The sequence below is a fragment of the Sulfitobacter sp. M05 genome (assembly GCF_029285175.1).
Classification (GTDB): Bacteria; Pseudomonadota; Alphaproteobacteria; order Rhodobacterales; family Rhodobacteraceae; genus Sulfitobacter.
Genome location: NZ_JABEDH010000001.1, coordinates 171,852 through 399,095, shown reverse-complemented (window position 1 = coordinate 399,095; position 227,244 = coordinate 171,852). Strand labels below are relative to the sequence as shown.

The window sequence follows — 227,244 nt, the reverse complement described above, 5'->3', positions numbered from 1 at the left end:
AACCAGAGCTGGCGCATTTCGGCGGTATTGTCCCCTGCGGGATCAGCGATCACGGGGTGACCTCACTTGTCGATATGGGGCTGCCGGTGAATATGGACGATCTGGATGTACGCCTGCGCGAAAGCTTTGCCCGCGTATTTGGCGACGCCCCCGTCCCGCCGCCCGGTTAGGCCCCCGCCCACCCGTCCAACATAATAGAATCGTGCAGTTGGATCGGGCAAGCGATCTAAGGCCGGGGCTGTATTTTCTGCCAAACATTGCTCAAGCGGTGAATTTGATTGAAGATTTCGTAAACGAAGCCGGGCCTTTTGCCTCCTCTGCCCTGCAATCCCGGTGCCGGCAGGGGCAAAGACGGACAAATTAGCATAGTTTTCCTGTCCTGCGACCTTCGCGCCCATTGCCCCTGTGCTGCGACAAGACTAGAACTAATCTATATCGCTCTGCACGAAACCAATAGGTGTGGGGTATCTAAATTCCATAGCGAGGAGGCACCGCATGGCCGACGCAGCCATCAACGGGCACGATCACGAAGACGAACGGGGTTTCTTTACCCGTTGGTTCATGTCCACAAACCACAAAGACATCGGTATCTTGTACCTGATCGTCTCCGCTCTTGTCGGGTTCATTTCCGTTCTGTTTACCGTCTACATGCGGTTGGAGCTGATGAACCCCGGCGTGCAGTACATGTGTATGGAAGGTGCGCGTTTCATCGCGGACAGCTCTACATTGTGTACGCCAAACGGCCACCTATGGAACGTCTTGATCACCGGTCACGGTATCCTGATGATGTTCTTTGTTGTTATTCCCGCGCTTTTCGGCGGTTTCGGCAACTATTTCATGCCTTTGCAAATCGGCGCACCGGACATGGCGTTCCCTCGGATGAACAACCTGTCTTTCTGGCTCTATGTGGCCGGTACAACGCTGGCGGTCTGCTCTGTTCTTGCCCCGGGCGGTAACGGTCAGGCCGGTTCTGGTGTTGGTTGGGTGCTTTATCCACCGCTTTCCGTAAAAGAAGGCGGCATGTCGATGGACCTTGCGATCTTTGCGGTACACGTTTCGGGTGCCTCGTCGATCCTTGGTGCGATCAACATGATCACAACCTTCCTGAACATGCGCACACCGGGCATGACCCTGTTCAAAGTGCCACTGTTCAGCTGGTCGATCTTCGTGACCTCATGGCTGATCCTGTTGTCCCTGCCCGTTCTGGCCGGTGCGATTACCATGTTGCTGATGGACCGTAACTTTGGCTTTGCCTTCTTCGACCCAGCGGGCGGCGGCGATCCGGTTCTCTATCAACACATCCTGTGGTTCTTCGGTCACCCCGAAGTGTACATCATCATCCTGCCCGGTTTCGGTATCATCAGCCACGTGATTGCCACCTTCAGCCGCAAGCCGATCTTTGGTTACCTGCCAATGGTTTGGGCGATCATCGCGATTGGTGTTCTGGGTTTCGTTGTTTGGGCACACCACATGTACACCGTGGGGATGACCTTGAACCAGCAGGCCTACTTTATGCTGGCCACCATGGTCATTGCGGTTCCTACAGGGGTTAAGGTGTTCTCTTGGATTGCCACCATGTGGGGCGGTTCTGTTGAATTGAAGACACCGATGCTTTGGGCCTTCGGCTTCCTGTTCCTGTTCACGGTTGGTGGTGTCACCGGCATCGTTCTGTCACAGGCTGCTGTCGACCGTCACTATCACGACACCTACTATGTTGTGGCGCACTTCCACTACGTGATGAGCCTTGGTGCGGTCTTCGCGATCTTTGCGGGAATCTACTTCTACTTCCCCAAGATGACCGGAAAAATGTACCCTGAGTGGGCAGGTAAACTGCACTTCTGGGCGATGTTCATCGGTGCAAACCTGACCTTCTTCCCACAGCACTTCCTGGGCCGTCAGGGCATGCCACGTCGTTACATCGACTATCCTGAGGCATTCTCTTACTGGAACCAGTGGTCCAGCTGGGGTGCGTTCCTGAGCTTTGCATCCTTCGTGTTCTTCATCGGTGTGATCCTTTACTCGGTGCTGCGCGGCGCGAAAGTAACGCAGAACAACCCTTGGAACGAATATGCCGATACACTGGAGTGGACACTGCCCTGCCCACCACCAGAGCATACATTCGAAATCCTGCCAAAGCAGGAAGAATGGGACAAGCAGCCGAGCCACTAAGCGCTCACTGCAAACCACTAGAGAAAGGCTCCAACATGTGTTGGGGCCTTTTTCTTTGGGCGGCCATTCTCTCCTTGCGCAGTGCCTATTCCGCCCCCGCTCGCTGAGATCGGACAGCGGCCTGTACCATGCGCAGGTCCCCCTTGAGCATCACCATGCCTTGAGCCCATGAAATTGAAACCATCTTGGGTTCATCGCCTTTCGCGAAATGCCCCATCAGCCCCCGCCAAAAACAAGGCTTTCCACCCATTGCATAACGCTCTGTGTAGCGGGTTTCCGTCAAAGTGGTTTCATGCCAGCAATGGTAGACCAACGGGTCCCGACCCAAAACAATCAAAGGCGAACCAATGAGCATTGCTATCACCCCAATCTACGCCGCCCTCACTGCATTGATCTTTCTGACCCTCAGCTGGCGCATCATCGGCTACCGCCGAGCAAATCTGATCTCACTGGGGGACAAAGGTGACAAGAACCTGCTGAAACGCATTCGCGCACAGGCCAATTGCGCCGAATATGCACCGCTTGCCCTGATGATCCTGCTGCTGGTCGAACTGTCAGGGGCCCCAGCTGTTGCGGTGCATCTGATGGGCGCGGCTCTGGTCATCGGGCGCGTCCTACATGCCTATGGTTTCGCGACCACGCCGCAAAAACTGATCTTCCGCCAGATCGGTACACTTTTGTCTCTCTGCATGATCGGTTTGGGCGCGCTTGGCTTGCTGGCTCACGCCCTGACCTAAGGCATCCCGCCTTTATCCTGAGCCATCACATATCGCTTTTCGCGTTCGCCCAAAAAGAGAGGCCGCGAATAGGGGTGCGAAGTTTACTCGGAACGGCGCGAAGCCGGACAGGCCAATGGTGATTCACTTCAAACCGCCGGCGCCGTAAGGGCACCCAATAAAAATCTATCGGCTTTTCGCAGCCTCACCAGCCCTGACTCGTTTCGCGGGCTGGCACCGCCCTGCCCTGTGGTTGTGAACCGCACCGGATACCCGCCCAAAGCCTGCAATTTCCAAATAAGCACAGTGGAAATGCCTTCCCCTAGGGAAGCATGAACGCAAAAAAACCCGCTGCAAAACCCTTAAAAATAAGGGCTTCAGACAAGTTTTCAGAAAAAATCAACAGACGGTGATTTTCTCTCTTGCACCCCCCCCTCAGGATGGGTATTCCGTCCTCACCAGAAGGAAGCGGGCGTAGCTCAGGGGTAGAGCATAACCTTGCCAAGGTTAGGGTCGGGCGTTCGAATCGCCTCGCCCGCTCCAGATGGGTCCTGCCAAACCCCGGCAGAACAGAACAAAGACCACCCCTCGGGGTGGTCTTTTTCGTTTTGACACAATGACTTAAAGCAGCGCCTGAATTACCCAAGGTTGAATGTTTCACCTGCCCCCCCCCTGAAACAGGTGAGAGGGTCAGTTGATCGGAAACTGGCGCAGACAGCGTGCCGCGTTCTTGCGGTAATCAGCAAGCGTATCAGGAACCGTGCGCCGGTCCCGCATCACCTTCAATGCACGTTTCTTCTGGTTCCATGTCCCATCAACATGCCGCTCAAGAATACGAATGGTGATACCCAGCATCACGCTTTTTTCCAAATCCGAAATCTTGCCCGCCCGCGACAGGGCAACCGCCGTCAGGGCCAAGGTGTTTGAACACCGCAGCGCAGCCGCCGCTTCGCCGGAGTAGATACGTTTGGTCTGCGCCACTGCGGGGTTTCCTGCTGCAAGGCCCAATATTGCCCCGATCAGCAGCCCCCGCATCAGAAGACTTTGAAGGTCATCGTGGTAAGCGACCGTTCGATCCCGTCTATGTCGAGCAGGTTGTCATTGATATAGACCCCAACATCCGCACCCTTGGGCACATAAAGCTTCATCAGCAAATCAAAATCACCGGATGTGGAATACAGTTCGGAATGTATTTCGCGCAAGGCGATCTCCTCAGCCACACGATAGGTGGTGCCGGGCTTGCAACGGATTTGGATGAAAACACAGGTACTCATGGTCGAACCTCGGGTTGGGATGGGTAAAACTCGCACGAAGCCTCGTGGCCCGCAATGGGTGATCTGGGGGTTTGATGGTGATGCTGCTTGGCCTGCCCGCCCCGCCTGTTATAAGGACAGCAACCCACCGCCCCGGAGAATGCCCATGCGCCGCACCACCCTGACCCGCACCACTGCCGAGACCGACGTGAGTGTCGAGATTAACCTTGATGGCACAGGGGTTTACGACAACCAGACCGGTGTAGGGTTCTTTGATCATATGCTGGATCAGCTGGCCCGCCATTCCCTGATTGATATGACCATCCGCGCCAGGGGCGACCTGCACATTGACGATCACCACACCGTCGAGGACGTGGGCATCACATTGGGTCAGGCCCTTGCCGCAGCACTTGGCGACAAACGCGGCATCCGCCGCTACGGGGCCTGTTTGCTGGCAATGGATGACGCTTTGGTGCGCACCGCGCTAGATCTGTCGGCACGGCCCTTCTTGATCTGGAATCTGGAGCTGCCCACGGCCAAGATCGGCGCATTCGACACCGAACTGGTGCGCGAGTTTTTTCAAGCGCTCAGCACCCACGGCGGCATCACGCTGCATGTAGACAAGCTGCATGGGATCAACAGTCACCACATCGCCGAAGCGGCCTTTAAATCCGTCGCCCGCGCCCTGCGCGAAGCGGTCGAGGTTGACCCGCGCAAGGCCGATGCGATCCCTTCTACCAAAGGCGCGTTATAACGCCCGCTGTTCTGGAATAATTGCCCATGCTGACTGCAATCATCGACTACGAATCAGGCAATCTGCATTCGGCCCACAAAGCATTTGAACGGATGGCCCGCGAGGCCAATGCCGGCGAGGTCACGGTGACAGCGGATGCCGATGTCGTGGCACAGGCTGACCGTATTGTCCTGCCCGGCGATGGGGCATTTCCCGCCTGTATGGCCGCGCTCAAGGGAGCTGGTGGTCTCTATGATGCAATGGTCGAAGCGGTTGAGGTCAAGGCCCGCCCTTTCCTTGGCATTTGCGTCGGGATGCAGCTGATGGCCAGCATGGGCCGCGAATACGAGGACACGTCCGGATTGGGCTGGATCGACGGTGAAGTAACCAAAATCACCCCGTCTGATTCCAGCTTGAAAGTACCGCACATGGGCTGGAACGATCTGGTGATTGATCATCCTCATGCGGTTTTCGAGGGGCTAAAGACCGGTGATCACACCTATTTCGTGCATTCCTACCATATGGCCGTGGCACAGGACGCCCAGCGCCTTGCCCATGTGGATTACGCAGGGGATGTTACTGCCGTGATCGGCCGGGACACCATGCTTGGCATGCAGTTCCACCCGGAGAAAAGTCAGGGCATCGGCCTGCGGCTGATCTCAAACTTCCTGACTTGGGCCCCCTAAAGCGTTCGACCTTTAACCTGAAGTATTTCGTATCCCCGATGTCCCGAGAACGCGCAGCGTGGCAGGGTATTGGGGATTCATGTTTAAGGTCGGGCGCTATAAAACCCGTTTTCCTGCCTGCTGGACCTCGACTATCTCACCCGTTTCCAGATGGTTTCCTTGCAGACTGTCTTGTCACAGGCCCGCAAACGCAGCCGGTTTCCAATGACCTCAACGCGGCTTTGCGCATATTGGCGGGCACGGGCGTCTCGATGCTCGCCAAAGAAACTGCCATCCGGCTGCGGCCGCATTGCCCAGAACAGTTTTTGCCCCACAGCATTTGACGGCGCATCATAGCCGGCACGGTTCTTTGCCCGTTGAACCCGTGCGCATAGCGCCCCACCACAACTGCGCGTGCGCACAAACAAGATCACGCCAAGGTCATCAGGTTCTGTCTGCCAGAGCCCGCGGGGCACCTCGGTCTGCCCTCCTTCCTGCGCAAAGGGACCGGTGGCCAGCCCCAGACACAGTATCACCGCACAAAGTCGCAAAATTCCCATTCATTTCCGCCTGATACACATCATTGCGCACCAGTCTAGAAATCCGGCGCAAGCGGATCAAGGCGAAGTATCGGCGAAAATTACTTCAGCCGCTTCCAGGTCTGTTTCGAACAAATCAACCCGCCCAGAACACAGCCGCCAATCTTCAGGGCATTACCGCTCAATGTGCCGGACCCGTTGTAGGTCTTGCCATTCGAGGGACGCCAGGCCTTGCCCTTGTATTCACCGTTGCCGGTCGCAACCATGTCGAACATCGCGTTCTTGCCGACAACATCACTGGCCACCTTGGCCCCGTTTTCAAACTTTTGTCGGAAAACACCACAAATCTTGCCACCACATGCCTGCATCTGGACATGGTAATAGACCCCCTTATCGGGCTGGGTCTGCCATAATCCGAAAACCGGGTCCGCGGATGCCGCACTGGCACCCACCATCATCCCCACAAAAACCACCACTCCAACATATCTCATCTCAAAATCCTCCCAAATTTAAGTCCACTGTGATCACGCCCTGCCTTTGTGACAAGCATGACCTTCCGTCGCGTTGCAAATCGGCCCGGCCCATGCAACACCCTGACCCAAGCGAAACCAAGGGCCTGAACCATGATCCTCTATCCTGCAATCGACCTCAAAGACGGCAATGCCGTTCGCCTTGTTCATGGTGATATGGACCGATCCACAGTCTTTAGCGATGATCCCGCCGCTCAGGCGCTGGAATTCGTGAAGGCCGGCTGCACATGGTTACATCTGGTTGATCTGAACGGTGCCTTTGCCGGCACGCCGGTTAACGCAGCCCCGGTCGAGGCGATCCTGAAAGCCTGCAAGGTGCCGGCGCAGCTGGGCGGGGGCATCCGTGACATGGCCACCATCGAGCGCTGGCTGGACAAGGGGCTTGCCCGTGTGATCCTTGGCACTGTGGCCGTTGAAAACCCCGATCTGGTCCGCGAAGCCGCCCGCGCCTTCCCCGGCAAGGTCGCCGTCGGTATCGACGCCAGAAACGGCAAGGTCGCCACCAAAGGCTGGGCCACTGAAACCGACGTGATGGTCACAGACCTTGCTAAATCCTTTGAGGACGCCGGCGTGTCCGCAATCATTTATACCGATATCCTGCGCGATGGTGCCATGGGCGGGCCCAACATTGATGCCACTGCCGCCCTTGCCCGCGCTGTCGACATCCCCGTCATCGCCTCCGGCGGCGTCTCTTCACTAGACGATCTTACCGCCCTCAAGGCCACCGGCGTGATCAGTGGCGCAATCTCGGGCCGCGCCCTCTATGATGGTGCCATCGATCTGCAAGCCGCCCTCACCTCCCTACAGAGCTGACTTCATCTTGCCGTTAAACTCGCCTGCACAACACCAGCCCCGATCACATCTCCGGATAGAACGCACATATGCTTAAAACCCGCATCATACCCTGCCTCGACGTCGCGGACGGCCGCGTTGTCAAAGGGGTCAATTTTGTCGGCCTGCGCGATGCCGGTGATCCCGTCGACGCCGCCATCGCCTATGACGCTGCCGGTGCCGATGAACTGTGTTTTCTAGACATCCACGCGACCCATGAAAACCGCGGCACCATGTTCGATCTGGTGCGCCGCACCGCGGAACATTGCTATATCCCGCTGACCGTTGGCGGTGGCGTGCGCAGTGCGCAGGACGTGCGCGCTCTGCTGCTCGCCGGCGCTGACAAGGTCAGCTTCAACTCTGCCGCTGTAGCGGATCCCGATGTCATCGCCCGTTCCGCTGATCAATTCGGCAGCCAATGCATCGTCTGCGCCATCGACGCCAAAACCGTCGCCCCGGGAAAATGGGAGATCTTTACCCATGGCGGGCGCAAACCCACAGGCATCGACGCCGTCGCATTCGCAACAACAGTCGCCGCCAAAGGTGCGGGTGAAATCCTGCTCACCTCGATGGACCGGGATGGCACGAAACAGGGCTTTAATCTGCCCCTCACCCGCACCATCAGCGATGCGGTCTCTGTCCCCGTCATTGCCTCGGGTGGGGTCGGCTCCCTTGATCACCTCGTCGACGGTGTGACACAGGGCGGCGCATCTGCGGTCCTCGCCGCCTCGATCTTCCACTTTGGCGAATTCTCCATCGCAGAGGCTAAATCCCACATGGCCGCTGCCGGTATCCCCGTGAGGCTTACATGACCCTGGACGATCTCTACACGACGATTCTGGCGCGCAAGGACGCAGACCCAAACAGCAGCTGGACCGCCCAGCTTCTTGCCAAAGGACCTGAAAAATGCGCCGAGAAATTCGGCGAAGAGGCCATAGAGGCCATCATCGAAGCAGTCAAAAACGATAAACCCGCCCTCACATCAGAAGCGGCTGACGTGCTCTACCACCTTCTGGTCATGCTCGCCGCCCGCGATGTGCCCCTTGCGGATGTGCTGAATGAACTTGACCGCCGCCAATCCACATCCGGCATCGCCGAAAAAGCGGCCCGCTAAACACTTTCCTCTTCTCTTTTTGGCCTTAAATCCTGCGGGAGTTTGAGGGCAGCGCCCTCATCAAATTTTCCATTTCAGGAAAATTAATCAAATCGAATGCGGGCTTGCCCTCACATTTGCGCCAGTCTCCCCAGCCCTCACAGTCCCCGCCAGCCCTCACAGCTTGCTGGAAATCACCCCGGTGGCAAACCCGCCTTTGCGCAATTCACCGAACAAGCGCTGATATTCGATCTTGGGGCACCGATCTTGTATTACCGTCACCCCGCGCGCTTCGGCTTTTGCCGCCGCTTCGGCATGTTCAACGCCGATCTGCATCCAGACGGTCTGTAATGCAGGAAATGCTGCCAAGGCCTCGTCGACAATCCCGGGCACCGCGTCGGAGCGGCGAAAAATATCAACCATATCCACCGCGCCTCCAATGTCAGACAAACTGGCGAGAATCGTTTTGCCAAACAGCTTTTGCCCGGCATAGGCCGGATTGACCGGCACCACTTCAAAACCACGTAATCCCAGATAGCGCGCGACAAAATAGCTGGCACGCACCGGGTTCGTCGACACGCCCAACACAGCCACACGTTTGGTACGGGTCAGGACATCGCGCAAAAGAGCATCTGAATAGGTCATGCAGCGCTTCTACCCGCAAACAGCGGCAAAAAAAAGCGCCCGCAGGACAGACCTGTGGGCGCATTAGTGTGGAACGAGGGACAGTACAGGACAAGCCGGCGTTCCAGACCGGCGTATCGTAAGACAGAGGTATGATGCGCCCTTGCCTGTAAAAAGGGGTAGCGCGAACTTGTGAACAAGATGTTAAGCGTTTCGGCGACTCCTTGCCGATATTGCGCCCCCGAAGTCCCGCCATCGCAGCCCTCCGCCACCTTTGCCCTGCTCGCCTGATCAGTCGAAAATATCCTCGACAAAATCAAAGACCTCTTCAGCCATGTCTTTCAACCAGCCGATCCGCTTTTTCATTTTACGCCGCTTGGTCTTTTTCACCGGTGCGCGTTTCGGCTTTTGGGCAAACTGGCGCACCGATGGTTGATGGCTGACAGCAGGCCGCTCAGGGGCGGCCACAGGCAAAGCCTTTAGATTGCGCAGGGGTGCCCCACAGCTGGCACAGGAAAGCGCGTGCCGGCCCTTGTCCAGCTTCAGCGCCGCCTTGGTGCCACAGTGGCAACAGGTTGCGATCTTGACGGGATATCCCATGAACTGCTGCCTCTATGCGGTGCGTCTGGCCGCATATAGGGCGATTGCGGCGGCATTCGAGACGTTGAGCGAACCAAAGGCCCCTTCTGCGTCAATACGTACCAATGCATCCACCGTCTCGCGGGTCTTTTCGCGCAGGCCCGGGCCCTCTGCCCCCAACACCAGCGCCACAGGCCGGTCGCGTTTGCCCTCTACCGCAGTTTCGATTGACTGCTCGGCCTCACCGTCCAGCCCCAGAACAAGATAGCCCATGTCCTGAAGGGCGCGAATCGCATCTGCCAGATTGCGCACCCGCAAATAGGGTTGGCGTTCCAACGCACCTGATGCCGTCTTGGCCAGCGCTCCGGTTTCAGGTGCCGAATGGTGGCGCGTGCCAATCACCGCAGAAGCGCCCAGCACTTCGGCAGAGCGCAGGATTGCCCCAACGTTATGCGGATCTGTCACCCGATCCAAAAGCATCACCCGCGGGGCCGCATCCCCGATACAGACATCCTCAAGCCGCCCCCAATTCAGCGGCTTCACCTCAAGAACAGCGCCCTGATGTACCGACCCCGAATCCAACGGGGGTTTGAATTTGCGTGGATCGACAACTTCGGGAGTGATTCCCGCCTGCGCTATCGCCTCTTCCAGCTTGGCCTGGGCATTCGGCGTCACCATCAGGCGCAATTTTTCGCGCTCGGGGTTCATCAACGCATCGCGTACCGCATGTAATCCAAACAGCCAAACAGTCAGATTTGCCTCGGCTTTCTTGTCTTGTTCTTTCTGAACGACCCATTTGGGTTTCTTCATCTTTTTTGTCCTCATTTGCGGTCTGTGCAAAAGGCAATGGTTTTTGCCTTGACGCCCCTTAGGACCGCTTGTAATCACGCCCTCACGTTCAGCGCAATGCGAAGGACGTAGTGGGCGACAGGCCGCAAGGTGTGGCAGGGGACTGTAACTCCCTCGCGGAGACGCACGCCTGGTTCGATTCCAGGGTCGCCCACCATTATCCCTCTCTAATATTGAGACGGATTTACAAAAATCAAACAAGACACGCGATGAAACCGATTGATCCCCCGGAACAATCCCGCGCCTCCTCGCCTTGATCGAAGCGACCTGCGGTTCCCTCCCACAGACGGACATGCATGAGTTACGTCGGACACTTCTTATTGGATACAACGGACTTTCTGAAAAGTAACAACAAGCCGCGTCCCGCAATAGCAAACCAACCGTCAAGCATTTCTGCCTCAGGTCCGACATTCGGCGCGGTCTGGGGCAGCATCCGCAGCCTGCGACTTCGCGTGGTGGTATTGTCCATGGCCGGAGTTCGCGCCCTGAACGCAATTTTCATTGCTGTAACTTGGCAAAATGAGATTTCAGCATAGCCTCTTCGTATTCGCTCTGGGCTGTACTGTCGTAAACCACACCACCACCAACATTCATTTGGACGGTTTGGTCTTGTCGGCATAGCAAGGTGCGGATGGCAACATTGAACTCCATCGCGCCGTTGGGTGCAATCCATCCGATGGAACCGCAGTAGGCCTCGCGCGGCTGCGTTTCAATTTCGCGAATGATTTGCATCGCCCGCACCTTCGGCGCTCCGGTAATCGAGCCGCAGGGAAACAGGGCCAGAAACAGCTCTTTGAACGTTGTCCCTTCGCAGATTTGCGAGGTGATGCTGGATGTCATCTGATGCAATGTTGCGAACCGCTCAATCGCGAACAACTCTGGAACAGTTACGCTGCCAATCTCTGAAACACGGCTCATGTCGTTGCGCAACAGATCAACGATCATAAGGTTCTCGGCGCGATTCTTTTCAGAAGATTGAAGCTCGTCTCGAAGTGCATCGTCGGCTGCAGCGGTTTTTCCCCGCGGGGCGGTGCCTTTCATAGGGCGGGTTCGCAACCTACCGTTCTGCGAAAGCGAAAAGAACAGCTCTGGAGACCGCGAAAGCAAGGCGCAGCCCCCTAAGTCGACCAAAACGCCATGCGGCACCGGCTGGCGTCGCTGTAGCTGCGCATACAGCTGCTCAATGCTACCAGTAAAACGTGATGTCAGCGGGAACGTGAGATTGGCCTGATAGATGTCGCCCGCCGCGATGTAATCATGCACCTTCTGAAAGGCCCTTTCGTAATGTTTGAAATCCCAAAGCGGTTGCGGTGGGTCCAGTGTAACAGGCGAGTCACCGGACACGGCCTGTAGGGATGTCGGGGCATCAAAGACACCAAAATGGATCAGCGGAAGTTCTCTTAATGGAGGCAGTAAATTCACCAACTTGGGTGATGAAAGGTAACCAAACTCATACGAGAGATACCCAGCAAGCCATTTCCCATCCAACTGGGCCTGCTGCATCGCATCAAACGCGCGATCGACTTCATTGGGATTGTTCGCCTTGATGACAGCATTTGGCGCGGCAAATGCTGTACCTCCCGCAATGGGGCCGCGATCAAAGATCACCTTTGCGTTTTTCACCGGTGTCAAAAGTCGGCAGCGATCCGCAATTCACGCAACGGTCGGACAACATCAATTGCCTGCTGGTAAATTGGATGATCTTTGTACGCTTGCAATGCTGCCTCATCCACAAACTCTGCATAAACGATCACATCGACCTCGCCTGAAAGTTTATCGACACGGCTGTTTCGAACCACCTCAAACATAGAAGAATGAGGAATGTTTCCGAGTAAAGACAGGCCATCCATAATACGTTCAACGTCATTTTGATCTGCAGCACTGAAGAAGACCACATGCCGAATAAATGTTCTGTCAGACATGGCGAAACCTGCGTTAAATCTACTATCAATTCTACGAGACATTTGCCGGAGTGGCGCTCAACTTGCAAGAGTGCGAATCTTGTCGCATTGGCGTTTCGGCAATCGAGACGACATCGTTAGAGACGAAACTGTCTGACGTTCAACCGCTCAGGCCTCGGATCCCGGATCGCCGACCACTACCCGCTCAGCTGTTGAGACGGATTTCCAAAACCAAGCAAGACGGGCAGAACTTTAAACTGTGCAAAAAAACGCGCTGGATCGGTAGCGGGCGGCCTATTTCGCTTTCTGAACCGCGCGGGCGCGGATCACGCCGTCCACGCCGACATCAAACGAGGATAGATCAGGTGCGCCGCGCCGGTCTGAATCTACTAGATTGCGCAGCAGGGCAACGGCTGCGGGTGATGTGACAGGCACCAGATGGTCGTGGTTGGCCCCATCGGCAACAGCGGAAAAATCGAACAATGTGACGTTCAACCCCGCGACATCAGAGGCGCGGCTTAAGTCCCCAACCTTTTGACGCCCGATGTTCAGAAAGGCCGAAAGCCGCAATGCCTTGTCGTGGCGGTTGGTCATGATGACAAAAGGGTCTGGTAACCTGCCAATAACATTGGCCTGCGCACGAAAAATATCCGGATCAATATCAGGGGCCAGCAAAACAACAGCGTCCAGCTTGCGCAACACGTCCCGCCTGCCCGTCAGCGCCAGCTGGCGCAGGGCCTCCATCGCCAACTGCGCCCCCATGGAATGCGCCATGAGAATGATTTTCTTGTCCGTCTGACGCCCCAGAGTGGACAACAGATCAACCAGCGGATCACGCGAGAACAGCACACTGTCGCGGTCATAGACATAGCCCGCCGGCGTCCCTGCGGAGGGCCAAGCAAACAACACTCGCGGCGCGGCGATAGAAAAATCATGGCTGATCTGGGCCAACCGGTACAAGGCCTCGGATGGGGTGTTGTTGTAGCCATGAACAAAAACCGCAACCTCCTCCCCCGGCTCGGCGTTCAGACGCTCGACAAAGGCAGAACCTCCGCGCAGAACATCCAGATCAACCACTGCAAAATCCGTCGCGGGATCAACATGCGCATCCTTTTCAGGCCATTCAATTTGCCCCGTGGCATGGGTGGGTGGAATGGAAACACCATAGCGGGCAAAGCGGGCCGTTCTGTTGCGGTCCTGCCGGATATCGGCATCCCGAATACTGGGCAGGCGCGCGGCACTGACATACACGTCCTGAACGGTCGCCGTCTCGTCAGGAGGGGAAAACGAAATATGATCCGGCAATGGGGTGCATGACGCCAAGACCGCAAGCGCGCCGCACAGCAACAAATACTGTCTCACCATCCGCCCCTTTTGATGCTTCTGTTCCGTTGCACGCCCATGTCTGTCGCAAGGGCTTTTATCCTACGCCCCTGCCACAGCTGGATCCTCCATAGAGCTGGTAGCATGATCAAACTTGGTAGAAAACAACGGTTCAGGTCGCGCAGCGGCAAAACCAGCGAGGCAACAGAACGCTGCATCAGGGCAGCAGCACATCCTTGCGGGCAAAACGCGCAACATCCATGCTCAAATCATCATAGACAAGCTGGATGGTGATGTTCTGCACCGCCCCAAGACGCAATGTCAGATATGGCACCCCGTCCTGTGGCAAAACCGCGTTCGGCATGGCGCTATCCACATGACAGGGTGGCAAAGGCCAGTTCTGCATCGTCTCGCTGTTGACGGAAATCGCCATGGCCTTCAGCCCACAGCGCCAGGCCCATAGATGAGTCACATACAGAAGGTCCTGACCATCAAATTCACGCAGCGCCACCCAGCTGCCCTTGGTGGCATTAAGGATCGGTTTCACTTCTCCGGCAGTGGTAAACTTGCCGCTGGGAGTTTGCGCTTCGGCGTTCAGGCCGGCAGGAACCACGGCCATGTTAAATGCTGTGGTGCCTGTGGCGTTGTCTGCGGGGGCCGCAACCTGCCCGCCCCCTATGGCGGTATCGGATTGACTGGCCGGTACCGATTGTGTGACCGCCACCTGTGCTTGTGGCACAGCCGGTGCCGCCCCGTTCATGGTCGCCGCCACCATCGCCAAGAATACCCCTAACATGACCTGTCTCCCTAACCGTGGCGAAATTGCCGTCTTTTGCGCAAACCCATTCGCGCCTATAGTCCCCGAAAAAAGAGGCGCAGCAGAACTATGGCACGTGAACAGGCAAGCCGGCAAACGTCCAATTCCTCCTTTAACGTGGTGATTGTCGGCCAGCACGGGCGGCTGGCCTATGAGGCGCTGATTTTTGCCGCCTCCCTACGTCATTCCAGCCCGGATTTTTCCGGTCGTCTGATTGTCGCAGAACCGCAACCCGGTCCGCTGTGGAAGAATGACCCGACGATCAAGAACGGCGATATCCGCGCCGCTCTGGAAAATCTCGGCGCTGAGATCATTCACTTTGAATGCAGTCATTTCGGCGATGCCTATCCCTATGGCAACAAGATCGAGATGCTCAAGGCTCTGCCCAAAGGCGAACCCTTTGTATTTTTTGACACTGATACTCTGATCACCGGTGATCTGATGTCGGTCCCGTTCGACTTTGACCGCCCCAGCGCATCGCTGCGCCGCGAAGGCACATGGCCGGTCCCGCAGGTGTATGGCCCCGGCTATGCCGGCCTGTGGAAATCGCTCTATGACAAGTTCGACCTCGATTTCGACAGCAGCCTCGATTTGGGCCAGCCTGACGAATACTGGCGCCGCTATCTCTACTTCAACGCAGGGTTCTTCTTTTACCGCTGCCCGCGTGAATTCGGGGCAAAGTTCCTGCATTATGCCTTGGCGATCCGCGACACGCCCCCCGTCGAACTCTGCGCCCAATCCTTTGATCCATGGCTGGACCAGATTGCCCTACCCTTGGTCATCCATGCGCTTGGCGGCGGGCGCGACGCCTTGCCAACGGGGTATCTCGACGGCGAGGTCAGCTGTCACTACCGGTTGCTGCCGCTGCTTTATGCACGTGAAAGCGCCCGTGTGATTGAGGTACTGGAAACCGTCACCGCACCGAACAAGCTGAAGAAAGTGCTAAAGGGATCGAATGCCGCGAAACGCATGATCTATCAGGGGCGCGGTCACAAGGTGCGGGCCTTGTTTGATCAGGACAACCTGCCGCGCCGGGAACAGGTGATCCGTAACCGGATCAAAAAGAACGGCTTCTGGATCCGTTAGGCTCAGGCTGCCCAGCCAAACATATGTTTTACGCCCCTGCATCATTGCAGAACGCCCGTTCCTTGAAGGGGCGGCTCCCTTGTGTGGCGAAAGCCCATCCGCTAACCATTTGTCAAACCTCACAAGGAGACACCCATGTCCGACACGACCCACGGCTTTGATACCCTGCAAATCCACGCAGGCGCGCGTCCTGATCCCGCGACCGGCGCACGCCAGACGCCGATCTATCAGACAACAGCCTATGTGTTCCGGGATGCAGATCACGCGGCGGCGCTGTTTAACCTGCAAGAAGTCGGATATATCTATTCCCGCCTGACCAACCCCACGGTCGCGGTTTTGCAGGAACGCATTGCCACACTTGAAGGCGGCGTTGGCGCGGTATGCTGTTCTTCGGGGCACGCGGCGCAGATCATGGCCCTGTTCCCGCTGATGGGTCCGGGTAAGAATATCGTGGCCTCCACACGTCTTTACGGCGGTACGGTCACCCAGTTCAGTCACACGATCAAGCGCTTCGGCTGGGAATGCAAATTCGTCGATTTCGACGATCTGGACGCCGTAAAAGCCGCGATTGACGATAATACCCGCGCCGTGTTCGGCGAGGCCATCGCAAACCCCGGCGGCTATATCATGGACGTGCGCGCCATTGCAGACATCGCAGACGCAGCTGAAATTCCGCTGATCATCGACAATACCACCGCGACGCCTTACCTGTGCCGGCCAATCGAACTTGGCGCGACGCTGGTCGTTCATTCGACTACAAAATACCTGACCGGCAACGGCACCGTGACCGGCGGCTGTGTTGTTGATTCGGGCAATTTCGACTGGTCTGCCAATGACAAGTTCCCCTCACTCAGCGCGCCGGAACCGGCCTATCACGGGCTGAACTTCCACGAGACTTTTGGCAATCTGGCCTTTACCTTCCACGGCATTGCCATCGGGCTGCGCGATCTGGGCATGACAATGAACCCGCAAGCCGCGCATTACACCCTGATGGGCACCGAAACCCTGTCGCTGCGCATGGAGCGCCATGTGGAAAATGCGGTCAAGGTCGCCAATTGGCTGGAACAGGACGACCGCATCGAAAAGGTCACCTATGCCGGTCTGGAATCTTCGCCCTATTTCGAACGTGCCAAAACCGTCTGCCCCAAGGGCGCGGGTGCCCTGTTCACCATCAGCGTGAAAGGCGGCTATGAGGCCTGCATAAAACTGGTCAATGCACTGGAAATCTTCAGCCATGTGGCCAACCTGGGCGACACCCGCAGCCTTGTGATCCACTCGGCCTCAACCACCCACCGTCAACTGTCCCCCGAGCAGCAAGAAGCCGCCGGTGCCGGCCAAAACGTGGTGCGTATTTCCATCGGTACAGAAGACGCCGATGACCTGATTGCAGACCTTGATCAAGCGCTTGGCAAGGCCTCAAGCTAGAAAATACAGCTTTGCCAATGAGGTAAAGACACCAACAATCGCCTGCGGCGGGCATCGACCTGCCGCAGGCCTTTTCATACGCTGCCCTACAGGTTATTCTGGCCTTAAGCCACGGTTAAGCAATTGCCGTCATTCCTTGTGTAAAAGTCTGTCGTGATGAAGCCCAGTTTCGCCCTCTCCCTTTCAGTCGATGGAATCTGCCTGCTGCACCGTGTGGCCGGGGGATGGCGCATCGTTGGCGACGTGGGGCTGGATACCACCGATCTGGCCGCTGAACTGACCGTTTTGCGCAAGACGGCAGCCACCCTTGAAACAGGTCCGCTGCGCTGCAAACTCTTGCTGCCCAACGAACAAATCAAATATCTGACGATCGAAACCCCCGGGCTTGATCCGGGCGCACGCCACGCGGCAGCTGTGCTGGCGCTGGAAGGGGCAACCCCTTATGCGGTGGATGATCTGGTGATTGACTGCTGCGCTGATGGCAACAGCACCCATATCGCAGCCGTAGCAAAGGAAACCCTGGTCGAGGCCGAGAGTTTCGCACGCGACCACAGCTTTAATCCGGTCAGCTTTGCCGCGGTGCCAGGAACACATCCCTACGTCGGCGAACCATTTTTTGGGCAAACCTCTGTTTCCGAAGCGTTTTTGAAACCTGGTGAAACGATAACACCCGACAAAACGTCGGTGCGCATCATTGGGCCGGCGGACCTTCCTGTTGATCCAAATCCTGCGCCTCCCCCCCCCGTCGACACTACCTCAGCGCCAACAGGGACGCAGCAGGAGCAAGCCGCAACCACTGCCGATCTGCCACAAGATATTGGCGCGAACGCGGCATCCGCTGGCGGAACCGAACCAACAACCGCCACGCCGCAAACAGCTTCGCAACACGTCTCCGCACCGTTATCGGAACAGGAAACCGCCCCGCCGCCCACCATTGGGTTTGCCAGCCGTCGAGGTGGCGACAACGCGCCAACGCCCAAGCTCGACGGGGTTCGCCGGGATACGCCCGCCGTGCCAGAGGGTTCTGTCACCGCGGGGCATATCGCGGTCGAACCGGAACCTGTTGCACATGTCGCACCACCACTTGCAGCTGACCTGCAAGACGCCCCCAAGGCCGGCGCGAAGAGCACGGGCAAGACCGGTTTCCTCAGCCGGCGTAGCGCCAAGGACCAGCCAACCCCACCGGATGCAACCGATCCGCAAGAAGATTCCGAAACAGAGCGGATGACCATATTCGGTGCCCGCAACGCACAGGTTGGCGGCAAACCGCGATTTCTGGGTTTGATCCTGACCGCCGCCCTATTGGTTTTTCTGGCCGGAATGGCAGCCTGGGCATCCGTGTTTCTGGATGACAAGGGCGGCTTGTCACGGCTGTTTGGTCCCCGCGCAACCCCCGAGGTGGCGGATTCCGTACCAGTTTCGCAGGAACCGACCGTTTCTGCCGATGTTGAGCTGGCCGCACTTGACCCTGAGCTGACCGAAGAAGACAGCGCCGTGCTGGATGCCCTGCGCGATCAGGCGCAGCCCACTGCACCGATCCCCCTAACAGAGGCCGAGATAGAGGCCCGCTATGCGACCTCGGGCATCTGGCCGCTGGCCCCGCAGGTGCCACAAGAACCCGCCGGTCTGATCAATATCGAAGACCTTTATCTGACCAGTATTGATCCCGTCAGCACCGCAACAGATGCGGTTGCCCTGCCTGATGTCGGCAGCTTTAGCACCGATATCGGTCTGGCGGCGCTTTCCTCGCCTGCGGCCGCTGGCACGGCCTTTACGCTGGATGAAAACGGGCTGGTTGTCGCCACCGCAGCGGGCGCGCTAAGTCCGGATGGATACACCGTATTTCTGGGTCTGCCCCCTTTGGTACCACCGGCCACGCCAACACGGTTTCAAACTGCCGAAGAAGACACGACCGCACGCGATGTTCTGGCCGCCGCCCGTCCCAAGCCGCGCCCTGCCGATCTGGTCGAGAAAACCGAACGCGCCCTTTTGGGCGGGCTGACGCGCCGTGAATTGGCCGAGTACCGCCCCGCCCTGCGCCCAAGATCCTTGCAGCAAAAAGCCGCTGCACAGGTTGCTGCTGCCGCACAGGCCGCCGCCGCCGCTGCACTGCCCGACAACAAGCCGATCGTGACAGATGGGGCCGTCGCCCTTGCCCTTGCGGCCAACCCGGTCGAGAGCGCCACGCGACTTGCCGTGCGCGCCTCTGTGCGCCCCGATGTACGCCCGCGCAACTTTTCGCGGATTGTCAAACGCACCCGGAAGGCGCAGGCACAACAGCCCCGCCGTGTTGCAAGTGCCGCAAGCATTGCCCCGCGCACTGTCACACCCAAAATCCCGACCAGCACGTCGGTTGCGAAACAGGCAACCGTCAAAAATGCGTTGAACCTGCGCAAAGTGAACTTGATCGGCGTTTATGGCAAACCCTCGAACCGGCGCGCGTTGATCCGGCTGGGCAATGGACGCTACCAAAAGGTCGTGGTCGGGGATCGGATTGATGGCGGGCGGGTCTCTGCCATTGGGCAAAACGAACTGCGTTACAAGAAAAGAGGCCGCGATCTGGTCCTGAAGATGCCAAGATAGCGGCTCACGCCGGCAACAGGCTTTGCCCTATGCGCACCCAGTTGCGCAAGAACCGTCACAGGCGTGCCCCTCCTCAGATGTACTCCCAGTTGGTGGGCGATGTATCTTCGTTGTGATCCACAAAATAGATCAACGCCCCCCCAATGCCGACGATTGCCGGCACATCCAGAACTTTCCCCGTGCCGGTGTATTCAACCTCGCCTTGCGCAACCGCTTGGGACAACGACATTTGCGCATCCGCCACACGCCATCCCATCGATGGCGCAGAAGCTCCATGCTCCTTGACATAGCGCGCAGCGAAACTGTCACTCTGGGCATTCAGCAAATAGGTGATCTCCCCCTGCTGCCAAAGCTCGACGGCTTTTGCCTTGTGGGTCGCCACATGGATACAGCCCATCCGCGTGAAAAAGTCGCGCAACTCCTGCGGATCAGGGCCGGCAAACTCAACAAATTCAAAGCTGTCTGTCCCGATTAGGCGGTCTGTCGCGGTAACCGCCTGTGGCGCAGGCTGTGGGGAAATTCCCATTAAGTCGATCCTTGGCTGAAAGAGTGGCTCTGGCGGGAGCTATATAAGCAACGATCCGCCAAGTTTCCGCATTCTGTTGCTTTCGACTGGCCAAAGACGGCAGGTTCACGCAAAAAAGTTATAAACCATGCGAGAAACCCGCGCCATGCTGGATGACATTGACACCCGCCTTCTGGACGCCTTGCAAAAGGATGCCCATCTGACAGCGCAGGAGCTAAGCGAACGCCTGAACCTGTCCGCTTCGCAGGCCGGGCGACGCCGCCAGCGGCTGGAGGCGGAAGGCTACATCAAAGGTTATGTTGCACGGCTTGACCCCCTGCGTCTGGGATTGAACGTACAGGGGTTTGTTCAGGTCCACCTGATCACCCACGGGCCGGAAAACTCGCGTAGCTTTGCCCGCCTGATCGCGGCGCGTCCCGAAATCGTCAGCGTTTGGACCATGACAGGGAATGCAGATTATCTTCTGCGGGTCTATTGCGCCGATCTTCCCAGCCTTAACCGGCTTATTCACGAGGTGTTGCTGCCCCATCCAGCGGTTTCGCGGGTAAACAGCCAAATCGTGATGGATCAGCTTAAGTCTGACGGGCCGCTGCCGACCTGAAAACAAGAGTATTTTGTCGACTTATCGCGCCCGCAATGTCGGTTTATATGATATCTGATAAGCACAAGCCTCATTTCTCCTGAAAGGACCGTCATGGAAGGTTTCCTGTTCCAAGCCACCATCTATCTTGCTGCTGCTGTCATCGCTGTGCCGATCGCTGCGCGGCTTGGGCTCGGGTCGGTTCTGGGGTATCTAGCGGCGGGCATTTTGATTGGTCCCGTTCTGGGCTTTGTTGGGTCCGAAACCAAGGACCTGCAACATTTTGCCGAATTCGGCGTTGTGATGATGCTGTTCCTGATCGGGTTAGAGCTGGAACCACGGGCGCTGTGGGACATGCGCCACCGGTTGCTGGGTCTTGGCGGGTTGCAGGTGGTGATTTCCACGGCAGCCCTGATGGGCATCGCCATGGCCTATGACCAGCCGTGGAATGTCGCGCTGGCTATCGGCCTGACGTTGGCCCTGTCTTCGACGGCGATTGTTTTACAAACCCTGTCTGAAAAGAATCTGATGAAGACCAGCGGCGGGCGCTCGGTCTTTTCGGTGCTGCTGACGCAGGATATTGCGGTGATCCCGATCCTCGCCTTCCTGCCGCTGCTGGCCATTACAACGCTGGCCGGAGTCATGCCGGACGGATCAATCTCGATTGACCCTGAAAAGGTCGACGCCGCTCATAAATCAACCGAGGGCACACATGGCCCTGCCGCCGCCGAAGCCGCTTTCTCCTATGTACAAAGCTTGCCTGGCTGGGGTGTCACCCTTGTTACCATCGGGGCCATCGCCGGGATCATCGTTGTAGGTGTGTTTTTCACGCGTCCGGTGTTCCGCTTTATCCATTCGGCCAACCTGCGCGAAATGTATACCGCCATCGCCCTGCTGATCGTAACCGGCATTTCCTTTCTGATGATGCTGGTCGGCCTGTCACCTGCCCTTGGCGCGTTTCTGGCTGGTGTTGTTCTGGCCAGCTCGGAATTCCGTCACGAGCTTGAAACCGACCTCGAACCCTTTAAGGGCCTGCTGCTGGGTCTCTTTTTCATCACGGTGGGGGCCGGCATCAACTTTGAATTGCTGTTTGCCGATCTGGTCATCATCCTTGGCATGGCGCTTTTGGTGATCATTGTAAAAGGGATCATTCTATTTGGTCTGGGGCGGATGTTCAAACTGCGCGGACGGGATCAATGGCTGTTTGCCCTTGGGCTGGCACAGGCCGGTGAATTCGGTTTTGTGCTGGTCAGTTTCTCGGTCACGACCGGCGTGATGCCGGGCGTTGTTGCAGAGACCCTGCTGTTGGTAATTGCCCTGTCGATGCTGATTACCCCCCTGTTGTTTATCGTCTATGACATCATTCACAAACGGATGGAGGACACAGGCGGCACCGTCGAGCCGGACGATATCGAACACGACGGCCCGGTGATTATCGCCGGTATCGGACGTTTTGGTCAGGTGGTGAACCGTTTGGTACAAACAAGCGGATTTCAGACTGTTGTTCTAGATCACAACCCCGAAGCCATCGCCGTGATGCGGCGGTTCGGATTCAAGGCCTATCTTGGCGATCCAACCCGCCCCGACATCTTGCGCAAGGCCGGGATCAAAGACGCACATGTGTTGGTTGTCGCGCTGGACGATACCAAGGCCGCCCTGGAGTTGATCAGATATGCCCGCAAGGAACGCCCCGACCTGCACATCATCGCACGGGCGCGTGACCGCACGGAGGTCTATCGCCAGTATCAAGCCGGTGCCAATGACATCGTCCGTGAAATGTTCGACAGCTCGCTTCGGGCCGGTCGCTATGTCTTGGAAAACATGGGCCTGTCAGAGTTTGAAGCCCATGAAGCAGAGCGCATGTTCTATGCCCATGATCGCATGTCTGTTCGCGAACTGGCCGCCCTGTGGCGCGCCGATGTCGAACCTTCGGCCAATAAAGAATACGTGGCCCGCGCCAAGGAACTGCAAAAGGATCTTGAAACCTCGTTCCTGAACCGCAGTGACGAGACAGACCAAAAAAGCGCCTGATTCCGCCGGAAACGGAAGGGGCGGATACCAGCGCCGCCCCCCCTTTGCCCTCAATGGCATCAGCTGTCGCTGACACCCGCCTGTGCAAAGGTTGCCATGCTTGCGTGGCAGGCCATGGCCCCCTTCAGCACGCTAATTGCCAGCGCCGCGCCTGAGGCCTCTCCCAGCCGCAGACCAAGCTGAAGCAACGGCACCTTGCCCAATGCCGCTAGCAGACGTTCGTGACCGCCCTCGGCACTCTGGTGACCGGCAACCGCGTGATCCAGCGCCCCCTCATGGGTATGCGCAAGGCACAGCGCTGCCGCAGAGCAGATGAACCCGTCCAGAATAACCGGAATGCGCAGGCTGCGTGCCCGCACCATTGCCCCCGCCATCGCAGCCAGTTCACGCCCGCCGAGCCGGCGCAGGGTTTCCAATCCGTCACCCTGCCCCTTGTGCAAGGCGACACCTTCAGCGACGACTTGGGTTTTCAACGTAAGCCCGGCGTCATCAACACCAGTGCCGCGCCCTGTCCATTCTGCCGCATCCCCCCCCAGCAGCGCGCAGGCCAGTGCCGCGGCTGACGTGGTGTTCGCAATCCCCATTTCACCCACCACCAGCAGATCCGCATCAGGGTTCACCGTGTTCCATCCCGCTTGCAAGGCCGCAACACATTCATCTTCAGACATCGCAGGGCCTTGGGTGAAATCCTGTGTCGGGTTTTCAAGGTTCAATGCGACGACATCCAATGTCGCCCCGTTCACCCGGGCAATCTGGTTAATCGCGGCACCGCCATGCTGAAAGTTCATCACCATCTGCGCGGTGACCTCGGCGGGAAAGGCCGAAACCCCACGCGCCGCCACCCCGTGATTACCCGCAAAAACAATCACCTGTGGTGCGGAGATTTCGGCGTTCTCGCCGCCCCGCCAGCTGCGATACCACAGGGCAAGATCCTCAAGCTGCCCCAAAGCACCGGGTGGTTTGGTCAGTTGCATGTTGTGCGCCTGTGCCGCAGCAAGCATATCGGTGTCAGCATGGGGAAACCCTGCAAGCAGGGCACGAAAATCGGACAGGGTTGCAAATTCATCGGTCATGGGCATGCTCTGGCTTTGGATTGGGTTGCTTCCTGTCTATCCACCGCGCCGCACCACAGGAAGAGGTCAAAAGGCAGAAAAGTGACTGGAAACGACATCTCTGGGTTCCGCCCCCGTGCAACCGACCTGCCGCTCGCCCTTGGGCTGCTGACGCGGCTGCCTGTTCCCGCAGCCGCCTTTCCTACCGATCAGCGCAGGCCGGCGGCCTATGCGGCATGGGCCTATCCGCTGGTCGGGCTCATCGTGGCACTGTTGTCCGCCCTTGTCGGCTGGTGCGCCCTCGGGATTGGCCTGCCGCCTGCCGCTGCGGCGGTGCTTGTCCTGCTGGCTGGCATCGCAAGCACCGGTGCGTTGCACGAAGATGGGCTGGCGGATTGCGCAGATGGGTTTTGGGGCGGCTGGACCCGGGAACGCCGGCTGGCCATCATGAAGGACAGTCAGATCGGCACCTATGGGGTGATCGCGCTGGTGGTGGCGCTGGCGCTGCGCTGGGTCGCGGTGGTCGCGCTTCTGACGGCAGGTGGTTACCTGATGGCATTGGCCTGCGCCGCGGTGATGTCGCGCGCCGCCATGGTTGTGGTGATGTATGGCCTGCCTGCGGCCCGCCCGTCAGGCCTGTCGGGCAATACCGGACGTCCGCCGAAACAGGCGATGATCACAGCGCTCTTATTTGGGATCCTTGCCGCAATTCTGATACTGCCTGCGACCTTGGCCCCCGCACTGATCGCCGCAACCGGTGTGACACTTGTCGCCCGCGCCAAAATCGGCGGGCAAACCGGTGACGTACTTGGGGCGACGCAACAGGTGACGGAAATCGCTGTGTTGCTCAGCTTTCTTGCCACCCTGCCATAAAAAACGCCGCCCCCTTTCAGGGACGGCGCGTCAAGACTTGTTCAAAACCGCTTACGCCGCGATGCGGCTTTCCAACACGTCACCGATCTGTTTGGCAGCTGCAACCTCGTCCCCGCCGCCAACAGCGCCGACTTCACGGGTCAGCCGCTCAAGTGCCGCTTCATAGAGCTGACGTTCAGAATAGCTTTGCTCGCGCTGATCATCGGTGCGGTGCAGGTCACGCACAACCTCGGCAATCGCAATCAAATCACCCGAGTTGATCTTTTGTTCATATTCCTGTGCTCGGCGTGACCACATGGCGCGTTTCACCTTGGCCTTGCCTTTCAGCGTCTTCATCGCATGGGCAATGACATCTGGCGATGACAGCGCGCGCATACCGATTTCAGTCGCCTTATGGGTCGGAACACGCAGGGTCATCTTGTCTTTTTCAAACGCAATCACGAACAGCTCCAGCGTGATGCCGGCGACTTCCTGCTCCTCAACGGAAACGACCTGCCCGACGCCATGCGCAGGGTAGACGACAAACTCATTAGGACGGAAATCAAGCTTCTTCGATTTAGACATGTAGTGGCTCCTGTGGCGCGGGCGGACCCGCAGAAAATAATTGGGCTGTGGCAGACACGAAATAACGCAACCAATCGCAGCCATATGGCCCGCGATGGGGTGCGTCAAAGTCGGAGTAAGATGGTCAGTTGCGGCAGCAATTTCGCAGTGTGAAGTGGTGCATTGGTGACCGATCGTCTGTTTCAGCTTTCACTTACTATATCACAAAACAGGCCGTTCCGAAAGTTCGCCGAAATACACGGGATTCCCCTGTAAAACATGACCCGAAGGCCAGCGCCCTATCGAAGGTGCCCGAATCAGCCGCCCTCGCCTGGGGCCTCGGAAAAGTACTTCTCCAGCTTGCCGGATTCGCCGTCGCGCTCTTCGGCCTCGGGCAGCTGGTCTTTCTTGGTGATGATGACCGGCCACAGCTCGGAATACTTGCGGTTGAATTCAACCCACTTCTCCGCGTCCGGTTCGGTATCCGGGCGGATCGCGTCCGCCGGGCATTCCGGCTCGCAAACACCACAGTCGATACATTCATCAGGGTGGATCACCAGCATATTCTCGCCTTCGTAAAAGCAATCCACGGGGCATACCTCGACACAGTCGGTGTATTTGCAGGCGATGCAGGCGTCGTTCACGATATAGGTCATGCAAGGATCTCTGTCAGAAAGGCTTGGGCGTGAAGTAAATCAGGCCGTAGGATCATTCAAGATAGCGGGCCTTAGAAAGATCAAGGGTGCGACGATCCTTCTTACTTGGGCGCCCTTTTCCGTCAAAACCGGGATTCTCGGGTTGTTTGTTCCGATTTTTGGGCTCTGGCGGGGACAAATCCGTATAAAGCGCCTGTGCTTCGGGGGCCGGTCCGCGCCTGACGCCCAAGGCATCGATCTGAATCACGCGAATATGATCGCCCTGCGCAAAGGTCAGCACGTCCGTAGGCACAATCGTGCTGGCTGGTTTCTGAGTAAGGGTGCCGTTGATGCGCAACGCCCCGGCTTTGACTTGCGCCGCTGCCAAGGTCCTTGTCTTGAAAAACCGCGCGTGCCAAAGCCATTTGTCAACGCGCAGTTTCTCAACACTGTCAGACACTTATTTACCGTCCTTCAACCCCATCAAGGCCGCAGCAAACGGGTTATCCGGATCAATGGCTTTTTCCTTTTTCGGCGGGCGGGCCGAGAAGTTCTGCGCCTTATTGCCCCGGTCGCCTTTTGGCCCACCCTTGCGGCCCTTGCCCTGTGACGGTTTGCCTTTGCCGCGCGGCTTGTCATTGTTGCGGCGCTGGTTGGTATTGTTGCGCGTTGGCCGGCCCCAGGTGAAGGTGTAATAAACCTCCATCTCAACCTCAGCCACATCAGCATCCGCTGCCGTGCCGGGCAGGATTTCCTCGGCTGGCGTTTCAGGAACAGCTGCCGCCGTTTCCGGCGTTCCAACTGGCGTTTCCGCAATCGGTGCAACGCCTGCATCGCCAATCTCGGCGACCGCATCCGGTGCTGGGGATTCGGTGATCGCCCCTTCAGGTGCAGAATTGGCATCCATCACCGGCGTGTCCGCCTTGGCCTTGCCAGCTTCTGGCATCACCTCGGTCACCGGTTTCACCTTGGCGCGCTCGGCCTTTTCGGCCTGATAGCCCAAACCACCCATCAGGTCGGCAAACTGCTCAAGTGTCATGCCCGTGATCGACAGCATGTCTGCCTTGGCCTCGAAACCGCTGCGCGAGTTTTCACCGCGCAGCATATCGGCCAGACGTTCCAGCATATCAATACGAATGGCGCGGGTACCGGCATTGCGGTAGCCGGACATTGTATCGGCACCTTCGGGCGCACCGGCGTCCACAGGAATAGTGACCAGCCCCGGAGGTGGGGCTTCAGGAAACTCTGACAAGCCTTTGGAAAGAGACCACAAAACCAGACGCAAACGGGTCGGTGCGGGCTTTAGCAGCAGCGGCATGAAGATCGTGAACTGACCAAACCGGATGCCATGTTTGCGCAATGCGCCCCGGGCGTCCTGATCAAGCGATTTTACATCTTCGGCCACACCCGCACGCGGCAGAATGCCAAAGCTCTCAACCATCTGAAAGGCAAACCCGCGGGCCAACCCGTTCAAGGCTTCATCCTTGGACAGCGCCAGCAGCGGTTCAAACAATGCCGCCACCTTGCGGTCGATAAAGTGCTGCAAACGGCGTTGCACTTTTTGCACGACCTCAGGGCCTGCAATGTCATCAACAAACACTTCAACCTGCGGCTTCAACGCATCTTGCCCCGCGACCAGCTTGCCCACCGCAGAGGCACCCCACATCAGGCCACCCTGTTCGGTGAAATCAATTTCAGTATCGGGTGCGTTGTAAAACCGGTCCGCACGCAGATGAAACTGGGGGGTCAACGCCTGCAGCGCTGCGGTCTTGATTGTCTTTTCCTCGGCACCGCCTGCCCCCTTGTCGGCGCGGAAACGGAAACCGTCCAACTTGCCTACAAATTCGCCTTCGACGGTCACTTCACCGGTATCGCTAACTTCGGCCACCATGGCTTCCTTCTGTCCTAGCCGGCGCAAAAGCACGGATGTGCGCCGATCTACAAATCTCTGTGTCAAACGCTCGTGCAGGGCGTCCGATAAGCGGTCTTCTACGACACGAGTGGCCCCGCGCCAATGGCTTTCGTCTCTGGTCCAGCCTTTGCGCTGTGCCACATAGGTCCAAGTGCGGATAAACGCCAGCCGTTTAGACAGTGCATCAATGTCACCATCGGTGCGATCAATGCGTTTGACCTGCCCTGCCAACCAGTCTTCCGAAATCTCCCCACGTTGATGTAAGTCAATGAAAATACTTTCTAAAAGACCGGCGTGTTCGGCGCTGCTTATGCCACGAAAATCGGGAATGCGACAAACATCCCAAAGCAGTTTCACCGAAGGCCCGTTGGTGCATCGGGCAAAAATCTCATCAACCTGACCGAGTGTTTTTAGTGCTTTCAGGTCGTCAGCTTCGCGTGAACGGACCAGTCTTTCCTGTTTTGGACTCATCTCCAAGGTTGAAATCAAACGATCAATCGACCCGAATTGCAAGGCATGGTTGCGCCAGTTCAGTTTATTCTGAGGCGTAAAGTTGTGATCCATAATGGCCCGCGCCACACCATCATCCAGAGCGGGGGCATCCCCGGTTGTGCCGAACGTACCGCTTTTGAATCCGCGTCCGGCCCGACCGGCGATCTGGGCCAGCTCGTTGGGGGCAAGCGGGCGCATTCGCCGTCCGTCAAACTTGCTCAGCGCGGAGAAGGCCACATGGTCCACGTCCAGATTCAGCCCCATGCCGATGGCATCGGTAGCCACCAGATAATCAACCTCGCCATTCTGATACATCTCGACCTGCGCGTTGCGTGTACGTGGGCTCAGCGCGCCCATCACCACCGCAGCACCGCCCTTTTGACGCCGGATCAGCTCGGCGATGGCATATACATTCTCAACCGAAAACCCGACAATCGCACTTCTTGGCTTCATCCTGCTTATCTTTTTCTGACCTACATAGGTCAATTCAGACATCCGCTCGCGTTTTACAAAATGCACCTCCGGGACCAGCGCCGCGATGCTGCCGCGCATGGTATCAGCCCCCAGAAACAGGGTTTCATGCAGGCCACGATAGCGCAGCAGGCGGTCCGTGAACACATGCCCCCGCTCTGGATCGGCGCAGAGTTGAATTTCGTCGATGGCAACGCAATCCGCGCCCATGCCTTCGGGCATCGCCTCGACCGTGCAGACCCAATATTGGGTACGCGGTGGCACAATTCGTTCTTCACCAGTGACCAGCGCTACCACCGACGGGCCACGGATTGCGACAATCCTGTCATAGACCTCGCGCGCTAGCAGGCGCAGCGGAAGACCGATGATACCCGTGCGATGCCCCAGCATCCGCTCGATTGCATAGGTGGTTTTACCCGTGTTGGTCGGGCCCAATACGGCCACAACCTTTCCATTGCCTGACACTTCTTATCCGATCAGAGTTCGCGGCCAATGCCGTCGCGTTTCAACCGGCTTAATGCCTTGCCGGCATTGTCGTGGCTAGGGTAGATCGCCAGAACCTGACGATAAAGACGGGCAGCGTTGCGCAGATCACCAAATTCCTGAAACATCACTGCCAACCCGAACATCGCCTCGTAATGCATTGGGTTCAAAGCCAATGTCGTTTCCAGATCATCAAGTGCAGGGCCGAAAAGCCCGGCGCGAAAATAGGCCTCGGCGCGGGCATGGTACCCTTCGGCAAAATCAGGCGCGTGATCGGTCAGCGCTGTCAAATGTTCAATCGCCAGGGGGTAATGCCCTTCGGTTAGGGCCTCCTTGCCGCGCCGCAAAAGCAGGTCCATCGCCGCAGAACCCGATTTCGACCACGCCATTTCAATTTCTTTGGCCACCCGCGTGGCCGCTGCCCCGCTCGCCGCCTTGAGCCTGTCCATCTGTTCAGGTGTTGCACTTCCCGCGGAAACCGTGCTGCACAGCAACACAGTTGCACCGAGTGCCGCAAGGTGACGTTTGAGGTTGACGGGTAAGTTGCGCATAACAACAGTGAATGTAACAGGCTGCCGGCACAATTCCAGATGTGACCGGCACCATTTGCCAAAAAAGGGCTGAAGATGAGCGATATTGTAAACGAAGCGGTTACCGTACTGAATGCGAAACTGGCGGGGGCCGATTTTGACGGATCTGCCAAATTCGACATTCAAGGCGAAGGTGCCGTTATGATTGATGGCGATGGCGCACGTGCTGCTGACGACGACGCCGATGTCACGCTGAGCGCGGATGCCGATACGTTCAAGGAAATCCTTGAAGGCGAGACCAACCCCACTGCGGCCTTTATGACGGGCAAGTTGAAGGTTGACGGCGACATGGGCATGGCCATGAAACTGGCGGCTGTTCTCGGCTGATGGACCTGACGGCGGCCCCCCTTTTCACCGATGTGCATCCCGGCCCCGAAGGTGGGGCTGCGCATTGGGCTGTCACCTCTGACGGCAAACGGATCAGGGTCGCCCACTGGCCTCTTGCCGGGGCAAAAGGCACGGTGCTTATGTTTCCGGGCCGCACCGAATACATTGAAAAATATGGCCAAACCGCGCGTGACATCGCAAGTCGCGGTCTGGCAACCATGTGCATCGACTGGCGTGGTCAGGGGCTGGCGGACCGGCTGATTGACGACCCGCTTGTGGGCCATGTGGACAGTTTCACCGATTACCAGAAAGATGTGGCAACCCTGATGCGCGCCGCCCGCGCTCTTGCCCTGCCACGCCCCTATTTCCTACTTGCCCACTCCATGGGCGGATGTATCGGACTGCGCGCGGTGATGGAGGGGATGAGTGTTCAGGCCGCCTCCTTTACCGGCCCGATGTGGGGGATATATCTCAAACCACATCTGCGGGGCATTGCGCAGTTTTTGTCCAACGTGATGCCGCGATTTGGCAAGGGCCATCAACTGCCGCCCGGTACCACCACTGATCCCTATGTGACAACCGCCGCCTTTGACGACAATCTGCTGACCACCGATGCAGAAATGTTCGACATGATGCGCGATCAACTGGCCGTCCATCCCGAACTTGCCCTTGGCGGCCCCAGCTATGTCTGGCTGCGCGAAGCACTGGCAGAAACACGCCACCTTGCCGAACGTGCGGCCCCAAACCTACCTGCGGTGACATGGCTTGGCACCAATGAACGTATCGTAAATGTGCCGCCGATCCATGAACGGATGGAAAAATGGGTCGGCGGGCGGCTTGAATTGATCGAAGGCGGCGAACATGAAATCCTGATGGAACAGCCGCAGCTGCGCAATCAGGCACTGGATGGCATCGAAAAGCTGTTCCTTGGCACGGTCACCAGCTGATCCGCCTTCCTTTTTCTCTTTGAAATACGCGCGGCTGACCTAAGTTAGGTTGATGACACGCGCACCAATCCTCAGCTTTACCGACAAGGGCATCTATTGTGCTGCCGGCGATTTTTACGTAGATCCATGGTACCCTGTCGCGCGCGCGCTGATCACCCACGGCCATGCCGATCACGCCCGCCCAGGCATGGGGACATATCTGGCCACAGATGGCACATTGCCGATTATGCGGCACCGGCTTGGGGATATCTCGGCGGAAAGCATCGCATATGGACAAGTCATCCGGATCGGCGATGCACAGGTTTCCTTTCACCCCGCAGGCCATGTGCCCGGCTCCGCCCAGATCAGGATTGAGGTCGGCGGCGAAATTTGGGTGGCCTCCGGCGATTACAAAATCACCGACGACGGTTTGTCAGAACCTTTTGAACCCGTGCCCTGCCATCACTTCATCACCGAAAGCACTTTTGGCCTGCCGGTGTTCCGTTGGGCCGAACAGGCCACTGTCGCCGCCGAGATCAACACGTGGTGGTCCGCTTGCGCAGCGGCAGGAAAGACCGCATTTCTAGGGGCTTATGCCTTGGGCAAGGCGCAGCGCTTGCTGTCGATGTTGGACCCAGATATCGGCCCGATCCTGACGCATACCGCAGTTGAAAACAGCAACCGTGTGCTGCGGGGCCAAGGGTACACCCTGCCTGCAACCCGCCATGCGAGTGCCGATCTGATCCCGAAAAACCATCCCGGCGCAATCGTGATCTGCCCCCCCTCCGCCATGGGCAGCACTTGGGCGCGCAGGTTCGGACCACAAGAAACCGGTTTCGCTTCCGGCTGGATGGCGATCCGCGGCATCCGTCGCCGCCGCGCGGGGGACCGCGGCTTTGTCATTTCGGATCATGCCGATTGGGAGGGCCTGCTGTCAGCGATCAAGCAGACAGGCGCAGAAAATATATACGTGACACATGGTTACACCGATATCTTCAACAAATACCTGAACGAAAACGGCTGGCAATCCCGGGTCATTCCAACGCAGTTCGAGGGTGAAACCGCTGGGGCGGAAGAGCAAGCATGAAACGCTTTGCCACCCTTTTCAACGCCATCGACCAAAGCACAAAAACCACGGTAAAGGTTGCCGCTCTTGCCGCATATTTCACCGAAGCGGATGATCTTGACCGGCTCTGGACGGTTGCGCTGTTCTCCGGGCGCCGCCCGAAACGCGCGGTGACAACAACCCGCCTGCGCGAATGGGCCGCCGAGGTCGCCGGGGTGCCGCTTTGGCTGTTTGAGGACAGCTATGCAATAGTCGGGGATCTGGCAGAAACGATTTCGTTGATTTTGCCGGCCACCCTGTCTGGCGACAACAGGCCCTTGTCGCAATGGATCAATGATCTGCGCGGTCTGGCCGACGTGGATGAGGCGGCGCGAAAGGCTTTTGTGCTGAACGCTTGGCAACGGCTGGGTGGCAGCGAGCGGTTCGTCTTTAACAAACTGATCACCGGCGGGTTTCGCATGGGGGTCAGCCAGAAATTGATGACACGTGCCCTGGCGCAGGCCACTGGCAAATCCGAGGCTGAATTGGCTCACCGGCTTATGGGCAACTGGCACCCGGACACCCACAGCTGGCACAGCCTGATCGAGGCTGAAGACGCCAGCGCCGACGCCTCGCGCCCCTACCCGTTCTATCTGGCCTATGGACTGGAGCAAGAACCCCAGGATTTGGGTGCCCCCTCAGATTGGCGTGCGGAATGGAAATGGGACGGCATCCGCGGTCAGCTCATTTTGCGCGAGGGCGCGTATTTCGTCTGGTCGCGTGGCGAAGAATTGATGACCGATCGCTTTCCCGAACTGGCCCGCGCAATTGACCACCTGCCAAGCGGTACCGTGTTGGATGGCGAGTTGCTTGTCTGGCAGGCAGGCGCAGATAAACCCGCGTCCTTCAACGCCTTACAGCCCCGCATCGGACGCAAGACCGTGCCCAAGAAGCTGCTGAGCGAAGCCCCCGTGGTGTTACATGCCTATGACCTGCTGGAATGGCAGGGTGATGACATCCGCGACCGCCCTTTTGCCGAACGCCGTGCCCTGCTGGAAATGGCCTGTGTCGATTTGCCGAGCGACGCACCGGTCAAACTCTCGCCGCAGCTTGCGTTTCCCGACTGGGACAGGTTGGCCGAGTATCGCCGTGATGCACGCGACGCCCATGCCGAGGGGCTGATGCTGAAACGCGCCGACAGCCCCTATCTTGCAGGCCGCAAAAAGGGCGATTGGTGGAAATGGAAACTGGAACCACTGACCATTGATGCTGTGATGATTTATGCGCAATCGGGGTCAGGCCGGCGGGCTAACCTGTTCACCGACTTCACCTTTGCCGTGCGCAACGGTGACGATTTTGTGCCCTTTACCAAGGCCTACTCAGGTCTGACGGATGCCGAGTTCCGCCAGATCACCGCATGGGTACGCAAGAATACCCTGCAAAAATTTGGCCCCGTGCGGCAGGTGACACCACATCATGTGTTCGAAATTGCCTTTGAAGGCATCCAGCCCAGCTCACGCCACAAGTCCGGCGTGGCCTTGCGGTTTCCCCGCATGAAACGCTGGCGCAAGGACAAGCCACTGGCCGAAGCCAATACGCTGGACGATCTTAACGAAATGCTACGCATTTATGGTTGACGGGGCGCTTGTCCCGCTGCCCTGCCACGCTTAGGTAGGATGAAACAGATGAGGTATCCGATGTTTCAACTTCCCTTCCCCCTTCGTGACGTAAATGCCGGGCATGGCAATGAAAATCTGGGCGACCTGCCCGAATGGGATCTGAATGATCTCTACACGGGCGAAGACGCGCCGGAACTGAAACGCGATCTTGATTGGCTAGAGCAGGCCTGCGCCAGCTTCGCCAGCGATTACGAAGGCAAGCTGGAAGAACAAGACGCTGCCGGCTTGCTGGAATGCGTACTGCGCAACGAAAAGATCAACCAGATTGCTGGCCGTATCATGTCTTTTGCCGGCCTGCGGTATTACCAGCTGACCACGGATGCGGGCCGCGCAAAGTTCATGTCCGACATGCAAGAGCGGATCACAAACTTCACCACGCCGTTGGTCTTTTTCACGCTGGAGCTGAACAAACTGCCTGATGATCACATGGGAAAACTGCTGGCGCAAAACGGTGATCTGGCACGCTACAAACCGGTCTTTGACCGTATCCGTGCAATGAAACCTTATCAGCTGTCAGACGAGCTTGAGAAATTCATGCATGATCTGGGCGTGGTTGGTGACGCATGGGAGCGGATGTTTGATGAAACCATCGCCGGTCTGGAGTTCGAGATCGAGGGCGAACAGCTGGGCATCGAGGGCACGTTGAACCTGTTGACCGACCAAAACCGTGACAAACGCGAGGCCGGTGCGCGTGAACTGGCGGATGTTTTGGGCAGCAATATCAAAACCTTCGCGCGTGTTCACAACACCCAAGCCAAGGAAAAGGAAATCATCGACCGCTGGCGGGGCATGGAAACCGCGCAGACCGGTCGCCATCTGAGCAATCAGGTTGAACCAGAGGTGGTTGAGGCGCTGCGCAACGCGGTTGTTGCCGCTTACCCCAAGCTAAGCCACCGGTATTACGAACTAAAACGCAAATGGCTGGGGCTGGACAAGATGCAGGTCTGGGACCGCAACGCGCCCCTGCCGATGGAAGATCCCCGCGTGGTGGACTGGGCGGCGGCAGAGAAAACCGTGATGGATGCCTATAACGCTTTTGATCCGCGCATGGGAGAGCTGGCGGCCCCCTTCTTTACCAAAGGCTGGATAGATGCGGCGGTGAAACCGGGCAAGGCACCGGGTGCCTTTGCCCACCCAACCGTTACCGATGTTCATCCCTATGTGATGCTGAACTATCTGGGAAAACCACGTGATGTCATGACCTTGGCGCATGAACTGGGCCACGGCGTGCATCAGGTTCTGGCCGCCGGACAGGGTGAAATGCTGTCTTCCACACCGCTGACATTGGCGGAAACCGCCTCGGTGTTTGGCGAGATGCTGACCTTCCGCAAGATGCTGGACGGGGCCAAGACCCAAGCGGAACGCAAGGTGCTGCTGGCCGGCAAGGTCGAGGACATGATCAACACGGTTGTTCGCCAAATCGCGTTTTACGATTTCGAATGCAAACTACATGCCGCCCGCCGTCATGGCGAGTTGACCCCGGATGACATCGACGCCTTGTGGATGTCCGTTCAGGGTGAATCCCTCGGGCCTGCCTTTGAATTCATGGAGGGGTACAAACACTTCTGGGCCTATATCCCGCATTTCGTGCATTCACCCTTCTACGTCTACGCCTATGCCTTTGGTGACGGCCTGGTAAACGCGCTTTACGCGGTTTACGCCGAAGGTGAAGAAGGCTTTGAAGAAAAGTACTTCGATATGCTCAAGGCCGGCGGATCAAAGCACCACAAGGAACTGCTCGCCCCCTTTGGCCTGGATGCCAGCGACCCGGCGTTCTGGGACAAGGGCCTGTCGATGATTTCCGGCTTCATCGATGAATTGGAAGCGATGGAGGATTAATCACTCCACGCGTAACATCCCACGCCGTCCCTTTTCAGGGGGCGGCTGAACGGCACCGCATAATCAACCTGCGTATTCCACTGACCAAAATCAGGGGTGCGTGGGTTGACCGTATTGAAATCAAACTGAAAATCACCGCCGGTACCAAACTTCCAACCGTTACACACCGTGGTCAGCTCCTGCCGCATTACCCATTTTTGCGAGGCCTCAAAACTCTGGTAACCGGCCAAGCCCTTGGATTGCGACAGCCAGCAGAAATCAACCATCCCCGTTGACAGCAAATGGTCACAGACCAGCCCGCCGCCATAGCCGCCAATTTTAAAGCGCATGCCGGTTTGGTTGCCAAAATTGGTGAAAATCGTCTGAATATCGCGAAAATACGTGTCGATGTAGGGTAGGATATCACGCGGCCCGTGTTTGCCCGCCGTACCGCCAAAAAGGTCCACCGCCTCTTCGCGGTAGATATCATAAAACGCCTGATGTTTGCGAAACGATCCCGCCCCCATGCTGTTCTCAAGCGTCACTTGGCGGGCGGATGAAATCTCTCCGCCGCCGCTCTTGGCGTATTCGTAATTTGCCGATTGCACCGCCCCGTCCACGCCATCCACCCCAAAGTAGATCGCCGAACCGCTGGGCTGGCCGTTGGCCAATGCCAGTTCAATCGCACGCTGCGCATCCAGCGTGCCGCGCCCCGGCGTGACAAAAGTCATCGGATTGTCGTTATGATGCTGAAATACTGCCAAGAGGTTGAAACCGGCCTGTAAAATCGCGCCGGTTTCTTCCGGCACCAGTGTTTTGCACGGCAAGGTTTCGGCCACATTGTCATAGTAGCGGACGATCGTATCAACCCCCAGATCACGGATCGCGGCCATCGCCGGCCTGCCACCACGGGGCAGAATATCGGTCAGCGGATGCGAGGCATCAATCACAGTGAAGCCGGGATGGGAATCACAGGAAGGTCCCGCCTTGGATGTGCCAGTCATCCCGATGACGACAACACCCCCCAAAAAGGCAATGCCAAGGGCCATCCGGCCAAATTCCAACGGGATGCAATCGCGCAACAACATGCCCTACCCTATCAGATAGCCCCGCCTCGGGCTACTTTAACTGACTGTCCTTTGATCCGCGCCGGTTAATCCCGCCCCGCGTCTGAAACGTCGCATCCCGTTCACGGACGCACTCAATGCAAAGTTTCACCCCCGGCAAGGCCGCACGGCGTGCTTCGGGAATCGGCTCTTCGCATTCCGCACAGTGGCTTCGGCTCTCGCCCACCGGCGTCTTGCGTGCTTTCAATCGGGCCAGTTCATCATTAATCGACGCCTCGATCTGTTCGGATACCGCACCGTCTTTTGCCCATCCCCCAGCCATCTGCTCTCTCCATGAAAAAACCCTGCCCCAGAATGTGGGCAGGGTTGGTGTTTCGTCAAGTCGGCACAGGGTGGTCCCCTAGCCAGCTGTCAAGAGGCCCTTTTCCTTGGCAAGTTCGCGCATCCGGGTCTGCAACTTCTCGAACGCCCGCACCTCAATCTGACGTATCCGTTCGCGGCTGACGTCATATTTACTGCTCAGATCTTCCAGCGTAACCGTCTGATCGCTCAACCGGCGCTGGGTCAGGATATCGCGTTCGCGCTCATTCAACACCTCCATTGCGTCCGCCAACATTTCACGCCGCGTCTCCAGCTCGTCACGTTCGGCATAATCACCAGCTTGGTCGGCATTGTCGTCCTCCAGCCAGTCCTGCCACTGCATCGTGCCTTCGCCGTCCGACCCAACCTGCGCATTCAGCGATGCATCCCCACCCGACATGCGGCGGTTCATCGAAATCACTTCCGCTTCGGTCACACCCAACTGGGTTGCGATGGTTTTAACGTTCTCCGGGCGCAAATCGCCCTCTTCCAGCGCGCCGATCTTATTCTTGGCCTTGCGCAGGTTAAAGAACAGCTTCTTCTGACCGGATGTCGTCCCCAGTTTTACCAAGGACCATGAGCGCAGGATGTATTCCTGAATCGACGCCCTGATCCACCACATTGCATAGGTCGCCAGACGGAACCCTTTCTCTGGGTCGAACCGTTTCACCGCCTGCATCAAGCCAACATTCGCCTCAGAAATCACCTCGGCCTGCGGCAACCCATACCCACGGTAGCCCATGGCAATTTTCGCGGCCAAGCGCAGATGCGAGGTCACCATCTTATGCGCGGCCTTGGTATCCTCTTTTTCAACCCACGCCTTGGCAAGCATGTATTCTTCTTCAGGCTCCAACAGCGGAAACTTGCGGATCTCCTGCATATAGCGGTTCAGACCGCCTTCCGGTGTGGGTGCCGGCAGATTTGCATAATTGGCCATAACTGGTCCCTTTCCCTGAAGATCCCGTGTCTTAAACGTTTATGTTTACGGGCTTAACATCAATATGGGCGGTGGCGCCGCATTTACAAGGCTGACGGCACCGGAATTATTCACACTTATCTAAGAAAGGTGAAGCACAGGTTACCTGACGGTTCCGCAACGCCATGCGTCAAACGGCAAGCCGCACCACATCCAACAATCCCGCCATATCCTGCGGCAACGGGGCTTCGAACCGCATCATCTGCGATGTAACCGGATGCTCGAAGCCAAGGACCGCGGCATGTAGCGCCTGACGCGGAAAGGCTTTGACCGCCTCGGCCGCGATCTGCGGCATCGCCGCTTTGGGCAGTTTGCGCCGCCCGCCATAGGTCGGATCCCCAACCAGCGAATGCCCTGCATGGGCCATATGCACCCTGATCTGATGGGTGCGCCCGGTTTCCAACCAGCATTCCATCAAGGCCAACACCGGCGGGGTGCCGAAACTTTCGACCGTACGTGCGCGTGTCACCGCGTGACGCCCGCCATTAAACAACACCGCCTGACGCTGCCGGTCGGTCTTATGCCGCGCCAATTGTGTGGTCAGCTTTAGGATATTTCCCGCCTCGAACGACGCCCCCTTGATGCCCCGCAACCGTGGATCATTGCCGTCGGGCACCCCGTAAACCAGCGCCTTGTAATAGCGCTCGACCGTGTGTTTCTCGAACTGCTTGGCCAGCCCATGATGCGCCGCATCCGATTTTGCCACCACCAGCAAGCCGCTGGTCTCTTTGTCAATCCGATGCACGATACCGGGCCGCTTCATACCGCCAACGCCAGACAGGTTGTCCCCGCAATGGGCCATCAGGGCATTGACCAAGGTCCCAGACGGCGATCCGGGTGCCGGATGCACCACCATCCCCGCCGGCTTGTTGATCACCACCAGATCGTCATCCTCGAAAATCACTTCTAGCGGGATGTCTTCCGCCTGAATATGGCTCTCCTCGGCCTCCTCAACCCCAATCTCAACAACCTGACCCGCGACCACCCGTGCGCGTGGATCACGTACAACCGCGCCCGCCACCTTGACCGCGCCCTGTTCGATCAGCTTGCCCAGACGTGTGCGCGACAGGTTCGCATCCTCTGGCACATCCCGCGCCAGCGCCTTATCAAGACGGGACGGCGGGTTTTCACGCAAGATAAATGAGATGTGGCGGAGAATTGACATGGATGATCCGATTGAGCCTGCAAACCTGCGGTTCTTAAGGCGGTTGGTGACGGTACTGACCGTGGTGATGATTGCCGGGGTTCTAGTGGTGATTGGCCTGCTTGTCACGCGGTTGAACCGCCCCGCCCCCGATTTACCGGATCAAATCACCCTGCCGGACGGCAAAACAGCCCAGGCCTTTACGCAAGGGGCTGATTGGTACGCCATCGTCACCTCTGATGACGAAATCCTGATCTACGACCGCCTGACCGGTGGGTTGCGACAGTCCCTCCAGATCGACTGATCCCCCCTCTTTTTGGCCTTATATCCTGCGGGGAATCGATCTTTGATCGATGGGGCAGAGCCCCGGCAACATCTGCACCTGGTGAACCCGGGGCCAAGTCGTACCAAAATAACTCCTGATCCGGGCCGGGCCTTAGATCTGCAATGGCTCTTACCCACCGCTGCCAAAAATTCTCTAAATTATTGAAAATGGTACCGCCTCCCCGGCTCGAACGGGGGACCCCTGGTTCCACAAACCAGTGCTCTAACCAACTGAGCTAAGGCGGCACGTGGGGCCGATTTAGCTTCCCCTTAAACGGAATGCAAGACCAAAGAAGCGGGTTAAAGTGTGATTTCCCAATGCTGTTCGATCAAAGCCTGACCAAAAGACACAACAGGCTCCGATGACATCAATTGCCAGCCATTTTTTGCATAAAGCGCCCCAGCCGCCCGGTGCGATTCGTGGGTCCACAGCTTCATCCGCTGATATCCCTGCGCCTGGGCAAACCCCATGCAATGCGCCAGCATCCGCTGCCCCAACCCCTTGCCGCGTGCCCGCTCGGTCAACAAGAACAGCCGCAGCTTTGCAGTTTGCCCGTCCAGCTTCACACAGAAAATACTGCCCAGCCGCTGCCCGCCCTCCCAAGCGATCCAACCGGATTCACAAGCCGGATCATGGTAATTCAGAAAATCATCCAGAATACCGCCCACCAGAATACCGAAACTGTCGTCGAACCCTTCCGCGCGGGCATAAGAATCACGATGTTCCGCGACCAGCCAATCACGATCCTGCGGCTCGAACCTGCGAATCTCTACCTTTTCCATCCTGTCAGCATGCCCCGCAGGTCCTTGCCTTTCAAGCCGGCCCGCGGTAGCGATGCATCCACATTTTGGAGGCAGCCATGGGCATTAACACCGAACGCGACATCGAAGCCAACCTTCAGATCGGCCCCACCGATGCCGGCATGGTACGCCTGTTTGTCGAAGGTGACGGCATTGAAATTCCAATGGATTTCACCCCGGAAGAAGCCTACGAAATCGCCGAGGAAATCATGGCTGCGGCCAATCGGGTCAGCGGCAGCAAGGCCAACCGCTAGAGCGCCTTGCCTCAGTCCCACTGCGGATGCATGTCGGGATCGCGCAACAAGTGCAGACGCCGCGCCGCATGAAACGCAAACTTTTGCACCATAACTTTGCGCCGCGCGGCGGCCAGCCGCGTTTCCGGCCCCATGCGAATGGTCTCACCGCCATAGGCATCCGCAATGATCAATCCGCAGTCATCCGGCAGCAGCTCGGTTGGAAAATCACTATCCACAGCCCAGAAAAACCGGTCCGCCCATTCCAGATAGCCGCGCCATTTGTTGTCTGACATGTAATCCGCGCGCGAGGATTTACATTCCACCACCCAAATCTCTCCTTTGGGACCCAGCGCCATCACATCCACCCGCAATCCGCGCGTCGGCACCAGCTCTTCAACGCAGGCAAAACCGTGGCTGGCCAGATGCCGCCCCACCCCCCGCGCCAAAAGCTGACCGGGCTGCAAAAACGAGGAAGCGGGTGAAAATTCGGTGTCTGACATACGACAATCATGAACATTTCATGAACATTCGCAAGAGAGCTTGTTACATTGACCGCTTGATCACCAATTCCACTGCATAAACGACTTGACATGATACCTTATGGTTTCCCATATATGAAACCATAAGGTATCACAAATGAGGAGCCTCAATGCCCGACAATACACAGATGACTTTTCGCGCCCTCGCTGATCCGACCCGGCGCGACATCCTTGCCCTTCTGCGTACCAAGGACATGACCATTGCAGATGTCTCGGATCAATTCGATATGACCCGCGCGGCAGTCAAGAAACACCTCACCGTACTCAGCGACGGCGGGTTGATCACTGTCACCCCGCGTGGGCGGGAACGCATTAACAGCATCAATCCAAACGGCTTTGCACCGGTCCTCAGCTGGCTCGAAGTCTTTGATAATTTCTGGGACGGCCGCCTCGACGCCCTAAAAAACGCCATCGAAAAGGATAATACATGACCCGCCCCATAATCGAAAAAACCATCTTCCTGAAGGCCCCCCGTGCCGATGTCTGGGAGTATCTGACCCAGCCGGACAAACTGGCTCTGTGGTTCCACCCACCCAAAACGCCACTCACCGAAGGGCAACCACTTGCCATGTTTGGTGCCGAGTCCGGTGATAAATTGATCTGGGGAAATGTCATCGCAGCCCGTGCGCCTGAATATCTGGAATATACTTTTTCCGTCGGCCCGATGGGGGATGCCACCAGTACTGTCAAATGGACTCTGGATGAGGTTAAAGGCGGCACCCGTCTGCATCTGCGCCATGAGGGCCTGCCCACAGGTGACGCGGCATTTGGTCTGCTGCTATCACTGGACAAAGGCTGGGACGAACACATGGGCCGCATGCGCGGGTATATCAACGAGGATACCTAGGGTCAGGACCCCTTAATCCTGTGCCGTCAGTTTGCCTGATTTTTTCGCTAACAAGGAACATCTGTGCAGGAAACCCCATTCGGGACATTGCTGCGCAATGCCCTGTCGGGCAGTGGTGGTTCTATTTCAAGTAGATGTAACGCCCCCTCTCGGGATCATCCTTTGGATGACCCTGCCGGGCAATGGGAAGCGGCAAAATCCGGCAAACCCGCAGGGCAGTAATTTCACTTCATTTCAGCGTCTTGGACCGCTTGCAAATAGAACCACTATTGACCGCGCGGCCCAAACCATTGAAATTTCGTGAAATTGCCGCTGACGATACAGGATTAACGAGTCCTGACCCCAGATCGAAGAATGCAGGCGGGGCAAATAACCCCGTCAGCGCCCTTGCACAGACCCCGCCCGCGCCCTACCTATGAGCGGTGACGGGTTCTGCCCTGTTCGTGAGACGTTACATTCCAGTGGCCTTAAGCAAATCCTAGGGAGCTGGCTCTGTTCGAGCCCTGGTTCGTTTATCTGGCGCCCACCTGTACATACAGGTCCCCGGGAATAAAAAACTGACCGGCAATGGTGGTCCCGTCACATCCACCTCAGCTTATGACAATGGACTACGCGACCTGCCCGCCTCAGCCTCTACTGGCAATGGCTGTGGCATCACCCCAATGGGCGATCCCCCTTTTGGCCCGTCGTCTGTGGTGTCATCCTCGGCCATCAACATTATTGCCACGCCGTTTTGCACCCCGGCAAACACAATCCCGTTCAACACCCAAAAGACCACAAGTGCCATCAGCCCAATGTCAGAAGTGCTTATCAGATGCCACAGGTTCGCGACATTCAGCCACATCAAGCCGGCGATAAAAACCGCCGACAGGGCAAAACCGATCAGACAGTGTTTGATATAGAATCGGAAAATCACAGGCATGGGCGTCTCCTTTTCTCAAGGATAGCCTAAATGAACCGGCTTTCAAAACGGGTCAAAACGCCTCGGGACGGGCCTCCCGGGCCATATGATCCAGCACAGCGTTGACGAAACTCGGCTCCTTCCCCTCTGGGAAAAACGCCCGTGCGATGTCAACATACTCCGAAATCACCACCTTCGGCGGGGTGCCGGTGTCACGCAATTCGGCACCCGCGGCGCGGAACAAGGCGCGCAATGTCGGATCAATCCGCGCGATTGCCCATTTCGCCACCAACCCGCGATCCGTCATCTGGTCAATCGGGGCTTGGTAATTCACGGCATCTTCAAGGACTTGCGTGAAGTGCGTGATGTCGCCATCCTGCAATTCCACTCCATCCAGTGTCGCCCCAAAACGGTAATCCAGAAATTCCAGCCGCACCTTTTCAACCGTCAGCGACGAATGCTCCATCTGGAACAACGCCTGCACGGCATAAAGCCGCGCGGCGGACTTCATCTTGCGTTTCTGATTTCCCGACAGGCCAGTCGTCATGCGATATTACTTCCATCTGTGTCGCCAGCCATCAGCGTATCCTCGCCCCGTGGCTTGAATCCGATACCCTTGCTGGTGTGCGCCCACTTACGGGCCAGTGCGATCAGATGCAAGGCCGCCGCTGCCGCGCCGCCGCCCTTGTTCTGCCCCTCAGGGTCGGCACGCACCTCTGCCTGTGCCTTGTTCTCGACGGTCAGGATGCCATTGCCGATGCACAGCCCCTGCAAGCCAAGCAATTGCAGCGCACGGCTGCTGTCATTGCAGACGGTTTCATAATGCGTGGTCTCCCCACGAATGACGCAGCCCAATGCAACATATCCGTCAAAATTACTGCGCCGGTCGCTGATGCCGATGGCCGTCGGAATTTCCAGCGCGCCCGGCATTTCCACCACGTCAAACTCCGCCCCTGCGGCGGTCAGCTCGGCCTTGGCACCGCTCAGCAACCCATGGGCAATATCACTGTAATAGGGCGACACCACGATCAACACCTTCACGGGTTTATCAAATTCGGGCCGTGCAAGGACGGTGTGTTCTTCCGAGGATGCCATGTATTATCCTTCCGCAATCGGGCGCGTACCCACGATTTCAATATGATAGGCGTCCAGCCCCAGATACCGCGTTTCGGGATTGTCGGTCAGAAGCACCAGCTTTTTCAACCCCAACGTCGACAGGATTTGCGCCCCCAGACCGGTGTTCTTGACTGTGCGCGGTGCCTCGTCCTCATCATCAAGACGCAGCTTTGGATAGGGATCACGGAACAGCAAAACCGCCCCCCGTCCTTCCTCCGCAATGATCTGCATCGCGCGGGGCAGCTCATCTGCCGGACTTGGGCCAAGCCCCAGAATATCCTCAAGCGCGTTGATCGCATGGGTGCGCACGAGAACCGGCGCCTCGCTGGAAATATCCCCCTTGGACAAGACCACATGATCGGTGCCGGTAATCTGATCGGCAAACACCCGCATCTGCCATGCGCCGCCATAAGCCGAGGTGACTTCGCGCCGGTCACGTTCGACCAACAGGTTGTCATGGGTGTGACGATAGGCAATCAGATCGCTGATCGTACCGATTTTCAACCCATGTGCCGCGCCGAATGCCACCAGATCCGGCAGACGCGCCATGGTGCCGTCTTCTTTCATGATCTCACAAATCACACCTGACGGGTGCAGCCCGGCCAGGCGGCTGATGTCCACCGCCGCCTCGGTATGGCCGGCACGCACCAACACCCCGCCATCGCGCGCGCGCAATGGGAACACATGTCCCGGTGTGGCAATATCCGCCGCACCATTGTCTTCGTTGATGGCAACCGCCACGGTCAACGCCCGGTCCGCGGCGGAAATACCCGTAGTGACACCCTCGCGGGCCTCGATGCTGACCGTAAAGGCGGTCTCGTGACGCGAAGAATTGTTCATCGCCATCATCGGCAATTCCAATGTGCCAATCCGCTCCGCGGTCATCGGCAAACAGATCAACCCGCGCCCGTGGGTCGCCATAAAATTGATCGCTTCGGCATCGGCAAACTGCGCAGGGATAACCAGATCCCCCTCGTTCTCGCGGTCCTCATGGTCGACCAGAATGAACATCCGGCCTGCCCGCGCTTCTTCGATAATCTCTTGGATCGGAGAGATGGCCGCTGCCAGCCCCTCTTCTACGGGCCCAGGTGTTTCAAAGTTCATGACAATTCCTCGCGTCTTTGCCCCGCTGATAGCGCAGCGCATCTTTTTTGACCAGAGCCGCACCACCGCTGTCAGAACACCGCCACGTCGCCCTTTCGCGCCCGCCCACAGCCCGCTTCATCTTGCCCTTAAACTCAATCCCGCCCGCCGCAACATATTCCGCCAGCAGCGTTCACCCCCAACATGGGCCGCTAAACCCGGCCTTCGCCCGCAGCAAAATACCGTGTCGCTTCAAGATACCCCGCGGCCTGCGCCGCCGTACTCCAGTCCCGTTCGAAACCAGTATCACCCACAATCAGTACCTGATCCCGGCATAAACGCTGGCCAGTGATCACCGCGCCGAGATGATCGCGCATTTCGGCCCAGCTGTCGGTGAACTTCGGGGCCATACCCACATGGTCAAGCACTGCATTCGCCCCCGCCACCTTTTCGGCACTTAACGGCGCATGTACCAGCGCCAGCTTGCGCGCGCCCTGCACCGCCTGCAACACTGCGTCATGCTCCACCGGCATTGCCGGTGCTTCGGCCCGCACAACCCGCAGCGCATTCGAGGAAAACAACAGCCCCATAATGTCACGCCCCGTGGCTTTGCGCACTGCCGCATAGGTCGGGTAATCCAGCCCAAGGGCCCGCGCCCGTGCCACATGCATTTTGACCACCATCAGGGGCACCGCCTTGGGCATCGCCGCATCCCGCGCCTTTTGCCATTGAAACGCGCGAAACTTGCCGCCCCGCGCCATGTTCGGCCCCCGATTATGTCCGATACCCGGCGTCACGACATCTCTGCCAGACGGGCCACATAGCGGGCCAATGTGTCAATCTCCAGATTGATCCGGTCCCCGACCTGAACATCACCCCATGTGGTCACTTCTTTGGTATGAGGGATGAAATTGATGCCGAAATCGCACCCGTTCACTTCATTCACCGTCAACGATGTCCCGTTCAACGCAACCGAGCCTTTCGGCGCAATGAACCGTGCCAGCTCTTTTGGCGCGCGCAGGGTCACGCGGGTGCTGTCGCCCTCCTCCGCCATCGCGACCACCTCGGCCACACCATCCACATGGCCAGACACGATATGTCCGCCCAATTCATCGCCAACCTTCAACGCCCGCTCAAGGTTTACGCGCCGGCCCTGGGTCCAGTTGCCAAGGTTGGTCTTATCGACGGTTTCGGCGCTGATCTGCACCTCGTACCAATCCGGCCCCAGGCCCACGACCGTCAGACAAACCCCGTCACTGGCGATAGAGGCCCCCATATCAATGCCCGTGGTGTCATATCCGGTGGTGATCCGCGCCCGCAGATCACCATCTTGTTGCAACGCAGCAATGGTCCCAACATCAGTGATAATTCCGGTGAACATGGCGGCCCTTTCTCATTAACTTTCCCTTGACGTATCGCCCGTAGGCTATGCTGACAAGGGAGCGTCGGGGTTGGGCATGGCCGTTGCCATATTTTCGCCCCAATTCCATGTAGAATTTGATAAAACGTCTATAAAAGAGGCTTTCATGACCGCCCGCGCGCCCGACACACGGGTCTTCCTCTTCCTGCAAGGGCCCCATGGACCTTTCTTTAACCGGCTGGGCAAGATGCTGCGGCTGGCAGGGGCGGATGTGTGGCGTGTCGGCTTTAACGCCGGCGACCGGGCCTTCTGGTTCCATCCGGCCAGCTATATCCCCTTTAACGGCACAGCGGCAGAATGGGACGATACCTTTGCCAGCCTGCTGACCGAAAAATCCGTCACCGACATTGTGCTTTACGGCGATACCCGTCCCATTCACGCCAGCGCCGTCGCCGAAGCCAAACGGCGCGGCATCACGGTCCATGTCTTTGAAGAAGGCTATATGCGCCCCTATTGGGTCAGCTATGAACGCGGCGGATCGAACGGCAATTCCCGCCTGATGGAGATGACCATCCCCCAGATGCAGACCGCGCTGGCGCAATCCGACATGGAAGCCCCCCTGCCGCCGGGCCATTGGGGCGACATGCGCCAACACATCTTTTACGGAGCACTGTATCATTGGTTTGTCATGTTCCGGAACGGCGCTTACCGCAACTTCCGCCCACACCGCAGCCTGCCTGTCACCACAGAATTCGGCCTCTACGTCAAACGCCTGTTGCTGATGCCGCTGCTGGCGGCGGATCGCCTGCTGGCCACCATGCGCATCCGGTTGGGTGGATTTCCCTATCATCTGGCCCTGCTGCAACTTGAGCATGACAGCTCTTTTCAGGAACACTCGCCCTTCAACACAACGGCCGATTTCCTTGAACTGGTGATCAAAGGCTTTGCCGAAGGTGCCCCCAAACACCACCACCTTGTGATCAAGGCCCACCCGCTGGAGGATGGCCGCGTGCCAGTGCGCCGCGATGTCAAACGTCTGGCTGCCAAACTTGGCATTGCAAATCGCGTGCATTTTGTGCGTGGCGGCAAGCTGGCCCAGCTCCTGAATGACGCCCGCACCGCCGTCACGGTCAACTCTACCGCCGGACAACAGGTGCTTTGGCGCGGCATACCACTCAAAGTGTTTGGGCGTGCGGTCTATGCAAAACCCGAATTCGTGTCCGATCAACCTCTGGCAGAGTTCTTCGCCGGTGCCTCGCGCCCTGACAACAGGGCCTACAAGGACTATCGGCGCTATCTTCTTGAAACTTCACAAGTTCCCGGCGGATTTTATTCCGCCCGTGGTCGCCGCCAATTGCTGCGTCAGGTGGTTGATATGATGCTGTCAGCGGAAGATCCCTATGAGGCGCTGCAATCAGGCACCGCGGCCCCACGGCAACAGTTGCGCCTTGTCACCTGACCTAAAGGCTTATGCATACTGGATTTTCAAAACCCGCTGGGGGTAGCGTGGGCGCAATTACGTCGAAACAATCGGCGAATTTCGAGGCAGAATTGAATAGGTCGAGGAGACCGCGCAGTGAAATCCGTATTTTCCCGGTGGGCGCGCCCCATCGCAACCGTTGCGGCCTTGGCCGTTCTTGGGTCATGTGGTTTGCCGCAGGTCGGCCCGAACAAACGTCAAATCTATGCCGGGTCGGTCCAAAAGGACGGCGATTCATTTGTCGTCTCGGTCAATGACCGCGTGACCCGCGCCACGGCTGTGGTTCCTGCATTGGGGTTCTCGGACTCCTTCACCAAGGCGGCACGGCTGGGCTCGGATACGATCCGCGCGGGTGATGTGCTGGGCATTACCGTCTATGAAAACGTCGACGATCCGCTGTTGGGTGTCGAAGGTACCCCCGCCGCGCTGCTGGAAGAGGTTCAGGTCGACGGCGCAGGCTTCATCTTTATTCCCTACGCTGGCCGGATTAAGGCCGCAGGTAACACGCCCGACGCCATCCGCCGCATCATCACCAACAAGCTGGGCGAACAAACCCCCGACCCGCAGGTCGAAGTGCGCCGCGCCGCAGGTGACGGTTCAACGGTATCCCTCATCGGCTCTATCGGCGCACAGGGCGTTTATCCGATTGAACGGCCCACCCGCACATTGGGCACCATGCTGGCACGCGCCGGCGGTGTGACGATCGAACCCGCCATCGCACAGGTGACCGTGATCCGCGGCAAGCAGCGCGGTAAGATCTGGTTCGAAGACCTGTATGACCATCCCGAACTGGACATCGCCCTGCGCGCCGGTGACCGGATTCTGGTCGAGGAAGACAGCCGTTCCTTCACCGCTCTGGGTGCGACGGGCGGTCAGGCTCAGGTGCCGTTTGAATCGCAAACCCTCTCGGCCCTTGAAGGCATCGCACAGGTTGGCGGCTTGAACGCTGCCACCGCAGACCCGACAGGGGTCTTCATTTTCCGCAACGAACCCGCCGAAGTTGCGGCACAGGTTCTGGGTCGTGATGATCTGGTTGGCGCACAACGCATGGTCTACGTGCTGGACCTCACCAAACCCAACGGCATGTTCATGGCCCGCGACTTTGTGATCCGCGACGGCGACACGCTTTATGTCACTGAAGCCCCCTTCACCCAGTGGAACAAGGTGATTTCCGCGATCACCGGCACGGCAACCTCTGCTGCCGGTCTGACAACCCTGACGGGCGGCTAATCCGCGTGGCTTTCGGGCCCGAGGTATATGACACACCCGCCGCCGGCCCTGCAAAGGACCGGCGGCTTTTTGTCTATAACGGCGGTTTCCTGACCCAGCGGCGGGTGCGCCGCATTCTGCAATTGTCGGGATATTCCCTGCACCTTGGCCTGCCCCGCGACGGGGACAGCGTGGCGGTCTGGGGCAACTCCCCGACCGCGCATCGCGGGTTGCGGGTGGCCGCAAAATACAAAGCCCCCGTGGTCCGTGTCGAAGATGCCTTGCTGCGCTCCCTGCATTCAGGGCGCACCGGCGCCCCCCCCCTTGGTTTGATGATCGACAGCAAGGCCGCGCATTTCGATCCAACAACCCCGTCCGAGCTGGAAGAGCTGCTGGCCAGCCATCCACTTGACGACACTGCGCTGCTGAACCGCGCCCGCAGCGCCATCGCCAGGCTAACCGAGGACCATCTTACCAAATATACCGGTTTCGATGTGGCAGGCTCTGCCCCGGATCCGGGGTATGTGCTGGTCATCGACCAAACCTTCGGCGACGCCTCCGTAACCGCTTGCGGCGCGGATCGTGCCCGGTTTCAGGAGATGCTGGTCTTTGCGCAGGAGGAACACCCCGGCGCACGCGTCATCATCAAAACCCACCCCGACACCATCGCCGGCCATCGCAAAGGCTATTTCACACCCGAAGATGCCAATGACCGCATTACCCTGCTGGCGGATCAGATCAGCCCGTGGAAATTGTTTGAGGGGGCCGTGGGGGTCTATACCGTGTCCTCGCAAATGGGGTTCGAGGCGATTTTCGCCGGTCACAAACCCCGCGTCTTTGGCCAGCCGTTCTATGCAGGATGGGGCCTCACGACAGATGAATTCCCGGTCCCGCGCCGCCAGCGCAGCCTGACACGGCCGCAACTCTTTGCTGCCGCCATGATCCTCTATCCGAAATGGTACGACCCGTTTCACGACCGCCTCGGCACATTGGAAGGCGCCATCGAAGCACTGGCCGCCCAGACCCGCAGCTGGCGCGAAGACCGCGCCGGCTGGACCGCCTCTGCCATGCGCATGTGGAAACGCAAACCCTTGCAAGGGTTCTTTGGCCAATATAAACCCGTGACCTTTCAGGACAATCCCGCCAAGGTCCGCCAATCCGGCACCCCCTGGATGGTCTGGGCCGGCAAGGCACAGGTCGGCCACGCGGATGCTGTTTCAGTGGAAGACGGGTTTCTGCGCTCCAAAGGCCTGGGGGCGGAACTCGTCCCGCCCCTGTCGCTGGTCTGTGACGATCTGGGTATCTACTATGACCCGACGCGCCCAAGCCGGCTTGAGAAATGGATTGAAAAACGCGCCAACCTGCGCACAGATCAACAGACCCGCGCGCGCCGTCTGATCGAACGGCTGACCTCGGAGGGCTTGGGTAAATACAACCTTACCGCCCGGAAAACCGACCTTACCGGCCTGCGGCAGGGTCTCCGTATCCTCGTGCCCGGACAGGTCGAGGATGACGCGTCGATCCGCACCGGCACTGACCTGATCCAAACCAACCGCGCACTGCTGGAAACGGTCCGCGCCGCCCATCCCGATGCTGTAATCCTTTATAAGCCACATCCCGACGTCGAAGCCGGCCTGCGCATCGGGGCCACCGATGCTGAAGGGCTGGCCGACATCGTGCTAGACAATGCCGATCCGATTGCCCTGCTGGCCCATGTTGACGCGGTTTGGACAATGACATCCCTGTTGGGCTTTGAAGCCTTGCTGCGCGGCCTGCCTGTCACCACAGTGGGCGCGCCGTTTTACGCGGGTTGGGGGTTGACCACGGACAAAGGCGATGTGCCCCCGCGCCGCCGCGCCCAGCCGTCCCTTGAGGGGCTGGTTCATGCCGCGCTGATTGATTATCCGCGCTACCGCGATCCGGTCAGCGGGCTGCCCTGCCCTGTCGAAGTGATCGTTGACCGTCTGGCGACAGGCACAGTGCCGCGCCCCGGAGCGGCAAACCGGCTACTGTCCAAGCTTCAGGGAGTGTTTGCCACACAGACGCATCTGTGGCGACGTTAAGAGCGGGTCCAGACCTGCATGACATCAGCACCCACCTTATGGGAGGATTGCAGCACGAAACGCGGGGCCTCCGACAGCCGTGCAACGCCCATCGCGCCAATCCCCGGCAGCCCCTCCGCACCGATCACCAGACCTGCGGTAAAGCCCACCAGATCATCCACCAGATCCGCCTCAAGCAGTGAGGCCGCCAAAGCACCGCCGCCTTCGCAAAACACCCGGGTCAGCCCATGCGTGCCCAGCTGCTGCATGACATCAGCGGGGTCCAACTGTGCGCCCGCACTGCGGCAGGGCAACATCACCGCCCCCAGATCACGCCAGGTCTGCACCAGCATGGCATCCGCGTCGGTCCCGTGACAAAGGATCAGCGGCACGTCTTTGGCGGTGCGCGCCAGCTGCCCCATCAAAGGTAAATCAAGCCTGCGCGACACCACAACCCGGGCGGGCTGGTTGGAGATACCCAGATCGCGCACGGTCAGGCTGGGATCATCCTTGCGGGCCGTGCCGCCGCCGATCATCACCGCATCATGGCGGCTGCGCATGGCATGGACGACACGGCGCGCTTGCGGGCCGGTGATCCACTGGCTTTCGCCGGTACCCGTGGCAATCCGCCCGTCAAAGGAATTGGCAAGTTTCAGCGTCAGAAATGGCCGGCCAAGTTCAATGCGGGAAAAGAACCCCGCGTGATCCCGCGCGGCGGCTTCGGCCCCCTCGCCCAGATCAACCGCAATGCCGGCAGCGCGCAGCATTGCAATGCCCTTACCATCCACCCGCGTATCACTGTCGGCCATGGCCACAACCACCCGCGCAACACCCGCGCCAATCAGCGCATCAGCGCAGGGCGGCGTCTTGCCGTGATGGGCACAGGGTTCCAGAGTAACATAGGTCGTGGCCCCGCGCGCCGCCTCACCGGCCTGTGCAAGCGCTTCGGTTTCGGCGTGGGGCCTGCCGCCGTCCTTGGTCCAGCCCCGTCCGATAATACGTCCCGCTTTAACGATAACACAGCCAACCGCAGGGTTGGGCCAGACCCGGCCCATCCCCCGACGCCCCAAGCTTAGCGCCAGCCCCATAAAGCGGGCATCATTCAATGCCGGCTGGGTCAATCGTCTGACGGTTGATCGGGGCGCAGTTCCTGAACGAATTTGTCAAAATCATCCGCCGCCTGGAAGTTCTTGTAAACACTGGCAAAACGCACATAGGCAACGGTATCAATCCGCGCCAGTGCCTCCATCACGATCTCGCCAATCTGCTTCGATCCGATGTCGGTCTCGCCCATGCTTTCCAGCCGGCGCACGATGCCACTGATCATCTGGTCGATACGTTCGGGGTCGATCGGACGTTTCTGCATCGAGATACGGATCGAACGCTCCAGTTTATCACGGTCGAAATCTTCGCGTTTGCCGGAGGTCTTGATCACCACCAGATCGCGCAGCTGAACCCGCTCGTAAGTTGTAAACCGACCGCCACAGGCAGGGCAAAAACGTCTGCGCCTGATCGACACATGATCCTCGGCCGGACGGCTGTCTTTTACCTGAGTGTCAATATTTCCGCAAAACGGGCAGCGCATGGGCCGTCCCCCTTTTCTCTCTTTTCAACCGCACTTGTGGGGTGTGTCCCCCATTTACCTATAGGTATAGGGGAGCCGCGAGGTTTTGGGTAGGGGCGAATTGTCCCGCAATATCTTGGGGGTGGCGCTGAGTCTTGTCGGCAACGCCACCGCGCCAGCCTGCAATTAGAGCGTTCCGCCATAAACATGAATCGCTTTCGCTGCCTCTCCCTTTGGTCGAACGCGAAAAGCGATATATGATGGCTCAGGTTAAAGACCGGACACTTTAATCCGCAGCGAAATGGGCGGCAACACTGCGGGTGTGCGGCGCATCCCGGTGTTCAAACAGGAATATCCCCTGCCAACGTCCCAAACGCATCTGGCCTTGCATCACAGGGATCGACAGGCTGACCGGCAGCATCGCCGCCTTGATATGCCCGGGCATATCGTCCGGCCCCTCATAGGTGTGGGTCAGATAGCGCATGGCGGGGTCCGTTGTCGGCGGCACCAACCGCTGGAAATAGGCCAGCAGATCAACCTGCACTTCGGGGTCAGCATTTTCCTGAATCAACAGTGATGCCGACGTGTGACGCACCATCAACGTCAGCAGACCGTCGCCCTGCCCCGCCAACCAACCGGCCACATCCCCGGTGAATTCATATAACCCTTGTGCGCGGGTCGCGATCTGGAAACTGGTTTGCATCAGGCCAATCTGCACCCCCGCACAAAGGGGTGCAACCCAAAGCCAGATACCACCCCAAAGCCTACAGCATCACCTCTGCTTATGGGGCTGCACGTGGGCCGCTGTATCAATCGACGCGGCGCAAGAGGATGTCCTGCAATTCGATCTGATAATCCTTGCAAAACTGTATGGCATGGGCCAACGGCAACCCCACACCGGCGGTAGAAACAGTGACCGAAAAGGATCGTTTCGGACCATCCGGCAAGGAACCCGCATCCAAAGTGAACACCGCACCCTTGCGTCCCGCCACCGTGACAGAGGGGCCACGCGGGGTTTGGACATACAGCCGCTGGTTGCTGGCCTGCCGCTGTCCGTTCAGCACGTAATCGGCCGCCGCACACCACATGCCGCGCGCGCCTTCTCCACGGCCCTCGATCACCTCGAAAGCGGTTGCGCTGACCGGCACAACAGTCAATCGGTTCACCGCAAGATAGGATTGCGCCAGTGCCGGCAGCGGCAGGGCCGCACATATCAGGGAAAGGCATAAACGTCGCATGGGGAGTCCTCCGGGAATTTGAATACCAAACTAAAGCGTTTCAACCGCAGGGTAAAATCACGAGCCCGTGCGCGGCAAACGAAAAAGGGCCGCCCCTTCGGACAGCCCTGATATTATTGCAGCAACAATCAGATCACTGATCGAGGAACGAACGCAGCTTGCGCGACCGGCTTGGGTGCTTGAGCTTGCGCAACGCTTTGGCTTCGATCTGGCGAATACGTTCGCGCGTTACGCTGAACTGCTGGCCGACTTCTTCCAATGTGTGATCGGTGTTCATACCGATGCCGAAACGCATACGCAGCACACGTTCCTCACGCGGCGTAAGCGAGGCCAAAACACGCGTGGTGGTTTCCTTGAGGTTTTCCTGAATGGCGCTGTCCAAAGGCAGCACGGCATTCTTGTCCTCGATGAAATCGCCCAGCTGGCTGTCTTCCTCGTCGCCAATCGGAGTTTCCAGTGAAATAGGCTCCTTGGCGATTTTCATCACCTTGCGGACCTTTTCCAAAGGCATCTGCAACTTTTCGGCCAATTCTTCCGGCGTCGGCTCGCGGCCAATCTCGTGCAGCATCTGGCGGCCCGTGCGCACCAGCTTGTTGATGGTTTCGATCATATGAACCGGAATACGGATCGTACGCGCCTGATCGGCAATCGAACGGGTGATCGCCTGACGGATCCACCATGTCGCATAGGTCGAGAATTTATACCCCCGACGGTATTCGAACTTATCAACGGCTTTCATCAGGCCGATGTTCCCTTCTTGAATAAGATCAAGGAACTGCAATCCGCGGTTGGTGTATTTTTTGGCAATCGAGATAACCAGACGCAGGTTCGCCTCGACCATCTCTTTCTTGGCCTGACGGGCTTCTTTCTCGCCCTTCTGAACCTGCTGTACGATGCGTCGGAACTCAGGGATGTCCAGACCGACATATTGGCCGACCTGCGCCATATCCGCGCGCAGAGCTTCCACTTTGTCAGTAGATTTTTCGATGAACATGGCCCAGCCACGCCCCGGCTTTTCGGCCATCCGCTCCATCCAGTTGGGATCAAGCTCGTAGCCGCGATAGGAGTCGACAAATTCCTTGCGGTTGATGCGCGCCTGATCCGCGAGTTTGACCATAGAAGAGTCGATCTGCATGATCCGGCGGTTGATGCCGTAAAGCTGGTCAATCAAAGCTTCGATACGATTGTTGTGCAGGTGCAATTCGTTGACCAGCAACACAATCTCGGCACGCAGTTTCTGGTATTTGTCTTCCTGCTTTTTGGTGAATGAATTGTCTTCATTCAACGTCGCGGAAATCCGGCTGTCCTGCATTTCGCTCAGCTTGGCGTAATCGTCAGCGATGATGTCCAGCGCTTCCAGAACCTGCGGCTTCAGCGCAGCTTCCATCGCGGCCAGCGACATGTTGGCCTGTTCGTCATCATCGTCATCGTCATCGTCTGTGGTGATCGGGTTGCCGTCAGCGTCGAGTTCCTGTTTCTGCTCTTCGCTCTTGGTTTCGCTCACGCCCCCGACTGCCGGCACAACCGGCGTGGTTTCACCGTCTTCGCCCATCTGGTCACCAAAGGTCGCCTCAAGGTCAATCACATCGCGCAGCAGAATATCTTCGGACAAAAGTTCGTCGCGCCAGATGGTAATCGCCTGGAAGGTCAACGGGCTTTCGCACAGGCCCGCGATCATGGTGTTGCGGCCAGCCTCGATACGCTTGGCAATCGCAATCTCACCTTCACGCGACAGCAGCTCGACCGAGCCCATTTCACGCAGGTACATCCGTACCGGATCATCCGTGCGGTCCAGCTTCTCCGAGGTGCCCGCGGACAGCGCAACTTCCTTCGGACCATCCGTGGTCGCCAGTTCGGTGCCGCCTTTGGCTTCCTCTTCCTCGGCGTCCTCGTCTTCGATGATGTTAATGCCCATTTCGGACAGCATCGACATCACGTCTTCGATTTGCTCAGATCCAACCTGATCAGGGGGCAGCACCGTGTTCAACTGACCATAGGTGATGTAACCCTTCTCGCGCGCCTCCGAGATCATCTTTTTGACGGCGGCCTGGCTCATATCCAAAGAGTGGCCGTTGTCGCCTTCTTCGCGCTTAGTGTCTTCGTTGGTGTCTTTCGCGGCCATGTAAGTCCTTCCAGCGCAAACGCGCGAATCGGTGGGCTGTGATTCGTTTTCGACGAATCATGCGGGTTTCGGCGTGATTCTTAAACCCGATATCCTGCTTTTTCCTAAAGTGCCTGCCAAAAGATCACTTTCGGCTCCCTTTGTCCTTCAACCATCGTCCTTGGATTTGCTCAAATTGATCTTTTCAATCAACGAATCCAATGCGCTACGTTCGTCTTTATCAATATGGGCCCCATTGTCGCCCACCAGATATTCTACCGATTCCCCATGCGCTGCACGGCTGGCCTCATTGGCCGCACGTGCCGCCTCTGACAACCGCCACGTCACCCCCTCGTCCGCAACCCCGTTCAGGTCTTCGACCGCTTCGGCGATCTCGGCGTTCAACCCGCGGGCCGCTTCAAGCTTCGCCAGTTCTTCGGCAACCGTCAGGCTGGCCATCTCGGCGTCGCCAGGGTTCCGGATGCAGGGTGTAATGGCTACGTGGCGCTGCGAGACCAGATTTTCAAGGGCATCGCTTCCCAGTGCGCCGTAAATCTTTTCGCGCAACATCTCCGGGCCGGCATGAGCATGACGCAGCATCACATCGCGCAACCTTCGATGTGTCTGGTCGACACAGGTCATCCCCTCCAACCCGCTTTCAAACTCCTCGATAATCTGCGGATTGGTGGTCAGTGCGGCCAAGATCACCGCCTCGCGCAGGTACTCGGTCATGCCTGCATCCGCGCCCGCCACCAATATGGAGGACTTTGCCGTATGGCTGGCCTTATAGGGCGGCTCCTTGCCCCATTTCCCGCTGTTGCCGCGCGCCACGGCCGTCCGTCCACCGGTTTGCGGACGGAACAGCTTCCAGCGCAGGTCTTTGATTTCCTGCCCATAATGGCTGCGGATCGACGGGTCTTGAATAAGTTTGATCTTTTCGCGCAACGCCTTGTCCAGTGCGGCCTTGCGTTCGGGGCTGTCAAACACCTTGCCCTCGGTCTCGCGCTGCCACAGCAGCTGTACCATCGGCACCGCCCCGTCGATCAGCTTTTGAAACGCCCCCTTGCCAGCAGATTTCAACAGATCATCCGGGTCCTGCCCTTCCGGCATCATCGCAAAGCGCAGAGATTTGCCCGCCTCGATCAAAGGCAATGCCAGATCAATCAACCGCAACGCCGCGCGTTGTCCCGCCGTATCACCGTCCAGCGTGATCACCGGCTCGGGATCAATCCGCCACAGCATGGCCAGCTGGTTTTCCGTGATGGCCGTACCCAGAGGGGCCACCGCCGCCTCAAATCCGGCCTGTTGCAGCGCAATCACGTCCATATAGCCCTCGGCCACCAGCAAGGGCTGCCCCTTGCCCGCCGCAGTGCGGGCCTCCTTCACATTGTAAAGACTGCGCCCCTTGTCAAACAACTCTGTCTCGGGAGAATTCAAATATTTTGCGTTGTCGTTCGGGTCCATCGCACGCCCGCCAAAGGCAATCGCCCGCCCCCTTGCATCGCGAATGGGAAACATGATCCGACCGCGAAACGTATCATAAGGTTTGCCGCCTCTGGTCGACGGCTTGCCCAGCCCCGCACCGAGGATCAGCTTGTCGTCAATGTCCTTGCCCTTCAGCGCGTCCCACAGCCCCTGCCATGTGTCTGGCGCAAATCCGATTTCCCATCGTTCAAGTGCTGCGTCATCCAAACCGCGCTTTGTCAGATAGGCCCGCGCATCCGCGCCTGCGTTGGTCTTTAACTGCAAACGGAACCACCGCACCGCCAGCTCCATCACATCGGCCAGCTCGGTCCGTTTGTCGGCTTTTGCCTGCGCCTGCGGGTCCTGTTTCGGCACAGGCATCCCCGCCTCGCGCGCCAAAATCTCCACAGCTTCCATAAAGCCGACATTCTCCGTCTCACGCACGAATGAAATCGCATCACCCTTGGCGTGGCAGCCAAAGCAGTAATAGAATCCCTTACGGTCATCGACATGGAAACTGGCAGATTTTTCTTGATGAAACGGGCATGGGGCCCACATATCGCCCTTGCCCTGATTGGACTTGCGTGGATCCCACGTGACTTTACGCCCGACCACCTGTGACAGGCTCGACCTTGTGCGTAATTCGTCTAAAAATCCGGGTGGAAGGCTCATGCGTCTTTATATCGGACGGCGTGCGTCGAAGTCCATATGGCGCGCCGCTTATTGCTGCAAGCACAGCTCCGTCCAAGCCTCGGCAAGGTTCTTTTTACGGATGTCGCGCATTTTCATCTCGTAAACCCATGGGGTCAACAACGGGATGGCGGTGTTGAAATTCTCGGGCCATGTGGCGTTTTCAAGCACATGCGCCTGCACCTTACGTTCCTTCACACGGTCCAGCCGCGCCTGCTGGATCGCTGCCACAACGCTGGCCTGATGGCCACAGCTTTCAACCTTGGCGGCGTCCTGCGCCCAAACCGGCAGGGAAAACGATGCCGCCGCAACAGCAGCCAGAACCAATACACGTGTCATACTTGAAACCATCCTGTCAGATTCGATTGCGCCAAAGGTTACCCCCGTGACGCCACCGCCGCCATAGCCTGTTTCAAATCGTGCAATAAGGTGCCGGCCATCGAACGGAACACCATAACCTGAAACCCATCCGGCCCGGTCCGTGTGATTGAGGCGTTCATATGCCCCAGCTGACTGCGCGCCGTATGGCCGCGTTTGAAACTGCCCGCCCGCAGGTCCAGCGGCACCAGCCGCGCCAACACATCCTCTACGCCCGCACCGCTGATACTGACCACCGCCCAAGCGTCGGATTGATCCACCAGTGCCGCATGCTCTGCCAGCGCCGCATCCGGTTCAGCACCGATCAACATGACCTCGCCACGCCCGAACCACAGGCAGCGCAGACCGCCCTTGCCAGTGCTACGCCCCGCCGCTGGCAGTTTCACCCCATGGGCCTGTTCCAGCGCTGCCGACAATGCGGCGGTGTCACCATAGGCCGAAAGCGAGGTCATCCGCTCCGGTGCAACCTCGTCAACCGTGACACTGCCCAAGCGCAGGGGCACCAGCCCGGCGCAGGCACTTCGTTCTTTCAATTCAACCACGTACCCGCTCCCCTGCTGCATCCACAAACACCGGGTTGCAGATCTCGACTTCGGTTTCAATGCCGCGCATGTGATCCACAAGGCGCACGATCTCGCCCAACCGCGCAGGCCCGCGCCGCAGGAACCCCAACCCGATCATATGGCCCAGCTCCGGCGAATACCCGACCGAGGACACATGCCCCTGATGGTTCACCCGCACCGCATCCGCCGCGCGATCAAACAAAAAAGCACCAGCGCTCAACTCTGCGTCCACCGCGACCGGCTTCAGCCCGACAAGTTGCGGCCGCTCCTCCGCGACCAGCCCCTCCCGCGCCGCCATGACCTTGCCAACACAGTCTTTCTTGGCCGAGATCATCCGCCCCATGCCGATATCAAAGGCCGTTGCGCGCCCCTCAATCTCGGCATGGGTGATGAACCCTTTTTCGATCCGCAACACATTCAGCGCTTCCATACCGTATGGCCCGCCACCCAGCGCTTCGGCGGCCTTGATCAATGCGTCAAACAGGCTGGCCCCATAGCGCGAGGGCACCGCCAGTTCATAGGCATGTTCCCCGGAAAACGAGATCCGGAACAACCGCCCCGCAACGCCACCAACACGGACATCACCACAGGCCATAAACGGCCAGTTTTCGCCATCAATCGGTGCGTCCAACAGCCCATTCAGCACCTCCCGCGCCTTTGGGCCGGCAATCGCGAACTGCGCCCATTGCTCGGTTACGGATGTAAACGACACCTGCCATTCCGGATGCAGACATTGGGTCACAAACTCTAGATGCCGCATGACATTGCCCGCCGCCGCCGTTGTGGTGGTCATGACAAAATGCTGCGCACCCAGCCGCGCACAGGTGCCGTCATCCATGACATGCCCGTCTTCGCGCAACATCAGCCCATAGCGCACGCGGCCAACCTTCAGCGTCGAAAACATGTTGGTATAGACAAAATCCAGCAGCTGCGCCGCATCTGGCCCCTGAATGTCGATCTTACCCAGCGTCGAGACATCACACACCCCAACCGCGCGGCGCACATACCCGACCTCACGATCACAGCTTTCGCGCCACGTCGACTCCCCCGCCTTCGGGAAATAGCTTGGCCGATACCAAAGCCCCGCCTCGATCATCGGCGCACCGCGTTCCACCGTCGCCTGATGGGACGTGGTCCAGCGTTCCGGCGCAAACCCGTGCCCCTGACTGCCCGCGCCCATCGCGGCAATACTGACCGGCGTATATGGCGGGCGGAATGTCGTGGTTCCGGTTTCCGGTATCCCGCGCCCTGTGGCATCCGCCAAGATCGCCAAAGCGGCCACGTTCGAATTCTTGCCCTGATCCGTTGCCATGCCCTGCGTCGTATAGCGCTTCATATGTTCGACAGATTTGAAATTCTCGACCGCCGCCTGTTTGACGTCCTTGACCGACACATCGTTCTGAAAATCCAACCATGCCCGCCCCTTGCCCGCCACAGCCCACAAAGGGCTCATGCGATAAGGCGCATTCTCGGCCACGGGCAGGTCCACATCCGCCGGTTTCTTGCCCAGCGCCTTTGCCGCAGCTTTGCCCGCGGCAACACCATCCTGCAAACATCCCAGTGTCGAAAACACCCCATTACAGGCACCGGCAGCGCGCAAGCCCGCCACCGCCCCCGCTGTCGGGACAAAGGCCTGAATATCCTCGCGCCACGTGGGACGTCCACCGGTGTGACAGGTCAGGTTCACCGTCGGGTTCCACCCCCCCGACATGGCCAAACAATCCACCTGCAAACTGTCCTTCTGCCCCGACGCCCGCTGAAACGTGATGCTCTCAAGCGCCTTACGTCCACCCGAGTTACACACTTGCGCGCCGGTGATCACCGGGAATTCAGCACCCCTTACTACCGCATCAACACGGCTGTCGATCAAGGCCACTACATGCACACCGGCCTTTGCCAGATCGCGTGCCGTTTGCTGCGCATCATCGTTGTTCCCAAAAACGGCAACCCGCTTGCCCGGACTCACCCCCCAGCGGTTCAGATAGCTGCGCACCGCACCCGCCATCATGATCCCCGGTCGGTCGTTATTCTGAAATGCCACAGGCCGTTCGATCGCCCCTGCCGCCAGAACCGACTGTTTCGCCGAAATCCGCCAGAAACACTCCAGCGGTGCCCCGCCTGTGCGCTGTCCGGTATGCTGGTTGACCCGTTCCAACGCCCCGTACATGCCCCCATCATAGGCTCCAGTAACCGTCGTGCGCGACATCAGCCGCACATTTTCCATCGCGGCCAGCTCGGTCACAACCTGCGCCGCCCACACCGCACCCGGCTGATGGCCAATCGCGCCAGTCTCGCTATTCAGCCGCCCGCCCATCAAACTGTCTTCATCGGCAAGGATCACATCCAGACCACTGCGCGCTGCGCTCAACGCCGCCATCAGCCCGGTCGGCCCCGCACCAATCACCAGCAGATCACAAAACGCAAAGGCCTTTTCATAGGTATCCGTATTGCTCTGCCCCGAAAGCGCCCCCAGCCCCGCCGCCTTGCGGATCACCGGCTCATAAATCGCTTCCCAAAATTTCTTGGGCCACATGAAAGTCTTGTAGTAAAAACCCGCCCCCAGAAAAGGGGCCGCCAGATCATTCACCGCCATCACGTCAAACGCCAACGACGGCCATGCGTTCTGACTGCGCACCACCATTCCCTCGTAAATCTCGGCCTGTGTGGCACGCAAATTCGGCTCTGCCTGCGCCCCTTCCCCCACCGTAATCAGCGCATTCGGCTCTTCACTGCCCGCGGTCAGAACGCCGCGCGGACGGTGATATTTGAACGACCGGCCCATCAGGTTCACACCATTGGCCAACAACGCTGACGCAACAGTATCCCCCGCGTGGCCGTGATAGGTCACACCATCAAAGCGGAACCGCACCCGCACGCCGTGATCAACAAGGCCCTTCCCCGCAACCCTCATGATGCCACTCCCATGCTGCGCTTTACATCTGCCGCCAGCGTCACCTCGGAAATCTCGTGGGTGCGGGTGTCGCGGCGCACCACCAGCCATGCCGCACAACCCGCTTCATGCTGCCACAGCTCCTCTGTCACCCCTGCCGGGTTCTCCCGCAGATGCAGATAGTCATCCCAGGCCTCAACGCCGGCAGTGGCCTCAGGACGCGCCAACATCACGGCAGCACCTTGATAATAAAACTCCCGCCGGTCGCGGTCGCCACATAAAGGACATTCAATTCTCACACCAACACCCCCATCGCAGCACCGCCCCCCGGCTTCATCTTGCCCTCTAAACTCAATCCCGCCATCTCATCCCCGCTAGTGCAAATTATGCTGCGAACCGGTCGCCTCTTCATCCATCAATCCGACCCCGGTGCGGAACCGGTCCAGCCGGAATTTCGCCGCCGCTTCATGGCGATTGCCTGTGGCCATCAGATGGGCAAATGCATCCCCCGATCCGGGCACCGCCTTGAACCCGCCGTAACACCAGCCGCAATTGACAAACAAACCCTCGGTTTCGGTCTTGTCGATGATGGGGGAACCATCCGGCGTCATGTCCATGATCCCGCCCCAACTGCGCAAAACCTTGGCCTTGCCGATCATCGGCATCAGGGTCATGCCCGCTTCCATCACATGCTCCATCATCGGCATATTGCCGCGCTGCGCATAAGAGGCGTAGAAATCCAGATCACCGCCAAAGACCAGGCCGCCCTTGTCGGACTGGCTGATATAGAAATGCCCCATGCCAAAGCTGACCACATGGTCAATCACCGGTTTGATGCCTTCGGTAACAAAGGCCTGCAACACATGGCTCTCAATCGGCAGGCGCATCCCGGCCATGGCCGCCACCTGCCCCGAGCGCCCGGCAACAACCACGCCGACTTTCTTGGCCCGGATCGCGCCGCGTGTGGTCTGCACCCCTTTGACCACACCGTTTTCGATATCAATCCCGGTCACCTCGCACTGCTGAATAAGATCAACACCGTGCTGGTCGGCCCCCCGCGCATATCCCCAAGCCACCGCATCATGGCGCGCCGTACCGCCACGCCGGTGCAGCAACCCGCCATAAATCGGAAAGCGCGTGTTGTCGAAATCCAGATAGGGCAGCAGGTGCCGCACGCGCTCGGCGCTCAGCAGCTCCGCATCATCGCCCTGCGACACCATCATGTTGCCCCGCCGCGCAAAGGCGTCGCGCTGACCGTCGGAGTGACACAGCATCAAGACCCCGCGCTGCGACATCATCGCGTTATAATTCAGGTCCTGCTCAAGGTTTTCCCACAGCTTCAACGAATGGGAATAAAACTGCGAATTGCCCTCAAGCCCATAGTTCGCCCGCACAATGGTGGTGTTTCGCCCAACATTACCACCCCCAAGATAGCCCTTTTCCAATACCGCAATATTGGTCATGCCGTGGTTCTTGGCCAGATAATAAGCCGTGCTTAACCCATGACCACCGCCACCGATGATCACCGCGTCATATTCCGCCTTGGGTTCGGGATCTCGCCAATGGGGCGTCCAGCCCTTATTGCCGCTCAGCCCTTCGCGCAGCACCCGCAACCCCGAAAACCGCATGTCGTTCTCTCCCGTAACCCTTCCCACCATAAAGGCAGCACCGGCCCAAGGGTACAACGGCTTTTTATACCCTCTTGTCCGGCAGCGACATTATTCGGCCACCGTTGCACTCAGTGCCTGCATCGCCGCCAAATAGGGCCCCGGTCCGTGACTGACCCGTGCCACACCGGCCTCGGCCAAAGCTTCGATCGTGACGGCATCCCCCATCCGCATCACATTCACCGGCAGATTCTGCGCCGCACAAAACTGTGCCACCTGCACAACATCGGCCAGACCCGGCACAAAAATCCCGTCCGCCCCGGCCTGCGCATAGGCTTTGGCGCGTAAAACGGCCTGTGCCATCTGATCGGCCATCGCTGCGCTATCCCCGCAGAAAAACACATCCGTACGTGCATTGATGAAAAAATCCGGGCCGACTGCCGCCCGCACCGCAGCAACCCGCGCCACCTGTACATCAATCGCATGTAACCCCTCGCCGCCAACCACGCGGTCCTCAAAGTTCATGCCAACCGCACCGGCTTCGCGCAATAAGACCGCATTCACCGCCACCTCCGTGGCGGCCAGCGCATAGCCGCCTTCGAAATCCACGCTTACCGGCACGGTCACAGCATCCACCACCTGCCCCGCCACCCGCAGCGCCTCCGCCATCGGCAATGCCTCGCCATCCCCAAACCCCTGCGCTGCGGCCACCGCCCAGCTGCCAGTGGCCACGGCACTTGCCCCTGCTTCGGCCACAGCCTTGGCAGATCCGGCATCCCAAATGTTATGCAGAACCAATGGCTGCCCCTTCACGTGCAGCCCCCTGAACGCCGCCGCTTTCTCTGAAAATCCGGTCATCTGGTCCCCTTTCTTTGCGCAAATCCGCGCTCCATTTCGATCAACGCCTGTTTGCGCCACAAGCCACCACCATATCCCGTTAACGCCCCATCAGCCCCGATCACGCGGTGACAGGGGATCACGATGGCAATCGGATTTGCCCCATTGGCCCGCGCCACAGCGCGCGTCGCTTCAGGGCGGCCCATCCTCTTGGCGACCTCGCCATATGATCGGGTTTCACCGGCTGGAATATCACGCAGGGCGCGCCAGACCTCTTGGGTGAATGGCGTCCCCAAAGGGGCCAGCCGGGTGTGAAAATCAGCGGATCGCCCGTCCATAAACGCCGCCATCTCGGTCTCGATCTGATCCGTTGGCGCAAAGCGGCCAAACCCCAACGATCCCTTGGCAAGCGCATAGAGCCGCTTCAACTCGCCGGGCAGCGCCTTGCGTTCGGCAAATTCCAGCAAATGCAGCGCGTGTTTGTCGCTCACCGCAATCATCGGCCCCAGCTTGGTCTCGATCCAATCCGCCCGCAGTGTGGCATTCTGCACAAACTTTGAGGGCGACAGCCCCAGCCAGTTGGCAAAGGCGCGTCGAAAGGCAGCGGGGCTGTCATAAGAAGCTTCCATCTGCGCATCAATCACCCGCCTGCCCTCCGGCAAAACGGCCGCCCCTGTGCGCAACCGTGTCAGCCGCGCCATTTCAAGAAAGGTCATGCCGAAATGCCGCTTGAAGGCGCGCCGCACCGTAGACGGATCAAAGCCCATGGCAATCACATCGCGCTCCAGCCAGCGCCGCGCCGGATCATCGCGCAGCCCCGCTAACAGCGCCGCGATGGCCGGGTCGGCCTGCGCCGCCGGTGCCATGGGATGGCAGCGTTTGCAGGCCCGAAAACCGGCCTCGATACAGGCCCCCATGGTTTCGAAAAACACACAGTTCTCGCGCTTAGGCTTGCGCGCCGGGCAGGTCAGGCGACAGAAAACCCCGGTAGAGGTCACGCCGACATAGGCCCGTCCATCAAACCGCGCATCCCGCGCCAGCAAGGCCGCATAAAGCGCCCCGTCATCAGAAAAATCAAACATCATGCCACATGCATAAGCCACCGCGCGCGGCCTGTCCGCCCAGGATCGGGCGTCTATTCAATTTTCCTGAATATTCCAGAGCCGGGCCCACCACAGGCGCACGTCTTTGTCACACACGGCTATGGTATGGCGGCTGCGGCGGTGCCACCTTTGGCCTGCCGGTAGCAAGTGGAAAGGGCGACATCCGCCCTTTCCATAAAATCCGTATGGATCAGCGGATCACAGACCCTTGGCGCGATAACTGGATGCAACCTTGTCGATCGACACCAGATAGGCCGCCGTCCGCAGGTCTTTTACATCGTCGCGCCCATGCCAGACATCAGCCATCGACTGATAGGCCGTCGACATCGTGTCATCCAGACCAGAGCGCACCAGCTCAAGCTCGCCCGCACCGCGCAGGTACTTTTCCTTGAAGTTCGGGCTCAGCTGCCAACCAATGCCACTGTCAGCGGACAGGCGTTCCAGTTCGTCAACCACCAATTGGTGACGCGCTTCTTCCTGACGACGCTGCATCCGGCCAAAGCGGATATGGCTCAGGTTTTTGACCCACTCGAAGTAAGACACAGTCACACCACCGGCGTTGGCATACATATCCGGCACAATGACACAGCCCTTGTCGCGCAAAATCTCATCTGCGCCAGCTGTGACCGGACCATTAGCAGCCTCAATGATCAACGGAGCTTTGACACGGTCCGCGTTGGTCAGGTTGATCACCCCTTCAAGGGCCGCTGGGATCAGGATGTCGCAATCCAGTTCCAGCAGTTTCGCCCCGTCAGTCTCCAACGTGCCATGCGGATAGCCCGTGATCGTGCCGTGTTTGCCAATCCAGTCATAGACCGCCTGAACATCCAAACCGTTTTCATCGTGCAACCCACCATCACGTTCGATGATCGCAGTGATCTTGCAGCCGTCTTCTTCGCTCAGGAACTTGGCCGCGTGATAGCCCACATTGCCCAGCCCCTGCACAACAACGCGCTTGCCCTCAAGCTTGCCGGTCAGGCCAGCCTTTACCATGCCCTGCGCATCGCGGAAAAACGCGTGCAGCGCATATTGCACACCGCGCCCTGTGGCCTCGGTACGGCCCTGGATACCACCCGCGTTGGTCGGCTTCCCGGTGACACAGGCAACACCGTTGATGTCGGTTGTGTTCATACGCTTATATTGATCCGCAATCCACGCCATCTCGCGCTCGCCGGTGCCCATGTCGGGGGCGGGCACGTTTTGCGCCGGGTTGATCATGTCGCGCTTGATCAACTCATAGGCAAAGCGGCGGGTGATCAGCTCAAGCTCGTGATCGTCATATTCGCGCGGATCAATACACAGCCCCCCCTTAGAGCCGCCAAACGGGGCTTCGACCAAGGCACATTTATAGGTCATCAAAGCCGCAAGCGCCTCGACCTCGTTCTGGTTCACACCCAGTGAATAGCGGATCCCGCCCTTGACCGGCTCCATATGTTCGGAATGCACCGAACGGTAACCGGTAAATGTCTGGATTCTGCCGCGCAGGCGCACACCGAAACGCACCGTATAAGTGGCGTTACAGACCCGGATTTTCTCCTCCAGCCCGGGCTGGAGGTCCATCAGAGCGACGGCACGGTTAAACATTATGTCCACGCTTTCGCGGAAACTCGGTTCGTTAGAAGACTGCATCGGTCTCTCCTGTCCTTTTTTGGGGGCAGTTTCATCTTGGCCTGAAGTGTCATCGCGACTCGGCGTGGATCAGGGTGCCCATCCTTACCCTACCGTTGGTATGTGAAAGGTGCGACTTTATTAATCGTTAATATTTCGCCTCTTCCGTTGCTCTGAGGCGAAAAGCTCCTTCGCACCATTCTGCCGGTCTATGACCCGACTGTGCATAAACCGGAAACAGCGGTCCTGCTTTTTGCCTCACAGTTGAGTAAAAACCACTTAAAATACCTTTATTTGCCAATAATTCGCCCCATTTCCGCCACGTTGGCAGGGCACAACAGTCCCAAGGAAAAGTCCGCCCGCATGTCTGGGATGCCCTGAGGTGGTTTGGCTGGAAAGGTTAACGACGATGACAAAAATTCTGCGTAAAAAACGCTCAGATCGACAGGATCTGGCGATGTTCTATCGCAATTTTGCGAAAGAAGAAGATGGGGTTGTCACGGCCTTTGCATGCCTGATGATCTTTATGATTGTGCTGATCGGTGGCATCGGGGTGGACATGATGCGCCACGAAATGGAACGGACCCGCATTCAGGCGGTCGCCGACCGGGCTGTGTTGGCCGCCGCTGATCTGGATCAGGAGCTGGACCCCGAAGCCGTTGTGCGCGACTATTTCGCCAAATCCGGCATGGCCGATTTCGTCTCGCAGGTTAACGTAGACCAAGGCCTGAATTACCGCACAGTTACGGTTGACGCGACCACAACTTTCGACACCCAGTTCATGGATTTTCTGGGGGTCCCCACTTTGGACGTGCCCGGCATATCAACCGCCGAGGAACGGGTGAGTAAGGTCGAGATTTCGATGGTTCTCGATATCTCTGGGTCGATGGGGCGAAATGGCAGAATGGGCAACCTGCAAGTCGCCGCTGGCGAATTTCTTGACGCGGTTCTGAAAGACGAAACCGAAGATCTGATTTCGATCAACGTTGTGCCCTACACTGCGCAGGTAAATGCTGGTGAAAGAATCTTCTCGCAGATGAATGTTAACCGCTTGCACGACTATTCATTCTGTATTGATTTCACCGATCTAGACTTCACCAACCCTGCAATTCTTGCTGGTTCAACGCACGGCGCTGAACCTTATGAACACATGCAGCACTTTGATGCCGGTTACCGATGGAGCGGCAGCCGTAGCGAGGATTCGATCTCCAATCCCGGCTGCCCCAAACGGTCTTACGAAGAAATCACGGCATTTTCGCAGAATAAAGAGGCGCTGAAGGCGCAGATCAACCAGTTCCGTCCCCGTGCCAATACAGCCATTCATTTGGGTATGAAATGGGGCGTCGGTATGCTTGACCCTGCATGGCAGGACTTCAACGCCGCGCTGGGTGTCGACCAGCCGTTTCTGGACCGGCCCGCCGCCTATGCCGATCCTGATGTGCCGGAATCAAACGAGACGCTCAAGACAATCATCCTGATGACCGACGGTGAAAACGTCACTACAAGACGGATCCACCCAGACTATTACTCCAGACAAAGCCACAGGGTACACTGGAGCAAGTATCCGCTAGGGTACTACCTGAACCGGCACGTCCGATCCCGTGACCACTGGCGCTGGAGAACGACCAAATACACGCCAAGCAAAGCCGACGCCCTGCTGAGCGACATTTGCGACGCGGCCAAGGACAACAACATTGTCATCTGGTCAATCGGATTTGAAGTAAGCGACCACGGTGCCGACGTCATGCGCAATTGCGCCTCTTCACCCAGCCACTTTTTCCGGGTGGAAGGGATCGAGATCAGCGAAGCATTTGCATCCATTGCACGCCAGATTAACCAGTTGAGGCTCACACAATGAGACATCCGATACGCAAGCTTCTGCGGCGCTTTCGCCGCGACGAAGACGGCTCTGCCATGGTGGTCGAATTCGCCCTTTTTGTCCCACTGCTGTTTGGTGTTTTCCTGATGGCTGTTGAAATGGGCATCTATTCGATGCGGCAGATGTATCTGGACCGGGGTCTGGACATCGCGGTGCGTTACATCCGCCTGAACACCCACAGAACCTTCACCCATGACGACATCAAACAGATGATCTGTGCCAATACGGGTTGGTTGGAAAACTGCGATGAAACGCTGCGCCTAGAAATGACATCCGTCGATCCACGCGCCTTTGCCCGCTTTGATGCAGAGGTCGATTGTGTGGACACCTCCCTGCCGGTCAAACCGGTGCGTGGGTTTACGCTTGGTGACTCGAACCAGGTGATGATGTTGCGGGCCTGTGTCCGGTTCAATCCAGTCTACCCGACCAGCGGTCTGGGCCATGAATTTGAAAAAGACGGCACCGGCAGAGCCAAAATGGTCGCGACCGCCGCCTTTGTACAGGAGCCGTGAACATGTGGACAGCACGTATAAAAACCCGATTGCGCGGCTTTCTGCGCGATGATGACGGCAATATCGCGGTTGAGGCAATGATCGTTCTGCCGGTGATGTTTTGGGCCTTTCTGTCGGTGTTCTCCATCTTCCATGCCTTCCGCACCTACAGCATCAACCACAAGGCCGCCTTTACCATCGGCGATTCCATTTCCCGCGAGACGGCCCCACTGGATCAGGCCTATCTGGACGGGTCACTGCAACTCTTTGAATATCTGTCCAACAGCCAGAGCCTTTCATCCCTGCGGGTGACCTCTCTGTTCTATGATGGCGACGACCAGCGCTTTTACCGGGATTGGTCCAAGACCAGCGGTGGTAAGCCAGAGCTGAGCAATGGCGACGTACGCGACTGGGCAAACCGCCTGCCGGTCATGCCGGACAACGAACGCATCGTGCTTGTCGAAACCTGGAGCAACTACGAACCGCCCTTCAGAACCGGCCTTGAACGACGCGAAATCAAAAACTTTGTCTTCACCCGGCCACGTTTTGCCCCACGGGTCTGCTGGCGCGAATGTAACTAGCCTCAGGCACCAAAGAAGCAACAGGCGCTACGTCGGCATCCAAACCGGCGTAGCGCAACGCCGTTTGCCAACAATCCAATGCTCAGGTTGAGGTAAAACAGCGTGACCGCAGCTTTATTGACCTTGCTCGCGGGTCGCCATCATTGCTGACAAAACTTCCGACATAAACTTGGTCTGATTGCCGGGGGTCATCCCGCCAATGCCAACGCGCCGCCCCGTACGCCACCACAATCCGGGCCGCCAGACACCCGGCTCTGCATCGGCAGTCCGGATGAGGAAACCATTCGAGGGTTTGAAAGCAAAAACGCCGCGATCCATGCTTTGAATGTCCGCCACCCGCGCAATGACCGTGCCGTCGCCGTCGCGCAATTCAGTCGGGGTCAACTCAATGCAACTGGCCGTCGACTTGCGCATCTTGTCCGCGCACCAAAGCGACGCCGCCCCCAGAGCGATCAGGAACACCTGCCAGCCCAGCGACGGCGGCCGCAGAAAGGCGATGTAAATCAACAAAACCCCAAGTACCCCGAGTGAGGTTAACCCCAGAATGCGCCGCCCGGTTGACGCCCGCGCCACGGCAAGAACTTCGTTTTTGTCTTTGAATTCCACTGTCCCAGCTCCGCATTGACCACCCGCTCCCTACCCCGCGGCGCGGCCATCGGCAAGCGACCCGGCGTTTACGGGTGTTTGGGCGGTTTGTGCCTGCGCCGCTTCAGCATCTCTTCCAAGCGGTCGGCAACCTTTGCACGTTCTTGTGCCGACATCGCCCCAACCCGGTCAAGCCAAGCCGATTGCATCTTGCCCGAAACATGTTTTGCCGCCTCGGTCTGGGCTGCAAACAACCGGCTCATCTCGGCTGCCTCAAAGGGATCAGCCCGCAAAACCGCAATCATTTCCTGTTGCATTTCCCGCCGCGCGGCACGGCTGGGCAAATCATGCGCGCCCTCTTTCAGCACCTGCCGCAACGCCCGCCTGTCCTCCTTTGGCAAGGCCCGCAAAAACGGTACCCCCGAACTGCGCACCGGTTCACCAATCCGGTCCCACCCGCGTTTCCCGCCCGTATGACGCAGGGCAGCGCCGGCAAAAATTCCCACAAAAACAAGGTTCAGCGCCAAAGATATCCCAAAAGCCCATTTCAAGGCGCGCCCCCTCCGGCCTGCTGGCAACGGTGTCTGTGTCATCCTAGCTTTCCTCAATATCCCAACCAAAGGCGGTCAACGTACCGCCCTCGATCTCTGCGTCCAACGTGGCCTCAAACCCCAGAACCGTACCGGCCAGATCCGGCAGACTGGCCGGCGGGGCCACCCCCAGCCAAAAACCGAAACACCCCGCCGTGATCAATCCCCCCACACCCGGCGCACCGCCCAAGGCGCGCAATAACACCTGCCAGCGCAGGCGCACCGCTGCTGGTTGCAGCGCATCAGCATCTGCCAGAACCCGTGCCATCAACCCCTCAGGCATCTGCGCTGGTGCCGCGCGGGCCTGCTGGAACAACGTGTCCAGTTCAGTGTTTATCTTATCATCATCAGTCATCGTCATACCCCAAGGCATCTTTTTGTCCCGCCAGCGCCTGCGTCAGCGCCCGTTTCCCCCGCGCCGTCAGGCTTTCCACCGCCGCAACCCCAGTTTCCAGAATTACCGCTATCTCGGGATTGGCCAACCCGTCGATATGGCGCAACACCACCGCCTGTTTCTGGCGGTCCGGCAATTGATCCAGCGCCTGTTGCAGGGCATCCAAGCGTGCCGCATCCAAAATGCGCCGTTCCACGCTGACCGCAGGATCAGCCGGTTCGTCAATTTCGTCCAATCCGGTGCTGCGCCGTTTGCGCAGCCGGTCAATGCACCGGTTCGCCACCACCCGGTAAAGCCATGTGCTTACCCGCGCTTCACCGCTGCGCCATTCGGGCGCAACCTTCCACAGCTTCAACATCGCTTCTTGCGCGACATCTTCGGCCTCTGCCCTATCCCCCAAAACCCGCAACGCATGACCATAAAGCCGCGGCGTCAGTGTTGCGGCCAACAGGCGTGCCGCTGCCGCGTCCCCTTGGGCATAGCGCTGCAACAACGCCGCCTCGGCATCATCACCATGCGCCGCCGTATGGGAGGCACCCGTCTGGGGAAAGTTCGACATATCCATCATCGCTAAGCCTCACGGGGGCGCAAATCAAGCGCCCCCGACTGGCATCTTAGTCGGCTTTGGGCGCGTGATCTTTGCCCTTACCATGGCCCTTGCCGTGATATTTGCGGGCCTTGGCGAACTCCTCCGCACTCAAGGCCCCGTCATCATTGGCGTCCAGCTTGGCAAACATCTTGGTCGGATCACGACGGGCGCTCATCTCGGCAAAGGACAGTTTTCCGTCGCCATTGGCATCTGCACGTTTCATCATCTTCGCGGCGCGTTTACCATGACGGCCCTCAGATGCCGCTTTCAACTCGGCGGCGTCCAGCTTGCCGTCCTTGTTGGCGTCATGGCGCTTCAACATCTTTTCGGCGCGCTTACCGCCATGCTTGGCCCGTTGCGCCTGCATCTCTTCAGGCGTCAGGAACCCGTCCTTATCCGCATCCGCCTTGGCGAAACGAGCCTGCATATGGGCGTTTAGTTCCTCTTGGGTCAGCGCGCCATTGCCATCTGCGTCAATCTGCTCGAACAAGGCGGCACCCTTATCGCCACTCTTGGCCTGTGCCGCACCACCCACGGCAATAAGTCCCGCCAGCAAGGCCATCTTCATATGTGTCGCATTGATCATCGGATTACTCCATCTGTGTTCCTAAGGCCCGTTTTTCGGGTCCGGTGATCATCAAACGGGCACTGCGCAGATTTCCGTCGCTGTTGGTTCACATTTTTTGCATACTATTGCGACATCGCGCCGCAATCCCTGCCTCGGGTCTTTCTTTTTCACGCAATGCAGCGCAAGTGAAAGACAACAAAAGGAACAAGTATGACAGATCACGCGCATGTCGCAGACGGCAATGTTGAGCTTGCCGCTTCCGCACCGGAACGCAACCGCTGGAACGCAATGCTGCGCGGCTGGCGTGGCAAATGCCCCAAATGCGGCTCTGGCCCGCTGCTGAAAGGATATCTTAAAGTCAATGACGACTGCGCCGTTTGCCGTCAGGAGTTTCACCACCACCGTGCAGATGACGGGCCGGCATATTTAACGATCCTGATCGTCGGCCACCTGCTGGCACCGCTGTTGCACATCGTCTTTGTTACCTGGCGCCCCGAGCCGCTGACCCTTTTCAGCATTTTTGCGGTTGGATGTGTCGGCTTGTCGCTCTACCTTCTGCCCAGACTGAAAGGGGTAGTGATCGGTTTTCAGTGGGCCAAGGGCATGGGCGGTTTCTCAGACGAGAGCTGACATCCCTTCTAAAGGGATTGATGCATGACCGTCGACAAAAGCCAGATTCGAAATGCAGCCACGGTAATTGTGCTGCGGGACAGATTTGAAGCACCACGTATCCTGATGGGGCAACGTGGTGCTAAAGCTGTGTTTATGCCCAATAAATTCGTCTTTCCCGGTGGCGCGGTCGATGCTGGCGACGCCGAAATTCCGCTGGCCGCACCACTTCCCGATCTCTGCGCCACCCGCCTTGCCGAGGATGCCGACCCGACGCTGGCCCATGCCATTGCTGTCGCGGCTGTGCGCGAACTTTGGGAAGAAACCGGTCTGATCCTTGGTGCCAAGGGCGGCTGGGATATGCCGCCGCCGCCCGATTGGGAAACCTTTGCCGCCACCGGCCACCTGCCCGATGCATCCGCCCTGCAATTCAGCTTTCGTGCCCTGACACCCCCGGGCCGTCCGCGCCGTTTCGATGCGCGCTTCTTTCTGGTGGATGCCGATGACATCGCATCCGATCTGGACGATTTCGATGCCGCCTGTGATGAACTCAGTCATCTGCAATGGGTGCCCCTCAGCGAAGCGCGCGCCTTCGACATGCCCTTCATTACCGAAGTCGTCATGGCCGAGGTTGAAGCCCGCGCCAAAGACCGCACCCCGCCAGAGTCCGTTCCGTTTTTCAAAAACAACGACGAAGAAAGCCTTTTTCTGCGGCTGCATGGCAGACCGATGGAGGAATAACCGCAGGGCTTTTCCCTGCAGACAGCGGACCTATAAGCGCCCGACCTTAAACATAACTCTCCAATACCCTGCCACGCTGCACGTTCTCGCGGCATCAGGGATACGAAATGCTTCAGGTTAAAGGCCAGACGCTTTAAAAGATACTGGTGACGGTCTTGGGGGCTCGCAGAACAATCACCCTGTCGTCCTTCTCTTCACCATCGGGCTGAAGGCGGGCATCACCTGCCAAACCGCCCCGTCAGATCACCAAAATCAGCAGCAGGATCGACACCGATAAAATCGCCATCCCCAACGCCTCGCGCGCCGTAATCCGCTCGCGAAAAAACAACACTGTGGCGACGATGCTAAAGATGATCTCAACCTGCCCCACCGCTTTGACATAAGCCGCGTTTTGCAGGGCAAAGGCCGTGAACCACCCCAGTGATCCCGCCATCGAGGTTAATCCGATCCAGACCGCAACCCGCCTTGCCTTCCATACCGCAGCGATCTGCCCCGGCTCGCGCCACCGCAGCCACACCAACATAATCACCGTTTGCATGGCCACCACCACCGTCAACGTCAGCCCGGCCCGCAAAAACGGATCCTCTGCCGCAACGGCAAGGGTCGCACCACGATAACTTACCCCGGAAAAGGCGAACAGAATGCCCGATGCAATGCCCAGCGCCGAGGCCTTGTTGCCCAGATCACGCAGCCGAAACCCTGTGCCCGCCGGTGCCGCCGACAACAGTAACAACCCGACAATACCGATGGAAATCGCCATAAACCCAAGCGGCGAAACCCCCTCGCCCAGCAACAACCACCCCACCAGAACCGTCTGGATCACCTCGGTCTTGGTAAACGTCATCCCAACCGCAAAATTGCGTTGCTTGAACAACAACACCGTACAGACTGTTGCGGTAATCTGTGCGCAGGCCCCCAAAAGCCCGAACCCCCAAAACGAGGTCCCCACCGCAGGCAGCGCCACATCACGCCCCACCAGATAGACCAGCAACAACAGGGTGACAAAGGGCAGCGCATAAAAGAACCGCGAAAACGTGGCCCCTGCTGCCGTCAACGTGGCAGTTGCCAGGTGCTTTTGCAGCATGAAGCGTACGGTTTGAAAAACAGCCGCCGTCAGGGAAATAATGATCCAGAGGTCGGGCAAAAAAGCGCTCATGCCGCCTCTGTGCAGGAAGATTGGTTCTATTTCAAGCAGATGTGCCTCAAATCAGCGGCAAGACCGCCCCCTTGGGGCGGGAATGTCACTTCATTCCAACAACTTGGTCCACTTACGGCGCAAGATTAAGTTAGGGTCCTGACCCTAAAGGGCCCTGCCCTATTCGTCTTTCGGCTGCCAGAGCGGATGTGCCACCGGATCTTTTGCACACAAGAAGTACTGCCGGAAAATCTGCGCGTAGGACCGATAGACATACCCCTGATTGCCCAGCAGAAACTTGTCCTTGCCGGTGCGGTAAAGGGCCGGCAGATCATACCATGCCACCTGCGGATGGGCGTGATGCACCGCATGAAAGTTATTGTTTAAGAACAGAAATGCCAGAATGCCGCGGTCTTCGATCACAACGGAACGGCCCGCGCTGCGCTCATGGGCGCGATGTTCCAGAAACGTGCGGATGCGCAGCACCGACAGCGCCCCGTAACAGGCTGACAGATAGGCCCAGACCGACAGGGACGACAGGGATACCAGCCAGAGTGTCAACGCCACCCCCGGCAGATGGGCCAGCCAATGCGACAGCACAACCCTGTCCCCCCCGATGATCCGGCGCACATCGCTGCGCATAAACGCCACCATACCGATCACCGGCCCAACCAGCATCCGCCCCAGCAACGTATTGTTAAACCACAGCACCCGCTGGCACCACACCGGCAACCCCGCCCAGACCCGCGGGTCCAGATAGGCGCTCTCGGGGTCATCATATGGATCGGTCAGATCGGCATCTCGATGATGTTCCAGATGCAAGGCGCGAAACCGCAGAAACGGCACAAACACACCGGGCTGAAACAACCCCAGCCACCGGTTCGCCCAAGCGCTGCGAAAAAACCCGTCATGCAGTATTTCATGGCTGAGCGAAGAATGCAGCGTCAGGGCAAACACCAGCAGCACCCACTGCAACGCCCCCCATCCCATGGGCAGAAACAATGCCCCGCTCCAGATCACGCAACACAGGGCCAGCACCCCCAATGTCGGCCAGCGCAGCCCCGCTGCGTGCTGGTGCATAAGGGCCAGATTTGGTTCTGCTGTTTGATCTATGTTCATGGAGACCCTGTTTGATTTACCTCCCCCTTCACTGCCGCAGTTTCAGTGGTGCCCCCAGTCCAATAATGATTAACAATCTCCCGTTTCTGTTATAAAAGTCACCATATGCCCGAAATTCCCAACACATCCGCCTTGCCCGACAAATTCAGCCGCGCGCAGGAATTCCGCCTGCGCCTGCTGCGCGCGCTCAAAACCTCCGGCCTGACGCAAAGCGCGCTTGCCCGTGCCGTTGGCACCGACCGCTCCACTTTGTCCCAAGCGCTCAGTGATACCGGCACCCGCCTGCCCGGTGCCCATGTTGTCGGCGCTTGTGCCTCCGTGTTGGGGGTGTCTTCGGATTGGCTTTTGGGTCTGTCGGACCGACCGGAAACCGCCGCCGACCTTCTGTCAAACAGCTTCGAACTCAGCCATGCCCCGCGCGCCCTTGTCGATCAACAGATCTACGATTGGCACCGCGAGGCCGCAGGATACAAAATCCGTCACGTCCCTGCGACCCTGCCGGACATGCTCAAGACCAAAGAAATGCTGACATGGGAATACGGGCCGCATTTGGGGCGCACCGCAAAACAGGCCATCAATGCCTCGCAAGACAGGTTGAACTGGATGCGACAGGCCGGGTCGGAATATGAAATTGCCCTGCCCCTGTACGAGATCGACTGTTTCATCCGCGCCACCGGCTATTACAGCGGGCTGCCCGCTGATATCCGCCGGGACCAGACCGACCATCTGATCGCCCTCACCCAACAGCTGTATCCGCGGCTGCGTCTTTACCAGTTCGACGCCCGCCGGCTTTACTCCGCCCCGGTCACGATCTTTGGCCCGCTGCTTGCGGTGCTATATACTGGCGGCCATTACATGGCGTTTCGCGACCGCCGCCGGATCGAAACCTTTACACAGGATTTTGATACACTGATCCGCGAAGCCAAATACACCGCCCGCGACTGCCCCACACTGCTAAGCGATATGCGCCAGATGATCCGCTGATCGGCCTTTCGAAAGGGAGAGCCGCGCCGCGCTCCGCTCCTCCGCCGCGCCTCTGAGGCCGTCAGCCCCGATACCCTAGCGGCTCAGCACCCTATAGCTTCGGATCGGGGTTTTCCGTGTGACCGTCGACTGCAATCACCTGCCCCGACACCATCCGCGCCTGATCCGAACCAAGGAACACCGCCATATCGGCAATGTCTCGCGCCTGCACAAAGGCGCGCAGTGACGTCCCTGCGGCATAGCCGTCATAGACCTGATCCCGCGTCATCCCCTTGGCGGCTGCCTCACGTTCCAGCACACCTTCCATACGCGCCCCTTCAACCGCCCCCGGGCAAATCGCATTGGCGCGCACACCAAACGGGCCCAATTCCATCGCCAGCGTCTTCATCAATCCAATAACCGCCCATTTCGCCGCCGCATAGGGCGCCCGGTTGGGATAGCCGTATTGACCGGCAGTGGATGAGGTCAGGACAATCGCCCCGCGCCCGGCGGCCTTGAGCAACGGGGCAGCGTATTTCGCCGCCAGAAACGCCCCCTCAAGGTTCACGCTCACACAGCTCCGCCAATCCGCCAGCGCGACATCCTCCACCGGGGCCGTCGGCCCAGCGATGCCAGCATTGGCACATAACACCTCAAGCCGCTCCATCTGGGCAAACACCGCCGCCATTGCGGTTTCGTCCGTGGCATCCACCAGAAACCCACGCCAGGCGTCGGGACAGGCGGCAAGGGCAGCGGCGTCTACATCCGTCACCCAAACCTCAAACCCCGCCGCGGCAAAGCCCTCGCCCATGGCGCGACCAATGCCCGAAGCACCCGCCGTGATCAGAACCTGTTTCACCGTGCCCCGCCAATCGCACGCCCCAGACCTTCAGGGCGCGGCAACCCCGCGTGCCCCTTGGCGATCCGCACAAGTGCGGCCTCAATCTCGGCGGAGGGCGGGCTTGGCTTGCGCGTCTCAAGCGAGACATGCAGCAGGAAATGCTCGCCGCTGGCCAGCAACCGTTCGCCTTCGCGCATCTCGTGGAACAAGTGCATTTTCTTGCCCTCGCCCAAAATCACCTGCGTGGTGATCTCAATCACCGCACCGGCATGAACCTCGTCCAGATGCCGGATATGGGTCTCGGCGGTGAAATAACTCCCGCCAGACTGGATATATTCAGCGTCACAGCCGATCATCTCCATAAACCGATCCGTGGCATCGGCAAAAGCGTGCAGATACCGGCTTTCGGTCATATGCCCGTTGTAATCGGTCCAGTCCAACGGCACCGTGCGCCGCGCGGTCAAAACCGGCGCATCGGCCGGCAAATCATCCGCCCGCGCGGCCATCACCGTGCCCGCTTTCATCGCCTGTTCCTGCGCATTGATCAACGCACCGGCCCCCCAGTTCTGCGCTTTCAATCCGCGCATCATGGTAACCAGATTGTTGTCGCGGATCCGCTCCAGCTCGCGGATCGAATGCATCCCCGATTGCGCATCCGACTGATCGGCAATCCGGTCAACCAGTTCATCGGTCAATTCCGGCACATCCATCAACTTGGTCCATGGCCAGCTCAGACAAGGGCCAAACTGGGCAATGAAATGTTTCATCCCGGCCTCGCCCCCTGCAACGCGATAGGTTTCGAACAATCCCATCTGCGCCCAGCGGATGCCAAAACCATAGCGGATCGCATCGTCGATCTCTTCCGTGGTGGCAATGCCGTCTTTGATCAACCACAGCGCCTCGCGCCAGACCGCCTCAAGGAAACGGTCCGCCACATGGGCATCAATCTCTTTCTTCAGATGCAACGGGTGCATGCCCAGCGATGCCAACACCGCCTTGGCCTGCTCGACAAGCGCGGCATCACCCGCCTCCCCCGGTACCAGCTCGATCAACGGCAACAGGTAGACCGGATTAAACGGATGGGCGACCATGATTTGCCCGGGGCGCGCCGCACCCTGCTGCAATTCGCTTGGCTTGAAACCGGAGGTCGACGAACCGATCACCGCATCCTGCGCACAAGCCGCCTGCACCTCGGCAAATGTGGTGTGCTTGATCTCCAGCCGCTCCGGCACACTCTCCTGAATCCACGCAGCTCCCGCCACCGCTTCGGCAATCGTGGCATGAAAACTCAGCTGCCCCTCGGCGGGCAAGGCCACATCGGTCAGCCCGGGCAAGGAACGCCGCGCATTTGCCAATACCTCACCAATCTTGCGCTCGGCCTCGGGATCGGGGTCAAACACCTGCACATCCCAACCGTTCAGCAGGAACCGCGCCACCCAGCCGCCACCGATCACCCCACCGCCAATAATTGCCGCTACCTTGCTCATCACTGTATCTTTCGTAGTTTGCTGATGTCCCAGCCGTTGAAATCCAAAATCTCTGTTGCCGCCCGGGTCCGGTCCACCGATCCCGCGCCCCGATCCAGTATCGCCGCGAATTGCCCGTCTGCGTCCCCGACCGCAGCGGTGCGAAAGCCCGTATCAACCCACATCACCACAAGTGTCCCCTTGCCGTCGCGCGCGCGCAGGATACCGGGTGCAGAAATCTGGTAAGCGCGCTGCACACCGCCGGTCTCACGGCGCAGAACGCCCTGCCCCCCGACCTCATATCGCGCCCCCCGATCACAGGTGCCGATACAGGCCAGCGTGCGCCAGTCACCGGCAAATTTTCCGGCATCGAACCGGCTGGTGCCGCCAAAGGCCACGGTCGGATTGCGCAGCAAGGAGGCCTCCGGCCCTACAGGTGGCACTTCCGCACACCCCAGCAGCATCAGCGACATCCCGATCGCTGCAACGCGGCGGTGTACGGGGGGTGTACGCGGGGCGCACAGAGGGTGCCCCCGCCTCAAAGCCTGGCCTTCTGCATCTGCATTCACTTGGGCGCGCGTTTTTGCAGCCCCAGTTTCTTGCGCACATCCTCCGGGCCAATCACCCGCGCGCCCATGTTTTCGATGATGCTGCCGGCCCGTTCAACCAGTTGCCAGTTCTCGGCCAGCACGCCTTTGTCGAGCCACAGATTGTCCTCAAGACCAACCCGCACATTGCCCCCCGCAAGCACCGATGCTGCGACATAAGCCATCTGATTGCGCCCCAGACCAAAGCCCGAAAAATGCCAATCGTCAGGCACATTGTTGACCATCGCCATAAAGGTATTTAGGTCATCCGGCGCGCCCCAAGGCACCCCCATACACAGCTGTACCAAGGCGGGGCTTTCCAAAACCCCGTCGCTAACCAATTGTTTTGCATACCACAAATGACCTGTATCAAAGGCTTCGATCTCAGGCTTCACCCCCAGCTCGGTCATCATGCGCCCCATGGCCGTCAACATGCCCGGCGTGTTGGTCATCACATAATCGGCTTCGGCGAAATTCATCGTGCCACAATCCAGCGTACAAATCTCGGGCAGGCACTGCGCGACATGCGCTACCCGTTCCGTGGCCCCGACCATGTCGGTGCCCTCACGGGTTGGAAACGGATTCTCAACATCGCCAAAAACAATGTCGCCGCCCATCCCGGCGGTCAGATTCAACACCACATCCGTGTCACTGTCGCGAATGCGGTCGGTGACTTCACGATATAGCCCAAGATCACGGCTAGGCTTGCCGGTCTCGGGATCGCGCACGTGGCAATGCACCACCGCCGCCCCGGCCTTGGCCGCCGCAATGGCGCTTTCGGCAATCTGTTTGGGGGATCGCGGCACATGGGGGGATCGGTCTTGTGTCGCACCAGAGCCGGTGACAGCGCAGGTAACAAAGACCTCGCGGTTCATGGAAAGTGGCATGGGGGTGGCTCCTTGCATTTAGTTAGGGTGTTTTTGTCTGGTCTCTCTGCCGGACCATGGCCCAGGAAACCGGACGATACCATGCCGAAAACGACAAATTCGCGAGCCGTGAACGACCGCATCAAGCGGTGCCGGTTTCCCACCGGAAACCTGCTCGAATGTCAGAACCGTGCCCCCCCGTTCAATACGGTAGCGGATGGGCCTTATGCACCGCGTCCAGCGCTGTCAGCACCTCGTCGCTCAGGGTAACCTCGGCAGCACCCAATGACGTCTCAAGCTGCGCCATCGTTGTCGCACCAAAAATCACCGACCCCATAAAAGGCCGTTGGCAACACCACGCCAAGGCCATTTGCACCGGATCAAGACCGTGGTCCTTGGCAACCTCCAGATAGGCATCAACCGCACTGAACACCCGCGGCCCCTTGCGTCCGCCCAATTCGGGAACCAGTGACATTCGCGACCCTTCCGGCACCGAACCACCTTGATATTTGCCCGTCAACAACCCCGCAGCCAGCGGAGAAAATGCAAACATATCAATGCGTTCATTAATAGACGCCTCGGCCACATCGGTATCCGCAAGACGGCACAACAACGAATATTCATTCTGCACAGAGATCGGGCGCGGGCCACCTGTCCGTTCCGCCGCCGCGGCCCATTGGGTCATGCCCCAGGCACTTTCGTTGCTCAGCCCGAAGTGGCGAATGGTTCCGCGCTTGACCTCGGCCTGAAGCGCGCCCAACGCATCCTCCATATGGGCCAGCGTCTCGGCCCGGTTCTGTCCAGAAGGGTCATAAGACCAGTTCTTGCGAAACATATAGCTGCCCCGGTTGGGCCAGTGGAATTGATAAAGGTCAATCCAATCCGTCTTGAGCCGGCGCAGTGATCCTTCAACCGCCTCGGCAATGGTCTGGGAGGAAATCGGCGCACCTTCGCGGGCATGCATCATGCCTTCGCCGGAATGTTTGGTGGCCAGCACCACATCGTTGCGTCGCATGTCGCGTTCGTTCCACAAACCGATGATCCGCTCGGTGCGCCCAGTGGTCTCGGCACTGATCGGATTAACCGGATACATCTCTGCGGTATCTATGAAATTGATGCCCGCATCCAGCGCGCGGTCAATTTGGTCATGCGCCTCATCCACCGAATTCTGCGTGCCCCATGTCATCGAGCCCAAGCACAGCTCGGATACCATCAGGCCACTGCCACCAAGATCGTTTTTCTTCATGGTTCCCTCTCAATCTTGCGCTCACCCTAAGGTCCTGTCGCGGACCTTCAAGGCGAAATCATGACTATGCTTGGCCACAGGTTACCAAACAATTCTCAAAGGGATCAGGAAACGACGTGTTTTGTCGAGTTTCTGCTTGGTCGGGGCCGGTAATAATGCACTAACTGCCTTATGCGCCTGCTCATTTCATTTGCCGCCCTTTTTCTATCCGTCATCCTTTTACAGCTCTCTTCGGGCGGGGTTGGCCCGATTGACGTGCTTTCCGGTACGGCACTTGGCTTTTCACGACAGGAAATCGGTCTCTTGGGGTCAGCGCATTTTCTGGGCTTCTTCATTGGTTGCTGGTGGTCGCCGCGGCTGATGGGGTCGGTCGGACACAGCCGCGCCTTTGCCGCCTTCACAGCCATGGGAGCCATTGGACTGATGGCGCATATGTTGGTGATCGACGCCTATGCTTGGGCAATCATGCGCATCGCCTCGGGGCTGTGTGTGGCTGGGTGCTATACCGTGATCGAAGCCTGGTTGCAGGCCAAAGTCACCAATGAAACACGCGGGCGAACCATGGGGATTTACCGTGTGGTCGACATGACCGGCAGCCTTGGCGCGCAGATGATTGTCGGCATCCTCGCCCCCGCGTCCTATGTCTCTTACAACCTGCTGGCGATCGGCTGTTGCGCCGCCCTCCTGCCGCTGACACTGACCAAGATCAAGCCACCCGAAACACCGGCCTCGCCGCGTTTACGGCCCCGGTTGGCCTTGGAGCGCTCGCCGCTGGCCGCCGCTGGCGTGGTGGTTGCCGCCCTGTCCAGCGCCTCGTTTCGCATGGTGGGCCCGATCTATGGTCAGGAAGTCGGTCTGAGTGCCACACAAATCGCGTGGTTCCTGTCCGCCTTTGTGCTGGGCGGGGCCTTGGCGCAGTTTCCCGTCGGCTGGCTGGCGGACAAATTTGATCGGCGCTGGGTGCTGATCTGGCTTTCTGCCGCCGCGATCCTCAGCTGTGCAATTACCATGATGGCCAGCGGATTGGGCACCACCGGCATTATGTTGTCAGCGGGCCTGTTTGGCCTGACAACCTTTCCCATCTATTCGGTCGCCGCGGCCCACGCTCATGATTTCGCAAGCGATGATGAGCGGGTCGAACTTTCTGCGGCGCTGATGTTCTGGTTTGCATCTGGGGCCATTTTCGCCCCTTTTCTGGCCTCTGCCCTGATCGAAGGCTTTGGCCCTGCAGCCCTTTTCGCGATGATCTCGGTCGGACATGCCGTGCTGGTGGTCTTTGGACTCGTGCGGATGCGCGCCCGCCCGGCACAGCAATCCCGCACGCCCTATATCTATGCGCCGCGTACCTCCTTTACCATCGGGCGGTTGCTGCGCAAGGATCGTGACAAACCTCGAGAACCACCCGCCAAAACGCCATAATCTCACCACAAGGCTACCTTTCTTGACGGGTATCCGATCCCCACGACAAAAGGATCGGGTAAATGAAAATCCTCACCGCCGTTGTGGCCGCTCTGTTCGCTTTTGCCTTGATCCTCTTGCTGGCCCCTGACGACACGTCATCACATGTGGCACCTGATATGGCCCCGGTTGCGCCGGCCTCGCCCGCAGTAAAAGAAAAACCAGCCCATCAAATACCGCCTGAAAAGGCAACCATTGATGTCTCCGGCATTGAAGGCGCATGGCGGGACTGGCTGGCCCGCCACAACATTGCCGCCAGCGCGATGACACTGGGCCGCGACGGTCAGATCCTTCACAGCATGGGCGAAGGCCGCAGCCCCGATACCGCCTACCCCATCGCCAGCCTGTCCAAGGCCATCACCGCCATGTGCCTAAACGACATGATGGACAGTTTTGAGCTGAGTTGGTCCAGCACACTTGCGGATTTGACGCCGGCTTTGGCCAAGCACCACATGCCCCCACACGCCGGTGCAGCGGTGCTTTCGCTTGGCGACCTGGTCACCCATACCACCGGCTGGCCCAAGAACATCACCGTCACCGAAACCGCTGTCGAAGGGCGCAACCTCTACACCCAACAGCACTTTGCCCGTGAAGCACTCACCAACCCCGCCCACCAATCCGCAGACCACAGCTTTGCTTACGCAAACACCAACTTTGCCGTGCTAGGACAGATCATTTCAGCTCTTTCCGACAAACCATATGGCGACACCTGCAAAACACAGATCATGGTACCGGCTGGTGCAACGCAAGCCGTCGTCGCAGGGCGTATGTGGGCCACCGGCGGCTTTGGCGGTTGGTCTGTTTCAACCGACGACTATGCCCGTTTCTTGATGCATTGGTTTGCGCCTGACCAAGCCTGGATCTTGGCCCCGCGGGATTATGCCTATGAGAGCAACAGCGGTGCGGGGCTGGGTGTCTTTCACAGGAACACGCCGACGGGAAAAGCCATTCAGCACAATGGAATGTGGCGCAGCAACAATGCAGCCCGCCAGCATGGCGCATTGTTTGTGATGACCGGAACCGGGACCACATTTGTGGCAAGCTGGCAAGGTCAATTGCACAACACCGACTATCGCGAGCTGCGCGCGGCCCTTATCCCCCAAATGCCCTGATTGATCCCGCATCACTTGCAGTCTATGTCAGTCAGACCCGCGTAAAGGAAAAGCCATGGCCCGCCACCTCATCACCTCCGCCATTCCCTATATCAATGGCATCAAACATCTCGGAAATCTGGTCGGCAGCCAACTGCCTGCTGATCTCTACGCAAGATACCTGCGTGCCCGCGGTGACGAGGTGCTGTTTCTCTGCGCCACAGATGAACACGGCACCCCTGCCGAGCTGGCCGCGAATAAGGCTGGCAAACCGGTGGCCGAATATTGCAAGGAAATGCATGCGGTTCAGGAACGGATCGCCGGAGATTTTGGGCTTTCCTTCGACCACTTCGGGCGGTCCTCCTCGCCGCAGAACCGTGCGCTGACCCAACATTTCGCGGGGGTTCTGGCGGATCAGGGCATGATCGAGGAAGTGACAGAGAAACAGGTCTATTCAAATGCTGACGGGCGGTTCCTGCCGGACCGTTACATCGAGGGTACCTGCCCGAACTGCGGCTTTGACAGTGCGCGCGGTGATCAATGTGACAATTGCACAAAGCAGCTGGACCCGGTTGATCTGATTGATCCACGCAGCACAATTTCAGGCTCCACTGATCTGGAAATGCGCGACACAAAACATCTGTTCCTGCGTCAAAGCCAGATGAAAGACCGTTTGGACGCATGGATCGACGAGAAAGCCGACTGGCCCGTGCTGACCACCTCAATTGCCAAGAAGTGGCTGCATGACGGCGACGGGCTGCGTGACCGTGGCATCACCCGCGATCTGAGCTGGGGCGTGCCGGTGAAACGCGGTGATGCAGACTGGCCCGGTATGGAGGGCAAGGTGTTTTATGTCTGGTTCGACGCGCCTATCGAATACATCGCCTGTGGCGCGGAATGGGTCGAGGCGGGTAAAGGCAGCGATTGGGAACGCTGGTGGCGCACCGACAAAGGTGCCGAGGATGTGCGCTATACCCAGTTCATGGGCAAAGACAATGTGCCCTTCCATACCCTGAGCTTTCCAGCCACGATTATGGGCTCGGGCGAGCCCTGGAAGCTGGTCGATTACATTAAATCCTTTAACTACCTGACCTATGATGGTGGCCAATTCTCGACATCCCGCGGACGCGGCGTGTTTATGGATCAGGCCCTTGAAATCTTGCCTGCGGACTACTGGCGCTGGTGGTTGTTAAGCCACGCCCCCGAGACATCGGATGCGGAATTCACATGGGACAACTTCCAGACCTCTGTGAACAAGGATTTGGCAGATGTTTTGGGCAATTTCATCAGCCGGATTACAAAGTTCTGTCGATCCAAGTTTGGTGAATCTGTGCCTGAAGCGGGCAGTTACGGAGCAGCCGAAGAGGCGTTGATTGCCGATATCACCGAACGCGTCGCCCGATATCAGGAACATATGGGTGCCATCGAAGTGCGCAAATCCGCGCAGGAACTGCGCGCCATCTGGGCCGCCGGCAATGAATATCTGCAAGCCGAAGCGCCTTGGACAACCTTCAAATCCGATCCGGACAAGGCCGCAGCACAGGTGCGTCTGGCGCTTAATCTTATCCCGCTTTACGCCAGCCTGTCCGCGCCCTTCATTCCCACTGCTGCGGCGTCAATGCTGGCAGCGATGAAGGTGGAAGATGCGCATTGGCCTGACGATGTGCCCGCCGCACTGGCCCGTCTTGCGCCGGGACATGCGTTTGAGGTGCCCGAAGTTCTATTCGCCAAGATCACCGATGACAATGTCACCGAATGGTCTGAACGGTTTGCCGGCACGCGGGACTAAGCGCTGACAGGACCGCCGGCGCTCTCCCTTGCATTGGGGGATGACGGCAAGTCTCAGGATAAATGTGAAAGGTCGTCGCCACGTCAACCGCCGCTGTGATGCCAAAAGAACAACCGTGGAGCGCAGCGCCATTTAGGCCGGTTGGTTTTCCGCTGCCTGTCGGTTTTGGCCTGCACTCAACAGCGCAGGATATACCCATGTCCTAGAATTCCTCCCATCCCTCCGCAGCCAGGTCGGCATTTGCCTCAAGCGCGGTGTTACCTTGCACCACTACTTGTGGTGTCGCGGACGAGTCTTGTGCCGGCGTCACAACTGCGGCACTGCGCTTGTCCTGTCGGTTCATATCCAGCTTGAAACGCGACACCGCCTGCACCAATGCATCCGCTTCCGAGGTCAAGGCATGGCTCGCTGCTGTGGTTTCCTCGAACATTGCCGCATTCTGTTGCGTTACATGGTCCAGTTCATTCACGGCTGTATTGATTTCGGCCAACCCACTGGATTGCTCGCGTGCAGATGTTGCAATATTGGCCACCCTGCTTGAAATCTCGTCTACCGAGGTCACGATGGATGCCAGCGCCTTGCCGGTCCGGTCCACCAAATCGACACCCTGCTGCACCTGTTCGCCGCTTGAGTTGATCAGTTCGTTAATTTCCCGCGCGGCGTCAGAAGACCGCTGCGCCAAAGCCCGCACTTCGGTGGCAACCACCGCGAAGCCGCGTCCAGCCTCGCCGGCACGTGCCGCTTCAACGCCCGCGTTGAGGGCCAAAAGGTTGGTTTGAAAGGCGATATCGTCAATCACACTGGTGATTTTAGAGATTTCTTGCGAAGAGTTTTTGATCCCGTCCATCGCCGTCACCGCCCGTCGGGCCACTTCGCCGCCCTGATCCGCATTACGTTGCGCATCCGCTGACATCTTGCTGGCGTGATCCGCACTTTCCGCAGCTGAACGCACTGAAACCGTCAGCTCATCCAAGGCGGCAGCCGTTTCTTCCAAGGTGGCGGCCTGTTTCTCTGTGCGGCGCGACAGGTCATCCGCCGCCGAGGTGATTTCACCGGTTTCGTTTCGAATCGAGTCAGAATTGTGGATCACAGCGGAAATTGCGTCGCGCAGGGATTTTACCGTCGCGTTGAAATCGTCACGCAGTTTCAGATAGACATCTGGCACCTCTTCGTCGATGACACATTCAAGATTGCCGTCCGAGAGCTTGTTCAACCCTATGCCAAGGATTTGGACAACCTTGGTCTGTTCTTCAGTCGCGCGGATTCGCTCGGCTTCGGCCGCCTTAATCGCGGTTTCCTGCTCAGTAACATCTGTGCCGATAAAGGTAACGCGGTCAGGTGTGCCCTCCTCAGTCCGAATCACAGCAAAGCTGCCATCCACAACAAAGGATTTGTCAGCAAACTTGCTATAGGCGTTAAAGCGGCCTTGCTGAATTTCTTCCTGCAGAACCTGACGGAAAAATTCATCACCTGTACTATCCCCCTCCAGGTTGCTCTTAAAAATACTTGCCAGACTGCAAACAGCCGTGTCTTCGAACACGCCGCCGATCATCGACAGGAAAATCTCATTTGCATCAATGACATCGCCAGATTTTCCAAAGACAATGCGGGCCTGTGCCGCGTTGATTGCCTGAACCAAAGCCCCGTCCTGCGCGGCATTGGTCCGATCATCCCATTCGACGACACATCCGAACAACTCCCCCTCGGCATTATGTACCGGATTGACATTCAGGCGTAGAATGCGCGCCCCCGTACGCAGATTCACTGTGCGCTCGTCCTTGGACAGGTCAGCGTCCGGGTTTGTCACCTTGATCAGCATCTCCCTAAGTTGGGACAGCTTGCCCAGATCTTCGCTGACAAGAGAGACCGGTTTGATATCCGGCCATACCTCTTTGATATCGGGCAACAAGTTTTCCATCAGATCAACACAGGCCGGGTTTACAAAGGTGATCTTGAAAGAGGTATCCACGATCATCATTGCCGCAGCAGAGCCTTCCAATGCGGCGCTTTTGAAAAGGTTCTCGAATTCCTGCTCCCGTGCTTGTGCCAGTTTGGCGCGGAACTGGTCCAGCCGATTTGCCATTTGCCCGATTTCATCGCGCCGCGCCGTAAAAGGCACCTCGGTATCATATTCGCCGCGGGCAACCGCCCCCATCGCCAGCCCAAGACTTGCCAAAGGTTGCGACAGGCGAAACCGCAGAAATACGGTCGCAAAGACCATCGCCACCAGAAAAACAACACCTCCAAAAGCCAGCAAAGTCATCTCTTCTCGCGCCAATGCTGCAAGCGCGGGCTCCATCGTCCAGGCTGTCACAACCACGCCAACCACTTCGTTCTCTCCCCCGAAGTGGCTGGGAATAGCGGCAATTACCCCGTCACCGGACAACGTCGGTTCCCCGGTTGCCAAGGCCTCCCGCGCCAGATCAGACATCCGGGCACGCACCCCGTCCGGCACCATATCATCCGTCTGATAGATCACCCTTTCGCCCGGATCAAAAACCATACCGCCCAACGCATCATCGCCTGAATTTTCCAGTACCCCGCTGACAATATGAGACAGAGCATCGACATTGGTGAACTTAATCGACCCGCCCATCTGCATGGCCAGAAGTTCAGTTACCTCCTGCGCTCGCACGCTCATTGTGCGCTCGGTCGTTTCCAGCATGACCGAGCGATTTTTGTATTCAATGACCGATACAACCAGAAAAATACAAATCATCACAACAGAGGTTGTTTGAAAAAACAGGCTGTTAAAAAAGGAAACGCGGTTTTCCGGGGCAGCATTTTCAGACATCTGGCACTTCCTTTGCGCAACAGGGGGTCCAAGCGGACCGGTTGCGCGGTTTTTGGCAGACATTCGTTTCCAGCCGATTAACGCCGCTACAGCTGCGGCGGCCCGCAGCTGCGCACGACCTCTGCCACGCTGGCGAAAGCCTCTGATAACGGGTTGGATTTTCGCCAAATCATCCCCACGGTCCGCCCCGGCTGTGATCCGGAAAAGGACGTACAACTTACATCCGCAGACCGGGTTTCGACCTCGACGGCCATCTGTGGAATCATCGTTACACCGATGCCCGCACCCACCATCTGCACCAATGTAGACAGAGAACTGCCATCAAGGCCGTCGCGGGATATGGCGGTAGGCGCATGGCAAAACGACAGGGTCTGATCGCGCAGGCAATGCCCCTCTTCCAACAACAAAAGCCGCATATCGCGCAGGTCCTCCCCCCTTGGGGCAGGCTGATGCGCAGCACTTTGCGGGCGCACCAAAAGAAAGTTTTCGCTGAACAGAGCCATCTCGGTCAGCGCCGGCTCCGAGACCGGCAGCGCCACGATGGCTGTGTCCAATCGGCCTTGTTGCACCTCCTGCACCAACCGTGGTGTCAGGGTTTCGCGCACATGCAGATCAATTGCCGGATGGCTTTGGTTCAGTTTCCCAATCAGCGCCGGCAACAGATAGGGCGCAATGGTCGGAATCACACCAAGGCGGAAACGCCCACTTAACTGCCCCTTGGCTGCCCGGGCAAAATCGTCCAGCTCATCAACAGAGCGCAGGATCACCGCCACACGCTCCAAAAATGCCTCGCCGAATGCTGTCAGTTGGACCTGCCGCGCCGCCCGCTCAACCAGTAGCGTGCCAAGGCTTTCTTCCAACTCCTTGATCTGAACAGACAAGGCCGGCTGCGAGACCGACGAGGCCTCTGCCGCACGGCCAAAATGTTTATGCTGGGCCAAAGCTTCAAAATAGCGCAACTGACGGATGGTGAAGTTTGTCATAAGTAAAAATTATCACAAGTATCAGAAAATCCAACTTAAAACTACCGGAAGGCTTTGATACGCTTACCTCAAATCATCTGAAAGGAAGCAACCAATGGACGGCAACGACTATGAATCGGGCGGCAAATGCCCGGTGATGCACGGCAGCACCAAACACGTCACACATGATGCACGCACGAATATGGACTGGTGGCCAAACCAGCTTAACCTCAAGATCTTGCACCAAAATACCCCATTGGGTGATCCGATGGGCGACGATTTTGACTACGCCGCAGAGTTCAAGAAACTTGATCTGGATGCAGTGAAGAAAGACCTCGCGGCGCTGATGACAGATTCGCAAGACTGGTGGCCTGCCGATTATGGTCACTATGGTCCGTTCTTTGTGCGTATGGCCTGGCATTCGGCGGGCACCTACCGTTCCGGTGATGGCAGGGGCGGTGCTGGTTCAGGTTCGCAACGCTTTGCTCCGCTGAACTCTTGGCCCGACAACGGCAACCTCGACAAAGCCCGCCGCCTGCTCTGGCCGATCAAGCAGAAATACGGGCGTCAACTTTCCTGGGCAGACCTGTTTGTCTTGACCGGCAATGTCGCCATGGAAACCATGGGCTTTGAATGTTTCGGTTTTGCTGGTGGGCGCGTCGATATCTGGGAACCCGAAGAAGATATTTATTGGGGTACAGAGGAAGAATGGCTGGAACCTTCAGGTGGCGAAAACAGCCGGTACTCAGGCGACCGTGATCTGGAAAACCCATTGGCTGCGGTGCAAATGGGGCTGATTTATGTGAACCCTGAAGGCCCGGACGGCAACCCTGATCCGCAGGCCTCTGCTCATGACATCCGCGACACCTTTGCCCGAATGGCGATGAACGACGAAGAGACCGTCGCATTAACGGCTGGGGGCCATACCTTTGGCAAGGCGCATGGTGCAGGCGACCCGACACTTGTGGGAGCCGAACCCGAAGCCGCCGATATCGAAGCCATGGGGCTTGGCTGGGCCAACACCCATGCCAGCGGGCTGGGAACAGATACCACGACCTCCGGCATCGAAGGCGCGTGGACTCCCACACCAACCACTTGGGACATGTCTTATTTCGACACTCTGTTGGGCACGGAATGGGAATTGACCAAAAGCCCCGCCGGCGCAAACCAGTGGAAACCCAAGGGCGATAACATGGCCAACAGCGTGCCGGATGCCGCCACCGGCAAACCCGCCTATCAGCCGATGATGACCACCGCCGATATGGCAATGCGAACCGACCCCGAATACCTGCGCATTTCCAAGCACTTCCACGCCAATCCAGAGGTGTTTGCCGATGCATACGCCCGCGCATGGTTCAAACTGACCCACCGCGATATGGGGCCAAAGGCACGGTATCTGGGCAAGGAAGTTCCTGCCGAGGATCTGATCTGGCAAGACCCGCTGCCGGCAGTGGACCACCCGTTGATCGACGAGCAGGATGTCGCGGAGCTCAAGGGCAAAATCACCGCGACCGGTCTGAGCGTGTCCGAACTGGTCTCTGTGGCATGGGCCTCTGCCTCGACCTATCGCGGATCAGACCATCGCGGCGGTGCCAATGGCGCGCGCATCCGTCTGGCCCCGCAAAAGGACTGGGAAGTCAACGAACCGGCGAAACTGGCCAAGGTTCTGGCGGCACTTGAAGACGTGCAAACCGCCTTTAATGCAGCGGCTTCCGGGGGCAAAAAGGTTTCCCTTGCCGATCTGATCGTTCTGGGTGGCAACGCCGGTGTCGAACAGGCTGCAAAGGCCGCTGGTCACGACATCACCGTGCCTTTCACCCCTGGGCGCACGGATGCAACCGCCGAACAGACCGACGCAGAAAGCTTTGACGTGCTTGAACCGAAGGCGGACGGGTTCCGTAACTTCCTTGCGGTTGATTTTGCAGTGCCAACCGAGAAGCTGTTGGTGGACCGGGCGCAGCTGTTGACATTGACCGCGCCGGAAATGACCGTTCTGGTTGGTGGCCTGCGGGTCATCGGGGTCAATCACGGTAGCACGGCACACGGGGTGTTCACCGATGCCCCCGGCAGCCTGAGCAACGATTTCTTCAAGACCATTCTGGATATGGATGTCACATGGCATGCCATTGAGGGCAAAGAAGTTTTCGAAGCACGCGACCGCAAGACCGGCAAGGCCCTGCGCACCGGCACACGCAGCGATCTGATCTTTGGGTCCAACTCGCAACTGCGGGCCCTGGCCGAAGCATACGGCAGCGATGACGCCAACGCGCGTTTTGTCTCTGACTTTGTGGCAGCATGGACCAAAGTGATGAACGCGGACCGCTTCGATCTGGCGTAAGCGGCTAACGACAAAAGAAAACAGGCCCTTCCGAGAGATCGGAGGGGCCTGTTTTCTTTGGTGCGCCTGCTCTTGGTTTCAGGACCCATTAGAGCGTCCCGCCTCAGTGCCAGCTTATGGCGTTTCGATCAAAACTCGAAAAGCTTTAGGGGGCTAGCCATTTGCCTCGCCAGCCGTCGGTGACAGAGAATGCCGCGCGCCGGTGGCGGGTATCGAGATGCACCAGATCAATATGCGTCAGCTGGCAGTCCAACACCGCAAAGCGGCTGCGATTGGCAGGCTTTTCATAGGCATAGACCTGCGCAATCGGTGTGCCCGGCAGCGGCTCAGTTCCATATGAAACCCGCGAGGTGGCGGGCACTCTGGCCCATGCGTCATCTACCGCCGCCCCTGTCAGGATCGTCACCCGCGCGGTCAACCTGATTTGCAAATCTGCTTCGGGCAACCAGACATGTAAGGCCGCCGTCGGATTGTGCCGCAGGGCGGTCACCTTTTCTGTTTCAATATCCGTCTGAACCTCAAGCCTGCCCCTGTCACGATCCGCCCTGCGCAAGGCCACGGTGCGCGCCTGTGGCACGCCGTCGGGACTGACCGTCGCAAAGGTCGGGTACCGCGCCAGAGAGGTGGCCTGCGCCACGCCATGTTCCAGATGGCTCCATGCCCCGTCCAGAAACGCGCCCAGATCGTCCACATCATTCATAACCTGTCATCTCCAGATACCCGACGCCTGTATGGCTGCCCTCTATGCGCACCGGCCCCTCCCAATAGGGGATCGACAGGCCCATCCATGCTGCGCGGTTCAATGCTGAAACGTTGACATCAACACCACGGGCCGGCAGGCGCACCTGCCATTTAACCGGAACGTCGCGTCCCGCAACCGAATGGGTTTGCAGCGGTTCGGCCGCGAAGGCACCAGCTGGCAAGGCCGTCGCCGTGCCGTCCGGCGCGATCCATGTAGAGGCGCTATAGCCCCCCCCATCGGTCTGACGCAGCTGGAACCCCATCAGCTTGGCCCCCTCATCAAAGGACAATGAAAACCAATCCCAGCCGGTTTGCATCTTGCCCAGGGGCTGGGACGACCATTCGCGATCAAGCCAGGCCGAACCGGTCACCGCCACCACCCCGTCAGGCAACGACAATGTACCGGTGATGTCAAAGTAGGGCTGCGAATAATAATAGCTCGCCTGCCCCTGCTGTGACTTTACGGAATAACCCCCGTCCCCGTGAAACACCAACGGCCCCCGCGCGGTCAAAGCCATATCATAGCCAAAGTCCGGGCCGCTTGCCGTCAGGGACATGGCGTCGAAATCCGCGCCTTTCAGAGACCATTCATCAATCCACGCATGAAACGGTGCGGCCTGCACCCCGGCCTGTCCGATCCCCCCGCGGGCAAAGCGTTCCGTGGCGTGATGGGCATCCGGCGTGGTCACCGCGGCATGGGCAAACCATATCTGCGGCGAGGACCAGCCTGCCGCCTCGCCCGGTGCCAGTGCGGTTCGAAACAACGTCCATTGCAGCCCGTAGGCCGTGCCATCGGGGCCTTGCAGGTTGGCGGTCAGATACCACCATTCGATCCGGTAATCAGGATGCGCGCCGTGATCGGCGGGAAAGCTGAATTGCGGGTCCGGTTGCGGGGTCGCAAACCCTTGCACCTCTGCACCGAGACCGGAAAACCCTTGCGCCCAGAGGGTCATGGGGAACAGCAAGAGAAAGGTAGCGAGTTGCACCATGTGCGACAGCCTAACGTTCATTGGCAAAAACCTTGAGCAATGCGGAGGGCGGCGTGCGCATCAGGCGTAGCGCCGGCCAGAGGGCCGCCAGCACAGCCGCACCCAGCGCATAGATGCCCAACCAAAGATATTCCGCGGGAAACAGATACATCGGAAGTTGCCAGCCAAAGGCCTCGACGTTGATGATGCTCAGCAAGACCCAAGCCAACGCCAGCCCCAGCGGGACCGCGCAAAGGAATACCAACGCCGCCAGCGCCACTGCGCGCAACACCTCAAGCCAGCCCAGCCAGCGGCGGGTCAACCCAAGCGCCCAGACCGGCGCAAGCTGTGGGACACGCAGATCGGCCAATGTCAGCAAGCTCATCAGGATGGCGAAACCGGCAACCATCAGCGTCAGGGCGTTCAGGGCGGCGGTCACGGTAAACGTCCGTTCAAACACCTGCATCGACAGCGCCTTGATCGCCGCCTGATCCGTCATCGCATTGGGCGCAATGCCAAATTGCGCCGAAAGCTCTGCGCGCAGTCCGCTGGCGTCTTGCGTCCGGATACCAAAGCGCAGCGGCACCTGAGTGGGATGCAGCCTTTGGAACAGTGTCTGCGAAATCACCACCTGCCCGCTGGGGTTGCCGTAATCCCCGACCACCGCCGCAATAGGCAGGATCACCCCTGTGTCGATCTCGATATTATCCCCAACCCAAAGCCCCGCGCGGCGCGCCAGCTGTTCATTGACCACGACAGCCCGCCCCGCCTCTACCGCGTTCCAGGGCTGTGCCCTTGCGTCCAGAAAAGCCCAGTTTTCGCGGTAGGTCGGGCCAACCCGCACACCATAGAGCTCGGTTGGGCGCCCGGTGACGCGGGTTTGCACCGACATCAGCGGCAGCACCTCAATGGCATTGGTATCAAGATAGCCCAGCAGCGCGGTGCTTTGCTCTGGGGTTTCGACCTGCACAAACAGCTCTGGAGCGAGGCGTTGATCCAGAAACCCGATAAAAGTCAGACGGAAACTGGACACCATGGTCGATACACCGATATTGGCCGAAACCGCCAGCAACAGCGCCATTAACGCAAGGCTAAGGCCCGGCAATTGCTGGCGCGTGTCGGCCCAGAACCATTCCCACAACGGGGTACGGGCGCGCCCTTCGAAACCGGACAGCACCACAGAGGTCACCGCAGGCAAGGCAAGGGCTGCACCGATCAGTAAACAACCCAACAGGGTAAAACCTGCAAACAACCCTTGCCCGACAAGCGCCAGCACCAATGCCCCGCTTAACAGTACCGCAGCGGCCAGAGTCGGCAGGCGGAACCGCGCAGCCGAGGCCATCACCCAGGCACGCGGTCGCACACTTGCCAGCAGCGGCATCCGGCTGATCTGCCAGATGCGCCCCGCCAGCGCACCAGCCGTGCCCAGCAACGCGATCAACAGACCCGACAGCCACCATTCAGGTCGGATTTGCAGGGTGCCGGAAATCTCGGCGCCATAGAGGCCGCGCAGGGTCGCCGCGACATCAGGCAGCAACAGGGCCGCAATCAGATAGCCCGCCACGACCCCCAAACTGGCCCCAATGGCGGCCCACGCCATCATCTCGACCGCAATCAGCGTAACCAAAAGCCGCAGGGGCACCCCCAAAGAGCGCAGCGTCCGGATCATCCCGCGCCGCTGTTCGAATGCCAGACCGATGGTGCTATGCACAATGAACAAACCCACCGCAAAACTGAGCAGACCAAAGGCTGTGAGGTTGAGGTGGAAACTGTCGGTCAACTGTCCGATATCCGCGCTTTGCTGCGCCGCCTGAAGGCGCAGATCCGGGGCGATGGCCGATAGATCCGGACGACCAAGTGGTTGATCGGGCAGTACAATCAGCCGTGACAAATCGCTGTGCCCCAACAGGTTCTGCACTCTGCCGATATCGGCGATGCCGATCCCCACGGCAATGTCTGGATCAAGTGTTACAGCCAGACCACCACCGAACTCTTGGGCCGTTTGCGGGTTCACAAAGACCTGTTCTGCGCCACCAGTGCCGCGGGTCAAAAGCTGATCTGCTTTAAGCCCGGCGAGGCCACCGGGGGCCGTCACTGGATCAATGCCAATAAGGCGCAGCCCGGCAAGTCGCCCCTCTGTAACCGGTGACACCAGCCAACCGGCCCGCCTCAGCGCGATGAAACGCTCTTGTGGAATGCGGTCGCCCTGACGCGGCACCAGCTGGTCATGCTGACCTTCACCTAAGGTCGCGGCGGCAGCGCCATAGCTGGCACGGGCCTCGGCGTTGATCGCCTGCACACCGGACCAAAGCGCTGTCGCCAAGGCCAGCCCCGCCAGATAGGCAAACAGCTGAACCGGATTTCGCCGCCAATGGGACCAGAGCGCCGAAAAACAGGCCCGTATCATGCCAACACACCGTTTTGCAGATGCAGCCGGCGCTGCATACGGGCGGCGATGGCGGGGGAATGGGTGACCACCATCAGAGACGCACCGGTCTGGCTGACAAGATCAAGCATCTGTTCCAGCACCTCTTCGGCGGTGCCCTCGTCCAGATTGCCGGTCGGCTCGTCCGCCAGCAAGAGTTTTGGTTTCGCTGCCAGAGCGCGGGCAATGGCCACCCGTTGCTGTTGGCCGCCGGACAGGGTTTCGGGATATTTGGACATATGGGCGGACAGGCCCAGCGCCTTTGCCACGCGGTCAGTATGGGCATCATCCGCCCGTCCTGACAGGCGCGCCTGAAACGCGATATTTGCCGCCACAGTAAGCGAAGGTATCAAGTTAAATTGCTGAAAGATCAACGCAATATCACGTCGCCGCAAGGCCGCGCGGGCACCATCATCCATACCGCCAAGGTCTTGCCCCGCGACACTGACGCTGCCGCCCTCGAACGGCTCAAGACCTGCCGCCACATGCAAGAGCGTGCTTTTGCCGCTACCGGATTCCCCCGTCAACGCCAATGTTTGCCCCGCCGCCAGATCAAAGCTGATCCCGCGCAGCACCGGCACATCCCCGTCGCTGGTGGCAAAGGATTTTTGAACCTTTGAAAATTCCAACACCATAACCACCCCCTGTTGCGACAAGATTTAGCGGATCATGGCAGAATTGACAGCCGATTGCGCGTGTCCGGCCAAAGTGACGCGGGGGGCAAACCACTTGGGGCCAGTGCGTGGCGTGTCAAGCGGCCCTGCTATCCGCCGCTAGAAAGTTGGCGGCGTGCAGGCACTTATTATTTTGCATGGCGCGTCGCTGATGTTGCGAAAACGATGCGGCAGGCGGCTGTCAAACAGATACCCTTCACCGCTGCGCAACACCCGGCTCTGGTCTGCGACAGTAATCTCGATCTCGCCGGCAATCACAATCCCGGCCTCTTCGCCCGCGTGGGTCAATAATTCGGGCCCTGTGTCAGCCTGCGGCGGATAGGTCTCATCCAGCACCTGCAAGGCATGGTTGCTGGCATTGCCAAGTTGGCGCAATGAAACCGTTGGGCCGCCCGATTGGGGCGCAAGTTCGACAAATTCGTCCGCTTTGTAGAAATACGTGGGCTGGGTTTCTTCCTCGATATTGGCAAAAAACTCGGCGATGCTCATCGGGATCGCGTCCAGCAGGCTCTTGAGAGAGGCCACCGAGGGGCTCGTCTTGTTCTGCTCGATCAGCGAAATTGTGCCGTTGGTCAAACCGGCGCGCGCGGCCAGCTCGCGCTGAGACAACCCGTGTGCCTTGCGCAATTGCTGCAATCTTCTCCCAATGTTCACAACACTTTCCCTCGTTTGTTCGCTGTTCGGGGTTAGCGGCTTCTCTAGCGCATCTTGAGGGTGGTCAAAAGCCAAATGCGGAAAACAAACGAAACATACCTGCCTGACAGCTGTGCCCCCATCACGTTCATCATTGACAGATATAATAAACGCACTATGAGAATTTTAAACGCGCCCAATTTTGGAATCATCCTTTGGGGGCATTCATGTTCAGATGCCGTAGGAGCCTCGCCATGTCGAACACTGTGAAAAAGAAGACCCGCAAGACACCGACCAAAACCATGGCCAAAGCCAAGGCAAAGCCAGCGGTCTCGGTTGTGACGGATGCCGCTGCGCCTGCCGCCGCAGCCAATGACAAGACGAACGCCGCTCTTGTGGCCCGCCGCGACGCGGCGGTTGCACGTGGCGTTGCATCTGCTGCGCCGGTCTATGCCGATCACGCGGAAAACGCCGAACTGTGGGACGTCGAAGGCAACCGCTATGTTGATTTTGCTGGCGGCATTGCGGTTCTGAACACCGGTCATCGTCACCCGAAAGTTGTGGCCGCAGCCAAGGCGCAGGAAGACCACTATACACACACCAGCTTTCAGGTTGTGCCTTACGAGCCCTATGTTGCCTTGGCCGAAAAGCTGAACGCACTGGCACCGGGGGATCACGCCAAGAAATCCCTGCTGGTCACCACAGGTGCCGAGGCCGTTGAAAACGCAGTAAAGATTGCCCGTGCGGCAACAGGCCGTCCCGGTGTTATTGCCTTTACTGGTGGTTATCACGGCCGCACGTTGCTGACGCTGGGCATGACCGGCAAGGTATCGCCCTACAAAAAGGATGTCGGCCCCTTCCCTTCCGATATCTTCCGCGCGCCCTTCCCGTCGCTGCGCGACGGCATCACAGTACAGGACGCGCTGACAGGCTTGCAAAATCTGTTCCTGACAGATGCCCAGCCAGAACGTATCGCCTGTATCATCATCGAGCCTGTTCTGGGTGAGGGGGGGTATACGCCGGTCCCCTTCGAGATGATGACCGCCCTGCGTGACATCTGTGACCAGCATGGGATCATGTTGATTGCAGACGAAATTCAGGCCGGCTTTGGTCGTACTGGCACATGGTTTGCGATTGAACACTCCGGTGTCGTGCCGGATCTGATCACTGTCGCGAAATCCATGGCTGGCGGGTATCCGATTGCCGGCGTGATTGGCCGCGCCGAAGTGATGGACGCGGTTATTCCCGGTGGTCTGGGTGGCACCTATGGCGGGAACCCCGTCGCCTGCGCCGCAGCTTTGGCGGCAATTGAAGCGATCGAGGAAGAAGGGCTGCTTGCCCGCTCCACCGCATTGGGCGAGACCTTCCGCGCGCGCTTTGCCGAGGTCGGTGCCCGTGTTGCCCCCTATCGCATGTGGGATATTCGCGGGCTGGGCGCGATGCTGGCCATCGAATTTGTCACAGATTTCGAGACCGCCACACCGGATGCGGCCCTGACCAAAGCGGTTGTTGCACATGCCTTGAAACGCGGCTTGATCCTGTTGGCCTGTGGGATGCACGGCAACGCCTTGCGGATCATGGTCCCGCTGACCGCATCGGATGCAATCATTGATGAAGGCATCGCGATCTTCGAAGAGGCCCTAATTGCGGCAATGGCCGAACAGCAGGCCTAGACCCAATTAAAAAACCAATCATTTGGGCGGTCCGGTTTGGGCCGCCCTTTTTCGTCAAAGCACATCACGGAATACCTGCTAAAGGTAATTGCGAATGAGTGATGGCGGCACACCATATCCCGCCGCACGCTGCCCCCCCACACAAGCACCACGCCCTTCCGCCACGTCTTGACGGTGAATATTTTGCAAGCACTCCTTCACTGCCCGCGTTCCAATATCCAGAAAGCCCAGATAAATCCGAGTGTTCAGCACTTAAAACAACCGATCCGATCAAAATATTAAACACAATTGCCAAAAATCGAAAATTCCGGTTGCAAGCCCGACGCTGAATTGTCAGGCTCGTCAAAAGCCGCTGCTTTCTGGTGCCGGCAGCTTTACCGTCAGACGGATGACGGTTGCGGTGTTTTTCGGACACCTCGCCAGACAGTCGCGCGCAAAGACGTTGCGAACCTGCACATTCGCTGTGGGAAATAGCGCTGAGCAGCAATTGCAAAGATAAAAAATCGGGGGGATATGACTGACACAACGCCTAAAGAAGAACGCTGCACGCACCGGTTATCAACCGCGGTGACAGCCCTGTCTTTCTGGCGCATATCACCTGTTTCCGTTTCGGCAATTAGGGCATAAGGGATGCCTGACGCAGAGATTTCGACGCCCCCTACGGGACGCTTCTGCCTTAACGGAGTTTTCGGGTTATGACCCCTTTTGCAATTGCCGGCGTACAGATGTACGTCAACGCCCTTCACCCCAATGTCGAGGGCATGTTGCAGCGCCTCGATCTCTTGATGATGCGCTTTCCCTGGACGCAAATGGTGCTGTTCAGCGAACTGGCCCCTTTCGGCCCGTTGGAAGAATTCAAACTGCCACCGGAAAATGACATCATCGACAAATTCTGCGAGGCCGCACGCCGGCATAAAATCTGGCTGATCCCGGGGTCGATGTTCCTGACCAGCCCCGAGGATGGGCTGGTACGCAACACCTCGCTGGTGATCAATCCGGACGGTGACGTGATCCGGCGTTATGCGAAAATGTTCCCGTTCCTGCCCTATGAAGAGGGCGTCGCAGCAGGTACGGATTTCTGTGTGTTTGACGTTCCGGAGGTGGGGCGGTTCGGCCTGTCGATCTGTTATGATATGTGGTTCCCCGAAACCACGCGGCAGTTGACCTCGCAAGGGGTTGAGGTGTTGTTGCACCCTGTGCTGACCGGCACAACCGACCGCGATGCGGAGCTGGCAATTGCCCGGGCAACAGCTGCACAATTCCAGTGTTATGTCATTGATGTCAACGGCTTGGGCGCTGGTGGTGTCGGGCGATCTTGCATCGTTGATCCGACCTCCTTGGTCCTGCACCAGTCGCAAGGCCAGGAAGATATGTTCCCGATTGAAATCGACCTTTCGATGGTGCGCCGTCAGCGCGAAACCGGCATGAAAGGTCTGGGGCAGGTTTTGAAATCCTTCCGCGACCGGTCCACCGACTTTTCGGTTTATGACCGTAACAGCGGCGTCGACAGCTATTTGAATACGTTGGGGCCTCTGGCCGTACCGCAACAAGGATCACGTGCCGGTTTGCACGTCGATCTGCCCGCCACTGCCGAGGCCGAATTGCATGACCATGATCCCAAACTGGGGATCGGCATTTCGCCCGGCATTGGCAAGACAACAGGCAGCTGAACAGAGGATCGGTAGCAAAAGCTACGGACCATCTGTTCGGCCCAAACAGGGAGAACGAACGATGGATTCCGTCAGCGATTACTATTCCGCAACACAGTTGCGCGCCGACAGGTGGAGCGCGTTACGCGAAAGCGTGACGTCGCTGTGCCGCGAAGGCAACGCAAGAAGGGCCGAAAGCCTCAAGCGGCATATTCAAGAGATGTTCGCCTCTCTGGCCCTGATAGAACCCTATTGGGCCTTCCCCGGCATGGCCGCCTTTGATCAGATGCGCCGCCAATTCGAAAACGGCCATTTTGATGATCTGTCCTTTACCACCAACCGCGTCAAACGGGCGCTGACCACGGGCGCTTATCGCCGCCGCACAATCCCGTTGGAACGCGACAGTTCTGATGACGAAGAACACAACGACGAGGCCATGCTGTCCCCCGAGGCACGGGCGATGGCCCGCCCCTATTTTGAGGTGTTGATCGTCGACAATGTGAACGACCAACAAGACCGCTGGCTAAAAAGCAATGTCTCGCGAATGCGCCGCCCCGAAGACCCGTTCCATTACGAGGCCGTGGTGGTGCCCAGCCTTGAAGACGCGTTGATTGCCGTGTTGTTCAACCACAACATCCAGGCGATTGTTGTGCGTCCCGGTCTGGTTCTGAAATCCAAGAACGACAATGAAATTCTGGCCAAATACGCCCATAACGCCAGCCACACAGAGTCAATCGACACAATGGCCCCCGAAGATTACGGCCCCGAACTGTGCCGCCTGATTGCGCGCGTGCGGCCCGAACTGGATGCCTATCTGGTCACGGAACGCTCGGTCGAGGATATTGCAGGCCTTGATCTGGGGATTTGCCGGCGGGTTTTCTACAACCAAGAAGACTTCATGGAGCTGCACCTGAACATCCTGCGCGGTGTGGCAGCACGCAACAAGACACCGTTTTTCACTGCCCTTGTTGAATATTCCAAACAGCCCACCGGCGTTTTCCACGCCATGCCAATCAGCCGCGGCAAATCAATCACGCGGTCGCATTGGATTCAGGACATGGGGGCGTTTTACGGGCCCAACATCTTTCTTGCGGAAACCTCTGCCACCTCTGGTGGTCTAGATTCCCTGCTGGAACCCCATGGGCCCATCAAAGAGGCGCAGGAACTGGCCAGCCGCGCCTTTGGATCAAAGCAGACCTTCTTTGCCACCAATGGCACCTCGACTTGTAACAAGATTGTTGTTCAGGCCGTCGTGCGCCCCGGTGACATTGTGCTGGTGGACCGCGATTGCCACAAATCCCATCACTACGGCATGGTACTGGCGGGGGCCGAAGTGGTCTATCTCGACAGTTATCCGCTGAATGAATACTCAATGTATGGCGCGGTGCCGCTGAAGGAGATCAAACACCAGCTCTTGGCACTTAAGGCCGCGGGCAAGCTGGACCGTGTACGGATGCTTTTGCTGACCAACTGCACTTTTGACGGACTGGTCTACAACGTCGAGCGCGTGATGGAGGAATGTCTGGCAATCAAGCCGGATCTTGTGTTCCTCTGGGATGAAGCATGGTTTGCCTTTGCCCGTTTCAGCCCGACCTACCGCCAGCGTACCGGAATGCGCACCGCCAACAACCTGCGCCGACGGCTGCGCACTGAGGATCACCGGCGTGATTATGACCTGCAACAGATCGAGCTGGATGGCGCGTCAGACGAGACCCTGCTGAACACCCGCCTCATCGCACCGCCCGATGCAAGGATCAGGGTCTATGCCACTCAATCCACACATAAAACCCTGACATCGCTCAGGCAGGGGTCGATGATCCACGTGAATGATCAGGACTTCAAAGGCGAGGTCGAACAGTCCTTTCACGAGGCCTATATGACCCATACATCGACATCGCCCAATTACCAGATCATCGCCTCGCTGGATGTGGGGCGGCGGCAGGTCGAACTGGAAGGCTTCGAATTTGTGCAGCGCCAGATCGAGGCGGCAATGTCGATGCGCAAAGCCATCAGCAGCCACCCGACCTTGCAAAAGTACTTTCGGGTGCTGACGGCGGGCGACATGATCCCCGAACATCACCGCCAAAGTGGCGTGTCCAGCTACTTTGACAATGATCAGGGCTGGACCGACATGTGGGACTGTTGGGAACAGGATGATTTTGTGCTGGACGCCACGCGGGTCACGCTGGCGGTGGGCGGCACAGGTTGGGACGGGGATACTTTCAAGACCCAGATCCTGATGGACAGATACGGCATCCAGATCAACAAAACCTCGCGCAATACGGTTCTGTTCATGACCAATATCGGCACCACGCGGTCCTCGGTTGCCTATCTAATCGAGGTGCTGGTCGAGATTGCCAATGAACTGGACGACCTGCTGGATGATGCCTCCAAGATGGAGCTTCTGTCGTTCGACCGCAGAGTAAAAAACCTGACCGAGAACTATCCCCCCCTGCCCGACTTCAGCCGCTTTCACGATGCGTTCCGCCCTGATGACGTGACCCCCGAAGGGGATATCCGCACGGCTTATTACCTAAGCTATACCGAAGCGAATTGTGACTACCTTGAACTGGAAGGGTCTTTGCAAGAAGCGCTGGACGCAGGCCAGGAAGTGGTTTCAGCTGGTTTCATCATCCCCTACCCGCCGGGGTTCCCCATCCTCGTCCCCGGACAGGTGGTCAGCAAAGAAATCCTTGCCTTTATGCGGGCGCTGGATGTCAGCGAAATCCACGGCTACCGCGCCGATCTGGGCTTGCGCGTCTTTACCACCGAAGCCCTCGAAAGCGTCATTTCACCAAAAACAATCAAACCTGCCGCCGAATAAAAAAAGGAAAAAACATGCCAACAGTTCTTAAAAATATCTCGGAAATCCGCCGTTTTTTTCACCGCAACGAAGACCCGGTTTATTTCATTTCGGCGACCAACTTTAACCTTCTCGGGCTCGATGAATGGGTAAAGAACTTCAAATATATCTGCTACATCGACTGCTATGGCGGCAAGCACCCGAATGTCTTTTGCCCCTCGGAACAGCCGCACGCAGAATTCCAATCCATTGAAGACATCAACAACTACCTTTTGCAGCACAAGGAAGTCATCGACTTTATCAAACGGCGCGGTGGCAAACCGAAATTTGTGTTTCTGATGTTCGACAAGGAGACCGAACGCCTGTCCAAAGAGCTGGGTGCAGATGTCTGGTTCCCCAAGGCCAAGCTGCGCACCAAGATGGACAACAAGATCGAAACCGTCCGCATTGGCAACAAGGCCGGTGTGCCATCGGTGCCCAATGTTCTGGCCGAGGTCAAAAGTTACGAAGGGTTGAAAAAGACCTGTGAAAAAGCCGGGATCGGCGATGATCTTGTGCTTCAATCTGCCTTTGGTGACTCGGGCCACACCACGTTCTTTATCAAATCCGAAGCCGACTTTCGCCGCCACGAACATGAAATTGTCGGCGAGGGCGAGATCAAGATCATGAAACGGATTGATTGCCGTGGTTCCGCAATCGAAGCCTGCGCCACGAAGGAAGGCACCATCGTCGGCCCCCTGATGACCGAGCTGGTCGGTTTCAAGGAGTTGACGCCTTATCGCGGGGGGTGGTGTGGCAACGAAATTCTGTCCACCGCCTTTCCGCCCAAGGTCCGGCAAAAGGCACGGGAATTGACCTTCAAGTTCGGTGAACAGCTGCGCAAGGAAGGCTATCGCGGGTATTTCGAACTGGATTTCCTGATCGACAAGAAAACCGGTGACATCTGGCTGGGGGAATTAAATCCACGCATCACCGGGGCCTCGTCGATGACCAACCACGCCGCCTTTGCCCATGCGGATGCCCCGTTGTTCCTGTTCCACCTATTGGAATTCTCGAAAAAGAAATTCGATCTGGATACGTCAGAGCTGAACGATCGCTGGGCCGACCCTGAAATGATCGACAGTTGGTCACAAATGGTGATCAAACATACTGACGACAGTGTCGATATTTGCACCGACGCCCCTGAAACCGGCATCTATAAGATGCTGGAAGACGGATCAGTGGTCTATGACCGGTTCGACTATCACCGTCGTGCTGTCGAATCCGAGAACGAGGCCTTTTTCCTGCGTATCCTGCAACCGGGTGATTACCGCTATGAGGGGGCCGACATCGGTATTTTGGTGACGCGGGGCCGTTCGATGACCAAATCTTTCCAGTTGAACGAACGGGCTAAAAAGTGGATCCACGGCATCAAGAAAACCGTTGAAGGCAAACCCCTGCCTGCGGCCAACGCGGGGCCGGTGGTGGCCGATCCCGCTTTCAAAATCCTGTAAGGAGGAGCCATGCTCTGGCGCGCCCTCAGCGAAGAATTGCCCGGTCCCAAGTGGGCCGGGCTTTTCGCAGAATACTGGCCCGCCTATAAGCGCTGGTGGCTGAGAGAGGGCGACCCTGCCCGCGCGAACTATCTGGTCAGTCGTCGCGCCCTGCTCACACATATGCCGGAAATCGTGCCCCTGTATGACACCCTGTGCGAACTGGCTGGCGGTGGCGATCAGGCCGCGCGCTTCCTGAGTTTCTACTGCCCGCCGCCCTATCTGGCCGGTTGTTCTCAGGCGATCTGGAGCGGCGCGGAACCGGTCATGGTGCGCAATTATGACTATAACGCCAACGCCTTCGACAGCCTTGTGCTGCGCACCAACTGGCAGGGGCGGCGCGTGGTCGGCACCTCGGACGGGCTGTGGGGATTGGTGGATGGCATGAATGACGCAGGGCTTGCGATTTCGCTGACCTTTGGGGGGCGGCGGGTGGTTGGCACCGGTTTCGGCGTGCCGCTGATCCTGCGTTATGTCCTGCAAACCTGCACCACCGCAGAACAGGCCGGTGCCGTGCTGGCCCGCGTGCCCACCCATATGAGCTATAACGTTACCGTGCTGGACGCGCAGCGCACCTATCTAACGGCGATGATGGCACCGGATCGACCTGCCGTGATCACCCATGCAGCGGTGGCAACGAACCATCAGGAAAATATCGAGTGGATCAGCCATGCCCGGTTCACCGCAACCGTTGAGCGCGAAAGGTTTCTGTTACAGCGTCTGGCCTTACACCGCGATCCTCAGGATACGTTCATCAACGCCTTCCTGCGCCCGCCACTATACTCCACGGCCTTTAGCGCCGGTTTCGGCACACTTTATACCGCCGTTTACCGGCCAAGGCTGGGCGAAATGGAAATCCGCTGGCCCGGCACGACATGGCATCTGGGAATGGATGCATTTCAGGAAGGCAGCCGGCGGGTACAAATCCCCGGTGCCGCGTAAAACCACCGCAACACCGGCACGGGAATGGCCGGCCTGATCTTGCCCGCTTAATGCGCCGGCCTTTACCCTGACGCATTTCACATCACCAATTCCCTGAGAGAGCGCAGCCTGGCAGGGTATTGGTAGTACATGTTTAAGGCGGGACGCCCTAGAGCCAGACGCTTAGGCTGGGTCGTTCAAGACGCCCTGAAACTCGCGCCACTCCCCTTTGGACATGCCAGAATTTTCCTGTGTCACCTCTTCGCCTGCGATCATGCGACGCACACAATCCAGCGCCTTGCCGGACATCGTGGCCCCTCCCAGACGATAATCCTCAAAGGCGGCATAGGCCGCAGGCACCCAATCGGCCACAACTTTACAAATCGCGTCGGCGTAAACCCTTATTTCATATTGCGCGTGCTGATCTGCCCGCAGCCGCAAGAAATGAAACAGGTTGTGGAGGTCCACTTTCCAGTACCATTGCGTATAGATATTTGACGGCAGATTCATACGTGCCAGTTCACGGGCAAGGCCGTCTTGTGGACCGTCGGGCCCGTCTGTCGCGATCATGCTTTCATAGTGATCATAGGCGCGGTTGCTGTCAGACTTCAGAACTTCCAGAACACGGGCTGCTTCCTCGCCCTGAAGCACGCCGCCCCTGCCCTGATTGTTTACCACGCTTTGGGCATTCACATGCTCGGGTGCAGGAATATAAAATTCACGATCAAGGATCGAATAGCGGGCAGAATATTCATTGACGTTGGCAGTACGGTGGCGAATCCACTGGCGTGCAACAAAGACCGGCAATTTGACGTGCAGTTTGATTTCGCACATTTCAAACGGCGTCGAATGCCAGTGGCGCATCAGATAACGGATCAGCCCTTCATCGTTTTGCACGGATTTGGTGCCTTTGCCGTAAGACACACGCGCCGCCTGACAGATTGCGGAATCGTCGCCCATATAGTCGATGACACGGATAAACCCGTGATCAAGCACATCATAAGCCGTGTACAAATGGGCCTCCATCCCCGGCACGGTGGCGCGCAGGGTTTGTGTGGGCTGACTGCGCAGGGCATCAATTTCGGCTTGTTGCTCGGGTGACAGGGGCATGGGCGGCGTCCTTGGCAAGGGTCTGGGATTCGCGGGCGGAATTAATCTGCGCGCAGGTAAATCAGGAATCAACATTTTGGGAAACCGTAAACCGTGATTTGGGGTCTGTGTCAGGAAAACCAATGGCCCCGCTAATTCGTCGAATTTTAAGAGGAGCCGTTGACAAAGGGCAGCTCTTCTTGGGATTGTTGGCGGGAATTTCGAAAGCAGGCAGGCAATCATGAAAATCAATGCAGCAGGGCTTTTGCTTTGCACATTTCTCGTCGGGTGCGGTGGCGGTGATGCCCCCTTTGGTGAAGATTCAGGGACCGACGGCGGCACCGGCACAGGTGGCGGCACAGGTGACGGAGGCGGGATCGTTCGCGAGGGTCTGCCACCGGGCACCCCATCGCCCTCGCCCAACTCACGCATCGTGCGTTCCGAACCCACAGAATCCGAGGGTGGCAAAACCGGTGACGGTTCTGCAACCGGCATCCGTTATGATGGTGCCACGGATGTCTTTACCGTTGACGGCCTCGCTTTTGACGGCGGAAACCGGTATGCGCGCGGCGAAAATGTCAGCAGCCTGAACGACGAATTTGCGGTGTACGAAGCGTTTCAGCAGTTCCCCGACAGCTCGAATTCCGATCCGATCAACCAGTTCACCCACCGCGCTATTTATGGTGTCAGCCGGAACCTCGACGCCGAGGGCAACCCCGCAACCCAATTCGCAATTGTGCGGACCGGCGCATATATCCCTTACGGTTTTGGTGGTTTTGTCTATCAGCGCGAGGGATCGGTTGACCTGCCCTCGAACGGTCAGGCCATCTTTAACGGCAAAAGCGCCGGTCTGCGGGATTACGACGGCAGTGGCGGATTGGATTATTCAACCGCCAATGTGCAAATTGCCATTGATTTCGACGGCTTCAACGCCTCCAGCGGCGTACGTGGTGATGCCGTTCGCGGGACATTCTCTGATCGTCGCGTCTATGACCTGAGCGGTGCCGACATCACAGACACGATTGTAAGCCGGATCAACAGCAAGAACGACGCAAGCATCGCCGGTATTCCGGACGCGCGTTTTGAAGTTGGCCCCGGCGTGATTGACCCGAACGGCGAAATCATCGGCAGTGTCTTCAGCAACTTTGTCGACGACAACGGTCGGGTGCGGGAATATGAGGCCGGCAAATATTACGCGATCATGTCAGGCGACGACAGCAACGAAATCGTTGGAGTCCTTGTCACAGAAAACACCGCCGAACTGGACAATGTTACTGTAAGGGACACCAGCGGCTTTATCGTTTACCGCGACTAGGTCCACAAAATGGCCGGTCATAAATTGCGACGTCTCGGCGCGATCCTCGCTCTTGGCGGCCTCCTTGGGGTCGGCGGGAGCGTTTTTGCGCAGGACGTGCTAACCGTTGACGAAATGCGGGCGGCGGCTGGCCAAAGCCTCAAACAAGGCAACCCAAATCAGGCCGAAGCACTCGCCAATGCCTTGTTGTTGCGGGATAAAAATGATCTGACCGCCCTGCTGGTCCGGGGACGTGCCCTGCGCGACCTTGGCCGCCTGCCAGAAGCCCGCGAAATGACACGGCGGGCCTGGCGACTGTCAGAAAGCAAAGCCGACAAATACGCAACAGCACTGATCACCGCACAGGTGTTGTCATCCCAAAACAAGCGCACCCGGGCCCAATGGTGGCTGCGCCGCGCCGCACAGCACGCCCCAAACGATGCCTTGCGCGCGCGGGCCAGACGCGACTTTGGGTATGTGAAACAGCAAAACCCCTGGAAAACAGATATTACTTTCACTTTTGCGCCAAATTCAAACATCAACAACGGGTCGGCGCGGGACTGGACACGGCTGAACTATGCCATTTCCGAAATCCTGCACGGAGAACCGCTGGAGTATGAATTGAGCCCTGAAGCGCAGGCGATAGCCGGTATCGAGATCGGTGGCGCACTGCGGTCGCGCTACCGGTTCCACCAAACACCAGTTTCCGCCCATGACGCGAAATTTTCGCTGCTATACCGGACGTTCAACATAACCGACGACCTTGAAAACTCTGATGCCAGCGGGTCCGACTTTGCCTTTGGCAGTGTCTCGATCGGCTATGGGTATCGCCGCTTTGTCCTTGATAAAAAGGGAGAATTTGCTGCGGATATTGAAGCCGGTCAAAGCTGGTATGGCGGCAATCGCTATGCAAGCTTCCTGCGTACCCAAGTGCAACAGACACTGGCCTTTTCACGCCGCCGACAGCTGCGCTTTGGCGGCGAGGCAGAGCGCCAATGGGGACAAGCCACACCTGATCGCGACACACTTGGCCTGTCCGCAAGCATCACACAGGCCTTCGCCTCGGGCAGTTCAGGGTTTGCCGGACTTTATCTTACGCGCACCTATTCGCCGGACAGAGACAACGAATATTCCGAGGTGCTGATGCGCACGGGGCTGGCCCTTAGAAAGCCGGTGATGGGGGCGCAGATCCAATTTGGTCTGGGCGCGGGCTGGCGCGATTATGACATCTCGCGCCATTCTCGCGACGGGCGTCAGGACAAACGCATTTTTGCCGATGTCACGGCAACCTTCAAAGACATCGACTATTACGGTTTCAACCCGGCTCTGACACTTTCGGCGACACATACCGACAGTAATATCGGACTGTATGACGTGAACCGCGTAGGTGTCAGCATTGGAATCAAATCTGCGTTTTGACGGTCAACTTGTCGCGAGCAGCTGGCAACGGCGCTTCGCTATGATAAGCTCGGGCGAAACAGAACCTGAGGACCATCACATGCCAATCAAATTCCTGCACACAATGGTGCGCGTCAAAGACCTTGACGCTTCAATTGCATTTTACAATCTTCTGGGCCTTGTAGAACGCCGCCGGATCGAAAACGAGGGCGGGCGTTTCACGTTGGTGTTCCTCTGCCCTCCGGGCATGGACGACGGCCATGCGGACGTTGAATTGACTTATAATTGGGATGGCGACGATGCCTTGCCCAGCGACAGCCGCCATTTCGGGCATCTGGCCTATTCGGTCGAGAATATTTATGAGGCATGCCAACACCTTATGGACAATGGCGTCACGATCAACCGCCCGCCGCGTGACGGGAACATGGCCTTTGTTCGCAGCCCCGACAACGTATCGGTAGAGCTGTTGCAGCAAGGTGAGCCGCTGGCACCCGCGGAACCATGGGCCAGCATGGAAAACACCGGTCACTGGTGAAAACCGCTGTCGCCCTTTTTGCGTTGCTCTTGGCCGCATCGGGGGCGGCGGCAACGGAATGCCGTCTTGCTTTGGTACTGGCGCTGGATGTCTCCAGCTCTGTTGATCCCAGCGAAGACGCATTGCAACGGGGCGGCGTTGTCGCGGCCTTGACTGCGCCAGAGGTCGCAGATGCATTTTTCGCCACGGATCAATCGGTTGCCCTTGCGGTTTATGAATGGTCCGGGCGTCACCAGCAGGATGTTTTGCTGGAATGGACTCTGATTGACGGGCCTAGGGCCTTGATTGCGGCGGCGGAAACAGTGGCCGGCTCGCGGCGCGGGCATGCGGATTATCCCACGGCTATGGGCCATGCCCTTGGCTTTGGCGCACGTCTGCTTGAATCGGCACCGCCCTGCGCCCGCCACACGTTGGACATGGCCGGCGACGGGCAGAACAACGAGGGCTTTGGCCCGCAGAATGCCTATAACGCCTATCCTTTCGATGAGGTGACGGTAAACGGGCTGGTGGTCAATGCCGGCGATTTTGAAGGCGAGCTGGGCCTGATCCCGTTTTACCGCGCAGAAGTGTTGCACGGGCGCGGTGCCTTCCTTGAGATTGCCAACGGATTTGCCGACTATGAGCGCGCGATGCGGCGCAAGCTGGTACGCGAAGTTTCCCCCGTGGTGATTGGGCGGCTGGACCGGGAAAAGCAATGATGCGGACCTTGGCGCTGGCGGCGGGAATGGCCGTGGCAGCGACATCCGCCGTCGCCGAGTGCCGGCAGGCGCTGGCACTCGGTTTGGATGTGTCGGGATCGGTAGATGCACGGGAATACCGGTTGCAATTGGATGGTCTGGCCACGGCGTTGAATGCGCCGCAGGTGCGCGACAAGCTGATGGTCATGCCCGCCGCACCGGTGCGCCTGATGGTTTACGAATGGTCCGGCCCTTCCGATCAAGCGGTTGTGGTTCCTTGGACGGTTATCGACAACGCGACGGCTCTGGACGGGATCATTGCAACCCTGCGCGCTACGCAGCGGCGCGATGCCAGCCCAGGCACTGCGCTTGGCGTTGCGATGAGCGAGGGCGCAAGACATCTTCACGCGCAAGGGCGCTGCTGGAAACGAACGCTGGACCTTTCCGGGGATGGGAAATCCAACCTTGGCCCCCGCCCCCGTGACATGCAGGCGCACCTGAGCGGCAGCGGGATCACGATCAACGCCTTGGTGATTGGGGTCGATGATCCGCAAACAGGGGACATTCGACAGGCCGAGATTGCAGAGCTGTCATCCTATTTTCGCGCTGAGGTGGTGTTGGGGCAGGATGCATTTGTGCAAACCGCACTGGGATTTACTGACTATGCCCGCGCGATGACGCAAAAGCTGATGCGGGAGCTGGAGGGGCTGGTGCTGTCCGGCCTCTGAACCTAGGGGGTCACAGGATTGTGCATTTGGAGGCGCGCCAACGGATGGTATCTCGTGAGCCATCTCGAAGGACCGTCATATGCTTGATTTGACCCGCCGTTCATTTATCACCGCCGCTGCCAGCCTCTGCTTAGCACGGCCTGCTTTTGCCATCGGCCACCCTGTTTCAACAGGCAGCAACGGGGTGGCGATACAGGGCTACGACACCCACGCCTATTGGGGCAAAGGGGCCGCTCATATGGGTGACCCCTCTCATCTGGTCGAATGGCGCGGCGCGCCGTGGCAGTTTTCCACGGCCACCGAGGCCGAAATGTTTGCCGCAACCCCTGCCCGCTTTGCCCCACAGTTTGGCGGATTTTGCACCCGCGCCATGTCATTCAAAAAGGTCGTGGATAGCGACCCTATGGTCTGGCGTATTTTTGAGGCAAAGCTTTATCTCTTTGCCCGGCCGAAAGGCGGCAAGGCATTTGACAAGGATGCCGCAACAATCATTGCCAAGGCGCAGGCCCATTGGGACACCCTCGGCTGATCGTCCAGCAGATCAGTAGATATAGCGGATCTGATCCGTCCAATAACGTTCCATCCGTTTCAGCGATCCGGTGATTTCGGAGATGCCGTCCTGTCCCAATACCCCCTTGTCACGCAAACCGTCCGCATGGCGTTCAAAAAGATCTGATACCACATCGCGGATGTTGCGGCCCTTTTCGGTCAGACGCACCCGCACCGAACGGCGATCAATCTCACACCGCTGATGGTGCATGTATCCCATTTCGACCAGCTTTTTCAGGTTATAGCTGACGTTGCTTCCCTGATAATAACCGCGGCTTTTCAATTCGCCGGCGGTCACTTCATTGTCGCCAATGTTGAAGAGCAAAAGCGCCTGAACCGCGTTAATTTCAAGAGCGCCAACGCGCTCGAACTCGTCTTTTATCACATCCAGCAGCAAGCGGTGCAATCGTTCGACCAATGAAAGCGCTTCGAGATAGCCGATCATAAAATCGTTGTTTCGAGCGCTTTGCCCGATGGGGTCTTGAATACTCATCCGAGGTCTCCGACTCATTTGTTGAGCCAGAAACTGAAGAATAAAACAGAATATTTCGTTAAACCGCGCCGATGCCGCGCCGCGGATTATTTAAGCGGTGCAAAATCGGCGCTGATTTCAGCAATCAAGCCAGCAAATTGCGCCGGAGCTGGTTGTTGCCCTGTGACCCATTGATAAAGATCATGATCATTCTCGTTAAGCATCGCATCATAAAGGTCGAGCCCCGGATCGGCCATCTGCGCCAGATGACGATCCGCGAATGAGGTCAGTATCAGGTCCATTTCCTTGATGCCACGCCGGATCGAACGCATGTACAGCCGTTTGACTTTATGATCCCTCTGTTCCTCAGCCATGTTGTGGTGCCTCAAGTGCCAGACGCAGCCGCTTTTCAAGCCGGCCAAGGTTCTCAACATTTGCAAGCATCTCGGTCCGCAGCAACCGGATGTCGGCCAGGATTGTTTGCATGTCTTCGCCCACGGCCTCAGCATCTTGCGGGGCGTCGATGCCCTCGCCCTCACTGTTGATCAGCCACATCATGGAAACATTTAGCAACCCCGCCAAAATGGACAACCGGTTGGCCCGTGGTTCTGAACGGTCTTCCTCCCATGCCCGCAGCGTAGCCAGCTTTACGCCCAGTCGCTTGGCCAAAACGCCCTGGGTCATACCAGCACGTTCGCGGGCTGCCGCCACTCGATCCCCAAATGTTGCGGCCTCTGGGCTATACCAGTCTGTTTCATCGGTCATTGCGTCATCTCTCCCTTTTGTCCACGCGCAATGCGCTTGAACGGCGCAAGGGTGGACCCTATGAGTGTATACGAACCCATAACGCTCTGAGGCCCAGAATGGAACTGCTCTCCGCAACGCTTGACCGCGTCAAACCGTCCCCAACCATCGCTGTTTCCAACAAAGCGGCCGAATTGAAGGCCGCGGGACAGGATATCATCGGCCTTGGGGCCGGCGAGCCGGACTTTGACACGCCGCAGAACATCAAGGATGCAGCGATTGCCGCGATCAATGCAGGCAAGACCAAATACACTGCGGTAGACGGTATTGCGGAACTGAAGCAAGCGATTTGCGCCAAATTCAAACGCGACAACGATCTGGACTACAAGCCGTCTCAGGTCAGTGTCGGCACAGGCGGCAAACAGATCCTGTATAATGCGTTGATGGCGACATTGAACGAGGGTGACGAGGTGGTGATCCCCGCCCCCTATTGGGTCAGCTATCCCGATATGGTGCTGCTGGCCGGCGGCACACCGGTGATTGCAGAGGCGTCATTACAAACCGGTTTCAAGCTGACAGCGGATCAGTTGGAAGCCGCGATTACCGACAAGACCAAATGGCTGATCTTCAACTCCCCCTCCAACCCGACCGGTGCGGGGTATACTTGGGACGAGCTGAAGGCCCTGACGGACGTTCTGATGCGTCACCCGCATGTGATGGTGATGACGGACGATATGTATGAACATCTGGTTTATGATGATTTCAGATTCTGCACACCCGCACAGGTGGAGCCACAGCTTTATGACCGAACGTTGACCGTCAATGGTGTATCAAAAGCCTATGCAATGACGGGCTGGCGCATCGGATACGCTGCCGGGCCGGAAAAACTGATCGGGGCAATGCGCAAGGTACAGTCGCAATCCACATCAAACCCCTGTTCGGTCAGCCAGTGGGCAGCGGTCGAGGCATTGAACGGTACGCAGGACTTCATCGCGCCGAACAATGAAATGTTCGCCCGCCGGCGTGATCTGGTGGTCAAGATGCTGAACGAGGCCGATGGCATCCGCTGTCCCGTGCCGGATGGTGCCTTTTATGTCTATCCGTCGATTGCCGGCTGCATTGGCAAAACCTCTGCCGCGGGTGTGAAAATCACCGACGACGAAGTTTTCGCCACGGCCCTGCTGGAAGAGACCGGCGTTGCCGTTGTCTTTGGTGCGGCATTCGGCCTTTCACCCAACTTTAGAGTGAGTTACGCTACGTCTGATGCAGCTCTGACAGAGGCCTGCACCCGTATTCAGACCTTCTGTGCGGGCCTGACGTAAAGAGGGAGCGTTATCCATGTCGGCAGAACTGCCAGAATATTACTTCCGCGTCCGTGAAAACGGCGCGGCGGTCTTTCGCGTCGACACTGAAAACCGCCAACGCCGGATCGAAATGGATCAGATCGCGGTTGTGAACATCAAAAACGGCGAAGTCAAACCGCATGGTGACCGCGCTCTGTCCGAAGAGGACAGAACAACCATCCGGACCTGGATGTCCGAGCGCATGGCGGTTTTGGCCCGCCGCGACATCGACGACATTTTCCGCGCGGTGGACCATATGAACCTGACCACACAATGGGCACAGTCCAAGGCCAGTGACGAACAGCTTGAGGCGGTCACCGACCAGCTGCTGCTAGCGATGCACGACCTGCGCAGCACATTGGTCCGCAAAAAGGCCGACCGCCTGCTCAAAAAGAAAAGGTAGCGCTGCCGCCTCAGGCCTGTTGCGACTTTTTGTGCAAGGACGGCATGGTGAATTTCCAGAACCGGACATTCAGCAGCACAGCGGCAAAGGCCAGCCCGATAACCAACCCGCCCCAGACGCCAATGCCGTCCCAGCCCAGCACAAAACCCAGCAGGTAGGAACAGGGTACGCCAACGCCCCAATAACTGAACGCGGCCATCCACATGGGCACGTTGGTGTCCTGCACCCCGCGCAACACGCCAAGGGCAATCACCTGTGCGCCATCGACCAGCTGGAACAATGCCGCCATCGCCAACAGCCCAACCCCAACGGTCAGAATTTCTGCCCGCGCCGGTTCGTTCTCCTGCATGAACAGTTGGATCAGCGGCTCTGGCCAGCTGACGAAAATCGCAATTGTCGCAACGGCAAAAACCACGGACATCGTTGTCACAACCGATGCACCCCGGGCCATATGCATCGTGTCCCGCCGGCCCAGCGCGTTCCCCGCTCGGATCGTGGCCACATTGCTGAAGCCCAGATGCACCATGAACGTGATCGACGCCAGCTGCATCACAATCCCATGCGCCGCCAGCGGGATGGTGCCCAGCCAGCCCATCATCACCGCAGCGGCGGCAAACAGCCCCACTTCGCTGAGCGTGGTCAACCCGATCGGCAGGCCCAGACGGAATACCCGCACCAACATCTGCCAATCCGCCCGCCAGAACCGCACAAACAGCTGGTGTTGCGGCACAACCACCAGAATATAGATCACCACGCCAACCAGCGACACCAGCTGTGTCGTGACCGAGGCCAGCGCCGCGCCGACAATGCCCAGTTCCGGCGCGCCCCAGTTGCCAAAGATAAACGCATAATTGGCCAGTGCATTTACCGCCGCCGCCAAAAGGGTGATGCCCAGCACCACCTGTGTCCGCTCAAGCGCCGCCAGATAGGATTTCAGCACCATCACCAGAAGGGCAGGCAAAATTCCCCAACCCGCCACCGCAAGATAGGCCGCCGCCTGTTCCGCAACGACCTCGCCCTGCCCCAAAAGGCGCAGCATGGGTTGCGAGAAAATCAGAACCGGCAGCGCCACGACACCAAAGGCCAGCGACAACCACAGCCCCATACGCGTGGCACGGCGGATCGCGACCTCATCCTCTTCGGCAGCAAAAGACGCCACCATCGGCATCACCGCAAAGGCAAAGCCCGATCCGAAAATGAACAACACAAAGAAACAGGTCCCGGCAAGCGTGACCGCGGCCAGTGCTTCGACGGAATACCACCCCACCATGACCGTATCGGTCACCGTGATGGCAATTTGCCCCAAGTGCCCACCGATCAGCGGCAGGCCAAGAGTGAGGACCGCGCGGACGTGGCCGGGATATGTCATTGAAGTGCTCATTTGATAGGCATACGCCTCGGCGATACCAAGGGAAAGGGGGCAACTGCGCGAAATCGTCCTGGCCTCTGATCCATCAAAATAATGCGGTCATCCCGACGGATAGGGACGCACGAGGCGCTGCCTTGCCGGGTCCGGTCGCTGTAACCCAGCGTCGTCAGTGGTACATACGGCAATGATATGCTTGGGTGAGGATAGTTTGAGACATTGGCGCGGATTTGTCCAAGGATCGTTGCAACCGAAATGCACCGATCCGCCCTATCGGCCACAGGAAGCCCGCGCAAATTTGATTAATGCCGGAAGGACAGATGTATGAGCGCGCCCAGAACAGAGACTGTTGAGTTACATGGCAACCCGTTCTTTATTCGCCATTGGGGGGATGAGAACCTGCCGGTTCTTTTGATGCTGCACGGGTTTCCCGAATACGGCGGTGCCTGGGGACAGCTTGCCCCCCTATTGGCGCAGCGCTTTCATTGCATTGCACCAGACCAGCGCGGATTTGGCCAAAGCTGGGCCCCCGCCGAGGTGTCCCAATATGCCACGTCAAAGCTGGTGGCCGATATGGCCGCACTGATTGGTGATGTGCCGATCCATGTGCTGGGCCATGACTGGGGCGCAGCGGTTGCCTATGGTCTGGCGATGTTCCGCCCTGAACTGGTGCAAAAACTGATCATCATGAACGGGGTGCATCCGGTGCCGTTCCAGCGCGCGTTGGCCAAGGGCGGCGCGCAGGCCGAGGCCTCGCAATACATCCACTACCTGCGCAGCGAAGGCTCTGAAAACCGGCTGGCCGAAAATGACTTTGCCAAGCTTTCCACCTTGTTTTCGGCCAGTATGAATCATGCTTGGGCGGATGCGGCAACCGCTGCCGCCTATCGCACGGAATGGGCACGCCCCGGACGGATGCGCGGCATGGTGAACTGGTACCGCGCCTCTCCTCTGGTGGTGCCAAAGGTTGGTGAGGTTGTGCAAATGCCGGAGCTGCCCTTGGACAAGCTGCATGTGCGCTGTCCTCATTTGCTGATCTGGGGGGCCGAGGACACGGCGCTGTTGCCCGAAGCGACAGAGGGGCTTGAGGATTTTGCCCCGGAGTTGACCCGCGTTGACATCACCGGCGCAGATCACTGGTTGCACCATCAGCAACCCGAGGCCGTAGCACAGGCAATCCTGAACTGGGTTGCTTGATAGATGGGTGGATGGCGGGATAAATCCCGCCCTACAGCAGCAAGACAGGGTGTGGCGGGACTGATCCCGCCCTACGCATGACCCCAGTCATCGGGATCATCATTGTTGCCCGGGCTCAGGCCGATCACGTCGCCCTGCGTCGAACACCCCAGCCCCAGAACCGTGCGGTTGGCATAGGAAAAATACGCGCTAACCTGATTAATCTCGAGGATCTCGCCGTCCTCCCAACCTGCATCCCGCAGCGCTTGCACATCGCTCTGGACCAAATCCGCCGGATTAACCGTCAGCTTTTGGGCATAGCGCAGTGCTTCCTGCTCCCGCCCGTCCAAAGGGGCCTCGGCGATATCACGCGCCTCGATTGCAGCCCGCAACCCATCGGCCCGCACATCATCGCGCAACAGACGTTTCAGGCCGGCAAAGTGATGCTCCACGCAGTAGGAACAGGTATTTAGCGAAGATACCCAAACCCCCAGCGTTTCCAGAAACCACTTTGGCACCGCATTGTCCTTGTGATGCAGTACATATTTGTAAATCGCCATGTGCCCTTCCATCGTGTGCGGGCGCAGCGAATGCATCATCATGATGTTGTCGACATTGCTGTTCGGCCCGGTCACACGTTTGTACAGCGCGCGCAGTTTGCCGGTGGCGGCGTCGAAAGGAATTGTTTTGATCCATGCCATATCAGGGCTCCTTGCTTGGATCTTGGAAAAGAAACGTGAAACACCGCACAACGCAACCCCTTCGCTTGCAAATTCGCACAGCGGGTACGCCAAAGCCGGCAATCGATTTGCCCATATCTCCTCGATGCCCCGCCTGCCGCCCCGTTCACGCATCAAACCTGTGGATGATCCCAGAAGCATGATTGCGCGCCCCTGTCGCGCCTGTCAGAATAGCGCAAACCAAAAACAGCGAGCAGCCCCATGAGCGATCTTCTGTCCGGCCAGGAACCTGAAAAATACGACGCCTCCTCGATCGAGGTGCTGGAGGGGCTGGAGGCCGTGCGCCTGCGCCCCGGTATGTACATTGGCGGCACCGACGAACGCGCGCTGCATCACATGGTGGCCGAGGTGCTGGACAACTCCATGGACGAGGCCGTCGCCGGCCATGCCAACCGGATTGAGGTCGAGCTGCACGCAGATTACGCCATCACCATCCGCGATAACGGGCGCGGTATTCCGATTGATCCCCACCCCAAATTCCCCGACAAATCCGCACTTGAGGTGATCCTTTGTACGCTGCACGCGGGCGGCAAGTTTTCAGGCAAGGCCTATCAGACCTCGGGCGGTTTGAACGGTGTGGGCTCTTCAGTGGTGAACGCCCTGTCCGACAGCATGGTTGTACAGGTCGCGCGCAACCGCGAATTGTTCGAACAACGGTTTTCGCGCGGTGTGCCGCTGGGCCCCTTGGAAAAGCTGGGTGCGGCCCCCAATCGGCGCGGCACCACGGTGACCTTCCACGCCGACCCAGATATCTTTGGCGGGCATCGCTTCAAACCCTCGAAACTTTATAAATCTGTCCAGTCCAAGGCCTATTTGTTCTCCGGCGTCGAAATCCGTTGGAAATCCGAGATCGCAGATGGCGACACTCCGCAAGAGGCGACTTTTCATTTCCCCGGCGGCCTGTCTGATTACCTCAAGGAGACGCTGGGCGGGGCGATGACCTATGCCGATGCGCCCTTTGCCGGCACCGTGGATTTTCAGGAGAAATTCGGCGCACCGGGTAAAGTGGAATGGGCGATCAACTGGACCCCGACCAAAGACGGGTTCATCCAGTCCTATTGTAACACGGTTCCCACCCCCGAGGGCGGCACCCATGTCGCCGGTTTCTGGGCTGCGATCCTCAAGGGGATCAAGGCTTACGGCGAATTGTCGCATAACAAAAAGGCCGCACAGATCACCCGTGAAGACCTGGTTTCAGGCGGCTGTGCCCTTGTGTCCTGCTTCATCGCTGATCCGGCCTTTGTGGGCCAGACCAAGGACCGCTTGTCAACGGAATCCGCCCAGAAAATGACCGAGGGCGCGGTGCGCGACCATTTCGACAACTGGCTGGCGGCAGATACAAAATCCGCCGGTGCCATTCTTGATTTTCTGGTGCTGCGGGCCGAAGAACGCCTGCGCCGCCGTCAGGAAAAGGAAACCGCGCGCAAATCCGCAACGAAAAAACTGCGCCTGCCCGGCAAACTAACCGATTGCACCAACAAGGACCGCACTGGCACCGAGTTGTTCATCGTCGAGGGCGACTCTGCCGGTGGCTCGGGCAAAGGCGCGCGGGACCGCAAGACACAAGCGTTGCTGCCGCTGAAGGGCAAAATTCTGAACGTGCTGGGGGCGGCCTCGTCCAAGCTGACAACAAATGCGGAAATCAGCGACCTTTGCGAGGCGCTGGGCTGTGGCATGGGCACCAAATTCAACCTTGATGACCTGCGCTATGACAAGATCATCATTATGACCGATGCGGATGTCGACGGGGCGCATATCGCGGCACTGTTGATGACGTTTTTCTACACGCAGATGCGCCCCTTGATTGACGGCGGCCACCTCTATCTGGCCTGCCCGCCGCTGTTCCGCCTGACACAGGGGGCGAAACGGCTCTATGTGGCGGATGACGCAGAGAAAAACCACTGGTTGGAAAAGGGTCTTGGCGGCAAGGGCAAGATTGATTTGCAACGCTTTAAGGGTCTGGGCGAGATGGACGCGAAGGACCTGAAAGAAACCACAATGGACCCCGCAACGCGCAAGTTGATTAGGGTATCGGTGCAAGAGGATGTACCGGGTGAAACCGGCGATCTGGTAGAGCGTTTGATGGGGAAAAAGCCGGAGTTGCGGTTCCAGTACATTCAGGAGAACGCGAAGTTTGCGGCTATGGAGGAGTTGGATGTTTGACCATTGGTTCATGGAATTTCCCGCGAAATAGTCAAGATGTCGTCTACGGGTTCATAGACGCTGAAAATGTTCGCCAGAAATTGTGGGAAAAATTGAGAAGTTTTGGCTTTGAAAACGAAGAGATTCAAGAATTTTATTTTTCTGGCGTCACAAAAACCTGTAACGCAAAACGGATTTACCTTTATTGCGCAATAAGAAAGAATGGCGAGCCAAATGGCTTTGTGAGGAAATTGCAAACCGTCCCTTCACATATTGTGCGGTTCACTCTTCTAAAGAAAATAGGGGAGAAGAGTAAGGAAGAAGGAGTCGATGTTCGCCTAGCTGTTGAAGCCATGCAATTAGCAGCTCAGGACAAACTGTCTGGAGCGATTATCTTCAGTGACGACGGAGATCTCTTGCCTTTAATAAATGCGTTAGTCGATTTAGGTATCTCTACAACCGTTTGCGCCTTCGGCAATCCAAATATCGGCAGCGTTTCGCCAAGAATGCGAGACAATTCGGATAATTATGTTCGCATCGGTAGATTGTTACTTGCCCGCTGCATTCCGGGCGTAACTACAAATGCCGTTACCAGCATAGAACGCGCCCAAGAGCATTATAACGTTTCAAAACTTGGAACCGCAGCAACTGTCATCGCAAACAGCACCATTGACGGAACAGAAGTGGCGATTGTACAGCGTGACACCGATTTAATTGCTGTTGTTCTGCATTTCCCTTCCAGCAATCAGAGTGAAATCCACAACTTTAACGTTTCGGACGAAAGGGCAAAAAGGTTGCTCGTAAAAATGTTTTCTAGCGGGTGAACCGCGCCCTCCTGCTATCATCACGCTGTCGGCCTTCCGCTCCCAACACTCGTTACCGCATCCCAATGCGCCTTTGGCGCATAGCCCCTTCCCTTCCCCCCATGGGGAAGGGGCTTCAACGCAACCTAAGTGAGGCTGTGCAACGGGCATTTAACAACGGTTACGTTTGGCGCATTGGTGGACATAGCATCTGTGGCTACGGGGGAACTCCGATCAAGGGCGCGCGTGGGTTGCACCTGCGAAATCACGCCCTAGGGTGGACGCACCCCACCCATAACGGAACCCGCAGACATGACACCCGAAACCGCCCAGACCATCCTTGATCAGGGGTTCGCCCCTTGGATCAAGGCCCTGTCCCCCGTGATCAATGAAATCTCCGCGACCAAGACTGTCATGACCATCCCAATCAGCCCCGACATCAAACGCATTGGCGACATCGTCTGTGGTCAGGCCCTCACCGCGCTGGCTGATACCGCCATGGTCTTTGCCTGTTTCGGCCATCTGGACGCGCCCGAACCCGTGGGCACTGTGACGCTGGACACCCAGTTCCTGCGGCCCGCGACGGGCGACAGCATCCGCTGCGAGGCGGAGGTGACCCGCGCCGGGAAATCAATGCTCTTTGCCCGCTGCACTCTGATCGCCGAACCCTCGGGCAAGCCTGTGGCCCTGGCCACCGCCACTTTCGCCCGATGATCGGACATCAAATCATCCGCGCCCTGGCCCTCTGTCTGTTGCTGGCCGCCTGTGGCCGGCCCCTGACCGAGAATGAACGCGCCTTTCTGGGCACGATCCACGGCGATACTTTGAACTATGACCGCGTGCGCCTGCATGATGGGGCACCCACGCGCGCGGTCACATTCCGGCGCAAACCGCGCCCGCGCACCACCTGTCGCGAATTGATCCTGCCCCCGCCGACAGAAGAAATTGTAACGACAAAACCCGCCGCTGTGGCGCTCTATAACCGTGTCCTCTTTGATAAGGACTGGTTTATCGACGACTACCTGCCTGAATACCCCGATACCATCGGCCTTATCGCCGCCATGCTGTTCGCCCATGAGATGACCCATGTCTGGCAATGGCAGAACCGCGCCACCACCGGCTATTCACCGCTGCGGGCGGCGTCCGAACATGGCGGCGGTGCCGACCCCTATCTCTTTGAGATCGACAAGATGCGCAAATTCGGCGACTTCGGATTTGAACAGCAAGGCTCAATTGTCGAGGAATACGTGTGTTGCCGCGCCCTTGCGCCCACCGCCCCGCGCACGCAACGCCTGCACGGGCTGATTGCTCAGGTGATGCCGGTCAAACCCCTGCCCCAGACACGCGAATGGAGTGTGCGCCTGCCGTGGGACGGGCTTGAGGTGCGCGGAATCTGCGGTTAACGCTGGATGCTTTCCAGATAGCCCAGCAAACCAGCCAAGGCGCGCGGTGTCGGGGTCAGCACCCCGTCAACCTCTACCGGCACCAGATCGTCGGCCATGGCCGGGCCGAATTCCGGCATCACACGGGTCAGGTGGTTGTCCGCCGGATCGCCCCAGATATAGCTGAGCGCACGGGCGGTCGGAAAAGTGCCGCCGTTGCCGCGCGCCAGAACCGTAAGGTCACTGGGCTTGGGCGTCAAATCAGCGCTGACCGGGCCGTTCCCGCGGCCACTGTTGCCGTGACAAGACGCACAGTTCTGCGCAAAAAACGCCTGCCCCTCGGAAGGTTCTGGCATGGATACAGGGGCACAGGCCACCAATACAGCAAGCGCCGCTCCGGCCCCCAAAGAAAAAGTCGTGACGTTCATAATGCGCTCCCGTTTTGGTGTGATGGGTAGCCTGACAGATCAGACACACAAGGCCATGACCTAGATCAACTTTGGGCTCAAGCCCCATTAATCCTGCCCCCTCCGTAAACCTGCCCTCCCGGTTTATCCGATTGCGTTCCTGATGAGCAGCCCCTGCGCAGGAGTAGTTTTTACTTCAAGCAGATATGGCGCAGGTCAGAGGCAGAGCCAGCCCCCCGTCACGTACCGGCATAAACCTGCCGGTACCTGCTTCGGGTTGGATGTCGTGGGGATGCTCAGATTTATGAATACACCGCGTCGACAATGAACTCTACTTTCAACTCGGGGCGGGCCAATCTGGCTTCACCACAGGCGCGGGCCGGTGCGTGGCCGGCGGGGACCCAAGCGTTCCAGACTTCGTTCAACCCGTCAAAGTCCTTCATGTCTGCCAACCAGATGGTGACCCGCAGCATGTTTTCACGGGACGATCCCGCGCGCTCTAAAAGGGTATCGATATTGGCCAGACATGTGCGTACCTGATCTTGGATCGTGTCTCCCTCGGCCACTTGGCCGGTCAGGTAGACCAAACCATTATGTTTCACGATTTTCGAAGACCGTGTGCCGGTGTCGATGCGTTCGATCATGGGAATTCCTTGCGTTTATGTTGTGCTGCATCCCCTAAGGGATGCTGAGATTGCCATATGGTCACGAGTTCAAAATTGAGGCAAACTCGATTTCATTGAATCTATTTCAGGAATATTTAAGTTGGCGATCAAGATTGATATGCTCCGCTGTTTTGTCATGGTGGCCGCCCATGGCAGCCTTTCAGAAGCCGCCGAAGCGCTGGGGCGCACCCCCTCTGCGTTGTCCATGATGTTGAAGCAATTCGAAGAGCATGTCGGCTCTGCCTTGTTCGAAACCGCGCGCAAGTCGCGCCTGACCCCGATCGGAGAGCTGATCCTGGTAGAAGCACGCCGCGAAGTCAGCCATTTCGAGAACACGGTTTCCGTCATCGAGGGGTTGTCACAATCAGAACTTGGCTACCTGCGGCTGGCTGTAACCCCCTCTGTGGCAACAACGGTCTTGCCCCCGGTTATCTCAAAGTTTGCAGCGAAGTACCCTAAGGTTCAGATTGATCTGCGCGACATGGATTCCGCAACAATCGCACGCGAACTAGGCCATGAACGCGCAGATATCGGGATTGGTTCTTTTCCTGAAATTGACGGGATGCGCCGGAGCGAGCTTTTCAGCGACGCCTTTGGTCTGGTCTGCTGCAAAGATCATCCCCTTGTCGCAAATTGGGATCAGCTGGCATGGCGCACGATGGGCGATCAGATGATCATCGCAAACGGCCTTTGTCATTTGATCACCGACCCGGATTTTGCCCCCATATTGGCGCGTTCACGTTTAATGGTCCCCAATACGGCGTCCTTGCTGGGGCTTGTACGACAGGGAATCGGGATAACGGTTCTGCCGCAGCTGGCCGTGATCAACCGGCTGGACGAATTCGCATTCCTGCCCCTCGCTGACGTGACCACGCGGCGCACGGTGCATATGATGTCGCGCCCAAACAACCTGTTGATGCCCGCAGCCCGCGAATTTTTCAAACTTGTGACCGAGATGAAGCGGGATGGCAGTCTGGTGCCTTCAGCCTGACTTCAGAAATCCTGAATAAAAATAAAGTAAATTGCAAATGCCTGAATCAACAGTTCAGGCTATCCTCCCCCTGCGCGCTGCTGCGACTTCAGATAAAAAGGGATACATCATGCCGGACACCAACTTGAACTTAATCGCAGGTGAATGGGTGCCGGGTGCATCTGAGATCGAAAACCGCAACCCTTCCGACCTGACCGATCTCATTGGGATGTTCGCACAGGCAACGCCGGACCAGCTGGATGCGACGCTGGAACAGGCACGGCGTGCGCAGGTGGAATGGGCGGCCTACGGGATCGAACGCAAATACAACGTCCTGATGGCCATCGGCACCGAGATGATGCAACGCGCCGAAGAGTTGGGCACCCTGCTGGCCCGCGAAGAAGGCAAGCCGCTAGCGGAGGGCAAAGGTGAAGTCTACCGCGCCGGCCAGTTCTTTACCTATTACGCCGCTGAAACACTGCGCCAGATGGGCGAGACTGCGGATTCTGTGCGCGACGGGATCGAAATTGACGTGCGCCGCGAACCTGTGGGTGTTGTGGCTGTCATCTCGCCATGGAACTTCCCAACGGCAACCGCCTCATGGAAAATCGCACCGGCCCTGTGTTACGGCAATGCCGTGGTCTGGAAACCCGCAAATGTCACGCCGGCCTCTGCTGTGGCTCTGGTTGAGATCATCGCGCGTCAGGACATCCCCAAGGGCCTTGTGTCGCTTGTGATGGGTGCGGGCAGCGCGATCGGTCAACGCTTGGTCGAAAGCCCCAAAGTAAACGCCATCAGCTTTACCGGATCGGTTCCTGTTGGCAAAGGCATCGCCGCCAGCGCCATCCAGAACCTCACACGTGTCCAGATGGAGATGGGCTCAAAGAACGCCCTCGCCGTGATGGATGACGCCGATCTGGATCTGGCTGTTTCGCTGGCATTGGGCGGCGCATTTGGCGGATCGGGGCAAAAATGCACCGCCTCCTCCCGTCTGGTTGTGCATCAGTCCGTGCATGATCAGTTTGTCGAAAAATTGGTTGCGGGTGCCAAGGCGATGAAAGTCGGTCACGCGCTTGAGGCCGGCACCCAGATGGGCCCGGTTGTGTCTGAACAGCAATTGAACGAAAACCTTGCTTACGTCGATCTTGCGGCCTCCGAAGGGGCAGAGCTGTTGTGCGGCGGTCAACGTTTGGAAATGCCGACCGAGGGTTACTATATGTCACCCGGCGTCTTTGTGGGCACCAACAATGACATGCGGATCAACCGTGAAGAGATGTTTGCCCCCCTCGCCTGTGTCATCCCTGTTGCCAGCTATGACGAGGCGCTGCATGTGGTCAACGACACCAATTTTGGCCTGACCGCAGGGATTGTCACCACCAATCTGGCCCGCGCCACCCATTTCCGCCGCAATGCGCAATCAGGCTGTGTTATGGTCAACCTGCCAACCGCCGGCACCGACTATCACGTGCCGTTTGGCGGGCGCGGTGACAGTTCCTACGGACCACGCGAACAGGGGCGTTCAGCGGCTGAGTTCTATACGATTGTGAAAACGGCTTATATTTCTTCGGGTGTGCCATCATGATGCTGATCGATAACCTTCAATACGCCAACTGGTCAGAGAAAATCTTTCGTCAGATGCGCGCGGGCGGCGTGGACGCGGTGCATGTTACCATCGCTTATCACGAGAACTTCCGCGAGACGGTGTTGAATTTTGAGCAGTGGAACCGCTGGTTCGAACAATATCCCGACCTGATCATCAAGGGCCAATGGGCCAGCGACGTGGACCGCGCCAAGGCCGAGGGCAAGACCGCGATCTTCTTCGGTTTCCAGAACCCCAGCCCGATTGAGGACGACATTGGGCTGGTCGAAATCGTGCATACCCTTGGCGCGCGCTTTATGCAGCTGACCTATAACAACCAGTCCTTGCTGGCGACGGGCTGTTACGAGGCCGAAGACACGGGCATCACCCGCATGGGCCGTCAGGTGATCAAGGAAATGAACCGGGTTGGGCTGGTCGTTGACATGAGCCATTCGGCGGATCGTTCAACCATTGAAGCGGCAGACATCTCTGAGCGCCCCATCGCGATTACCCATGCCAACCCTTATGAATGGTCACCCGCCTTGCGCAACAAAAAGGACGACGTGATCCGCGCGGTGACGCAGAACGGCGGAATGTTGGGATTCTCTGTCTATCCGCACCACCTCAAGGGCAAATCCGACTGCACCCTCGAGAGCTTTTGCGAGATGATTGCCCGCACAGCTGAGAAGTTCGGGTCGCAAAACCTCGGGATTGGGACGGATCTGTGTCAGGACCAGCCCGACAGTATTGTAGAATGGATGCGCGTCGGCCGCTGGAGCAAGGAAATAGACTATGGCGAGGGATCAGCGGCAGCACCCGGGTTCCCGCCGATGCCGCATTGGTTCAACGACAACCGGGACTTTGGGAATATCAAGGCCGGTTTGCGCGCCACGGGGCTGAGCGACGGGGAGGTCGCAGGCATCATGGGAGACAACTGGCACAGGTTTTATGCGGAAAACTTTACACCACTAAGCTAACAGGATCCGTCGGGGAGGACAGGCCATGCAGCCAAAGGCAGAGACATCACAGACCATTGCCAAACGTGATCCCGAACGGGTCATGCGGCTTTCTCGACTGGGGTCGTTTCATCAGTCTCGCCTGTCCTTCATGCGAATTCTGACCCGCCGAATGACCCGCGAAAACTGGACCTTTTCCCGTCCGGTCTTTGAATTTGACGACAAGGGGGTCGGCCATGCCGTCTACTGCGCGCAGACCCCCGACCGCACCTATTCCCTCATCGCCTTTGGCCATGACCTGCCGCCGCAAGACCGCTCTGACAGGGTGATTGCAACGGCTTGGGACAGCACCTTTACGATGTTTGACGGCGTTCCCGATAAGGCTGACATCGAAAGGCTGCGCGCCAATATCCCGCTTCAGGAAGCGGGCCGCGTGCGCGAAACCGAACTCTCTGTCTCTCGCGCGAACCGGTCCGTCCGGCTGTGGGATCATGTGGTGTCACGCCTTGCCGCTGGCACGCAGCCGGATCAACACGAGGTCGATAAAGTCGGCTATCTTATGCGCACCACAGCGGTTTACGGGTCCGGCAAACTGGGTGCGGCAGACCGCGAGGTGATCGCAGACCGCGCCGAATGCGCCGCCCCGTTCCAGATCGAGATGCTCTCGGTCTTTCTCACCCGCACCTATGTGCGTGATCTGGTACAACATATGGCTGCCCTTAAAGGGGGCGCAGATGCGGTGACGTTGGATGCAGAGATCGCCCGCAGCATGGGTATTGGAAACTCCACCGGGTTGGGCATGGCACCGTTTTTGATCAACCACCCGAAATTATTCAACAACTGGATTGCAGCCCGCGAAGAGGCAATCGCTCTTGTGCGCAATGTGGAGGTTGCAACAGACGCAGAGATTGCGCTGTTCCGGGACCTGCTCGATCGGTCCCTCCTTTCCGCTGACATCTGGTATTCCGAGCATCCGGTCCAGATCGCGAAACTGAAACACCTACGCCGCGACCTCTCGGCACTGGCCGCCCATGTTGCAGAGGCCAACCTTCAGAATGCCCGCCCATGGGACAGGCTTTATACTTGGGCAGAAGACACCTTGGGCGAAGATGCGCAGGAATGTCTGGCCTCTTTGATCTTGGAACCCTATGGGCGGCTCGTCGACCATCTGGCCGATCAGATGTCAGACAAGGACCGGCAGGCGTTTCGCATAGATGGCACAATGCGGGTGTCCGACCTGCGCGCGGTTCTGGAGCGCTCTTACGGTTGGGCGCTGAATATTGACTGGTCACAAAAAAACCAATGCGCCCGCGCATGGTATGTCTCTGCCGAAAAGCTTGAGCCGCGTTTGGGGGAACGTTTCGAAGAACCCATCGCCTGCTATGAGCAGCCTTTGGCCCCCGGACGGGATGCAGCCGGGCTTTATGCCGCGTTGAAAGACGAGGATGGCAACAACACGCTGGCAGCCTTCCTTTTGGCCCACCCCGAGCATCGCCACAGTGTGCGGCGGGCCCAGATCGTGGCACAGGCCCCCTATGCGGAAATCCGCGACAACACGATCGGATCGGAGCTGATGCCGATTGATATGCTGCGCTGTAAACTGTCGTTCTTTGGGGCGACGCATTTCGACCCAAGGTCGGACCGTTGGGTGCGGATTTGCATGTTCGGCAATGCGCCCTACCCCGAAGAGCTGGCTTCGGCAAAAGGCGATGACTGGTCCTACCCTCCTGCGACAAGGTCCGCGACATGAACCGCTCTTTGAATGAAATTTCCGCCCATGCAATCCGCGCCGCACGCGGGGCTGGTCTGTCTTGGGGAATGGCAGAGGAGACAGGGCGTGCCACACGGTGGCTTGCCTCGCATGATCTTGCGGGGCCCGCCGCCCTGTGTAACGTGCTGACCAAAAATGACGGGGCACCCCATTTGGCGGTCGCGCCGGTGTCCTTGGACGGTGAATGGCACGCGCCCAAGGGTGACCTTTGCCCGCTTACCGCAGGCGCAGCCCTGAACGATTGCGCAGACCGGCTTGCCCATGGGCAGCCCGTTACGATGGTCAATGTGGCGCATCCGTTGCTGATCCTGCCTTTCGCAGCCTGGGCCGCGATCCATCTGAAACAACCCGTGCGGGTGATCTGGCAAAACGTACAAATCGACACCGATGGTGACACGATTTGGGTCAACGCCGCGCAAGGTGACCTCGACACAGACCGGGCAGAGACACTGAGCTGCCAACTTGCCGCGCCGCGCAGGGACGCCGGCAGTCGCCCCGCCCAGCGCGGCACTGTCGGCCCGGATCTATGGGCCCGGCTCGACATGTTTGCAAAACGCACATTTGCACCTGCCACCGAAGCGTCGCGCCTGCTTGGCGCGGGGGCTGGTGTCTCGGACAACGACTGACACGAAACAAGTTAGCCCGCAGTCAAAGCGTCAAACGGCTGCGGGACATCGAAGCACGGCGCAACGAAAGAACAGGGGACCATAAATGTCTATAAAACCACCCTTTACCGAGTTGGAGATTGAAAAAGCTCCATCCGGTTTTTACGAAGGCTATAGCCTTCCCATCGCAGTGATCAGTAAGGCCATTATGGTCGCGCTGGTTGTCTGGGCCCTTGTCTGGCCCGGAAATGCCAGCAGCGTTCTGTCTTCGGTCAACGGCAGCTTGTTGAACGGTTTCAACAGCTTTTACATCGTATCGGTCGGTGCATTTGCCATTTTTCTGTTTGTTCTGGCCCTGCTGCCTGCAACCGGCAGCAAGAAACTGGGTACGGCGGACACTGTTCCCGAGTTTTCCAACTTCTCCTGGTTTTCCATGATGTTTGGTGCCGGTCTGGGTGTTGGGCTTATGGTTTTCGCCACTGCCGAACCGCTTGGCCTTTGGGGGTCAAACCCCGAGATCCTTTCCGGCGCAGTTGCCCCGAATACTGAGGAAGCAGTGCAATCAGCGTATCGCTACACCTTCCTGCACTACGGGTTCCATGCCTGGGCGATTTACGTTCTGACCGGCCTGTCGCTTGCCTATTACGCCTATACCCGCGAGATGCCCCTGACGATCCGCTCGGCGCTGACACCTCTATTGGGTAAAGCAGCAAACGGTTTCTTCGGACATCTGGTGGATGTGCTGGGCGTTGTGGCAACCATCCTTGGTGTTTCTGTCACCATCGGCTTTGGTGTCAGCCAGTTCGTTGATGGCGTCTATGCGGTTTCCGGCATGGAATGGCTGATGAACGGGGACGCGGATGCGCCCAAGCCAAGTACTGTTGGTCTGATTGCCGCTCTGCTGGTGATCATGGGCTTGTCGATCCTCTCGGCGGTATCTGGTGTTGGCCGCGGGATCAAATACCTCTCGAACCTTAATCTGGTTCTGTCGGTGATCCTGCTGTTGACCTTTGTCATTTTCGGCTCCTTCGCCTTTGCCATGACAAAATTCGGTGCCGGTCTGGTCGATTACATCCTGCACTTCGTGCAACTGTCCTTCGGCGCTTATGGCCCGCAAGCGGCGGATGCCTTTGCAACGGCACTTCCCGAGGCGGCACAGGCGCTTCCAGCTGAAGACATCGCAGCAATCTATGGCTCTGCCACCTCACCTTGGGGTTCCCTGAGCGGGTTCACCGAAGGGCTGCCTGCTTCTGCTGCCGCTCTGGACGCCGAAGCACTTTACGCTGCAGGCGAGCCGGGCCGTCAGTTCGGCTGGCAGGCCGGCTGGACCACGTTCTACTGGGCATGGTGGATTGCGTTCTCACCCTTCGTAGGCTTGTTCCTCGCGCGGATTTCCAAAGGCCGCACGGTGCGTGAATTCATCCTTGGCTGCGTGATTGCACCTGCAATCGTCTGCTTCTTGTGGATGACCATTCTGGGCGGTACGGCAATTGATCTGGAACTGAACGGCGACGCTGCCGGGTCGCTGATCGGCGCAACCAACACTGCCAAGTTGTTTGCAACCCTTGGACAAATGATCTCTGGCGGGTTCCTGTCAGCCATCACCATCATGTGTGTGGTTCTGATCATGACCTTCCTCGTGACCTCCGCGGACTCGGGCATTCTGGTGATGAACACGATCATGTCCGGCGGTGAGCAGGAAACCGGCATCAAGCACCGCATCATCTGGGGCCTGATCCTGACCGCCGTCATCGGCGCATTGATCATCGCCGGCAACAGCGGGGCTGAGTCCAATCCTTTTGGGGCGCTGCAAAATGCCATGATCATCGGCGCACTGCCGTTCACAATCGTGATGATGTTCATGATGATCTCGCTTGTGAAGGCGCTGTATCGTGACAGCATCCGGGCAAAAAACGACTGACCCGCGACACATAAGGACCGCGCCACCTGCGCGCCCTACCAAACCTGAATAACAGGTTGCACCACCCACCCGGGATTTCCTCGGGTGGGTGTTTTTCCGCACCCTAACAGGACTTGACGGCTTGCAAGCCCGGTTTGCCCCTCAGTTCGCGATTGCCAGGTGTGACAAGCTGCTCACGCAAAAAAGCCACATCGCAACACAGGCGACGATGATAGGCACTTGATAGAAATAGAATTGAAATGGCGGAGATGGCATTGGCTCATGCTATGGGCAACAAGGTTGAAGCCGCATCCCGTCGTGGAGATATGATTGAACGTCGTCGCGCGATGATGGAAAAATGGTCAAACTACTTAAATACCGATTGAAATTTTCTCACCGGCAAGCAGAGATTGATCCTCTCCTACCTCAATACACTCAGATGCGTAGTAAATTTTTTATCCTCACCTGACTCTGTTGCGCAAATCGGTCGAGGGCCAAGGTTTCCCTTTCCCCAGACGGATTTATCCCACGGCCCCTGTGACGGGTATGCCAAGCGCGGTGAATCCGTTCATGACCGCAACACCGAGCTGAAGCTCGGCAACCTGACGTCCATAATCCCGTGCCATCAGTCTTTGTCCCAGCAGTTTCATGCCGTGCATCTTGGTTTCGGCACGACTTCGGCGGTGGTATCCACTCCATTTCCGCCAAAGCGCTCGGCCAAGGTATTTCGACGCCCGAGCGCTTCATTGCACGCAATCGCGCCTACGGTGTCGCTATAGATGGGCTGTCGGCCTCTCTTACTGGTCGGCCGGGCCTCCCACGTCATCTCGGGATCGAACCAGATCGTCATCGAGCCACGACGCTTCAGCGCGTCGTTATAGGCGCGCCAGTTCTTGATCTTGTAGGTCGGGGGGGCCTGCTCATGCCTTCAAGCTATCACGCTGGATTCATGAGATGAATCCCTCTCCCGACTTGCGCAACAGAGCCGGTTACGATCAACACGTGGCCAACCCAACAGCCGTGGTTTGCGGCTGGACCTTGGATTTTGAACTGCTACAATAACTTGAGCGCCGTCGCGTTGCTAAGCTTAGTTGCGGCTGGACCTCGGATTTTGAACTGCTACAATAAGCATACCCTATCCCTCCTTGCCCGCGTCGTTGCGGCTGGACCTCGGATTTTGAACTGCTACAATCACGCTTGAACTGCAGCTTGGATCGAACCAGTTGCGGCTGGACCTCGGATTTTGAACTGCTACAATCCAACTCTCGCGAGAGTCGGGCGACATGTTCGTTGCGGCTGGACCTCGGATTTTGAACTGCTACAATATCGGTGCTGGTGGTTCTGGGGGCATTCGTGTTGCGGCTGGACCTCGGATTTTGAACTGCTACAATAGCCCTCCAGGTAACCCTCTGATAACATTAGAGTTAACCCGAGTGCTATTGTGGTATTTCGCAGCGAATTTCATTAAAACATGACCAATTGTTCTGGATTCTTGCGGGCACTTTTCCGGCCCTGATCCGAGAAATGTACAATATCACGATATTGCCTGTCTGTAAAATTCAGGATTTGCACGTCGCCTGCGTCCGGCAGGTGCCGCTCAATTTGGTTTACGCGGGTCACAAAAGCCTCTTTTCCATTCACAAATCGCGCATAGACTGAAAACTGGCTACGCTCAAAGCCCTCATCCAAGAGAAAATTGCGGAACGCCGTCGCGGATTTGCGTTGCAGTTTACTATCCGTGGGTAAATCAAACATTACAAGAATCCACATCAATCTATATCCTGATAAAATCGTCCGTTGACCGCTCATAGACCCAAACCTGCAAGCGTCAGCGGATCGGGTGGCCGTGGCAAGGCTAGACGCAATTTGCCGCCTTCAAAACTTTGCCCCAACGAGGTCGCAAGCTTTTGCAAGGCCAGAGAGACAGGCGTAACACCGTCGCCCAAGGGCAAATCGGTGGCGATGAGACGGGCAAGCGTTTGCTTGGCATTGGTATCGACCGCCACGCCATACCTTGCAATTATGGTGCGAACCGCGCAATCAACTAAAGGGCGAAATGGCTCCATTAGGTCATCGGCTAGTGCGAAGGCATTACTGCGGTTCGAATGAAACAAGCCAATGGTTGGGTGTAGGCCCGCAGCCACAACAGCCCGTGCAGTTGCGGCACGAAGCACCGTGTATCCATAGTTGAGAAGCGCATTTTCGCCCTCCTGCCCCGCATCACGCCGAAAGTCAGGCCCCATCATACGCGGCCAATAATAACGGGCAGCTTGTGCCTCAATATTGCTGCTGTCACCGGAGGTAATCTTGCGCAGCATCATATGCAGCGGTGCTGGCGCTTCGCCCATCGCATCAAGTACTGCAGCTTGCATTGCCACCTTTGCGGTCACGACTTGTTTCCACGCCTGCTTGATCATGGGTGTTTTTGCCTGCCATTGCGCACGCATCCGCGCACCTTGGGCATGGTGGCCCTCAATTGGTAAAAGAACGGATTTCGGGGCGTGATTAGCGCTGCACAAAACAACGGGGGCACCCCGCTCAGCCAGTTCAGTGAGTAGTGACATTGACCAAGTCGTACCATGGGCATGAACGATCACAGCTGCGATCTGATCTAAAGGGGCACGGCCAATTTCGGTCTCGTTCTCTGACACCTTCAAAAAGCCACGGTCACGCGACAGATGCCGTCCATCTGTCGCAATATCAATAATCTGGTCCACCGGTTACCTTTCGTGCCCCCACACAAATCGGCTCACCCCAGGATTGTAGTCGAGGTTGGCGCAATCACCAAATCAAGTAGCTATTTTCGGCGCACCGGGGTCACGCAAACGGCCCATTTCATCGACATAGACGCGGCGGGCATTTGCTTTAATCAACGGACCAGCACTCATCTGGATAAACCGAAATGGATCGGCTCTATCGCGGTTCCGCGCATCCGCATTGGCTTCAGTATGCGGTGCGATACAGAGGCCATTGCCAAGATCAAGTTTCTGCACATAGCCCAACAAAGTCTTACCATCCCGTTCAAAGCGTACCATGTCCCTTTTGAACACGCGCAACAGCCGTTTTGCGGCGGGATGCGGTTTTTTTTCATCCCCTGCTTGATGCGCTTCAAAGGTGGTCACAACCTGAGCCTTGATCTTGCCATCTGGCAGCCGCCAAATCTCATAGCAGTAATTGCTATCCCCCTTATAGGCTTTAAAGTGCTTGCCGTTTTTATCCTTGATTTCGACCCTTGCGGTTTCTTGTAGTGTTTCCGCAAGGCGCACACGCCGCAGTCCGAAATAAGGGTTGTTTGATCCATCGGGAAGTCTTTCAGCCGATGCAAAATCCGAAAGCGCCGCTTCAAACAACTTACCCTCTAGCCCTATGGTGATACGTTGAAGGTGCCGTTGCAGATCAACATCCCGTATATTCGCACCTCGGGTTGATATGGCGATATCGTTTGGTTTCAATGACATCAACGGCTTGCGGCTAACCACCGTATTGCCGCCTTTAATCCCATAGGCGGTATCATTGTGAAGTTGGCCCGACGTGCTATCTTTCCCCGATTGACGTGCAACCGGATCTATACGCCCGTGATCGGCGCGATGGCTGACAATGATTTTGGCAATCTGCGCCCCAATGTCTCTCCGAAAGCCTTCCCATGGCGGTGGCACAGATCGTGCTACCTGTTCGGCCCCGTCCAGTTCATCCTGCCCAGCGATTTTTGAAATCCGCTGGATCAGACTGCGGTCCGTCGCAGCAATCACCGCCGCGTCAATCGCGTGGTGGCGATGATCGGTGCGGTTTTTCGCCTTAACCGTCTGCGCTTCACTATCTGTCAAAGCTGTCAGCCCATTCAATCCCCAGTGTCGACGCAGCATCTCAGTCAGGCGACCGGGCACGACCCAGACATGGTTTTTTCCATCGCCCCCATCATACAAAGCATCCAGATAACTGCGGGCAATACGGGACAGATATTGGGTGTCTTTCAAGGCACGAGCGGAAAATTCGTTTTCGCCCTCGAACCGTTCCATCGCATCAGGGGCAAAGCGCCATGTCTTGTTGGCTGGCAGGTTCTTGAGGTTCGCCGCAATCACATTCCATTGATCGGTGTCGCCCCATACTTCCCACGGGGTTTTGTTGGTCTTTTGGCGGTTCGCCTCTTTCAGACACAAAGTCTTATTCGCAAACCCATCATCAAGCGTGCGCGAAAAGGGCAGGATGTGGTCCACATCACAAGACCCATCAAACAACATCCCTGCCGAAATCTGCTGCCCTGTATAGGGACATTTTCGGTGCATCACATCGTGACTCAGGTCTTCCCAAAGCCGCATGATCATCCGGTTTGCACCGGTGTCTTTCACGCCCAACTCCTCCACCAATTTCACGCCACGCGCCTTTGCCGCATCGGTGTTTTTCTTGATGACACGCTGGACCTCACGCTTTTGATCCTCCGACATCTTCAAATCACGAGCCAGTTCCACCACGATCTCATCTGGCTTGCCATAGGCCGTCACGATGCGGTTCACGAGGCGGCGGAGCTGGTTTAGACCGATATGCACGGTTGGATTTGTGATCCGTCCATAGCGGGTGACATCGTCGTCCTTTGGGTCATATGTGCCCGGGATCACATGACGATCAAGGATTTCACCGTAATAGGGCAAATTTTCGAATACAGCCCCCGTACGGCCATCCGAATGATGCCAGCCACAAGCGGCCACGGCTGCACTGTAGGATATGACATCTGCCTCAAGTGCGGCGAGAATCCGTTTTGTAGCAGACAGGCCCAAGCGGCCATAGCCCTCTGGCAGCGGAGTATTTACAGCCCCTTCGGCATGGACACGGTCAAGCCCATGATCTGCCATAAAATAACTAACAAGCGCCTGAAATTCACTGTCACTTTGCACCGCGCGGATACGCTCGATCACGTCCCATTGCCCAACTATGTCAAGCGCAGACCAACGACTACCAAAGCGGTCGGGATGCGACAGGCTGGCACGAACCGGATCGCAGGCAATCCCATCACGGTTGGCCGTTTCCAAAGTAAAGCTCTGATCTGAACGCAGTTTGATTACCTTGCCAAGCGCCTTGAGTTTCATCGCCATGCCCGCGAGCGACTTTGTATGCGCCTTGTTGTCGAGTGCATGGACTATTTGGTCACGTTCCTCGAGGGTCAGGCTACGCTTCGGTTCGCCCAATGCAGCAATGCGCAAACCATTAACAGTTTCCATTAAAATGCGTCGCTGATTCAGCGGATGCGCACTTGGGATGCGCCGTTCATCAGTGAACAGGCACAGCCCGACTTCAGGTGTCTTCAACGGCCGTTGATGAAAAATAATCAAGCGAATTTCATCACGTAATTCGTTGGTCAGGATATCAGGGGCATATTGTGATTGAGAAGCCCATAACTTGCCAAATTCTTCCGATAAATGCCGCCGGTCGGGGTAATAATCATAGCCCGCCTCTTCTTTTTCGGCGTGATCACGGCGCGCCACCGTAAGCCGTGTGCGCACGCTTGGAATCTGCTTTGCATCCGTCGCGGCGCTGCGGAACATATGCAAAAACTCACCATAGGTTCGCGCACCTTTAGCCATCATCGCTTGATCAAGCCGCGCTGTCGCATCCTTGATCTTACCGCTTTCATTGTCGCCACGGTCTGTTTTGCGGTTCGATTTAAACCCCCGCCGTTGGTTGAGATGGAACAAGGCCCGCCCGAAATGCGTCAACGGCAATTCCTGCTCCAACCCCTCTGCCCGCAATGCATAAGGATCGAGCAGTTCCAGCGCCTTTGCTTCAGCTGGGTCCGCAGGCATCAGACCCACGGCCGCCATACGTTTCATCAAGGCAGCCTTGCGGCGCAAAAAACGGTCACGTCGACGACGCTGACTTCGAGCTTCTCGACGATCCACTGCGAGCGAAGCCCCCGACTTAGGATCACGCCCATCCGAAAACACCCGGACACCACCGTCCACTACTGAAGAAATGCTCCCTTCTTTAGTGGCATACAGCCACCAACCGATAGAATTAGTGCCAATATCAAGTCCGAGACGCATTCGAGGACCCCACCCAAAAATCAAACCTTTGCATCCGAGCAATTGCAGCTCAACCAGAAAGAGTGCTTGACCCAGCACGGTCAACGACTAAGTTAGGGGAGTTCAAAATCCGTGGTCGAGCCGTTAACAAGCATTCGATTGCACCACATCAAAGCGCAGGCTACGGCCTGCGTTTTCTCGTTTAAGAAGCCGTGTTCAAATACGGTTGGGGAAACCTAAGTCTCACCCTGTCGCCAATGCCGTGACTAATTCGCTCCATTGTCGCTTCGCCCAGAGTAAATAGCTAAACGCTGTTGTTGTCATCTTTTCATGTCTCATGGTTTTGCAACGACGTCTTGAACGCGTCCGACGGCAAAGTTCGATCACTGAACTTCTCATTTGAGGTCTCGCGAATGCTATTCAACCATTTTAAGCCACTCATGACTTTTGTCACACGCCTGTGAACACCACATGTAGCCCGTGAAACAACCGAAGGCACAATTCACGGCTTCATTCAGCGGCTTTATCCGTAAATCCCACGACGCACGTTTGGCATCGTTTCTAAACGCAAAAGGGGTTCATGCCCCGATGGCTTCAATTGGCAAAGCGAGGGGCGCGGAACAGCGCTTGTGAATGATATCAACAGCCTGATTGCCGAACTTTCGGACACTGTGCAAGGTCGCGTCAAAGCGGAATTGGACCACCTTGCCAGCTTGGCCACACCACAAACCATGACCGCAGCGGAACAAATATGCAGCGCCCAGCGCATTGATCTAGAAGGGTTGCAGGGCATTCAGGACGTCCAAGCTGCCCTTGCCAGCGAAGTGAAATCCCCCTTTGGCGTGATCCTAACGTCCCAAGGCACCCTAGCCGTCCTCCCCTTCGTGACGGCTCAGCTAGACGACGTATTGAGGTTTGACCCGAAGGCCGGAAAACTCATAGCAGTCGCCGACCTTCGTGCCATCGCAGGCGTTCCTGAAACACGCGCTGGCGGGCGATCCAATGACTATGAAAACCCGATACGTGAGTTAAGGGCGCTTCGAACCAGCCAAGGTCCCGCACTGCAGGGACGTAACGCAGAAGCAAAGGCGCTGCAGGCAGAGCTTGAAAAACAATTTACAGACATGAAATGCCCATCATTACCGACGGTTAAGAGATATGTATCCGAAGTCAGAAGTGGATCATAACTGGATCAAAACGCACCGTCTGTTTTGATCCAGCCTGCGTCCGCCTAGGTTCATCTGTCACCAAATGATGGAGAATGAACCATGACAACCACGAAGCAATCAGCCCACTCAACACCCCCTATCGCAGTTTCCCCTGATGAAGCCGCGCGGCTGGCGGGGATCGCCGCCTTGGTATCCCTCAAGATCAAACACGTTGATTTGCGCGAACAATCCGTCACCCAAAACCCCCGCGAAGTCGCAACCAAGTTTGGCAAGGTCATCGACACTTTCTTTGCTAAAGAGTTTGAAGAAGCCGAAACCGCTCTTGCCGAATGGGTGACATATTGCGACGAAGTAGCGCTCTACGGGCCAGATGACCCGCTGTTCCCTGCAACTGCAATCACCGCCAAGTCAAATTCGGGGTTTGAGGCAAGCGGCTTTACACGCGGCCATTGGAAAAGCACCGAACCTGTGCGCAAGATCGTTCGCAGCGCGTTTGAAGCTGCAGGCGTCCCTAACTACGGCCCCTACGCCTTTCGTCACATGCTGGCGCGCCATGCAGCCAAAAATGCGAGTTCTGTGGCTGAACTGGTCGCCGCATCGCAGAACCTTGGACACACCGATGTTTTGACTACATTGCGCAGTTACGGCCAAATCAGCCGTGAAGATCAACGCAAACTGATTACTGGAAACACCTCTGATTTAGACTGAGACAAGGCAAATCAAGCAAAGGCATGATGTGGGAACGATGTGGCGCAATTCTGAATTATTACTTCAAAATCAACACATTACACTGAATTAATGGCGGAGGCTCAGGGATTCGAACCCTGGGGACGCTCTCACGCCCGTCGGTTTTCAAGACCGGTGCATTCGACCACTCTGCCAAACCTCCGCTGTTCGCCCCTCCTAATGTGCAAAAATTGATTCGGCAAACCGGAATTCACCCCATTTCAGGCCAGAAGGAAAAATGCCGTCATTTGGGGAAAATCGCCGATCCCCCTCTTGCAGCCTTTTCAGGTGTGGCGTTGCAGGTTAATGTGCGCCCAAGATCCCCAGCAAGGGGACCAAAGGCGAGCCGTAATCAACGGCATAACGAGGTCAACAGTGGCCCACAGGCAAGGACGAAAACAGATGAGCAGGCCTATGGATATGACGCGCAGCCCCCGGCAAACCGCCCGGATGACCGTCGCGGCAACGCTTGCCCTGACCCTGCTTGCCGGGTGCGACGAAAACGGAAAATTCAAAATACCGATGCCCAATGCCGGCCCCGCCGCGACAACAGCCGGCAGCACAAAATCCACCAAACTGGTCGAACGTGACGTTGAGGCACCCGAAGTATTCTCCGCCACCGATCAGGGATTGTGGGACGGGCGTCCCTCGCTTGGTGGGGTTTGGGTGGCCCATCCGGATGTCACTGAACCAGAGCGGGTGATTATCCGCAACGAGGCCAATGGCAAGTTTGTCATCGGCGCGTTGTTCCGCAAAGAACGCGACCTGCCCGGTCCCAAATTGCAAATTTCATCAGATGCCGCAGCAGCGCTTAGTATTCTGGCCGGTGCCCCTGCCCCGCTGAACGTGACGGCCCTGCGCCGCGAGGAAACCGAGGAAGCCGCACCGGGTGACGAAACCGCAACCGGAACGGTCGACGCACCCGCCAAAGTGTCCCAGACCTCCCTTGATCCGATCGCCGCAGCCGGTGCTGCGATTGATGCGGCACCAACCCCCTCATCACCGCCAAAACCCACCAAACCGCGCGCGGCATCCTCATTGAACAAACCCTTTGTTCAGCTTGGCATTTTCTCGATCGAAGGCAATGCAACCCGCGTCGCCAAACAAATGCGCTCTGCCGGAATGGTCCCTTCGGTCAAACAATCCGAGATCAACGGCAAACCGTTCTGGCGTGTGCTTGTCGGCCCGGCCATGTCAAAATCAGAACTTAACAACCTCATCAAGGCGATCAAAGCCGAAGGCTTTTCCGACGCCTATGCGGTCACCAACTAACGGGAGCCCGCCTGTCCATGTTTCGCATCCTTTCTGCCACAGCCCTTGCAGCCGGCCTGACGCTGGCCCTGTCGGTCTCGACCGCCGCCGCCTTTGAGACCAAGGCAACAGCGGCCTATGTTGTCGATCAAACCACCGGCACCGTGCTGCTGGCCAAAGACGCAGACACGCCTTTGCCGCCGGCGTCGATGTCCAAGCTGATGACGCTCTATCTGGCGTTTGAGGCTGTTGCATCCGGGCGGTTGGAGCTGGATCAAAAACTGCCGGTTTCGGCTGATGCTGCGGCCTATAGCGGGTCAACCATGTTCCTTCAGGAAGGCGAGCGGGTGTCCGTCGAAGACCTGTTGCGCGGCATCATCGTCTTGTCAGGCAATGACGCCTGCGTGGTAATTGCCGAAGCACTGTCAGGCACCGAGAACCGCTTCGCCCGTGACATGACCATGCGTGCCCAACAGCTGGGCATGACAAACTCGACCTTTATGAATTCGAACGGCTGGCCCAAGCCCGGACACCGTATGTCGATGCGCGATCTGGGGCTTCTGGCAAACCGGCTGATCTCGGATTTCCCACAGTTCTATCCGATGTTCGCAGAGCGTGAATTCCTGTTCGATGCAAATGAAAGTTCGAACCGGTTTAACCGCAACCCCCTGTTGAAATTGGATATTGGTGCAGACGGTCTAAAAACCGGACATACCAATGAGGCCGGATATGGGCTTGTGGGCAGCGCCAAACAGGGGGATCGCCGGGTGATCTTTGTGATCAGCGGCCTGGACAGTGCAGCAGGACGGGCGCGCGAATCTGAATCCATCGTGAACTGGGCATTTCGCCAGTTCAGCCAGAAAACCCTTGGCACCGCCGGCACACAGCTGGCCGAGGCCCCCGTCGCCATGGGTGATCAGCCGACTGTCGGGTTGGAACTGGCAGAAGATCTTTCGGTTTTGACCCCGATTTCCGCCAGTGGCGGATTGACCGGCGAAGTTGTGTTTACCGGCCCCTTCCGTGCCCCGATCACCAAAGGGGATGCCATCGCGGAACTGATCCTGACACGCGACGGCCTGCCAGAAATCAAGGTGCCTCTGGTCGCGTCCCAGAACGTGCAACCCGGTGGCTTCATGGTAAAAATGACCGCCGCAGCCAAACATCTTCTGGCCCGCCTGAATGCCGGACCACAGGACGCTTCGTGAACCACGCGGGTCTGTTTATCAGCTTTGAAGGGATCGACGGGTCGGGCAAGTCTACACAGGCGCGCCTGCTGGCAGATCACCTGCGCAGCCTCGGTCATGACGTGGTTCTGACCCGTGAACCGGGCGGCTCGCCGGGAGCCGAAGAAATTCGCGCACTGGTCTTGCAGGGCGATCCTGACCGCTGGTCGGCGCGCACAGAAATCCTGTTGTTTACCGCCGCCCGGCGCGACCATCTGGAACGCACGATCCAGCCGGCGCTGGACGCGGGCAAGGTGGTAATCTGTGATCGGTTTGCCGATTCAACCCGCATGTATCAGGGACTGTCACGCGGTGATCTGCGCGCTGAGGTTGATAAGTTGCACCAGCTGATGATTGGCGTGGAACCGGACCTTACGGTGCTGATCGACATGGACCCGGCACAGGGATTGTCGCGGGCGCTGGCCCGTCAAACCGTCGAAGAACGGTTTGAGGACTTCGGCGAAGGACTGCAACAGGCGATGCGCAAAGGGTTTCTGGCCCTCGCTGACGATTTTGCAGAGCGCTTTGTCACCATCGACGGCGGGCGGGCCATCGAAACCGTGGCCACCGACGTGCAGCAGGCGGTCAGCGCACGCCTGCCGTGCTGAGCCTTCCCTCCTGCGCCAAACCTGCTAGACCCGGATCATGAGTGACGACGCCCCACAACCCGACCGCCTTGCCGGTGCCCCCCATCCGCGTGACACCCCCCGTCTGATCGGGCAAGATGCCGCCGAAGCGGCCTTTCTGGATGCTTTCAATTCAGGCAAACTGCATCACGCATGGATGCTGACCGGCCCGCGCGGTGTTGGCAAAGCGACGCTGGCCTGGCGCATTGCGCGTTTCCTGCTGGCCACACCAAACGATGACGGGGGAATGTTTGCCGCCCCGACACCCGACACACTTGATATTGCCCCCGACCATCCCGTGGCGCGCCGTATCGCCGCCAATGGCGAAGGGGCGCTGCGGTCGGTCACCCGCTCTGTGAACCCCGACACCAAAAAGATGCGCAAGCAGATTGTCGTGGACGACATCCGCGCGCTGAACGGGTTCTTCCAGATGTCAGCGGCGGATGGCGGGCGGCGTGTGGTGATCATCGACGACGCCGACGAAATGAACCCGAATGCGGCCAACGCCCTGTTGAAAATGCTGGAGGAACCGCCCGAACGCGCCGTGTTGTTGTTGCTCAGCCACCAACCCTCTGGCCTGTTGCCCACGATCCGCTCGCGCTGTCGGGTGTTGCGGCTGCACCCGCTGGACACCACAGAGATGCAAGCCGCCCTCGCCGCCTCAGGTGTCGAGATGCAAGGCGATCCAGCCGCCCTTGCGGCGTTGTCGGGCGGCTCTGTTGGCGGTGCCCTGCGGCTGTCGCTGATGGGTGGGCTTCAGATTTACGCCGAACTGGTCGCGCTGATGTCTTCGCTGCCACGCATGGACCGCGCCCGGGTGATCAAACTGGCCGAGGCCGCAGCCCAGCGCGGTGCCGAAGAAAAGCTGATACTGCTGTTTGCTCTTGTTGATCTGTTGCTGGCCCGTCTGGCGCGTACCGGTGCCACCGGCGTGGTGCCACAGGCCGAGGCAACACCGGGCGAAGCCGAGCTGCTGCTGCGCCTGTCTCCAACCCCGTTTCAGGGCCGCAAATGGGCCGATCTGGCACAGGAAGTTTCAGCGCGGGTGCAACATGGCATGGCCGTGAACCTTGACCCTACCGCCTTGGTCCTAGATACCCTGCAAAAGATAAGTGACTGCGCCCCAAGGTAGAATGACGGACAGTATGACTGACGCCTCCCAGATGACCGACACCATGGTTGCCCCCCTGATCACGGACAGCCATTGCCACCTCGATTTCCCCGATTTCCAAGATCAGCTGCCCGAGGCCATCGCCCGCGCAGCGGACGCCGGTGTCACGCGCATGGTCACAATCTGCACCAAGCTGCGTCAGGTCGAAACCGTGCGTGCCATTGCCGAGGCCCATGCGCCGGTGTTTTTCGCTGCCGGCACACATCCGATGTCCGTGGCCGACGAACCTCTGGTCAGTGTCGATGACCTGATTGCCCTGACCGCCCACCCCAAGATGGTCGGCATTGGCGAAACCGGACTCGATTACCACTATACTGCCGACAGCAAAGACATTCAGCAAACCTCTTTGCGGATACATATCACAGCCGCCCGCGAGACCGGTTTACCGCTGATCATCCATGCCCGTGACGCGGACGACGACATGGCGCGCATCCTGAGCGAAGAGCATCGCAACGGGGCCTACTCCTGCGTCATGCATTGCTTTTCATCTTCGCCGGAGCTGGCCCGCGCCGCGCTTGATCTTGGGTTCTATCTCAGCATGTCAGGCATCACCGCCTTTCCCAAATCCGCCGACCTGCGCGACATCTTTGCCGCCGCACCGCTGGACCGCATATTGGTGGAAACCGACGCGCCCTATCTGGCCCCGCCGCCCCATCGCGGCAAACGCAACGAACCCGCCTTTGTCGCCCATACTGCGCGACGCGCTGCCGAGACCTTTGGCATGGATTATGCCGATTTCGCAGCCCAGACCGAACAGAACTTCGAACGCCTGTTCCACAAGGTTGCCGCCTATCAAGGAGCCAGCTGATGGCCGAAATGCGCATCACCATTCTGGGCTGCGGATCCTCTGGCGGGGTGCCGCGTCTTGGCGGCCATTGGGGGGCCTGCGATCCTGAAGAGCCAAAAAATGCCCGACGACGCTGCTCGATACTGGTTGAACGCGTCACCGACACCGGCACAACATCCGTTCTGATCGACACGTCCCCCGACATGCGCAGCCAGCTTCTGGATGCCGGCGTCGGGCGGCTTGACGGGGTGCTTTACACCCATGCCCATGCCGATCACGTGCATGGGCTGGATGATCTGCGGATGATCGTGATCAACATGCGGGCACGCCTGCCGGTCTGGGCGGATGCCCCGACCAAGGCGGCGCTGCTAGAACGCTTTGGCTATGCCTTTGTGCAACCTCAAGGGTCGATGTATCCGCCGATCCTTGATCTACATGACATTGACGGGAACACCACCGTTGATGGTCCCGGCGGGGCGCTGACCTTTTCGTCGTTTCTGGTCAACCATGGCGGCATGGATGCCTTGGGGTTCCGGGTGAACGACGTCGCCTATCTACCTGATGTTGCAAAGATTCCCGATGATGTCTGGCCACACCTGCAAGGCCTGTCCTGCTGGATCGTCGATGCCCTGCGCCGTGATCCACACCCCACCCACAGCCATCTGGATCAAACGCTGGACTGGATCAGCGACATGGCCCCCGCGCGGGCCGTCCTGACCAATATGCACAACGATCTCGACTATCAGACCATCGCCGCCGAAACCCCCGATCATATCGACCCTGCCTTTGACGGCATGGTCCTGACCTTCCCGCTGGACTAAGACCCGCCCGGCCCCTGTCATCAAGGCCCGTTTGTGCAAACGCTTCTGGACGTCATCCTACCCGTTTTTCTGGTCATCGGCTTTGGCTATGTCGCGGTGTGGCGCGGGCTTTTTCCAATGGCGGGCATCGACGGGGTCCTGCGCTTTGCACAGAATTTTGCCGTGCCCTGCCTGCTGTTTCAGGCGATTGCGAAAATAGACATCGCCGCGTCTTTCGATCCGCGGCTGCTGATCAGCTTTTACACCGGTGCGGCGGCCTGTTTTGCACTTGGCATTTTCGGCGCCCGCCTGCTGTTCAAACGCGACTGGGAAGACTGCGTCGCCATCGGGTTTTGCTGCCTGTTCTCCAATACCGTCCTGCTGGGCCTGCCAATCTCGGAACGGGCCTATGGCCCTGACGCCTTGACGGGAAACTTTGCCATCATCGCCTTTCACTCGCCGTTTTGTTACGGGCTTGGCATCACCGTCATGGAAATCGTGCGCGGGCGCGGTCAATCCGGTGTGGCACTGCTGCGCTCTGTGACCCGCGCGATGTTTCGCAATGCGCTGGTGCTGGGCATTCTGGCCGGCTTTACGGTCAACCTGACGGGGGTGGCCCTGCCCGGGGTTGTCGATGATGCCCTGTCGCTGATTGCGCGGGCCGCCTTGCCGGCTGCCCTGTTTGCGCTTGGCGGGGTGTTGATCCAATATAAACCCGAAGGCGACATGAAAGCGATTACGATGGTCTGTGCCCTGTCGCTGCTGGTGCATCCTGCAATCGTCTGGGGCATGGGCAGTGCGCTGACGCTAGATCGTGACCTGTTTCGTGCGGCTGTGCTGACCTCTGCCATGGCCCCGGGGTTCAACGCCTATATCTTTGCAAACATGTATGGCCGCGCCCGCCGTGTGGCCGCCTCTGCGGTGCTGATCGCAACTGCCAGTTCCATCTTCAGCGTCTGGTTCTGGCTGGAAGCCCTCGCCTAGTCTCAAGACTCAGGGTCAGGCCCCCAATTTCACCTGTGCGGACTTTGGCGTTGGTGCAAGGGCGGGTTGCTGCTAGGGTCAGGACCCATTAATCCTGTACCGTCAGTTTGCCCGTTTTTTTCGCTAACAAGGAGCATCTGTGCAGAAATAATGATTCTACTTCAAACAGATGTGACGATGGAAACGGCAAAATCGGGCGAACCCGCAGGGCGGTAATTTCACTTCATTTCAGCGCCTTGGACCGCTTGCAAATAGAACCACTATTGACCGCGCGGCCCAAACCATTGAAATTTCGTGAAATTGCCGCTGACGATACCGGATTAATGGGTCCTGACCCTAGGCGTTGGGGCGAACAGGACAGGACACCTCCCCCATGACATTGTTACAAATCGCCTCCCTTTTGATCGTGCTGGCCGGCGTGTTCGGGGCCATCAACTATCTGTTCCTGAAACTCCCCTCGGCCATCGGCATCCTTGTCGTCGCCCTGTTCGCATCCTTCATGGTGATCGCTACCGACGCTATTTTTCCGGCCCTGACGGTCGAGGAGAGCATCCGCGCCCAAGTGCTGGAACTGGAGTTCTCCGAAGCCCTGCTGGAAGGGATGCTGGGCCTGTTGCTCTTTGCCGGTGCCCTGCATGTCAAACTGTCCGATCTGCGCAAGGCATGGCTGCTGATCCTGCTGATGGCGACGATGGGCATTGCGGTTTCAACCGTCATCGTCGGCGTTGCCTTCAGCTGGATCACAGGAATGCCGCTGATGCTTGCACTGATCTTCGGCGCGCTGATTTCCCCCACTGATCCAGTGGCGGTGTTGGGCGTGTTGCGCGATGCAGACCTGCCCAAGTCATTGGAAACAAAGATCGCCGGAGAAAGCCTGTTCAACGACGGCGTCGGCTATGTGGTCTTTCTGGTGCTGGTCGGACTGGCTTTCCCAAGCGGTGACCACCATGCCTCCGGCCTTGGCGGGGCGGCCAGATTGTTTGTGCAGGAGGCCCTGGGCGGCGCGGTGCTTGGCATCCTGTTGGGTTGGCTGGCCTTTCGCGTGATGCGGTTGATTGATGACTATTCACTGGAGGTTCTGATCACGCTGGGCCTTGCGTTCGGCGGGTATGAACTGGCGGTCTGGCTGCATGTATCGGCCCCCATCATGGCGGTCTGTGCCGGCCTGTTGATCGGCGACATTGGCGCAAAACATGGTATGTCCGAAGAAACCCGCAATTATGTTGATGCCTTCTGGAAGCTGGTGGATGAAATTCTGAACGCGGTCCTGTTTCTGATGATCGGCTTTGAAGTCTTTGCCGTGGCCTTCAAGGCCGACTTTGCCCTTGCCGGTGTTATGGCAATTGTGATCTCCCTGATCGCAAGGCTGGCTGCCGTATCGATCCCGGTGCTGATGCTGCGCCCGTTTCAGGCCTTCAGCGCTGGCGTGGTGCCGATCATGACATGGGGCGGCCTGAAAGGCGGGATTTCCGTGGCGCTGGCCCTGTCCCTGCCTGACACAGAATGGAAACCCCTGATCCTCACCGCGACCTATATCGTGGTGATCTTTTCAATCATCGTTCAGGGGCTGACAATTACCAAACTGGCCGAACGTGCCGGCCGCACCCCCGAATTACCACAGGGCTAAGGCTTTTCAGGTTTTGCGAGAGATATCACACTCCCTTTTCCACCTACGCCCAAAGGGAAAGGCCGCGAATGAGCGGGCAAGCCTTGCGCAAAACGCTATCGTCCCATCACCCCATACGTCAGTGTCTGACGTCGATGCCCATTCTCTCTGGTTGAAAAGCAGATTGAGGCCTTGCTGGGCCGCACCATGGAATCGAACAACATCACGGTGATTGAAGCCTACGAGGATAAAATTACCGAATTGTAGCGCAGCAAGATAATCTTAGGCGAACAGCTGGCAAATCAGGGCACGCCGCAAGGGGCTTACGCCGAAAAACCAGAACCGCCGAAATAACGTTTACATTCAAAGTGTTAAATGGGCTTACAGACCCGAAGGTCTGTAGTGGTGCGGGCGGTGGGACTCGAACCCACACGGGCACAAGGCCCAACAGATTTTAAGTCTGGTATGTCTACCATTCCATCACGCCCGCAGCAGGTGCAGATAATCCCAAGGCGGGGGGAGTGTAAATGGCCCGCGGCCCGTGCAGCGCACCTGATTGCCGCGCCCTCCCCCGCCAAAGGCGCGTCCCGCCTCGCCCGGCGTCAGCTTCCGTCGGCCAGCATGGTCTCTTTGACAGCCTCCATCGCGACATAGGTCGATGTATTGGCAATATGCGGCAGGGATGAAATCGTTTCGCCCAAAAACCGGCGATAGGCCGACATATTACGCGTGCGCACCTTCAGCAGGTAATCAAAATGACTTGCGATCATATGGGCCTGTTCAATCTCGGGCACCTTGGCCACCGCTGCATTAAACTCGCGCAGCGCCTTTTCGCGGGTATCCGACAAACGCACCTCGACAAAGGCAACGTGATCCAATCCCAGACGGATCGGGTCCAGCAAAGCACGGTATCCCAACACGACCCCCTGCTCTTCCAACCGGCGCAGACGCGCCTGCGTGGGTGACTTCGACAGACCGATACGTTTTGCAAGGTCCGTGATGCTGATCCGACCGTCCTCGGCCAGCACAGAGAGAATCGCGTGGTCAAAACGGTCCAGCGCAAATTGATCATTTTGCATCTCAATACTCTCCAGTTTGTGATATTTATTCTGCATTTCGTGGCAATCTAAGGCAATTCGACTTTCAGACTTCGTGTATCATGGGCAAAACGCCTGATGGAGAGAGCCATGACTGACACAAGACCTCTGACGCTGCGCCACCAAGTTGATGCCGGCATGTATGCCGCTCCCGAAGGCGTGTTGCAAACATTGCTTGCCACGGCGGCCTTACCCGCAGAAGACCGGGCCACCATATCCCGACAGGCCGCCGATCTGGTACGCGCGATCCGGGGCACCACCCAACCCGGGCTGATGGAAGTGTTTCTGGCCGAATACGGGCTTTCCACAGACGAAGGTGTCGCACTGATGTGTCTGGCGGAGGCTCTGTTGCGGGTGCCGGATGCCGATACCATTGATGCCCTGATCGAAGATAAAATTGCCCCTTCCGACTGGGGCCGCCATATGGGCCACTCCACCTCGTCACTGGTCAATGCCTCAACATGGGCCTTGATGCTGACGGGTCGTGTTCTGGATGATGAACAGCCCGGCCCGGTGCGCCACCTGCGCGCCGCCGTGAAACGTCTGGGCGAACCGGTCATCCGCACCGCCGTTTCGCGCGCTATGAAAGAAATGGGCCGCCAGTTTGTGCTGGGCGAAGACATCACCGCCGCGATGAAACGCGCCGCTGGCATGGAGAAAAAGGGCTTTACCTACAGCTACGACATGCTGGGCGAAGCGGCCCGCACCGAAGGCGACGCCAAACGCTACCACCTCAGCTATTCACGTGCGATCAGCGCCATTGCCACCGCCTGCACAGAGGCGGACATCCGCAAAAACCCGGGCATCTCGGTCAAACTGTCCGCCCTGCACCCCCGCTATGAGGTGGCGCAGGAAGAGGCCGTTATGACCGATCTTGTTCCGCGCCTGCGCGCCTTGTGCCTATTGGCGAAATCCGCCGGCATGGGCCTGAACGTGGACGCAGAAGAGGCCGACCGCCTTGCGCTTTCCCTCGATGTGATCGACCGCGTGATGTCCGAACCTGCCCTGAAGGGCTGGGACGGTTTCGGCATCGTGGTACAGGCCTTTGGCCCCCGCGCCGCCACCGTCATCGACGCGCTTTATGACATGGCCCAGCGCCATGACCGCAAGATCATGGTCCGTCTGGTAAAAGGTGCCTATTGGGACACCGAAATCAAACGCGCACAAGTCGAAGGCATCGACGGCTTTCCGGTCTTTACCCAAAAGGCCGCGACAGATGTCAGCTATATTTCCAACGCCCGCAAACTTTTGGGCATGACCGACCGGATTTATCCGCAATTCGCCACCCATAATGCCCATACGGTTGCTGCCGTCTTGCACATGGGGGCCGGTCAAAAGGACGCTTTCGAATTCCAGCGCCTGCACGGCATGGGCGAAACTCTGCACACGCTGGTGATGCAGGATCACGGATCACGCTGCCGCATTTACGCGCCTGTCGGGGCCCACAAAGACCTGCTGGCCTACCTGGTGCGCCGCCTGCTGGAAAACGGCGCGAACTCCAGCTTTGTAAACCAGATCGTGGATGAAAACGTCCCGCCAGAAGTTGTTGCCGCAGACCCGTTCGCGCAGTTGGGCCAGCCCACCAACCTGAGCATCGCAAAAGGCCCCGAGGTGTTTGCCCCGCTGCGCGCCAATGCCCGCGGCTTTGATCTGACCCATACCCAGACACTGGACGAGATCAACACCGCACGCGATCCTTTCAAGGATCACCAGTGGCACGCCGCCCCCCTGCTTGCCGGCAAGGCACAGCCGCAGGAGGCCGTCGCGGTCCTTAATCCGGCGGATCATGCCACCTCGCCCGGCTCCGTGCGCAATGCCTCGCCCGCCGATGTCGCAACGGCGCTGGAAAATGCGGCCCCGTGGGACGCGCCCTTGGCTGAACGCCGCGCGGTTTTGCTGAAAGCGGCAGACCTGATCGAAGACAACTATGGCGAAATCTTTGCCCTGCTCGCACGCGAGGCCGGCAAAGGTCTGCCCGATTGTGTGGCCGAACTGCGCGAAGGTGTTGATTTTCTGCGGTACTACGCGGGTCAGGCCACAGGCGAGCCGCCCGCTGGCATCTTCACCTGCATCTCGCCCTGGAACTTTCCGATGGCGATTTTTGCCGGCCAAATCTCGGCGGCACTGGCGGCAGGCAATGCTGTGCTGGCCAAACCGGCCGAACAGACGCCGCTGGTGGCCTTTGTCACCGTGTCCCTGCTGCACAAAGCCGGTGTGCCCCATACTGCCCTGCAACTCTTGCCCGGTGGTGGTGACATTGGCGCGGCCCTGACCGGTGACGCCCGGATCAACGGGGTGGCCTTCACCGGCTCCACCGCGACCGCTCAACGCATCCGCACCAATATGGCCGCACATTGTGCCCCCGGCACCCCGCTGATCGCAGAAACCGGCGGGCTGAATGCGATGATCGTGGACAGTACCGCCCTGCCGGAACAGGCGGTGCAGGCAATTGTCGAAAGCGCCTTCCAATCCGCAGGCCAGCGGTGTTCTGCCCTGCGCTGCCTCTATGTGCAGGAAGACATCGCCGAAGACCTGCAAAAAATGCTGATCGGTGCGATGGAAGCCCTGCAAATGGGCGACCCTTGGGAATTGCGCACCGATGTCGGGCCGGTCATCGACACGCTTGCCCGGTCAGGCATTCAAGACCACATCGAAGCGGCCCGTACCAATGGCCGTCTGGTGGCCGAATTGCAAAGACCGCAAAACGGCACCTATGTTGCGCCGACAATCCTGCGGGTTCAGGGCATCAAGGATATGAAACGCGAAATTTTCGGCCCCGTGCTGCATATTGCAACGTTCAAATCCCACGAACTGGACGCGGTGATCGACGCCATCAACGCAACTGGCTACGGGCTGACCTTTGGGCTGCACACCCGCATCGATGATCGGGTGCAATATGTCTCCGAACGCATCGAGGCCGGTAACATCTATATCAACCGCAACCAGATCGGCGCAATTGTCGGCAGCCAGCCCTTCGGCGGTGAAGGCCTGTCAGGGACCGGCCCCAAGGCGGGCGGCCCAAACTATCTGCCCCGCTTCGGTGCCCCGGATCTGCAACAGGTCAGCGACACATGGGACAAGGCGCAAGCCAAGCTGCCCGACCTGCCCGCCCACACCGGTGTCACGGCACCGATTGAAACCCTTTCGATGCCCGGCCCAACAGGGGAATCCAACCGGCTCAGCACCCTGCCCCGCGCGCCTTTGTTGTGCATGGGGCCGGGTGTTGAAGCCACCCAAGCACAGGCCCGCGCCGTTGAGGCGCTTGGGGGCAACGCCCTGCGCGCCAGCGGCCAGATTGATCCGGCAGCACTTGCCACTGGCCCCGAATACGGCGGCGTCCTGTGGTGGGGAGACGCGCAAACCGGCCGCGAGATCGAAACCGCTCTGGCCAAACGCGGCGGGGCCATCCTGCCGTTGATCCCGGGCCTGCCCGATCCGGCGCGGGTGCGCGCGGAACGTCATGTCTGCGTCGATACAACCGCCTCTGGCGGGAATGCCGCGCTGCTCGGCGCGGCCAGCTGACGGGGAACACCGTTTTGACGGGCGCGGCCACTTGACCCCGCCCGTCCAATCGCCCAGCTTGGCGAAATGTTTCCAATTCGCGACCATAACCCGTCCGGCCGTGTGCCCTATGTCACCTATGTGCTGATGGCGCTGAACATCGGCATTTTCCTGAGCTATGTGCCGATCCTGAACGACGACCGCGCGCTTTATGCGCTCTACAACGCCTATGCGTTGGTCCCGGCGCGGGTCAGTGACGGATATGGGTTCGAGGGGCTGTTTACCTCACAATTCCTGCATGGCGGCTGGATGCATCTGGCCGGTAACATGCTGTTTTTATGGATCTACGGCGACAATATCGAAGAAGAGATGGGGCATTTTGCCTATCTGGCCTTCTACCTCGCCGCCGGTGTTGCCGCCGGGCTGACGCAGGTTGCCTTTGAACCCTCTTCGGCTGTGCCCATGGTCGGGGCCTCCGGTGCCATTGCTGGTGTCATGGGGGCCTACTTGCTGCTGTTCCCCAAGGCCAAAGTCGACATCCTGATCATCTTTGTGGTGTTCTTCCGCATCTTTCCGATCCCCGCATGGATCATCCTGATCCTGTGGTTCGGCATGCAGTTCATCGGCGGCATCGGTGCCGATCCCAACACCGGTGGTACGGCCTTTTGGGCTCATGCGGGTGGCTTTGTGGCCGGTATCCTTGGCGCATTACCGGTCTGGCTGAAACGCGGCGCTGTGGCCTTTTGGAACCGTACCGACGGTCATCCTCCCCATCCCGAGAAAAATTACCCGCGCATCAACAACAGCCGCATCCCAAAGGTGAGACGCCGATGACTGAAGCCTGCGATATCAAAGCCAGCTGTCACTGCGGTGCCGTCGCACTCACCGCCACCCTGCCTTTCGGATTTTCCGACATCGGACGCTGCAATTGTTCGTTCTGCGCGCGCAGACAGGCCGCTGCCGTGACCGCAATCGCCGCCTCGGTTGTCATCACAAAAGGCGCAGACAACCTGTCACTCTACAGCTGGGGCACCCATACGGCACAGCATTATTTCTGCAAAACCTGTGGCATCTATACGCACCACAAACGCCGCGCTGATCCCACACAATGCGGGATCAACCTTGGATGTATCGAAGGTGCAAACCCATGGGATTTTGATCCAATTCGATGGAGCGACGGACAGAACCACCCCTCCGATCAGAAGCCTTAGCCGCGCACGGCCTTGGCAAAGCTTGAGAACACCGGCTCGTTTGCGCAGATAATCTGGCCGTGGCCGATAATATCGCGCCCCTCATCAAGCGGCTCAACCAAACCACCGGCCTCGCGCACGATCAACGATCCTGCCGCCAGATCCCATGCGTGCAGGCGCCTTTCCCAATACCCATCGTAACGCCCTGCGGCGACATAGGCCAAATCAAGCGATGCTGCGCCCCAACGGCGCACACCGGCGCAGACCGGCATCAGACGGGCCAGCTCTTGCAGGGTTTGCGGCAAATCAGAACGCCCCGCAAACGGCAGGCCGGTTGCAAAAATGCTTTCGATCATGCGGTGACGGCCAGAGGCGCGAATGCGGCTTTCGTTCATCCATGCGCCGGCACCCTTTTCGGCAAAGAACATCTCGTCTTTGGTCGGGTCAAACACCACGCCCGCAACAATCTGGCCTTTATGCTCCAACGCAATCGACACAGCCCAATGCGGCAAACCGTGCAGAAAGTTGGTGGTGCCATCCAGCGGATCGACAATCCAGCGGCGCGTCGGGTCAACACCCTCTTCCTCGCCCCCCTCTTCGGCCAACCAGCCATAAGTCGGACGGGCATTCATCAACTCGCTTTTAATGATCTGTTCCGCAGCAATATCCGCCTTGGATACAAAGTCCCCTGCGCCTTTGACTGAGACCTGCAATTGCTCGACCTCACGAAAGTCCTTGGTCAGGGCACGTCCCGCCTTACGGGCCGCTTTGATCATAATGTTAAGATTCGCACTACCAACCATCGGAAAACGCCTTTTTGCCGCGATAAGATGAACCCTTTAGGCCGATGACGCGGGTTTGCCAAGGGTGGGAGGCCCTTCGGGCATAGGATTCTGGTGTAACACGCAAGAGACGGCCCAGCCCGGGCAGTTGTTTCGCCCTGCAAACCAGTGCGTAACGTCACCCTTTCTTGCCTCTTGCCATTCCACACCAGCACGTCACGGTTAGGGCAATCTAGTCACAATCGGGAGAAACACCATGAGTAATCAAATGCAGGAGATCGTTCTGGCCAGCCGCCCGGACGGGGCACCAACACCAGAAAACTTTCGCCTGGAAACCTCTGACATGCCAACACCGGGCGAGGGCGAAGTTCTGGTCGAAGTGCAATATATGTCTCTGGACCCCTATATGCGCGGGCGCATGGACGATGCCAAATCCTACGCCGCGCCGGTGCCAATTGGCGGCAAAATGGAAGGCGGCAGCGCCGGCAAGGTTATTGCGTCAAACTCCCCCCGCCTGAAAGAAGGGGATCTGGTGTTCGGCCCATTCGGCTGGGCCAGCCACGCGGTTGCGGATGCCAAGATGTGTCGCAAGCTCGATCCCGAACAAGCGCCCATCACTACCTCACTGGGTGTGCTTGGGATGCCGGGTCTGACGGGCTGGCATGGGCTGATGGCCTATGGCAAACCCAAAGCTGGCGAAACACTGGTGGTTGCCGCCGCGACGGGGCCTGTCGGGTCCATCGTCGGCCAAATGGCCAAGTCATTGGGGCTGCGCGTTGTCGGCATCGCCGGTGGGGCAGACAAATGCAAAACTGCGGTGGATCACTTCGGGTTTGACGCCTGTCTCGATCACCGTGCATACGACGATGCCAAATCCCTGCGCGACGCGTTGAAAGCGGAATGTCCCAAAGGCGTCGACATCTATTTCGAAAATGTCGGTGGCAAGGTGCTTGAGGCCGTGATCCCACTGATGAACCCCTTCGGCCGCATCCCGATCTGCGGCATGATCGCGTGGTACAATGCCGGTGGGCTTGGCGAAAACGCCGGTGGTGAAGGGCTTACCGCGCCAAAACTCTGGCGCACGATCTTGGTGAATTTCCTCAGCGTGAACGGCTTTATTATCTCGAACCACTGGGACCGTTTCCCGGAATTCATCCGCGAGGTTGCGCCCAAAGTGGCCAGCGGCGAAATCGCGGTGCAGGAAGATATCACCGAAGGGCTGGAAAACGCGCCGCAGGCGTTCATCAACCTGCTGACCGGCGGCAATACCGGCAAAGCGATTGTGAAGATCGCCTAAGGCTTTTCGCGTTTAACTTGAGACATCACGCCCTCCTTTTTTCGCGTTCGACCAAGGGAAGAGGCCGTGAACAAATGATCAAGTATTATTCGAAACGCTACCGTCTTGGGGGCGGGGCAATCCCCGCCCTACCACGGGCTGCAAGGTGCGATGCGCAACGCAAATCTTGCTTTTTCGGGATCGGTTGCTCTTGAGTTTAAGGGCAAGATGAAGTGCGGGGTCGCGGCTTCACTTTGCCTTTAAACTCAATTCAAGTGTTGCAACACGCGCGGCGCATGGGTTGGCGCACACTTTCACACCGCCTGTAGTTTGCGCGCTTCTTCCCCGGCCAGCTGCAACAGTTGGTCCATAAACGGTTTGCCCAGATCATCATTGCGCACCGCTGCGTATAGCCGCCGCGTCACGCCGTTTTCCGTCAGCGGGCGCGTTACGTAGTCCGACGAGTACTTCACTTCGCGCACCACCCAGTCGGGCAATACCGACACCCCCCTGTTCGAAGCGACCAACAGCAAAATAACCGCCGTTAGTTCAACCTGCCGGATCGCGGCGGGTTCTACTTTGGCCGGAATCAACAATTGGCTGAATACATCCAGTCTGGTGCGTTCAACCGGATAGGTGATCAGGGTCTGATCGCGAAAATCAGCGGCTTCGACAAAAGATTTTGCCGCCAGGGGGTGGGTACCGGAGGCAACAAAAACCGCTTTGTAATCAAACAATTCAACAAAGGTGACACCGGGAAGGTCTTCCGGATCGGAGGACACCACCAGATCAACTTCTTCGCGCAAGAGTGCCGGCAGGGCGTCAAATGCCAAGCCTGGGCGAATGTCGACATCGACATCCGGCCAGCTGCGGCGGAATTTCTCCAACACCGGAAACAGCCACTCAAAACAGGCATGGCATTCAATCGCGATATGCATCCGCCCGGTGCTGCCGGCCCGCAGCCCACTGAATTCATCCTGCAAGGCCTGCACCTGCGGCAAAACCTGTTGTGCCAGCCGCAACAGACGCTGCCCAGCCGGGGACAGCTTTAGCGGCTTGGAGCGGCGCACAAACAACTCCACTCCGGCCTGATCCTCCAGTCCCTTCACCTGATGGCTCAGCGCGGATTGGGTGATGTTCATCTTTTCAGCCGCGCGCGCCAGCCCGCCCGCCTCGTGGATGGCCTGGATCGTGCGCAGGTGACGGAATTCGATATGCATGTGAGGCGACACTCATGTTCAAGATGAAAGTTATGAATTTGTTTCACATGCCACACTGCGGTACAAGGGCGCTACACCATAAAGGACGATCCAGATGACCAGCCCTCGTGTTTCTTTCGAAGTTTTCCCACCGCGCAATGTCGGTGCCGGCTTTAATCTTTGGGATACCGCGCAGATGCTGGCCCCGCTTGAGCCGCGCTTTTTCTCGGTCACCTATGGCGCAGGGGGGACAACCCGCGACCTGACCCATGACGCCGCCCATGTGCTGCGCCGCACCTCGGGTCTGCCGGTTGCGGCCCATCTGACCTGTGTCGGCGCAAGCCGGGAGGAAACACTTGAGGTTGCCGATACCTTTGCGAAAATCGGCGTCACCGACATCGTGGCCCTGCGCGGCGACCCGCAAGACGGTGCAAAAACCTTTACGCCCCACCCCGAAGGTTTCACAGACAGCTGTGCGCTGATTGAGGCGCTGGCGGATAAGGGCACCTTCAACATTCGCGTCGGGGCCTACCCCAACAGCCACCCGGAAGCCGCCGACATGGACGCCAATGTGCAATGGCTCAAACGCAAGTTCGAGGCCGGCGCGGATGAGGCGATCACGCAGTTCTTCTTTGAAACCGACAGCTTTCTGCGCTTTCGCGATGCCTGTGCCAAAGCCGGCATCGACAAGCCGATCACGCCGGGCATCCTGCCGATCCTGAACTGGAAATCCGCGCGCAGCTTTGCAACCCGTTGCGGCACACCGGTCCCGGCATGGCTGGATGACGCCTTTGACGCGGCTATCCGCGACGACCGCCATGACCTGCTGGCAACGGCACTTTGCACAGAAATGTGCGATACTCTGATCCGCGAGGGGGTTGAGGATCTGCATTTCTACACGCTGAACCGGGCGGAGCTGACGCGCAAGGTCTGCCATGCGATCGGGGTCACCCCGCAAGCATCCGTAAGGGACGTTGCGTAACCGCTTGGCATCCGGGGTGTTTGGCCCCTAGCATCGGGTGGCGACCTTACCGGAGAAACCACCCATGCCCCGCATTGCAACAAAACCCGAAGACCTGCTCAGCCAATCCGAAGCATTGAAATTGTCCGGGCTGGAATTCATGCAAGCCATTCTGGACGGCACCAACCCCGGCCCGCCGATTGGGGCGACCATGGGCTATACCCTGCATGACCTCGAAGAAGGCCGCGCAGTGTTTCGCGGCACCCCCGAATTCAATGTCACCAACCCGATGGGCACCGTGCATGGCGGCTGGTACGGCACTTTGCTGGACAGCGCGATGGCCTGTGCGGTGATGACGCGCGTGCCCCGCGGCTCGATCTATACCACCTTGGAATACAAGATTAATATCCTGCGCGGCATCCCGCTGGGTATGCAGATTGATTGCGTTGGTGTTACCGACCACGTGGGCCGTTCAACCGGTGTGGCACATGGCGAAATCAGAGGCGTCGAAGATGGCAAACTATATGCCACCGGATCAACAACCTGCATCGTGATGAAAATCGCCTAAAACGTCTCAAGCTCTACTCGAAACCCGATCGGCGCGGTTCCGGCTTCAGATAGTGCCGGTCCCCGCCTGATCCGTCTGCGGCACCGATGTTGTGCCCGACGTCTGCGCGGCCTGACGCTGTGCAATACTCTCGTGAAGCCTCTCTGACGGGTCCTGTCCGACAATCCGTTTGCGCCGTGACATCAGCACCCTGCCATGGCCGCGCCATGTGCCTCTGGCGGGGGCTGTCGCATCTTGCACATAGCGGGCGCGCCAGTCCGGCGGCAACGGCAAACCGCAGAATTCCGCCTGCTCCAGCATCCAGACTAACGGAATATTGGCAAGCGGGCGCGCGGCCTCGAAACCGCCCAGCTGGCCGCCGACATCGCCATGTGCCCCGGGAAACCAAACCTGTTCTACCCGCCCCTCAAACCCTGAACGGCATTCCCACAATACCGGCGAAAAGGCGACGCGGGTCTCGTCATGGGCAAGGGCATGAAACCCGTTGCGCACCCCGTGACTTAGGTCGTGATTGTGAAACGCATGAAGATGTTCAGACAGACGCCACAACACCGGCGCGTTAATGCCCAGAGACTTTACCGTATCCCAGACGCCAATCATCTCGATTTCAATAGTATCGTGGCAATAGGCGGCGTGAAACGATGCCTTGGTGGCCTCTGCGGGGCTGCATTCATAATGGCGATACGCCAGCCGAATATTGCGCGGCGTGGCATGTTCTGCGCGCAACAGCCCAACCCGATCAATCACACCGGCCAGTGACCGCACCGCATAGGCCCCACGCGAATAGCCAAACAGAAAAATCCGATCCCCGGGGCGATAGCGCGACGCAAGCCAACCATAGGTCCGCCGGATCAACCGGTTGATCCCCTTGCCAGAAGCCACATCCAGAACCGAACGCCAGTCATCCCACTGCAATCCCGCCTCATAATAAAGCGAAACCGCAGTGCCGACTTCTTTCAACAGCATATAGGTGCGCGCCGCGTTGGTCTGATGCAGCGGCGCAAGCGAGGACAACGTGCCATCCAGCACAATCACATGGGTTGTCGGTCCCCGGAAGGCGGGAATGCCCGCCCCCTGCCGGTCGCCGGATGTGTTATTCTGCCGCGATCCGGCCCTCATTCAAAAGCTCCCACACGCGATGCGGCGTAAAGGGCATATCCGCCTGCCGCACCCCTTGATCCCATAGTGCATCCTGCACCGCATTTGCCACCGCGGCCATGGCCCCGACGGTTCCAGCCTCACCACAGCCCTTCATGCCCATGATGTTTGCGGTCGATGGTACTGGCTCCGAGGTAAAGGAAATGTAAGGAAGATCTGCGGCACGGGGCATTGCATAGTCCATAAACGATGCCGTGAGCAGCTGACCGTCCTCGTCATAGACCACCCGCTCCTGCACGGCCTGCCCAACCCCTTGGGCGACACCGCCATGTACTTGCCCTTCGGCCAGCATCGGGTTGATAAGATTACCAAAATCATCCACCACCGTGTAGCGATCTGTTGTGACAACGCCGGTTTCCGGGTCGATCACCACCTCAGCAACATGTGCGCCGTTGGGGAAACTGCGGGCTGGCAATGTCGCGCGTTCGTGATGGCTTAGCAGGTCGTCGCGTCCTTTTTCGCGCGCCATTTCCGCCATCTCCAGCATGGTTGGCGTCAGGTTAGACCCCTCCGCGCGGAACCGTTCATCATCAAAACTGATCTCGCTGGCCGGCACGCCCATTTCCTCGGCAAGGAACGCCGCAAAGCTCTCGGTGATCTTGGCCACTGTTGCCAAGGTCGCGTTGTTCTGCGTGGTAACGGAACGTGAACCGCCCGTACCGCCACCTGTTGCAATCAGATCGGAATCGCCCTGAACAACGCGGATACGCGCTGCCGGAATGCCGGTTTGATCTGCGAGGAACTGGGCATAGACCGTTTCATGGCCCTGCCCGTTTGACTGGGTGCCGACATAAATCGTGACGCTGCCGTCCTCTTCGAACACCACCTTGGCCCCTTCGCTGGGGTCACCCAGAATGCTCTCGATATAATAACACAAACCCTGCCCGCGCAGCAGCCCACGCTCGGCGTCTGCCGCTTTGCGCGCAGCAAACCCCGCGTGGTCCGCCTCTTGCGACATCCGCGTCAGCAAACGGTCGAAGTCCCCCACATCATAAGTTTCACCTGTCGCCGCTGCATAGGGAAACTGATCCGCTTTGATAAAGTTGATCCGGCGCAATTCCCATGGGTCCACGCCAAGCTCGCGCGCCGCCCTGTCAATCAAGCGCTCAAGCACATAAATCGCCTCGGGCCGCCCCGCCCCGCGATAGGCATCCACCGGCACGGTGTTGGTGTAATAGCCGTCAACCTGCAACCAAGTGGTCTGCACGTCATAGACCCCGGTCAGAACCCGGCTGAACAGCTGCGTTTGAATGAACTGGGCAAACTGCGAATTATAGGCCCCAAGGTTACATTTGCTGACAACGCGATAGGCGGTGATCCGGTTGTCCGCATCGAAAGCAAACTCCGCCAGAGAGGTCAGGTCGCGCCCACCATTGTCGGTCAACATGGCCTCGGTCCGCTCAGACATCCAACGCACCGGACGGTCCAGCACACGTGCGGCCTGAGCGACACAAAAATATTCGTTGTAGGTCATCGACTTCATGCCGAAACCGCCACCTGTATCAGGGTTGGTAACCCGCACTTTGTCGTCGTCCAACCCAAAGGCCTTCGCGATATAACCCTTGTGAACCCAAACCCCCTGCCCGTTATTGGCCACATGCACACGTCCGTCGGCCCATTCGGCATAGCAGCCGCGCGGTTCCATCGAATTGACGATAATCCGGTTGTCATCCACATCCAGCGATACGGTTTTCGCCGCCGCCTGAAAGGCCGCTTCGGTTGCGGCCTCATCACCCATTCCCCAATCCATCGCCTTGTTGTCCGGGGCTTCGGCGTGCAGGGTTTCACCCCCTGCCGCCACATCAATCTTGGCCGGCAAATCATCCACATCAAACATGATCAATTCAGCCGCATCGCGCGCCTGCGCAATACTGTCAGCAACAACCACCGCGACCGGCTCCCCGACATAGCGCACACGGTCTTTCGCCAGCATCGGACGCAATGGTGCCGCCCCTTTGGTGCCGTCACGGTTGTCAATCAGCGCACCGGCCATGGCAATATCCATACCAGCGGCTTCCAGATCCGCACAGGTCAGCACCAGATGCACACCATCACTCTCTGCCGCCTCTGCCACGTCAAGTTCGCTGATTACCCCATGCGCCACAGGCGAGCGGAAGAAAAACGCAACCAACGCCCCCTCCGGCGCGATATCATCAACATAGCGCCCCTCGCCTGTCAGAAACCGCACATCTTCGGTCCGGATGACCGACTGACTTTTACCAAATTTATCCATGTCTCAGTGCCTCTTCCCAGGTGTCTGTCCCCCCCAATGACATAACTGTCCGGCACGCGTTGTCCAGCCCACCCTTTCCCTTCGCCGCAACGTCCGTTAGATCAGCAAACAAACGTGATTGAGGATCAAGAACCATGGCTCTGGAAAAGAACTTTAACGCCGCCGAGGCCGAAGCCCGCCTATACGCCGCCTGGGAAAAGGCCGGGGCCTTCAAGGCTGGCGCAGGTCCGCGCACCGGCCCGCAAAAGGACGAAACCTTTTCGATCATGATCCCGCCGCCCAACGTGACGGGCGTGCTGCATATGGGCCATGCCTTTAACAACACACTTCAGGACATTTTGATCCGCTGGCACCGGATGCGCGGCTTTGACACGCTTTGGCAGCCCGGACAGGATCACGCCGGCATCGCCACACAGATGGTTGTTGAACGCGAACTGGCAAAAGACCCAAGCAACCCGTCCCGCGCCGAAATGGGCCGCGAGGCGTTTCTGGAAAAGGTCTGGGACTGGAAAGCAAAATCCGGCGGCACGATCATTGATCAGCTCAAGCGCCTCGGTGCCTCCTGCGACTGGGACCGCAACGCATTCACCATGTCCGGCGCTCCCGGTGCCCCCGCGGGCGAGGATGGCAATTTCCACGACGCCGTCATCAAAGTCTTTGTCGAGATGTACAACAAAGGCCTGATTTATCGCGGCAAACGTCTGGTGAATTGGGACCCGCATTTCGAAACCGCCATCTCCGATCTTGAGGTCGAAAGCACCGAAGTTGACGGCCACATGTGGCACTTCAAATACCCACTCGCGGGCGGTGCCACCTACACCTACGTCGAAAAAGACGAAGACGGCAACGTCACGCTTTCCGAAGAACGCGACTATATCTCCATCGCCACCACGCGCCCTGAAACCATGTTGGGCGACGGCGCGGTTGCCGTGCATCCCTCGGATGAACGCTATACCTCCATCGTCGGCAAACTCTGCGAAATTCCGGTTGGCCCCAAAGAGCACCGCCGCTTGATCCCGATCATCACCGATGAATACCCTGATCCGACATTTGGGTCCGGCGCGGTCAAGATCACCGGTGCCCATGATTTCAACGACTACGAAGTCGCCAAGCGCAACAAAATCCCGCTTTATGCTCTGATGGACACCCGTGGTGCCATGCGCAGCGATGGCTTGCCCTATGATGCCGCCGCCGCCCGTGCGCAGGCAATTGCCAACGGCACCGAAGAAGCGCCGTTTGACGCAACAGAGATCAACCTTGTGCCCGAAGATTACCGCGGCCTTGACCGTTTCGACGCCCGCGCCAAGGTAATCGCCGACATCACCGCAGAGGGCCTCGCCGTGATGACAGCCCATGACGATCCGCGCTTGGGCAAACCTGCGAAAAAGAAAAAAGGCGACGACGCGGAAGAGATCGACACATCGCCCGTCCCGCTGGTCGAAGCCAAAAAGATCATGCAGCCCTTTGGCGACCGCTCCAAGGTTGTCATCGAACCCGCGCTGACGGACCAGTGGTTCGTTGCCACCGACAAGATCGTGCAGCCCGCGATTGACGCCGTGCGCAATGATGAGGTGCGCATCCTGCCCGAGCAGGACAAAAAAGTGTATTTCCACTGGCTGGAAAACATCGAACCATGGTGTATCTCGCGCCAGTTGTGGTGGGGGCATCAGATTCCGGTTTGGTACGGGCTGAACCTGAACGGGAACGGCTTTACCGACGATGAAGGCGACGGCGCATTGGACATGGTCGAACTGTCCCGCCTGCTGTTGCAACAGTCCCTCCCCGAAAGCAGCGATCACCACCACTGTGCCGCCGATTTTGATGCGGTCAGCGAAAGCTTTGCTGATGTCTTGGTAAAGCTGCCAACACCGTTGAACCATGCCCGCGTTGTCGAAGTCGCCTCGCGCAGCGAAGCCATGCATGTTTTGGCAGAAAGCCTTGCGGTCTATACCGGCAGTCAGGACCCGACCGATATCGTCTATCCGGTTTGGCGCGACCCCGACGTCCTCGACACATGGTTCTCCTCCGGCCTCTGGCCCATCGGCACGCTTGGCTGGCCCGAGCAGACCGACGCGCTGGATAAATACTTCCCCACCTCTGTGTTGATCACTGGTTTCGACATCATCTTCTTCTGGGTCGCCCGTATGATGATGATGCAATACGCCGTGGTTGATCAAAAACCTTTCGACACCGTCTACGTCCACGCGCTGGTGCGGGATGAGAAGGGCAAGAAAATGTCGAAATCCCTCGGCAATGTCCTCGACCCGCTGGAATTGATCGACGAATTTGGCGCGGATGCGGTGCGTTTCACCGTGACCTCCATGGCCGCGATGGGGCGTGATCTGAAACTGTCCACCGCCCGCATCACAGGCTACCGTAACTTCGGCACAAAACTGTGGAACGCCCACCGTTTTGCCGAAATGAACGGGGTCTTTGAAATGCACCAGGCGGTGCACGGGGGGTGTACGGGGGGTGTACGCCCGGCACAGCCTGTCGCGACGCTTAACAAGTGGATCATCGGTGAAACCGCGCGGGTGCGTGAAGAGGTCGATGCGGCCCTCACAAACTTCCGGTTCAACGATGCGGCCAACACGCTTTATGCCTTTGTTTGGGGCAAGGTCTGTGACTGGTATGTGGAACTGTCCAAACCCCTGTTACAGGATGGCGCCCCCGAGGCCGAAGAGACCCGCCAGACGCTGGGCTGGGTGCTGGATCAATGTCTGGTCCTGCTGCACCCGATCATGCCGTTCATCACGGAAGAACTGTGGCAAGCCACTGTAAACAGGGATGAAATGTTGGTTCACAAAGAGTGGCCCAACTATACTACGGCGGATCTGCTGGACGTCGATGCGGATCGGGAATTGAACTGGGTCATCGGCTTGATCGAAGCGATCCGGTCTGCTCGTGCGCAGATGCATGTGCCTGCGGGCCTGAAGGTGCCGATGATCGTCACCGAGATGGACGAAGCCGCCAAGGGCGCATGGGACCGCAACGAGGCCATGATCAAGCGCCTTGCACGGGTGGAAAGCCTTGAAAAAGCGGATGTTTTCCCGAAAGGCACGGTTGCGATTGGTGCCCCCGGTGCCACCTTTGGCCTGCCTTTGGCGGGGTTGATCGACATCGCCGAAGAGAAGGCGCGTTTGCAAAAATCGCTGGATAAGCTGGGCAAGGAAATCGGCGGTTTGAAAGGCCGGTTGAACAACCCCAAATTCGCCGCTTCCGCCCCCGCCGATGTTGTCGCAGAGGCGCAGGGCAATCTGGATGCGCGTCAGGAAGAGGCCGACCAGTTGCAGGCCGCGTTGGATCGTCTGGCGGAGATGGAATAGCACCCTCCCGCCTGCGGGTCGGGCAGGATTGAGTTTAAGGGCAAGATGAAGCCCCGATGTGGCACGCCGTAACGGGCGTGCCACCTTTGTTTTCAGTGGGTTATTTAAAGACAGCCGGGCGTTTTCCCATTTCAGCGGCAATCACTTCCATCTGGTGAGGTTTGCCAATGAGGTCCGCCTGAATGCTGGATTCTGCCGCTAGGACGGTTGCCGGATCCTGCGTTTCCGCAATGCCGATCAGGCGTTTGGCGGCGCGGATACCCGAGGGGCTTTTGCCGGCAATTGTGGTGGCCAGCGTGGTGGCTGCGGCCAACGGATCTTCGGCGATTTCCGTGATCATCCCCCAATCAGCGGCTTGTTCGGCGCTGATTTGTTCCGCCGTATAAGTCAGGCGGCGCAGCACGTCCGAGCGCACCAACCGGGGCAGCAGAACCATGCCGCCCATATCCGGAACGATGCCCCATTTCATTTCCATCACGGCAAAACGGGTATCTGGCGCGGCGATACGGATGTCGGCCCCCAGGGCCAGCTGCATACCCGCACCAAAACACACCCCGTGGAGGGCCGCGATCACCGGAATCTCCATGCGTGACCAGATCAGACAAAACTCCTGCCACTGGTTTGTCGTGCCTTCGCCATGGGTGCGCGGATTGATCACCTCGGCAGGGTCTTTGCCCATCATCGTCGACAGGCCGGTAATGTCGATGCCGGCACAAAACGCCCGTCCCTCACCAGACAGCACCACAGCACGCGCATCAGAGGCTGCAACCTCCTGACCGGCTGCGATCACCTCGTCGATCATTGTCTGGTCGACGGCATTCATCTTGTCGCTGCGGGTCAGGCGGACGAATGCGATGTGGTTTTCATATGTAACTGAGACGTGGGCCATGGAATCCTCCGGTTTTGGTTGGAGGGACTACACCGTATTCGCCTTGAGCGGGCCAGCGAAACGTGGCGGAAAATCAAGGCACCAGCCGGTCAATCGCCCGCATCATGCCAAGGCTCTTGTCGTAGACCAATGTCAGAATACGGCGTGCCGGCGGCCTTGTAAGTGCGACGGGAACGGTACGCACGGCACCGGCGGCGGCTGTGGCGGCAATAAAACCGCGGCGGGTAAATTTGGCCATGGTGATGGCTCCTTGGGTATTTGCGAACCATTCTCATATAAGTGCTGCCGGGCCGATTTCCACCCCCTTGCCCCTGCCGCATCCCGCGCCTATCACCAATGTTATGACAGAATATCGCCTTACCCCGCTTGCTCAATCCCTGCCTGCAACTGTCCCTTTTGTCGGGCCCGAAGCGCAGGAGCGCAGTATGGAACGCCGGTTTACGGCACGTTTAGGCGCGAATGAAAATGTCTTTGGCCCCTCACCCGAGGCCGTCAAGGTCATGGCCGAGACGGGGCATTGGATGTACGGCGACCCCGAAAGCTTTGAGTTGCGTCAGGCCCTTGCAGCGCATCACGGCACAACGATGGATCATATTATCGTCGGGGAAGGTATCGACGGGCTGTTAAGCTATGTTGTGCGGCTTTTTGTGGCGCAAGGCGACACGGTGGTCACCTCGGACGGAGCCTATCCCACGTTCAACTACCATGTCGCAGGTTTTGGCGGTGAATTGCACAAAGTCCCCTATCTGGAGGATCACGAAGACCCCGAGGCCCTGTTTGCCAAAGCGGCCGAGGTGGATGCCAAGCTTGTTTATCTTGCCAACCCGGACAACCCGATGGGATCATGGCACACAGGGCAGGACATTGCCGCCGCGATGGACAGGTTGCCGGCACGCAGTTTGCTGTTGCTGGATGAGGCCTATGTCGACACAGCCCCAGAAGGCACGGCGCTGCCGCTGGGTTGGGGTGATCCACGTGTCATCCGTATGCGCACCTTTTCAAAGGCTTACGGTCTGGCGGGCGCGCGTGTCGGATATGCCATCGCGGCACCGAAGTTGATCACAGCATTTCACAAAGTTCGCAATCACTTCGGCATGAATCGCGCGGCACAGGCTGGGGCGCTGGCTGCTTTGCAGGACCAGGAATGGCTGGCCACTGTGCAACAGCGTATTGCGCAGGCGCGTGACGAGATTACGCGTATTGCCCGCGAAAACGGGCTGGTTTCGCTGCCATCGGCGGCGAATTTCGTAACCCTTGACTGCGGTGCTGACGGGGCATTTGCCAAGGCCGTGCTTGACGGTCTGGTGCAGCGCGGCATCTTCGTGCGGATGCCCTTTGTCGCCCCGCAGAACCGGTGCATTCGCGTCAGCTGTGGCGCACCCGACGACCTCAAGGCCTTTGCCGCAGCCTTGCCTCAGGCCATTGCTGACGCAAAAGAAAGCTGACGTTAAGAAATTGCGGTGTATAGTTTGGCCATCACAAGCCGGAACAACCGATGCGCGACAATACTGACCGCCCCGCTGCACCAAACTTTACCCACGCCTGCGTGGTGATGTTCGGCATCAATCTCACATGGATCCTAATGGTGATCTGGGCCGTCTGGGGGATTCTTGCGGTGGCAGTCACGGGCTGGCTGCTCAACCGAATTATCAACCGGATCGCCGGTCCTTGCGCCTAGGCATTGCCTCTTCAAGGTGCCAAAGTCATTCCCAAAAAAGTCTAACCACCACTCATCACCTGCGCGGCGGCATCCAATGCGCCGGTTCCATGCTCGATCCCAAGGGCGCGCATACCTGTCTCAATACCGCCAAGCGTGCCCATAACCATCTGGCCATTCACATGCCCCATATGTCCAAGCCGGAAAAAGCCGTGCCAGGCCGGATCGCCCGGCATTGCCATTCCCAAACCGACCCCCAATGTCAGGCCAAGCTCCTTTTCAACCCAATCGCGCAGCGCCGTTGCGTGCGGGGATTGCAGTTGCAGCGCGGTCACCGCGTGACTGCGGTGCGCGGGATCCGCGACATTCATTTCAAGACTGCCTTCTGCGCCCCATGCCGCACAGGCCGCCCAGACCGCGCGGGCCAGTACCTCGTGGCGCGCCCAGACGTTTTCAATGCCCTCGGCGTGGATCATATCTAGGGCGGCGCGCAGCCCATACAGGTGATGGGTCGGGGCAGTACCGCCATGATATTCGAAAAACTCCTGCGGGTGGGCGCGCGGGGTCCAATCCCAATACCAGCTGACCCGCGGCATTTTTGCACGCACGGCGTCGGCCTTGTCGTTGAAGAATACGAACGACATGCCCGGCGGAACCATCAGCCCCTTTTGGCTGCCCGTGACCATAATATCCACGCCCCAATCGTCCATCTCGAAACGATCACACCCCAGCGACGCAATGCAATCCGCCATCAACAGCGCCGGATGGTCAACAGCATCCAGCACCTTGCGCAGCGCGGCGATGTCATTTCGGATCGACGTCGATGTATCCACATGAACGGCCAGTACCGCCTTGATCTCATGTGATTTATCGGCCCGTAGCGCCGCTTCGATACGGCCCATGTCCATCGGGGATTTCTTACCGAAATCCAACGTTTCAATCACCGCCCCCAGTGATTTGGCGGTTTCCCCCCAGCCGACCCCAAAACGGCCCGTCGCCGGCAGCAACACCTTATCTCCCGGCTGGATCACATTGGCCAATGATGCCTCCCATGCGGCATGACCATTACCGATGTACATCGCCACATGATGCCTTGTGCGGGCCACCCGCTTCAGATCATCCACCAGCGCCGGCATCATATCCACCAGCTCTCCGGCGTAGATATTCGGGGCCGCACGGTGCATGGCTTGCAAAACCGCATCGGGCATGACCGAGGGCCCGGGAATGGCGAGATACGAGCGGCCATGCGCAAGGTTCGGTGATTTGGACATGAGGCAAGCCTTTATCGAAGTGGTGATTTCAGAGCAGTAGGTTTTCGGCGAGACTATGCCCCCTAAAACCGGCGTCAACCACTGATCGTCCGTCGACCGCCGGCTTGCTCAACTAGCGCCACATGCTTAGAGATAAACGCAGTTTTTTAAATGATTAAGTGGTACCATGCCGATGAATGACCAGACCTACACATCCAAAGAGCTGTTGGCATGGCTGTGGCGGGACTATCTGAAAAAGCATCTGGGGCTGATGGTGCTGGCGCTCTTGTTCATGGTCATCGAAGGGGCCAGCCTTGGCGCATTGGCGCGGCTGATGGAGCCGATGTTCGACCGGGTATTTGTTGCCGGGCAACAGGATGCGCTGATCTGGGTGGGCCTGACCCTAATCGGGATTTTCATTCTGCGCGCGATTGCCGGGGTTAGCCAGAAAGTGCTGTTGACCAAGGTTGCACAGGGCACAGCCGCCGATCTGCGGATTGATCTGCTGGAACGGATGATGCAGCAGGACGGTGCCTTTCACCAAAGCCACCCACCCGGGTTCCTGATCCAGCGGGTGCAGTCGGATGTGAACGCTGTCGGGGATGTCTGGCGGGCCGTCATCACCGGCGCGGGGCGTGATTTCATCGGTTTGCTGGTGCTGCTGGGGGTTGCGGTTTCGATAGATCCGGTCTGGGCGCTGATGGCCTGTATTGGCATTCCTGTCATGGTGCTGCCCGCGGCCATGGCACAGCGATTTGTGCGCAAAAGGGCCCGTGAAGCGCGAGATTTGGGGGCCGATCTTGCCACCCGGCTGGACGAGGTTTTTCACGGCATTGTTCAGGTCAAGCTTAACGCGCTGGAGGCGTATCAGACACGCCAGTACCGCAGCCTGACCGGACGGTTTATCGACACCGAAGTGCGCGCCGCTTTTGGCAATGCCGCCATTCCGGGCATGGTGGATATCCTGTCGGGCATCGGCTTCATGGCTGTGATCCTTTATGGCGGCTCCGAGATCATCTCGGGCGACAAGACCATTGGTCAGTTCATGACGTTTTTCACCGCCATGGGTTTTGCCTTTAGCCCGCTGCGGCGTCTGGGGGGCATCGCCGGCCTATGGCAGATCGCTGCTGCCGCGCTGGAACGAATCCGCGAATTGCTGGATGCACCGGTCCGCCTGAAAGATCCCGTCACGCCGCTACCAGCCCCGACGGGCACTCCGGAAATTGTGTTAGAAAATGTCGGACTGTCCTATGGCGAAACCAGAGTGTTGAACCAACTAGGCTTTACCGCCAAGGCGGGCGAAACAACCGCGCTTGTCGGCGCATCAGGCGCGGGGAAATCAACTGTTTTCAACATACTGACGCGCCTTATTGACCCACAGACCGGCACCGCCACATTGGGCGGGGTGGCGTCAACACAGATGAAGTTGACGGAATTGCGCAATTTATTCTCCGTGGTCACCCAAGAAGCCTTGTTGTTTGACGCAACCCTGCGTGAGAACATCGTACTGGATTGCAAAGACGTGACAGAAGCGCGCCTGCAAGAGGTATTGGAAGCCGCCCATGTTGCAGATTTCCTGCCCAATCTGGAAAACGGGCTGGAAACGCTTGTTGGCCCGCGCGGCTCTGCCCTGTCGGGGGGCCAGCGGCAACGCGTGGTAATCGCCCGTGCCCTGTTGCGCGACACGCCGATCTTGCTGCTGGACGAAGCCACCAGCGCGCTGGATGCGCAATCAGAGCAAGTTGTGCAAACCGCACTGGACCGGTTGTCAAAGGGGCGCACAACGCTTGTCATCGCCCATCGTCTGGCCACCATCCGCAGCGCTGACAAGATTGTCGTTCTCGATCAAGGGCGGGTTGTCGATGCTGGCACACATGACGCTTTGCTGGAGCGGGGCGGGCTTTATGCCGATTTGTATCGCTTACAGTTTAAAGACGGGCGGCAAGCCCCTGAAACAATGGCAAAACCGGCGATCAGCAAAAAGGATGGCAAATCCGCAGCCCCGCGGCGCAGCCTTTGGCGGCGGCTGTTCGGTTAACGCCGATACTGCGCCGCAAGCGCGGCAACATCCGCCCCCGCAAAGTACCGCAACAAGGTCACAAGGTTGCGACCGCCGCGCCTGATCCAGCCCTGACGTCGGTATTTATCCGCGCTGGTTCTGGCAACAGCATCCAAGGCCACAAGCCTGCCCTTCAGCGCGCGGGCAATGGCTACATCCTCCATCAAAGGTTGGTCGGGAAAGCCGCCCACCTGTGTATAGAGTGCGCTTGAAATCAACAGCCCCTGATCCCCATAGGGCAGGCCAAACCGGCTGCGCAGATTGGCCCAGCCAGCCACCATGCCCGCCGCAACGCCGCTGTGGTCAAACGCCAGCCTGAACCACGCAGCCTGTTCGGGCTGCGCCAGATGGGCCTGCGCCCGCTTACTCCAGCCTTCTTGCAAAACCGTATCGGCATGAACCACCAACAGCCAGTCACCAGTCGCCGCGGCACATCCGCGGCGCAGCTGCCCGCCCCGTGAGGGCGCGCCATGGGTAATCTCAGCGCCCCAAGCCTGCGCAATTGCGCCGGTTGCATCGGTCGACCCCCCATCACTGACGATCAACTCGCGGATCACCCCAGCGTCGACCCCTTCCATCAATCCACCTAGACAAGCCGGCAGGCTGTGTTCTGCGTTGAATGTTGGAATGATGACGGAGATCGGCGCGCGCATGGTTGCCCCTTTTCGTGTGACGTGGGAACACTATATCGCATCTGCACCTCGAAAGGACAGCACCCATGACCAACCGCCGTATTCTGCGCCTGACCGGTGCCGATACCCACGACTTCCTGCAAGGGCTGGTCAGCAATGATGTGGGCAAGCTGTCCACCGGTGCGGTCTATGCCGCGATGCTGACGCCGCAGGGCAAATATCTGGCCGATTTCTTCTTGATCCCTGACGGGGATGATGTCCTGCTGGATGTGGCTGAAACACTGGGTGACATGCTTGCTCAGCGGCTGGGCATGTACAAACTGCGTGCAGCGGTAACAATTGAAGCCAGCGGATTGCACCTGCATCGTGGGATGGATGAAACGCCCGAGGACGGGTTTACGGACCCGCGGGTACCGGAACTGGGCTGGCGCGCCTATCGCGCCGCGGCCCAGACCGTTGACACTGTGGACTGGGACGCGTTGAGGGTGGCGCATCTTGTGCCGGAAACCATGGTGGAACTGACGCCCGATACCTTCATCCTCGAAGCCGGCTTCGAGCGGTTGAACGGGGTCGATTTCCGCAAGGGGTGTTATGTTGGTCAGGAAGTAACCGCCCGGATGAAACACAAGACCGAGCTGCGCAAAGGTTTGGCGCAGGTTGATGTGGGGGGAGAGGCCCCCATCGGGACAGAGTTGATCGCAAACGGTAAATCTGCCGGTAGGTTGTTCACCCAGTCTGGCGGCAAAGGCATTGCCTACCTGCGCTTTGACCGCGCCACAGGCCCAATGACGGCGGAATCAGCGCAGGTCACATGGGCAGCGCCGACGAAAAGTACCTAAACTTGTGCAAAAGCCCCGCTGCGGCAATCGCAATCGGGGCTTTCCCAATGATAACAGTAGATTACGTTGCGTAATCTGTGATCAGTTTAGCGGACCAAAATCAGGCGCGCTCAACGTATTCCATGGTCTCTGTGTTTACGACGATATCTTCGTCCTGACCCACGAAAGGCGGCACTGAAACCTTAACACCATTGTCCAGAATGGCGGGTTTGAAAGAATTCGCTGCTGTCTGGCCTTTGACCACCGGCTCCGTCTCGGCAATCTTGCAAACCACTTTCTGCGGCAAGGAGGCGTTCAAAGCTTCGTCCTCGTGATACTCGACGACAACCATCATACCATCCTGAAGGAACGGGCGACGCTCGCCCAGAAGTTCCGACGGCAGCTGCACCTGATCGTAGGTGTCAGTGTCCATCAAAACCAGCATCCCACTGTCTTCATACAAGAATTGCTGATCTTTTTGTTCCAGACGCACCTTCTCGACCTTGTCGGCAGAGCGAAAACGTTCGTTCAATTTCGATCCGTTGCGCAGGTTGCGCATCTCGACCTGGGCAAAGGCACCGCCCTTTCCGGGCTTTACGTGGTCCACTTTGACCGCAGCCCAAAGGCCGCCGTTATGCTCCAGAACGTTTCCGGGGCGAATCTCGTTTCCGTTAATTTTAGGCATGAGGCAAAACCAAGGCAAAAGGTTGATGAAAGGATAGCTCACCCTATATCTGGCGTAGCGGCACCCTGCAAGCGCACGAAATATCGCGGGCCAACCCCCTAAGATATGCGCTGACAGCATGGCTGCTATGTGATTGGGCTATATCCGAATCGATAGTTTTGTTTCATAAGGAACGCCAAGCCCGAATGACAAGAGCAAGAATAACCGAAAGGACGACGAGTTGAGAGATTTCGTTGACGGCACCGCTTTCAATAACGAGCAAGGCAACCGCGCCCGCAAGCTTTTCGCAGCTGTGGTACTTGCCGCGCTGGACGATGCGATTGCAGATGACAAGAAGTATGGCAACGGCCCCGAGCAGATCGCCCGCTGGGCACGTTCCCGCGATGGCCGTGAAGTTTTGAGCTGTGCAGGTATTGACCCGAACGAGCGCGTAGTATCCGGGTTGATGGACTTTGTTGGCAAAGGTGTGCGCACCTCTGTTGCTCTGTCCCGTGAAGAATCCGAGCGGCGCAACGCCGCACAACAGGCCGAAGCCGCCTGATCAAATATCCCACTTTCTGGGACAATGGACGCAGCCCTTGGGCTGCGTTTTTTTGTTGCCGCAAGGGATTACGTCGATTTGCAGCACCGGCACGCATCTGCCCCCTTTCGCACCGTCTAAAACTACGCCAGTTTGCCCGGAAACCAGACGGGGGCCACCGATGACCAAAGCCATCATGATCCAGGGCACCGGCAGCAATGTCGGCAAATCCATGATTGTCGCAGGCATCATCCGCGCCTGTGTACGGCGCGGCATGGCCGTGCGCCCTTTCAAACCACAGAACATGTCGAACAATGCGGCGGTAACAGCGGACGGTGGGGAAATCGGGCGCGCGCAGGCGTTGCAGGCCCGTGCTGCCGGCGTTGCCCCGCATACAGATATGAACCCGGTGTTGTTGAAACCCCAGTCGGCAACCGGGGCGCAGGTGATCGTGCAGGGCCGTATTGCCGGCCATCAGGAGGCTGCGGCCTTTGGCAAGAGTAAGACCGCATTGATGCCCTCGGTGCTGGAGTCCTTTCACCGGTTGGCCCGCCAATGTGATCTGATCGTCATCGAAGGTGCGGGCAGCCCTGCGGAAACCAATTTGCGCAGTGGCGACATTGCAAACATGGGTTTCGCAACAACGGCCACAGTGCCCGTAATCCTGATGGGTGACATTGACCGGGGTGGCGTAATTGCACAGATCGTCGGCACCCAAGCGGTAATGGATGCAAACGATAACCGGCAGGTTCGCGGTTTTGCCGTCAACAAGTTTCGCGGTGACCGCAGCCTGTTCGATGCAGGGCGTGACGACATCGCGCAGCGCACCGGCTGGCCAAGTCTGGGGGTGATCCCGTGGTTTGACGCTGCGCACCGTCTGCCTGCCGAAGATGTGATGGACCTGCCCGCGCGCGCACACTCGGACGGATCGGGCTGTGTCATTGCCGTGCCACGACTGCCACGTATCTCAAACTTTGACGACCTTGACCCACTGGCCGCCGAACCCGGTGTTGACCTGCGTATCATCATGCCCGGCACCCCCCTGCCCGCCGATGCCGATCTGATTGTCCTGACCGGCAGCAAGGCGACAATTGCTGATCTCGCCGCCCTGCGCGCCGAAGGCTGGGACATTGATATCGCGGCACATATCCGGCGCGGCGGCCAGGTTTTAGGAGTCTGCGGCGGATATCAAATGCTGGGCAACAGTATCGCCGATCCGCATGGCATCGAAGGAGCCCCGTCAACCGTTGCAGGGTTGGGCCATCTGGACGTAGAGACCGTGATGGCACCAATCAAACACCTGTCCGAGAAACATGGCACCCACCCGGCAAGCGGAACAGCCCTGTCAGGGTATGAAATTCACATCGGCGAAACCTCTGGGGCGGACACGGCACGCCCGTGGCTGCAATTTGACGACAAACCCGAAGGGGCCACCAGCCGGAACGGCGCGGTTCAAGGGTGTTACATGCACGGGCTGTTCAGCTCTGACCCGTTTCGGGCGGCATTTCTGGCCGAACTCGGTGCGGGATCATCGCTGCGGTTTGACGAGGGCGTCGAAGAGACGCTGGACGCGCTGGCCGATCATGTCGAAAAATACTTCGACATTGATCTGATGCTTGAACTGGCAGGCGAAGTTTAAGGGGGCTGCCCCTATTCCAGCTCTTGGGCGGCCAATGCGCGATGGATTTCGCGCCGTACCAGTTTGCGCACATTACGGGTGATCCGTTCACCCAGCGCACCCTGAAGTTCCGCCCGTACGATTTCCGAAACCAGATCGCGCAGCGCCTCTTCATCAATCAACTGTTCCTCGGCTGAGTAGGCAAAACTGTCTGCCTCAGGCGGAGTGGTGTCTTCGGCAGCGGTTTCTTCTGTGGCGGATGTCTCCGGCGCGGGCGACGCAGGTTCTTCCGTCCGCTTGGCCGTCTCTGATTTGGCAAAAAACTCTTCAAGCTGGGCTTCCATCACCTCAAGGGTTTCGCCCTGTTCTTCGGCTTCCAGCTCAGGATCTGCCGGTTCTAAGGCGGCGGCTTCTGGGGCTGCGACCGGTTCATCCGCAGCTTTCGAGGCAGCGGGATCATCTTCCCACTGCATCGCCGCAGCTTCGCTACCTGCATAATCACCGTCACCCGCATCGTCAGGCTCCCAAGTATCGGAAATCTGGCCGATGGCCGTTTCCAGCGCGGCGATTTTGGCGGTTAGTGCAACAGACTTATCCGATGACATCGACGGATCAAGCGCAAGCGGCTCGGACCGTATCGAAGCGGTATCTGCGGTGTCGTCCTGCGCCACGTCAGATGCCAACTGTTCATGCGCAGCATGCTGGGGTGCATCCCCCTGCCCCGCTAACGAAGTTTTGTTAAAAGCCGCAGTTGGCGACAGGTGCAATACGGCATCCTGATCCTGCGGTTCATCCGCGCGATGGTCCTGGCTGCCGCCGAAGTCGATATGCGTTGTGGTGCCATCGCCATCCGGATCGGCGTCATCGTCAAAATGATAGGGGTCGGTTGAATAATCCTGTGCAGGGTCATCAAGTGCCCCGTCCGCTGTCACATCATCAAAAAGCTCTGTGCCAGCATCGTCTTGCTGAGATTGTTCCTGCGGCAGTACGCGCGGGGCAAAAATATCCAGCGGCATGTCATCTGTAACCAGATCATCAATACTGGCACCGCTACCGCTGTCTGCTTTACGCGCCGTTTCTGAGACCGGTTCTTCTTCCGGCGATTCACTCACCCGCAAGGCCGGGGTAAGAACCAACCGGTCGGTCATCGGCTGGGGCCGCGCCGAATCAACGTGCCGACCTGAAGAGGCACCGTTTGAATCAACCTTGGAAATTTGAACAGGACGGTTGTCTTCTGATACCAGACGACGGATCGAGGACAGGACATCCTCTACCTCAGCATTTGTAACCGGGTCGGACATTGAATTTACCACTCTTTTCTCGTGTGCAGGCTAACTCCAGATAGAGCTTCACACAATGGGTCGCAGAAAATTGTCAGTCTTTTTGCAGTGCCCGCAAAACACGGTCCAGCTTCTTGCCCTGTTTCGATCTCTTTGCCGGGCTGTCCTTGACCAGATTATAATATTCAGCCGGATCATAAATTTGTACTGGCAGCCGCAGATCCTTGGCGGTGAGACGTCCAGTCGACAGCAGAATATTATAGGCCGCGACATAGACGCTGACCCGCGCCGAAACCTGCAAGGACCGCGCATCCAGCAACGACTGCTCTGCATCCAGAACGTCCAGCGTGGTCCGCGCGCCTAACGTCGCCTCTTCGCGGATACCACGAAACGCGATACTTGCGGCACGCACCTGACGTTCCGAAGCGGCAAGCTGTGCCTTGACGGTGTCCAACTGTGCATAGGCGTTGCCAACACTCTGCTGGACGCTGTGACGCACCACATGAAGGTTGCCCCGCTGCGCATCGGCCCGGGCTTTCGCCTGACGGTTGGCAGAGGACAGCGCCCCACCCTGATAAATCGTTTGTCCCGCCTGAAGACCGATAGACCCACCACGGTTGAATTCACTGGTTCCAAGGTTTTCAGTAATCCCCAGACGCCCGTTCAGGCTGATCTGCGGTTTCATACCTGCTTCGGTCGCACGCACCAGAAGATCGGCTGCTGCCACCTGATGCTGGGCCCCGAGCATTGAAGGATGCCGGCGCACGGCGATTGCCTTGGCCTTCTTCACGCTTGGTTCGACAGCAGGTACGCTGGGCGGTTGGCGCAAACGTCCGGGTTTGCGCCCGATGACGTTGCGGTATTCCTCGTTGGCGGAGACCAGTGAACCCTGTGCCGACGCCAGTCCGCTGCGGGCCTGCGCCAGTTGCGCCTGTGCCAGCGCCACATCTGTGCGGGTTACTTCACCGACTTCGAAACGGTCCTGTGCGGCGCGCAATTCCTGCGTCAGCAGACGCACGTTGTTCTGGCGCAAAGCTACGAATTCCGAGGCTTCGATGACGCCCATATAGGCACGGATCGCACGCAGCAGCACCTGTTGTTCGATGTCAATCAGCGCTTCGCGGGTGGCAAGGACGGTTTCCTTGGCCGCCTCGACACGCAGCTGGCGCGCGCCAAAATCGTAAAGCACAAGTTCGGCTGCCAAGCTGAGTGCGGCGGTCAGATCATCGTTGTCGATGGTCACAGGGGACGCGCCTGTGCGCACTTTGCCAAAATTCTGGGTAAGCCCCGCAGACCAGCGCACCACCGGTTTCAGCGTGGAAACGGCACTTGCCACATCTTCATCAGCGGCCCGCAGCAGGGCGCGGTTCTGATCCAACAGGCCAGAATGGGTGTAGGCCCCAACCAAAGCATCCGCCAGCGTTTCCGCACTTGCCACGCGTGGGGAAACCACCGCCATTCCAAGCGCGACAACGCCGATTGTACAAGTCTTGGCCAGTCGGCGCATTCCGAGGGGCATTTTTTCGATCTGCATGGGTCTCGTGACCTTTTTACTGTTTAATCGCCGCCTGCCCCCGGCAGACGGCATGACTGTCTAAGTCGATTTCAAAGTTGGAATGCGACCTTGGCTTTAAAGCCGTCAAGCACCGGCGCAGCCGCGTTGAAAGCCATCCGCCAGCTGATTTGCCCGCCGCGCTTGTGGCCAATACGCACCTCACCCAGCTCGCCCTCCATAAAGAGTGCCGCGATGCGACCGCCGTCTTTGAGTTGCTCCAGAAGCGCCGGCGGAACATCGCTTACCCCGCCTTCGATGACAATCACGTCGTATGGTCCGTGTCCGGCTGCACCCTCGGCAAGTGCGCCGGTATGCACGATGACATTGTCCACACCTTCCTGCATCAGGGTCTCGACAGCTTCCTGAGCCATCGCCTCGTCTTCTTCAACGGCGACAACCGCTTCGGCCATATGGGCAATAACCGCCGCAGAATATCCCATTGCACAACCGACATCGAGGACCAGCTCGTCATTTGTGATGGCCAGTACATCCAGCATCTTGGCCAATGTACGCGGCTCAAGCAGGACACGCCCCTGGCCCAGCACAAGATTTTCGCCCACATAGGCGGCCTCGCGGCTGGCGGCAGGCACGAAAGCTTCGCGCGGGACGCTCAGCATGGCGTCAATGATCGGGAACTTCGTTACATCCGAAGGCCGGACCTGTGTATCGACCATCATAATGCGTCGGGCGGTGAAATCACTCATTTGGTAAACTCATCCGTTCAGATTCTATTTCCCCAGATGTGCCACATCCCGCAGCGCTCAGCAACGCCCACTTGGTTCACTTTCGCGCATCATACGGCTTGCAGCGGCAAAGCTGATCGGTTAGCAAGCAAAAACCACTGGTCGGCGAGTTGGCGGAGTGGTTACGCAGCGGATTGCAAATCCGTGTACACCGGTTCGATTCCGGTACTCGCCTCCAATAAAATCAATCACTTAGCTCTCTCCTTTAATTGCCCCATCGGGGTCGTTTACAATAGCGTTTACAGTTTTGCCCTCGCGGCGCTGCTTTTCGCGCTGCAGTAAGTCGAGGACTTCCGCGCTTTCAGCAGGCGAAACGGCGGCATAATGTTCGATGACTGCGGCGGCGTAGCGAAGCGACCAACCCATGTGATTTGCGATTTGGTTGAGCCCCAGGCCTGCTCTTAGAAGCCGTGTGGCCGCTGTACCGCGCGTATCTTGGAGCCTCCCCGCAAGATCTACGAACGATCGGTTTGTCGCAATGGCTGCGACGATCATGCATGATCAATGATATGGTCGAAGGTCACCCAATCGAACTTTAGGTTATACTCTGGCCAAGAACACTGCGAATCCAATGAACTGTTGATTGCTCACCATGATGCTCTGTGTCGCTGACCTGTTCGACAAGCTCTGCCAGACTGTTAAGAGCGCGATATTGATCTACCGGCATATCGCGCGTCCCTAAACTGACGCTTAAATATTCATACTTTTTATGACACTGGGCGCTGCCGCCACATGCGTTCGCAAGTGTTTCAACGGTTTGAGCAGGAACTTCCCAGCCCGGACGATCCGGCCACCGGTCCTGAGATTTTTCGCCCCTAGCGGTGCATTCGGGATAGCAGTTTTCCTTCTCGCGCTTCGATCACATCATCATCTGGCAATAGGCCGCCAAGATCTTCTCAGCTTCAAGATCTTCAACCTCCGCCGCCGCCTCGCGCTTGTTCGCCGTCGATCAACAGCCAATCAAACCCCGCCCCCGCCGAGATTTCGGCGATGTAGGGATCGGCAAGACCCATCCAGCAGCCAAGTTGCAATTCACCTTTGGCGATGGCGTGTTTGAACAGATTGTGCGGTGCGGGCATGGCCTTTTCCTTTAAGCGAATGAAATGTCGACGTGGCCGAAACTGCCAAAGTCGGCGTTGATTTGCGCCCCTGAGGGGCATTCGACGGGACGAATGAAACTGCCCGACAGAATGATCTGACCGGGTTCGATGCTTTGGCCGTATTGCGCCATACGACGCGCCAGCCAAACGACGCTTTCGATGGGGTCGTTGAGAACCCCTGCCCCAAGACCGGTTTCCTCAACTTCACCATTACGAGACGTGATTGCCCCGACCCAGCGCAAATCGAAGGCATCAATCGCGTGTTTTTGTGGCCCCAGAACGACGCCAGCATTGGCGGCATTGTCGCTGATGGTGTCAAACACCTTGCGGGTGGCACCCGTGTCAGGATCGGCCCGCAAAATGCGCGTGTCGAGGATCTCAATGGACGGCGCGACATAATCCGTGGCCGCGATGACATCGGCGCGGGTGACGTCTGCGCCGCCAAGCGGTGACTTTAAGACAAAGGCGATCTCTGCCTCAATGCGCGGCTGGATGAACCGGCCCGCCGGAACCGTCGCCCCGTGATCGAACGCCATATCGTCGAACAGGATACCGCTGTCAGGAATGTCGATGTTGAGCGCATATTGCATCGCCTTGGACGTCAGCCCGATCTTCCAACCGATTACGCTGCGTCCCTCGGCCAGCTTGGCGCGGTAAATCGCGTTTTGCACAGCATAGGCATCGTCCATCCCCATTTCAGGGTGAGATTTGGTCAATAGGCCGATTTGCTCACCTGACTTCTCTGCCGCTAGAAGATCGGCGGCGGCTTGCGCGTGATCTTGCGGCGTCATGGGCGTTCATCCTCAACCGTGTTGCGCAGGGTGCCGATGCCGTTCACCTCAACCTCGACCACATCACCGGGTTTCAGGTATTGCGGCGGATCAAGGCGTGCGCCGGACCCTGTGGGCGTACCTGTGACGATGATATCACCGGGCTGTAGCGTCATGAACGTCGAGATATATTCGATCTCTCGGCGGATCGGGTGCATCATGCGGGACAGCACATCGTCTTGGCGCACTTCGCCGTTGACGCGGGTAAGGATACGGGCGTCGTCCAACTGGGCGGCATCCTTGAACGGTACCAACCACGGACCGATAGACCCAGAATTGTCCCAGTTCTTGCCTTGTGTGACGTTGAATTTTGCGTGACGAACCCAGTCGCGGATCGTGCCTTCGTTACACAGGGTCAGGGCTGCGATATGATCGTAAGCGTCCGCCTGCGAAATGCGGCGGCCCGCCTTGCCGATCACAATCGCGACTTCGCCTTCGTAATCGAGCGTTTCGTTTTCCGGCGGGCGGATCAGCGGGCGATTGTGGCCGGTAAATCCGCTGGCAAAACGTGGAAACAGCGACATGTATTTGGGTTGCTCTGATCCGTCTTTATATTCCGCATTCCGATCCGGGAAATTCACGCCAACGCATAGGATACGCGGCGCATTGGGCAGCACCATTTCAAACGTAAAGTCGGTGTGCGTGACAGGCTGGCCCTGCGCGGCACTCGCCAGTGTATCCAGTCCATTGGCCCGAACCACGTCCAGCAGTGTAGGCCATTGCGGATGCGCGCCGTCCAATGCGATCATTCCCTCATCCGTGACAGCCCCATAGTGGATCTGGCCGCCCGCTGAATATGTAGCAAATTTCATGTTATCTTCTCCATTACGTCTTGGATCACGGCCTTGGCCATCATCACATCATCGCGTGTCGTATCGAACTGCCCCACCTGAAAGCGGATTACTTTACGACCCTGAAACGATCCTTGGGTCAGGTAAATTCGCCCATCATCATTCAGCGCGTCCACCAGTCGTTGCTGCATCAAATCATCACCAGGGCAGCGAAAGGAAAACAGGCTCAGGATCGGTTCACTGGCGATTTCAAACCCGTCGAGCGCGCGGATTTCTTCGCACAGCTCATGGGCCCAAGCGACGTGATTGCGGATGCGTGTGCGCAGCCCGTCCAGCCCGTAAGACCGGATCAGGAACCAGATTTTCAGCGCTCGGAAACGCCGGCCCAGCGGGATTGTCCATTCAGAATAATTGGTGACCGCATCGCCTGTGGTCTTGAGGTATTCAGGTTCGATCTTAAGAGTGTTCAGCTGCGGTGTCGCTTCGTGCAAGAACTGGACAGAACAATCAAACTGCGCCCCGAGCCATTTGTGTGGATTGAACACGATACTGTCGAACAGATCGGCACCGTCCCAAAATAGATCACGAAATTCAGGACAGATCATCGCAGACCCCGCCCAAGCCGCATCAAGATGTGTGTAAAGATCATGGGTCTGCGCGATCTTCGCGACACTGCCCAGATCATCGGATGCACCAATGCCCGTTCCACCCGTGATTGCGATAATACCTGCCGGAGTATGTCCAGCGGCAATGTCATCACGGATCGCGTGGTCCAACGCGGCTGTGTCGATGCCGTAGTGCGGCTCCACAGTCGGTATCTTAACCAGATTAAACTGCCCGATCCCCGCGACCCAACAGGCGCGGTCAATGGACGAATGTACCTGATCCGAACAGTAAATGCGCAGATTGCCTTTGTTCGCCAACCCATCCCTGTTGCCCGTAAATCCGGTCGCCCGTTCCCGCATGGTCAACACGGCGGACAATGTTGCAGATGATGCGCTGTCTTGGATGACGCCGGTAAACCCGTCGGCCAACCCAAGCGCTTGGCGCAGCCAATCAACCATTACGCCTTCGATCTCGGTTGCGGCGGGGGATGTTTGCCACAACATACACTGCGCGGCGACAGTGTTGACCAGCTGTTCGGCCAGCATCGACGGAGGGCTGGCGTTGGCAGGGAAGTAGGCGAAGAAACGTGGGTGCTGCCAATGGGTTATTCCCGGCATCACGATGGTTTCAAAATCGCGCAGGATTGTCGCCATATCTTCGCCAGCGTCAGGGGGCGTGGGCTGAACCTGCGCCGCAATCTCACCTGCTTTCGTTTGAGCGCGCACGGGGCGGTCGCGCAGCGTTTTGTGATACTGCGCACCCCAGTCCGATATATGCTTGCCCCAATGTGTGAACTCGTCCCAATCCATTTGTTACTCCGCAGCCTCGATCCCGCCCATACAGATGTACTTCAGCTCCATGAAGTCATCGAGGCCATGGCGCGACCCTTCGCGGCCAAGCCCGGATGCTTTGACACCCCCAAAAGGTGCTTCTGCGGTGGAAATCAAGCCCGTGTTCACGCCGACCATGCCATAATCCAGCGCTTCGGATACGCGCCAGACGCGGGCGTGGTCCTTACTGTAGAAATAGGACGCGAGCCCAAAATCAGTGTCATTTGCGGCGTCGATAACCTGTGCCTCGGATTTGAATTTGAACAGCGGTGCAACCGGACCAAAGGTCTCTTCGGAAGCGAAGGCCATTTCAAACGTGACATCCGTCAGAATGGTGGGTTCGAAGAAAGTGCCACCCAATTCATTTGCCTTTCCACCCAAAAGGACAACGGCCCCCTTGGAAGTTGCGTCTTTGATATGATCCTTAACCTTGGCGACTGCTGCATCATTGATCAGGGGGCCGAAGACCGTCCCGTCGTTAAATCCATCCCCTGTCGGTAGTGACGCAACCTTCGTGGCAAGTTTGTCGGCGAAGGCGTCGTAAACGCCTGCTTGAACGTAGATACGGTTCGCGCAGACGCAGGTTTGGCCGTTGTTGCGGAACTTTGCGACGATAGCGCCTTCGACAGCGGCATCCAAATCGGCGTCGTCAAAGACAATGAAAGGCGCGTTGCCTCCCAGCTCAAGCCCAAGTTTCTTGATCGTTGGTGCGCATTGCGCATAAAGTTTCGCGCCGACGCCCGTGGACCCCGTGAACGTCAGTTTGCGAACGACAGGGCTGTCGGTCATGACCTTGCCGATGGTTGCGGCATCGCCGGTAATGATCGAAAACAAACCAGTAGGCAGGCCCGCCTCTTCGCCCAAAACCGCCATAGCGATGGCGGAAAACGGGGTGAGTTCTGACGGCTTGAGGACCATTGCGCAGCCCGCCGCAAATGCAGAGGCGGCCTTGCGAGCAATCATCGCATTGGGGAAATTCCACGGCGTGATTGCGGCGACAACGCCGATGGGTTGTTTGACGGTCAGAATACGTTTGTCGGGTGCATGGCCCGGGGTGATGTCGCCGTATGCGCGGTGGGCTTCTTCGGCGAACCATTCGATGAAGGACGCACCATAGGCGATCTCGCCCTTGGCTTCAGCCAGCGGTTTGCCTTGTTCGGCGGTCAGGATACGGCCAAGATCATCCTGATTGGCCATCATCAAATCAAACCAGCGGCGCAGCACGTTGCTGCGGTCTTTGGCGGTGCGCGCGGCCCACTTCTTTTGCGCAAATACTGCGGCATGAATTGCCTCCTCGGTCTGCGATGATCCAAGGTCGGGCACATATCCCAGAACCGCACCCGTTGAAGGGTAGGTGACTTTGATCCCGTTTCCGTCTGCTTCAATCCAACGGCCCCCAACGGGGGCCGCTTCTCGAAACAGGTCAGGATTTTTCAGATGCAAATCTGTCATGGGGCAATGATCGGGCTTGCTTTTATCTCAGAGTCTTTCTGATCAACGCCAACAAACGCGGTCCCATGTTTGAACCAGCTTTCTGGGGCCTTAGCACCCCAAAGCGTTTGGCGCTGGGGGTCTTGCAAATCCCACTTGATCGGCTCCAGATCAGGGTCGACTGTCTGATAATCGGAGCAGTAAATCTCAATCCGGTGACCATCAGGGTCAAGAATGTAAAGGAAGAACGCGTTGGAAATCCCGTGGCGACCGGGGCCGCGTTCGATGTTGTCCACATAGCCCGTGGTCGCCATCAGATCGAGCAAATCGATGATATTCAGCGGGGTCGGCACCCAGAACGCAACATGGTGCATGCGTGGCCCTGTCCCGTTGGTAAACGCCATATCATGCACGCCGCCCTTGCGGTGCATCCATGCAGCCCAAAGCTTTTTGCTGTCGTCATCTTCGGTATATTCCGTCACGCGGAACCCGAAATCGCTGTAGAAATCCACCGACGCATCCACGTCGTGGCTAAAGCAGTTGAAATGGTCGATCCGCAGCGGCTTCACGCCACGATAGAGCGCATATTTCTGGTGGATCGGTTCGAGCCGGTCCATCTTGTGGTAAAATTCCAGCGGAATTCCCATATTGTCGGACGTCAGGAGTGTTTTGCCCTGATAGGGGCGTTCGACCCAAGACGTTGGGCGGCCTTTGGATTTAAAATAGGCCTCTGCGCGGTCCAGATCAGCCTCGTCAAAGGTCTTGAAGCCCATCACTTCGACCGTACCAGGCTGGTCGGATTTTTGCAGGATGATGCAGTGGTGACCACGCTCTTCCATGGCCCGCAGATACACATGGCTGTCGGACTCATCCGTAACCTGAAGGCCAACGATATCCGTGTAAAACGTGCGTGACGCGGCAAGATCTTTGACGTTTAGGCATACATGGCTGAGACGAATTGTATTAAAATCAGGATATAGATTTGGTGCGGGAACAGGCATCAGAGGGCTCCTAGTTTTGTGATCTTGTGTTGTCCGGTCGCAAAGCCGATGTGCTTCTGCTCCATGTAGAATTCGAACGACCAATCGCCTCCGTCCCGCCCAATGCCGCTGGCCTTTACACCGCCGAAGGGCGTGGGCAGGTGGCGGACGTTTTCGGAATTGACCCAGATCATCCCGGCCTCAAGTCGATCGGTAAACCGCAACGCACGGGTGAGATCGTTGGTCCAGACATAGCCTGTCAGGCCGTAGTCGATGTCGTTCGCAATTTGCAGCGCCTCGTCTTCGGTTGAAAACGGGATGGACGTCAGAACAGGACCAAAGATTTCTTCTTGGGCGATCCGCATCTGGTTGTTGGCATTGGTGAACAACGTAGGGCGGACAAAGAACCCTTCGTCGCCGATCTTCTCACCGCCGGCCGCCACGGTCGCGCCGTCTTCCTTGGCAATGTCAAAATAGCGGCACACTTTGTCGTAGTGTTCCTGCGTGACCAGTGGGCCGATTTCCGTCGTTGGATCAAGAGGATGCCCAACCTTGATGTTATTGACTCGCGCAATCAGCTTGGCCTCGAATTCCTCGCGGATCGTGTCTTGGATCAGCAGCCGTGAGGAGGATGTGCAGCGCTCACCATTGATCGAATAGATCATAAAGATAACCGCATCCAAAGCGCGGTCCAGATCGGCATCTTCAAATACGATGACGGGGTTCTTACCGCCCAATTCAAGGTGGTTGCGTTTGAGCGTATCTGCACCCTGCTGTGTAATCAGCGACCCTGTGCGGCTTTCGCCCACGAAGGCAATCGCCTTGATCTTCGGATGTTCGCACAGCGCCTTGCCAGCGCCTTCGCCGAACCCATTCACGGTGTTCAAGACACCCGGAGGCAGGCCAGCCTCCTCGGCGATTTCGACTAGCAAACGCGCGGTCAGCGGGGATGCTTCGGCAGGCTTGTGAACCACGGTGCAGCCCGCGGCCAAAGCCGGTGCAATCTTCCATGTGGACAGCATGAAAGGCGTGTTCCATGGCGTAATGACACCAACAGGCCCAATGGGTTTGCGCGTTGTGACATTCATCAACGTCGGTGATTGCAACTGTTGGCCATCGCGGGCCTGAACGACCTGATCGGCAAAATATCGGAAATTTTCGGCCCCACGCAACGCCGCTTTGGACATGAATTTGTAGGTTTGGCCCGTGTCCCAGCATTCGCACAGCGCAATTTCTTCGGCGCGCGCTTCGATGCCTTCGGCCACCTTGATCAGAATTCTCTTACGCTCAAGCGCGGGCATATCGCGCCAAGCAGCAAAGGCATCATGGGCGGCGTTGGCAGCGGAATCAATATCATCGGCGGTGCCTTGGGCCACATCGCAAATTACGGATTTATCCACGGGCGAGGTGTTTTCAAACACACCGTCGCCGCCTGCCACATCCTGACCACCAATGCGGTTCAGAATACCGGTCTTGCGAAACCGCTCCAGAAATCCATCCAGTTTGGTGATATTATCGTTGAGTGCGGTCATGAATGATCCTCCAGATGATCGCGGACGGTGCCGAATTTTGGCGAAAGGTCTGCGTTAATGTCGCGCATTTCAGCAGAAAGCGCGATGGAACGGGTGGCCATGGCGGGGGCCATAAAATCTTTGAGCGCAGCAAATACACGGGTGATCGCATCGCGCTTTACATCGTCGGCGCGGCCTTCGCGCAGCCGCACGGACAGATCGATGAACCCGTGTTTGGGGTCACCATCCGCCATCGACACATGATCAACGCGTGTGGCCCGAACACGAATACCCGGTGTAGGGAAAGTTTCGATCAATGCCGCCTCTGCGCGGATCGCGTCACACAGCGCGGCCATATCCACGACGTCCTCAAGGTTGGCAGAATATTCGATATGGAAGTGCGGCAAGATATTTCCTTAACATGTTAATTGTTGCTAAGTTAAATAATGCTAAGGTGCATTGTCAACTCCTACTTTGCGGTGCATTGGAAGGCGCTACGAGAATTGAGGCACAGATGACCAAACAACTCCCATCGACCGCAAGGTCTCTTCCCATTGCGCTTATCCGCGCGCGCGAAGGCGTGATGTCCCCGATCCGTGACATGTTGGCAGAAACGGGAATCACGGAACAGCAATGGCGCGTCCTGCGAGTCCTCTCCGAATTCGGACGGATGGATACAAAGACGCTCGCGGATCGCTCAAGCTTGCTGTTCCCAAGTCTGACCCGTATTGCGGCGACACTGCGCGAAAAAGGGTTCGTGACCCAAACCCGCGACGATAAGGACAGACGGCGACAGTTCATCGAAATCACGCCCAAAGGTCAGACCCTGATTGACGAACGCACGCCCCACGCGGCCCAAATCGTCGCCGGTTTCAAAGAAACCCTGGGTGAGCAGGATTATGAAAAGCTCCTAGACCTGCTCGAGCGATTGGACCCGGGTGCGCAGTCTTAACGGCGCACGGTTCCGTCCGCACACCAAGCGTCAAAAATCTCCAACGCCTTCGCCGCAAATGCTGCGTCATTGATGTGGCAGTCGATCCGGTGCGTGGAAACATGGGCGGGCAAGGTCGTTTCCAGCTCGTTCAGAAAACCGTCTAGTCCGGCTTGATTGTGCAGTTCTGCACCCTTGCGGTCCCATTCCCCAAGCCCCAGTTCAGGCAAGATAACGGCCGTAGGCGATGTCGCGCCCTCCAATTGGGCGCTGTGGGCGCGGGCCACGGATTTACGTTCCTCGTCGCTGAGCACGATGGAGGTCAACAAACGGTTGTGTTCGTGTTTGGGGTGGTCCGCCCATTTCCCATCCATGGGCTGCCAGCCAACCACATCCACCAGATCACAACAGCCCGGTGCAATTATCTGTGGGGTGCCGGACTTGCCCGCATTGGTCAGTCGGTCTGCGCCTGCCGAGATGTTGGACCCGTTGACGTGATTGCCCAATTCCTGCGTGCAAAAGTCGAACACGCAGGCAAAGGCACCCTGCCCCGCAAGGCTTTCAAACGCGCGGCCACCCATCCCAGTCGCATGGAAGACGGCAACTTCAAACCCGCGGTCTTCCAGCGCGGGTTTTAGCGGTATCACATACTTCAATGCCGATGTGCCCAGCGACATCATCCCGACTAGCGGTTTGTCGGAGTCGGGCATCTGCACGGCGCGCGCAGCCCCCAAAACGGCACCCGCAGCTTGGCTTAGCGATGCCTTACAGACCGAATTTAATCCATACAGTCCGCCTGCCCAAAGGATCATCTGCGTGTCTGCGGCCAGCCGCTCCGCCGGGATCAGCGGAGAAAACGAGACTGTCGAAACAATATACTTCGGCACACCCAGCGGCAACGCAGAAGCAACATCAAGCGCCAGATCGGTGCCCATCGTGCCACCTAGCACGATCAAGCCGTCAAATTTGCGGTCCTGATACAGACGGGCCACCAGCATCGACGCGCCCTTAGCCATAATCTGCATGGCGATGTTTTCACTGCCCGATGCGATTGCGGCCTCAATTGATCCGTCACCTTCCTGCGCGACATCGTGTTTGGAATAATCGCATGGGCTGGATGGATCACCCAGAACGGACACATCCATCGTGACGACCGATCCACCCTGATCCCTGATCACTCCCGCCAGAAACGATAATTCGTCGTCTTTGGTGTCATAGGTGCCTATGACCAGAATGGTTTTATCGCTCATAGTTTGATCCAAGCGGTCTTAAGGTTGATGTATTTCTCAATCGCGTGCAGTGATTTGTCCGACCCGTTTCCAGACTGCCCGACGCCGCCCAAAGGCACGGTGCCATCTGCGCCGCCATAAGTGTTGACGTGCATCACGCCCGTCCGCACATCCCGCACCATGCGGTGGGCACGGCTCAGATTTGCGGTCCAGACGCCACCTGCCAACCCGTAGACGGTAGCATTGGCGATCTGCACGGCTTCGTCGTCGGAATTGAAAGGGGTCACGCCGAGCACGGGGCCGAAAACCTCTTTCTGGGTTAAAGTCGCGTCCGGCGTCACACCTGTCACGATCGTCGGCGCCATATAATAGCCGCCTGTGTCCTGCAAAATGCGGTCGCCACCCGTGACAACCTCACCGCCCTCGCTTTGCGCGGTTTCGACAAACCCGAGATTCTGCATCAGCTGCACTTCGGAATTCACCGCACCAATGGCTGTGTCCACATTCAGTGGATCACCGACATTCATTCCAGACGTCGCCTTGGCAACTGCGGCGACAAAATCATCGTGGATCGACGCTTCCACCAGCAAACGGGACCCGGCGACACAGACCTGTCCGGAGTTGCGGAAAATGCCGCCAGCAACCGCCTTAGCCGCCACATCCAGATCGGGCGCATCCGCGAAAATGATATGAGGTGATTTGCCACCCAGTTCGAGGTAGACACGTTTCATGTTGGACCGCGCGGCGTATTCCATTAACCGCCGCCCCGTCCCGCCGGAGCCTGTAAACACCAGCACATCGACGTCCATCGAAAGGCCCATCGACTCGCCCACGATCTTGCCCTCGCCGGTTACGGCGTTCAACACACCGGGTGGCAAGCCAGCCTCAAGCGCGAGGTCGCACATTCGCATCAAGGACAACGATGCGGTTTCCGACGGTTTCAAAACAACTGAATTGCCCATCGCCAGGGCGGGACCGAGTTTCCAAGCCCCAATCATCATCGGGAAGTTCCATGGGATGATCGCCCCGACAACGCCCACGGGTTCCTTTTGGATCATGCCGAGAATATCCGAAGACGTTGGCGCAATCTCTCCGTAAATCTTGTCCAGCGCCTCGGCGTAATAGCGGATGGTGCCCGCTGCCGACCCCGGCTCGGCCTTCAGCGCCATGGCAATTTCAGTGCCATTATCGCGCACGCCAAGGACGGCGAGTTCCAGCGCGTTTTCCTCAATCAAGTCAGCCCATTTCATCAGCACTTTTTTGCGGGCAGCGGGGGGCTGCCCAGCCCAACGGCGATCTTCAAACGCGGCGCGGGCGGATGCGATGGCGGCCTCCATGTCAGCCGCTGTTCCCTTGGCCGTGGTCGTCAGGACCCGCCCGTCGATGGGGGACAAGATGTCCATGGTCCCGCCATCGGATGCGGGCACATGCTTTCCATCAATGAGATGAGAGAATGGGGCTACGGCTTGCGCACGCAGCGCATCAATTTTCTGCTGGTCCATGGGTCCTACCGTTGTTGGCTGTCATGAAGATCGTGATCTTCGTCTTCGGGTTTATAGGCGTGATATTCTTTGACCAGCGTGCGCGCATGCAAGGCGAGCACCAGAAGGATAATCACGAACAAAATGAACGTAATCGGGCGATCAATCATATCGAGGGGTGAGTTCAGGCGCGGCATCGCAGAGCGAAGCTTGACCTCCATAATGCCGCCTAGAACCATACCCAAGATAATCGGGACGATCGGCAGATTTAGGCGCTTGAGAATCAGACCCAGCACCCCGAATGCCGCCGATATCATGCAGTCTGTCAAAGAATTACGCAGCGAGTAGACGCCAACAAACGACAGGATCAGGATCATCACACCCAAGAACCGTGTCGGCACGCGGATGATCTTTGTCAGCAGGTTGGTCGAAAACAGCAAGAACACCATGACGATCACATTCAACGCGATAAGCGCGAAGTACAGACCATAAACAAGGTCGATGTTGTTCTGAAACAGCTGCGGGCCGGGGATTACGTTGTGGACATAAAAGACCGACAACATCATCGCCGTCAGTGCCTCACCCGGGATGCCTAGCGCCAGTAGCGGGATCATTGCTGCAGCAGGCACAGCGTTGTTGGCGGCCTCGGATGCAACCAGACCTTCGGGGCTGCCTTTGCCAAATTTGTCGGGATCTTTGGACGTTTTCTGCGCGTAAGTATAGCTCATGAATTGGGCAGTGAATTCGCCCGTGCCGGGGATCATGCCCAGAACAACGCCAAAGCTAGAGGCAACGGATGCCACACGTTTGTGTTTCATCAACTCGCGCAAACCGACCAACATCCGCCCCTTGACGGGCTTTGCGTCGGGGCTGCTGTCAGGATTGGTCAAAAGGAAAAACGCTTGGCTAAGCGCGAATAGACCCAGCACCACGACGATCAGGTTCACACCGGAGGTTAGGAACGAATATCCGAACGTGTAACGCTGTGTGTACGTCACGGGGTCCAGCCCGACAGTCTGTAAAAAGATGCCGAACATGGCGAGCATGCCAGCAGCAAAAATCTGTCCGCGATGCGCGAGGATCACAAGGATAATGCCCAAAAGTGCGGCCAAAAATATCTCGCGCGACCCGAACATCGGCGCGATGATCGCCAGTACGGGCGACAGCAGGATCAGACAACCGATGCCAAAAATTCCGCCCCAAAATGATGCGGAATACGCGAGCGATAGCGCGCGGTGGCCTTCGCCGTTTTCTGTCATCGGATAGCCATCATAGGACGTCAGCGCGTTCACCGCCGTCCCTGGTGTGTTGATCAGGATCGCGGGGATCGCGCCGCCATACATCGACGATCCGTAGATCCCCAAAAGCATCGTCAGGCCAACAATCGGATCAAGCGAAAACGTCGCAGGCAGCAGGATCGCAATCGCGACCGCGGGGCCTACGCCAGGGATGGCACCAATGATTACGCCCCCGATAGACCCGATGAACAACGCAAGTATGACGTCCCAACGGGCCAGCATTTCTAGTCCAAGAAAGATGTTTTCCATGTCCCGTGTCCGATCAGAAATAAGTCAGCATGATTTGGCGCAACCCATCCGGCAGCGCATTGTAGATTTGACCAGCGGGCAAATTGACTTTCAGGATCGTCTTGAACAGCAACACGACGGCAATCGAGCAAACGACGGCGATCCCGATCATCTTTCCGCTGCGATATCCTGCGCGCAGCGACAGCAGCACCGCAAAGATAACGGTGGTGGGCAAGTAGCCCGCGTAAGGGACCGATGCGGCATAGGCGATGAACCAGACGGCATATTCAACTGATTTGATCCAGTTCCAGATTGCGCCCCAACGCCCATAAATCCGCTCGGACAGTGCAGACCCAATAAGGTGGAAGGCTGCAAACCCTGTCATGCCAATCAACGACACAGCAGGCCAGAACCGTGGTTGGGCGACAAATTTGCCACGTGATTGATATGCCGTTTGTTCAAACAGCTGGGAAAGAAGGAGAAGTGTAAACGCAAAAACCACCACAGCGAACACAATGTCACCGGGGCGGCGATACCTTTTGAACAGCGATTGAAGTGTCTTGACCCGTGACATGTCCAGCCCTCCCCGACAGACATCGATAAGATCGGGCGACCAAAGGGCCGCCCGATTTCAAGTGCTTATTCAGCCAACATCGCGTCGATACCGCCAAGAGTTTCGATGTCTTTTGCGATTTGATCGACTACTTCGGCTGCTGGCTGCCAATAGACGGCAGCGCCCGTGTCGGCAGCCAACTGCTGTGCGCGATCAGACATCATCGTTTCAGCAGCAACAGCTGCGATCTTGTCCTGCACGTCCTGTGGTGTGTCGGCGTGAACAAACAGACCGTTCCACAAAGCGACATCCAAAGATGGCGCAAGTTCAACAACAGTCGGCGCATCTGGTGTCAACGGGATACGCTCGGACCCGATGGAGGCCAGAACCGTTACATCATCCAGACACGGCAGGATCAGCTGCAAGGTTGTGTTGATCACATCAACATCTCCGGAGGCCAATGTGTTGCAATCAAGGGCGTCAAACGCGGCATCGCCTGCAAATTCAAAACCCATTTCCTTGGCCAGACCGAAGGTTACCTGTGTCGGGACCAATGGCGCACCAAAGTGACCCAAGACAACATCGTTGCCCTGCGCGTGGGCAGACAGTTCTTCAACAGTGGAATACGGCGCGTCGCCGGATGTCGCGATGACAAACGGGTATGTTAGGAAGTTGCCGATTGGCACGAACGGGTCAGGGTTCAGCTCAGGAATACCGATCTGCGGACCAACCACAGGGATCGCGATAATGAACGACCCGACGGTATATCCATCAGCAGGCGCATTCGCGACTTCGATCGCACCGGGGAACGGGCCACCACCCCCACCTGGTTTGTTCACGACAGCCGTCGGCACGCCGTAGGCTTCGGAAAAATCCTCAGCGATCATGCGTGTCAGCACATCTTCCAGATCACCCGGAGGCCACGGCACAACAAACTCGACCGGCTTTTCCGGATATTCCGCCTGAGCGGATCCTGCAACAGCAGCAAGCGCAAGCGCCATAGCGGTCACTGACTTTGTAAATTTAGACATTTCGGTCTCCCTATTGTGGTTCATATATTGAACCGATGTTATGAAAAAAGATTGCCTTGTTAAACGCCTTGTGTCAAACTCTTTTTAATCCACACAGAAAGGGGCCTTCGAAAATGTCATCCGTGACCAAAGCACTTCAGCTTCTGACCCATTTCTCTACTGCGCGTGCAGAAATCGGTTTGTCGCAGCTGTGCCGCATCGCAAAGCGCGACAAGGCTACAACATATCGTCACCTTCAGGCGCTTGAGATTGCAGGGTTTGTTGAGCAGAACCCCTCAACCAAACAATACCGTCTTGGCCCCACCGTTTTACAACTGGCACAGACCCGCGAAGCAACGGTCCCCCGTAAAGCCAGCGCGCAACGCCCCTTGTTAGACCTTGCTGAAGCCACCGGAGAAACATCCCATGTCACCGTTTTGTCAGGTTCTACCGTTTACGGTTTGGCATCCTGCGATTCGCAGCGCCACGGCACCCGCGCCATTATCGACATTGATACGTTTCCACTGCACGCGACGGCATCAGGGCTTTGCTCCGTCGCATTCGGGCCCGAACAACTAATGGACGCGGCGAAGTCAAACCTAACACAGTTCACAGACACAACACCGACCAGCATCGACACGCTCCAAGCCACAGTCGAGTCCGTTCGCAAAACCGGTTTTGGCCACGCAAGCCGCAGTTTCGAGACCGAGGTCGAAGGCCTGTCCGCGCCCTTGTTTGATCAAACAGGTCAGTTTGCCGGTGCGATCTCAGTCGCAAGTGTTGCCACACGGTTCACGCCGGAACTGGAACACACCATCAAAGAACATCTGATCATCGCTGCCCGCGAAATCAGCCACAACTGGGGTGGCATCATCCCGACCACAATCGAGGGCCTTTGGGCCCGCTCGTTAACATCGACACATAAATTGGAAACCACCTCATGAAAGATTCAAACTTCCTGAAAGAGAACAATGGCCGCTTGATGTGGCACCCCATGACATCCCCCAAGGACAGCGCCGACAATCCGCCCAAGATCATTACCGGTTCCGAGGGCGTGAGCATTACCGACATCGACGGTCACAGCGTTGTCGATGGTGTGGGCGGACTTTGGAACGTGAACCTCGGCTATTCCTGCCAGCCGGTGAAGGACGCAATTACAGCACAGCTGGAAAAGCTGCCCTATTATTCCACCTTCCGCGGCACATCCAACGACGTCGCGATTGAGCTGTCCTATGAGTTGTCCGAATTTTTTGAACCCGACGGGATGTCGCGCGCGTTTTTCACCTCCGGCGGATCGGACTCGGTGGAAACCGCGCTACGCCTTGCGCGGCAATATCACAAACTGCGCGGTGAGGCGGGGCGCACCAAATTTCTGAGCCTTAAGAAAGGCTACCACGGCACTCATATCGGGGGCGCATCCGTGAACGGCAACGCCAATTTCCGCACCGCCTATGAACCCCTTCTGCCCGGCTGCTTTCACATTCCGGCACCCTACACCTACCGCAATCCGTTCAACGAAACGGACCCCGAAAAACTTGCGCACCTATGCGTGCAAGCTCTTGAAGACGAAATTGCGTTTCAGGGGGCCAGCACCATCGCCGCCATGATTATGGAACCAATCCTTGGCGCAGGCGGCGTGATCCCGCCCCATAAATCCTTTGCGCCGATGGTGCAGGAGATTTGTAACCGCCATGGTATTCTGCTTATCACAGACGAGGTTATCACCGCCTTTGGGCGCACGGGCGCATGGTCGGGCGCGCGGCTGTGGGGCATTCAACCCGACATGATGTGTACGGCCAAGGCGATTACCAACGCCTATTTCCCGTTTGGCGCGTTGATGCTAGGGCATCGCGTCGCCGAGGTGTTTGAAAACAATCCGGACGCAAAAATCGGTCACGGTTATACCTATTCCGGCCACCCTGTCGGGGCTGCTGCTGCACTTGCCTGTTTGCAAGAGACCAAACGCCTAAACGTGGTGGAGAACGCAGCAGCGCGCGGCACCCAACTGTTCGATGGGGCCAAAGACCTTATGGCCAAATACGATATTGTCGGGGATGTTCGGGGCGGTCACGGCCTTATGACGGCGATGGAAATGGTGTCGGATCGCACCACCAAAAAACCAATCAATACCGCCACGGCCCAGATTGTTCAGGATGTGACCTACGAACATGGCGCGATGGTGCGCATCTCTGGCCCCAATCTGATCCTGTCCCCGCCTCTCGTGCTGACTGAAGATGACGCCCAAATCATTCTGTCGGCAATTGATGCGGGCTTTGCAGCTGCGACGAAAGGCTAGATCATGTCAGACAATTATGTCGCCCTCCTCGGCACCAAAGGCGGGCCGTCCATACGCCCCGGATCGTCCATGCCCATGTCCAATCTGTTTGTGATGAACGACCAACATATCGTCGTGGATTGCGCCCTTGGTGTGACGCGCGGGCTGGTGGATCAGGGGTTTATACTGAAAAACCTGTCCACGATTTTCATCAGCCATTTGCATTCCGACCACTACCTTGAGCTCGGGCCCCTGATCCACACCGCGTGGTGTTCGGGCTTGACAACGATGGTCGATATCTATGGACCCGAGGGCATTCAGGACTATTGGAACGGTTTCGTCGTCTCCATGAAAGCCGATATTGATCTGCGTATCGTGGACGATGGCCGTGATGATTTGCGCGATTTTGTGCGCATTCATGTGATTGATGAAGGCGTGGTGCTGGACCGTGACGGACTGACCATTTCCGCCATCCGCACTGAACACCCCCCCTTGATCGACAGTTTTGCCTTTTCGTTCAGGACTGCCGATCATCATGCGGTGTTTTCCGGCGACACAGCTCCGCTTAAGGCCCTTGAAGACTTTTCACGCGGAGCGGACCTTTTGATCCACGAGGCGATGCTGAAAAGCGCCCTACCCTCGCTTATGGAACGCATCGGCAATGGCAGTGACAAACTGATGCAACATTGGCTGCGCTCGCATACCTTTGCCCACGATGCGGCGATTACGGCCAGAAATGCAGGGGTCAAACGCCTCGCGTTGTCCCACCTGATCCCGTCAGATGATCCGAGCTACAGCCCAAAAGACTGGCAAGACGCCTGCGCGGGCCACTACGATGGCGAGTTGATTGTCGGACACGACGGTATCCGCATCGACTTATGAGCCGCACAACCCACCAACTGATCGCTGATCGCGCCCGTTTGATGGGACCGAACGTGGCGACGTTCTACGACGATCCTGTACATATCGTGCGCGGTGAAGGCGTCTGGCTTTGGGATGCGGACGGGCGCAAATACCTCGATTGCTACAACAACGTGCCCCACGTGGGTCATTGCAATCCGCGCGTGGTCGACGCGATTTGCAGGCAGGCCAGCACGCTCAACACGCACACACGCTACCTGCACGACGGCATCCTTGATTACATCGAAAAGCTGATAGGCACGATGCACGCGTCTCTGGACACCGCGATCCTCACCTGCACAGGATCAGAAGCAAATGACATCGCCCTACGCATGGCCGAGGCTATGACAAGTAAGCGCGGCATCATCGCCACAGACGCCACCTATCACGGCAACACGACCCTCGTCAGTCAGCTTTCCAAATCCAACATTCCGACCGTGGGCTTCGGACTCGGCCAGTATTTCCGGTTCGTTGATGCCCCCGACAGTTACCGCAGCCCTGACCCCGATGGAACGCTTTTCGCGGCGCAGGTCGCGAACCAGATCGACGCGCTGAACGAGGACGGCACAGGCTTCGCCGCCCTTGTCGTTTGCCCCTATTTCCTGAACGAAGGGTTCCCCGACAACCCCGATGGCTGGCTGAAACCGGTGGCGAATGTCGTGCGCAAGGCGGGTGGTCTGCTGATCTGTGATGAGGTGCAGTCAGGCTTCGGGCGAACGGGCACGCACCTTTGGGCCCATGAAAAAATGGGTGTCACACCTGATATCGTTGTGCTGGGCAAACCCATGGCCAACGGTCATCCCGTTGGCGGGGTAGTGGCGAATGGTGATACTATCGCCGCATTCCGCCAGGGTTACCGGTATTTTAACACCTTTGGCGGCAATCCGGTGTCCTGTGCCGCGGCTATGGCGGTGCTTGAGGAACTGCAAGAACAGGACCTGCAAGCCAACGCCAAGACCGTGGGTGACCATGCCCGCACGCGCCTTGCCGCCCTCGCGGATAAACACGACGTTATTGGCGACGTGCGCGGATCGGGGCTTATTTTCGGGGCGGAACTGGTCACGGACCGCGCAGCTAAAACGCCTGCCAGTGATGTGACTGACCGCATCATAAACGCGATGCGCGACCGCGGAATTATCCATTCCAAACTGGGTCGCTACAAGAACACCCTGAAAATCCGCCCCCCCATGCCGTTTTCAATCGAGAATGCCAACCTGCTGTTCGACACACTTGATGACGTGCTGACCGAGGTTGCCGGATGAACGCAACCGTCGACGCCGCTTTGGCACTTTGGGGGCTTTCGGGAGCGTCATATGAATTGGTCGCCGCCCGCGAAAACGCAGTCTATCGGGTGACAACTGGTACGGGCACCTATGCCCTGCGGCTGCACCGCGCGGGGTACCGCAGCGATGCGGAATTAACTTCGGAACTTCTGTGGATGGACGCCGTCGGCACGGGCGGTGTGTCCGTGCCAGCACCCGTCGCGGCCAAGTCTGGCGCGTTTTTGCACTGCGTCGATGGCGTGCAGGTCGACGTTCTGAGCTGGCTGCCCGGTGACACGCTGGACACCCTTCTTCCCCAATCCAACAACAAAACCCAACTTAAGCTGTTCCACGATCTCGGACGCGAAATGGCACGCCTGCATGCGGCTTCAGATCGCTGGCAGCCTCCCGATCAGTTTACGCGGTGCGTGTGGGATCGTGACGGGCTTGTGGGGCAAACACCGCTTTGGGGAAAGTTCTGGGATAATCCCGAACTGACACCGCATGATCGAGACCTGCTTATCTCGTTTCGCGATCGTGCTTACGGCGATCTGGCCACACAGTCGGAAACGCTCGACTATGGTTTGATACACGCCGACCTCGTTGGGGCGAACGTTATGGCAAACGACACGGACCTGCTGTTTATCGATTTTGACGATGGCGGCCACGGCTACCGCATCTTTGACGTCGCCACAGCGCTTTTCAAACATGCAGACGCCCCCGACTATGAAAGGTTAAAGCGGGCGTTAACTGACGGCTACAGAACGATACGATCCATCGATCTGTCATCGCTCGAACTTTTTATGGCCTTGCGCGCGGCAACCTATGTCGGCTGGAACATCACCCGCATGGACGAAGACAATGGCCAAACACGCAACGCGCGCTTTGTAAAATCCGCAACACTACATGCTGCCGCCTATCTGAACGGGCGGTAAGCGGCAATCGCAGACAGCAACGAAAGGGACCTACATGCAGTATCACCTCAACGGGTTCAAGCCGGGCAATTACCAAGTTCCTGATGCAGCACGCAAAGCATACCCCAACCCACCAATCAAAGACCTGCCGACCACAGTTGATGTGCTGATTATTGGCACTGGCCCTGCCGGCCTGACGATGGCGCGCCAGATGTCAGAGTTCAACGATATCACGACCTGCATCGTGGACATGGCTGACGGGCCGCTCCTGTTTGGCCGCGCGGATGGTATTTCGTGCCGCACGATCGAGATCATGGAAGCTTTCAACAGCAGTGAAATGGTTGTCAAAGAAACCTACAAACTGAAACAGAATACATTTTGGGAACCGGACCCAGACAATCCTGTGCACATCAAACGCACCGAAAAGATTGATGATGCGCGGGCCGGTTTGTCCGAATTCACCCATGGTATCGTCAACCAGGCGCGACTGCATGAACTTCTGAGTGACGGCATGGCAAATTCGATCACCAATTTGCGCCCACATTGCAGTCGCGAATTGCTTGAGTTGGTGGTGAATGACAGCCTCACGCAGGATCCATCAGCGCACCCGATCACCGCAACCTTTCGGCGCACGGATAACGCAGGCAAAGACAAACGCGAAACCATCAAGGCACGCTTTGTTGTTGGCTGTGACGGCGGGCGTAGCCGTGTGCGCAAAAGCCTCGGCATCACGCTTGAAGGGGACTCGGCGAACAAGGCATGGGGCGTGATGGACATCCTGCTGAACACGGATTTCCCTGACATTCGCGTCAAAAGTTTCATCCAGTCCAAAGACCATGGCGCCGTCATGATCATCCCGCGCGAGGGTGGCTATTTGTGCCGCTTCTACGTGGAAATGGACGTCATCGAGAAAGAAAAGCGCGCGTCCGAAGTCGACATCACCGAACAGGATTTGATTGCCAAAGCACAGCAGATTTTCCACCCCTACACTTTGGACGTCAAAGAGGTGGCGTGGTGGTCCATTTATTCCGTCGGACAGCGCATCGCTGATCGGTTCGATAACCGCCCGGCGGACAGTTCAGACGAAATCATTCCGCGCGCCTTCGTGGCGGGCGATGCCTGCCATACCCACAGCCCCAAGGGCGGTTGGGGGCTGAACACCTCCCTGCCCGACACATTTAATCTGGGCTGGAAAATGGCGGCGGTCCTTCAGGGCAAAAGCGCGCCCCAACTGCTTGCCACCTATGCTACCGAGCGTCGCAAAGTCGCCCAGCAGTTGATCAATGCCGATAAAGAATTATCGAAACTTGTGGCAACACGTCCCGCCTCTGCCGCCATAACGGATGACGCCCGCGTGGACACCGCTGAAATCGAAGCGTTCATGAAGCGCCAAAGTGGCTTCGTCTCAGGCACATCCATAGAATATTTTCCGTCCTACATTTGCGCGGGGCAAGAGCATCAACGTCTGGCGTCTGGTTTCAAGATCGGGCAACGCTTTCACTCGGCCGTGGCGACACGCCTTACTGACGGTGCGACCCAACACCTTGGGCATCTGGTCAAAGCGGACGGGCGCTGGCGCATCTTTATGTTCACGGGTGATGGAGATCCTACACAACCTTCATCTGCCGCTTATAAATTCGCCAACTACATGGAACATGATCCCGCATCACCAGTTCAAAAATACACGCCAGCGGGGGCTGACATCGATTCAGTAATCGACACATATGCCGTCTTTCAAGACAAGGCGCTTTCGATGCACGACCTGCATAGCCTTCATTGCCCGGCTACCAGTGCGCTTACTCTGGACTTCTAAACAATCGCGCACGTTGTTGCGCTGGAAGCCCTCTGCGATTCAAAAGCCAAAACCGACGATAACGGTGCTTCCTAGAATGAGCTTTAACAAATCATCTTCCCTTCATTTTTCATCGCACCCATCCCCACAATCGTTGCTGGTAACGTTGGCGCACGGAACCGCTGCAAGGTGAAGGCCAAATAGATCATAGGGACTAAGCGCGAATAAATCAGCATGCAGCAAGGCATCTCCGCGCGGCACCCCGGATCTAGGCAACAGGTCAGCCTGTTGATCAGGGGGAGGAATACTGAGCCGCAGGTACTGTGTTTGGATTGCTGGGCAGCACCTCAGAGGCGCTCAACACGCCAAGACCTTAGCCCGTTTTTGCCCCCTATGGCCCGCTAAGCCGCCCAAGCGAGCCGCGTATTTTAATCTTGCTTTCCAACGGGGCGAAAGGGCCGCTGATGCCGCTTTCTACCATGTCGATCAGGGCGTTGGCAGAGGCACGGCCCATTTTGCGGTGCGGCACATGCACGGTGGTCAACGCAGGCGAGACAATGCGGGCAAGTTCGATATCATCAAACCCGGTGATCGACACACCCTCAGGGATGCGGATTTTCATCAAACGGGCCCGCTGCACCGCGCCCGCGGCCAAAACATCGTTACCGCACATGACCACCGTGGGAGGCACATCCGCGGCCATAAGCCGCGCAAAGGCCTCCCCACCCTCCTTAATCCCGTAAGGCACTTCGATCACTTTCAGGTTTTCCGCCGGCAAACCCTTCGCCAGAAAGGCATCCATCAATCCTTCGACCCGCCGCTGAGCGCGATCGTTGCCCTGTGTCACGCCGGAAATGACGCCAATGCGCCGGTGCCCGTGATCCCAAACCAGCTCCCCAAGAGCACGCATCGAGGCACGATTGTCGAATCCGATAGATGGTAGCGGATTGTCCGCTTCATACGCCCAAGCAACCAGAACCGGCATATTGCGCGAGGCCAGATAGTCATAAATCGACGCATCCCGCGCATATCCGATCAACAGAATGCCATCCGCCCCCCGCGCCACCAAACTGCGCAGCTGCTCTTCTTCGATCTCGGGGCGGTAGGAAGAACTGGAGACCAGCAAGGTATACCCGCGTTCGTGCAGCTGCTCCTGAAAGGCCTGCAGACCCCTGGCGAAAATCGCATTTTCCATCGTCGGGATGATTGCGCCAATCGTAAAGGTGCGCCGCGCAACCATCGCGCGCGCGCCGAAATTCGGCGTGTAGCCGAGGCGAGCAACCTCTTTCAGCACCCTGTCTTTGGTCGCCTTTACCACCACATCGGGTGAATTGAGGCAGCGCGAAACAGTCGCAGTCGAGACACCGGCGGCTTTGGCCACATCGTCAAGCGTCGGTATGGTGGGTTTTTTGGGCATTATCCGCCTTGGGCGAGGTCCATTAAGGGTCTTTACACCACTGGGCGCGGCGTTTCCACGGGGTTTGTCGATACACCCCAAATGTAAGCGCTTGCATTTCATATTGCAAGCGCTTACAAGGCAACAACACCGACAGATAGGATCCCAAAGACATGAAGCGCGAATATCTCAAGAAAGCCACGCTGACCGCAGAATCGGACGCCTCTCAAACCCATGAAACGGTGAAGGCCATCCTTGATGACATCGAAGCAGGCGGCGACGCCAAAGCGCTTGAATATGCAGCGAAATTTGATCGTTACGAAGGCAATGTGATCCTGTCACCCGAGGAAATCGAAGCCGCCTGCGCTCTGGTGCCGGAAAGACTTAAGGCTGATATCCGCTTTGCGCATGACAATGTGCGCCGCTTTGCCGAAATTCAGAAATCCACCCTCACCAATGTGGAAATGGAAATCGAACCGGGGTTTGTTGCCGGTCAAAAGGCGATTCCTGTGGACGCTGCCGGATGCTATGTGCCCGGCGGACGATACAGCCATATCGCCTCTGCCATCATGACGGTGACCACCGCAAAGGTTGCGGGATGCCGGCATATCGCGGCCTGCTCTCCGCCGCGGCCGGGCGTCGGCGTCGCCCCGGCCATTGTCTATGCTGCGCATATCTGCGGAGCCGATAAAATTCTGGCGATGGGCGGCGTTCAGGGGGTTGCGGCAATGACCTTTGGCCTGTTCGATCTGCCCAAGGCCAATATCCTTGTTGGCCCGGGTAACCAATTCGTTGCCGAGGCAAAGCGGATCCTGTTTGGCCGTGTCGGCATTGATATGATCGCCGGCCCAACCGACAGCCTGATCCTTGCTGACAAAGATGCCGATGCGCATATCGTTGCCACAGACCTCGTGTCACAGGCCGAACATGGGTACAATTCACCGGTATGGTTGGTCACCGACGATCGCGCACTGGCGCAAAAAGTGATGGAACTGGTGCCCGGCCTGATTGCTGATTTGCCAGAATTGAACCGCGAGAACGCATTCGCGGCATGGCGTGACTATGCCGAAGTGATCCTGTGTTCGGATCGCGAAGAAATGGCCGCCTGCTCGGACGATTACGCCCCTGAACACCTGACTGTTCAAGCCGCAGACCCGGATTGGTGGCTGGATCGGTTGACCTGCTATGGTTCGCTGTTTCTGGGCGAGGAAACCACCGTGTCTTACGGCGACAAGGCATCCGGCACCAACCATGTTCTGCCGACCTCCGGTGCGGCGGGCTATACAGGCGGGCTTTCGGTACATAAATACATGAAAATCGTCACATGGCAGCGCAGCACCCGCGAGGCATCCAAACGCGTCGCCGAGGCCACGGCCCGCATTTCGCGCCTTGAAGGCATGGAAGGACATGCCCGCGCCGCAGATGTGCGGCTGGCCAAGTACTTCCCGGATGAAACCTTTGATCTTTCCGCAGATCACGCATGACCGATCCGCGTGCCCTTTTTGACCTGACCGGTCGGGTGGCCTGTGTGACTGGTGCCAGCTCCGGCTTGGGACGACGTGCGGCCCTTGCCCTTGCGCGGGCCGGTGCCAGTGTTGTCGGGGTGGCGCGGCGCAGAGAGGCATTGCACAGTTTGGTCGAAGAGATCGGCGAAAAAGCGGCAAGCGTCACCGCTGACATCGCCGACCGCGATGCCGCCTGGACCCTTTGCACCAGCGTATCCGCCCCTTTTGGCAGCCCCGACATCATCGTTCATGCTGCCGGTATCAACACACGCCAGATCGCAGATGACGTGACGGCTGAGGGATGGGACCAGACGCTGGCATTGAACCTGACCGCGCCGTTTTTTCTGTCGCAGGCATTCGTGCCCGCGATGCGCCTCAAGGGGTGGGGGCGCATTGTGAATTTTGCCTCTCTGCAAACCACGCGCGCCTTTCCCGGTGGCATTGCTTACGGGGCCAGCAAGGGCGGTATCGGGCAATTGACCCGCGCCATGGCCGAGGCCTGGTCCCCGCATGGGATCACTGCAAACGCCATCGGTCCGGGGTTCTTTCCAACCGAGTTGACGCAAACAGTTTTTGATGATCCAGACCGTGCCTTTCGCAATGCGGCGCAAACCTGCGCGGGGCGCAATGGCACGCTGCAAGATCTGGACGGCCCCCTGTTGTTCCTGTGTTCGGAGGCCTCGAATTACGTGACCGGTCAGGTCCTGATGGTCGACGGAGGGTTTTCGGCGAAATGAAAGCTTTGGTTTATGACGGCGTTGAAACATTGGGGTTCCGTGATGTGCCAGACCCCGTGTGCCAAGGCGAGGACATACTGATCCGGGTCGAGGCCGTTGGCATCTGTGGGTCTGACATGCACGCCTTTCTCGGACATGACGCACGCCGCCCCGCGCCGCTGATTTTAGGGCACGAGGCCGCAGGCGTGATCGAAGACGGGCCTTTGGCCGGCACCCGCGTGACGGTTAATCCACTGGTCACCTGCGGCACCTGCCCCGCCTGTCAGGCGCAGCGTGAAAACCTTTGCCCCAGCCGCGAGATTATCTCGATGATGCCGCGCGAGGGTGCCTTTGCCCAATACATCACAATCCCGGCCAGCAACCTAGTGACCGTGCCCGATACAATCCCCCTTGCCAAAGCGGCCATGGCAGAACCGCTTGCCGTCAGCTGGCACGCTGTACGTCTGGCACTTGAGGCGTTACCGGCGCAGTCCGAACGCCGCGCACTGGTCATCGGCGGGGGCGCAATCGGTTTGGCGGCCTCTCTCGCACTTAAGGCGCAGGGGGTGACGGATGTGACCATTGTTGAACCCAGTGCAGCCCGGCGTGCGTATTTGCACAGCACCTGCGGTGAAACCGTACAGGAACAAGCCAGTGGTGCCTATCCGCTGGTGATCGACGCGGTCGGATATGCCGCCACCCGCGCGCAGGCTTCGGCGCTTGCAGCGCCGGGCGGTGTGATCGCCCATGTCGGTCTGGGGGAAGATGCCGGCGGCCTTGATGTGCGCCGCATGACCTTGCAGGAAATCACCTTTATCGGCACCTATACATACACAGCGCAGGATTTTCGCGATACTGCACAGGCTATCTTTCAAGGCCGGCTGGGCGCGCTGGACTGGTGCGATATCCGCCCGCTTTCAGACGGCGCGCAGGCTTTTCAGGACTTGCGCAACGGACAGGTGGCCGAACCTAAGATACTACTGACCCCATGGCCCTAGATACCGCATAATTTCGCATTAACGCCAATCAGGAAAGGCATCCCATCATGAACATCGACAAGAAGATCACCGATGATCTTGTCGCCAACGACATTTCGTTTGTCACCACCGTGCCCTGCAAACAGCTGGCCGGTGTGATTGACGAAATCGACGCCCGCGATGAAATCTTTCACATCCCCTCCAACAAGGAAGACGAAGGGATGGGCCTGTGCGCGGGTGCTTTCATGGGGGGCAAACGCCCCGCGATCATCATGCAGAATACGGCAATCGGTGTCACCATCAACACATTGGCGACCCTGATCCAGTATTACCGAATGCCATTGCCGATGCTCATCTCCTACCGTGGAGAGCTGCGCGAGCCGGTGGCCTGTCAGGTTGAAATGGCCGTGCATACCAAGGCGCTGCTGGCCGAGATGAAAATCCCGACCTACCATTTCCACCATCAGTCGGATGTCGAGGAATTCGACGCCATTCTGAAATACACCTTCATGTGCAACAAACCGGTCGCGATCCTGACCGATGCCAATTTCTGGGGAGGCTATGGCGACCAATGATCAGATCAGAAATCCTGCGCGAAATCGCGCCCATCATCCGTGACCAACTGGTTGTCTGTAACATCGGTCTGCCCAGCCAAGAACTGCATATGATCGACGACCAACCAACCAACTTTTACATGTTGGGGACCATGGGCCTGTCGTCTTCCATCGGTCTGGGGCTGGCTCTGTCGCAAGACAAGACCGTCATCTCGATCGACGGGGACGGTTCCGTCCTTACGAACCTCGGCACCCTGCCGACCATCGCCAACAACGTGGCCGACAACTATATTCTGTTGATCATCGACAACGGGTCTTATGGCTCGACCGGCGATCAGCCAACCTATGCGGGCAAGAAAACGTCACTTACCGCAGTCGCCAAAGCCTGCGGTTGCGAGAATGTGATTGAGGTGCAGGACAAAGACCTTGGGCCGGTCCTGCAATCCGCCATCGACAGTAAAAAGATGACCGTGATCGTGTGCAAATGCGACAGCGGTAATATCAAGCTACCGGTCATCACCATGGATCCGGTGGTCATTCGCGACCGGTTCATGAAAGCCGTCGCAAGCTGATGTCGGCCCACGCCATCCACTCGGCGCAAGACGCGCGGCGCATTGCCAAACGTCATCTGCCGTGGATGGTATTCGACTATATCGACGGGGCCGCCGGTGGTGGAAACGGCGCATTGCGCAACCGTGCGGCGCTTGATGCCCTCACCCTGCGGCCCCGCATCTTGAAAGACGTGCATCAGCGGTCACTGGCCGTTGATCTTTTCGGGGCCAAGGCAGAACGCCCCTTTGGCATTGCCCCGATGGGCATGTGCAACCTCTCTGCCCCCGGGGCCGACCTGATGCTGGCGCGGCTTGCTGCACGGCATAAGGTCCCGCATGGGGTGTCTACTGTCGCCTCCACTCCGCTGGAAAAGATCATCGAAGTGGCCCAAGGACATGCGTGGTTCCAGATCTACTTTAGCGGTGATGGCACCGGCACTTTCAAACTGATCGAACGCGCCCGCGCGGCTGGATATGAAACGCTGGTGTTGACAGCGGATGTGCCCGAAGTGGGCCGCCGCCCCCGCGAATTGCGCCATGGTTTCAAGATGCCCTTCCGGCTGGGCCCGCGCCAGTTCATCGATTTCGCCCTGCATCCACGCTGGTCACTGAACACGCTGTTCAAAGGCAAGCCTGAGATGGCGAATTTCCAGATGCCGGGATATGATTTTGACCGTACGGAAAGCCGCGCCCGCGCTGATTGGGACACGCTGCGCCAGATGCGCGACCGCTGGCCGGGAAAGCTGGTAGTCAAAGGCGTACTTGATACCGAAGACGCGATCAGCTTGCGCGATGCAGGTGTCGACGCCGTGCAGGTTTCAAGCCACGGGGCACGCCAACTCGAAAGCGCCCCTGCCCCAATCACGGTGCTGGGCGATATCCGCGCCGCTGTGGGGCCTGAGATGCCTGTCTTTTTCGACAGCGGTCTGCGCTCAGGCGAAGACGTTCTGAAGACCCTGCATGCCGGTGCCGATTTCACGTTTCTTGGCCGCATCCTGCAATTTGCCATCGCCGCCGGCGGCGAAGACGGGCTGCACGCGCTTTGGCAGGTCTTGAGCGACGAACTTAGCATTGCAATGGCGCAAACCGGCCTTTCCAACCTGACCCCCTGACAGCATCTTGCCAGGTCGTCTGAAAAAGAACTTGTTGGTTACAAAAGCAACTATTACTCAGCCTTCATTCCGCCCGCATTTGCGGCAAGAACCAGTATACGGGGAGTGTTATGGTTGCGTCACGATATGAGACTGCGTTCAAGCTTTATCCTTACGAAAAAGTAGAGGCGCAAAGCGGCGCGCCCGTGCGTCATCCCGTTGTCATTGTAGGTGGCGGACCTGTTGGTCTGGCGCTTGCCCTTGACCTTGGCAAGAAAGGCACGCCGGTTCTGGTTCTGGACGATCACGATGGCGCCGGTCTGGGCAGCAAGGCGATTTGTTTTGCCAAACGCACGTTGGACATCGCGCACCGGCTTGGTGCTGGCGCACCGATGGTCGACAAAGGTGTGGTGTGGAATGTCGGGCGGGTATTTCGCGGCGAAGGGCAGCTGTTTGGGTTTGACCTGCAACCGGAAGACGGCCATCGCAACCCGGCCTTTATCAACCTTCAACAACCTGATTTCGAACGCTTTTTAGTGGATGCAATCCGTGCAGCTCAGGATGCCGGTGCCCCGATTGAGATACGCGGGCGGAACCGGGTAACGGCGCTGCAAACCCATGCTGCCCATGTCACAGTTGACGTGGACACGCCCGACGGCCCCTACCAGCTTGAAGCGGATTACCTGGTTGCCTGTGACGGCGCGCGTTCGGGTCTGCGTGATATGATGGGCCTGTCGTTTGATGGGCGGGTGTTTGAGGACAACTTTCTGATTGCCGATGTGCGGATGAAAGCGGATTTCCCAACCGAACGCTGGTTCTGGTTTGAACCGCCCTTCAAAGGTGCAGGGCAATCCGCCCTGCTGCACAAACAACCTGACGACATTTGGCGGATTGATTTTCAGCTGGGCTGGGACATTGACCGCGCCAAGGAGCTGGACAAGGAAAACATCCGCGCCCGTGTCGACGCGATGTTGTCCAGCCAGACCGGGACGGTACCGGAATATGAACTGGTATGGACCTCAATCTACACCTTCCAATGTCGCCGCATGAAAAGCTTCCGCCATGGGCCGGTGTTCTTTGCCGGCGATTCCGCGCACCAAGTCTCGCCTTTTGGCGCACGTGGTGCCAACTCCGGCGTGCAGGACGCAGAAAATCTGGCGTGGAAACTGGATCTGGTGCTGAAAGGCATCGCAGACCACCAGTTGCTGGACACCTATGCCCCCGAACGGGAGTTTGGTGCAGATGAGAACATTCTGAATTCCTCGCGCGCTACGGACTTCATGACGCCGAAATCAAAGATCAGCAAAGCCTTCCGCAATGCGGTGCTGGATCTGGCAGGGAAACATGCCTTTGCGCGTCCGTTTGTAAACTCGGGCCGTCTGTCGGTGCCCTGTGTCTACGATGATTTCCCGCTCTTTAGCACCGATGCGCTGGAGGGCCCCGCAATGACACGTCCGGGTGCGCCCTGTGTCGATGCCCCGGTTGATGACGGATACCTTCTGGATCACCTGCGCGGCTTCACCGTGCTGGCAATTGGCGGGAACAAGCCGCAGCCGGTCACGGCCCATGGTATCGAAACACGCGTTGTGCATATCTCCGCCCCTTCCGCGCTATTGGCGCAACGCTATCTTGGCGGGCAGGACGCAGGTGTTTACCTGATCCGTCCGGATCAACATGTCGTCGGGCGCTGGCGTGAATTTGACGCCCAGACCGTGCAGGACGCCCTTACAACGTCAATCGCAAAGGATTGAACATGACCGTGAATCTTGAGCCGAATATCCCTGACCCAGATGGGTTTTACGACGAATTGCTTCAGGCACATGCGACGCTGAGTGATGAGGAAAGCGACGCCTTTAACGCACGTCTAATCCTGACACTGGCAAACCACATCGGCGACCGCGGTGTTCTGCGGGCGGCAATTGAGGCGGCAAAGTAAGCCACCTCAGGCTTGATGCTGTGCCTTAACGTATTCCATCACATCCGCGCGCACCGACATTTCACCACGGTCGCGCGCGGCGTTGATGATCGCCCGCACGTCTTCCAGGTTGCACCGGCGCAACAGGCTTTTTACCGGACCAATGGAGGCAGGGCGCATCGACAGGCTGCGAAAGCCGATAGCGGCAAAACACAGCGCCTCGACAGGGCGGCCCGCATCCTCACCGCAGAAAGACAGATCCGTGTCGGTCCGCGCACAGCGTTCAACAATCCCTTCAAGGAAAGTCAGGAAGCTGACGTTTAACGTGTCATAGCGTTTGCGCACACGCTCGTTTTCGCGGTCCGCGGCAAAGAAGAACTGTTTGAGGTCATTGCCGCCAACCGACAGAAACTTTACTTCCTCAAAGAATTTCTCAGGCGCAAAAGCAAGGCTGGGCGTCTCAAGCATCGCGCCAACTTCGATTTCGCAGGGCAGTACATGGCCCAGCTTCGATTCGCGTGCGATGGCCTTGTCGACCTCATGGCGCGCGGCGCGGAACTCTTCGAATTGCGCCACAAACGGGAACATCACCGTCAGGGGTCTACCGTTGGCCGCTCGGATCAACGCCTGCAATTGCATCCGCATCACGCCAGGTTTGTCGAGGCCCACCCGGATCGCCCGCCAGCCCAACGCGGGGTTCGGTTCATCGTTGGGTTTCATATAGGGCAGCACCTTGTCAGACCCGATATCCAGCGTGCGAAACACCACCCGCTTGCCACCAGCCGCATCCAACACCCGCGCATAAAGTGCTGACAACTCGGAACGTTTCGGCATCTGGTTGCGCACAAGGAACTGTAATTCAGTACGAAAAAGCCCAACACCTTGGGCACCTGAACTGACCAGTGACGGCAAATCCGCCATCAGCCCCGCATTCATATCCAGCTTGATCTCCGCACCGCATTTTGCCTGCGCGGGCTGGTCCAGAATGGCGGAATACCGTTCCTGCGCTGCCGCCTGCATCGCAATTTTGTCACGGAACGCCGTCGCCACCATGTCATCGGGACGCAGATGGATCACTCCTTGCTCCCCATCCACCATGATGTGATCGCCGTTCAACGCATCATTGGTGATCCGTCCGGCATGGACAATCAACGGGATCGCCAAGGCCCGCGCCACAATGGCCGCATGCGAGCCGACAGAGCCCCCCTCCAATACGATACCGCGCAACCCGCGACCGTATTCCAATAGCTCAGCCGGTCCAATGTTGCGGGCGACAAGGATCGGATCGGCTGGCATCTCGGCACCGGTATCCGCGCCCTGCCCAGTCAGAATACGCAGCAACCGATTGGACAGATCGTCCAAATCGCTAAGCCGTTCACGCAGATAGGCATCCGTGGACTGGCTCATCCGGGCACGGGCCAGTGATTGCTCTTTCTCCACCGCGGCCTCGGCGGAGAGGCCACTTTGAATATCCTCCGTCATCCGCCGCATCCACCCCTTCGAATTGGCGAACATGCGGTAGGTTTCCAGAACCTGTTGCTGGTCCTTGTCGCCATTTGCCGCCATCGACAGCATCTGATCCACACTGACCCGCAGGGTATCCACCGCCTCGGTAAGACGCTCGGTCTCGCGAACGGGATCATCGGCGATGACATTTGACACAACCACGCGTGGCTCATGCAGCCAGACATGCCCCTCAGCAACCCCTTCCTGCGCAACGGTGCCACGCAACAAGACAGGTTGTGAATGACGCGCCGACATGGCCGCCCCTTCACCGACAAAGGCCCCCAGCTCGGTCATTTCGGCCAGCACCATGGCAACAACCTCAAGCGCATAGACCTCATCGGCAGAAAACTCGCGCGCGGTCTTGGACTGAACCACCAAAACGCCCAAGGCCTCGCCAAGCCGTTGCACCGGCACACCTAAGAAACTTGAATAGATTTCTTCGCCGGTTTCCGGCATGAACCGAAAGCCTGCCGCCTGCGGCGCATCCGGTGTATTGATGACGCGCCGGTACTTGGCGACACGGCCGACGAGCCCCTCACCCAGTTTCATGCGGGTTTCATGCACCGCCTGCGCGTTCAAACCTTCTGTCGCACAAAGCTCAAGCGTGTCCTCATCACGGAACAGATAGATCGAACAGACTTCACACCCCATGGACGTGGCGATCAGATGAGTGATCTTATCCAGCCGTTCTTGGCCGGCGTGATCCCCTGCCATGGCATCCCGCAACCTGCCCAGCAGCTTGCGGCTTTCTGTTTCTGTACGCTCGGCCATGCTGGCGCGTCCTCCCGGGTCAACCCAGAACAGCTTACACCACAGGCCGCGCAAAAGCGAAATGGCCGAATTGATCAAGAAGGTACAATTCTTGGTTGTACCTGCGCGTTCAGCGGAAATTCGCAAAACGCTTAGGAAGGGAGCGCCCTGTTTTGCAACGCACCGCCGGTGATCATCACGCAGCGCGGCAAACAGCCATGCCCGTCAATTTTCTTTGCGTCACTTGCGCCATGCGCACCTGCGCGCCCCGCCGAAACGCGACAGCCCGGCAAAATCTCCGGGCTGTTCAACTCATGTGCAGAAATGCGAAACCCTTAGGCCGCCTTGTCCAGTTCAAAGGCATCATGCAGGGCCTGAACCGCCAGTTCCATGTACTTGCGGTCAATCAGTACAGAAATTTTTATTTCCGATGTGGTGATGACCTGAATGTTGATGCCTTCGTCAGACAACACTTGAAACATCTTTGCCGCCACGCCTGTATGACTGCGCATACCGATACCAACAACTGACACTTTCGCCACGTCCTGATCGGCCAGCAACCCGCTGTAATTGATAATCTCGGCTGATTTCGCATCGGCCATCGCCTGTTCGGCGCGCTTGACCTGATCCACAGGACAGGACCACGTCATATCGGTACGCCCGTCTTCGGAAATATTCTGAACGATCATGTCGACGTTCACACCGGCATCCGACAAAGCGGAAAAGATCAGCGCCGCGATGCCCGGACGGTCCGCAACCGACACCAGCGTCATCTTGGCCTCTTCGCGGCTGAATGCCACGCCCGCAACCACATTGCTTTCCATAATTTCCTCCTCATCACAGACAAGCGTTCCGGCTTCGTCCGATTGTTCTTCAAAACTCGACAACACCCGCAGCTTGACCTTATAGCGCATCGCCAGCTCTACCGAACGGGTTTGCAAAACCTTCGCGCCCAAAGACGCCAGCTCCAGCATCTCTTCAAATGAAATCTTATCCAGTTTTCGCGCCTTGGCCTCGACCCGCGGATCTGTGGTGTAAACCCCGTCCACATCGGTATAAATGTCGCAGCGCTCCGCTTCAAACGCAGCCGCAAAGGCCACCGCTGTGGTATCCGACCCACCGCGTCCCAATGTGGTGATCCGCCCTTCGGGACTGACCCCTTGAAAGCCTGCCACCACAGCAACCTTCATGCCTTCGGCAAACTTCGACATGATATTGGCCGGCGGAATATCCTCGATCCGCGCAGCAGAATGGGCGCTTGTGGTCTGTACGGGCACCTGCCAGCCCTGCCAGGACCGCGCCGGCACGTCCATTTCTTGCAAGGTCAAGGCCATCAACCCGGCCGTGACATTCTCGCCAGAGGACACAACCGCATCATATTCACGCGCATCATACATCGGCGATGTCTCATTAACCCAGCCGACCAGCTCGTTGGTCTTGCCTGACATGGCCGATACAATGACAATCACGTCATAGCCTTTGGCCACTTCCACACCCACGCGCTTGGCCGCGCGGCGAATCCGGTCAAGCGTCGCGACAGAAGTGCCGCCGAATTTCATCACAAGAACAGGCATATTCCCTCGCCTCTTTAGTCCTGCGCCGTTTACGCCAGCGCACCCACAAGAGCAAGCCGGACAACGCCGAAACACTATCTTCCTCTTTTTGGCCCTATATCCTGCGGAGTTTGAGGCAGCGCCTCAACGAATTTGCGTACTGCAAATTCAACAAAAGACTCACTCTGTCCAAGCCCGGTCAAAACGCATGAGGTCTGCCGTCCCAGTTTTCGAAACATCCCGTATTTTCAAGACTTAACGCCGCAAACCGCGTGACCAGACCTTCCACCGCCGCATCCGTGGTGATCTCGGCTTCCCCGCCGCCCATGTCAGTCTGCACCCAGCCCGGATGATAGATCCCGACAGCAATCCCTTCTACCTTGAGATCATTGGCCAGGTTCAACCCGAGGTTCAGCGCAGCGGCTTTGGACGCGCGATAAATATAACTACCGCCACTGCCTCCGCTTTTTGCCCGCGCATCCGACCCCATTTGCGAGGAGATGATGGCAATCTTGGCTCCCTTTGCCCGGCGCAGGTGCGGCAACAGCGCTTGGATACTCATAAACACACCGGTCACATTGGTTGCAAAGCTCTGCGCCCAGAGGTCTGCACCATATCCCGTGTCCAGATCATTGCCCTTATCCAGATAAACCCCGGCATTGCAGACCAGCAAATCAATCGCATGGCCGTCCAGCGCTTCGGCCATTTCGCGGTGGCTAACAGGGCGGGTGACATCCAGTTGCAGCTGTGACGCGACAGAACGTCCAGTGCCGATCACCTCGTGTCCCTGACCGCGGTAATGGTCTGCCAATCCGGCACCAATGCCACGGCTCGCTCCGGTGATCACGATATTCATGGAATATTCCTTATCAGCTTAATTTTTGTTTCGGGCGAAATGGCAACGGCATCAGCGGCACGCCCTCCTCGATCAGCTCTTTCGCCTGATCCAGCCGGGCCTCGCCATAGATTGACCGCTCCGGCTTATCGCCCAAATGCATGGCACGCGCCTCCTTGGTGAAATTCTCACCCACATAATCCGAAGTATCTTCAACCTTCTTGCGCAGGGCTTCCAGCGCCTGTTCCTTTTCGCCGGCAGGCTCTGACAAAACCGGCAGTTGCGCGTGCTTTTGTTCAGACGGGCGCACCCGCGGGGCCATCACCGCCTTGGTGATATTGCGGCTGCCACAGGTTTCACAGCCCAGATGGCCACCCCGCTCCAAGGCATCATAGGCCGCGGCGGATTGAAACCAACTTTCGAAATGATGGTCCTGATCGCATTTAAGGGTGTATCGGATCATTGTCGTTTCTAACTCCTCCTTCAGACATGGATGTCCGACAGCGCGAGGTCAAGAATGCTTGCGACTGCTGCGTGGGTCGAAATTCAGAATCAGGCGGGCCAAATCCGGTTCGGCCACTCGTTTCGCTGCTTTCTTGCGCGACACCCATTTGCGACGGCGCTGGCCGCTCTCGGGAAACTTTTTAGCCAATGATTTGACCAGCACCGGGTATAGCACCACCAGACACGGCAGCTCGTCTCCGATCACTGTTGTCTTGCCATAGGTGTAAACACCCAGCGCATTATCCTCAGGCAAGCCGCGCACTCCGGCCTCTTCCCAGGCTTCTTGCGCTGCGGTGGCCGCAGGGGTTTTGCCCTCCATTGGCCAACCCTTGGGAACGATCCAGCGTTTGGACCGGCGCGAGGTAATCACAAGGATTTGCAACTTGCCACGCCTGATACGATAGCACAAAGCTGCGAACTGCGTCCGCAGATCGCTCTTGCCGGCACCAAGAAGAGAAAGAGGGGGCTGGTTCGCCATATCACGCCTGTAGAACTTTGGTGGCTCAGACATGCCGCGCCGCGCCCTGGACCGCAAGCGTCTAGATACCATTGCGCTTGAAGGGCGCACGCGCTTCGCAGATACTGACCAGAATGTCACGATTTGCCGCTCTTTTGATCTGTTTCTTCCTGCCGACTGCTGCGTATGCCGAACAGATCACCGTCTTTGCCGCCGCCAGCCTGCGCGGCGTGCTGGAAGATATCACAGCACGCGCGCCACAAAAGGCGGCGCTGTCCTTTGGTGGATCGGGCACAATGGCACGGCAAGTGGCGGCAGGTGCCCCCGCCGATGTGGTGATCCTTGCCAATACGCTTTGGATGGACTGGCTGACAGCGCAGGGCATCAGCGGCCTTTCCGCCCCGGTCCACGTCGCAAGCAACAGGTTGGTCCTGATCGGGGCCAGCGATGCTGCGCCGCTGGCTTCGGCAGATGAAATCGCTCCACGCCTTGGCACTGGCCGCCTTGCCATGGGACAACGTGATGCGGTGCCCGCCGGCACATACGCCCGGCAATGGCTGGAACAGGCGGGCGTCTGGGCCGGACTGCGCGCGCAGGTGGCCGAAACCGACAATGTTCGGGCCGCCCTAGCCCTTGTTGCACGCGGCGAGGTGCCGTTGGGCGTGGTCTATGGCAGTGACGCAATGGCCGAACCGAAGGTGCGCATCCTGTTGACCGCCCCGCCCCACGCACATGATCCGATCCTGTATTCCGCGACCAGCCTTTCACCGGTGGGCGCGGCCTTTCTTGACGCGTTAACAACACCAGAGGTGGCGGCGATTTTTGCACGCCACGGCTTTGCACCGGTGCCCGAATGAGCGCTGATGCCGCCGCATGGGAGGCGCTGCGCCTGTCGCTTTGGGTCTCGGTCTGGGCCACCTTACTGGCTGTGCCGCTGGCGCTTTGGGTGGCATGGATACTGGCGCGACGCGATTTTCGCGGCAAAGCCTTGCTAAGCGCTGTTGTCCATCTGCCGCTGGTGCTGCCCCCTATCGTCACTGGTTATCTGCTGCTGATCGCCTTTGGCCGCACCGCCCCCTTGGGCCGCGCCTTGGAAAGTATCGGCATCACGCTTGCATTTCACTGGTCCGGCGCCGTGCTGGCTGCGGTTGTCATGGGGTTTCCTTTGATGGTACGCGCCATGCGCCTCGCCATTGAGGCGGTGAACCCCAAGCTGGAGGAAGCGGCGGCAACGCTGGGCGCGCCGCGCTGGTCCGTCTTTGGCCGTGTAACCCTGCCGTTAATTGCGCCGGGCATTCTGGCAGGGGCGGTGATGGGTTTTGCCAAAGCCATGGGCGAATTCGGGGCCACGATCACCTTTGTCGCCAATATACCGGGCCAGACCCAGACCCTGCCCAGTGCCATCTGGAGCGCGCTGCAAATACCGGGCGCTGAAGAGCGGGCGGTGGGCATGGTGCTGATGGCCTGCGCTGTGGCGATGTCTGCCGTGCTGGCATCCGAAGCCCTCGCGCGGCGCGTCGCCGCAAGGATCACCGGCGCATGAGCCTTGATGTCGATATCACCCATGGTTTCGGGGATTTCACGCTAAGGGTCGCCTTTGAGGCCACGTCGGGGATCACCGCCATCTTTGGTCGCTCCGGGGCTGGTAAAACCACGGTGATCAATGCTGTTGCCGGCCTGCTAAAGCCGGATGCAGGGCGCATCGTTGTAGATGGTACCACATTATTTGACGCCACAACTTTCCTGCCCCCTGCCGCACGCCGCCTTGGCTATGTTTTTCAGGAGGCACGGCTTTTTCCTCATCTCAGTGTGCGCGACAACCTCGAATTCGGGGCGCGCTATGCCCCGGCTGATGCCGTCGGTCCCGAGTTTGGCGATGTGACAGAGCTGCTGGGGTTGAATGGCTTGCTGGATCGACATCCCGCCAAACTTTCAGGTGGGGAAATGCAACGTGTCGCCCTTGGCCGGGCCCTGCTCAGCAAACCGCGCATGTTGTTGATGGATGAACCACTGGCCAGCCTAGATGGCCCGCGCAAGCAGGACATCCTGCCCTATCTCGAACGGCTGCGCGATGGGCCGCTGGGCCTGCCGATCCTTTATGTCAGCCACTCGGTTGAGGAAGTTGCGCGTCTAGCCGACACGCTGGTGCTGCTGAAAGACGGCGCCGTGGCCCGCGCGGGGCCGACGATGCAAGTCATGGCCGATCCTGCCGCGGTACCTTTGCTGGGCGTGCGCGACGCAGGCGCAGTGATCGAGGCCGAGGTCGTTGCCCATGCCGCTGACGGGCTGACTTGCCTGAAGATCAGCGCAGGCGTGCTGCATCTGCCGGGGGTACAGGCCGAGATCGGCACCAAGGTCCGGCTGCGGGTGCTGGCACAGGATGTGATGGTCTCGACCAAACATCCTGAAGGCCTGTCCGCACAGAATATCCTGCCGGCGACAATCGAGGCGATCCAGAAAGGCGGCGGCCCCGGCGCAGCGGTCAGCTTACGGGCCGGCCAGGACCTGCTATTGGCGCGGATCACCGCGCGCGCGGTGACAGAGCTGGACCTGAAAGTGGGCAAACCCTGTTTCGCGATCCTCAAAGCCACCAGCGTCGCTCCGATCAGCATCGGGCGCTAGCGGGGAAGCCTGTCTAGGCTGTGACCTTTGGCTTGGCCATCTTCTCGGCCAATTGGGCCAGTAAATCCTCATGTGGAATATCTGCATCAATCGCCAGCTTGCGCAGACCGAAATGCACATGGGCGACGTCTTGATAATAGCTGGTATAGGCATAGTTGGTCGCGGCGCCAGCCACCGCCCCCAAAACCGGCACGGCTTGGGCGGCCAGTTTCTGGCCCAACACCACCGCGAGTTTCGGTGCGATCTTGGCGATCACCGCCTGCATTGCCCTGCCCGACAAGGCAAGACGCGCCGACAGGAACCCCAGATCGGCCCCCTCATCGCCTGACAAGGGGCCTGCAGCGGCAAAAACCTGTACACAATCGAACTGTACGGACTCGGCCTCTGGATCAAAACCATGTTCGACTGCGACACCTTGGATCACCCGCAACAACAAGGTCGTGGTAACCGGCAGTTCGGCCATCGCCGTCGGCAGCCCCCCTGCGCCGCCTGCCGCTCCCATCGCGGTTGATACCGCCTGGTTCAGCCAACCGGCCTGATCAGGCACCACTGAGCGGCTGGAATGCGCCGCCTTCATGGCCTGATTAAGGGCGGCAATTGTCGCGTTTTCCAGATTGCGCCGGATTCCTTCGGGCAGACGTTCGATCAGATTATCCGCCGATCCGCCAATCAGGTTCAACACGTTGATCCCCAGACCACCCGCCGCCTTGTAACGGCGCGCCAGTTTGTCGATTTCGGCTTCTACGTCTACCGGCGTGGGCAAACTTGACTCTATCTGCATACGAACTCCCCTTCGGCTTTCAATGTGGGAAGCCAGCGCCGGGTTTTCAATCCATCCAGCGGCGCACCTTGCCTGTAATGCCGTCCCACGCCCCCGGTTCCAACGCCCGCCCCAGCACGCGCGCCGGATTGGTGGGCGGCGGCATTTCGACATCTTGCAGGCCTTCGAAGCCGAACCGCCCATAGTAGGCCGCATCCCCGACCAGCATCACCCGAGCCCACCCCAGCGGGGCCGCGTGGCGCAGGCTTTCTTCGATCAAGGCCCGCCCCAGCCCTTCGCCCTGCCGGGTCGGGTGAACCGCCACCGGCCCCAGCAGCAATGCCGTTACGCCACCGATGCGCACCGGCCAATAACGAATTGCACCACCCAATATCCCGTCACCGTCACGTGCAATCTGGCTGAGACCGGACACCGCAGGAATGCCATCGCGCAGGCGGTAAGACGACAAGGCCTCGCGGCCTGGTGCAAAACATGTGTCATAAAGTGCCTCAACCTCCCAATAATCGGTCGGCGTTTCCGGGGTGATCTGATACACGATAGGTCGCTCATTAGAATTGCAGTGGCGTCCGCACTAGCATGGGGTTAGCCATAGGCGCAAACCACCAAAAAGGATTTCCGATGTTCTATAAACCGAGCGAGGGCCACGGCCTTCCCCACAACCCCTTCAATGCGCTTGTGACACCGCGCCCCATCGGCTGGATTTCGACCCGGGACAAGGAAGGCAATGACAACCTTGCCCCCTATTCGTTTTTCAACGCTGTCGCCTATGTGCCGCCGCAGGTCATGTTTGCCTCAACCGGAGCCAAAGACGATGTGGACGGCACCAAGGATTCCGTCGCCAACATCCGCGAGACCGGTGTTTTCTGTGCAAACATCGTCGAATATGCAGCACGCGACGCGATGAACCTGTCCTCTGCCGGCCTGCCCCATGGCACCGATGAATTCGACCATGCCGGCATTGAAAAGCTGGAATGTGACACGATCAACTGTGCCCGTGTCGGCGGTACACCCGCAGCCTTGGAGTGTCGGATGACGCAGATCGTACAGATCGAGGGGGCCTCGAATTACGTGGTCTTTGGTGAGGTCATCGGGGTGCATATGCGCGATGACTGTATGGTAGACGGCCGCTTTGATGTGACCCGCTTTGCGCCCCTGTCACGCCTTGGCTATCGTGACTATGCGGTGGTGCGCGAAGTCTTCGAGATTATCCGCCCGGACGATTGAGTGCGACAGAACGCTTTGCTCTATTCCAGAGCAAAGCGTTCGGCGCGATGATCAGTGCCCGCCCAGCACCCCGGTACGCACGGAGTAATCCACCGCCAGTTCGTAATCGGGGTCATCATCACTATCGACCATCAGGTGGCCCGCTTTTGTCAACAGCTTGTGACAGTCACGGCTGAGATGGCGCAGCATGACATGCTTGCCAGTGTTTTCATATTTCAACGCAACCGCCTCGATTGCCTGTAGGGCAGATTGATCCACCACTCGGCTGTCGGCGAAATCGATGATCACTTTTTCAGGGTCATCCGCCACGGTGAACAATTCCGCAAACCCGTCAGACGAACCAAAGAACAACGGTCCGTGAATTTCATAGACCTTAGCGCCTTTTTCGGAATGGGATTCGCGGGTTGTGGCATCGATGCGACGGGCGTTGTTCCACGCATAGGCCAGCGCGGAAACGATAACGCCCACAACCACCGCGACGGCGAGGTCTTTGTAGACCGTCACAACCGTAACCAACAAGATTACAAACGCGTCTGTCAGTGGCACCTTGCGCAGGATCGTTAGCGAGTTCCACGCGAATGTGCCGATCACTACCATGAACATCACGCCGACCAGCGCGGCAAGCGGGATTTGTTCGATCAGGGGCGAACCCACAAGGATAAACAGCAGCAAGAAGATCGCCGCTGCGATGCCTGCAACCCGTGTGCGTCCGCCGGACTTCACGTTAATCATCGACTGGCCGATCATCGCGCAGCCGCCCATACCGGCGAAAAATCCGGTGACGGTATTGGCGATTCCTTGGGCCACACATTCCTGAGATGCCCCACCACGGGTATTGGTCATGTCCCCGACAAGGTTCAGCGTCAGCAACGATTCAATCAGACCAATCGCGGCAAGGATCACCGCATAGGGTGCAATAATGTAAAGCGTTTCCAGATTAAGCGGTGCCAGTGGCGTGCCATAAAGGCCAAGCCCTTCGCCAAATGGAATATGCGGCATCGGCAGCCCGCCTTCGATAGAGGCCAAATCGCCAACGCGGGGTACATCCATGCCGGTAAAGATCACCACAGCGGCAACAATCCCAATGCCCGCAAGCGGTGCAGGCACCAGTTTGGTGATACGCGGCATCACCCAGATGATTGCCATCGTGGCAGCGACCAGCGCCAGCATCAGATAAAGCGGTTGGCCCGACAACCATTCACCGCCCCCCATGCCGTGGCCAGTATCGACCATCGTGCCTGGCACCTTGAACTGGCCCATCTGCGCCAGAAAAATCACAATCGCCAGGCCGTTTACAAAGCCCAGCATCACCGGATGCGGCACCAGACGGATAAACTTGCCCCATTGCATGACGCCCGCAAATATCTGCAAAATCCCCATCAGGACCACGGTCGCAAAGAGGTATTCGACCCCATGCTGTGCAACCAGTGCCACCATGACAACCGCCAAGGCCCCCGTCGCACCCGAGATCATGCCGGGCCGCCCGCCAATCAGCGCAGTGACCAACCCCACCAGAAACGCGGCATACAGCCCAACCAGCGGGTGAACACCGGCAACAAAGGCAAAAGCAACCGCTTCGGGTACCAGCGCCAATGCAACGGTCAGACCGGACAGCAACTCGATACGCAGACGTCCCACGGAAAACCCGTCTTCGGGCATCCAGCGCAGATCTGTCACTTCGAGATTTTTGGTAAAGGCATGAAAGGTAGAGCGCACCATCGGCTGGCATCCTGTATGACTGGGGGCTGACGTGAAGGGCGCGGCAACGCCTTTGGGCCTCCTATCAAGGATGCTGTGGGATGGAAACCCGCCCGAGACCATAAAGATATAGGGCCTAAGGGGACGCAAGCCTGTTTCGGATCGGCGGTTTTGCCTCCCTCCTTGAATGGCTTTCGCAGCGGCACACCGGCAGACAGGACAATCAGCGGCATGTTTGGGGCTTTTCATGCCCCCTCCCCCAAGGCACAGTGTTAGGGAAATCAAGGCATGAGGGTAACATGGCACAGACAAAAATCGCGGTGATCGGTGGCTCTGGCCTCTATGAAATTGACGGGCTGACGGGGGCCGAATGGGTCACTGTGCAAACGCCCTGGGGCGCGCCGTCGGATGCGATCCTGACCGGTACGTTGGACGGGGTCGAAATGGCGTTTCTGCCGCGCCATGGACGGGGTCATGTTCATAGCCCCAGCACAGTGCCCTACCGCGCCAACATTGACGCACTGAAACGGCTTGGCTGCACGGATTTGATCAGTGTTTCGGCCTGCGGTTCGTTTCGCGAAGAAATGGCACCGGGTGATTTTGTGATTGTAGATCAGTTTATTGACCGCACCTTTGCCCGGGAGAAATCGTTTTTCGGCAGCGGCTGCGTGGCCCATGTCAGCGTGGCCCACCCAACCTGCCCGCGCCTGGGCGATGCCTGCGAAACCGCAGCACTGGACGCAGGCATCACGGTTCATAAGGGGGGCACCTATCTGGCCATGGAAGGGCCACAATTCTCGACGCTTGCAGAGTCCAAGATGTACCGCGAAAGCTGGGGCGCGGACGTCATCGGCATGACCAATATGCCCGAGGCGAAACTGGCCCGCGAGGCCGAACTTTGTTACGCTTCTGTTGCAATGATCACCGACTATGACAGCTGGCATCCCGATCATGGAGAGGTCGACGTGACAGCAATCATTGCCACCCTGATGGGCAATGCCGACAAGGGCCGAAACCTTGTTGCCCGCCTGCCTGCACTGCTGGGGGCCGACCGCCCGCCTTGTCCGCATGGCTGTGACCGGGCGCTGGAATTTGCAATTCTGACACAACCCGATGCCCGCGACCCGACGCTGATGGCGAAACTAGACGCGGTTGCCGGGCGGATGATTTAAGTAGGTGATGTCATTTTGAGTTTCGTCCCGTCATTTCAATCCAAGAATATTAGGAGGGTTTGATGCCATTTGACCTCTGGCTTGCCTTTGTGGCCGCTTCAACAGCTCTTTTACTGATCCCCGGCCCGACCGTTTTGTTGGTCCTGAGCTATGCGCTCAGCAAAGGGCGCACAGTTGCGGTGGCATCTGCCGCCGGTGTGGCATTTGGCGATCTGGTGGCGATGACCGCCTCACTCGCCGGTCTAGGAGCGCTGGTGCTGACCTCGGCCACACTGTTCACAGTGTTGAAATGGGCTGGTGCCATCTATCTGGTCTGGCTTGGGATAAAGCTGCTGCGCTCTGCCCCCTCCGCCGGGCTGAGCCTGCCGCAAAGCACTGGGATCACAGGCCGCAAGGTTTTCGCCCATACGGCGGCAGTGACAGCATTGAACCCCAAATCCATCGCATTTTTCATCGCCTTTGTGCCGCAGTTTATCACATCGGGCACGCCGCTCTTGCCGCAGTTCGCCATCTTGATTGCAACCTTTGTAAGCCTCGCAGCCCTCAATGCGCTGGCCTATGCGCTGCTTGCCGACCGTCTGCGCCGCGTTATCAACCGGCCCTCGGTCATCATATGGCTGACCCGCGCAGGTGGGGGCGCGCTGGTTGCCATGGGCATTCTGACAGCAACCCTTCGCCGGAGTACCACATGAAAAAGATCGAAGACTACATCCGTACCATTGTTGATTTCCCTCATGAAGGGATCATGTTTCGCGATGTGACAACGCTGTTCGCCGATCCGCGTGGGTTTCGCATGGCGATTGATCTGATGCTGCACCCCTATGCTGGTATCGAGATTGACAAGGTTGTCGGGCTGGAGGCGCGCGGTTTCATACTTGGCGGCGCAATTGCGCACCAGTTGAGCGTCGGTTTTGTGCCGATCCGCAAAAAGGGCAAACTGCCTGGTGCGGTGATCTCCGAGGCCTATACGCTGGAGTATGGCGAGGCGATTGTAGAAATCCACGATGATGCGATCCGTGCGGGCGAGAAAATTCTGGTGGTCGATGACCTGCTGGCAACCGGAGGCACCGCCGAGGCGGGGATCAAGCTGGTGGAACGGTTGGGCGGCGAGATCGTCTCAACGTCTTTTATTATTGATCTGCCAGAGCTTGGCGGTCGCAAAAAACTAGAAGCGATGGGCATGGAGGTGAACGTGCTGTGCGAATTTGACGGGCTTTAGGTGCCCAGCACAGCACCCGGATTCATGATGCCATTCGGGTCAAGCGCCGCCTTTATGGCGCGCATGGCTGACAATTTCGCAGGATCACCATAGTGTTCAAGGTCGGCCCGTTTCATCCGCCCGACCCCATGCTCCGCACTGAATGATCCGCCCATTTCATGCACGAGATCATGCACTGCGGCCTTGATTGCGGGCTTTTGGTTTTCATGGTCCGCGCGGGAGTTTCCTTTTAACGGGAAGACGTTGTAGTGCAGATTGCCGTCCCCGACATGGCCGAAACAATTGATACGGAAATCACCGATACGGTCCAATACCTGCCCGGCTTTGGTGATGAACTCCGGGATCATCCCCAACGGCACGGAGATATCATGACTGGAAATCGAACCGATACGCCGGTTTCCTTCGGGGATCATCTCGCGCACATTCCAGAAGGCTGCGGATTGGGCGGCGCTCTGCGCGATGAGCCCGTCAGAAACAAAACCGGCCTCATGGGCGGCTGCAAAGAGTGTTTCCAAAGCGTCGGACGGGTCCAAATCACCACTTAGCCCGACATCAATCAGGACTGTCCATTCCGGCAAATCGGCAAACGGCAGGCGCACTTCGGGCAAGGTTTCTGCAAGGAACTCCATGCCTTGCCGATGGATCAATTCAAACCCACTGATCATTTCACCCAGCTGCCCCCTGGCCAAAGACAGCAGATCCAGTGCTGCGCGTGGGCTTTTTACCACCAGCAGGGCCGTGCCCATACGTGCGGGTTTTGGAAAGATCTTCAGCGCCGCCGCCGTGATCACACCCAATGTCCCCTCCGCCCCGATCAATAGATGGCGCAGATCATAGCCGGTGTTGTTCTTGCGCAGCCGCGTCAGCCCGTTCCATATCTGCCCATCCGGCAAAACCGCCTCAAGCCCCAGACACAGATCGCGGGTATTGCCATAGCGCAGCACCCCGGTGCCACCCGCATTTGTTGACAGGTTGCCGCCTATCCGCGCAGAGCCTTCCGAGGCCAGCGACAAAGGAAACAGCCGTTCAACCGCATCCGCCGCCGTTTGGACATCAGCAAGGATCACGCCGGCCTCGGCAACCAAAACGTTTTCATCCGGATAGGCATCGCGCAGCTTGTTCATCCGCTCAAGTGAGATGATCAACGGGGCCGGCCCGTCGGGGGCGACCTGCCCCCCCACCAGCCCGGTGCCGCCGCCATAGGGAATGACACCGACCTGTGCATCATTCGCATGTCGGATCAGGGCTGCAACCTCTTGGGCACTGCGTGGCAGGGCCAGCAGACTGCGCCGACCAGCATAAATCCCGCGCGGTTCCTCTAGATACCGTTCGCCGGCCTCGTGAAGGGTATCATCGGGAAGGTCCGCAGCTAGGCGGGCACGAAAGGCGGCATCAGCAGGGTTTAAGGTCATTCCCTTTGATTGCGCCTGATCCCCGAAGATGCAAGGCGTAACAGGAACGCAGGGCGCATCACCCACCGCCATGTGTCAGCCGGCATCGGTTCTGCCACGCCGGTCACTGCGCAGGGCGGCATACAGCACATGGGTACGCCAACGCCCGTCAATTTGCAGATAGCTTTGGGCAACGCCTTCGTATTTGAACCCGGTCTTTTCCAACAACCCTCGCGATGCGGTATTTTCCGGCAGGCAAGCGGCTTCAATCCGGCTGAGATCAAGCCTGGTGAACGCCTGATGCACCACCGCATGGATCGCCTCGCGCATATAACCTTGCCGCGCAAAGGGCGCACCGGTCCAATACCCTAGCGTGCCGGATTGCGCCGGACCTCGCCGGATATTATCCAAGGTGATGGCCCCCATCAGGACATCGTCTTTGCGACGCACCAGAAACAGGGGCAGTGCCGTGCCGCCGCTGACCGACCGGTTCGCCCAATAGACGCGGTTGGTAAAGGCCTTGCGCGACAGATGGTCCTTGGCCCAGACCGGTTCCCATTTGGTAAGAAAGTCGCGGCTGTTGTCGCGCAGCGCAGTCCACGCACGAAAATCGGAATGAACCGGCGGACGCAGGGTCAGCCGCTCTGTTTCGATCCGGAGTTTGCGCTTGAGCAACAACATCAGGCGGCGCGGCGGTCCTGCAAGGCGTCCAAGCCGGGGGCCTTTTCAACAGGGCCATAAAGCGCAAGAGCAGCGGGCGCTTCCGCCGCCATGCGCTGCGCCAGATCCCGCACGTCCCCGGTGGTGACCGCATCAATTTTCTCGATGGTTTCCTTAAGCGACGGCACCCGATCCCATATCTGGATCAGTCGTGCCAGCCGCTCGGCCCGGTTTGACGG

Annotated in this window: 220 protein-coding genes, 6 tRNA genes, 1 pseudogene and 1 CRISPR repeat array (2 of these 228 running past the window's edge); of the genes and pseudogenes, 110 read left to right on the top strand and 117 right to left on the bottom strand. The window is 58.2% G+C overall.

The window, feature by feature from the left end:
• From lipB to HKX44_RS01970, 4 genes are all read left to right on the top strand, one after another.
• A protein-coding gene (gene lipB / locus HKX44_RS01985) for a lipoyl(octanoyl) transferase LipB (protein WP_276149628.1) crosses the window boundary here: on the top strand, window positions 1–170 show its 3' portion. Its footprint begins 502 nt before the window's first position; only the last 170 of its 672 coding nucleotides appear in the window; its start codon lies off the left edge, out of view; the stop codon is at window positions 168–170.
• Window positions 171–495: 325 nt separating this feature from the next.
• Entirely contained in the window at window positions 496–2,169 is a 1,674-nt protein-coding gene (ctaD, locus tag HKX44_RS01980) for a cytochrome c oxidase subunit I (protein WP_276149627.1), read from the top strand.
• Window positions 2,170–2,516: 347 nt separating this feature from the next.
• Complete coding sequence (locus tag HKX44_RS01975) at window positions 2,517–2,906, top strand: MAPEG family protein (RefSeq protein WP_276149626.1); 390 nt, start codon at window positions 2,517–2,519, stop codon at window positions 2,904–2,906.
• Window positions 2,907–3,353: 447 nt separating this feature from the next.
• Window positions 3,354–3,428, top strand: a tRNA-Gly gene (locus tag HKX44_RS01970).
• Window positions 3,429–3,575: 147 nt separating this feature from the next.
• Here the strand turns inward: HKX44_RS01970 and HKX44_RS01965 are convergent.
• Both HKX44_RS01965 and HKX44_RS01960 read right to left on the bottom strand, forming a co-directional pair.
• Window positions 3,576–3,920 (bottom strand): hypothetical protein, encoded by a 345-nt coding sequence (locus tag HKX44_RS01965; protein ID WP_276149625.1) that lies wholly within the window; start codon window positions 3,918–3,920, stop codon window positions 3,576–3,578.
• Window positions 3,920–4,159: an Lrp/AsnC ligand binding domain-containing protein gene (locus HKX44_RS01960; RefSeq protein ID WP_276149624.1), complete on the bottom strand. Its 240-nt coding sequence runs from the start codon at window positions 4,157–4,159 to the stop codon at window positions 3,920–3,922. The genes HKX44_RS01965 and HKX44_RS01960 overlap by 1 nt, the downstream gene beginning before the upstream one ends.
• Window positions 4,160–4,304: 145 nt before the next feature.
• On the opposite strand from HKX44_RS01960, the gene hisB reads away from it, so the two are divergent.
• Both hisB and hisH read left to right on the top strand, forming a co-directional pair.
• Window positions 4,305–4,892 (top strand): imidazoleglycerol-phosphate dehydratase HisB, encoded by a 588-nt coding sequence (gene hisB / locus HKX44_RS01955; RefSeq protein ID WP_276149623.1) that lies wholly within the window; start codon window positions 4,305–4,307, stop codon window positions 4,890–4,892.
• 26 nt (window positions 4,893–4,918) lie between these two features.
• Window positions 4,919–5,557: an imidazole glycerol phosphate synthase subunit HisH gene (gene hisH / locus HKX44_RS01950; protein ID WP_276149622.1), complete on the top strand. Its 639-nt coding sequence runs from the start codon at window positions 4,919–4,921 to the stop codon at window positions 5,555–5,557.
• Between the two features lie 131 nt (window positions 5,558–5,688).
• Here the strand turns inward: hisH and HKX44_RS01945 are convergent, their stop codons facing one another.
• Together HKX44_RS01945 and HKX44_RS01940 are read right to left on the bottom strand one after the other, a co-directional pair.
• On the bottom strand, window positions 5,689–6,096 hold the full coding sequence (locus HKX44_RS01945; protein WP_276149621.1) for a DUF2147 domain-containing protein: 408 nt from the start codon (window positions 6,094–6,096) through the stop codon (window positions 5,689–5,691).
• 80 nt (window positions 6,097–6,176) lie between these two features.
• Window positions 6,177–6,566: a DUF2147 domain-containing protein gene (locus tag HKX44_RS01940; protein WP_276149620.1), complete on the bottom strand. Its 390-nt coding sequence runs from the start codon at window positions 6,564–6,566 to the stop codon at window positions 6,177–6,179.
• A gap of 132 nt (window positions 6,567–6,698) precedes the next feature.
• Here HKX44_RS01940 and hisA point away from each other — a divergent pair, with 132 nt between their 5' ends.
• From hisA to HKX44_RS01925, 3 genes are all read left to right on the top strand, one after another.
• Window positions 6,699–7,418 (top strand): 1-(5-phosphoribosyl)-5-[(5-phosphoribosylamino)methylideneamino]imidazole-4-carboxamide isomerase, encoded by a 720-nt coding sequence (hisA, locus tag HKX44_RS01935; protein ID WP_276149619.1) that lies wholly within the window; start codon window positions 6,699–6,701, stop codon window positions 7,416–7,418.
• A 68-nt stretch (window positions 7,419–7,486) separates the two neighbouring features.
• Complete coding sequence (gene hisF / locus HKX44_RS01930; RefSeq protein WP_276149618.1) at window positions 7,487–8,248, top strand: imidazole glycerol phosphate synthase subunit HisF; 762 nt, start codon at window positions 7,487–7,489, stop codon at window positions 8,246–8,248.
• On the top strand, window positions 8,245–8,550 hold the full coding sequence (locus HKX44_RS01925; protein WP_276149617.1) for a phosphoribosyl-ATP diphosphatase: 306 nt from the start codon (window positions 8,245–8,247) through the stop codon (window positions 8,548–8,550). The genes hisF and HKX44_RS01925 overlap by 4 nt, the downstream gene beginning before the upstream one ends.
• A gap of 156 nt (window positions 8,551–8,706) precedes the next feature.
• Here HKX44_RS01925 and HKX44_RS01920 read toward each other — a convergent pair whose 3' ends face one another.
• The 3 genes from HKX44_RS01920 to rlmB form a co-directional block, all read right to left on the bottom strand.
• Complete coding sequence (locus HKX44_RS01920) at window positions 8,707–9,174, bottom strand: CoA-binding protein (RefSeq protein ID WP_276149616.1); 468 nt, start codon at window positions 9,172–9,174, stop codon at window positions 8,707–8,709.
• Window positions 9,175–9,444: 270 nt separating this feature from the next.
• Window positions 9,445–9,753 (bottom strand): hypothetical protein, encoded by a 309-nt coding sequence (locus HKX44_RS01915; RefSeq protein ID WP_276149615.1) that lies wholly within the window; start codon window positions 9,751–9,753, stop codon window positions 9,445–9,447.
• Between the two features lie 12 nt (window positions 9,754–9,765).
• On the bottom strand, window positions 9,766–10,542 hold the full coding sequence (gene rlmB / locus HKX44_RS01910) for a 23S rRNA (guanosine(2251)-2'-O)-methyltransferase RlmB (protein ID WP_276149614.1): 777 nt from the start codon (window positions 10,540–10,542) through the stop codon (window positions 9,766–9,768).
• A 112-nt stretch (window positions 10,543–10,654) separates the two neighbouring features.
• On the opposite strand from rlmB, the gene HKX44_RS01905 reads away from it, so the two are divergent.
• Window positions 10,655–10,738: transfer RNA gene (locus HKX44_RS01905), tRNA-Tyr, on the top strand.
• A gap of 341 nt (window positions 10,739–11,079) precedes the next feature.
• Here HKX44_RS01905 and HKX44_RS01900 read toward each other — a convergent pair.
• From HKX44_RS01900 to HKX44_RS01885, 4 genes are all read right to left on the bottom strand, one after another.
• Window positions 11,080–12,189 carry an aminodeoxychorismate synthase component I gene (locus HKX44_RS01900; RefSeq protein ID WP_276149613.1) on the bottom strand — a complete coding sequence of 370 codons (1,110 nt, stop codon included), beginning with the start codon at window positions 12,187–12,189 and terminating at the stop codon, window positions 11,080–11,082.
• Between the two features lie 20 nt (window positions 12,190–12,209).
• Entirely contained in the window at window positions 12,210–12,503 is a 294-nt protein-coding gene (locus HKX44_RS01895; protein WP_276149612.1) for a Dabb family protein, read from the bottom strand.
• Between the two features lie 273 nt (window positions 12,504–12,776).
• Window positions 12,777–13,844, bottom strand: coding sequence for an alpha/beta fold hydrolase (locus tag HKX44_RS01890; RefSeq protein ID WP_276149611.1), 1,068 nt, complete (start codon window positions 13,842–13,844; stop codon window positions 12,777–12,779).
• A gap of 178 nt (window positions 13,845–14,022) precedes the next feature.
• Window positions 14,023–14,601 carry a hypothetical protein gene (locus tag HKX44_RS01885; protein WP_276149610.1) on the bottom strand — a complete coding sequence of 193 codons (579 nt, stop codon included), beginning with the start codon at window positions 14,599–14,601 and terminating at the stop codon, window positions 14,023–14,025.
• A gap of 90 nt (window positions 14,602–14,691) precedes the next feature.
• Between HKX44_RS01885 and HKX44_RS01880 the strand changes: the two genes are divergently transcribed.
• From HKX44_RS01880 to HKX44_RS01870, 3 genes are all read left to right on the top strand, one after another.
• Entirely contained in the window at window positions 14,692–15,708 is a 1,017-nt protein-coding gene (locus HKX44_RS01880; RefSeq protein ID WP_276149609.1) for a hypothetical protein, read from the top strand.
• Window positions 15,709–15,843: 135 nt separating this feature from the next.
• Complete coding sequence (locus tag HKX44_RS01875; RefSeq protein ID WP_276149608.1) at window positions 15,844–17,133, top strand: O-acetylhomoserine aminocarboxypropyltransferase/cysteine synthase family protein; 1,290 nt, start codon at window positions 15,844–15,846, stop codon at window positions 17,131–17,133.
• A 156-nt stretch (window positions 17,134–17,289) separates the two neighbouring features.
• Entirely contained in the window at window positions 17,290–19,716 is a 2,427-nt protein-coding gene (locus tag HKX44_RS01870) for a hypothetical protein (protein WP_276149607.1), read from the top strand.
• Window positions 19,717–19,789: 73 nt separating this feature from the next.
• Here the strand turns inward: HKX44_RS01870 and HKX44_RS01865 are convergent, their stop codons facing one another.
• Complete coding sequence (locus HKX44_RS01865) at window positions 19,790–20,242, bottom strand: hypothetical protein (protein WP_276149606.1); 453 nt, start codon at window positions 20,240–20,242, stop codon at window positions 19,790–19,792.
• Window positions 20,243–20,387: 145 nt separating this feature from the next.
• On the opposite strand from HKX44_RS01865, the gene HKX44_RS01860 reads away from it, so the two are divergent.
• Both HKX44_RS01860 and HKX44_RS01855 read left to right on the top strand, forming a co-directional pair.
• Entirely contained in the window at window positions 20,388–20,843 is a 456-nt protein-coding gene (locus tag HKX44_RS01860) for an Lrp/AsnC family transcriptional regulator (protein ID WP_276150779.1), read from the top strand.
• 93 nt (window positions 20,844–20,936) lie between these two features.
• Window positions 20,937–22,853: a cation:proton antiporter gene (locus tag HKX44_RS01855; RefSeq protein WP_276149605.1), complete on the top strand. Its 1,917-nt coding sequence runs from the start codon at window positions 20,937–20,939 to the stop codon at window positions 22,851–22,853.
• 59 nt (window positions 22,854–22,912) lie between these two features.
• On the opposite strand, the gene cobT is transcribed toward HKX44_RS01855, so the two are convergent.
• Complete coding sequence (cobT, locus tag HKX44_RS01850) at window positions 22,913–23,926, bottom strand: nicotinate-nucleotide--dimethylbenzimidazole phosphoribosyltransferase (RefSeq protein ID WP_276149604.1); 1,014 nt, start codon at window positions 23,924–23,926, stop codon at window positions 22,913–22,915.
• Window positions 23,927–24,007: 81 nt separating this feature from the next.
• Here cobT and HKX44_RS01845 point away from each other — a divergent pair, with 81 nt between their 5' ends.
• A complete protein-coding gene (locus HKX44_RS01845) occupies window positions 24,008–24,778 on the top strand; it encodes an adenosylcobinamide-GDP ribazoletransferase (protein ID WP_276149603.1) in 771 nt (256 codons plus the stop codon).
• A gap of 51 nt (window positions 24,779–24,829) precedes the next feature.
• Here HKX44_RS01845 and HKX44_RS01840 read toward each other — a convergent pair whose 3' ends face one another.
• From HKX44_RS01840 to HKX44_RS01820, 5 genes are all read right to left on the bottom strand, one after another.
• The gene (locus tag HKX44_RS01840) at window positions 24,830–25,342 is read right to left on the bottom strand and encodes a CarD family transcriptional regulator (protein ID WP_025044283.1); all 513 of its coding nucleotides are present in this window, start codon (window positions 25,340–25,342) and stop codon (window positions 24,830–24,832) included.
• A gap of 296 nt (window positions 25,343–25,638) precedes the next feature.
• Entirely contained in the window at window positions 25,639–25,977 is a 339-nt protein-coding gene (fdxA, locus tag HKX44_RS01835) for a ferredoxin FdxA (protein ID WP_276149602.1), read from the bottom strand.
• 52 nt (window positions 25,978–26,029) lie between these two features.
• Window positions 26,030–26,416, bottom strand: coding sequence for an RNA-binding S4 domain-containing protein (locus tag HKX44_RS01830; protein WP_276149601.1), 387 nt, complete (start codon window positions 26,414–26,416; stop codon window positions 26,030–26,032).
• Window positions 26,417–29,296 carry a helicase-related protein gene (locus tag HKX44_RS01825; RefSeq protein WP_276149600.1) on the bottom strand — a complete coding sequence of 960 codons (2,880 nt, stop codon included), beginning with the start codon at window positions 29,294–29,296 and terminating at the stop codon, window positions 26,417–26,419.
• A gap of 11 nt (window positions 29,297–29,307) precedes the next feature.
• On the bottom strand, window positions 29,308–29,865 hold the full coding sequence (locus HKX44_RS01820) for a tetratricopeptide repeat protein (protein ID WP_276149599.1): 558 nt from the start codon (window positions 29,863–29,865) through the stop codon (window positions 29,308–29,310).
• Between the two features lie 75 nt (window positions 29,866–29,940).
• Here HKX44_RS01820 and HKX44_RS01815 point away from each other — a divergent pair, with 75 nt between their 5' ends.
• From HKX44_RS01815 to HKX44_RS01795, 5 genes are read left to right on the top strand one after another with little or no spacing between them, the layout of a single operon-like run.
• Window positions 29,941–30,231 (top strand): SCP2 sterol-binding domain-containing protein, encoded by a 291-nt coding sequence (locus HKX44_RS01815; RefSeq protein ID WP_276149598.1) that lies wholly within the window; start codon window positions 29,941–29,943, stop codon window positions 30,229–30,231.
• Window positions 30,231–31,178, top strand: coding sequence for an alpha/beta hydrolase (locus HKX44_RS01810; RefSeq protein WP_276149597.1), 948 nt, complete (start codon window positions 30,231–30,233; stop codon window positions 31,176–31,178). The genes HKX44_RS01815 and HKX44_RS01810 overlap by 1 nt, the downstream gene beginning before the upstream one ends.
• Window positions 31,179–31,230: 52 nt before the next feature.
• Complete coding sequence (locus HKX44_RS01805) at window positions 31,231–32,244, top strand: ligase-associated DNA damage response exonuclease (protein WP_276149596.1); 1,014 nt, start codon at window positions 31,231–31,233, stop codon at window positions 32,242–32,244.
• Complete coding sequence (locus tag HKX44_RS01800) at window positions 32,241–33,839, top strand: ATP-dependent DNA ligase (protein ID WP_276149595.1); 1,599 nt, start codon at window positions 32,241–32,243, stop codon at window positions 33,837–33,839. The genes HKX44_RS01805 and HKX44_RS01800 overlap by 4 nt, the downstream gene beginning before the upstream one ends.
• Window positions 33,840–33,899: 60 nt before the next feature.
• Window positions 33,900–35,720 carry a M3 family oligoendopeptidase gene (locus tag HKX44_RS01795; protein ID WP_276149594.1) on the top strand — a complete coding sequence of 607 codons (1,821 nt, stop codon included), beginning with the start codon at window positions 33,900–33,902 and terminating at the stop codon, window positions 35,718–35,720.
• On the opposite strand, the gene HKX44_RS01790 is transcribed toward HKX44_RS01795, so the two are convergent.
• From HKX44_RS01790 to HKX44_RS01775, 4 genes are all read right to left on the bottom strand, one after another.
• Window positions 35,717–36,787, bottom strand: a complete 1,071-nt coding sequence (locus HKX44_RS01790) for a glycoside hydrolase domain-containing protein (protein WP_276149593.1) — start codon at window positions 36,785–36,787, stop codon at window positions 35,717–35,719. The genes HKX44_RS01795 and HKX44_RS01790 overlap by 4 nt on opposite strands.
• A 31-nt stretch (window positions 36,788–36,818) precedes the next feature.
• A complete protein-coding gene (locus HKX44_RS01785) occupies window positions 36,819–37,088 on the bottom strand; it encodes a DksA/TraR family C4-type zinc finger protein (protein WP_276149592.1) in 270 nt (89 codons plus the stop codon).
• 78 nt (window positions 37,089–37,166) lie between these two features.
• Window positions 37,167–38,063: an RNA polymerase sigma factor RpoH gene (rpoH, locus tag HKX44_RS01780; protein WP_276149591.1), complete on the bottom strand. Its 897-nt coding sequence runs from the start codon at window positions 38,061–38,063 to the stop codon at window positions 37,167–37,169.
• A 169-nt stretch (window positions 38,064–38,232) separates the two neighbouring features.
• On the bottom strand, window positions 38,233–39,267 hold the full coding sequence (locus HKX44_RS01775) for an RluA family pseudouridine synthase (RefSeq protein WP_276149590.1): 1,035 nt from the start codon (window positions 39,265–39,267) through the stop codon (window positions 38,233–38,235).
• Here HKX44_RS01775 and HKX44_RS01770 point away from each other — a divergent pair.
• The gene (locus HKX44_RS01770; protein WP_276149589.1) at window positions 39,266–39,550 is read left to right on the top strand and encodes a DUF6476 family protein; all 285 of its coding nucleotides are present in this window, start codon (window positions 39,266–39,268) and stop codon (window positions 39,548–39,550) included. The genes HKX44_RS01775 and HKX44_RS01770 overlap by 2 nt on opposite strands.
• Window positions 39,551–39,739: 189 nt before the next feature.
• Here the strand turns inward: HKX44_RS01770 and HKX44_RS01765 are convergent.
• Together HKX44_RS01765 and HKX44_RS01760 are read right to left on the bottom strand one after the other, a co-directional pair.
• Window positions 39,740–39,816: transfer RNA gene (locus HKX44_RS01765), tRNA-His, on the bottom strand.
• Between the two features lie 54 nt (window positions 39,817–39,870).
• On the bottom strand, window positions 39,871–40,353 hold the full coding sequence (locus HKX44_RS01760) for a GNAT family N-acetyltransferase (RefSeq protein ID WP_276149588.1): 483 nt from the start codon (window positions 40,351–40,353) through the stop codon (window positions 39,871–39,873).
• Window positions 40,354–40,430: 77 nt separating this feature from the next.
• On the opposite strand from HKX44_RS01760, the gene HKX44_RS01755 reads away from it, so the two are divergent.
• Window positions 40,431–40,625, top strand: coding sequence for a DUF6324 family protein (locus tag HKX44_RS01755; protein ID WP_276149587.1), 195 nt, complete (start codon window positions 40,431–40,433; stop codon window positions 40,623–40,625).
• A gap of 11 nt (window positions 40,626–40,636) precedes the next feature.
• Here the strand turns inward: HKX44_RS01755 and HKX44_RS01750 are convergent, their stop codons facing one another.
• Window positions 40,637–41,107, bottom strand: a complete 471-nt coding sequence (locus tag HKX44_RS01750) for an MmcB family DNA repair protein (RefSeq protein WP_276149586.1) — start codon at window positions 41,105–41,107, stop codon at window positions 40,637–40,639.
• A gap of 149 nt (window positions 41,108–41,256) precedes the next feature.
• On the opposite strand from HKX44_RS01750, the gene HKX44_RS01745 reads away from it, so the two are divergent.
• The 3 genes from HKX44_RS01745 (at window position 41,257) to HKX44_RS01735 (ending at window position 42,215) form a co-directional block, all read left to right on the top strand.
• Entirely contained in the window at window positions 41,257–41,577 is a 321-nt protein-coding gene (locus HKX44_RS01745) for a metalloregulator ArsR/SmtB family transcription factor (protein WP_276149585.1), read from the top strand.
• Window positions 41,574–41,993: an SRPBCC domain-containing protein gene (locus tag HKX44_RS01740; RefSeq protein WP_276149584.1), complete on the top strand. Its 420-nt coding sequence runs from the start codon at window positions 41,574–41,576 to the stop codon at window positions 41,991–41,993. The genes HKX44_RS01745 and HKX44_RS01740 overlap by 4 nt, the downstream gene beginning before the upstream one ends.
• A 63-nt stretch (window positions 41,994–42,056) precedes the next feature.
• Complete coding sequence (locus tag HKX44_RS01735) at window positions 42,057–42,215, top strand: hypothetical protein (RefSeq protein WP_276149583.1); 159 nt, start codon at window positions 42,057–42,059, stop codon at window positions 42,213–42,215.
• Between the two features lie 373 nt (window positions 42,216–42,588).
• Here the strand turns inward: HKX44_RS01735 and HKX44_RS01730 are convergent, their stop codons facing one another.
• The 6 genes from HKX44_RS01730 to HKX44_RS01705 form a co-directional block, all read right to left on the bottom strand.
• The gene (locus tag HKX44_RS01730) at window positions 42,589–42,915 is read right to left on the bottom strand and encodes a hypothetical protein (protein ID WP_276149582.1); all 327 of its coding nucleotides are present in this window, start codon (window positions 42,913–42,915) and stop codon (window positions 42,589–42,591) included.
• A 52-nt stretch (window positions 42,916–42,967) separates the two neighbouring features.
• Entirely contained in the window at window positions 42,968–43,441 is a 474-nt protein-coding gene (nusB, locus tag HKX44_RS01725) for a transcription antitermination factor NusB (protein WP_276149581.1), read from the bottom strand.
• Window positions 43,438–43,989, bottom strand: a complete 552-nt coding sequence (locus HKX44_RS01720) for a 6,7-dimethyl-8-ribityllumazine synthase (RefSeq protein WP_276149580.1) — start codon at window positions 43,987–43,989, stop codon at window positions 43,438–43,440. Before HKX44_RS01720 ends, nusB begins: the two co-directional genes overlap by 4 nt.
• Before the next feature lie 3 nt (window positions 43,990–43,992).
• Window positions 43,993–45,114 (bottom strand): 3,4-dihydroxy-2-butanone-4-phosphate synthase, encoded by a 1,122-nt coding sequence (ribB, locus tag HKX44_RS01715; RefSeq protein ID WP_276149579.1) that lies wholly within the window; start codon window positions 45,112–45,114, stop codon window positions 43,993–43,995.
• A 191-nt stretch (window positions 45,115–45,305) separates the two neighbouring features.
• Window positions 45,306–45,854 carry a hypothetical protein gene (locus HKX44_RS01710; protein WP_276153175.1) on the bottom strand — a complete coding sequence of 183 codons (549 nt, stop codon included), beginning with the start codon at window positions 45,852–45,854 and terminating at the stop codon, window positions 45,306–45,308.
• 32 nt (window positions 45,855–45,886) lie between these two features.
• The gene (locus HKX44_RS01705; protein WP_276149577.1) at window positions 45,887–46,474 is read right to left on the bottom strand and encodes a riboflavin synthase; all 588 of its coding nucleotides are present in this window, start codon (window positions 46,472–46,474) and stop codon (window positions 45,887–45,889) included.
• A gap of 145 nt (window positions 46,475–46,619) precedes the next feature.
• Here HKX44_RS01705 and HKX44_RS01700 point away from each other — a divergent pair, with 145 nt between their 5' ends.
• The 3 genes from HKX44_RS01700 to HKX44_RS01690 all read left to right on the top strand — a co-directional run bounded on the left by HKX44_RS01700 (window position 46,620) and on the right by HKX44_RS01690 (window position 51,205).
• Window positions 46,620–47,912 carry a capsular biosynthesis protein gene (locus tag HKX44_RS01700; RefSeq protein ID WP_276149576.1) on the top strand — a complete coding sequence of 431 codons (1,293 nt, stop codon included), beginning with the start codon at window positions 46,620–46,622 and terminating at the stop codon, window positions 47,910–47,912.
• Window positions 47,913–48,029: 117 nt separating this feature from the next.
• On the top strand, window positions 48,030–49,163 hold the full coding sequence (locus HKX44_RS01695; RefSeq protein WP_276149575.1) for a polysaccharide biosynthesis/export family protein: 1,134 nt from the start codon (window positions 48,030–48,032) through the stop codon (window positions 49,161–49,163).
• A 5-nt stretch (window positions 49,164–49,168) separates the two neighbouring features.
• Window positions 49,169–51,205, top strand: coding sequence for a capsular polysaccharide biosynthesis protein (locus HKX44_RS01690; RefSeq protein ID WP_276149574.1), 2,037 nt, complete (start codon window positions 49,169–49,171; stop codon window positions 51,203–51,205).
• Here the strand turns inward: HKX44_RS01690 and ribD are convergent.
• The 14 genes from ribD to HKX44_RS01620 all read right to left on the bottom strand — a co-directional run bounded on the left by ribD (window position 51,202) and on the right by HKX44_RS01620 (window position 67,248).
• A complete protein-coding gene (gene ribD, locus HKX44_RS01685) occupies window positions 51,202–52,272 on the bottom strand; it encodes a bifunctional diaminohydroxyphosphoribosylaminopyrimidine deaminase/5-amino-6-(5-phosphoribosylamino)uracil reductase RibD (protein WP_276150778.1) in 1,071 nt (356 codons plus the stop codon). The genes HKX44_RS01690 and ribD overlap by 4 nt on opposite strands.
• Before the next feature lie 29 nt (window positions 52,273–52,301).
• Window positions 52,302–52,769 (bottom strand): transcriptional regulator NrdR, encoded by a 468-nt coding sequence (nrdR, locus tag HKX44_RS01680; protein WP_276149573.1) that lies wholly within the window; start codon window positions 52,767–52,769, stop codon window positions 52,302–52,304.
• A 265-nt stretch (window positions 52,770–53,034) separates the two neighbouring features.
• Entirely contained in the window at window positions 53,035–53,451 is a 417-nt protein-coding gene (locus tag HKX44_RS01675) for a secondary thiamine-phosphate synthase enzyme YjbQ (RefSeq protein WP_276149572.1), read from the bottom strand.
• Between the two features lie 106 nt (window positions 53,452–53,557).
• Window positions 53,558–53,986 (bottom strand): hypothetical protein, encoded by a 429-nt coding sequence (locus HKX44_RS01670; RefSeq protein ID WP_276149571.1) that lies wholly within the window; start codon window positions 53,984–53,986, stop codon window positions 53,558–53,560.
• 133 nt (window positions 53,987–54,119) lie between these two features.
• Window positions 54,120–56,108 carry an RNA polymerase sigma factor RpoD gene (rpoD, locus tag HKX44_RS01665; protein WP_276149570.1) on the bottom strand — a complete coding sequence of 663 codons (1,989 nt, stop codon included), beginning with the start codon at window positions 56,106–56,108 and terminating at the stop codon, window positions 54,120–54,122.
• A 147-nt stretch (window positions 56,109–56,255) separates the two neighbouring features.
• Entirely contained in the window at window positions 56,256–58,223 is a 1,968-nt protein-coding gene (dnaG, locus tag HKX44_RS01660) for a DNA primase (RefSeq protein WP_276149569.1), read from the bottom strand.
• A 48-nt stretch (window positions 58,224–58,271) separates the two neighbouring features.
• Window positions 58,272–58,580 (bottom strand): hypothetical protein, encoded by a 309-nt coding sequence (locus HKX44_RS01655; protein ID WP_276149568.1) that lies wholly within the window; start codon window positions 58,578–58,580, stop codon window positions 58,272–58,274.
• A 38-nt stretch (window positions 58,581–58,618) separates the two neighbouring features.
• Entirely contained in the window at window positions 58,619–59,161 is a 543-nt protein-coding gene (locus HKX44_RS01650) for a sarcosine oxidase subunit gamma family protein (protein ID WP_276149567.1), read from the bottom strand.
• On the bottom strand, window positions 59,154–62,093 hold the full coding sequence (locus HKX44_RS01645; RefSeq protein WP_276149566.1) for a sarcosine oxidase subunit alpha family protein: 2,940 nt from the start codon (window positions 62,091–62,093) through the stop codon (window positions 59,154–59,156). Before HKX44_RS01645 ends, HKX44_RS01650 begins: the two co-directional genes overlap by 8 nt.
• Window positions 62,090–62,371 (bottom strand): sarcosine oxidase subunit delta, encoded by a 282-nt coding sequence (locus HKX44_RS01640; RefSeq protein ID WP_276149565.1) that lies wholly within the window; start codon window positions 62,369–62,371, stop codon window positions 62,090–62,092. Before HKX44_RS01640 ends, HKX44_RS01645 begins: the two co-directional genes overlap by 4 nt.
• Before the next feature lie 75 nt (window positions 62,372–62,446).
• On the bottom strand, window positions 62,447–63,700 hold the full coding sequence (locus HKX44_RS01635) for a sarcosine oxidase subunit beta family protein (RefSeq protein WP_276149564.1): 1,254 nt from the start codon (window positions 63,698–63,700) through the stop codon (window positions 62,447–62,449).
• Between the two features lie 90 nt (window positions 63,701–63,790).
• Window positions 63,791–64,537 carry an isocitrate lyase/phosphoenolpyruvate mutase family protein gene (locus HKX44_RS01630; protein ID WP_276149563.1) on the bottom strand — a complete coding sequence of 249 codons (747 nt, stop codon included), beginning with the start codon at window positions 64,535–64,537 and terminating at the stop codon, window positions 63,791–63,793.
• Window positions 64,534–65,601, bottom strand: coding sequence for a trifunctional transcriptional activator/DNA repair protein Ada/methylated-DNA--[protein]-cysteine S-methyltransferase (locus HKX44_RS01625; protein ID WP_276149562.1), 1,068 nt, complete (start codon window positions 65,599–65,601; stop codon window positions 64,534–64,536). Before HKX44_RS01625 ends, HKX44_RS01630 begins: the two co-directional genes overlap by 4 nt.
• A 216-nt stretch (window positions 65,602–65,817) precedes the next feature.
• Window positions 65,818–67,248 (bottom strand): Glu/Leu/Phe/Val dehydrogenase, encoded by a 1,431-nt coding sequence (locus HKX44_RS01620; protein WP_276149561.1) that lies wholly within the window; start codon window positions 67,246–67,248, stop codon window positions 65,818–65,820.
• A gap of 388 nt (window positions 67,249–67,636) precedes the next feature.
• Between HKX44_RS01620 and HKX44_RS01615 the strand changes: the two genes are divergently transcribed.
• From HKX44_RS01615 to HKX44_RS01605, 3 genes are read left to right on the top strand one after another with little or no spacing between them, the layout of a single operon-like run.
• Window positions 67,637–69,085 carry a pilus assembly protein TadG-related protein gene (locus HKX44_RS01615; RefSeq protein WP_276149560.1) on the top strand — a complete coding sequence of 483 codons (1,449 nt, stop codon included), beginning with the start codon at window positions 67,637–67,639 and terminating at the stop codon, window positions 69,083–69,085.
• The gene (locus HKX44_RS01610; protein ID WP_276149559.1) at window positions 69,082–69,618 is read left to right on the top strand and encodes a TadE/TadG family type IV pilus assembly protein; all 537 of its coding nucleotides are present in this window, start codon (window positions 69,082–69,084) and stop codon (window positions 69,616–69,618) included. Before HKX44_RS01615 ends, HKX44_RS01610 begins: the two co-directional genes overlap by 4 nt.
• Before the next feature lie 2 nt (window positions 69,619–69,620).
• Window positions 69,621–70,178, top strand: a complete 558-nt coding sequence (locus tag HKX44_RS01605; protein WP_276149558.1) for a hypothetical protein — start codon at window positions 69,621–69,623, stop codon at window positions 70,176–70,178.
• A 114-nt stretch (window positions 70,179–70,292) separates the two neighbouring features.
• Here the strand turns inward: HKX44_RS01605 and HKX44_RS01600 are convergent, their stop codons facing one another.
• From HKX44_RS01600 to HKX44_RS01580, 5 genes are all read right to left on the bottom strand, one after another.
• The gene (locus HKX44_RS01600; RefSeq protein WP_276149557.1) at window positions 70,293–70,784 is read right to left on the bottom strand and encodes a hypothetical protein; all 492 of its coding nucleotides are present in this window, start codon (window positions 70,782–70,784) and stop codon (window positions 70,293–70,295) included.
• A 68-nt stretch (window positions 70,785–70,852) separates the two neighbouring features.
• Window positions 70,853–71,356, bottom strand: a complete 504-nt coding sequence (locus HKX44_RS01595; RefSeq protein ID WP_276149555.1) for a periplasmic heavy metal sensor — start codon at window positions 71,354–71,356, stop codon at window positions 70,853–70,855.
• Between the two features lies 1 nt (window position 71,357).
• Window positions 71,358–71,708, bottom strand: a complete 351-nt coding sequence (locus HKX44_RS01590; protein ID WP_276149554.1) for a hypothetical protein — start codon at window positions 71,706–71,708, stop codon at window positions 71,358–71,360.
• Entirely contained in the window at window positions 71,701–72,315 is a 615-nt protein-coding gene (locus HKX44_RS01585; RefSeq protein WP_276149553.1) for an RNA polymerase sigma factor, read from the bottom strand. Before HKX44_RS01585 ends, HKX44_RS01590 begins: the two co-directional genes overlap by 8 nt.
• A 46-nt stretch (window positions 72,316–72,361) precedes the next feature.
• Complete coding sequence (locus HKX44_RS01580) at window positions 72,362–72,922, bottom strand: EF-hand domain-containing protein (RefSeq protein ID WP_276149552.1); 561 nt, start codon at window positions 72,920–72,922, stop codon at window positions 72,362–72,364.
• Window positions 72,923–73,114: 192 nt separating this feature from the next.
• On the opposite strand from HKX44_RS01580, the gene HKX44_RS01575 reads away from it, so the two are divergent.
• A complete protein-coding gene (locus HKX44_RS01575; RefSeq protein ID WP_276149551.1) occupies window positions 73,115–73,534 on the top strand; it encodes a DUF983 domain-containing protein in 420 nt (139 codons plus the stop codon).
• A gap of 24 nt (window positions 73,535–73,558) precedes the next feature.
• On the top strand, window positions 73,559–74,254 hold the full coding sequence (locus HKX44_RS01570; RefSeq protein ID WP_276149550.1) for an NUDIX hydrolase: 696 nt from the start codon (window positions 73,559–73,561) through the stop codon (window positions 74,252–74,254).
• Between the two features lie 238 nt (window positions 74,255–74,492).
• Here the strand turns inward: HKX44_RS01570 and HKX44_RS01565 are convergent, their stop codons facing one another.
• Together HKX44_RS01565 and HKX44_RS01560 are read right to left on the bottom strand one after the other, a co-directional pair.
• Complete coding sequence (locus tag HKX44_RS01565) at window positions 74,493–75,410, bottom strand: DMT family transporter (RefSeq protein ID WP_276149549.1); 918 nt, start codon at window positions 75,408–75,410, stop codon at window positions 74,493–74,495.
• Window positions 75,411–75,569: 159 nt separating this feature from the next.
• Window positions 75,570–76,508, bottom strand: coding sequence for a fatty acid desaturase (locus HKX44_RS01560; RefSeq protein ID WP_276149548.1), 939 nt, complete (start codon window positions 76,506–76,508; stop codon window positions 75,570–75,572).
• A 105-nt stretch (window positions 76,509–76,613) separates the two neighbouring features.
• On the opposite strand from HKX44_RS01560, the gene HKX44_RS01555 reads away from it, so the two are divergent.
• Window positions 76,614–77,492, top strand: a complete 879-nt coding sequence (locus HKX44_RS01555) for a helix-turn-helix transcriptional regulator (RefSeq protein ID WP_276149547.1) — start codon at window positions 76,614–76,616, stop codon at window positions 77,490–77,492.
• Between the two features lie 91 nt (window positions 77,493–77,583).
• On the opposite strand, the gene HKX44_RS01550 is transcribed toward HKX44_RS01555, so the two are convergent.
• The 5 genes from HKX44_RS01550 to HKX44_RS01530 form a co-directional block, all read right to left on the bottom strand.
• On the bottom strand, window positions 77,584–78,330 hold the full coding sequence (locus HKX44_RS01550) for an SDR family oxidoreductase (protein WP_276149546.1): 747 nt from the start codon (window positions 78,328–78,330) through the stop codon (window positions 77,584–77,586).
• Complete coding sequence (locus HKX44_RS01545) at window positions 78,327–79,799, bottom strand: carnitine 3-dehydrogenase (RefSeq protein WP_276149545.1); 1,473 nt, start codon at window positions 79,797–79,799, stop codon at window positions 78,327–78,329. The genes HKX44_RS01550 and HKX44_RS01545 overlap by 4 nt, the downstream gene beginning before the upstream one ends.
• Window positions 79,799–80,251: a hypothetical protein gene (locus tag HKX44_RS01540; RefSeq protein ID WP_276149544.1), complete on the bottom strand. Its 453-nt coding sequence runs from the start codon at window positions 80,249–80,251 to the stop codon at window positions 79,799–79,801. The genes HKX44_RS01545 and HKX44_RS01540 overlap by 1 nt, the downstream gene beginning before the upstream one ends.
• Before the next feature lie 92 nt (window positions 80,252–80,343).
• A complete protein-coding gene (locus tag HKX44_RS01535; RefSeq protein WP_276149543.1) occupies window positions 80,344–81,252 on the bottom strand; it encodes a 3-keto-5-aminohexanoate cleavage protein in 909 nt (302 codons plus the stop codon).
• A 181-nt stretch (window positions 81,253–81,433) separates the two neighbouring features.
• Window positions 81,434–82,477 carry an aldo/keto reductase gene (locus HKX44_RS01530; RefSeq protein WP_276149541.1) on the bottom strand — a complete coding sequence of 348 codons (1,044 nt, stop codon included), beginning with the start codon at window positions 82,475–82,477 and terminating at the stop codon, window positions 81,434–81,436.
• A 171-nt stretch (window positions 82,478–82,648) separates the two neighbouring features.
• Here HKX44_RS01530 and HKX44_RS01525 point away from each other — a divergent pair, with 171 nt between their 5' ends.
• The 3 genes from HKX44_RS01525 (at window position 82,649) to metG (ending at window position 86,815) form a co-directional block, all read left to right on the top strand.
• A complete protein-coding gene (locus HKX44_RS01525) occupies window positions 82,649–83,896 on the top strand; it encodes an MFS transporter (protein WP_276149540.1) in 1,248 nt (415 codons plus the stop codon).
• Between the two features lie 62 nt (window positions 83,897–83,958).
• Window positions 83,959–85,047: a serine hydrolase domain-containing protein gene (locus HKX44_RS01520; RefSeq protein ID WP_276149539.1), complete on the top strand. Its 1,089-nt coding sequence runs from the start codon at window positions 83,959–83,961 to the stop codon at window positions 85,045–85,047.
• A 55-nt stretch (window positions 85,048–85,102) separates the two neighbouring features.
• On the top strand, window positions 85,103–86,815 hold the full coding sequence (gene metG / locus HKX44_RS01515) for a methionine--tRNA ligase (RefSeq protein WP_276149538.1): 1,713 nt from the start codon (window positions 85,103–85,105) through the stop codon (window positions 86,813–86,815).
• Between the two features lie 202 nt (window positions 86,816–87,017).
• Here the strand turns inward: metG and HKX44_RS01510 are convergent, their stop codons facing one another.
• Window positions 87,018–89,609, bottom strand: a complete 2,592-nt coding sequence (locus tag HKX44_RS01510; protein WP_276149537.1) for a methyl-accepting chemotaxis protein — start codon at window positions 89,607–89,609, stop codon at window positions 87,018–87,020.
• Window positions 89,610–89,695: 86 nt separating this feature from the next.
• Window positions 89,696–90,592, bottom strand: a complete 897-nt coding sequence (locus HKX44_RS01505; RefSeq protein WP_276149536.1) for a hydrogen peroxide-inducible genes activator — start codon at window positions 90,590–90,592, stop codon at window positions 89,696–89,698.
• A gap of 94 nt (window positions 90,593–90,686) precedes the next feature.
• On the opposite strand from HKX44_RS01505, the gene katG reads away from it, so the two are divergent.
• Entirely contained in the window at window positions 90,687–92,909 is a 2,223-nt protein-coding gene (gene katG / locus HKX44_RS01500) for a catalase/peroxidase HPI (protein ID WP_276149535.1), read from the top strand.
• A 145-nt stretch (window positions 92,910–93,054) separates the two neighbouring features.
• On the opposite strand, the gene HKX44_RS01495 is transcribed toward katG, so the two are convergent.
• The 5 genes from HKX44_RS01495 to HKX44_RS01475 all read right to left on the bottom strand — a co-directional run bounded on the left by HKX44_RS01495 (window position 93,055) and on the right by HKX44_RS01475 (window position 98,371).
• Window positions 93,055–93,609, bottom strand: a complete 555-nt coding sequence (locus HKX44_RS01495; RefSeq protein ID WP_276149534.1) for a pyridoxamine 5'-phosphate oxidase family protein — start codon at window positions 93,607–93,609, stop codon at window positions 93,055–93,057.
• Window positions 93,602–94,660: a lipocalin-like domain-containing protein gene (locus tag HKX44_RS01490; RefSeq protein WP_276149533.1), complete on the bottom strand. Its 1,059-nt coding sequence runs from the start codon at window positions 94,658–94,660 to the stop codon at window positions 93,602–93,604. The genes HKX44_RS01495 and HKX44_RS01490 overlap by 8 nt, the downstream gene beginning before the upstream one ends.
• Complete coding sequence (locus tag HKX44_RS01485) at window positions 94,650–97,025, bottom strand: FtsX-like permease family protein (RefSeq protein ID WP_276149532.1); 2,376 nt, start codon at window positions 97,023–97,025, stop codon at window positions 94,650–94,652. Before HKX44_RS01485 ends, HKX44_RS01490 begins: the two co-directional genes overlap by 11 nt.
• The gene (locus tag HKX44_RS01480) at window positions 97,022–97,678 is read right to left on the bottom strand and encodes an ABC transporter ATP-binding protein (RefSeq protein WP_276149531.1); all 657 of its coding nucleotides are present in this window, start codon (window positions 97,676–97,678) and stop codon (window positions 97,022–97,024) included. Before HKX44_RS01480 ends, HKX44_RS01485 begins: the two co-directional genes overlap by 4 nt.
• Window positions 97,679–97,816: 138 nt before the next feature.
• Entirely contained in the window at window positions 97,817–98,371 is a 555-nt protein-coding gene (locus HKX44_RS01475) for a cupin domain-containing protein (RefSeq protein WP_276149530.1), read from the bottom strand.
• A 233-nt stretch (window positions 98,372–98,604) separates the two neighbouring features.
• Between HKX44_RS01475 and gabT the strand changes: the two genes are divergently transcribed.
• The 5 genes from gabT to HKX44_RS01450 all read left to right on the top strand — a co-directional run bounded on the left by gabT (window position 98,605) and on the right by HKX44_RS01450 (window position 106,949).
• Window positions 98,605–100,023, top strand: a complete 1,419-nt coding sequence (gabT, locus tag HKX44_RS01470) for a 4-aminobutyrate--2-oxoglutarate transaminase (RefSeq protein ID WP_276149529.1) — start codon at window positions 98,605–98,607, stop codon at window positions 100,021–100,023.
• A 695-nt stretch (window positions 100,024–100,718) separates the two neighbouring features.
• A complete protein-coding gene (locus HKX44_RS01465; RefSeq protein ID WP_276149528.1) occupies window positions 100,719–101,693 on the top strand; it encodes a carbon-nitrogen hydrolase family protein in 975 nt (324 codons plus the stop codon).
• A 61-nt stretch (window positions 101,694–101,754) separates the two neighbouring features.
• Window positions 101,755–104,496 carry an ornithine decarboxylase gene (locus tag HKX44_RS01460; protein ID WP_276149527.1) on the top strand — a complete coding sequence of 914 codons (2,742 nt, stop codon included), beginning with the start codon at window positions 101,755–101,757 and terminating at the stop codon, window positions 104,494–104,496.
• A 14-nt stretch (window positions 104,497–104,510) separates the two neighbouring features.
• The gene (locus tag HKX44_RS01455) at window positions 104,511–105,968 is read left to right on the top strand and encodes a biotin carboxylase (protein ID WP_276149526.1); all 1,458 of its coding nucleotides are present in this window, start codon (window positions 104,511–104,513) and stop codon (window positions 105,966–105,968) included.
• Window positions 105,969–105,977: 9 nt separating this feature from the next.
• Entirely contained in the window at window positions 105,978–106,949 is a 972-nt protein-coding gene (locus HKX44_RS01450; protein ID WP_276149525.1) for a C45 family peptidase, read from the top strand.
• A gap of 162 nt (window positions 106,950–107,111) precedes the next feature.
• On the opposite strand, the gene thyX is transcribed toward HKX44_RS01450, so the two are convergent.
• Window positions 107,112–108,038 (bottom strand): FAD-dependent thymidylate synthase, encoded by a 927-nt coding sequence (thyX, locus tag HKX44_RS01445; protein WP_276149524.1) that lies wholly within the window; start codon window positions 108,036–108,038, stop codon window positions 107,112–107,114.
• A gap of 220 nt (window positions 108,039–108,258) precedes the next feature.
• On the opposite strand from thyX, the gene HKX44_RS01440 reads away from it, so the two are divergent.
• The 6 genes from HKX44_RS01440 to HKX44_RS01415 all read left to right on the top strand — a co-directional run bounded on the left by HKX44_RS01440 (window position 108,259) and on the right by HKX44_RS01415 (window position 113,178).
• Window positions 108,259–109,332 carry a hypothetical protein gene (locus tag HKX44_RS01440; protein ID WP_276149523.1) on the top strand — a complete coding sequence of 358 codons (1,074 nt, stop codon included), beginning with the start codon at window positions 108,259–108,261 and terminating at the stop codon, window positions 109,330–109,332.
• Window positions 109,333–109,341: 9 nt separating this feature from the next.
• Window positions 109,342–110,730 carry a surface lipoprotein assembly modifier gene (locus HKX44_RS01435; protein ID WP_276149522.1) on the top strand — a complete coding sequence of 463 codons (1,389 nt, stop codon included), beginning with the start codon at window positions 109,342–109,344 and terminating at the stop codon, window positions 110,728–110,730.
• Between the two features lie 79 nt (window positions 110,731–110,809).
• Window positions 110,810–111,244: a VOC family protein gene (locus HKX44_RS01430; protein WP_276149521.1), complete on the top strand. Its 435-nt coding sequence runs from the start codon at window positions 110,810–110,812 to the stop codon at window positions 111,242–111,244.
• Window positions 111,211–111,942, top strand: coding sequence for a DUF1194 domain-containing protein (locus HKX44_RS01425; RefSeq protein WP_276149520.1), 732 nt, complete (start codon window positions 111,211–111,213; stop codon window positions 111,940–111,942). Before HKX44_RS01430 ends, HKX44_RS01425 begins: the two co-directional genes overlap by 34 nt.
• Window positions 111,939–112,649: a DUF1194 domain-containing protein gene (locus HKX44_RS01420; RefSeq protein ID WP_276149519.1), complete on the top strand. Its 711-nt coding sequence runs from the start codon at window positions 111,939–111,941 to the stop codon at window positions 112,647–112,649. The genes HKX44_RS01425 and HKX44_RS01420 overlap by 4 nt, the downstream gene beginning before the upstream one ends.
• 79 nt (window positions 112,650–112,728) lie before the next feature.
• Entirely contained in the window at window positions 112,729–113,178 is a 450-nt protein-coding gene (locus tag HKX44_RS01415; protein WP_276149518.1) for a YHS domain-containing (seleno)protein, read from the top strand.
• 12 nt (window positions 113,179–113,190) lie between these two features.
• Here HKX44_RS01415 and HKX44_RS01410 read toward each other — a convergent pair whose 3' ends face one another.
• From HKX44_RS01410 to HKX44_RS01400, 3 genes are all read right to left on the bottom strand, one after another.
• Entirely contained in the window at window positions 113,191–113,691 is a 501-nt protein-coding gene (locus HKX44_RS01410) for a winged helix DNA-binding protein (RefSeq protein WP_276149517.1), read from the bottom strand.
• Window positions 113,692–113,777: 86 nt separating this feature from the next.
• Window positions 113,778–114,044 carry a succinate dehydrogenase assembly factor 2 gene (locus tag HKX44_RS01405; protein WP_276149516.1) on the bottom strand — a complete coding sequence of 89 codons (267 nt, stop codon included), beginning with the start codon at window positions 114,042–114,044 and terminating at the stop codon, window positions 113,778–113,780.
• Complete coding sequence (locus HKX44_RS01400) at window positions 114,037–114,435, bottom strand: helix-turn-helix transcriptional regulator (RefSeq protein WP_276149515.1); 399 nt, start codon at window positions 114,433–114,435, stop codon at window positions 114,037–114,039. The genes HKX44_RS01405 and HKX44_RS01400 overlap by 8 nt, the downstream gene beginning before the upstream one ends.
• A 98-nt stretch (window positions 114,436–114,533) precedes the next feature.
• Here HKX44_RS01400 and HKX44_RS01395 point away from each other — a divergent pair, with 98 nt between their 5' ends.
• Together HKX44_RS01395 and HKX44_RS01390 are read left to right on the top strand one after the other, a co-directional pair.
• Entirely contained in the window at window positions 114,534–115,736 is a 1,203-nt protein-coding gene (locus HKX44_RS01395) for a pyridoxal phosphate-dependent aminotransferase (protein WP_276149514.1), read from the top strand.
• 16 nt (window positions 115,737–115,752) lie between these two features.
• Window positions 115,753–116,160, top strand: a complete 408-nt coding sequence (locus tag HKX44_RS01390) for a hypothetical protein (protein WP_276149513.1) — start codon at window positions 115,753–115,755, stop codon at window positions 116,158–116,160.
• Between the two features lie 10 nt (window positions 116,161–116,170).
• Here HKX44_RS01390 and HKX44_RS01385 read toward each other — a convergent pair whose 3' ends face one another.
• Window positions 116,171–117,541: an MATE family efflux transporter gene (locus HKX44_RS01385; RefSeq protein ID WP_276149512.1), complete on the bottom strand. Its 1,371-nt coding sequence runs from the start codon at window positions 117,539–117,541 to the stop codon at window positions 116,171–116,173.
• 309 nt (window positions 117,542–117,850) lie between these two features.
• On the opposite strand from HKX44_RS01385, the gene HKX44_RS01380 reads away from it, so the two are divergent.
• On the top strand, window positions 117,851–118,723 hold the full coding sequence (locus tag HKX44_RS01380; protein WP_276149511.1) for an alpha/beta hydrolase: 873 nt from the start codon (window positions 117,851–117,853) through the stop codon (window positions 118,721–118,723).
• A gap of 71 nt (window positions 118,724–118,794) precedes the next feature.
• Here the strand turns inward: HKX44_RS01380 and HKX44_RS01375 are convergent, their stop codons facing one another.
• The gene (locus HKX44_RS01375; RefSeq protein ID WP_276149510.1) at window positions 118,795–119,403 is read right to left on the bottom strand and encodes a peroxidase-related enzyme; all 609 of its coding nucleotides are present in this window, start codon (window positions 119,401–119,403) and stop codon (window positions 118,795–118,797) included.
• Between the two features lie 240 nt (window positions 119,404–119,643).
• On the opposite strand from HKX44_RS01375, the gene parE reads away from it, so the two are divergent.
• The 4 genes from parE (at window position 119,644) to HKX44_RS01355 (ending at window position 123,790) form a co-directional block, all read left to right on the top strand.
• Entirely contained in the window at window positions 119,644–121,605 is a 1,962-nt protein-coding gene (gene parE, locus HKX44_RS01370; RefSeq protein WP_276149509.1) for a DNA topoisomerase IV subunit B, read from the top strand.
• Window positions 121,602–122,408 carry an NYN domain-containing protein gene (locus HKX44_RS01365; protein WP_276149508.1) on the top strand — a complete coding sequence of 269 codons (807 nt, stop codon included), beginning with the start codon at window positions 121,602–121,604 and terminating at the stop codon, window positions 122,406–122,408. Before parE ends, HKX44_RS01365 begins: the two co-directional genes overlap by 4 nt.
• Window positions 122,409–122,699: 291 nt before the next feature.
• On the top strand, window positions 122,700–123,101 hold the full coding sequence (locus tag HKX44_RS01360) for a PaaI family thioesterase (protein ID WP_276149507.1): 402 nt from the start codon (window positions 122,700–122,702) through the stop codon (window positions 123,099–123,101).
• Window positions 123,098–123,790, top strand: a complete 693-nt coding sequence (locus tag HKX44_RS01355) for a hypothetical protein (protein WP_276149506.1) — start codon at window positions 123,098–123,100, stop codon at window positions 123,788–123,790. The genes HKX44_RS01360 and HKX44_RS01355 overlap by 4 nt, the downstream gene beginning before the upstream one ends.
• Here the strand turns inward: HKX44_RS01355 and HKX44_RS01350 are convergent.
• A complete protein-coding gene (locus HKX44_RS01350; protein WP_276149505.1) occupies window positions 123,787–124,197 on the bottom strand; it encodes a cytochrome c in 411 nt (136 codons plus the stop codon). The genes HKX44_RS01355 and HKX44_RS01350 overlap by 4 nt on opposite strands.
• Window positions 124,198–124,478: 281 nt before the next feature.
• Window positions 124,479–124,820, bottom strand: coding sequence for a RidA family protein (locus HKX44_RS01345; RefSeq protein ID WP_276149504.1), 342 nt, complete (start codon window positions 124,818–124,820; stop codon window positions 124,479–124,481).
• A 121-nt stretch (window positions 124,821–124,941) separates the two neighbouring features.
• On the opposite strand from HKX44_RS01345, the gene HKX44_RS01340 reads away from it, so the two are divergent.
• The 7 genes from HKX44_RS01340 to HKX44_RS01310 all read left to right on the top strand — a co-directional run bounded on the left by HKX44_RS01340 (window position 124,942) and on the right by HKX44_RS01310 (window position 133,008).
• Entirely contained in the window at window positions 124,942–125,832 is an 891-nt protein-coding gene (locus HKX44_RS01340) for a LysR family transcriptional regulator (RefSeq protein WP_276153174.1), read from the top strand.
• A gap of 109 nt (window positions 125,833–125,941) precedes the next feature.
• Entirely contained in the window at window positions 125,942–127,393 is a 1,452-nt protein-coding gene (locus HKX44_RS01335) for an aldehyde dehydrogenase family protein (RefSeq protein WP_276149502.1), read from the top strand.
• Complete coding sequence (locus HKX44_RS01330) at window positions 127,393–128,367, top strand: membrane dipeptidase (RefSeq protein ID WP_276150777.1); 975 nt, start codon at window positions 127,393–127,395, stop codon at window positions 128,365–128,367. The genes HKX44_RS01335 and HKX44_RS01330 overlap by 1 nt, the downstream gene beginning before the upstream one ends.
• 25 nt (window positions 128,368–128,392) lie before the next feature.
• On the top strand, window positions 128,393–130,096 hold the full coding sequence (locus tag HKX44_RS01325) for a hypothetical protein (RefSeq protein ID WP_276149501.1): 1,704 nt from the start codon (window positions 128,393–128,395) through the stop codon (window positions 130,094–130,096).
• Entirely contained in the window at window positions 130,093–130,743 is a 651-nt protein-coding gene (locus HKX44_RS01320; RefSeq protein ID WP_276149500.1) for a DUF3726 domain-containing protein, read from the top strand. The genes HKX44_RS01325 and HKX44_RS01320 overlap by 4 nt, the downstream gene beginning before the upstream one ends.
• Before the next feature lie 85 nt (window positions 130,744–130,828).
• Complete coding sequence (locus HKX44_RS01315; RefSeq protein ID WP_276149499.1) at window positions 130,829–132,643, top strand: BCCT family transporter; 1,815 nt, start codon at window positions 130,829–130,831, stop codon at window positions 132,641–132,643.
• Between the two features lie 239 nt (window positions 132,644–132,882).
• Window positions 132,883–133,008: a hypothetical protein gene (locus HKX44_RS01310; RefSeq protein WP_276149498.1), complete on the top strand. Its 126-nt coding sequence runs from the start codon at window positions 132,883–132,885 to the stop codon at window positions 133,006–133,008.
• Window positions 133,009–133,143: 135 nt separating this feature from the next.
• Here HKX44_RS01310 and HKX44_RS01305 read toward each other — a convergent pair.
• The 4 genes and pseudogenes from HKX44_RS01305 to cas9 all read right to left on the bottom strand — a co-directional run bounded on the left by HKX44_RS01305 (window position 133,144) and on the right by cas9 (window position 138,657).
• Window positions 133,144–133,520: pseudogene (locus tag HKX44_RS01305) on the bottom strand (transposase).
• 126 nt (window positions 133,521–133,646) lie between these two features.
• Window positions 133,647–134,013: direct repeats of the CRISPR family, unit length 36 nt; unit sequence GTTGCGGCTGGACCTCGGATTTTGAACTGCTACAAT.
• A 73-nt stretch (window positions 134,014–134,086) separates the two neighbouring features.
• Window positions 134,087–134,431, bottom strand: coding sequence for a CRISPR-associated endonuclease Cas2 (cas2, locus tag HKX44_RS01300; RefSeq protein ID WP_276149497.1), 345 nt, complete (start codon window positions 134,429–134,431; stop codon window positions 134,087–134,089).
• A complete protein-coding gene (gene cas1, locus HKX44_RS01295) occupies window positions 134,428–135,339 on the bottom strand; it encodes a type II CRISPR-associated endonuclease Cas1 (RefSeq protein ID WP_276149496.1) in 912 nt (303 codons plus the stop codon). Before cas1 ends, cas2 begins: the two co-directional genes overlap by 4 nt.
• Before the next feature lie 72 nt (window positions 135,340–135,411).
• On the bottom strand, window positions 135,412–138,657 hold the full coding sequence (gene cas9, locus HKX44_RS01290) for a type II CRISPR RNA-guided endonuclease Cas9 (protein WP_346348161.1): 3,246 nt from the start codon (window positions 138,655–138,657) through the stop codon (window positions 135,412–135,414).
• Window positions 138,658–139,265: 608 nt separating this feature from the next.
• Between cas9 and HKX44_RS01285 the strand changes: the two genes are divergently transcribed.
• Together HKX44_RS01285 and HKX44_RS01280 are read left to right on the top strand one after the other, a co-directional pair.
• Window positions 139,266–139,823 carry a hypothetical protein gene (locus HKX44_RS01285; protein ID WP_276149494.1) on the top strand — a complete coding sequence of 186 codons (558 nt, stop codon included), beginning with the start codon at window positions 139,266–139,268 and terminating at the stop codon, window positions 139,821–139,823.
• 81 nt (window positions 139,824–139,904) lie between these two features.
• Entirely contained in the window at window positions 139,905–140,513 is a 609-nt protein-coding gene (locus HKX44_RS01280) for a site-specific integrase (protein ID WP_276149493.1), read from the top strand.
• 91 nt (window positions 140,514–140,604) lie between these two features.
• Here the strand turns inward: HKX44_RS01280 and HKX44_RS01275 are convergent.
• Window positions 140,605–140,694, bottom strand: a tRNA-Ser gene (locus HKX44_RS01275).
• A 359-nt stretch (window positions 140,695–141,053) separates the two neighbouring features.
• On the opposite strand from HKX44_RS01275, the gene HKX44_RS01270 reads away from it, so the two are divergent.
• The 8 genes from HKX44_RS01270 (at window position 141,054) to HKX44_RS01235 (ending at window position 149,000) form a co-directional block, all read left to right on the top strand.
• A complete protein-coding gene (locus tag HKX44_RS01270; RefSeq protein ID WP_276150776.1) occupies window positions 141,054–141,803 on the top strand; it encodes an SPOR domain-containing protein in 750 nt (249 codons plus the stop codon).
• A gap of 17 nt (window positions 141,804–141,820) precedes the next feature.
• Window positions 141,821–142,987: a D-alanyl-D-alanine carboxypeptidase family protein gene (locus tag HKX44_RS01265; protein ID WP_276149492.1), complete on the top strand. Its 1,167-nt coding sequence runs from the start codon at window positions 141,821–141,823 to the stop codon at window positions 142,985–142,987.
• Window positions 142,984–143,613, top strand: a complete 630-nt coding sequence (gene tmk / locus HKX44_RS01260) for a dTMP kinase (protein ID WP_276149491.1) — start codon at window positions 142,984–142,986, stop codon at window positions 143,611–143,613. Before HKX44_RS01265 ends, tmk begins: the two co-directional genes overlap by 4 nt.
• Window positions 143,614–143,650: 37 nt before the next feature.
• On the top strand, window positions 143,651–144,763 hold the full coding sequence (locus tag HKX44_RS01255; RefSeq protein WP_276149490.1) for a DNA polymerase III subunit delta': 1,113 nt from the start codon (window positions 143,651–143,653) through the stop codon (window positions 144,761–144,763).
• Window positions 144,764–144,794: 31 nt separating this feature from the next.
• Complete coding sequence (locus tag HKX44_RS01250; RefSeq protein ID WP_276150775.1) at window positions 144,795–145,610, top strand: TatD family hydrolase; 816 nt, start codon at window positions 144,795–144,797, stop codon at window positions 145,608–145,610.
• Window positions 145,610–146,410, top strand: coding sequence for an MBL fold metallo-hydrolase (locus tag HKX44_RS01245; RefSeq protein ID WP_276149489.1), 801 nt, complete (start codon window positions 145,610–145,612; stop codon window positions 146,408–146,410). Before HKX44_RS01250 ends, HKX44_RS01245 begins: the two co-directional genes overlap by 1 nt.
• Before the next feature lie 33 nt (window positions 146,411–146,443).
• A complete protein-coding gene (locus tag HKX44_RS01240; protein ID WP_276149488.1) occupies window positions 146,444–147,373 on the top strand; it encodes an AEC family transporter in 930 nt (309 codons plus the stop codon).
• A gap of 373 nt (window positions 147,374–147,746) precedes the next feature.
• The gene (locus tag HKX44_RS01235) at window positions 147,747–149,000 is read left to right on the top strand and encodes a sodium:proton antiporter (protein ID WP_276149487.1); all 1,254 of its coding nucleotides are present in this window, start codon (window positions 147,747–147,749) and stop codon (window positions 148,998–149,000) included.
• Between the two features lie 382 nt (window positions 149,001–149,382).
• On the opposite strand, the gene HKX44_RS01230 is transcribed toward HKX44_RS01235, so the two are convergent.
• Window positions 149,383–149,469, bottom strand: a tRNA-Leu gene (locus HKX44_RS01230).
• Window positions 149,470–149,581: 112 nt separating this feature from the next.
• On the bottom strand, window positions 149,582–150,058 hold the full coding sequence (locus HKX44_RS01225) for an Lrp/AsnC ligand binding domain-containing protein (RefSeq protein WP_276150774.1): 477 nt from the start codon (window positions 150,056–150,058) through the stop codon (window positions 149,582–149,584).
• A gap of 108 nt (window positions 150,059–150,166) precedes the next feature.
• On the opposite strand from HKX44_RS01225, the gene putA reads away from it, so the two are divergent.
• The 3 genes from putA (at window position 150,167) to HKX44_RS01210 (ending at window position 154,788) form a co-directional block, all read left to right on the top strand.
• Complete coding sequence (gene putA, locus HKX44_RS01220) at window positions 150,167–153,598, top strand: bifunctional proline dehydrogenase/L-glutamate gamma-semialdehyde dehydrogenase PutA (protein ID WP_276149486.1); 3,432 nt, start codon at window positions 150,167–150,169, stop codon at window positions 153,596–153,598.
• 66 nt (window positions 153,599–153,664) lie between these two features.
• Window positions 153,665–154,411 carry a rhomboid family intramembrane serine protease gene (locus HKX44_RS01215; protein ID WP_276149485.1) on the top strand — a complete coding sequence of 249 codons (747 nt, stop codon included), beginning with the start codon at window positions 153,665–153,667 and terminating at the stop codon, window positions 154,409–154,411.
• Entirely contained in the window at window positions 154,408–154,788 is a 381-nt protein-coding gene (locus tag HKX44_RS01210; protein WP_276149484.1) for a GFA family protein, read from the top strand. Before HKX44_RS01215 ends, HKX44_RS01210 begins: the two co-directional genes overlap by 4 nt.
• On the opposite strand, the gene HKX44_RS01205 is transcribed toward HKX44_RS01210, so the two are convergent.
• On the bottom strand, window positions 154,785–155,570 hold the full coding sequence (locus tag HKX44_RS01205) for an inositol monophosphatase family protein (protein WP_276149483.1): 786 nt from the start codon (window positions 155,568–155,570) through the stop codon (window positions 154,785–154,787). The two genes, HKX44_RS01210 and HKX44_RS01205, sit on opposite strands and share 4 nt — an antisense overlap.
• 235 nt (window positions 155,571–155,805) lie before the next feature.
• Between HKX44_RS01205 and HKX44_RS01200 the strand changes: the two genes are divergently transcribed.
• Window positions 155,806–156,846 (top strand): NADP-dependent oxidoreductase, encoded by a 1,041-nt coding sequence (locus HKX44_RS01200; RefSeq protein WP_276149482.1) that lies wholly within the window; start codon window positions 155,806–155,808, stop codon window positions 156,844–156,846.
• A gap of 293 nt (window positions 156,847–157,139) precedes the next feature.
• Here the strand turns inward: HKX44_RS01200 and HKX44_RS01195 are convergent, their stop codons facing one another.
• Window positions 157,140–158,045 (bottom strand): LysR family transcriptional regulator, encoded by a 906-nt coding sequence (locus HKX44_RS01195; protein WP_276149481.1) that lies wholly within the window; start codon window positions 158,043–158,045, stop codon window positions 157,140–157,142.
• A gap of 94 nt (window positions 158,046–158,139) precedes the next feature.
• On the opposite strand from HKX44_RS01195, the gene metF reads away from it, so the two are divergent.
• Both metF and HKX44_RS01185 read left to right on the top strand, forming a co-directional pair.
• Entirely contained in the window at window positions 158,140–159,006 is an 867-nt protein-coding gene (gene metF, locus HKX44_RS01190; protein ID WP_276149480.1) for a methylenetetrahydrofolate reductase [NAD(P)H], read from the top strand.
• 64 nt (window positions 159,007–159,070) lie between these two features.
• Window positions 159,071–159,553 carry a PaaI family thioesterase gene (locus tag HKX44_RS01185; protein WP_276149479.1) on the top strand — a complete coding sequence of 161 codons (483 nt, stop codon included), beginning with the start codon at window positions 159,071–159,073 and terminating at the stop codon, window positions 159,551–159,553.
• A gap of 45 nt (window positions 159,554–159,598) precedes the next feature.
• Here the strand turns inward: HKX44_RS01185 and HKX44_RS01180 are convergent, their stop codons facing one another.
• Complete coding sequence (locus tag HKX44_RS01180) at window positions 159,599–160,672, bottom strand: DUF2235 domain-containing protein (protein ID WP_276149477.1); 1,074 nt, start codon at window positions 160,670–160,672, stop codon at window positions 159,599–159,601.
• On the bottom strand, window positions 160,647–162,944 hold the full coding sequence (locus tag HKX44_RS01175) for a xanthine dehydrogenase family protein molybdopterin-binding subunit (RefSeq protein ID WP_276149476.1): 2,298 nt from the start codon (window positions 162,942–162,944) through the stop codon (window positions 160,647–160,649). The genes HKX44_RS01180 and HKX44_RS01175 overlap by 26 nt, the downstream gene beginning before the upstream one ends.
• Before the next feature lie 134 nt (window positions 162,945–163,078).
• Here HKX44_RS01175 and HKX44_RS01170 point away from each other — a divergent pair, with 134 nt between their 5' ends.
• Complete coding sequence (locus HKX44_RS01170; RefSeq protein ID WP_276149475.1) at window positions 163,079–166,270, top strand: valine--tRNA ligase; 3,192 nt, start codon at window positions 163,079–163,081, stop codon at window positions 166,268–166,270.
• 100 nt (window positions 166,271–166,370) lie between these two features.
• Here HKX44_RS01170 and HKX44_RS01165 read toward each other — a convergent pair whose 3' ends face one another.
• On the bottom strand, window positions 166,371–167,159 hold the full coding sequence (locus HKX44_RS01165; protein ID WP_276149474.1) for a crotonase/enoyl-CoA hydratase family protein: 789 nt from the start codon (window positions 167,157–167,159) through the stop codon (window positions 166,371–166,373).
• A gap of 73 nt (window positions 167,160–167,232) precedes the next feature.
• Complete coding sequence (locus tag HKX44_RS01160; protein WP_276149473.1) at window positions 167,233–167,397, bottom strand: Tat pathway signal protein; 165 nt, start codon at window positions 167,395–167,397, stop codon at window positions 167,233–167,235.
• A 103-nt stretch (window positions 167,398–167,500) separates the two neighbouring features.
• Between HKX44_RS01160 and HKX44_RS01155 the strand changes: the two genes are divergently transcribed.
• Window positions 167,501–168,604, top strand: a complete 1,104-nt coding sequence (locus tag HKX44_RS01155; protein WP_276149472.1) for a pyridoxal phosphate-dependent aminotransferase — start codon at window positions 167,501–167,503, stop codon at window positions 168,602–168,604.
• Between the two features lie 50 nt (window positions 168,605–168,654).
• On the top strand, window positions 168,655–168,837 hold the full coding sequence (locus HKX44_RS01150) for a hypothetical protein (RefSeq protein ID WP_276149471.1): 183 nt from the start codon (window positions 168,655–168,657) through the stop codon (window positions 168,835–168,837).
• Between the two features lie 41 nt (window positions 168,838–168,878).
• Here HKX44_RS01150 and HKX44_RS01145 read toward each other — a convergent pair whose 3' ends face one another.
• Window positions 168,879–170,087: an aminotransferase class V-fold PLP-dependent enzyme gene (locus HKX44_RS01145; RefSeq protein ID WP_276149470.1), complete on the bottom strand. Its 1,209-nt coding sequence runs from the start codon at window positions 170,085–170,087 to the stop codon at window positions 168,879–168,881.
• A 172-nt stretch (window positions 170,088–170,259) separates the two neighbouring features.
• On the opposite strand from HKX44_RS01145, the gene HKX44_RS01140 reads away from it, so the two are divergent.
• Window positions 170,260–172,104: an ABC transporter ATP-binding protein gene (locus HKX44_RS01140; RefSeq protein ID WP_276150773.1), complete on the top strand. Its 1,845-nt coding sequence runs from the start codon at window positions 170,260–170,262 to the stop codon at window positions 172,102–172,104.
• On the opposite strand, the gene HKX44_RS01135 is transcribed toward HKX44_RS01140, so the two are convergent.
• Window positions 172,101–172,778 (bottom strand): TIGR04283 family arsenosugar biosynthesis glycosyltransferase, encoded by a 678-nt coding sequence (locus tag HKX44_RS01135; protein WP_276149469.1) that lies wholly within the window; start codon window positions 172,776–172,778, stop codon window positions 172,101–172,103. The two genes, HKX44_RS01140 and HKX44_RS01135, sit on opposite strands and share 4 nt — an antisense overlap.
• A gap of 65 nt (window positions 172,779–172,843) precedes the next feature.
• Between HKX44_RS01135 and HKX44_RS01130 the strand changes: the two genes are divergently transcribed.
• Entirely contained in the window at window positions 172,844–173,596 is a 753-nt protein-coding gene (locus tag HKX44_RS01130) for a folate-binding protein (RefSeq protein WP_276149468.1), read from the top strand.
• Between the two features lie 100 nt (window positions 173,597–173,696).
• Here HKX44_RS01130 and efp read toward each other — a convergent pair whose 3' ends face one another.
• Window positions 173,697–174,260, bottom strand: coding sequence for an elongation factor P (gene efp / locus HKX44_RS01125; RefSeq protein ID WP_276149467.1), 564 nt, complete (start codon window positions 174,258–174,260; stop codon window positions 173,697–173,699).
• A gap of 220 nt (window positions 174,261–174,480) precedes the next feature.
• Between efp and HKX44_RS01120 the strand changes: the two genes are divergently transcribed.
• Both HKX44_RS01120 and HKX44_RS01115 read left to right on the top strand, forming a co-directional pair.
• On the top strand, window positions 174,481–174,801 hold the full coding sequence (locus HKX44_RS01120) for a DUF6280 family protein (protein WP_276149466.1): 321 nt from the start codon (window positions 174,481–174,483) through the stop codon (window positions 174,799–174,801).
• A 160-nt stretch (window positions 174,802–174,961) separates the two neighbouring features.
• Window positions 174,962–176,419 (top strand): cobyric acid synthase, encoded by a 1,458-nt coding sequence (locus HKX44_RS01115; protein WP_276149465.1) that lies wholly within the window; start codon window positions 174,962–174,964, stop codon window positions 176,417–176,419.
• 11 nt (window positions 176,420–176,430) lie between these two features.
• On the opposite strand, the gene HKX44_RS01110 is transcribed toward HKX44_RS01115, so the two are convergent.
• The 3 genes from HKX44_RS01110 to HKX44_RS01100 form a co-directional block, all read right to left on the bottom strand.
• Window positions 176,431–177,699, bottom strand: a complete 1,269-nt coding sequence (locus tag HKX44_RS01110; protein ID WP_276149464.1) for a hypothetical protein — start codon at window positions 177,697–177,699, stop codon at window positions 176,431–176,433.
• Window positions 177,700–177,772: 73 nt separating this feature from the next.
• Window positions 177,773–179,185 (bottom strand): TolC family outer membrane protein, encoded by a 1,413-nt coding sequence (locus HKX44_RS01105; protein WP_276150772.1) that lies wholly within the window; start codon window positions 179,183–179,185, stop codon window positions 177,773–177,775.
• A gap of 98 nt (window positions 179,186–179,283) precedes the next feature.
• On the bottom strand, window positions 179,284–179,937 hold the full coding sequence (locus HKX44_RS01100; protein ID WP_276149463.1) for a protein-L-isoaspartate O-methyltransferase: 654 nt from the start codon (window positions 179,935–179,937) through the stop codon (window positions 179,284–179,286).
• Between the two features lie 143 nt (window positions 179,938–180,080).
• On the opposite strand from HKX44_RS01100, the gene HKX44_RS01095 reads away from it, so the two are divergent.
• Window positions 180,081–180,154: transfer RNA gene (locus HKX44_RS01095), tRNA-Cys, on the top strand.
• A gap of 14 nt (window positions 180,155–180,168) precedes the next feature.
• Here HKX44_RS01095 and HKX44_RS01090 read toward each other — a convergent pair.
• The 9 genes from HKX44_RS01090 to HKX44_RS01050 all read right to left on the bottom strand — a co-directional run bounded on the left by HKX44_RS01090 (window position 180,169) and on the right by HKX44_RS01050 (window position 188,462).
• Window positions 180,169–180,471, bottom strand: a complete 303-nt coding sequence (locus HKX44_RS01090; RefSeq protein WP_276149462.1) for a hypothetical protein — start codon at window positions 180,469–180,471, stop codon at window positions 180,169–180,171.
• Window positions 180,472–180,887: 416 nt separating this feature from the next.
• Window positions 180,888–181,055 (bottom strand): aldolase/citrate lyase family protein, encoded by a 168-nt coding sequence (locus HKX44_RS01085; RefSeq protein ID WP_346348160.1) that lies wholly within the window; start codon window positions 181,053–181,055, stop codon window positions 180,888–180,890.
• Between the two features lie 11 nt (window positions 181,056–181,066).
• A complete protein-coding gene (hpaH, locus tag HKX44_RS01080) occupies window positions 181,067–181,867 on the bottom strand; it encodes a 2-oxo-hept-4-ene-1,7-dioate hydratase (protein ID WP_276149461.1) in 801 nt (266 codons plus the stop codon).
• Entirely contained in the window at window positions 181,864–182,718 is an 855-nt protein-coding gene (locus HKX44_RS01075) for a fumarylacetoacetate hydrolase family protein (protein WP_276149460.1), read from the bottom strand. Before HKX44_RS01075 ends, hpaH begins: the two co-directional genes overlap by 4 nt.
• Window positions 182,715–184,112 carry a pyridoxal-dependent decarboxylase gene (locus HKX44_RS01070; RefSeq protein ID WP_276149459.1) on the bottom strand — a complete coding sequence of 466 codons (1,398 nt, stop codon included), beginning with the start codon at window positions 184,110–184,112 and terminating at the stop codon, window positions 182,715–182,717. Before HKX44_RS01070 ends, HKX44_RS01075 begins: the two co-directional genes overlap by 4 nt.
• Before the next feature lie 3 nt (window positions 184,113–184,115).
• Entirely contained in the window at window positions 184,116–185,585 is a 1,470-nt protein-coding gene (locus HKX44_RS01065) for an NAD-dependent succinate-semialdehyde dehydrogenase (RefSeq protein WP_276149458.1), read from the bottom strand.
• Window positions 185,582–186,565, bottom strand: coding sequence for a 3,4-dihydroxyphenylacetate 2,3-dioxygenase (gene hpaD, locus HKX44_RS01060; protein WP_276149457.1), 984 nt, complete (start codon window positions 186,563–186,565; stop codon window positions 185,582–185,584). Before hpaD ends, HKX44_RS01065 begins: the two co-directional genes overlap by 4 nt.
• A complete protein-coding gene (gene hpaE / locus HKX44_RS01055; RefSeq protein WP_276149456.1) occupies window positions 186,565–188,076 on the bottom strand; it encodes a 5-carboxymethyl-2-hydroxymuconate semialdehyde dehydrogenase in 1,512 nt (503 codons plus the stop codon). The genes hpaD and hpaE overlap by 1 nt, the downstream gene beginning before the upstream one ends.
• Complete coding sequence (locus HKX44_RS01050) at window positions 188,073–188,462, bottom strand: 5-carboxymethyl-2-hydroxymuconate isomerase (protein ID WP_276149455.1); 390 nt, start codon at window positions 188,460–188,462, stop codon at window positions 188,073–188,075. The genes hpaE and HKX44_RS01050 overlap by 4 nt, the downstream gene beginning before the upstream one ends.
• Window positions 188,463–188,569: 107 nt before the next feature.
• Here HKX44_RS01050 and hpaR point away from each other — a divergent pair, with 107 nt between their 5' ends.
• A complete protein-coding gene (gene hpaR, locus HKX44_RS01045) occupies window positions 188,570–189,007 on the top strand; it encodes a homoprotocatechuate degradation operon regulator HpaR (protein WP_276149454.1) in 438 nt (145 codons plus the stop codon).
• Here the strand turns inward: hpaR and HKX44_RS01040 are convergent.
• From HKX44_RS01040 to HKX44_RS01020, 5 genes are all read right to left on the bottom strand, one after another.
• Window positions 189,004–190,236: a Tm-1-like ATP-binding domain-containing protein gene (locus HKX44_RS01040; RefSeq protein ID WP_276149453.1), complete on the bottom strand. Its 1,233-nt coding sequence runs from the start codon at window positions 190,234–190,236 to the stop codon at window positions 189,004–189,006. The genes hpaR and HKX44_RS01040 overlap by 4 nt on opposite strands.
• A complete protein-coding gene (locus HKX44_RS01035; RefSeq protein WP_276149452.1) occupies window positions 190,233–191,717 on the bottom strand; it encodes an aldehyde dehydrogenase family protein in 1,485 nt (494 codons plus the stop codon). Before HKX44_RS01035 ends, HKX44_RS01040 begins: the two co-directional genes overlap by 4 nt.
• Before the next feature lie 5 nt (window positions 191,718–191,722).
• Window positions 191,723–193,243: a tripartite tricarboxylate transporter permease gene (locus HKX44_RS01030; protein WP_276149451.1), complete on the bottom strand. Its 1,521-nt coding sequence runs from the start codon at window positions 193,241–193,243 to the stop codon at window positions 191,723–191,725.
• Window positions 193,244–193,256: 13 nt separating this feature from the next.
• The gene (locus HKX44_RS01025) at window positions 193,257–193,796 is read right to left on the bottom strand and encodes a tripartite tricarboxylate transporter TctB family protein (RefSeq protein ID WP_276149450.1); all 540 of its coding nucleotides are present in this window, start codon (window positions 193,794–193,796) and stop codon (window positions 193,257–193,259) included.
• Window positions 193,797–193,861: 65 nt separating this feature from the next.
• Entirely contained in the window at window positions 193,862–194,806 is a 945-nt protein-coding gene (locus HKX44_RS01020; RefSeq protein WP_276149449.1) for a tripartite tricarboxylate transporter substrate binding protein, read from the bottom strand.
• Between the two features lie 113 nt (window positions 194,807–194,919).
• Between HKX44_RS01020 and HKX44_RS01015 the strand changes: the two genes are divergently transcribed.
• From HKX44_RS01015 to HKX44_RS00990, 6 genes are read left to right on the top strand one after another with little or no spacing between them, the layout of a single operon-like run.
• Window positions 194,920–195,729: an IclR family transcriptional regulator gene (locus HKX44_RS01015; RefSeq protein ID WP_276149448.1), complete on the top strand. Its 810-nt coding sequence runs from the start codon at window positions 194,920–194,922 to the stop codon at window positions 195,727–195,729.
• Window positions 195,726–197,081, top strand: coding sequence for an aspartate aminotransferase family protein (locus tag HKX44_RS01010; RefSeq protein ID WP_276149447.1), 1,356 nt, complete (start codon window positions 195,726–195,728; stop codon window positions 197,079–197,081). The genes HKX44_RS01015 and HKX44_RS01010 overlap by 4 nt, the downstream gene beginning before the upstream one ends.
• 3 nt (window positions 197,082–197,084) lie before the next feature.
• Complete coding sequence (locus tag HKX44_RS01005) at window positions 197,085–197,942, top strand: MBL fold metallo-hydrolase (RefSeq protein WP_276149446.1); 858 nt, start codon at window positions 197,085–197,087, stop codon at window positions 197,940–197,942.
• Window positions 197,939–199,222, top strand: coding sequence for an aminotransferase class III-fold pyridoxal phosphate-dependent enzyme (locus tag HKX44_RS01000; protein ID WP_276149445.1), 1,284 nt, complete (start codon window positions 197,939–197,941; stop codon window positions 199,220–199,222). Before HKX44_RS01005 ends, HKX44_RS01000 begins: the two co-directional genes overlap by 4 nt.
• The gene (locus HKX44_RS00995; protein ID WP_276149444.1) at window positions 199,219–200,157 is read left to right on the top strand and encodes a phosphotransferase; all 939 of its coding nucleotides are present in this window, start codon (window positions 199,219–199,221) and stop codon (window positions 200,155–200,157) included. The genes HKX44_RS01000 and HKX44_RS00995 overlap by 4 nt, the downstream gene beginning before the upstream one ends.
• 34 nt (window positions 200,158–200,191) lie before the next feature.
• A complete protein-coding gene (locus HKX44_RS00990; protein ID WP_276149443.1) occupies window positions 200,192–201,949 on the top strand; it encodes an FAD-dependent monooxygenase in 1,758 nt (585 codons plus the stop codon).
• 370 nt (window positions 201,950–202,319) lie between these two features.
• On the opposite strand, the gene HKX44_RS00985 is transcribed toward HKX44_RS00990, so the two are convergent.
• The gene (locus tag HKX44_RS00985) at window positions 202,320–203,345 is read right to left on the bottom strand and encodes a LacI family DNA-binding transcriptional regulator (protein ID WP_276149442.1); all 1,026 of its coding nucleotides are present in this window, start codon (window positions 203,343–203,345) and stop codon (window positions 202,320–202,322) included.
• 152 nt (window positions 203,346–203,497) lie between these two features.
• On the opposite strand from HKX44_RS00985, the gene hisD reads away from it, so the two are divergent.
• The 8 genes from hisD to HKX44_RS00945 all read left to right on the top strand — a co-directional run bounded on the left by hisD (window position 203,498) and on the right by HKX44_RS00945 (window position 210,654).
• The gene (gene hisD, locus HKX44_RS00980) at window positions 203,498–204,808 is read left to right on the top strand and encodes a histidinol dehydrogenase (protein WP_276149441.1); all 1,311 of its coding nucleotides are present in this window, start codon (window positions 203,498–203,500) and stop codon (window positions 204,806–204,808) included.
• Window positions 204,805–205,566, top strand: coding sequence for an SDR family oxidoreductase (locus HKX44_RS00975; RefSeq protein ID WP_276149439.1), 762 nt, complete (start codon window positions 204,805–204,807; stop codon window positions 205,564–205,566). The genes hisD and HKX44_RS00975 overlap by 4 nt, the downstream gene beginning before the upstream one ends.
• Complete coding sequence (locus HKX44_RS00970) at window positions 205,563–206,543, top strand: alcohol dehydrogenase catalytic domain-containing protein (RefSeq protein ID WP_276149438.1); 981 nt, start codon at window positions 205,563–205,565, stop codon at window positions 206,541–206,543. Before HKX44_RS00975 ends, HKX44_RS00970 begins: the two co-directional genes overlap by 4 nt.
• A gap of 47 nt (window positions 206,544–206,590) precedes the next feature.
• On the top strand, window positions 206,591–207,097 hold the full coding sequence (locus tag HKX44_RS00965; protein ID WP_276149437.1) for a sulfopyruvate decarboxylase subunit alpha: 507 nt from the start codon (window positions 206,591–206,593) through the stop codon (window positions 207,095–207,097).
• Window positions 207,094–207,648, top strand: a complete 555-nt coding sequence (gene comE, locus HKX44_RS00960; RefSeq protein WP_276149436.1) for a sulfopyruvate decarboxylase subunit beta — start codon at window positions 207,094–207,096, stop codon at window positions 207,646–207,648. The genes HKX44_RS00965 and comE overlap by 4 nt, the downstream gene beginning before the upstream one ends.
• Window positions 207,648–208,739 (top strand): alpha-hydroxy acid oxidase, encoded by a 1,092-nt coding sequence (locus tag HKX44_RS00955; RefSeq protein WP_276149435.1) that lies wholly within the window; start codon window positions 207,648–207,650, stop codon window positions 208,737–208,739. Before comE ends, HKX44_RS00955 begins: the two co-directional genes overlap by 1 nt.
• A gap of 110 nt (window positions 208,740–208,849) precedes the next feature.
• Complete coding sequence (locus HKX44_RS00950) at window positions 208,850–210,469, top strand: FAD-dependent oxidoreductase (RefSeq protein WP_276149434.1); 1,620 nt, start codon at window positions 208,850–208,852, stop codon at window positions 210,467–210,469.
• A 2-nt stretch (window positions 210,470–210,471) separates the two neighbouring features.
• A complete protein-coding gene (locus HKX44_RS00945) occupies window positions 210,472–210,654 on the top strand; it encodes a DUF2783 domain-containing protein (RefSeq protein ID WP_276149433.1) in 183 nt (60 codons plus the stop codon).
• A 6-nt stretch (window positions 210,655–210,660) separates the two neighbouring features.
• Here HKX44_RS00945 and ptsP read toward each other — a convergent pair whose 3' ends face one another.
• From ptsP to HKX44_RS00920, 5 genes are all read right to left on the bottom strand, one after another.
• Window positions 210,661–212,910, bottom strand: a complete 2,250-nt coding sequence (ptsP, locus tag HKX44_RS00940; RefSeq protein WP_276149432.1) for a phosphoenolpyruvate--protein phosphotransferase — start codon at window positions 212,908–212,910, stop codon at window positions 210,661–210,663.
• 314 nt (window positions 212,911–213,224) lie between these two features.
• Window positions 213,225–214,463 carry an aspartate kinase gene (locus HKX44_RS00935; protein WP_276149431.1) on the bottom strand — a complete coding sequence of 413 codons (1,239 nt, stop codon included), beginning with the start codon at window positions 214,461–214,463 and terminating at the stop codon, window positions 213,225–213,227.
• A gap of 178 nt (window positions 214,464–214,641) precedes the next feature.
• Complete coding sequence (locus HKX44_RS00930; protein ID WP_276149430.1) at window positions 214,642–215,298, bottom strand: SDR family NAD(P)-dependent oxidoreductase; 657 nt, start codon at window positions 215,296–215,298, stop codon at window positions 214,642–214,644.
• 13 nt (window positions 215,299–215,311) lie between these two features.
• Entirely contained in the window at window positions 215,312–215,740 is a 429-nt protein-coding gene (locus HKX44_RS00925; protein ID WP_276149429.1) for a DUF1178 family protein, read from the bottom strand.
• A gap of 48 nt (window positions 215,741–215,788) precedes the next feature.
• Complete coding sequence (locus HKX44_RS00920) at window positions 215,789–216,292, bottom strand: NUDIX hydrolase (RefSeq protein WP_276149428.1); 504 nt, start codon at window positions 216,290–216,292, stop codon at window positions 215,789–215,791.
• A gap of 80 nt (window positions 216,293–216,372) precedes the next feature.
• Here HKX44_RS00920 and modA point away from each other — a divergent pair, with 80 nt between their 5' ends.
• From modA to modC, 3 genes are read left to right on the top strand one after another with little or no spacing between them, the layout of a single operon-like run.
• Window positions 216,373–217,095: a molybdate ABC transporter substrate-binding protein gene (modA, locus tag HKX44_RS00915; RefSeq protein WP_276149427.1), complete on the top strand. Its 723-nt coding sequence runs from the start codon at window positions 216,373–216,375 to the stop codon at window positions 217,093–217,095.
• A complete protein-coding gene (modB, locus tag HKX44_RS00910) occupies window positions 217,092–217,781 on the top strand; it encodes a molybdate ABC transporter permease subunit (RefSeq protein ID WP_276149426.1) in 690 nt (229 codons plus the stop codon). The genes modA and modB overlap by 4 nt, the downstream gene beginning before the upstream one ends.
• Complete coding sequence (modC, locus tag HKX44_RS00905) at window positions 217,778–218,860, top strand: molybdenum ABC transporter ATP-binding protein (protein ID WP_276149425.1); 1,083 nt, start codon at window positions 217,778–217,780, stop codon at window positions 218,858–218,860. The genes modB and modC overlap by 4 nt, the downstream gene beginning before the upstream one ends.
• 13 nt (window positions 218,861–218,873) lie before the next feature.
• Here the strand turns inward: modC and HKX44_RS00900 are convergent, their stop codons facing one another.
• Both HKX44_RS00900 and HKX44_RS00895 read right to left on the bottom strand, forming a co-directional pair.
• Window positions 218,874–219,641, bottom strand: a complete 768-nt coding sequence (locus tag HKX44_RS00900) for an EcsC family protein (RefSeq protein WP_276149424.1) — start codon at window positions 219,639–219,641, stop codon at window positions 218,874–218,876.
• A 46-nt stretch (window positions 219,642–219,687) separates the two neighbouring features.
• Window positions 219,688–220,176, bottom strand: coding sequence for an N-acetyltransferase (locus HKX44_RS00895; protein ID WP_276149423.1), 489 nt, complete (start codon window positions 220,174–220,176; stop codon window positions 219,688–219,690).
• A gap of 83 nt (window positions 220,177–220,259) precedes the next feature.
• Between HKX44_RS00895 and HKX44_RS00890 the strand changes: the two genes are divergently transcribed.
• Window positions 220,260–220,865: a flavin reductase family protein gene (locus HKX44_RS00890; protein ID WP_276149422.1), complete on the top strand. Its 606-nt coding sequence runs from the start codon at window positions 220,260–220,262 to the stop codon at window positions 220,863–220,865.
• A gap of 51 nt (window positions 220,866–220,916) precedes the next feature.
• On the opposite strand, the gene HKX44_RS00885 is transcribed toward HKX44_RS00890, so the two are convergent.
• Complete coding sequence (locus HKX44_RS00885) at window positions 220,917–222,584, bottom strand: SulP family inorganic anion transporter (RefSeq protein ID WP_276149421.1); 1,668 nt, start codon at window positions 222,582–222,584, stop codon at window positions 220,917–220,919.
• Between the two features lie 278 nt (window positions 222,585–222,862).
• On the opposite strand from HKX44_RS00885, the gene HKX44_RS00880 reads away from it, so the two are divergent.
• The 3 genes from HKX44_RS00880 to HKX44_RS00870 all read left to right on the top strand — a co-directional run bounded on the left by HKX44_RS00880 (window position 222,863) and on the right by HKX44_RS00870 (window position 224,954).
• Entirely contained in the window at window positions 222,863–223,735 is an 873-nt protein-coding gene (locus HKX44_RS00880) for an S-methyl-5'-thioadenosine phosphorylase (protein WP_276149420.1), read from the top strand.
• A gap of 62 nt (window positions 223,736–223,797) precedes the next feature.
• The gene (locus tag HKX44_RS00875) at window positions 223,798–224,427 is read left to right on the top strand and encodes a LysE family translocator (protein WP_276149419.1); all 630 of its coding nucleotides are present in this window, start codon (window positions 223,798–223,800) and stop codon (window positions 224,425–224,427) included.
• Window positions 224,424–224,954, top strand: a complete 531-nt coding sequence (locus HKX44_RS00870; protein ID WP_276149418.1) for an adenine phosphoribosyltransferase — start codon at window positions 224,424–224,426, stop codon at window positions 224,952–224,954. The genes HKX44_RS00875 and HKX44_RS00870 overlap by 4 nt, the downstream gene beginning before the upstream one ends.
• Here the strand turns inward: HKX44_RS00870 and HKX44_RS00865 are convergent.
• From HKX44_RS00865 to HKX44_RS00855, 3 genes are all read right to left on the bottom strand, one after another.
• Entirely contained in the window at window positions 224,951–226,366 is a 1,416-nt protein-coding gene (locus tag HKX44_RS00865; RefSeq protein ID WP_276149417.1) for an FAD-binding oxidoreductase, read from the bottom strand. The genes HKX44_RS00870 and HKX44_RS00865 overlap by 4 nt on opposite strands.
• A 75-nt stretch (window positions 226,367–226,441) precedes the next feature.
• A complete protein-coding gene (locus tag HKX44_RS00860; protein ID WP_276149416.1) occupies window positions 226,442–227,026 on the bottom strand; it encodes a GNAT family protein in 585 nt (194 codons plus the stop codon).
• Window positions 227,026–227,244, bottom strand: partial view of a pitrilysin family protein gene (locus HKX44_RS00855; RefSeq protein ID WP_276149415.1) — the 3' end only. 1,044 nt of this gene lie beyond the right edge of the window; only the last 219 of its 1,263 coding nucleotides appear in the window; its start codon lies beyond the right edge, outside the window; it ends in the stop codon at window positions 227,026–227,028. Before HKX44_RS00855 ends, HKX44_RS00860 begins: the two co-directional genes overlap by 1 nt.

Excerpts from the sequence above, each read along its gene's own strand:
- ctaD (WP_276149627.1), top strand. The coding sequence starts at position 496 with ATGGCCGACGCAGCCATCAACGGGCACGATCACGAAGACGAACGGGGT.
- HKX44_RS01975 (WP_276149626.1), top strand. The coding sequence starts at position 2,517 with ATGAGCATTGCTATCACCCCAATCTACGCCGCCCTCACTGCATTGATC.
- HKX44_RS01965 (WP_276149625.1), bottom strand. The coding sequence starts at position 3,920 with ATGCGGGGGCTGCTGATCGGGGCAATATTGGGCCTTGCAGCAGGAAAC.
- HKX44_RS01960 (WP_276149624.1), bottom strand. The coding sequence starts at position 4,159 with ATGAGTACCTGTGTTTTCATCCAAATCCGTTGCAAGCCCGGCACCACC.
- hisB (WP_276149623.1), top strand. The coding sequence starts at position 4,305 with ATGCGCCGCACCACCCTGACCCGCACCACTGCCGAGACCGACGTGAGT.
- hisH (WP_276149622.1), top strand. The coding sequence starts at position 4,919 with ATGCTGACTGCAATCATCGACTACGAATCAGGCAATCTGCATTCGGCC.
- HKX44_RS01945 (WP_276149621.1), bottom strand. The coding sequence starts at position 6,096 with ATGGGAATTTTGCGACTTTGTGCGGTGATACTGTGTCTGGGGCTGGCC.
- HKX44_RS01940 (WP_276149620.1), bottom strand. The coding sequence starts at position 6,566 with ATGAGATATGTTGGAGTGGTGGTTTTTGTGGGGATGATGGTGGGTGCC.
- hisA (WP_276149619.1), top strand. The coding sequence starts at position 6,699 with ATGATCCTCTATCCTGCAATCGACCTCAAAGACGGCAATGCCGTTCGC.
- hisF (WP_276149618.1), top strand. The coding sequence starts at position 7,487 with ATGCTTAAAACCCGCATCATACCCTGCCTCGACGTCGCGGACGGCCGC.
- HKX44_RS01925 (WP_276149617.1), top strand. The coding sequence starts at position 8,245 with ATGACCCTGGACGATCTCTACACGACGATTCTGGCGCGCAAGGACGCA.
- HKX44_RS01920 (WP_276149616.1), bottom strand. The coding sequence starts at position 9,174 with ATGACCTATTCAGATGCTCTTTTGCGCGATGTCCTGACCCGTACCAAA.
- HKX44_RS01915 (WP_276149615.1), bottom strand. The coding sequence starts at position 9,753 with ATGGGATATCCCGTCAAGATCGCAACCTGTTGCCACTGTGGCACCAAG.
- rlmB (WP_276149614.1), bottom strand. The coding sequence starts at position 10,542 with ATGAAGAAACCCAAATGGGTCGTTCAGAAAGAACAAGACAAGAAAGCC.
- HKX44_RS01895 (WP_276149612.1), bottom strand. The coding sequence starts at position 12,503 with ATGTCTGACAGAACATTTATTCGGCATGTGGTCTTCTTCAGTGCTGCA.
- HKX44_RS01885 (WP_276149610.1), bottom strand. The coding sequence starts at position 14,601 with ATGTTAGGGGTATTCTTGGCGATGGTGGCGGCGACCATGAACGGGGCG.
- HKX44_RS01880 (WP_276149609.1), top strand. The coding sequence starts at position 14,692 with ATGGCACGTGAACAGGCAAGCCGGCAAACGTCCAATTCCTCCTTTAAC.
- HKX44_RS01875 (WP_276149608.1), top strand. The coding sequence starts at position 15,844 with ATGTCCGACACGACCCACGGCTTTGATACCCTGCAAATCCACGCAGGC.
- HKX44_RS01870 (WP_276149607.1), top strand. The coding sequence starts at position 17,290 with ATGAAGCCCAGTTTCGCCCTCTCCCTTTCAGTCGATGGAATCTGCCTG.
- HKX44_RS01865 (WP_276149606.1), bottom strand. The coding sequence starts at position 20,242 with ATGGGAATTTCCCCACAGCCTGCGCCACAGGCGGTTACCGCGACAGAC.
- HKX44_RS01860 (WP_276150779.1), top strand. The coding sequence starts at position 20,388 with ATGCTGGATGACATTGACACCCGCCTTCTGGACGCCTTGCAAAAGGAT.
- HKX44_RS01855 (WP_276149605.1), top strand. The coding sequence starts at position 20,937 with ATGGAAGGTTTCCTGTTCCAAGCCACCATCTATCTTGCTGCTGCTGTC.
- cobT (WP_276149604.1), bottom strand. The coding sequence starts at position 23,926 with ATGACCGATGAATTTGCAACCCTGTCCGATTTTCGTGCCCTGCTTGCA.
- HKX44_RS01840 (WP_025044283.1), bottom strand. The coding sequence starts at position 25,342 with ATGTCTAAATCGAAGAAGCTTGATTTCCGTCCTAATGAGTTTGTCGTC.
- fdxA (WP_276149602.1), bottom strand. The coding sequence starts at position 25,977 with ATGACCTATATCGTGAACGACGCCTGCATCGCCTGCAAATACACCGAC.
- HKX44_RS01820 (WP_276149599.1), bottom strand. The coding sequence starts at position 29,865 with ATGCGCAACTTACCCGTCAACCTCAAACGTCACCTTGCGGCACTCGGT.
- HKX44_RS01815 (WP_276149598.1), top strand. The coding sequence starts at position 29,941 with ATGAGCGATATTGTAAACGAAGCGGTTACCGTACTGAATGCGAAACTG.
- HKX44_RS01810 (WP_276149597.1), top strand. The coding sequence starts at position 30,231 with ATGGACCTGACGGCGGCCCCCCTTTTCACCGATGTGCATCCCGGCCCC.
- HKX44_RS01805 (WP_276149596.1), top strand. The coding sequence starts at position 31,231 with ATGACACGCGCACCAATCCTCAGCTTTACCGACAAGGGCATCTATTGT.
- HKX44_RS01800 (WP_276149595.1), top strand. The coding sequence starts at position 32,241 with ATGAAACGCTTTGCCACCCTTTTCAACGCCATCGACCAAAGCACAAAA.
- HKX44_RS01795 (WP_276149594.1), top strand. The coding sequence starts at position 33,900 with ATGTTTCAACTTCCCTTCCCCCTTCGTGACGTAAATGCCGGGCATGGC.
- HKX44_RS01790 (WP_276149593.1), bottom strand. The coding sequence starts at position 36,787 with ATGTTGTTGCGCGATTGCATCCCGTTGGAATTTGGCCGGATGGCCCTT.
- HKX44_RS01785 (WP_276149592.1), bottom strand. The coding sequence starts at position 37,088 with ATGGCTGGGGGATGGGCAAAAGACGGTGCGGTATCCGAACAGATCGAG.
- rpoH (WP_276149591.1), bottom strand. The coding sequence starts at position 38,063 with ATGGCCAATTATGCAAATCTGCCGGCACCCACACCGGAAGGCGGTCTG.
- HKX44_RS01770 (WP_276149589.1), top strand. The coding sequence starts at position 39,266 with ATGGATGATCCGATTGAGCCTGCAAACCTGCGGTTCTTAAGGCGGTTG.
- HKX44_RS01775 (WP_276149590.1), bottom strand. The coding sequence starts at position 39,267 with ATGTCAATTCTCCGCCACATCTCATTTATCTTGCGTGAAAACCCGCCG.
- HKX44_RS01760 (WP_276149588.1), bottom strand. The coding sequence starts at position 40,353 with ATGGAAAAGGTAGAGATTCGCAGGTTCGAGCCGCAGGATCGTGATTGG.
- HKX44_RS01755 (WP_276149587.1), top strand. The coding sequence starts at position 40,431 with ATGGGCATTAACACCGAACGCGACATCGAAGCCAACCTTCAGATCGGC.
- HKX44_RS01750 (WP_276149586.1), bottom strand. The coding sequence starts at position 41,107 with ATGTCAGACACCGAATTTTCACCCGCTTCCTCGTTTTTGCAGCCCGGT.
- HKX44_RS01745 (WP_276149585.1), top strand. The coding sequence starts at position 41,257 with ATGCCCGACAATACACAGATGACTTTTCGCGCCCTCGCTGATCCGACC.
- HKX44_RS01740 (WP_276149584.1), top strand. The coding sequence starts at position 41,574 with ATGACCCGCCCCATAATCGAAAAAACCATCTTCCTGAAGGCCCCCCGT.
- HKX44_RS01730 (WP_276149582.1), bottom strand. The coding sequence starts at position 42,915 with ATGCCTGTGATTTTCCGATTCTATATCAAACACTGTCTGATCGGTTTT.
- nusB (WP_276149581.1), bottom strand. The coding sequence starts at position 43,441 with ATGACGACTGGCCTGTCGGGAAATCAGAAACGCAAGATGAAGTCCGCC.
- HKX44_RS01720 (WP_276149580.1), bottom strand. The coding sequence starts at position 43,989 with ATGGCATCCTCGGAAGAACACACCGTCCTTGCACGGCCCGAATTTGAT.
- ribB (WP_276149579.1), bottom strand. The coding sequence starts at position 45,114 with ATGAACTTTGAAACACCTGGGCCCGTAGAAGAGGGGCTGGCAGCGGCC.
- HKX44_RS01710 (WP_276153175.1), bottom strand. The coding sequence starts at position 45,854 with ATGGCGCGGGGCGGCAAGTTTCGCGCGTTTCAATGGCAAAAGGCGCGG.
- HKX44_RS01705 (WP_276149577.1), bottom strand. The coding sequence starts at position 46,474 with ATGTTCACCGGAATTATCACTGATGTTGGGACCATTGCTGCGTTGCAA.
- HKX44_RS01700 (WP_276149576.1), top strand. The coding sequence starts at position 46,620 with ATGACCGCCCGCGCGCCCGACACACGGGTCTTCCTCTTCCTGCAAGGG.
- ribD (WP_276150778.1), bottom strand. The coding sequence starts at position 52,272 with ATGGGGCTGGCGCTAAGCTTGGGGCGTCGGGGGATGGGCCGGGTCTGG.
- nrdR (WP_276149573.1), bottom strand. The coding sequence starts at position 52,769 with ATGCGCTGCCCGTTTTGCGGAAATATTGACACTCAGGTAAAAGACAGC.
- HKX44_RS01675 (WP_276149572.1), bottom strand. The coding sequence starts at position 53,451 with ATGCAAACCAGTTTCCAGATCGCGACCCGCGCACAAGGGTTATATGAA.
- HKX44_RS01670 (WP_276149571.1), bottom strand. The coding sequence starts at position 53,986 with ATGCGACGTTTATGCCTTTCCCTGATATGTGCGGCCCTGCCGCTGCCG.
- rpoD (WP_276149570.1), bottom strand. The coding sequence starts at position 56,108 with ATGGCCGCGAAAGACACCAACGAAGACACTAAGCGCGAAGAAGGCGAC.
- dnaG (WP_276149569.1), bottom strand. The coding sequence starts at position 58,223 with ATGAGCCTTCCACCCGGATTTTTAGACGAATTACGCACAAGGTCGAGC.
- HKX44_RS01655 (WP_276149568.1), bottom strand. The coding sequence starts at position 58,580 with ATGACACGTGTATTGGTTCTGGCTGCTGTTGCGGCGGCATCGTTTTCC.
- HKX44_RS01645 (WP_276149566.1), bottom strand. The coding sequence starts at position 62,093 with ATGAGGGTTGCGGGGAAGGGCCTTGTTGATCACGGCGTGCGGGTGCGG.
- HKX44_RS01635 (WP_276149564.1), bottom strand. The coding sequence starts at position 63,700 with ATGCGGTTTTCGGGGTTGCGGGTGCTGCGCGAAGGGCTGAGCGGCAAT.
- HKX44_RS01630 (WP_276149563.1), bottom strand. The coding sequence starts at position 64,537 with ATGACCGGATTTTCAGAGAAAGCGGCGGCGTTCAGGGGGCTGCACGTG.
- HKX44_RS01625 (WP_276149562.1), bottom strand. The coding sequence starts at position 65,601 with ATGATGTTTGATTTTTCTGATGACGGGGCGCTTTATGCGGCCTTGCTG.
- HKX44_RS01620 (WP_276149561.1), bottom strand. The coding sequence starts at position 67,248 with ATGCAGTCTTCTAACGAACCGAGTTTCCGCGAAAGCGTGGACATAATG.
- HKX44_RS01615 (WP_276149560.1), top strand. The coding sequence starts at position 67,637 with ATGACAAAAATTCTGCGTAAAAAACGCTCAGATCGACAGGATCTGGCG.
- HKX44_RS01610 (WP_276149559.1), top strand. The coding sequence starts at position 69,082 with ATGAGACATCCGATACGCAAGCTTCTGCGGCGCTTTCGCCGCGACGAA.
- HKX44_RS01605 (WP_276149558.1), top strand. The coding sequence starts at position 69,621 with ATGTGGACAGCACGTATAAAAACCCGATTGCGCGGCTTTCTGCGCGAT.
- HKX44_RS01595 (WP_276149555.1), bottom strand. The coding sequence starts at position 71,356 with ATGACACAGACACCGTTGCCAGCAGGCCGGAGGGGGCGCGCCTTGAAA.
- HKX44_RS01590 (WP_276149554.1), bottom strand. The coding sequence starts at position 71,708 with ATGACTGATGATGATAAGATAAACACTGAACTGGACACGTTGTTCCAG.
- HKX44_RS01585 (WP_276149553.1), bottom strand. The coding sequence starts at position 72,315 with ATGATGGATATGTCGAACTTTCCCCAGACGGGTGCCTCCCATACGGCG.
- HKX44_RS01580 (WP_276149552.1), bottom strand. The coding sequence starts at position 72,922 with ATGATCAATGCGACACATATGAAGATGGCCTTGCTGGCGGGACTTATT.
- HKX44_RS01575 (WP_276149551.1), top strand. The coding sequence starts at position 73,115 with ATGACAGATCACGCGCATGTCGCAGACGGCAATGTTGAGCTTGCCGCT.
- HKX44_RS01570 (WP_276149550.1), top strand. The coding sequence starts at position 73,559 with ATGACCGTCGACAAAAGCCAGATTCGAAATGCAGCCACGGTAATTGTG.
- HKX44_RS01565 (WP_276149549.1), bottom strand. The coding sequence starts at position 75,410 with ATGAGCGCTTTTTTGCCCGACCTCTGGATCATTATTTCCCTGACGGCG.
- HKX44_RS01560 (WP_276149548.1), bottom strand. The coding sequence starts at position 76,508 with ATGAACATAGATCAAACAGCAGAACCAAATCTGGCCCTTATGCACCAG.
- HKX44_RS01555 (WP_276149547.1), top strand. The coding sequence starts at position 76,614 with ATGCCCGAAATTCCCAACACATCCGCCTTGCCCGACAAATTCAGCCGC.
- HKX44_RS01545 (WP_276149545.1), bottom strand. The coding sequence starts at position 79,799 with ATGAGCAAGGTAGCGGCAATTATTGGCGGTGGGGTGATCGGTGGCGGC.
- HKX44_RS01540 (WP_276149544.1), bottom strand. The coding sequence starts at position 80,251 with ATGTCGCTGATGCTGCTGGGGTGTGCGGAAGTGCCACCTGTAGGGCCG.
- HKX44_RS01535 (WP_276149543.1), bottom strand. The coding sequence starts at position 81,252 with ATGCCACTTTCCATGAACCGCGAGGTCTTTGTTACCTGCGCTGTCACC.
- HKX44_RS01530 (WP_276149541.1), bottom strand. The coding sequence starts at position 82,477 with ATGAAGAAAAACGATCTTGGTGGCAGTGGCCTGATGGTATCCGAGCTG.
- HKX44_RS01525 (WP_276149540.1), top strand. The coding sequence starts at position 82,649 with ATGCGCCTGCTCATTTCATTTGCCGCCCTTTTTCTATCCGTCATCCTT.
- HKX44_RS01520 (WP_276149539.1), top strand. The coding sequence starts at position 83,959 with ATGAAAATCCTCACCGCCGTTGTGGCCGCTCTGTTCGCTTTTGCCTTG.
- metG (WP_276149538.1), top strand. The coding sequence starts at position 85,103 with ATGGCCCGCCACCTCATCACCTCCGCCATTCCCTATATCAATGGCATC.
- HKX44_RS01510 (WP_276149537.1), bottom strand. The coding sequence starts at position 89,609 with ATGTCTGAAAATGCTGCCCCGGAAAACCGCGTTTCCTTTTTTAACAGC.
- HKX44_RS01505 (WP_276149536.1), bottom strand. The coding sequence starts at position 90,592 with ATGACAAACTTCACCATCCGTCAGTTGCGCTATTTTGAAGCTTTGGCC.
- katG (WP_276149535.1), top strand. The coding sequence starts at position 90,687 with ATGGACGGCAACGACTATGAATCGGGCGGCAAATGCCCGGTGATGCAC.
- HKX44_RS01495 (WP_276149534.1), bottom strand. The coding sequence starts at position 93,609 with ATGAATGATGTGGACGATCTGGGCGCGTTTCTGGACGGGGCATGGAGC.
- HKX44_RS01490 (WP_276149533.1), bottom strand. The coding sequence starts at position 94,660 with ATGAACGTTAGGCTGTCGCACATGGTGCAACTCGCTACCTTTCTCTTG.
- HKX44_RS01485 (WP_276149532.1), bottom strand. The coding sequence starts at position 97,025 with ATGATACGGGCCTGTTTTTCGGCGCTCTGGTCCCATTGGCGGCGAAAT.
- HKX44_RS01480 (WP_276149531.1), bottom strand. The coding sequence starts at position 97,678 with ATGGTGTTGGAATTTTCAAAGGTTCAAAAATCCTTTGCCACCAGCGAC.
- gabT (WP_276149529.1), top strand. The coding sequence starts at position 98,605 with ATGTCGAACACTGTGAAAAAGAAGACCCGCAAGACACCGACCAAAACC.
- HKX44_RS01465 (WP_276149528.1), top strand. The coding sequence starts at position 100,719 with ATGACCCCTTTTGCAATTGCCGGCGTACAGATGTACGTCAACGCCCTT.
- HKX44_RS01460 (WP_276149527.1), top strand. The coding sequence starts at position 101,755 with ATGGATTCCGTCAGCGATTACTATTCCGCAACACAGTTGCGCGCCGAC.
- HKX44_RS01455 (WP_276149526.1), top strand. The coding sequence starts at position 104,511 with ATGCCAACAGTTCTTAAAAATATCTCGGAAATCCGCCGTTTTTTTCAC.
- HKX44_RS01450 (WP_276149525.1), top strand. The coding sequence starts at position 105,978 with ATGCTCTGGCGCGCCCTCAGCGAAGAATTGCCCGGTCCCAAGTGGGCC.
- thyX (WP_276149524.1), bottom strand. The coding sequence starts at position 108,038 with ATGCCCCTGTCACCCGAGCAACAAGCCGAAATTGATGCCCTGCGCAGT.
- HKX44_RS01440 (WP_276149523.1), top strand. The coding sequence starts at position 108,259 with ATGAAAATCAATGCAGCAGGGCTTTTGCTTTGCACATTTCTCGTCGGG.
- HKX44_RS01435 (WP_276149522.1), top strand. The coding sequence starts at position 109,342 with ATGGCCGGTCATAAATTGCGACGTCTCGGCGCGATCCTCGCTCTTGGC.
- HKX44_RS01430 (WP_276149521.1), top strand. The coding sequence starts at position 110,810 with ATGCCAATCAAATTCCTGCACACAATGGTGCGCGTCAAAGACCTTGAC.
- HKX44_RS01425 (WP_276149520.1), top strand. The coding sequence starts at position 111,211 with ATGGGCCAGCATGGAAAACACCGGTCACTGGTGAAAACCGCTGTCGCC.
- HKX44_RS01420 (WP_276149519.1), top strand. The coding sequence starts at position 111,939 with ATGATGCGGACCTTGGCGCTGGCGGCGGGAATGGCCGTGGCAGCGACA.
- HKX44_RS01415 (WP_276149518.1), top strand. The coding sequence starts at position 112,729 with ATGCTTGATTTGACCCGCCGTTCATTTATCACCGCCGCTGCCAGCCTC.
- HKX44_RS01410 (WP_276149517.1), bottom strand. The coding sequence starts at position 113,691 with ATGAGTATTCAAGACCCCATCGGGCAAAGCGCTCGAAACAACGATTTT.
- HKX44_RS01405 (WP_276149516.1), bottom strand. The coding sequence starts at position 114,044 with ATGGCTGAGGAACAGAGGGATCATAAAGTCAAACGGCTGTACATGCGT.
- HKX44_RS01400 (WP_276149515.1), bottom strand. The coding sequence starts at position 114,435 with ATGACCGATGAAACAGACTGGTATAGCCCAGAGGCCGCAACATTTGGG.
- HKX44_RS01395 (WP_276149514.1), top strand. The coding sequence starts at position 114,534 with ATGGAACTGCTCTCCGCAACGCTTGACCGCGTCAAACCGTCCCCAACC.
- HKX44_RS01390 (WP_276149513.1), top strand. The coding sequence starts at position 115,753 with ATGTCGGCAGAACTGCCAGAATATTACTTCCGCGTCCGTGAAAACGGC.
- HKX44_RS01385 (WP_276149512.1), bottom strand. The coding sequence starts at position 117,541 with ATGAGCACTTCAATGACATATCCCGGCCACGTCCGCGCGGTCCTCACT.
- HKX44_RS01380 (WP_276149511.1), top strand. The coding sequence starts at position 117,851 with ATGAGCGCGCCCAGAACAGAGACTGTTGAGTTACATGGCAACCCGTTC.
- HKX44_RS01375 (WP_276149510.1), bottom strand. The coding sequence starts at position 119,403 with ATGGCATGGATCAAAACAATTCCTTTCGACGCCGCCACCGGCAAACTG.
- parE (WP_276149509.1), top strand. The coding sequence starts at position 119,644 with ATGAGCGATCTTCTGTCCGGCCAGGAACCTGAAAAATACGACGCCTCC.
- HKX44_RS01360 (WP_276149507.1), top strand. The coding sequence starts at position 122,700 with ATGACACCCGAAACCGCCCAGACCATCCTTGATCAGGGGTTCGCCCCT.
- HKX44_RS01355 (WP_276149506.1), top strand. The coding sequence starts at position 123,098 with ATGATCGGACATCAAATCATCCGCGCCCTGGCCCTCTGTCTGTTGCTG.
- HKX44_RS01350 (WP_276149505.1), bottom strand. The coding sequence starts at position 124,197 with ATGAACGTCACGACTTTTTCTTTGGGGGCCGGAGCGGCGCTTGCTGTA.
- HKX44_RS01345 (WP_276149504.1), bottom strand. The coding sequence starts at position 124,820 with ATGATCGAACGCATCGACACCGGCACACGGTCTTCGAAAATCGTGAAA.
- HKX44_RS01335 (WP_276149502.1), top strand. The coding sequence starts at position 125,942 with ATGCCGGACACCAACTTGAACTTAATCGCAGGTGAATGGGTGCCGGGT.
- HKX44_RS01330 (WP_276150777.1), top strand. The coding sequence starts at position 127,393 with ATGCTGATCGATAACCTTCAATACGCCAACTGGTCAGAGAAAATCTTT.
- HKX44_RS01325 (WP_276149501.1), top strand. The coding sequence starts at position 128,393 with ATGCAGCCAAAGGCAGAGACATCACAGACCATTGCCAAACGTGATCCC.
- HKX44_RS01320 (WP_276149500.1), top strand. The coding sequence starts at position 130,093 with ATGAACCGCTCTTTGAATGAAATTTCCGCCCATGCAATCCGCGCCGCA.
- HKX44_RS01315 (WP_276149499.1), top strand. The coding sequence starts at position 130,829 with ATGTCTATAAAACCACCCTTTACCGAGTTGGAGATTGAAAAAGCTCCA.
- HKX44_RS01310 (WP_276149498.1), top strand. The coding sequence starts at position 132,883 with ATGGCGGAGATGGCATTGGCTCATGCTATGGGCAACAAGGTTGAAGCC.
- cas2 (WP_276149497.1), bottom strand. The coding sequence starts at position 134,431 with ATGAGCGGTCAACGGACGATTTTATCAGGATATAGATTGATGTGGATT.
- cas9 (WP_346348161.1), bottom strand. The coding sequence starts at position 138,657 with ATGCGTCTCGGACTTGATATTGGCACTAATTCTATCGGTTGGTGGCTG.
- HKX44_RS01280 (WP_276149493.1), top strand. The coding sequence starts at position 139,905 with ATGACAACCACGAAGCAATCAGCCCACTCAACACCCCCTATCGCAGTT.
- HKX44_RS01270 (WP_276150776.1), top strand. The coding sequence starts at position 141,054 with ATGCCCAATGCCGGCCCCGCCGCGACAACAGCCGGCAGCACAAAATCC.
- HKX44_RS01265 (WP_276149492.1), top strand. The coding sequence starts at position 141,821 with ATGTTTCGCATCCTTTCTGCCACAGCCCTTGCAGCCGGCCTGACGCTG.
- HKX44_RS01255 (WP_276149490.1), top strand. The coding sequence starts at position 143,651 with ATGAGTGACGACGCCCCACAACCCGACCGCCTTGCCGGTGCCCCCCAT.
- HKX44_RS01250 (WP_276150775.1), top strand. The coding sequence starts at position 144,795 with ATGACCGACACCATGGTTGCCCCCCTGATCACGGACAGCCATTGCCAC.
- HKX44_RS01245 (WP_276149489.1), top strand. The coding sequence starts at position 145,610 with ATGGCCGAAATGCGCATCACCATTCTGGGCTGCGGATCCTCTGGCGGG.
- HKX44_RS01235 (WP_276149487.1), top strand. The coding sequence starts at position 147,747 with ATGACATTGTTACAAATCGCCTCCCTTTTGATCGTGCTGGCCGGCGTG.
- HKX44_RS01225 (WP_276150774.1), bottom strand. The coding sequence starts at position 150,058 with ATGCAAAATGATCAATTTGCGCTGGACCGTTTTGACCACGCGATTCTC.
- putA (WP_276149486.1), top strand. The coding sequence starts at position 150,167 with ATGACTGACACAAGACCTCTGACGCTGCGCCACCAAGTTGATGCCGGC.
- HKX44_RS01215 (WP_276149485.1), top strand. The coding sequence starts at position 153,665 with ATGTTTCCAATTCGCGACCATAACCCGTCCGGCCGTGTGCCCTATGTC.
- HKX44_RS01210 (WP_276149484.1), top strand. The coding sequence starts at position 154,408 with ATGACTGAAGCCTGCGATATCAAAGCCAGCTGTCACTGCGGTGCCGTC.
- HKX44_RS01205 (WP_276149483.1), bottom strand. The coding sequence starts at position 155,570 with ATGGTTGGTAGTGCGAATCTTAACATTATGATCAAAGCGGCCCGTAAG.
- HKX44_RS01200 (WP_276149482.1), top strand. The coding sequence starts at position 155,806 with ATGAGTAATCAAATGCAGGAGATCGTTCTGGCCAGCCGCCCGGACGGG.
- HKX44_RS01195 (WP_276149481.1), bottom strand. The coding sequence starts at position 158,045 with ATGCATATCGAATTCCGTCACCTGCGCACGATCCAGGCCATCCACGAG.
- metF (WP_276149480.1), top strand. The coding sequence starts at position 158,140 with ATGACCAGCCCTCGTGTTTCTTTCGAAGTTTTCCCACCGCGCAATGTC.
- HKX44_RS01185 (WP_276149479.1), top strand. The coding sequence starts at position 159,071 with ATGCCCCGCATTGCAACAAAACCCGAAGACCTGCTCAGCCAATCCGAA.
- HKX44_RS01180 (WP_276149477.1), bottom strand. The coding sequence starts at position 160,672 with ATGAGGGCCGGATCGCGGCAGAATAACACATCCGGCGACCGGCAGGGG.
- HKX44_RS01175 (WP_276149476.1), bottom strand. The coding sequence starts at position 162,944 with ATGGATAAATTTGGTAAAAGTCAGTCGGTCATCCGGACCGAAGATGTG.
- HKX44_RS01170 (WP_276149475.1), top strand. The coding sequence starts at position 163,079 with ATGGCTCTGGAAAAGAACTTTAACGCCGCCGAGGCCGAAGCCCGCCTA.
- HKX44_RS01165 (WP_276149474.1), bottom strand. The coding sequence starts at position 167,159 with ATGGCCCACGTCTCAGTTACATATGAAAACCACATCGCATTCGTCCGC.
- HKX44_RS01160 (WP_276149473.1), bottom strand. The coding sequence starts at position 167,397 with ATGGCCAAATTTACCCGCCGCGGTTTTATTGCCGCCACAGCCGCCGCC.
- HKX44_RS01155 (WP_276149472.1), top strand. The coding sequence starts at position 167,501 with ATGACAGAATATCGCCTTACCCCGCTTGCTCAATCCCTGCCTGCAACT.
- HKX44_RS01150 (WP_276149471.1), top strand. The coding sequence starts at position 168,655 with ATGCGCGACAATACTGACCGCCCCGCTGCACCAAACTTTACCCACGCC.
- HKX44_RS01145 (WP_276149470.1), bottom strand. The coding sequence starts at position 170,087 with ATGTCCAAATCACCGAACCTTGCGCATGGCCGCTCGTATCTCGCCATT.
- HKX44_RS01140 (WP_276150773.1), top strand. The coding sequence starts at position 170,260 with ATGAATGACCAGACCTACACATCCAAAGAGCTGTTGGCATGGCTGTGG.
- HKX44_RS01135 (WP_276149469.1), bottom strand. The coding sequence starts at position 172,778 with ATGCGCGCGCCGATCTCCGTCATCATTCCAACATTCAACGCAGAACAC.
- HKX44_RS01130 (WP_276149468.1), top strand. The coding sequence starts at position 172,844 with ATGACCAACCGCCGTATTCTGCGCCTGACCGGTGCCGATACCCACGAC.
- efp (WP_276149467.1), bottom strand. The coding sequence starts at position 174,260 with ATGCCTAAAATTAACGGAAACGAGATTCGCCCCGGAAACGTTCTGGAG.
- HKX44_RS01115 (WP_276149465.1), top strand. The coding sequence starts at position 174,962 with ATGACCAAAGCCATCATGATCCAGGGCACCGGCAGCAATGTCGGCAAA.
- HKX44_RS01110 (WP_276149464.1), bottom strand. The coding sequence starts at position 177,699 with ATGTCCGACCCGGTTACAAATGCTGAGGTAGAGGATGTCCTGTCCTCG.
- HKX44_RS01105 (WP_276150772.1), bottom strand. The coding sequence starts at position 179,185 with ATGCGCCGACTGGCCAAGACTTGTACAATCGGCGTTGTCGCGCTTGGA.
- HKX44_RS01100 (WP_276149463.1), bottom strand. The coding sequence starts at position 179,937 with ATGAGTGATTTCACCGCCCGACGCATTATGATGGTCGATACACAGGTC.
- HKX44_RS01090 (WP_276149462.1), bottom strand. The coding sequence starts at position 180,471 with ATGATCGTCGCAGCCATTGCGACAAACCGATCGTTCGTAGATCTTGCG.
- HKX44_RS01085 (WP_346348160.1), bottom strand. The coding sequence starts at position 181,055 with ATGCCCGCACCGCACAATCTGTTCAAACACGCCATCGCCAAAGGTGAA.
- hpaH (WP_276149461.1), bottom strand. The coding sequence starts at position 181,867 with ATGACGCCGCAAGATCACGCGCAAGCCGCCGCCGATCTTCTAGCGGCA.
- HKX44_RS01075 (WP_276149460.1), bottom strand. The coding sequence starts at position 182,718 with ATGAAATTTGCTACATATTCAGCGGGCGGCCAGATCCACTATGGGGCT.
- HKX44_RS01070 (WP_276149459.1), bottom strand. The coding sequence starts at position 184,112 with ATGGATTGGGACGAGTTCACACATTGGGGCAAGCATATATCGGACTGG.
- HKX44_RS01065 (WP_276149458.1), bottom strand. The coding sequence starts at position 185,585 with ATGACAGATTTGCATCTGAAAAATCCTGACCTGTTTCGAGAAGCGGCC.
- hpaD (WP_276149457.1), bottom strand. The coding sequence starts at position 186,565 with ATGCCTGTTCCCGCACCAAATCTATATCCTGATTTTAATACAATTCGT.
- hpaE (WP_276149456.1), bottom strand. The coding sequence starts at position 188,076 with ATGACCGCACTCAACGATAATATCACCAAACTGGATGGATTTCTGGAG.
- hpaR (WP_276149454.1), top strand. The coding sequence starts at position 188,570 with ATGACCAAACAACTCCCATCGACCGCAAGGTCTCTTCCCATTGCGCTT.
- HKX44_RS01040 (WP_276149453.1), bottom strand. The coding sequence starts at position 190,236 with ATGAGCGATAAAACCATTCTGGTCATAGGCACCTATGACACCAAAGAC.
- HKX44_RS01035 (WP_276149452.1), bottom strand. The coding sequence starts at position 191,717 with ATGGACCAGCAGAAAATTGATGCGCTGCGTGCGCAAGCCGTAGCCCCA.
- HKX44_RS01030 (WP_276149451.1), bottom strand. The coding sequence starts at position 193,243 with ATGGAAAACATCTTTCTTGGACTAGAAATGCTGGCCCGTTGGGACGTC.
- HKX44_RS01025 (WP_276149450.1), bottom strand. The coding sequence starts at position 193,796 with ATGTCACGGGTCAAGACACTTCAATCGCTGTTCAAAAGGTATCGCCGC.
- HKX44_RS01020 (WP_276149449.1), bottom strand. The coding sequence starts at position 194,806 with ATGTCTAAATTTACAAAGTCAGTGACCGCTATGGCGCTTGCGCTTGCT.
- HKX44_RS01015 (WP_276149448.1), top strand. The coding sequence starts at position 194,920 with ATGTCATCCGTGACCAAAGCACTTCAGCTTCTGACCCATTTCTCTACT.
- HKX44_RS01010 (WP_276149447.1), top strand. The coding sequence starts at position 195,726 with ATGAAAGATTCAAACTTCCTGAAAGAGAACAATGGCCGCTTGATGTGG.
- HKX44_RS01005 (WP_276149446.1), top strand. The coding sequence starts at position 197,085 with ATGTCAGACAATTATGTCGCCCTCCTCGGCACCAAAGGCGGGCCGTCC.
- HKX44_RS01000 (WP_276149445.1), top strand. The coding sequence starts at position 197,939 with ATGAGCCGCACAACCCACCAACTGATCGCTGATCGCGCCCGTTTGATG.
- HKX44_RS00995 (WP_276149444.1), top strand. The coding sequence starts at position 199,219 with ATGAACGCAACCGTCGACGCCGCTTTGGCACTTTGGGGGCTTTCGGGA.
- HKX44_RS00990 (WP_276149443.1), top strand. The coding sequence starts at position 200,192 with ATGCAGTATCACCTCAACGGGTTCAAGCCGGGCAATTACCAAGTTCCT.
- HKX44_RS00985 (WP_276149442.1), bottom strand. The coding sequence starts at position 203,345 with ATGCCCAAAAAACCCACCATACCGACGCTTGACGATGTGGCCAAAGCC.
- hisD (WP_276149441.1), top strand. The coding sequence starts at position 203,498 with ATGAAGCGCGAATATCTCAAGAAAGCCACGCTGACCGCAGAATCGGAC.
- HKX44_RS00975 (WP_276149439.1), top strand. The coding sequence starts at position 204,805 with ATGACCGATCCGCGTGCCCTTTTTGACCTGACCGGTCGGGTGGCCTGT.
- HKX44_RS00970 (WP_276149438.1), top strand. The coding sequence starts at position 205,563 with ATGAAAGCTTTGGTTTATGACGGCGTTGAAACATTGGGGTTCCGTGAT.
- HKX44_RS00965 (WP_276149437.1), top strand. The coding sequence starts at position 206,591 with ATGAACATCGACAAGAAGATCACCGATGATCTTGTCGCCAACGACATT.
- comE (WP_276149436.1), top strand. The coding sequence starts at position 207,094 with ATGATCAGATCAGAAATCCTGCGCGAAATCGCGCCCATCATCCGTGAC.
- HKX44_RS00955 (WP_276149435.1), top strand. The coding sequence starts at position 207,648 with ATGTCGGCCCACGCCATCCACTCGGCGCAAGACGCGCGGCGCATTGCC.
- HKX44_RS00950 (WP_276149434.1), top strand. The coding sequence starts at position 208,850 with ATGGTTGCGTCACGATATGAGACTGCGTTCAAGCTTTATCCTTACGAA.
- HKX44_RS00945 (WP_276149433.1), top strand. The coding sequence starts at position 210,472 with ATGACCGTGAATCTTGAGCCGAATATCCCTGACCCAGATGGGTTTTAC.
- ptsP (WP_276149432.1), bottom strand. The coding sequence starts at position 212,910 with ATGGCCGAGCGTACAGAAACAGAAAGCCGCAAGCTGCTGGGCAGGTTG.
- HKX44_RS00935 (WP_276149431.1), bottom strand. The coding sequence starts at position 214,463 with ATGCCTGTTCTTGTGATGAAATTCGGCGGCACTTCTGTCGCGACGCTT.
- HKX44_RS00930 (WP_276149430.1), bottom strand. The coding sequence starts at position 215,298 with ATGAATATCGTGATCACCGGAGCGAGCCGTGGCATTGGTGCCGGATTG.
- HKX44_RS00925 (WP_276149429.1), bottom strand. The coding sequence starts at position 215,740 with ATGATCCGATACACCCTTAAATGCGATCAGGACCATCATTTCGAAAGT.
- HKX44_RS00920 (WP_276149428.1), bottom strand. The coding sequence starts at position 216,292 with ATGTCTGAGCCACCAAAGTTCTACAGGCGTGATATGGCGAACCAGCCC.
- modA (WP_276149427.1), top strand. The coding sequence starts at position 216,373 with ATGTCACGATTTGCCGCTCTTTTGATCTGTTTCTTCCTGCCGACTGCT.
- modB (WP_276149426.1), top strand. The coding sequence starts at position 217,092 with ATGAGCGCTGATGCCGCCGCATGGGAGGCGCTGCGCCTGTCGCTTTGG.
- modC (WP_276149425.1), top strand. The coding sequence starts at position 217,778 with ATGAGCCTTGATGTCGATATCACCCATGGTTTCGGGGATTTCACGCTA.
- HKX44_RS00900 (WP_276149424.1), bottom strand. The coding sequence starts at position 219,641 with ATGCAGATAGAGTCAAGTTTGCCCACGCCGGTAGACGTAGAAGCCGAA.
- HKX44_RS00890 (WP_276149422.1), top strand. The coding sequence starts at position 220,260 with ATGTTCTATAAACCGAGCGAGGGCCACGGCCTTCCCCACAACCCCTTC.
- HKX44_RS00885 (WP_276149421.1), bottom strand. The coding sequence starts at position 222,584 with ATGGTGCGCTCTACCTTTCATGCCTTTACCAAAAATCTCGAAGTGACA.
- HKX44_RS00880 (WP_276149420.1), top strand. The coding sequence starts at position 222,863 with ATGGCACAGACAAAAATCGCGGTGATCGGTGGCTCTGGCCTCTATGAA.
- HKX44_RS00875 (WP_276149419.1), top strand. The coding sequence starts at position 223,798 with ATGCCATTTGACCTCTGGCTTGCCTTTGTGGCCGCTTCAACAGCTCTT.
- HKX44_RS00870 (WP_276149418.1), top strand. The coding sequence starts at position 224,424 with ATGAAAAAGATCGAAGACTACATCCGTACCATTGTTGATTTCCCTCAT.
- HKX44_RS00865 (WP_276149417.1), bottom strand. The coding sequence starts at position 226,366 with ATGACCTTAAACCCTGCTGATGCCGCCTTTCGTGCCCGCCTAGCTGCG.
- HKX44_RS00860 (WP_276149416.1), bottom strand. The coding sequence starts at position 227,026 with ATGTTGTTGCTCAAGCGCAAACTCCGGATCGAAACAGAGCGGCTGACC.